Origin of the sequence: Streptomyces sp. YS415 (assembly GCF_023544665.1) — a bacterium.
Taxonomy (GTDB): domain Bacteria; phylum Actinomycetota; class Actinomycetes; order Streptomycetales; family Streptomycetaceae; genus Streptomyces.
The window spans coordinates 111,470-338,349 of sequence record NZ_JAMJFL010000002.1 but is presented as its reverse complement, the minus strand read 5'-3'; the positions used below and the strand labels follow the sequence as shown (position 1 = coordinate 338,349).

The following is a 226,880-nucleotide window of genomic DNA, read 5'->3' as shown; positions in this document are numbered from 1 at the left end:
CCCCCGACACCGCGACCTTCCTGCTCGCCGACTCCCCGCAGGACTACTTCGACCAGACCCAGCTGATGAGCCGGATGACCGGCCGGCAGAAGGAAGCGGTCGACGACTACATCACCGAGCAGTCGGCGACGATGAAGAAGCGTAAGGAGGCCACCGAGAGCCTCCAGACGCTGAACGAGTCGCAGACCGATCTGAGGACCGCCAAGTCCACGGTCCAGAAGAAGCTCGCCGACGCGCGGAACCTGCTGTCGCAGCTGACCGCGGAGGAGAAGGCGCGGCTCGCCGCGATCGAGCGCAAGCGCCAGGAGGAGGCCGCGCGCAAGGCCGCCGAGCTGGCCGAGCAGCAGGCCGCGGAGGAGCAGCGCCGCAAGGAGGCCGCGGAGGCGGCGGCCGAGCAGCAGGAGAGCGGCTCCTCCGGTTCGGCGGAGACCCCCACCGGCAGCACCGGGTCCGAGTCCACCGCGGACTCCTCCTACGCCGCCAAGGCCGAGAAGGCGATCGCCTTCGCCCGCGCGCAGATCGGCAAGCCGTACGTCTGGGGCGCCACGGGCCCCGACTCCTACGACTGCTCGGGCCTGACCCAGGCCGCCTGGAACGCGGCCGGCATCTCCCTGCCGCGCACCACGTACGACCAGGTCAACGCCGGCACGACGGTCTCCCTCGCCAACGCCCTCCCCGGTGACCTCGTCTTCTTCTACGACGACGTCACCCACGTGGGCATCTACATCGGCAACGGCATGATGATCCACGCCCCCAAGCCCGGCACGTACGTCCGCGAGGAGTCGGTCTACTACGACGGCGAGGGCTCGATCCACAGCGTGGTCCGGCCTGCCTGATCCGACGCGGCACGCGCGCGGGGCTGCGCCGGGCTCAGGTCCACAGCACGGCGATGAAGACGTTCGCCGTGGTGAGCAGCCCCACCAGGCCGAACAGGCCCTTGTCCACCTTCTCGTCGTCCCGCTTCACGTAGACGAGCCCGAGGATCACGATCAGCAGGGCCAGCTTCACGCCGATCTTGATGTTGTCGACGGGCTGGTCGTCCGCCTGGTTGAGCCCGACCAGGATCACCCCGGTGACCAGCATCGTCAGCGCGCCGTGCAGCATCGCCGGCACGAACCGGGCGGTGCCCCGGCCCATCGCCTTCAGCTGGGTGAGGAACCCGCCCAGCAGGGAGGCGATGCCGATGATGTGCAGGCCGACGAAGAGATGGATGAGTACGTCCATGGGGCCGGAGCCTAATCAGGGGCCTGTCCGGGCCCCGACACCGGCCCGCCTTCCACGCCCGGCGGACCGTGCATATATGCGCGCCATAGCACCCCGCCTCCCCCACGCGCCTCGGAAACCCCCACTTCGGTCATCGCGCAGCGTGAAGGCGACCGCCCCACCCGCGGATCACGGTCATATGCGGTCACCCCGTGATCCCTGCATGGCAGTTCCGCACAACGCGTTACCCACCCGACACACCCAGGTTTAGCGTCCTCCTCCAGGTGACCGGCTCCCCACCGCCGCCCGGGCCAGGGGCGGCAGCCGGACACCACCGCCGAGAAAGTCCGGCGGCGGGCTGCTCCCCCTGTGCGGCCGCCGCCGGACGCGTGAGTCCGTGCTCCGCTCCCCTGGCGGCGTACGGGCCGGCGGTCACAGGAGTCGTGCGAAAGGACGTGCAGTCCCCATGGCAGCGCACCGCAAGCCCCGACAGCGCTCGGCCGGCGGCACCACCGTCCGTACGGCCGCCACCGTCGCCCTCGCGGGCGTGGCGACCGCGACGGGCTTCGACGGGACCGGGCACGCCGAGCCCCAGCGGACACCGGCGCAGGTCAAGGCGGAGGTGGACCGGCTGTACCGGGAGGCGGAGGCCGCCACCGAGAAGTACAACGGCGCGAAGGAGAAGGCGGACGCGGCCGAGACCCGGCTGACATCACTGCGCGACGAGGCCGCCCGCAGGACGGAGAAGCTCAACTCGGCCCGGGATGCGCTGGGTTCGATGGCCGCGGCACAGTACCGCGACGGCGGTCTCGACCCCGCCGTGCAGCTCGCCCTCACCGACGACCCCGAGCGGTACCTGGAGGGCGCCGAGTTCGCCGAGCGCGTCGGCACCCGGCAGGCCGCCTCCGTCGCCGACGTCCGCAAACAGCTCCGCGCCATCGAGCAGTTGCGCGGAGCGGCGCGCGTCGAACTGGCCTCTCTCACCTCACGCCAGGCGGAGCTGAAGCGGCACAAGCGGACGATCACCGGAAAGCTGGACGCCGCCAACCGGCTGCTGTCCCGGCTGTCGGCCGAGGAGCGCGCGGAGACCGGCGAGGGCACGGGCGAGCGCGCCACCCGCTCCGCGTCGGACCAGCGGGCGCCCCTGGCGGCCCCCGCGGCGGCCACCGGCCAGGCGCCGGACTCCCGTGCGGCGGACGCCGTCGCCTACGCCTACCAGAAGCTCGGCAGCCCCTATGTGTGGGGCGCCACCGGCCCGAACGCCTTCGACTGCTCGGGACTGACCCAGGCCGCCTACCGCGCCGCGGGCGTCTCGCTGCCCCGCACCACCTACGCCCAGATCGACACCGGCCGCCGGGTCTCCCGCTCCGAACTCCTCCCGGGCGACCTGGTGTTCTTCTACTCCGGCATCACCCACGTCGGCCTCTACGTCGGCAACGGCCAGATGATCCACGCCCCCAACCCGTCCGCTCCGGTCCGGGTGGCACCGATCACCGAGATGCCGTTCGCCGGGGCGACCCGGGTCGTGTGAGGCGTGCCGCGCGCTCAGACCAGCCGTCGGGCCGTCGCCCACCGGGTCAGCTCGTGCCGGTTGGAGAGCTGGAGCTTGCGCAGCACCGCCGAGACATGCGACTCGACCGTCTTCACCGAGATGAACAGCTGCTTGGCGATCTCCTTGTAGGCGTACCCCCGGGCGATGAGCCGCAGCACCTCGCGCTCGCGCTGGGTGAGCCGGTCCAGGTCCTCGTCGACCGGAGGGGCGTCGGTGGAGGCGAACGCGTCGAGGACGAATCCCGCCAGCCGCGGCGAGAAGACCGCGTCCCCCTCCTGCACCCGGAAGATGGAGTCGACCAGGTCGGTGCCGGTGATCGTCTTGGTCACATAGCCCCGCGCACCGCCCCGGATCACCCCGATCACATCCTCCGCGGCGTCCGAGACGGACAGCGCCAGGAAGCGGACGGGCTCCGTCGCGTCCGCCATCAACGGGGCGCAGCGGCGCAGCACTTCGACGCCGCCGCCGCCCGGCAGGTGCACATCGAGGAGGACGACCTCGGGACGGGTCGCGGTGATGACCGTGACCGCCTGGTCGACGTCCGCGGCCTCGCCGACGACCTCGACGCCGGTCTGCTCGGTCTGCCCGATCTCGGCCTGGACCCCCGTACGGAACATCCGGTGGTCGTCGACGAGGACCACACGCACCCGGCGCTCACTCGCGCTGCCGGTGGCCTCCGCCGTACCGCTTGCCTCGTCACTCATGACGTCTTCTCCGCCCTCTCCATCTCCAGTTCGACCTCCGTGCCGCCGTCGGGCACCGCGCGCAACCGCGCCGTACCGCCGTAGCGCTCCATGCGGCCGATGATCGATTCTCTGACGCCCATGCGGTCGGCGGGTATCGAATCGAGATCGAAGCCGGGACCGCGGTCCCGGACGGACACGAAGACCGTCTTCCCCTCGACCTCTGCGTAGACCTGCACGGCGCCGCCCTCGCCACCGTACTTGGCGGCGTTCACCATCGCTTCGCGCGCCGCCTGCATCTGTGCGCCGATCCTCTCGTCGAGCGGGCAGTCGCCGACCACGACGACCTCTATCGGGACGCCGTGCTTGTCCTCCACCTCAGCGGCGTTGCGCCGGACCGCGTCGGCGAGGGTGTCGGGCTCCTCGGCCTCGTCCTTGCCGGTGCCCTCCGGCTTGTAGAGCCAGGTGCGCAGATCGCGCTCCTGGGCGCGGGCGAGGCGGCGGACCTCGCCGGCGTTCTCCGCGTTGCGCTGGATCAGGGTCAGGGTGTGCAGCACCGAGTCGTGGACATGGGCGGCCACTTCGGCGCGCTCCTGGGCGCGGATGCGCATCAGCCGCTCCTCGGAGAGGTCCTGGGTCATGCGGACGAGATAGGGGCCCGCGAGGAGCGTTATGCCGACGAGCACCGCGAGGGCCGCCTGGAGCACGGAGCCGAGGTGGGCGGCGGAGCCCTGCAGCACGAAGATGCCGGACACACCGGCGGTGACCAGCAGCACTCCGCCTGCCGCGCGCAGCAGGGTCAGGGTGCGCCGGCGGCGGCCGACCTCCATCCAGCGGGCCCTGCGGGCGTTGTCCGCCTGCCGCCAGACCAGGGCGACGCCCGCGCTGACCAGCACGGCGGGCCACAGATAGGCCTGCGCGCCGGTGCCGACGTCGACGCTGCCCACGAAGACCATGGCGACCACGACCATGAGGAGCAGCGCGACGATCTGGCCCTTGTCCGGCTTGCGGGCGACCAGTCTGCGGCGGCCGTCCGCCGAGGTCTCGGTGCCGACGAGGGAGGGCGGGCGCTGTCCCGCGACGCCGCCGACGCCGAGCGGCACGAAGAACCAGAACGCGGCGTACAGCAGAGCGCCGAGGCCGTCGGCCATGAAGAGGCCGACGAAGACGAGCCGCACCCAGATCACCGGCAGCCCGAGGTGCCCGGCGAGCCCCCGCGCCACGCCTCCGAGCCAGCGTCCGTCGCTGCTGCGGTAGAGCTTGCGCGGCGGCCGCGGTTCGGCGAGGGGCGCTGCTGCGGCTTCCGACATGCCACCGATGGTCACACGAGCGGCGGAGCGGAGCATCAGGGTTGACCCCCGAGACTCCCCCGATCTCCGGGCGCCCCTCGGCTCGAACGCGTCCCGGGCCCCGGCTCAGGGGCGATATCAGGGTCCGGCCAGGGTCGTTCCCACTGCCGCCGGGGCGCCGCGCCCGTCACCATGGACCCATGACCGATCACGAGCACGCCGCGACGGGTCCGGGACCCGGCTCCGGCCCGGGCCCCGCCGCGGGCACCGGACCGCGGGGTGCCGCGCCCGCCGCGGACTCCGTTCCCGGCGCGGGCTCACGCGCACACGGGCGGGCGAGCGCGCGGGAAGAGGGGCCGGGTGCCGGGCCGCCCGACCGGTTCCGGCGGGACCGGCGGCACAAGCTGCTCGCCGGGGTGTGCGCGGGCCTCGGCCGGCAGTGCGACATGGACCCGGTGATCTTCCGGATCACCCTGACCGTGCTCTCCGCGACCGGCGGCCTCGGCCTGATCTTCTACGGCTTCGCCTGGCTCTTCGTCCCCTACGACGACGAGGACGAGAACGAGGTGCGCAAGCTGCTCACCGGCCGGGTCGACGGCCAGGCGCTGGCGGCGGTGCTGTTCGCGCTGGTCGGCTGCGGAGTGTTCCTGACCATGCTGCGGAACGGCGGGGTGCTGACCTTCGCCGTCATACTCTCCCTGCTCCTCGCGGGCGCCGGGTACTGGTCGCGGCAGCGCGGCGGCGCCGACCCCGACCCGCTCGCCGCGCAGGCCGTCGCCGACGCCCCGCCGGAGGCCCAGGCGCCCCCGGTGCCCTCCGCCTACCCCTCCTGGTGGCGCGACCCCATCGTCAAGGACGGCACCCATGACGGCGGCACCGGCTATCTGTGGGGCCCCCGCGACTCCCGCGACCGGGACATCGCGGCGGCGGTGAACATCAGCCTCGGCACCTACCCCCACGGCAGCGAGGAGCTGCTCGCCCGCCGCCCGGAGCCGCCGAAGCCGCGCGGCCCCCGCTGGATCGGCGGCTGGGTGCTGCTGCTCGCCCTGGTCGCCGGCGGCCTGGGCACCGGCCTGACCTGGCACGAGCATCCGCTCGGCACCAGCCTCCAGACCGGTCTGGCCTGCGCGCTGATCGTGTTCGGCGCGGGCATCGCGGTCAGCGCGTTCCTCGGACGCACCGGAGCCGGGTCCGTCTTCATGGCGGTCCTCACCGCGGGACTGCTGGCCGCCTCGGCCGCCCTGCCCAAGGACATCGGCACCGAGTGGATACGCACGACCTGGAAACCGGCCACCGTGGCGGCCGTAGGCGCCCGGTACGACCTGGGCACCGGTGCCGGCACCCTCGACCTGAGCCGGCTGGAGATCGCCGCCGGAAAGACGGTGACCACCGGCGCGGAGGTCGGGGTCGGGCAGCTGAAGGTGATCGTGCCTCCGGAGGTGACCGTGAAGGTGAGGATCTCCGTGGGCGTGGGAGACATCCAACTCCCCGGCGACGACAAGCAGGACGTGGACGTGGCACCGGACAAGCACAAGGACGTCACGCTCAAGCCGGCCAAGGGCTCCGAGGCCGCGGGCACGATCGAGCTCGATCTGAACGTGGGCGTGGGACAGGCGGAGGTGCGGCGTGCTGCGTCATGAGTTCCAGCCCGGGCGGCTGGTCGCGGGCGCCTTCCTCACCCTCGCGGGCGTCATCTATGCCGGGGACGCGGGCGGGGCGTGGGAGACGCCGTGGTTCGTGGTGATCCCGGTGGTGCTGGCCGGGCTGTTTCTGGCGGGTGCGGTGGCGATCGTGGCCCGCGCCATCCGCAGGCGTCGCCGGACGGGACGGGCGGGACGGGCGGGCGACGGCTCAGGGGCGACGCCGACGCGGGCCGAGCGGGAGACCGCACGGTGACCCGGGAAGCCGTGCAGGTCACCGCCCAGGGGTGGCTGGTGCCGGTGGCCGCCTGCCGGTAACCGGCAGTGGTCGGCGCCTGCCGGCAGCCGTGGCCGGTCGGCGGCTAGTGGTACCCGCTGCCGGACGGCGCCTGCCAGTACGGGGGCTCCGCGCCGCCTGCCGACAGCCGGTGCCGACCGCCGCCTGCCGACAGCCGGTGCCGGTGGCCGCCTGCCGGTAACCGGCAGTGGTCGGCGCCTGCCGGTAGCCGTGGCCCGTCGGCGGCTAGTGGTAGCCCGTGCCGGTCGGCGTCTGCTGGTAGCCGGCTCGCCGGCGTCTGCGGGCGTGGAGCAGGGCGTCCAGCGAGAGGTAGGGGGCGCCGGCGAGGACCAGGGGCAGCCAGGCCATCAGGTAGGCGAGGTCGTTGCCGTAGTAGTAGGGGTCCGCGGCCCAGCTCACCGTCAGCCACAGGCTGAGCGAGATCAGGGCGCCGCCGAGGGCCGCGAGGCGGGCGAAGAGGCCGAGGAGGGTGCCGATGCCGACGGCCAGTTCGCCGAAGGCGATGGTGTAGCCGAAGGCGACGGGGTTCTCCAGGGCGGTGTCGACCAAGGAGGGGACGGCGGAGGAGTCGCGGACGGCGCGCATCATGTCGCCGATGGAGCCCGACCCGGAGTCCTGCAGGAAGGAGCTGTCGGTGAGCTTGTCGAGGGAGGCGTAGATGAAGGTGACGCCCAGGAAGAGGCGGAGCGGGAGGAGTGCGTAGCGGGTTGCCAGGTCCCGCCAGTCGTGGCCGCCGTCCAGATAGGGGTCATGTGTGTCGGTACGGAAGCCGTGAGTCATCGGTGCCGCCTCTCGCCCGTCGGGACGTGCCCCTCAAGGGACGATACGTTCACCGAGTGGGGCCCGCTCAATCCTGACCAGACCATTTTCTCCGGGTTGACGGTTTTTCGCCCCCACCCCGGAGCACCCCTGCCGTGAACCTCCCCCGCCGGTCACTCCGTCACATCGATCGCGTACCGCCCGGTCTCCACCCCCGCGGCCGTCACGACCTGTACCTCCACCCTGCCCGGCTCCACATCCGCGGGAACCGGGACCGTGAGGACCGTGTCCGTGGGGTTGCTGAAGCCTCCGGCCACCGGGACCAGGGGGACGTGGACGTTGACCGGGCCGATGCGGACGACCATGCGGGAGAGCCGGTCGGCCGTGCCCGCGCCGGGCGGGACGAAGCCGGCGCCCCGGATCTCGATGTCGTCGCCGGTCCGGATGGGGCCGTCCAGAGCGCCGGCCTCGCGGCTGCGGACCACGGAGAGGATCACCGGTCGGCCGCCCTCGGCGTACTTGCCGGCCAGATAGGTCGCCGCGGAGATCAGGACGATCACCGCCAGAGCCCAGGGCAGGTCCGGGAGTTGGTCGGGGCGGCGGGCCAGGCGTACCGCGGCGAACAGCAGGGCCACCGCGCTGACGACGACGTACTGGATGTCGGCGAAGGTCCCCCGGCCCGCGTCGTCGGTCAGGAGGTCGGCGGCGCGTGGGCGGTCCGCGGGCACCTTCTGCAGGCGCTGGCCCAGCACCCGCAGGCCCACCACGCGGCGTACCAGGACGGCGAGGACACAGACCACGGCGAGGACGGTCACCGCACCGGCTCCACGGGCGAGTTCGAGGCCGGAGACCAGGGCGTCGCGTTCGGCGGGGTCGGAGGCGGCGGCGAGGCGGCCCACGAGGACCAGCACCGCGTACGCCACGAAGAGCACCCACGCCGCGGCCACCGCGCGGGAGGTGGAGAGCCGGTTGTCCTCGCCGATGACGGGGGCCAGCGCGCCGCCCCGGGCGCGGTGCAGCCAGGACGCGGCGGTCAGCGCGCCCGCCGTCACCACCGCCGCCAGCAGTCCGGCCGTACGGGCGCTGCTCCAGCCGGCGCCGATCGCGGTGAGGGACTGGACCAGGAGCAGCGCGACGACCAGGGCCCACAGGGTGTACGCGGTGCGGCGCCACAGGCGGGCCAGCCGGGCGTCGCCCTCGGCACGGCCGCGTTCGGCGACCAGGTCGGCGGACTGGGTGAGTTCCTCGGAGACCCACTGCCGGGACGCCGAGGCCGAGTGGGCGACCGCCGCGGGCAGCCCCTGCCCGGCCGCGAACTCGTCCCGTTTCGACAGGAATTCGGCCACCGCCCGCCGGTGTCCCGCACGCGCCCCGTGCGGACAGTCCCCGCAGGTGCAGCCCCCCGCGTGGGCACCCCCGTCCGAGCCCTGTCTCGCCTCCTGCACCGCCACGTCCGACGCCGCCTTCCCTACGCTCGGTACCGATACAACTCCAGTGCGATGACAGCGAATTGTGCCCTACGCCACCCCGGCCGCGCCCCGCAGGTCCGGTCCGTGGATGGCCGGTGGGGAGTGATGCCAGGTCCGCCGTGTTGACCCGGCTGGGAGAATTTCTGCATGGCCGAGATCATCCAGCGCGACGGAACCTGGGCCTTCGACGGCACCACGGTCAGGATCACGCCGGGTCTGCACCGCTCGGTGGCGCTGTTCCGGCAGACGTACGGGGAGATCTCCGTACCGCTGGAGGCCGTCGCCGGTGTCGTCTTCGAACCCGAACGCAAGCGGGGCCGGCTGCGGATGCGGCTGCGGGAGGGCGCCGACCCGCTGCTGCACGCGACCGGCGGACGGCTGCCCGATCCGGCGGACCCGTACCGGCTGACGGTGGACGTCGACCGGGGAGGGGTCGCCGAGTACGTGGCCGAGGAGATCCGCCGCTCGCTGCTGCTGGACCAGATCCCGAACGAGCCCACCAAGGCCTATCTGCTGCCCGGTCCCCCGGTGCCGGTCTCGGTCCGTTCCTCGGACGGCACCGTCTCCTTCGACGGTGTCCGGGTGCGGATCGACTGGGCCGACACCTCCGACCGGGTCAAGCGGGCCACCGGGCCCCGCATCATCGACCTCGCCGATGTCGCCGGGGTGGAGTGGCTGCCCAACTCCGGTTACGAGGACGGCTTCCTGCGGTTCGTGACCCGTGAGACGTCGTTCTCGAAGCTGCCGCCGGAGAAGGACCCGTACGCCCTGGATCTGTGGGGCAGCGCGCGCCGCGATCTGCTCACCGCGCTGGTCGCCACCGCGGTGACCGCCCGGCTGCCGCACCCCTCCACCCGCACCGGCGTGGAGTTCGCGCGGCGCCCGCTCGCGGCGGCCGTACCACCCCCGGCCGACCATCACGACGTACTCCTGCGCAGGCTGCGGGAGCTGGGCGAGCTGCACCGGGACGGCGTCCTGACGGACGAGGAGTTCGCGATGACGAAGGCCGCCGTGCTGCGCGGGTTCTAGAACGCGTACCCGACGAAGCACCGGATCGCGGACCCGTCGACGCACCGCTAGCCCAGCAGATCCGGCTCGCTGCGGCTGATGTCCTGCCACATCGGCTGGTAGTTGATCCACGCGACCAGGTCCCCGCCGAGCTGTTCCCGGGTCGCGACGGCCGCCTTGTGGTCGATCAGGACCGGCCGGCCCGCCGCCTTCGCGGTCAGCTGCACCTGGCAGGAGCGCTCCAGCGACAGGAACCACCAGGCCGCCGCGTCCACCGAGTCCCCCACGGTCAGCAGCCCGTGGTTGCGCAGGACGAGCGCCTTGTTCGAGCCGAGCGCGGCGGCGATCCGGCGGCCCTCCCGGGCGTCGACGGCGACGCCGCTGTAGGCGTCGTACAGGGCGATGTCCTCGTAGAAGGCGCAGCTCTCCTGGGTGATGGGGTCGAGGAGATCGCCGAGGGCGGCGAGCGCGCGGCCGTGCACGGAGTGGCAGTGGGCGACGGCGACGACGTCGGGGCGGGCGGCGTGGACCTGGGCGTGGACGGTGAAGGCGGCCTGGTTGACGTGGTAGCGGCCGTCGACGACCTGTCCGTCGGAGTTGGCCAGCACCAGATCGCTGACGGTGACGTGCCGGAAGGGCATCCCGAAGGGGTTGACCCAGAAGCAGTCGCTGAACTCGGGGTCGCGCGCGGTGATGTGCCCCGAGACGCCGTCCTCGAAGCCGAGGCGCCCGAAGATGCGCAGGGCGCCCGCGAGCCGTTCCTTGCGGTGCCGGCGTTCGTCCTCGACCGACTCGTGCATCGGCGGCATGGCGAAGCGCAGCCGCTCGGTGGGCAGCGGAGACGGCGGCGTGGGCCCGGACATGTGGCAGCCTCCTGCGCTGGTTCCTCTACGGCCCGGAAGTTACCGTCGGTCAGGGCAAAAGGGCAGGGCCGAGTGGTGAAGGTGACGCACAACCCTTTCAGGGACTCATGGGTCTGTGATGCGGAACAAGAGATTCAGCATCACTTTTCAGCCAGGAGCCCCAGTGAGTATTGCCGACCGCCACGTCACCGCCCTCATGCGGCAGCTCGCGTCCCAGGACGTGGTCGAGCTCGTGCATCCCCTCGCCGAGTGGGAGACCCTCGGCGCGCTGGCGTACATCGCCGAGTGCTACGGCTTCCGGTACGCGGACGTCCGTCACGTCGGCAAGCAGAAGACCCTGTACGTCCGCATGGTCCGCGACGCCGATCCCCGGGCCCGGCAGCGCGCGGCGGCCAACGCGGCCGCGTTCCCGCAGGCGGGCGCGGGCGGCCCGGTGCCCGGCATGTACCAGGGCACGCTGACGCCGGTCCCCGAGGCGCAGCCGGACGTCGACCTGATCGCGACGCTCATCCGGTACGACGCCCTGGGCGCCGCCGCCAACCGCAAGCAGCTGATCACCATGTCCTGGGCGTTCCCGCTGCTGTTCGTGCTGCTGGCCGCGGTGACCGGAAAGTTCGCGGTCCTGCTCACGCTCGCCGCCCTGACCCCGGCGTTCCTGCTGATCACCCTGCGGGTCAACGAGGCCCGGCGCGCCAAGCTGGCCGAGCGCCTGACGGCGGCGGGCTGCACGCCGGCGCGCGACGAGCAGGGCCGGGAGACCTTCGTACGCCCGCTCCCGCACACCACCTGATACCGGACAGCGGATGTCCGGTTTCGGCGCCAGACTCGTCGTATGACGAACAGCTGGGCCGCCTTCGCCGCCGCCGAACCCGATCTCGCGAAGCTCGTCGAGGAGCGCTTCGGCGCCTACACCCACCATGTCCTCGCCACCCTGCGCAGGGACGGCTCCCCGCGAACGACCGGCCTGGAGACACGGTTCCTGCACGGGGAGCTGTGGCTCGGCATGATGCCGGGCTCGCTCAAGGCGCTCGACCTGCGCCGCGATCCGCGCTTCGCGCTCCAGGCCAACCCGGGGGACGGCACCGGCATGGGCGGCGGCGACGTGCGGATCAGCGGGCGGGCGGTCGAGGTCCACGACCCCGCGGAGAAGGCCCGGTACGGCGAAGAGGTGGAACCGCCGGAGCCGTTCCACCTCTTCCGTGCCGAGCTGACGGAGGTCGTGCGGACCTGCGTCGAGGACGACAAGTACCTCGTCCTCCAGGTCTGGAAACCCGGCGAGCCCCTGCGCCTGATCAAGCGGACCTAATACAACTGGGAGCTGGGGTCTACTCCCACTCGATCGTGCCCGGCGGCTTCGACGTCACGTCGAGGACGACCCGGTTGACGTCCCGCACCTCGTTGGTGATGCGGGTGGAGATCTTCGCCAGGACGTCGTAGGGCAGGCGCGACCAGTCTGCGGTCATGGCGTCCTCGGAGGAGACCGGGCGCAGCACGATCGGGTGGCCGTAGGTGCGGCCGTCGCCCTGGACGCCGACCGAGCGGACGTCCGCGAGCAGGACCACCGGGCACTGCCAGATGTCGCGGTCCAGGCCGGCCGCGGTGAGCTCCTCGCGGGCGATGGCGTCGGCCTCGCGCAGCAGGTCGAGCCGCTCCTTGGTCACCTCGCCGACGATCCGGATGCCGAGGCCCGGGCCGGGGAAGGGCTGGCGCTGGACGATCTCCTCCGGCAGGCCCAGTTCCTGGCCGACCATCCGGACCTCGTCCTTGAACAGCTTGCGCAGCGGCTCGATGAGCTGGAACTCCAGGTCCTCGGGGAGGCCGCCGACGTTGTGGTGCGACTTGATGTTGGCCGTGCCGGTGCCGCCGCCGGACTCGACCACGTCCGGGTAGAGCGTGCCCTGGACCAGGAACTCCACCGCCGGGCCCGAGTCCGCGATGATCTCGGCCTGCGCCTGCTCGAAGACCCGGATGAACTCGCGGCCGATGATCTTCCGCTTCTCCTCGGGGTCGGAGACCCCGGCCAGCGCCTTGAGGAACCGCTCCTCCGCGTCGACGACCTTCAGCTGGACGCCGGTCGCGGCCACGAAGTCCTTCTCGACCTGCTCGGTCTCGCCCTTGCGCATCAGGCCGTGGTCGACGTAGACGCAGGTCAGCTGGGAGCCGATGGCCTTCTGGACCAGCGCGGCCGCCACCGCGGAGTCGACGCCGCCGGACAGCCCGCAGATGGCGCGCTTGTCGCCGACCTGCTCACGGATGGCCGCGACCTGCTCCTCGATGACATTGCCCGTGGTCCAGTCCGGCTTCAGCCCCGCGCCGCGGTACAGGAAGTGCTCCAGCACCTGCTGGCCGTGCGTGGAGTGCATGACCTCGGGGTGGTACTGCACGCCGTAGAGCTTCTGCTCGTCGTTCTCGAAGGCGGCGACCGGGACGACGTCCGTGGAGGCCGTGACGGTGAAGCCCTCGGGGGCGGCGGAGCACGCGTCGCCGTGCGACATCCAGACGTGCTGCTCGGCCGGGGTGCCCTCGAAGAGGGTGGAGGACGCCCGGGAGACGTGCAGGTCGGTGCGGCCGTACTCGCGGGCGCCGGTGTTGTCGACGGTGCCGCCGAGGCTCTGCGCCATCAGCTGGAAGCCGTAGCACATGCCGAAGACGGGGACGCCGGCCTCGAAGAGCGCGCGGTCGAGACGGGGGGCGCCCTCCTCGTAGACGGACGAGGGGCCGCCGGAGAGGATGATCGCCGCCGGGTTCTTGGCGAGCATCTCCGCCACCGGCGTGGTGCTCGGCACGATCTCGCTGTAGACCCGGGCCTCGCGGACGCGGCGGGCGATGAGCTGGGCGTACTGCGCGCCGAAGTCGACGACCAGGACGGTGTCGGGGGCGGCGGGGGTCGCTGGTGACACGGGTTGCCTTCCGGCGGCTTGAAAGGGGCTGTGTCCTCGATTCTACCGGGGTGGCCGACGGCGGATGGCGTCTCAGGATGCGAACCGGGTTGGCGGTCACCGAGGGGAGCGGCATACTGACCGCATGCTCACGCACACGACCTTCCTCTTTACCTATGGCACCCGGCCCGCCGGCTGCCATGGTCGTGCTGCTTGAGCAACTGACAAGCGACTTCCCAGGCGCCCCGGGCCGACAAGGCCCGGGGCGCCTGTCGTTTCCGGACCGTGTCGCCCCGGGGCACCCATCCCGGACAGGAGACCCCCGACATGACCGTGACCGCAGCGGAGAAGACCGGCGCCCGTACCGACGAGGCCGCCGGAGTGATCACCGGCGCCCGGGAGCGCATCGACTCGCTCGACGACCGGATCATCGGCCTGATCCAGGAACGGATGGCCGTCTCGGCGGTCGTCCAGGAGGCCCGGATCTCCTCGGGCGGGCGCCGGGTGAACCTCTCGCGCGAGATGGAGATCCTCGACCACTACCGGCAGGCGCTCGGCAAGCCGGGCACCGCCCTCGCGATGACGCTTCTCGAACTGTGCCGGGGTCGCATCTGAGTTCGAGCCCGCCCTCACCCGTACGGCGCGTGACTGGGCGCGAGGCGCTTCGTTGGTGGTGGTGTCCGTGCCAGCCAGGGGCGGGCCCGAGAGAACCACGCGTGGCTCGCTGGAGCGATGAGACGTACGGATCGTGCCGTGCGTCGTGGGACCTCGCTCCAGTCAAGTGACCGGACGGCAGGGGACAGCAGCCCGGTCACCCAAGAGAACGGCCGGCTCCGGGGACGCCCGGGGCCGGCCGCCGGGAACGGACACCACCGCATTGCACTGTGCTGTCGCACCGCAGTGCCGGAGGCCGAGGCCTCACCACAACACACCGGACCAGCGGCGCAACCCCCCGGCGCCGCTCCCGGCACCGGCGCTGCCCTGACGTCGGTGCTGACGAGAGAAGGGCCCCGCGGCGCCGTCCCGCGGGGCCCTTCGCCGTGTCCGCTCCCCACCGCCGGAGCGTGACCCAGGTCACATAAGAACGGTGTGAGTGCGGGGACAACCATTCGCAGGGTTCGCGGATCAAACCATGCGAACCAAGGGCCGCACCCGCACCCCCGAGCGGAGGCCTCCAGCATCGACTTCCCGAGGTCTTCATGAAGCTTCGCCGTGCCCTGGCCGCCGCGGCCGCGACCGCCGCGATAGCGCCGATCGCACTGATGTCCGCCCCGGCCGCGTTCGCGACGGACGAGACGTCGCCGGCGCCGTCGACGTCGGAGAGCACGCCCGCCGCCGGCGAGTCCACCCCGGCAGGCGACCAGACCACCACCCCGGCGGCCGAGGACTCCACCCCCGCCGGCGACGACAGCACCAGCCCGGCGCCGTCGGCCTCGACCCCGGCCGGTGACGACAGCACCAGCCCGGCACCGTCGGGCAGCACCCCGCCGGCGGACCAGAGCACGTCCCCCTCCCCCAGCCAGAGCACCCCCTCCGACGAGGAGTCCGAGGACGACGACGAGGTCGTCGAGGAGTGCCCGGTCGACGAGAACGGCGACCCGGTCTGGGACATCAGCGAGGCGCTGCACAGCTCGCTGACCGGCCTGCCGGAGACCGTCGTGGCGGGCAGCGGCTGGACCGACTTCACGTTCAACGTCAGCAACTCCAGCGACGAGACGATCGAGGACATCATGCCCGTCGTCGGCGTCGCCGCGATGGACTGGGAGCTGGAGGACGACTACACCGACCTGGTCACCGTGCAGGTCAGGAGCGGCGGCGGCTGGGTCGACATCGCCACCCAGTTCGGTGAGGGCGGCGCGCTCAACACCTTCACGCTGCAGGGCGGCCAGTCGATCAGCTACGACCTGCGGGTGAGCGTCGCCCGCGAGGTCCCGAGCGCGGTCGGCATCGCCATCGGTCTGGCCGAGTACTCGACCGAGGACGGCTGCTGGACCTCCGAGGACGAGAACTACGGCATCTACTTCTTCGAGGTGCTGCCGGCCGGCTCCGAGCCGGGCAAGCCGGACGACTCCAAGCCGCAGACCGGTGGCAAGGACGAGATCACCGACGTCGACGAGGTCGACGTCGACGGTGAGCTCGCCGAGACCGGTTCGGACTCCAGCCTGCCGGCCCTCGCCACCATCGGCGGGATCGCGATCGTCGCCGGTACGGGCGTCATGTTCGCGATGAAGCGCCGCAAGGCGGGTGCCGAGGCGTAAGCCTCACCACGGGCTCACGCGCGAGAAGAGCCCGACGCAAGAAACGAGAAGGACCTGCGCTCGGAGGGGGGTGCAGGTCCTTCTCGTGTTCCGTCACTTCTTCGGCGGCACCGCCGGTATCCCCAGGAACGGCAGCCGCAGCGCGCCGAACGCCTCCACCGGGACCGCCGGAGCCTTCGGCTCGACCGGCTGGAGCCGCTCGTACGGCCGGCCCTGCGCCGGACGCGGGTCCTCCTCGCCCTTGTTGGGCCAGAACGACATCGCCCGCTCGGCCTGCGCCGTGATGGTCAGCGAAGGGTTCACTCCCAGGTTCGCCGAGATCGCGGCGCCGTCGACCACCGAGATGCCCGGGTGGCCGTAGAGCCGGTGGTACGGGTCGATGACGCCGGTCTCGGGCGAGTCGCCGATCGCGCAGCCGCCGAGGAAGTGGGCGGTGAGCGGGGTGCCCATCAGCTCGCCGATGTTGGAGCCCGCGAAGCCGTTGATCTCGGCCGCGATCGCCGAGGCGCCCTCGGTGGCCGCCTTGATCTGCATGGGGTTCGGGGAGCCGTGGCCCTGGCGGGCGGTCAGCATGCCCTTGCCGACGCCGTCCGGTTTCAGGTACGTCGTCAGGGAGTTGTCCAGGGACTGCATCACCAGTCCGATGATGGTCCGCTCCGACCAGCGCCGGTTGGACAGGGAGCGCAGGACCTGCAGCGGGTGCCGGGCGGCGTGCCCCAGCCAGGCCGCGACGCGGGAGGAGCCCTCGGTGTAGGGGACCTGGAGGATCGTCAGGCTGCCCATGGAGTTGGAGCCCTTGCCGTAACGGACTGGCTCGATATGGGTGTTGGCGTCGGGGTGGATCGAGGACGTGATGGCGACCCCGCGGGTGAAGTCGACCTTCTTCCCGCCGCCGACCTTGCGGTAGCGCCGGTCGGTGGTCTGCGCGCCCACCAGCGCCTCGGAGTTGGTCCGGGTCAGCTCGCCAAGCCGCGGCGAGAGATGCGGCAGGTGCCTGCTCGCCTTCATCCGGTGCAGCAGGGTCTGGGTGCCGTAGGTGCCGGCGGCCAGGACCACCCGGCGGGCCTTGAAGGTGCGGCCCCCGCCCTTCCTGCGGTCCGTCGGCAGGGTCGCGACCGCGTACCCGCCCTGCGAGTCGTCGGTGACCGACACCACCGTCGTCATGGGGTGCACCACCGCGCCGGCCTTCTCGGCGAGGTAGAGGTAGTTCTCGTTCAGGGTGTTCTTCGCGCCCTGGCGGCAGCCCGTCATGCAGCCGCCGCACTCGGTGCAGGCCTGGCGGGCCGGGCCCACGCCGCCGAAGTAGGGGTCGTCCACCATCTCGCCGGGTTTGGCCTCGACCGTGCCGTCCGCGTCCTTGCCGTCCCCGAAGAAGACGCCGACCGGGGCCATGTGGAAGGTGTCCCCCACGCCCATCCGCTGGGCCGCGGCCTTCAGATGGACGTCGGAGGGGGTCATGGTCGGGTTGAGCCGGACCCCGAGCATGCGCTGGGCCTGGTCGTAGTACGGCTTCAGCTCCTCCTGCCAGTCCGTGATGTCCCGCCACTGCGGGTCCTCGAAGAACGGCGCGGGCGGTACGTAGAGGGTGTTGGCGTAGTTCAGCGAGCCGCCGCCGACGCCCGCGCCGGCCAGCACCATGACGTTGCCGAGCAGATGGATGCGCTGGAGGCCGAACATCTTGAGCTTCGGCGCCCAGAGGTAGTTCTTCAGGTCCCAGGAGTTCTTGGGGAGGGTGTCCTGGGTGAAGCGGCGGCCCGCCTCCAGGACCCCTACCGTGTAGCCCTTCTCCGTCAGGCGCAGGGCGGTCACCGAACCGCCGAAGCCGGATCCGACGACGATGACGTCGTAGTCGTAAGCGTCATTGCTCACGCGTTCTCCCCTTTACCGGAACCGGAAGGCCTTCATCAGGCGCAGGCTCCTGCTCATGAACCGGGCGTACTTCTCGTCGTCCATGCCCAGCGACGGCGCCATCGGCAGCAGTCGCTGGTGGGCCACCGTCTGGGCCTCGGTGTACTTGAGGATGCCCTCGGAGCCGTGGCGGCGGCCGAGGCCCGAGTCCTTCATGCCGCCCATCGGGGACTGGACGCTGCCGTAGGCGGGGGCGTAGCCCTCGTTGACGTTGACCGTGCCGGTGCGCAGCCGGGCGGCGACCGCGCGGCCACGGCGGCCGTCCTTCGTCCAGACCGAGGAATTGAGGCCGTACGGTGTGGCGTTGGCGTCCGCGATCGCCTCGTCCTCGCTGGTGAAGCGGTAGATGGCGACGACCGGGCCGAAGGTCTCCTCCGTGCAGACCGCCATGGGCGCCTCGACGCCGTCGAGGATGGTCGGCTCGAAGAAGTACGGGCCGATGTCCGGGCGGGCCACACCGCCGGCGACCAGGGTGGCGCCCTTGGCGACGGCCTCCTCCACGTGCCGCTTGACGGTCTCCAGCTGGCGCTCGCCGACCAGGGAGCCCATGTCGGCGCCGTAGGCGAGGGAGCGGCCGAGGCGCATGGCCTTCGTGCGGGCGGCGAAGCGCTCGAGGAAGGCGTCGGCGATCGACTCGTGGACGTACAACCGCTCGATCGAGATGCACAGTTGACCGGCGGAGGAGAAGCAGGCGCGGACGGCGCCGGCGGCCGCCTTCTCGATGTCGGCGTCCTCCAGGACGAGCATCGCGTTCTTGCCGCCGAGTTCGAGGGAGACGCCGACCAGCCGGGCGGCGGCGCCCTGGGCGACCTCGCGGCCGGTGCGGGTGGAGCCGGTGAAGGAGACGTAGTCGGCGTGCTTGACGACCTCGGGTCCGACGACCGGTCCGTCGCCGAGCACCACCTGGAACACCTCGGCGGGCAGACCGGCCTCGATCAGCAGGTCACGGGCCCACAGGGCGGTCAGGCAGGTCTCCGTGTCCGGCTTCATGACGACGGCGTTGCCCGCCACGAAGGCCGGCAGGGCGTCGCCGACGGACAGCTCCAGCGGGTAGTTCCAGGGCGCGATCTGGCCCACGACTCCGCGCGGGTGGCGCAGCTCGGTCACCTTGGTGAGCGTCGGGATGGCGCCGGTGTGCCGTTTGGGCCGCAGGTAGGCGGCGGCCCTGCGGCCGTAGTGGCGGGCCGCGACGGCGACCGCCTGCACCTCCTCGTGGGCGTGCAGCCGGGCCTTACCGGTCTCCAGCTGGATCAGGTCGAGGACCTCCGCCTGGCGGGCCAGCACCAGGTCGTGGAAGCGCAGCAGGACCGCGGCGCGCTCCCGTACCGGGGTCTGCTCCCAGATCGCCTGGGCGGCGCGGGCCGCGGCGAACGCCTTCTCCACGTCCCCGGGCGTGGACTCCGGCAGGTCCGCCAGCTTCTCGCCGGTGAACGGCGTGTGGTTGGCGGTGCGGCCCGAACCGACCACGCCCTTGGTCAGCTGGGCGACCAGCTCGGGGGTCACCACGTCGGCCGCGGTGCGGACGCCCTCCGGGGCGGGGGCGAGGGGATTCGTGTCGGTCTGTGCCGGGGCCTGCGAGTCCGTCATGACGCGCAGGGTATGCCGCGGCGGAGCCTTTGTGTACCCGTCGGTAACGGTGATTCACCGAGTGCACACATCCCGCCAGCGTCCACTGGCAACAAACACGCTGATCAGGGCGTTGGGGAAATCTTGAGCCGGTCGCGGGCGTGCTTGAAAACCGCCATGCCCTCTTTCTCCTCGGCCGTGCCCTTGGGCATCTCCACCCGCAGCTCGTACAGCCGGCCGTCGTCGGTGCGGACGAAGATCTCCATGACGCGGCTGCGGGTGTCCTCGTCGCCGAAGGTGCTGTCCGACTGCAGGGCCTCCCAGCCCTTGAGGCTGGTGGGGGTGTATTGCGTGCTCGCCCCGCCGTAGTACTCGAAGGTCTCCGCGTGTGCCTCGGCCTGGCTCCGAAGGGACCCGGGGGCCTTGTCCCAGAGGGTGAGGCGGACCTGTACGGCGCCGTCCGGGTCCGCGTACTCGACCACGCGGGGCTGGACGGCGTCGGTGCCCTGGCGGGCGAACTCCTCGTACCCGGCGGGGAGGTCGATGGTGGCGTGCATGGCCTGCTCGGTGTGCGCGGCCCAGGTGGCGGCGGCACTGGGCGTCGGCTTGCGGGCGGCGGCACTGGGCGTCGGCTTGCGGGCGGCGGTGTTCCTGAGGGCCGCGCCGCTGTCGGGGCCGGCGAGCAGGTCGACGCCCAGCCAGCAGGCGCCGGCCAGCAGGACGCCCAGGACGGCCAGCGGGAGGGGGCGGCGCAGGAGCGGGCGGGGCCGGAGCGGGCGGGGTCGGGTCGGCGGGGGCGGGGGCGCCGTCGTGGGCGCGGGTGATCCTACGGGTATCCGCTCGGCGGTCGTGTCGTCGTCCGCCGCGAGCCGCATGGTCCTGATGTCGTCACCGAACTCCGCCAGCCCCGAGGCGTCCTGGGGTGCGGGCTCCCGTCCCCGCTCGGGGACCGCCGCCTCCAGCGCGTCCGCGGTCTCCGCCGCGTCCGGGCGCTCGGCCGGATCCTTGGCCAGCAGCCGGACGAGGAGCGGCCCGAGGGCGCCGGCCCGTTGCGGCTCGGGCGGATCGACGGCGAGGATCGCGGCGAGCGTGGACTCCATCGTCGTACGGCGGAAGGGGGACCAGCCTTCCACGGCGGCGTAGAGGAGGACGCCGAGGGACCACAGGTCGGAGGCGGGACCCGCGGTGCGGCCGGACATCCGCTCCGGGGCGATGAACTCCAGGGAGCCCACGAACTCGCCGGTGGCGGTGAGGGGTTCCTCGCCCTGGATGTGGGCGATGCCGAAGTCGGTGAGGACGACCCGGTCGTGGGGGCCGAGCAGGACGTTGGCCGGTTTGACGTCCCGGTGCACGATGCCGACGGTGTGCGCGGCACGCAGGGCGCCGAGGACGGCGAGGCCGGTCCGGGCGGCCTCGGCGGGTTCGAGCGGGCCGCCCCTGAGCCGCTCGTGCAGGGACTCGCCGCGCACCAGCTCCATGACGATCCAGGGGAGTCCGTCCTCCTCCACGACCACGTCGTGAATGGCGACGGCGGACGGATGGTCGACGCGGGCGGCGGCCCGGGCCTCGCGGTAGAGGCGGTGGGCGGCTCGCTGGTACGCCTCGTCCTCGGGTTCGCCGGGCAACCGCGGCTGCTTCACCGCCACTTCGCGGTCGACGAGTTCGTCGTGCGCGCGCCACACCGTGCCCATGCCGCCGGAACCGATGCGCTCGATCAGCCGGTACCGTCCGCCCACCAGCCGCGTCACAGCGGATTGATCTCCAGGTTCTCGAGCACGGTCCTCGCCACCTCGCGTCCCCGCTCGGTGAAGTCGCCCTTGCCCGGATAGCTGATCGTGACCTTGTACATGTCGTCCTTGGACGTCTTGTAGTAGAAGATCCGCAGCTCGCGCGGGCGTGGGTTCTGGGTGTCGGTCGTGATGTACCGGACCGTGTTCTCGGCCGCCTTCTCGCCCTTGTACCGGGTCTCCGCGGGATCGGTCCCGGGGTCCTCGGGCATGCCGAGGTTGTAGTCGCCGGTGGTCTTGAACTTCTCGTTGTCGTCGTACATCTGGGCGGCGGCGTCGTTCTTGATGGTCCCCGAGGTGTCCTCGGACTTCCTGGTCACGTTCACGCCGACCGAGATGGCGCCGCTCCAGTCGGTGTACGTCACCCAGTTCTTGTCGGTGTCGTCGGCGTCCGGCTTGCCCACCTGGTACGCCTCGGGCACGCTCAGCGTCACACCCAGGTTGGCGTGCGCCCTGTCCACCCAGGGGTCCGGCGGCTGCTCGTCCGCGAACGGGTCGGCGATCACCACGAACGCCGCCGCCACCGCCAACGCGAGGACCGCCGCGCCGGCCCCGATCAGCGTCTTGCGGCCGACGCGCACCCCGCCCCCGTCCGCCCCGCTGCCGCCCGCCCCGCCCCCGGCCGCCCCGAACGGGACGACCTGCGTCGGCGCCGGCGCCTGCACCGGCGGGTTGGCGGCCCTCTCCAGCAGCGCCCGGGTCTGCGCGGCGTCGGGGCGACGGGCCGGGTCCTTCTGGAGGAGCCCGGTGATGACCTCGGCGAGCGGGCCCTGCGCGGAGGCGGGCGCGGCCGGGGTGGCGTTGAGGACGGACTGGAGCGTGGCCGGGGTGTTGCTGCGGCGGAACGGCGAGACGCCCTCCGTCGCCGCGTACAGCACCACACCGAGGGACCACAGGTCGCTGGCGGGGCCCGGACGCTGGCCCAGCACCCGCTCGGGGGCGATGTACTCGGGCGAGCCGACGAAGCCGCCGGTGTCGGTCAGATTGGTCTCGCCCTCGATCTGGGCGATGCCGAAGTCGGTGAGCACGACGCGCTCGTGCCGCCCGAGCAGCACGTTGTCCGGCTTCACGTCCCGGTGCAGGACGCCCGCCGCGTGCGCGGCCTCCAGCGCGCCGAGCACTTCGAGGCCGACGCGGGCCGCCTCCCGGGCGCCCAGGGTGCCCTCCTGGAGGACGTCGCCCAGTGAACGGCCCCGCACCAGCTCCATGACGATCCAGGGCCGGCCGTCCACCACCGCGACGTCGTACACATTGACGACGGCCGGGTGGTCGAGCCCGGCGGCGGCGCGGGCCTCGCGGCGCATCCGTTCGAAGGCGTTGGCGCGTTCGCGTTCGGGAAGGTGGTCCGGGATGCGGGGCTCCTTGACGGCCACCTCGCGGTCCACGGTCTCGTCCTTGGCCCGCCACACGGTGCCCATGCCCCCGTGCCCGAGCTTGCTCAGCAGCCGGTAACGGCCGCCGATGAGCCGTCCGGTGCCGGGTTCCTCAGCGGGCCGGTGCTGCTCCGGGACGACCTGGGTGGGCGTCGCGTACGGGTTGCCGGGATGCGGCACATGGTCCGGTTGCGGACTCTGGCCCGGGTGCGGCACGGCCGAGGCTGGTCTCGGCGGTTGCAGACCAAAACTCGTTGGCTCGTCGGCCCCGTAAGGAACTCCCCCGTTACTGCTCATGCGTCCATCTCTATCGCGCCGGGGGCCCCGCGTTCCACCTCGAACACTGTCCGGTAGCAGACCCGTGACCCGGGGCGGGGCTTATCTCCCATTTATGTACGAGCGGGGGGACAGCGTCGGGGACGGCGTGGCCGACGGCGAGACGGACGTGCTCACGGAGGTCCGCGGGCTGGTGCTCGACGGGGGTGGCACGTTGCCGTTCCCCTCCCCCTGCATCAGCAGCGCCACCGCCGACACCCCCGCCACCGCGACCGCGGCCACCAGCAGCACGCTCGCCAGCACGCCCCGACGGGACCGCCAGACCGACGGGGCCGGCGCCGGTCCCGGTGGGCGGCCGGTGGCCAGGAAGTCCCGCAGCATCCACTCGGCCCGCGCCGCGTCCAGGCGCCGCAGCGGATCGCGCTCCAGCAGGCCCCGGACGACGGGCAGCAGCGGCGCGGCCTGCGGCGGCGGCCGTATCTCGTCGAAGACGACCGCGTGCAGGATGCCGCCCAACGAGTCGCGCCGGAACGGCGATTCACCGCTGACCGCCGTGCACAGCAGTGCGCCCACCGACCACAGGTCGGAGGCGGGACCGGTCCTGGCGCCGGACATCCGCTCAGGTGCGGTGTACTCGGGCGAGCCCACGAAGGTGCCGGTCTCGGTGAGGGTGCTGGCCCCCGCGATCCGGGCGATGCCGAAGTCGGTGAGCACGACCCGGCCGGTACCGGCGTCGATGAGGACGTTCGCGGGCTTGATGTCGCGGTGCAGCACCCCGGCCTCATGCGCGGTGCGCAGCGCGCTCAGCAGATCGGCGCCGATCCGCGCGGCCTCCACGGCGTCGACGGGCCCGTGCCCGGCGATCCTGTCGTCGAGGGAGCCCCCGTCGATCAACTCCATGACGATGTACGGCCGTTCGGCGTGCTCGATGACGTCGTGCACGACGATGATGTGCGGATGCCGCAGCCGCGCGACCGTCCGTGCCTCGCGGAGCGTGCGCTCACGGCGCCGCCGCAGGGCCCCCGCGGTGAGCGATCCGAAGTCGCTCTCGTCGAAGGGGAACTCCTTGACCGCCACGCGCCGTTTGAGCAGTTGGTCGGTGGCCCGCCAGACCACCCCCATCCCGCCGCGCCCGATCCGCTCCTCCAGGCGGTAACGGCCCGCGATGACCCGGAAGTCGCTCTCCCCCTGATCCCCGTGGGTCGCCATACGTCCCATCATGCCGCGCCGGACGCCCGCCCTCCGCGGCACTGACCGGCCAACTGTGCAGGTGAAACCAGCCGGTTGAGGACGGGGTGGGGAACCAGCCAGTGACCTGGGTGGGGAATCAGCCCTCGCGCCAGCTCTGCAGGATCGTCTCGAACCGCTCCTCCGCCGTGGCCCACTCACCGACAGGCGCGGCCGCGTAGATCGCGTACTCGACGCCGCTGCGGGCGAGATACATCCGGTCGGCGGCGCGGAACGGCCCCGGAAAGGCGGAGTCCTTCGCCAGCTGGGTCCAGGTGTACTCCAGCCGCGCGCCGGGGCGGTCGCGGTAGGCACTGCGCTCCAGGCCGACCTGCGTGTAGTCCACCAGCCGCTCGTCCAGCAGCTGGTTCAGGTCGGCGAGGTGGGCATACGGGTCGTTGAAGTCGGGGGAGCTGTCCATGGTGATCCGCAGCAGGTTCTTGCCCCCGTCGGGCGAGTAGTCGACCCGCTGGAAGTCGCCCGACTTCTCGTAGTTGCTCCGTGACCAGCCCTCGGGCAGAGAGAGGCCGAAACCGAGCGGGTCTTTGACGGGCACCCAGCCGGCCGGGACAGTGCTGTCGGGATCGCCGCTCGGGCTGTTCCCGGTCGTGGGCGTCGGACTCGGCGTCGGCGTCGGGTCCGGCGACGGGGACGTCCGGTTCGTCTGCCGTCCCTCGTCCCACTTCTGCAGGGCCACGACGGTGCCTCCGCCGACCAGCGCCGCCAGCACGACGACCAGCACGAGGGTGCGCAGCCGGCGGCGCCGGGAAGGGGCGGCGGGAGCGTGGGCCGCGGGCGAGTGGGCCATGGGAGCCATGGCAGGCCGGTACGGCGGCCCGCTCGGCGGCGGATACGGCGTGGCCGCGCCCGCCTCCGGGGTCGTGGGCGTCTCGGGCCCGGACCCGGGGTGGGCGTGCTGCGTCGGCACGTACAGCTGCGCCGCGTTCGGCCGCCGGCCCTCCGCCGCCTCGGCGAGCATCAGCTCGGCCGCGGCCAGGCCGGGGCGCACCGCGGGGTCCTTGTGCAGCAGCGCGGCGATGACCGGGCCGAGCGGACCGGCGTACGCGGGCCGCGCGGCCTCCTCCTCGACGACCGCCTGCATGGTGGAGAGCGGGGAGGTGCGGCGGAACGGCGAGCGGCCCTCCACCGCCGTGTACAGGGTGGCGCCGAGGGCCCACAGGTCGGACGCGGGGCCCGGGTCGTGGCCGCGGATGCGCTCCGGGGCGAGGTAGTCGACGGAGCCGACGACCTCTCCGGTGCGTGTGATGGTGGTGTCGCCCTCGATCTGGGCGATGCCGAAGTCGGTGAGCAGGACGCGGCCGTCGTCGGCGAGCAGGACGTTGCCGGGCTTGACGTCGCGGTGCAGGACACCGGCGGCGTGCGCGGCGCGCAGGGCGCGCAGCACCCACAGGCCGATCCGGGCGGCCTCGCGCGGCTCGATCCGGCCGCGCTCCTTGACCGCGTCGGCCAGCGAGGCGCCCTCGACCAGCTCCATCACGATCCACGGGCGGGCGTCGTGGTCCAGCACGTCGTGCACGGTGACGACCGCGGAGTGGTTGATCCGCGCGGCGGCCCGTGCCTCCGCCCGGGTGCGGGCGAGGAGCCGCTCCTGGTCGCTGTCGGAGACGAAGTGCGCGGCGGTCAATTCCTTGATGGCGACCGCCCGGTGCAGCACCTCGTCGTGCGCACGCCACACCCGGCCCATACCGCCGCTGCCGATGGTCTCGGCCAGTCGGTAGCGCCCCGCCAGGAGCCGGCCCTGCATCTGATTCACGTCGCCCCGCAATGTTCTTGACGGCTTCAGATTAGGGACCGGGCCACGCCCGGGGAACCGGCAGGGTGACACGGAGACAGCACTGTGACGGTTGCCGTCACCCAGCGTCGGCCAGGGAGATCAGCCGGTGACCTGATACGTCCCCGACGCCTGCTCGAACAGCCGGGTCACCTCGTCCCGCTCCGCCTCCGGACCGCGTACCTGCACCACGTGGTACCGGTCGTCGATCAGGATCGCGAGATTGCGCACGAACCGCTCGCGGCCCTCGTCGTCGGTCCAGGTGAACTGGCCCTCGGCCATGCTCCGTCCGCCCACCTCGATGGTCTTCAGACCGGTGGAGGTGGCCCAGCTGGAGTCCCGGTACGGCTGCAGCTCGGGCTCGTCCTCCCGCTGGTAGGCCATCGGGTCGCCGCCGAACTCGTCCGCGGTGTCCCGGCCCGGTACGACGATGAGCTCGAAGTCGCCGTGTGCGTAGACCACTTGCCCGCGGCCGTTCTTCGCCGTCCGGTCCCAGCCGTTGGCGACGGCGACCCGGAAGCCCTCGTCGTCCGCGCGCAGGGTGAAGCCGTCGGCGACATCGGGCCCGGTGGTCTGCGAGCCGGTCGAACCCCCCGACTCCGAGGGGCTGTTCTTGGGCTTGTCGGGCTCCTCGCCGGGTGAGGTCTGGTCGGGCCGCGGCTCGCTGCTGGCCTCCGGTGCCTGGCCGACCTCGCCCGTGGCGCCGGTCCGGCCGGTGTCCTCGGTGCCGCCGCTCTCGGCCTTGGGCATGAAGAGCACCGCGTACGCGACGGCTCCCGCCATCAGCAGCAGGATCAGCACGAGCAGCGTACGGCCGAGGCTGCGCGGCGAACCCACGTCCTTCCGGGCCCGCTTGTGCCGTCCCTGGTGCGCGGGCAGCCCGGCACGCCGCCTGCGCACCAGCTCGCCCCTGCGGCGCACCACCGGCAGCCGGCTGGCGTCGACGGGCGGCACGGCGACGACATGCGCCCCCGCCTCCGGCTCGGGCGCGGACCGCACGAGGGAACGCAGCCAGCCGCGCAGCTCCTCGAAGTCGATCCGCTCGGTGGGGTCCTGGCGCAGCAGCGACTCCACGACCGGCCTGAGCGGACCGCACTCCTCCGCGAAGGCGGGCGGCTCGGCGCACACCATCTGCACCAGCTCGGCGGTCGACTCCTCGGGATACGGCGCGTGCCCCTGCACGGCCCGGAACAGCAGCGCGCCGAGCGCCCACAGGTCCGTCGCCGGGCCGATGGGCGCCGCCAGCTGCCAGTTCTCGTGCACGGGACCGGCCTGCTCGGGCGCCCACCGCTCGGTCACGGGACCGACGACGGCCATCCGGGCCTGGCGGGCCCGCTCGGCGGCGAGCGCGGTGGCGGGACCGCGGCGCACGGGTGCGGTGGCGGCCAGGTCGTCCCAACGGCTGGGCGGCGGGGCGGCGGGGGCGACCCCGGTGGGGCCGGTGGCGGGCGGGGATCCGGCGGAGCCGGGCGCACCGGCGGGCGGGAGTCCGGCGGGACCCGGGCGGCGGGCACCCGTGCCCCGGATTCCGGCGGGAGGGGCGAGCGGGCCGTTCCCGGCCGGGGGCAGGGCGGTGCGGCCGGGGCCTGCCTCGACCCCTGGCCGGCCGCCCGACTCCGGGGCCGCGCCGGGGGCGCCCGGACGGGGGGCGGCACCATGCCAGGAACCGGCACGGACACCGTAGGGATCAGCGATCTGACCGGGCGGCTGCTGGCCACCGCCGGCGGAGGAGTACGGCGTCTGCTGGGCACCGTTAGCGGAGGGATACGGCGGCTGCTGCGCACCGTTCCCCGAGGAGTACGGCGCCTGCTGCCCCCCACCGGCCGAGGAGTACGGCGCCTGCGACGCCCCGTTCCCCGAGGGATACGGCGGCTGCTGTGCCCCCGTCCCAGGGGCCGAAGAATACGGCGCCTGCCCCGCCCCGTCGGCCTCGGGCGCCGAGCGGGCGCCCGGCAACGCGGCTCGGCCGTTCTGCGCTTCCTGCACCCGGGCCGCGGCCCGCGCCCCCGCCCGGTACGCGGCGATCGCCCCGGCCCGCGCCGCCCGGATGTCCCCGCCGGCCTCCACGGCCCGGGGCGCCGGCGCTCCGGCTCCCGCGCCGATCGGGTCGGCGGTGCCGCCCGGTCCGGCGACCGGGGGCAGCCCACCGGCCTCCCGGGCCTCGATCGCGGCCCGCCGAGCGGCCTCGGGGTCCATCTCCACGGAAACCTGACCGCCAGGGGGTCCGCCGACCGCCGCGCCGCCCTCGTCCTCATCCAGCGGCACCGGGTCGTACCCGCACAACGCCTCTTCCGCGGCCCCGACCGCGAGCCCGGTCAGCATCACGCGTCCGTCGTCGCAGACGAGCACGGTCCGTGCGGTGATGTTCCGGTGCACCCAGCCGTGCGCGTGCAGCACCCGCAGCGCCATCAGCACGTCGGAGGCGACCTCGGCCGCCCGGTACGGCGTCAGCGGCTTCTCCGCGAGCAGCGCGGCCAGCGGCCGGGCCGGTACCGACTCGCTGACGATCCAGAGCGAACCGCCCTCGGCGAACACGTCGAAGACCTGGTCCAGCCGGGGATGGTCCGGTATCCGGGCCGCGGCCTGCGCGGCCTCCACCGCCCGCCGCACGGCCGGATCGCTGGGCCGCCGGGCACTGCCGCCCCCCACGGGCCGCCGCGCGGCACCCCGCTCACGGGCGGTGAACCCGTCGGGCAGCCCTTCCGCGTCGAGCACCTCGGCCTCGACGACCTCCGGCAACGGCACCTGCCTGACCAGGACTTCCTGCCCGCTGTAGGTGTCGAAGGCGCGCGTCTCGGTGAGTTCGTACTCGTCGGACGGCGGCAGCGGCAGGCGGTAGCGGTCGGCGAGTACCCGACCCGCATAGTCGTCCACGACGCCTCCCCCGGCCGCCCGGTTGGTCAATTCCGTTCGCCTTGCGTCCCGTTGTGGCCGCATACCTGGATGCGTACGGTCCGCAAGCACTCACGATACGTGCCGTAGGCAACCCGCAAAGAGGGGATGCCAGATCTCACGCACCAAACCGTGACCACCTACCGCCGCGGTGGATCACGACTCCGGTTCGAAGGACTCCGTCAGCGTCCGCCATGTGTCCTTACGCAGCTCAGTACCCCAATTGGCGGCTTTCGCCGTGTACATCAGCCCATACCCGAGATCGTCGTCCACCACGAACCCACGGTCGATGCTCCGGTACTTGGTACCCCCGTCGACGTAGGTGAACTCCCAATCGGCCGTGTTCCAGCCGCGGTAGTCCACCGCCTCTATGCGGATCCGCTGGTACTGGGCGCGCTGCATGGCGCCTTCCTGGCTCTTCCAGTCGGCGACGGGGTCGTCCTTGGGCGTGGTCGTCCAGCCGATGAGCAGCTTCTGTCCGTCGGGTCCGGTGAACCGGTCACCCGCGGCGCTCGTGGACTGGTACTTCCACCCCTTGGGCAGTCCGATGGAGTACCCCTGGCTGCCCTGATGGGTGGCCGCCGCGCCGCCGTCGCCGCCGGACGAACCGTCCGAGCCCGCCCCGCTCCCGGCGGAACCGCTCGCACTGGCACTCGGCGTCGACGCGGACGGACTCGCCTTCCCGTCCGGAGTCGCCCCGCCGCTCTCGTCGTCCCTGGTGTCGCCACTCGCGCTCGCCTCGGCCGAGGTCTTGGCGCCCCCGCCGGCCGCGGTGCCCTTGGGATCGTCGTCCCCGCTGAACGCGATCGCCAGCACCACACCGATGACGACCAGCAGCACCACGGCGATGATCAGCAGCGTCCGCCGCGACACCACATCGGTGAGCGGCGCCCTGGGCGCCGGCCGAGCCGGCAGATCCGGCGGCGTCATCACGGGCCACCCCGAACTGCGCCCGCCGCCCTGCCCGTTGCCCTCGGAGACACCGCGCTGCTCACCGGCGTCCGGGCCCGAACCGGCCGTCCCGTCGGCCGAGTCGGCACGAGCGGCGTTGGCGGCCCCCGCCGAGACGGCGGCCTTCCGCACGGAACGCAGCGCCCCCCGCAACCGCTCCCCGGCGTCCGCGGGCGCGTCCGGCTGGGCCGGCAGCGGCACGACCTTCGTCGCGTCCGGCGCCTCCGCCTCCGCCGCCTTGGGCTCGGGCGCGTGGATGACGGCGTTCAGCATGGACCGCGCACCGGCGTCGTCGAGCCGCGTCGCCGGGTCCTTGGTGAGCAGCCCGTAGATGACGTCCCGCAGCGGCCCGGCGTTCTTCGGCTCCTCCAGCGGCTCGGTCATCACCGCGGTGAGCGTGGCGATGGCGGAGCCCTTGTCGTACGGCGGCACCCCCTCGACCGCCGCGTACAGCAGACCGCCGAGCGACCACAGGTCGGCCGCCGGTCCCGGCTTGTGCCCGCGCGCCCGCTCCGGGGAGATGTAGGAGGGCGCGCCGACGAGCATGCCGGTGGAGGTGATGGACGGGTCGCCCTCGACCTGGGCGATGCCGAAGTCGGTGAGCACGACCCGGCCGTCCTCGGCGATCAGCACGTTGGACGGCTTCACGTCCCGGTGCAGGATGCCCTGACGGTGGGCCGAGCGCAGCACGTCGAGCACCGCGAGCCCGACCTCCGCCGCCCGTCTCGGCTTCAGCAGGCCGTCCTCCCGGATGACCTCGGCGAGCGACTTCCCCTCGACGAGCTCCATCACGATCCAGGGCCGGTCGTCCTCGTCGACCACGTCGAAGACCGTCACCGCGCTGTTGTTGCGGATCCGCGCGATGGCCTTGGCCTCCCGCAGCGTCCGCGTGATCAGCCGGCGCTTCTCCTCCTCGTCGATGCTCGAGGGGAACCGCAGTTCCTTCACGGCGACGGTCCGGCCCAGCGTCTCGTCCTCCGCACGCCAGACCGTGCCCATGCCGCCGCGGCCCAGCACATCTCCCAGCCGGTACCGCCCGGCGAGGAGACGACCGCTGTTGTCCTGACGGGATGCTCCCGCCCGCTCCGCCTCCGACATGCGTCCCCTCATGCAACCCGCCCTGACAGAGCCTCCATTGTCCCTCACCCGACAAGTGCCCGACGCCCCGGGTGCCGCTGGTGCGCAAGAGGTCCCTGAACCGGGGGCACCCTCGTCGGAACCAGTCATTCCGCGCCCTGCATCATGGGCTCCGACAAGGAGGTCCCCGCCATGCCACCCCTACGGACCCTACTGGCCGTTCCTGTGGCCCTGGCTCTCCTCGCCCTCACCCCGGCGGCCCCCTCGGCGCCCACCGCACCGACCGCGGACACCGTGCTCGCGCTGCTGGTCACCCGGGGCGGCGCCCCGTCCGCGGCGCTGCTCTCCGGCGGGAGGAGCGGCACCCGTTATGCCGAGGCCGGCCCCGGCATCTCCGCCGCCGACCACTTCCGGGCGGGCAGCATCACCAAGACCTTCCTCGCCACGGTCGTCCTGCAACTGGCCGCCGAACAGCGGCTGTCCCTGTCCGACCCGGTGGAGAAGCACCTGCCGGGCCTGGTGCGCGGAGCGGGCAACGACGGTCGCGCGCTGACCCTGCGTGCCCTGCTCACCCAGACCAGCGGTCTGTACGACTTCACCGCCGACACCGGGGGCCTCGTCCCCCTCACCCCTCGTCAGGCCGTCCGCCTCGCACTCACCCACCCCCCGGCCGACCGCGGCCGCTTCGCCTACTCCAACACCAACTACGTCCTGCTCGGCCTGGTCGTCCAGCAGGTCACCGGCCGCTCCTTCGCGGCCGAGGCCGAGCGCCGGCTGATCGCTCCCCTGGGGCTGACCGGCACCTCCTTTCCCGGATCACGCACCTCGCTGCCCTCCCCGCACGGCCGCGCCTACACCGCCGGCGGACGCGACGTCACCGAGCTCGACCCGCGGGTGGCCGGAGCCGCGGGTGAGCTGGTGACCACGCTCGCCGATCTGAACCGCTTCCAGACGGCGCTGCTCGGCGGCGAACTGCTGCCCCCGCGCCGGCTGCGCGAGATGCTCGACACCCGTGCCGCACACGGCCTGTACGGCATGGGCCTGTTCCCCGTGAAGCTGCCCTGCGGCACCACGGTGTGGGGCCACAACGGGAGCATCCCCGGCAGCTTCGTGCGCACCGCGGCCACCGTCGACGGGCGCCGTGTCCTGACCTACCGGGTGAACACGACGGCGGTGACGGACCCCGGTCTGGAACCCCGGCTGCTCACCGCCGAGTTCTGCCCCCGCACCCGGTAGAACGGCCGGGTTCCGGGCGAAGATCCCCATTCCCGCCACTCGTTCGAGTGAACAAAAGAGGTGAGCGAGAGGCCGACCCGCAGGGCGAGCGAGAGGGTGCACCAAAGGGCGAGCGAGAGGGTGACCCAAGGGGCGAGCGAAAGAGCTACAGCGGCACGATGTCCGGCGCCCCCAGCCGCGCCGCGTCCGCGGTCAGATCGTCCGGCTGCCGCTGGGACTCCCGCTCCGCCTCCACCCGCTTCTGGTAGTGCTGGATCTCCCGCTCGATGTGGTCCTTGTCCCAGCCGAGGACCGGCGCCATCAGCTCGGCCGCCTCGCGGGCGCTGAGGGTGCCCCGGTCGAAGGTCTCGATGGAGATGCGGGTGCGCCGGGTCAGCACGTCGTCCAGGTGCCGTGCGCCCTCGTGCGAGGCGGCGTACACCACCTCGGCGCGCAGGTAGTCCTCGGCCGCCCGCAGCGGCTCGCCCAGCGAGGGGTCCGCGGCGATGAGGTCGAGCAGCTCCTCCGCCAGCGCGCCGTACCGGTTCAACAGGTGCTCCACGCGCACCACATGAAGCCCCGTGCGGGCGGCGATGCGCGCCCGCGCGTTCCACAGCGCCCGGTAGCCCTCGGCGCCCAGCAGCGGGACGTCCTCGGTGACGCACTCGGCGACCCTCAGGTCCAGCCCGTGCACCGCCTCGTCCACGGCGTCCTTGGCCATCACCCGGTACGTCGTGTACTTCCCGCCCGCCACGACGACGAGCCCCGGCACCGGATGGACCACGGTGTGCTCGCGCGACAGCTTGCTGGTGGCGTCCGACTCGCCGGCCAGCAGCGGCCGCAGGCCCGCGTACACGCCCTGCACGTCGTCGCGGGTGAGCGGCACCGCGAGCACGGAGTTCACGTGCTCCAGCAGGTAGTCGATGTCGGCGCTGGACGCGGCGGGGTGTGCCTTGTCGAGGTCCCAGTCGGTGTCCGTGGTGCCGATGATCCAGTGCCGCCCCCAGGGGATGACGAACAGCACGGACTTCTCGGTACGCAGGATGAGACCGGTGGCGGAGTGGATGCGGTCCTTGGGCACGACCAGGTGGATGCCCTTGGAGGCGCGCACGTGGAACTGCCCCCGCTCCCCGACCATGGCCTGGGTGTCGTCGGTCCACACGCCGGTGGCGTTGACGATCTGCTTGGCGCGGATCTCGTACTCCCCGCCGGCCTCGACGTCCTGCACCCGGGCGCCGACCACCCGCTCGCCCTCGCGCAGGAATCCGGTCACCCGCGCGCGGTTGGCGACCTGGGCGCCGTACGCGGCGGCGGTGCGCACGAGGGTGGCGACGAAGCGGGCGTCGTCCATCTGGGCGTCGTAGTACTGCAGGGCGCCGACCAGCGCGTCCTTCTTCAGGGCGGGCGCCACCCGCAGGGCGTGACGACGGCTCAGGTGACGGTGCGCGGGCAGGCCCCGGCCGTGGCCGCGCGCCATCGACATGGCGTCGTAGAGGGCGACGCCGGAACCGGCGTACAGCCGCTCCCAGCCCTGGTGCTGAAGGGGGCACAGGAACGGCACCGGTTTCACCAGGTGCGGGGCGAGCCGCTCCAGCAGCAGGCCGCGCTCCTTGAGCGCCTCGCGCACGAGCGCGAAGTCGAGCATCTCCAGATAGCGCAGGCCGCCGTGGATGAGCTTGCTGGACCTGCTCGACGTGCCCGACGCCCAGTCACGCGCCTCGACCAGGCCGGTGGACAGGCCCCGGGTCGCCGCGTCGAGCGCGGTGCCCGCGCCGACCACTCCGGCGCCCACGACCAGCAGATCCAGTTCGCGCTCGGCCATGGCCGCGAGTGACTCGGCGCGTTGCGCCGGCCCCAGTGTCGCTGTCCTCACCGCTGCCTCCCGCTGTAGGTCGTCCCGGCCGCACCGGTGGGCGAAGCCCGGTCCTGTCCCCCATGCCCAAAGTCTGACCGGCTTGCCCGACTTCAGCCACCAGTCGCCCCCAGCCTGTGGACAACCTTCACGGATCTGTCCGACGGGTGTTGCCCGCCCGCCGGAAAGACACACAGGATCAATCCCGTATTTCGGTCATATTTACTCCTAGTCTGACATTGCGCTCGCCCGTCCTGTCCACAGGGCTTGCGCACCTGTCCCGCTTCGGTTACTGGGAAGGACGGCCCACGCCATGCCCGCAGATCTCGCCGTCATCGGACTCGGCCCGTACGGCCTGCCCCTGGCCCAGGCCGCCGTGGCCGCCGGCATCCCCACGCTCGGTTACCGCACCGGGCCCGAACCCGGCTCGCTCAGCCCCGCGGAGGTGCGCCGCATGGTCGCGGCGGGCTTCCGGTACGCCACCAGCCCGGCCGAACTCGGCCGGGTGCGCACCGCCGTCCTGTGCGCGTCCACCCCGCGCGGGGCGGACGGCGGCCTGGACCTCACCCAGGTCGAGACGGCCGCCCGCACCCTGGCCGGGCGCATGCGCCCGCACACCACGGTGATCCTGGAGTCACCGGTGCCCCCGGGCACCACCGAGGACGTCCTGCGACCGCTCCTCGAAGAGGGCTCCGGCCTGCGCGCGGGCCGCGACTTCCACCTCGCCTACTCCCCCAGCCGGGTGGATCCCGGCAACCGCGACTTCACGCCCGCCAACACACCGAAGGTGATCGGCGGCCTGACTCCCGCATGCACCGAGTCGGCGGCGGCCTTCTACGCACGCCTCACCGACAAGGTGGTACGCGCGCGTGGCCCGCGGGAAGCGGAGACGGTACAGCTCCTGGAGACCAATTTCCGCCACGTCAACATCGCCCTCGTCAACGAGATGGCCGTCCTCTGCCACGACATGGGCGTCGACCTGTGGGACGTCATCCGCTGCGCGGAGACCAAGCCCTTCGGCTACCAGGCCTTCCGCCCCGGCCCCGGCGTCGGCGGCCACGCCGTCCCCCAGGACCTGACCGGCCACACCGGCCGCACCCTGCGCATGGTCGAGCTGGCCCAGCAGGTCAACAGCCAGATGCCGCGCTACGTCATCCAGCGCGCGGCCACGCTCCTCAACGAGCACGGCAAGTCGGCGCGCGGGGCCCGCGTACTGCTGCTCGGCGTCACCTACAAGGCGGACCTCGCCGACCAGCAGTCCACCCCCGCCGAGGAGATCGCCGTCCGCCTGATGAGCCTCGGCGCCTCCGTCAGCTACCACGACCCGCACATCCCGTCCTGGAACGTCCTGGACCGCCCGGTCCCCCGCGCGGACTCCCTGTACGAGGCGGCGGCCGACGCGGACCTGACGATCCTGCTCCAGCAGCACCGGACGTACGACCTGCAAGGCCTGTCGGTGAAGGCGCAGCTCCTGCTCGACACCCGCGGTGCCACGCCCACGGGGGCGGCGCACCGGCTGTGAAGGGCGGGCCCGGGGCCCGGTGACGCAAAGGGCCGGTCGTCCCGCTCGGGACGACCGGCCCTTCAGATGCCGTACGGGCTACCGCTTGTGCTGCGAGTCGGCCACCGTGACCTCGACCCGCTGGAACTCCTTCAGCTCGCTGTACCCGGTCGTGGCCATGGCCCGGCGCAGCGCGCCGAAGAGGTTCATCGAGCCGTCGGGGGTGTGCGACGGGCCCGTCAGGACCTCCTCGATCGTGCCGACCGTGCCGAGGTCGACCTTCTTGCCGCGCGGCAGCTCCTCGTTCACGGCCTCCATGCCCCAGTGGTGGCCGCGGCCCGGCGCATCGGTCGCCCGGGCCAGCGGGGAGCCCATCATCACCGCGTCCGCGCCGCAGGCGATCGCCTTCGGGATGTCGCCGGACCAGCCCACGCCGCCGTCCGCGATGACGTGGACGTACCGGCCGCCGGACTCGTCCATGTAGTCGCGGCGGGCCGCGGCCACGTCGGCGACCGCGGTCGCCATCGGGACCTGGATGCCGAGGACGTTGCGCGTGGTGTGCGCCGCGCCGCCGCCGAAGCCGACCAGGACGCCCGCCGCGCCGGTGCGCATCAGGTGCAGGGCCGCGGTGTAGGTGGCGCAGCCGCCGACGATCACCGGGACGTCGAGCTCGTAGATGAACTGCTTCAGGTTCAGCGGCTCGTGCGAGCCGGAGACGTGCTCCGCGGAGACCGTCGTGCCGCGGATGACGAAGATGTCCACACCCGCGTCCACCACGGCCTTGGAGAACTGCGCCGTGCGCTGCGGGGAGAGCGCCGCCGCGGTGACCACGCCCGAGTCGCGCACCTCCTTGATGCGCGCGCCGATCAGCTCCTCCTTGACGGGAGCCGCGTAGATCTCCTGGAGGCGGCGGGTCGCGGCCTCGTCCGGCAGCCCGGTGATCTCGTCGAGCAGCGCCTGCGGGTCCTCGTGGCGCGTCCACAGGCCCTCGAGGTTCAGCACGCCGAGGCCGCCGAGCTCGCCGATGCGGATCGCGGTGGCCGGGGAGACGACCGAGTCCATGGGGGCGGCCAGGAACGGCAGCTCGAAGCGGTAGGCGTCGATCTGCCAGGCGATCGAGACCTCCTTCGGGTCCCGCGTACGACGGCTCGGGACGACGGCGATGTCGTCGAAGGCGTACGCCCTGCGGCCGCGCTTGCCGCGCCCGATCTCGATCTCAGTCACGTCTGTGGCCTTTCCCTGATGCGTTGCAGCGTCTTCCAGTATCGCCGACGGGCACGGCGAGGGCGGCCCCGGATGCCCCGGGGCCGCCCTGTCGGAAGCTTGCGACTACTTGTTGCGGCTGTAGTTCGGCGCCTCGACCGTCATCTGGATGTCGTGCGGGTGGCTCTCCTTGAGCCCCGCCGACGTGATCCGGACGAAGCGGCCCTTGGACTCCATCTCCTCGATGGTGGCCGCGCCCACGTAGCCCATGGTCTGGCGCAGACCGCCGACGAGCTGGTGCAGCACGTTGCCCAGCGGGCCGCGGTAGGGCACCTGGCCCTCGATGCCCTCGGGCACGAGCTTGTCGTCGGAGGCGACCTCGGCCTGGAAGTAGCGGTCCTTCGAGTACGACCGGCCCTGGCCGCGGGACTGCATCGCGCCGAGCGAACCCATGCCGCGGTACGACTTGAACTGCTTGCCGTTGATGAACTGCAACTCGCCCGGAGACTCCTCGCAGCCCGCGAGGAGGCTGCCCAGCATCACGGTGTCGGCACCGGCGGCCAGCGCCTTGCCGATGTCGCCGGAGTACTGCAGACCGCCGTCGCCGATCAGCGGGATGCCGGCCGGGCGGGCCGCCAGGGACGCCTCGTAGATGGCGGTGACCTGCGGGACGCCGATGCCGGCGACCACGCGGGTGGTGCAGATGGAGCCGGGGCCGACACCGACCTTGATGCCGTCGACACCGGCGTCGATCAGCGCCTGGGCGCCGTCACGGGTGGCGACGTTGCCGCCGATCACGTCGACGTTCACGCTCGACTTGATCTTCGCCATCCAGCTGAGGGCGTTGCTGTTGTGGCCGTGCGAGGTGTCGACGACCAGGAAGTCCACACCGGCCGCGGCGAGCGCCTGGGCGCGCTCCAGGGCCTCGGGGCTGGCGCCCACGGCGGCGCCGACGATCAGCCGGCCCTCCGCGTCCTTGGCCGCGTGGGGGTACTGCTCGGCCTTGACGAAGTCCTTGACCGTGATCAGGCCCTTGAGGACGCCCGCGTCGTCGACCAGCGGCAGCTTCTCGATCTTGTGGCGGCGCAGCAGCTCCATGGCGTCGGGGCCGGAGATGCCGACCTTGCCGGTCACCAGGGGCATGGGCGTCATGACCTCGCGCACCTGACGGGTGCGGTCGCTCTCGAAGGCCATGTCGCGGTTGGTGACGATGCCGAGCAGCTTGCCGTTGCCGTCGGTGACGGGCACGCCGCTGATGCGGAACTTGGCGCACAGCGCGTCGGCCTCGCCGAGCGTGGCGTCCGGGTGCACCGTGATCGGGTCGGTGACCATGCCCGACTCGGACCGCTTCACCAGGTCGACCTGGTTGACCTGGTCCTCGATGGACAGGTTGCGGTGCAGGACGCCGACGCCGCCCTGGCGGGCCATCGCGATCGCCATGCGCGACTCGGTGACCTTGTCCATGGCGGCGGACAGCAGCGGGATGTTGACCCGGACGTTGCGGGAGATGCGGGACGAGGTGTCGACCGCGTTGGGGAGCACTTCCGATGCACCCGGCAGCAGCAGCACGTCGTCGTAGGTCAGCCCGAGTGTCGCGAATTTACCGGGCACTCCGTCGACGTTGGCAGTCATGACACCTTCCCCAAATGGCCTTGATCGGTGCGGATGTCCATGCTAACGGGAAGGAGGGCCGTCTCATTCCACGGTTCCGGACCGCACCGGGCTTCGTATGTTCGTACGGAAACGGCGCACCGCCTGTTCAACGAAGGGCCGCCGAAGGCCTACTGCTCGGCCAGCGCCCGCAGCCGGCTCAGCGCCCTGTGCTGCGCCACCCGGACGGCGCCGGGTGACATTCCCAACATCTGACCGGTCTCCTCGGCCGTGAGCCCCACCGCGATCCGCAGCAGCAACAGCTCCCGCTGGTTCTCGGGCAGGTTGGCCAGGAGTTTCTTGGCCCATTCGGCGTCACTGCTGAGCAGGGCGCGCTCCTCGGGGCCGAGCGAGTCGTCGGGGCGTTCCGGCATCTCGTCGGAGGGGACGGCCGTCGAACCGGGGTGGCGCATGGCCGCCCGCTGCAGGTCGGCAACCTTGTGCGCGGCGATGGCGAAGACGAACGCCTCGAAGGGGCGGCCGGTGTCCCGGTAGCGCGGCAGGGCGAGCAGGACGGCCACGCAGACCTCCTGCGCGAGGTCCTCCACGAAGTGCCGGGCGTCGCCGGGCAGCCGGGACAGCCGGGTGCGGCAGTAGCGCAGGGCGAGGGGGTGGACATGGGCGAGCAGGTCATGCGTGGCCTGCTCGTCCCCGTCGACGGCGCGATGGACGAGTGCACCGATCGCCCCTGCGGCAGTGGCCGCCTCGTCGTCGCGCATCGGTCCATGGTGCCCTGCGGTGCCACGGTCCGTGGCACCGCGTCCCATGTTGTGCACCGAAGCGTTATGAGCAGGTGCGCCGGAACTCATCTCCTGCGCCCTCCCCTTCCGCTCGACCGACTTGTCCCCGAGAGACTCCACAACTCAAGGATGCGGCATCCGCGACGAAACGAGCACCCGCGCCCCAAAAGGGCGCGGGGAACCGCGCGACCAGCCGCGGCCGACCTGCACGAAGGCGGCGGTGGTGCGACCGAGCTCTCAGCGAACCAGGCCCCACCGGAACCCGAGCGCCACCGCATGCGCCCGGTCCGAGGCACCGAGCTTCTTGAACAGTCGCCGGGCGTGCGTCTTGACGGTGTCCTCGGAGAGGAAGAGCTCACGACCGATCTCCGCGTTGGACCGACCGTGGCTCATGCCCTCCAGCACCTGGATCTCACGCGCAGTGAGCGTGGGAGCCGCCCCCATCTCGGCGGACCGCAGCCGCCGCGGGGCCAGCCGCCAGGTCGGGTCGGCGAGGGCCTGCGTGACCGTCGCCCGCAGTTCGGCGCGCGAGGCGTCCTTGTGCAGGTAACCGCGGGCACCGGCGGCGACCGCGAGGGCCACGCCGTCCAGGTCCTCCGCGACGGTGAGCATGATGATGCGCGCGCCGGGGTCGGCGGACAGCAGCCGCCGCACGGTCTCGACGCCGCCCAGACCGGGCATGCGCACGTCCATCAGAATCAGGTCCGAGCGGTCGGCGCCCCAGCGGCGGAGGACTTCCTCGCCGTTGGCCGCCGTCGTCACACGCTCCACACCGGGCACGGTCGCGACCGCGCGGCGGAGCGCCTCTCGGGCAAGCGGGGAGTCGTCGCAGACGAGGACGGATGTCATGGCCGCCCTCCGCAGCTGATGCACGTCACCTTGAGCCTCCAGGCTGGTACGAAATCGTCACCTGTGCGGTCGACCGTCTCGGACGCCTGCCCGAGCGCTTGTTGTTTCAACCGCCTCCGCACTCTCAACGACGGTCACTCGAAAGAGTTACGGGGCCGTGCGCCGTCTTCGGCACTCTACGTGAGGGCCCGGACACGGTGCAGACATGCACGGCAGACCCTCAAGCTTTCATCACAAGCCGTGCCCCATTCAGCCCTTTTTCTTCCCATTTACTGGTGTCTGAGGCTAGATTCGCAATGAGTCATATTTTCATCTCCTTAGATAGTAGATGTACGGTCGTAGACACCGTATCCGCCCGAAACGGCTACAAGGGGTCACGCAATGGCAGATTTCTCCCGCCTTCCCGGACCGAACGCGGACCTGTGGGACTGGCAACTCCTGGCTGCCTGCCGCGGGGTCGACAGTTCGCTCTTTTTTCATCCGGAGGGCGAACGCGGCGCGGCCCGGAGTGCTCGTGAGAACTCGGCCAAAGAGGTCTGCATGAGATGCCCCGTCCGCGCCCAGTGCGCGGCGCACGCGCTGGCGGTGCGCGAACCGTACGGCGTCTGGGGCGGCCTGACCGAGGACGAGCGCGAGGAACTCATGGGGCGGGCGCGCCACCGGCTGGTGTCGGCGTCGGCCGGCGGCGGCCACACCGCCTCGAACAATTGAAGTAACGTTTCTTCACAGCTGGGGCACGCGCAGGCGTGCCCTTACTTCGTGCGCCCCGACTCGCTGTGCGCGTCCCGCACTTGACCGCTCGCCGCCCGTGCCAGCTGCTCCAGCGTCGCCGTCACCGCCGGCACCTGGGCGAGGTCGGGCAGGGTGAGGGCGACGATCTCCCGTCGTACCGCCGGTTCCAGCGTCACCGTGCGGGCCCCGCGCGGGCGTACCGACTCCACGGCGAGCTGGGGCAGGACCGCCACGCCCAGGCCCGCGCCGACCAGGCCGACCACCGCCGGATAGTCGTCGGTGGCGAAGTCGATGCGCGGGGTGAACCCGGCGCCCTCGCACACCTCGACCAACTGGCCGCGGCAGCGCGGGCATCCGGCGATCCACGGCTCGGCGGCGAGGTCGCCGATCGCCACCGACTCCGCGCGCGCGAGCCGGTGCCGCTCCGGGACCAGGGCGACCAGGCGGTCGGTCAGCAGGGGCCGGACGACGAGGTCGTCCCATTCGCCTTCCTGGGCCGCGCCCTCGTAACGGAAGGCGAGCGCCAGGTCGCAGTCGCCCTCGCGGAGCAGTTCCACGGACCGCGGCGGCTCGGCCTCCTCCAGGGAGACCCGGGTGCCGGGGTGGGCGGCGCGCAGGGCGGCGAGGGCGGTGGGGACGAGGGTGGAGCTGCCGCTGGGGAAGGAGACCAGCCGCACCCGCCCGGCGCGCAGGCCCGCGATGGCGGCGACCTCCTCCTCGGCGGCGGTGAGCCCGGCGAGGATGCCGGCCGCGTGCCTGACCAGGGCTTCGCCCGCCTGGGTCAGCCGCATCTCGCGGCCGCTGCGGATCAGCAGGGGGGTGCCGACGGACGCCTCCAGCGCCTTCATCTGCTGGCTGACGGCGGGCTGGGTGCAGCCCAGTTCGCGCCCCGCCGCGGAGAAGGAGCCGGTGGTGGCGACGGCGCGCAGCACGCGCAGATGTCGGGCCTCGATCACCCCACAAGGATAAGGGAGGCTTTGATGGGGTGCTCTTTAATGCGGTGAAGCTTTGACCCCCTCTCGCCTACCGTGCTGCCATGAAGCTTCTCTCTGTGAATCTGGGCCGCCGGACGGCCGTGCCCTACACGGACCACCCCGAGGGCGTGACCGCGATCGACAAGCGTCCGACCGACGCGCCGGTGCGGGTGGCCGCGCCGGGGGCGAAGGGGACCGGCGGCAGCGGGCTGGCCGGGGACGACATATGCGACACCCGGCATCACGGCGGGGACGACCAGGCCGTGTACGCGGTGGCGCGGGAGGACCTGGACGACTGGGAGCGCGAACTGGGGCGCACGCTGGCGAGCGGCGCCTTCGGCGAGAACTTCACGACGAGCGGCGTGGACGTGTCCGGCGCCCTGATCGGCGAGCGCTGGCGCGTCGGACCGGAGCTGGTGCTCGAGGTGACCTGCGGGCGGATTCCGTGCCGTACCTTCCAGGGCCACCTGGGTGAGCAGCGGTGGGTGAAGCGGTTCACGGCGAAGGGGGCGCCGGGGGCGTATCTGCGGGTGATCGAGCCGGGTGAGGTGCGGGCGGGCGACGCGATCGAGATTCTGCACCGGCCGGACCACGAGGTGACGGTGGCGCTGCAGTTCCGGGCGGTCACCACGCAGCGGGAGCTGCTGCCGCGGCTGCTGCCGGCGGGCGAGGCGCTGCACCCGGAGTCGCTGGCCGCGGCACGCAAGTACGTGTCGCAGTACGGACTCTGACGGACCGTCCGGCGGCGAGGTGAGAAGGTCCTGGGAAGGTGCCGGGCGCAGAGCGGATCCGTTCGGTCCGGGTCACTAATCTTGCGTCATGACAACGGCTCTCATCACGGGATCGACCGCGGGCATCGGCGCCGCCTTCGCACGGCGGCTGGCCGCCGACGGACACAACCTCGTCCTCGTCGCACGGGACACCAAGCGGCTGCGCGAGCAGGCGACCGAGCTGCACGACCGACACGGCATCGAGGCGGAGGTCCTGACCGCGGACCTGGCGGCGGACGAGGGCATCGAGGCGGTGGCCGCCCGGCTCGCCGACCGCAGGAACCCCGTCGACCTGCTGATCAACAACGCCGGTTTCGGCAACAAGGGCCGCTATCTCGACGTCTCCATGGCCGACGAGCTGAGGATGCTCAAGGTGCACTGCGAGGCGGTGCTGCGGCTGACGTCCGCGGCGGCCGAGGCGATGCGCGAGCGGGGCCGGGGCGGGGTCGTCAACGTCGCCTCGGTCGCCGCCTTCGTGCCGCGCGGGACCTACGGCGCCTCCAAGGCGTGGGTCGTGCAGTTCACCCAGGGCGCGGCCCGCGACCTGGCGGGCAGCGGCGTGCGGCTGATGGCGCTGTGCCCCGGCTTCGTGCGCACCGAGTTCCATGAGCGGGCCGGGATGGGCACGGACAACATCCCCGGCTGGATGTGGCTGGACGCCGACAAGCTGGTCGCCTCCGCCCTGGACGATCTGGCCCGGGGCAAGACGGTGTCGATCCCGGACCCCCGGTACAAGGTGCTGATGGGCGTCACCAAGGTGGTGCCGCGCGGGATGCTCGGCGGGCTCAGCTCCAGGACGGGGCGCAAGTACGGGCCGCAGTAGGGCGCGCGTCCGGCCGGGCGGAGACAATGGAGCTGTTCGACCGGACCTTCGGGGGACGGAGGCGACGCCATGACGTTCGTACAGCTCATCGACTGCAGGACGAGCCGGTTCGACGAGATGAACCGGCTGATGGACACGTGGGTCGAGCAGACCAAGGGGAAGCGGACCGCGACGCACAACGTGATCGGCAAGGACCGGTCCGACGCGTCGCACTTCATCGAGATCGTGGAGTTCCCGTCGTACGAGGAGGCCATGCGGAACTCGAATCTCCCCGAGACCGACCGGATCTTCCGGGACATGGTCGCCCTCTGCGACGAGACGCCGACCTTCACCGATCTGGACGTCGTGCGCGACGATCAGCCGGCCGAGGCGACCGTGCGGCGGTTCTTCGAGGAGATAGCCGCGAAGGACGAGGCTCCCACCCTCAACGACGTGCTCATCGAGGACTATCACGACCACGATCCCGCCAATCCGCAGGACAACATCGGCATCGATGCCATGCGGCGCGAGGTGCGGATGTGGCGCGACGGCTTCGACATCACGTTCACGATCGAGGACCAGCTGGCCCAGGGCGACCTGGTGTGCACCCGCTGGAGGTTCGACGGCCGGCACAAGGGCGAGTTCATGGGCATCGAGGCGACCGGCAGGCAGGTGTCCATGACCGGGTGCACCATTCACCGGTGCACCCCGGACGGGAAGATCGCCGAGGGCTGGTGGCAGTACGACCGGCTGGGCCTGATGGAGCAGCTTGGCGCGCTGGACGAGCTGGAGCAGTAGACAACGCGAAGGCCCGGCACCCCCGCGGAAGCGGGGGTGCCGGGCCTCAGTGCTGACGTGCGTCAGTGGGAGTGGCCGTGGCTGTGGCCGTGACCGGCGGCCGGCTCCTCCTCTTCCTTCTTCTCGACGACCAGGGTCTCGGTCGTGAGGAGGAGGGAGGCGATGGAGGCGGCGTTCTCCAGGGCGGAGCGGGTGACCTTGACCGGGTCGATGACGCCGGCCTTGACCAGGTCGCCGTACTCGCCGGTGGCGGCGTTGAAGCCCTGGCCCTTGTCGAGCTCGGCGACCTTGGAGGTGATGACGTAACCCTCCAGGCCGGCGTTCTCGGCGATCCAGCGCAGCGGCTCGACGACCGCGCGGCGGACCACGGCGACACCGGTGGCCTCGTCGCCGGTCTTGCCCAGGCCGCCCTCGAGCACCTTGGCGGCGTGCACCAGAGCGGAGCCACCACCGGAGACGATGCCCTCCTCGACCGCGGCGCGGGTCGCGGAGATGGCGTCCTCCAGACGGTGCTTCTTCTCCTTCAGCTCCACCTCGGTGGCGGCGCCGACCTTGATCACGCACACGCCGCCGGCCAGCTTCGCGAGGCGCTCCTGGAGCTTCTCGCGGTCCCAGTCGGAGTCCGTGTTCTCGATCTCGGCCTTGATCTGGTTGACGCGGCCCGCGACGTCCTCGGTGTTGCCGGCACCGTCGACGACCGTCGTGTCGTCCTTGGTGACGGTCACGCGGCGGGCGGAGCCCAGCACGTCCAGGTCGGCCTGGTCGAGCTTGAGGCCGACCTCCTCGGAGATGACCGTGGCGCCGGTGAGCACCGCGAGGTCCTGCAGCATCGCCTTGCGGCGGTCACCGAAGCCGGGGGCCTTGACCGCGACCGCGTTGAAGGTGCCGCGGATCTTGTTCACGACCAGGGTCGACAGGGCCTCGCCCTCGACGTCCTCGGCGATGATCAGCAGCGGCTTGGAGGCACCCGACTGGATGACCTTCTCCAGCAGCGGCAGCAGGTCCTGGATGGAGGAGATCTTGCCCTGGTTGATGAGGATGTAGGGGTCCTCGAGGACGGCCTCCATGCGCTCCTGGTCCGTCACGAAGTACGGCGACAGGTAGCCCTTGTCGAAGGCCATGCCCTCGGTGAAGTCCAGCTCCAGACCGAAGGTGTTGGACTCCTCGACGGTGATGACACCGTCCTTGCCGACCTTGTCCATCGCCTCGGCGATGAGCTCGCCGACCTGGCTGTCCTGGGCGGACAGACCGGCGACGGCCGCGATGTCGGACTTCTCGTCGATCGGGCGCGCGGTGGCGAGGAGCTCCTCGGACACGGCGGCGACGGCCGCGTCGATGCCCTTCTTCAGCAGCGCCGGGGAGGCACCCGCGGCGACGTTCTTCAGGCCCTCGCGGACGAGCGCCTGGGCCAGCACGGTGGCGGTGGTCGTACCGTCACCCGCGATGTCGTTGGTCTTGGTCGCCACCTCCTTCACCAGCTGGGCGCCGAGGTTCTCGTACGGGTCGTCGAGCTCGACCTCGCGGGCGATGGTGACGCCGTCGTTGGTGATGGTGGGGGCGCCGAACTTCTTGTCGATGACGACGTTGCGGCCCTTGGGGCCGATCGTCACCTTGACCGTGTCGGCAAGCTTGTTGACGCCGCGCTCGAGGGCGCGACGGGCGTCCTCGTCGAACTTCAGGATCTTCGCCATGACAGCGTGAGCCCTCTCGGATCGGTGGGTTCTCAAAAAGAAACTGCGCCCCGGGCGCCCGGCTTCTTATGTGGTCGCGGGGGCCAGGGGCGCAGCTCGAAAAACTTTGAGGTTGTGGTTACTTCTCGATGATCGCGAGCACGTCGCGAGCCGAGAGGACGAGGTACTCCTCGCCGTTGTACTTCACCTCGGTGCCGCCGTACTTGCTGTACAGCACGATGTCGCCGGTCTGGACGTCGAGCGGCAGGCGCTCGCCGTTCTCGAAGCGGCCCGGACCCACGGCCAGGACGACGCCCTCCTGGGGCTTCTCCTTGGCGGTGTCCGGGATGACCAGGCCAGAGGCGGTGGTCTGCTCGGCGTCGAGCGGCTGGACCACAATGCGGTCCTCGAGCGGCTTGATGGCAACCTTGGAGCTGGTGGTCGTCACGATCCGACCTCCCCCTTCGGAGATCACGGGGTTGACTGTCTGAGGTGGCGACCAGGTGGATCCGTCGTCGCGGGTGCCGGACCTGCCCGTCGCGTAGTTGGCACTCTCCAGTGGGGAGTGCCAGAGCCGAGACTATGACCGCGGTTAGCACTCGGTCAAGCGGACTGCTAATGCCGACGGCTCGGCGCGGCGCGTCAGAGGTAGTCCTCGAGCCTGCCGACCCGCAGTCCCCGCTCCCGGATCTCCCCGAGCAGCCGCCGGGTCCGCTCCACCAGCGGCACGCCCGTCGGGTCGTCCGAGGGCAGCGAGACGATGTCGCCGGGGCGCAGGTGGTGCGGGCCCCCGGTGTAGGCCAGCCGGCCGTCGCCGCCCATCGCCGCCCGCCACAGCACCATCGCCGAGATCCCGCAGTCGGCCGCCGCGCGGAGCGTGGTCGCGTCGTACGTGCCGTGCGGGGGCCGGAACAGGCGGGGGCGGATGCCGAAGCGGGCGCGGAGCTTGTCCTGCTGGCCGCAGATCTCGGCGCGCTGGCCGGCGTACGGCAGGCCGCGCAGGGCCCGGTGGTCGAGGGTGTGGTTCTGGATCGACGCGCCCACCGACTGCAGCCGCGCGAAGTGGCCGTAGCCCGGGCCGACCACGCTGTCCGTGAGGAACATGGCGACGGGGAGCCGCCGCTCGCGGACCAGGCCGACGAAGCGGGGGTCCTGTTCGGCGCCGTCGTCGTAGGTGAGGAAGACGACCCTGTCGTCGGTGGCGACGTGCTGCACGACCGGCGGGCGGGCGGCTCCGGGCGCCCCCGGGAGCGGCCGGTCCGAGGGGCCCGCGGCCTGGGCGCAGCCCGTCAGGAGGACGGCCGCCACCGCCCCGGCGAGCGGGCCCCGGGGCCTCACAGGTAGTCCTCGAGACGGGCCACCGCGTACCCCTCGGCGGTGATCCTGTCGAGGAACCGGCGGATCATGTCGGGCATGGTGCCCTTCCAGTGCTCCCGGCCCCGGAAGTGGCTGAGCACGATGTCGCCGGGGTGGATGTCCCGGTCCCACTCGCGGTACTCCCAGCGGTCGACGAACACCTCCTCGTTCCACAGGGGCGCGTGCGTGATGCCGCAGGCCTTGGCGGCGCGCAGGGTGTCGGCGTTGTAGCTGCCGAAGGGCGGCCGGAAGAGGACGGGCCGGGTGCCGTACCGCTTCTCGATCACGTCCTGCATGCCGCAGATCTCGCGCTTCTGGCGGGCGTAGGACAGGCCGGGCATGAAGGGGTGGTTCAGGGTGTGGTTGTGCAGCCCGGTCCCTTGGTCGCCCATCCGCTTGAAGTAGGCGTAGTCCTCCTTGACCAGGTAGTCGCTGAGGAAGGCGGTGTACGGGATCCTCAGCTCGGTCATCATCCGCAGGAACGCCGGGTCCTTCTCGGCGCCGTCGTCGATGGTGAGGAAGACGACCTTCTGCTCGGTGGGGACCGTGGTGAAGACCGGCGGGAGGTTGCGTTCGGTGTGCCCGTCGACCTCGAAGCCCTTGCGGGTGGTGATCCGGGGCTTCTTCGCGGGCGGGGCTGGGGGTGTCAGCGGGACCTTGGCCAGGCCCCAGCGCTTCGTGGCGGCGGCCCGGGCGGCGGCGGTGGCGCGCAGCTTGGTGGCGTAGGAGTCCAGGGCCCGGGCGGGCGGCGCCAGGAGGGGCTGCTGGCCGGGGGCGGGGCTGGTCGTCGCCTCGGTGCCCTGGGCGCAGCCGGAGGCGATGGCGGCGACGGCGAGCACGGCGATTGCGCCGCGGAGCCGGGCCCTTCGAGCGGACCGTTTTTTATCATTTTGTCCTACTACTCGCATGGAGCCGGATCCTCCCAGGCACCCCCCGCGACGACCGGCCGACACCGCCGCCGCGGGCGCACCGTCCACCGACTGGCCCACAATGACCCGGTGAACGACCTCGCTCCCCTCCTCACCCCCGAGGGCCGCGCCCTCCTCGACGCGGTGCGCGGCACCGCCCCCGCCGACGAACTCGCGGTCGCCACCCGGCTGCGCCGGGACCACCCCGCCGACCTGGTGTCGGCGGCGCTCGGCCAGGCGCGGCTGCGGCAGCGGGCGGAGGCCAAGTTCGGCGCCGAGGACGCGGGGCGGATGTTCTTCACGCCGAACGGGGTCGAGCAGTCGACACGGGCGAGTGTGGCGGCGTACCGGGCCGGGCGCCTGAGGGACCTGGGCGTCGCCTCCGTCGCGGACCTGTGCTGCGGGATCGGCGGGGACGCGATCGCGCTGGCCCGGGCCGGGATCCGGGTGCTGGCGGTGGACCGGGACCCCCTGACGGCCGCCGTCGCCCGCGCCAACGCCGAGGCGCTCGGGCTCGCCGACCTGATCGAGGTGCGCGAGGCGGACGTCACGGAGGTCGGCACGGCCGGGTACGACGCCGTGTTCGTCGATCCGGCGCGGCGCGGCGGCCGGGGCCGCATCTTCGATCCCGAGGCCTACTCGCCTCCCCTGTCCTGGGCCGTCCGGGCGGCCGGCACGGCCCCGCACGCCGCCCTGAAGGTCGCGCCCGGCATCCCGCACGAGGCCGTCCCGGACGGCGCCGAGGCCGAGTGGATCTCGGACGGCGGGGACGTGAAGGAGGCGGTGCTGTGGTTCGGCACCGCGCCGGGCGCCGTGCGCGCGACCCTGCTCCCCGGTCCGCGCACCCTCCTCGGCCGGGGCCTGCCCGACCCCGCCGTCCGGCCCGTCGGGCGGTATCTGTACGAGCCCGACGGCGCCGTCATCCGGTCCCATCTGGTCGCCGAGGCCGCCGCGGCGGTGGGCGGCGGGCTCATCGACGCGACCATCGCGTACATCACCGCCGACGAGCTGCACCCGACGCCCTTCGCGACGCCCTACGAGATCACCGACCGGCTCCCCTTCAACGTCAAGAAGCTGAAGGCCCTGCTACGGCAGCGCGAGGTCGGCGTCCTCACCGTCAAGAAGCGGGGGTCCGCCGTCGAGCCGGAGGAGCTGCGCAGGAAGGTCAAGCCGCAGGGGCCGAACGCGGCGACGGTGTTCCTCACCCGGGTGCAGGGCGCGCCCACCATGCTGATCGGTCACCCGCTCTGAGCCGCCCGGCGCAGCAGCAGCTCCCGTTCCCGCTCGTTGCGGGTCAGGGCGGCCGCCCGGGCGAACTCCGCGCCCGCCTCCGCCGTACGGCCGAGGCGGTGCAGCAGGTCGCCGCGGACGCTCGGCAGCAAGTGGTAGTCGCGCAGGGCCGGTTCGGCGGCGAGGGCGTCGACGATCTCCAGGGCCCGGGCCGGGCCCTCGGCCATCGACACCGCCACGGCCCGGTTCAGTTCGACGACCGGGGAGGGGGCTCGGGCGGCGAGCAGGGCGTAGAGGGTGGCGATGCTCCTCCAGTCGGTCTCCTCGTAGCTGTACGCGTGGGCGTGGCAGGCGGCGATGGCGGCCTGGAGGGTGTAGGGGCCGGGGCTGCCGGCGGCGTCCGCGCGGGCCAGGGCCCGGATGCCGCGGGCGATCAGCATGCGGTTCCAGCGGCGGCGGTTCTGGTCCTTGAGAAGGACCGGCGTGCCGTCCGGTCCGGTGCGGGCGGCGGTGCGGGACGCCTGGAACTCCAGCAGGGCGGTGAGGCCGTGGACTTCGGGCTCCTTCGGCATCAGCGCGGAGAGCACGCGGGCCAGACGCAGGGCGTCCTCGCACAGCGACGGGCGCAGCAGGTCGGCGCCCTCGGTGGCGGCGTACCCCTCGTTGAAGATCAGGTAGATGACCTCCAGTACGGAGCCGAGACGGGCCTCGCGGTCGGCGCCGTAGGGGACTTCGAAGGCGACGTTCCTCGTGGCGAGGGTGCGCTTGGCGCGGACGATGCGCTGGGCGACCGTCGGTTCGGGGACCAGGAAGGCGCGGGCGATCTCGGCGGTGGTCAGACCGCCGAGCAGCCGCAGCGTGAGGGCGATGCGGGCCTCGGTCGACAGCACCGGATGGCAGGTGGTGAACACCAGCCGGAGCAGGTCGTCGTCGATGTCGTCCGGCCCCGAGGGCTCCTCGGGCGGGACCGTGCCGTCCAGCGTGCGACCGATCTCGGCGAGCTTGCCGGCGTAGTTCTCGCGGCGCCGGACCAGGTCGACCGCGCGGCGGCGGGCGGCGGTCATGAGCCAGGCGCCCGGGTTGTGGGGCACCCCGTCCCGCGGCCACTGCTCCAGCGCGGCGACCAGGGCGTCCTGCGCGAGCTCCTCGGCGAGTCCGACGTCCCGGACGACACGGGCGACGGCGGCGACGATCCTCGGGGACTCGATCCGGAAGACGGTCTCGACGGCACCGCGGGGGTCCACGGCGGGCTGTGAAGTCACAGCCCACCATGCAACACCTCCCGCGGGGCGCGCACCAAACAGCTCTAGCCCTCGGCGATCTCGCGGACCTCGCAGGTGACCGTCCAGTGGGACTCGTGGACCTTCAGGAAGCGGGTCGCCCACTCGATCGCCTCGGCCCGGTCCTTGCACTGCATCAGGGCGTACCCGCCGACGACCTCCTTGGCCTCGGTGAAGGGCCCGTCCGTGACGGACGTCCGGCCGCCCTCGTAGTGCACCCGCACGCCCTGGGCGGTCGGCGTCAGACCGGCCGTGTCGAGCAGCACGCCGGCCTTCGTCATCTCCTCGATCAGCTCCCCCATGCGCTGCATCAGCTCGGCGCTGGGGCCCTCGGCGGGGGCTCTCTTCTCGTCGATCTGCACGAGCGACAGGTAGCGGGGCATGGTGGCTCCTCGTGGCGGACGGCCGGGTCCTTCCCGGCCTCTCACCCCTGCGTCGAGCGACGACCGCCCGGATCGACACCCGCCCCGAAAAAACTTTTCAGCGCAGCGATTCCCACAGCTCGCCCGCCTCCGGCTCCCGCGCCACCACCCGGTTGGAGTCCTGGGGTGCCGGTACGACGGGCAGGGTCACCGTCCGCACCGCGTCCGCCGAGAGCGCCTCCAGGCTCCGGCCGAGGCGGGTCAGCTCGGTCAGCGAGTCCAGTCCGGTGTCGGTGGTGAGGCTGCCGGTGACCGCGTCGGCGACCCGGTAGAGCTTCGCGGGGTCGGTGAGCAGCTCGGTCGCGGAGATCTGCCCCAGCAGCGCCTTCACCAGCTGCTGCTGCAGGACGATCCGCCCCAGGTCGCTGCCGTCGCCGATGCCGTGCCGGGTGCGGGCCAGGGCCAGGGCCTGCTCGCCGTCGAGATGGTGGGTGCCCGCCTCCAGGGTGAGGTGGCTGTCCTCGTCGTCGATGTCCTCCTCGGTGGTGACCGTGACCCCGCCGAGCGCGTCCACCAGCTGCGCGAACCCCGCGAAGTCGATCTCGAGGTAGTGGTCCATGCGGACGTCCGTCATCGACTCGACCGTCTTGACCGCGCACACCGGCCCGCCCACCGCGTAGGCGTTGTTGAACATCGTGCCGGTGGCGACCGCGGTGGATCCGCCGTCCTCCAGCGGGCAGGCGGGCCGGGTGACGAGGGTGTCCCGGGGGATGCTCACCACGGTCGCCGCGGAGCGTCCCGCGTCGAGGTGGACCACCATCGCGGTGTCGGAGCGGGCGCCGGTGCTGTCGCCGCCGCCGAGCGCCTGGTTCCGCGCGCCGCTGCGCGAGTCGGAGCCGAGCACCAGGATGTTCAGCGCCCCGGTCGGCAGCTCCTCCGCGGCCGTGGCCGAGGGGGTCGCCTTCGCCGGCCGGCCGTCGCCGAGCGCGCTGTTGATGTCGACGCTGTGGATGTTGTCGTTGAGCTGCCAGTACGCCCACCCCGCAGCGGCGGCGGCCAGCACCGCGACGCCCGCGAGGGCGAGGCCGGCGGCCTTGAGCACGTTCGACCGCCGGCCCGCTCTTCGGCCCTCGTCCCCGTTCGCCTCGTCTCCCGTCACGGACAGGAACGTAAGTCCGAATTATTACAACGAGCGCCCCGGGGACCATTTTCTTGGGAAATTCTCAGACTTCTCAGCCCAGGGTCACCACCGGCACCGGATTGCTCCCGCTCCAGGTCGCGTTGAACCCGAAGGTCACCGAACCCCCGTCCGGCACGGTCCCGTTGTAGGGGGCGTTGGAGCAGCTGACCGCGGAGCCCGACTGGGTGCAGGTCGCGTTCCAGGCCTGCCCGATCCGCTGCCCGGCGCCGTAGGCCCAGGTCGCCTTCCAGGACGACAGGGAGGCCCCGTCGCAGGCGATCCGCACCTGCCCGGTGAACCCGGAGTTCCACTGGTGGACGACGCTGTACGTGGCCGTACAGGCGTCCGTCGGCGGTGTCGTCGTACCGCCGAGGGCCTCCGCGATGGCGTGGTACGCCGGTTTCGGCGCGAAGTTCTCGTCGTACGGGGTCGCGGCGCCCTGCCCGGGGAAGGTGTCCGGGATCCAGGAGTCGGAGTCGGTGAAGCCCCAGACGGTGACGCCGACGCAGCGGGCCACGGCCACACAGGCGCTGACCACCTGCTTGTACTCGGCGGCCTGCTGGGCGAGCTCGGCGCTGTCCGCGGGCAGGTTGATCCGGATGTCCAGCTCGGTGATGGCCACGTCGACGCCGAGGTCGGCGAAGCGCTGGATGTTCTGCTGGAGCGTGGACGGCACCTGGCCGAGGATGAGGTGGGCCTGGAGTCCGACGCCGTCGATCGGTACGCCGCGCTCCTTCAGCGACTTGACCAGGTTGTACAGGGCGGTGGACTTCGCGTTGACGCCCTCGACGTTGTAGTCGTTGATGTACAGCTTGGCGCCCGGGTCGGCCGCGCGGGCCGCGGTCAGCGCCTCGGCGATGTAGTCGGCGCCGAGGCCGTTGTACCAGAGCGTCTGCCGGTAGGTGCCGTCCTCGTTGAACGGCTCGTTGACCACGTCCCAGGTGGCGAGCCGCCCCTTGTAGCGGCCCACCTCGGTGGCGATGTGGTCGGTCATGAGCTGCCGCAACTGGGCGGCCGTCCAGGTGCCGTTGGTCAGCCAGCCCGGGTTCTGGCTGTGCCAGACCAGGGTGTGGCCGCGCACCTCCTGGCCGCCTGCCTCGGCGAACTCGACGATCCGGTCGGCCTCGGCCCAGTTGAAGCTGCCGCGCGCGGGCTCGACCGACTCCCACTTCATGGCGTTGCCGGGGGTGAGCGCGTTGAACTCGCGGGCCGCGATCTCGCCGTAGGTGCCGGTGAGTTTGGAGCCGGTGACCGCGGTGCCGATGACCTTGCCCTTGGCGGCGGCGAGGTCGCGCAGCGGCTCGTCGGCGGCGTGCGCGGGGGGTGCCGCGAGCAGCAGGCCGCCGAGCATCGCGACGCCCGTGAGGAGTGAAGCCAGGGTGGAGCCCGTTCTCAGAGATCTCATTGCGGGTGCCTCCGAAAGTTTCGGTCGTACAACCGACTGGCTTCGGGCAGTGTGGAGGCGGACGGCACACCCGTCAATACGTCCCCGCTAAACGGCGGGCGGCGCTCCCGTACTGCTGCGCACCACCAGGCTCGTGGCCAGCTCCACCCGGGTCGCCGCCGGATCGCCGTCCTCCTTGGCCAGGTCCAGCACCAGCCGGGCCGCCGCCTCGGCCATCTCGGTCAGCGGCTGCCGTACGGTCGTCAGCGGCGGCCCGACCCAGCGCGCGATGGGCAGATCGTCGAAGCCCACCACACTCAGGTCCTCCGGGATGCGCAGCCCCAGTTCGCGCGCGGCCTCGTACAGGCCGAGCGCCTGGAGGTCGTTGCCGGCGAAGACCGCGGTCGGCCGGTCCGGGTCGCGCAGCAGCTTCAGGCCCTCGCGGTAGCCGGTCTCGTGGTGGAAGTCGCCGGGCCGGATCAGCGCCGGGTCGACCGGCAGCCCGGCCGTCTCCAGGGCGGCCCGGTAGCCGTCGATCCGGGCGCGGCTGCACATCATCCGCGAGGGGCCGGTGATGGCGCCGATCCGGGTGTGCCCGAGCTCGACCAGATGCCGGGTGGCGGCGAGGCCGCCCTGCCAGTTGGTGGCGCCGATGGACGGCACGTCGGCGCCCGGGTCGCCGGCCGGGTCCATCACCACGAACGGGATGGAGCGGCTCATGAGCAGCGCGCGCTGGGACTCGTCGAGGCCGGACAGCACCAGGATCACCCCGTGCGGACGCCGGGCGGCGACCTGGTCGGCCCAGGTCCGCCCGGGCGTGAGCCGTCCCGCGCTCTCGCTGAGCACCACGCTCAGCCCGGCGTCCCGGGCGACGTTCTCCACTCCCCGGATGACCTCCATCGCCCACGCGCTCTCCAGCTCGTGGAAGACCAGGTCGATCAGGGGCGAGCGGCTGGCCTCGGCGCGCCGGCGCCGGTAGCCGTGGGCGCGCAGCAGTTCCTCGACCCGGCTGCGGGTGGCGGGGGCGACATCGGCTCTGCCGTTGAGGACCTTCGAAACAGTCGGCGCCGAGACGCCGGCCTCCCGGGCGATCTCGGCGAGCGTCGCGGTCTGCGCGGGGCGACCTGACGCGCGGGTTGTCGTCCGGGTTTCAGCGGGCTCGGAGGGTGTCATGGCGGCGATCGTATCCCTGCGCCCCCTCTTGACGAACCCTTCCCACCGCCCCTAGGTTCCCGGAACATTCGAGGTGAACAACGAAACATTCGTGAGAGGCATCCGCCCGACAGGAGTTCCATGACGACCGCCCCCTGGCGCGACCCCGCCCTGCCCGCCTCCGCCCGCGTCGACGACCTGCTCTCCCGGATGACTCTGCAGGAGAAGACCGCCCAGCTCTACGGCGTGTGGGTGGGCGCCGCCACGGACGGCGACGGAGTCGCCCCGCTGCAACGCGAGATGACGGCCGAGTACGACTGGGACGAGCTGATCACCCACGGCCTCGGCCAGCTCACCCGCTCCTTCGGCACCGCCCCCGTGGACCCGGTGCTCGGCGCACAGGCGCTGGCCCGCGCCCAGCGCCGGATCGCGGACGCCGGACGCTTCGGCATCCCCGCCGTCGCCCACGAGGAGTGCCTGGCCGGGTTCACCACCTGGCGGGCCACCGCCTATCCGGTGCCGCTGGCCTGGGGGGCGAGCTTCGACGCCCCGCTGGTCGAGGAAATGGCCCGCCGGATCGGCGAGGACCTGCGCTCGGTCGGCGTCCACCAGGGCCTGGCGCCCGTCCTGGACGTCGTCCGCGACCCGCGCTGGGGACGGGTCGAGGAGACGATCGGCGAGGACCCGTATCTGACCGGCACCATCGGCGCCGCCTATGTGCGGGGCCTGGAGTCCGCCGGGGTGATCGCCACGCTCAAGCACTTCGCCGGGTACGCCTCCTCGGTGGGCGCCCGCAATCTCGCGCCCGTGCGGGCGGGGGTGCGCGAGTTCGCCGACGTGACGCTGCCGCCGTTCGAGATGGCGCTGCGCGAGGGCGGGGCGCGCAGTGTGATGGCCGCGTACACCGAGACCGACGGCGTCCCCGCCTCGGCGGACCCCGGTCTGCTCACCGAACTGCTCCGCGATCAGTGGGGGTTCACCGGGACGGTCGTCGCCGACTACTTCGGCATCGGCTTCCTGCAGTCCCTGCACCGCGTGGCGGGCACCGACGCCGAGGCGGCGCACGCGGCCCTGCGCGCCGGGATCGACGTGGAGCTGCCGAGCCTGAAGTGCTACGGCACACCGCTCCTGGACGCCGTCCGCGCGGGCGAGATCCCCGAGGAGCTGGTGGACCTGGCGGCCCGCCGCGTCCTGCTCCAGAAGTGCGAACTGGGCCTGCTGGACGAGGGCTGGGACCCCGAACCGGCCGAGCGCATCGACCTCGACTCCACCGCCAACCGCGCCCTGGCCCGGCGGCTGGCCGAGGAGTCGGTGGTGCTGCTGGACAACCCGGACGGGCTGCTGCCGCTGGCCCCGGACACCCGGATCGCGGTCGTGGGGCCCCGCGCCGCGGACGCCCTGGCGATGCTGGGCTGCTACTCCTTCCCGTCCCACGTCCTCACCCACCACCCGGACGTCCCGATGGGCATCGACATCCCGTCCGTCCTGGAGGCGCTGCGCACCGAACTCCCGGACGCGAAGGTGACGTTCGCCGAGGGCTGCGGGGTCTCCGACCCGGACCCCGCGGGCTTCGAGGAGGCGGTCGCGCGGGCGTCCGAGGCGGATGTGTGCCTCGCCGTGCTGGGCGACCGGGCGGGCCTGTTCGGCCGCGGTACCTCCGGCGAGGGCTGCGACGTGAGCGACCTGCGGCTGCCGGGGGTGCAGGGCGGGTTGCTGGACGCGCTGGTGGCGACGGGCGTCCCGGTGGTGCTCGTCCTGCTCACCGGCCGCCCCTACGCGCTCGGCCGCTGGCACGGCCGCCTGGGCGCGGTCGTCCAGGCCTTCTTCCCCGGCGAGGAGGGCGGCCCGGCGGTCGCCGGAGTGCTCTCGGGCCGGGTGAACCCCTCCGGACGCCTCCCGGTGAGCGTCCCCCGGGCGCCGGGCGGACAGCCGTGGACGTATCTCCAGCCGCCGCTGGGCCTCGCGGGCGAGGTAAGCAACCTGGACCCGACCCCGCTGTACGCCTTCGGCCACGGACGCTCGTACACCCGCTTCGCCTGGGAGTCCGACGCGGCGGACACGGAGATCGGCACGGACGGCTCGTACGAGATGAGCGTGACCGTCCGCAACACCGGTGACCGGGCGGGCGCGGAGGTCGTGCAGCTGTACCTGCACGACCCGGTGGCCTCGGTGACCCGTCCGGACGTCCGGCTGATCGGCTACCAGCGGCTGGAGCTGGACCCCGGCGAGGCCCGGCAGGTGACCTTCCGCTTCCACGCGGACCTGTCGGCCTTCACGGACCGCTCGCACGAGAGGGTGGTCGAACCCGGGCTGCTGGAACTGCGGCTGGGCACGTCCAGCGCGGAGATCCGGCACACCGCCCGCCTGACCCTCACCGGCCCGCCGCGGACGCTCGGCCCGGACCGGCGGCTGGTGTGCGAGACGGTGGTGTCCTGAGCCTGATCGCAGCCGGCAGGCCCCGGCGCCTGCCGGTCAGCCCTGGTCCACCGACTCGAACCGCCACCGGTGCACTGCCCGGGTGACCAGCTCGCCGTCCGGCTCGGGCAGTTCCGGCACGACGGCGTCGTAGTCGCCGTCCCACCAGGTGATGACGAGCACCCGGTCCGCCGGGGCCCGGAAGGTCTCCCGGCGCAGGGGCGGCTCGGCGAGCCGCTGCCGGGCGACCCAGGCCAGCAGCTCCTCGCCCCGGCCCTCGGCCGCCCGCGCCTCCCACATCAGCGCGACCGTCACGAGTAGAGGTTCTCCTTGGCGACCTCGTGCACATGGTCGTGTGCCGGTACGTGCGGGTCGGTCACCGGCAGCGAGGAGTCGGCGGACAGGTCCCAGCCGGAGGCCGGCCGGTTCCGCGCGACCATCTCCGCGCCGAGCGCGGCGACCATGGCGCCGTTGTCCGTGCACAGCTTCGGGCGCGGCACCCGCAGCCGGATCCCGGCCGCCTCGCAGCGCTCCTGGGCCAGTGCCCGCAGCCGGGAGTTGGCGGCGACGCCGCCGCCGATCATCAGGTGGTCGACGCCCTGGTCCTTGCAGGCCCGCACGGCCTTGCGGGTCAGCACGTCCACGACCGCCTCCTGGAAGGAGGCCGCCACGTCCCGTACCGGCACCTCCTCCCCCGCGGCCCGCTTGGCCTCGATCCAGCGGGCCACGGCCGTCTTCAGCCCGGAGAAGGAGAAGTCGTACGCCGGATCGCGGGGTCCGGTCAGCCCGCGCGGGAAGGCGATGGAGTTCGGGTCGCCCTCGCGCGCGTACCGGTCGATGACGGGGCCGCCGGGGAAGCCCAGGTTGAGCACCCGGGCGATCTTGTCGAAGGCCTCGCCGGCCGCGTCGTCGATGGTGGCGCCCATCGGCCGGACGTCGGAGGTGATGTCACCGGACAGCAGCAGGGAGGAGTGCCCGCCGGACACCAGCAACGCCATCGTCGGCTCGGGCAGCGGGCCGTGCTCCAGCTGGTCCACGCAGATGTGCGAGGCGAGGTGGTTCACGCCGTAGAGCGGCTTGCCGAGGGCGTAGGCGTACGCCTTCGCCGCCGAGACGCCGACGAGCAGGGCACCGGCGAGACCCGGACCGGCGGTCACGGCGATCCCGTCCAGGTCGCGGGCGGTGATCCCCGCCTCCTTCAGCGCCCGGTCGATGGTCGGCACCATCGCCTCCAGATGCGCCCTGGAGGCGACCTCCGGGACCACTCCGCCGAAGCGGGCGTGCTCGTCGACGCTGGACGCGATGGCGTCGGCCAGCAGGGTCGTCCCGCGCACGATGCCGACGCCGGTCTCGTCGCAGGAGGTCTCGATGCCCAGGACCAGGGGTTCGTCAGCCATGGATCTCTGTTCCTTGTTCTGAGGCGGGGCCCGCGGCGGAGCCGCCGGTCGAGTCGGTGTTCAGGCGCATCACGAGGGCGTCCACATTGCCCGGCTGGTAGTAGCCGCGCCGGAACCCGATGGCCTCGAAGCCGTAGCGCTCGTAGAGCTTCTGGGCGCGGACGTTGTCGATCCGGCACTCCAGCATCACTTCGGCGCAGTCGAAGGCGGTGGCCGCCCGCAGCAGCTCGGTCAGCAGCCGCCCGCCGAGGCCGGTGCCCCAGTGGTCGCGGGCGACGGCGATGGTCTGGATGTCGGCGAGGTCGCCGGAGGCGGAGAGGCCGGCATAGCCGACGATCCGCTCGCCCGCGACGGCCACGAGATACCGCCGGGTCGCCCCGGCACCGCGTGCGTGGGCCAGCTCGGACCAGAACATCCCGCGGGACCAGGCGTCCTCGGGGAAGAGGTCCTTCTCCAGCTGCAGCACCGGATCGATGTCCCACCAGCGCATCTCGCGCAGCACCGCTGTCACTTGGGGGTGACCACCTTGTAGTTCTTGGGGACCTGGGCGTCGGGCCTGCGCAGGTAGAGCGGTCTGGGCGCGGGGAGTTCCTCGCCCGCCGCCAGCCGCTCGGCGGCCAGCGCGGCGAGGGCCGCCGCCGACACGTGCTCGGGCTCGTGGGCGCGGGGGAAGGTCTCGGGGTACAGCAGCGCGCCGGCGCCGACCGCGGGCAGGCCCGCGACCCGCTCGGCGATCTCGGCGGGCCGGTCGACCGCCGGGTCGGTCAGGCGGGTGCGGGAGTCGGCGTACATGGCCCAGTAGACCTCCTTGCGCCGGGCGTCGGTGGCCACCACGAAGGGGCCCTCGGCGATGTCGGCGGCGTGGGCGAGGCCGTCGAGGGTGCACACGCCGTGCACGGGGACGCCGAGCGCGAGCCCGAAGGTGTCGGCGGTCATCAGACCGACCCGCAGCCCGGTGTACGGGCCGGGCCCGGTCCCTACGACGACGCCGGTGACGGCGTCGAGCTTCAGCCCCGCCTCGGCGAGCACGCGGTCGACGGCCGGCAGCAGCAGCTCGCCGTGCCGGCGGGCGTCCACCTGGCTCGACGAGGCGATGACGTCCGTACCGTCGTGCAGCGCGACGGTGACGGCGGGGGTGGCGGTATCCAGAGCGAGCAAGAGCACGCAAACAGCCTACGGCTCCCCGCGCCGCCGCACGGCCGCCCGGGAGGAGCGGTCACCGACTGCTACGGTCGCCGGGAGGCACGACGTACGACGAAGAGGTGGGCGACGGTGGCAAGCAGCAGCTCCGGATTCGTGGCCGGGCTCACCACGGCGGCCCTGGTCACCGTCGGCTACCTCGCCTACCAGGCCTCGGCGAACGTCCCGGCCGACCTGGGCCGCCCCGGCGGCGGCAGCACCCCCGCGGCGGCGGCGTCCAAGGCTCCCCGCGACCAGCAGAACCCGGCCGCGCTGCCCGCCGGGTCCGGCAAGGGTGAACGGGTGGTGTACTCGGTGGACGACGACCGGGTGTGGCTGGTCGGCGCGGACGACGAGGTCAGGCGCACCTTCGTGGTGGACCCCGGCACGGTGGATCCGGCGCCGGGCGTCTACCGGGTCACCTCCCGCTCGAACGCGATCACCGGAACGGACGGCGTCCCGGTCGAGCACGTGGTCCGCTTCACCAGCGTGAACGGGGTGGCGATCGGCTTCAGCGCGGCGGTGGACGAGGCGGCCGAGGCGGCCACGGCGGCGCGCACGGGCGGCATCCGCGAGACCCGGCCGGACGGCGACGCGATGTGGGACTTCGCGACGATCGGGCAGAAGGTCGTCGTGATCCGCTGACGTGAGCCGCCGCCCCTCAGGCCGCCTTGCGCTCCCGCTGTTGCGGAGCCTTCGGTTCCGGGGCGCGGGGCGGGGTGGACACGGCGGTTGCCGCGGCGCATGCCGCCAGCAGGTCGCGCATGGACACTCCGGGCAGCGGACGCGGCTGCGTCGCGTCCCGTTCCGTGACCGACATGGACGCCTCCTGGGAGCCGCGGGCAGACGTAGTTAGGCACACCTAACTACGGGCTGGGTACCATGTGACCACGCCCGGGACGGCGAACGCAATATCTTGCCGACGTCTTGTCGGAATGTTCATGGAGACCTCGTTCGCGGAGGCCCCGGCGGGGCTCAGGCGGACAGCGCCGGCAGACCCGCCTCGGCCCAGCGCTCCCCGAGCCCGGTCACCGTCACCTGCCGCACCTCGTCGGTCGTGTCGCCGACGGCCCGGTGGATGACGATCTGGAGCCGGTCGTCGGTCAGCTCCTCGACCTTGCCCTCGCCCCACTCCACGACGATCACGGAGTCCGGCAGCGAGACGTCGAGGTCGAGGTCCTCCATCTCGTCGAGCCCGCCGCCGAGGCGGTAGGCGTCGACGTGGACGAGCGGCGGACCGGCACCGAGCGACGGATGGACGCGCGCGATCACGAACGTCGGCGAGGTGACGGCGCCCCGGACCCCGAGCCCTTCCCCGAGCCCCCGGGTGAGGGTCGTCTTGCCCGCGCCGAGCTCCCCGCTGAGCATCACGAGGTCCCCGGCGCGCAGCAGCTTGGCGAGACGGCGGCCGAGCTCCCGCATCTGCTCGGGAGAGGTGACCGTCAGCTCGGTCTCAGCCTGGTTGTGCGGTACTGCTTCCATAGCCACCCACGGTAGCGCCCGCGGGCACCGCCCCCGCGCGGGTGAGCAGGTCGGCGAGGCGGTCGGTGACCACTTCCGGGTGTTCCAGCATCACCAGGTGCCCGGCGTCCGGCACGAGCACCAGTTCGGCGTCGGGGAGCAGATCGGCGATGGCCTCGCTGTGCTCGCTCGGCGTGACCAGGTCCTTGACCCCGGCCAGCACCAGCACCGGCAGGTCCGCGAAGTGGACGAGCGCCGCGGTCTTGTCGTGGTCGGCGAAGGCCGGGTAGTACTCGGCGACCACGTCGATCGGCGTGCCCTCGATCATCCGCTCGGCGAACCGCGCCACCGCCGGGTCGACGTCCCGGGAGGCGAACGAGTACCGCTTGATGATCCCGGCGAACAGATCGGCGGTGGCCCTGCGCCCCTTCTCCACCAGCTCCGCCCGCTGCCCCAGCGCCTTCAGCACACCGGGGAGCACGCGCCGCACCGCGTTGACGCCCGCGACGGGCAGCCCGAAGTTGACCTCGCCGAGCCGCCCCGACGACGTACCGACCAGGGCGACGGCGACCACCCGCTCCCGGATCAGCTCGGGGAACTGGTCGGCCAGCGCCATGACGGTCATCCCGCCCATGGAATGCCCGACGAGCACCATCGGCCCCTCCGGCACGGCCGCGTCGATGACGGCCTTCAGGTCCCGGCCGAGCTGCTCGATGTCGACGGGCACCCCGTCCCGCACCTGCGCGGCGCCCCGCGCGGAGCGGCCGTGGCTGCGCTGGTCCCAGTGCACGGTCCGCACGACGCCGCGCAGCGCCGCCCGCTGGAAGTGCCAGGAGTCCTGGCTGAGGCAGTAGCCGTGGCTGAAGACGACCGTGACGGGAGCCGGGGCCTTGCGTCCGAAGAGGCGGCGCCGGCGAGGGGCGGAGCCGCCCTCCGGCTCGACGTCGTCGACCTCGTAGTACAACTCGGTGCCGTCATCGGAGACGGCCTTGCCGGGCATGCCGCGCAGCGCACCGTAAGGGCCCGCGGAGTCGAGCGCGAGACGGGCCTTCTGCCGCATCCCCCGGCCGACGGTGAGCCGCTCTATGGCGACCCCGGCGGCGGCGCCCGCGGCGACCACGCCTATCGCGGCGCCCGCGAGTCCCGTCGCGCGGCGCCAGGCGCCGGCGGAGGCGACGGCCACGACGGCCTCCGCACTGCTCTCGCTCACGTACCGCTCCTCTTCGCCGGACTACTGCTGGCCGTCAGTCTGGCTCTCGTTCACATAGACCCGGGGAACACGGGTGCCGATCCGGGTGACGATCTCGTACGCGATGGTGCCGGCGGCCTGCGCCCAGTCCTCGGCGGTGGGTTCACCGCCGTCACCGGGCCCGAAGAGCACCGCGCGCGCACCCGGCTCGGGTTCGTCGCCCCCCAGGTCCACGACGAACTGGTCCATCGCGACGCGCCCCGCGATCGTCCGCCACTTGCCGCCGACCAGCACGGGGCCGGCGGAGGAGGCGTGCCGCGGGACACCGTCCGCATACCCGACGGGGATCAGCCCAAGGGTGGTCTCACCGGCGGTGGTGTAGGTGTGCCCGTAACTGACGCCGTGCCCGCCGGGCACGTGCTTGACGAGCGCCACGGACGCGGACAGCGTCATCACGGGCCGCAGCCCGAAGTCGGCGGGGCTGCCCAGCTCGGGGCCGGGCGAGACGCCGTAGACCGCGATGCCCGGCCGCACCAGGTCGAAGTGGCTGTCGGGGCGGGTGAGCGTGGCCGGTGAGTTGGCGATGTGCCGCACCTCGGGGCGCACGCCCCGCTCCTCGGCGTACCCGGTCATCTCGCGGAAGAGGGCGAGCTGCGCGTCGATGGAGGGGTGGCCGGGTTCGTCGGCGCAGGCAAGGTGGGACCACAGGCCGGTCACCTTCAGCAGTCCGTCCGCTTCGGCGGCGAGCGCCTGCCCGACCAGCTCGGCCCAGTCGCCGCCGGGCTGGCAGCCGCCGCGCCCGAGGCCGGTGTCGGCCTTGAGCTGCACGCGGCCCGGCCGGCCGGCCGCCCGGGCCGCCGCGGTGACCTCGCGCAGCGCCCACGGGTCGCTCACCGAGACGTCGAGGCGGGCCTCGATGGCCTCCCGCCAGGGCCCGCCCGGGGTCCACAGCCAGCACATGATCCGGACGTCGTCCGGCAGCCGCCCGTCCGCCCGCAGCGCGAGCGCCTCCTCGGGCGTGGCGGTGCCGAGCCAGGTCGCTCCCGCCTCGACGGCCGCGCGGGCGCACGGCAGCGCGCCGTGGCCGTACGCGTCGGACTTCACGACGGCCATCAGGGCCGCGTCCGGCGCGAGGGCGCGCAGGGCCCGCACATTGGCCCGCACGGCGGCCAGATCGATCTCGGCGCGGGCCCGCAGGGGCGCGGTCCGCAGGGCAGCAGTTTCAGTCATGGCGCCCCCAGTCTCTCAGAGGGGTCCGGCAGGCCGGTCGAGCCCCGGTGGCGGGCCGGGTCCTAGGTGCCGGGGCGGCGGCCCCAGGCGTATACCCGGTCTCCCGTCTTCAGCACCTTCCACAGCTTGCGGGCGTCGCCGAGGCGCAGGTTGACGCATCCCATGGAGCCGACGGTGGTGAAGATCGACCCGTAGACGGCGTGGAAGGCCTGGCCGCCGCTGAAGAACTGCGCGTAGGGCATGGGCTGGTGGTACAGCGTGGACACGTGGTTCTTGTGCTTCCAGTAGACCTTGTGCCATCCGGTGCGGGTCCGGTACCCGGCCCGGCCGCTGCGCATGGGGACCGGCCCGTACACGACCTTCTTCCCCTTCTGTACCCAGGTCAGCTGGCGGCCGAGATCGACGCAGGCGACGCGGTACGACCGCACCGGGCACTTCCCGGCGGCGTTGGGGTTCTGGCGCGCGCCGAGGAGCTGCATGGTGGCCCAGGTGACGGGCCCGGCGAAGCCGATGGCGGGCTTGATCCGGTGCTTGACCTGGAAGGCCCGGATGGCCCGGCAGTCGGCGGCGGACTGCTTGCCGTCCACCTTGAGCTTCAGCCACCGTTCGACCTGCCGCTGATAGGGCCCGGTCCGCTTGCTGCACGAGACCCGTGCGACGGCGTCCCCGAGGGGCACGTACTCGACCGGGTCGTAGGCCCCCTCGGCGGCCTCCGGCGGCTCCACGGCGTCCTCCTGGGCGCTGGGCGTGTACACGACCGGCGGCAGGACCTGGTCGGGCGTGTCCGTCACCCACGTCCTGGGCGCCACCCCGGGCACCAACTCCCCCTCCGGGCCCGGCGCCCCGGCCGCGCTCCCCGCCGGCAGCACACACACCGCGGCCATCACCACCGCCACACCCCGCCATGCCATACGCGAGCTGATCATGCGATCAGCGAACCGCGCACCCGGACCGCCCGGAGCGTGCCGCGCGGCGGGGTCACCCGGACGTACGCACCACGGTCCCGGTCGTAGGGTGCTCGGCATGAGCATCATCGGGGTCGGTATCGACGTGGCGGAGATCGACCGTTTCGCGGCTTCCCTGGAGCGCACGCCCGGCATGGCCCGACGGCTGTTCCTGGACAGCGAGTTGCTGCTGCCGAGCGGGGAGCGGCGGGGGGTCGCCTCGCTCGCGGCGCGGTTCGCGGCGAAGGAGGCGCTCGCCAAGGCGCTGGGCGCCCCGGCGGGCCTGCTCTGGACGGACGCGGAGGTCTTCGTCGAGGACAGCGGCCGGCCGCGGCTGCGGGTGACGGGGACGGTGGCGGCCCGGGCGGCGGAACTCGGCGTGCGGTCCTGGCATGTGTCGCTCAGTCACGACGCGGGGGTGGCCTCCGCGGTGGTGGTCGCGGAAGGCTGAGGGCCGCGAGAGACTCGACCGTATGCGTACTGCGTACAGGGTGGAGACGGTCAGGGCGGCGGAACGGGACCTCATGGCGCGGCTGCCGGAGGGGGCGCTGATGCAGCGGGCGGCGGCGGGCCTCGCCGCGGCCTGCGCGGACCTCCTCGGCCGGGTCTACGGCAGCCGCGTCGTGCTGCTGGTCGGCAGCGGCGACAACGGCGGCGACGCGCTCTTGGCCGGCGCCCGCCTGGCCCGGCGCGGAGCCGGGGTGACGGCGGTCCTGCTGGCGCCGGAGCGGGCCCACGCGGGCGGGCTCGCGGCCCTGCGCAGGGCGGGCGGCGGCGTGACCGGGACCGCCGGTGCGGCGGCGCTGATCGACCGGGCGGACCTGGTGCTGGACGGCATCGTCGGGATCGGCGGCAAGGGCGGGCTGCGCCCGGACGCGGCACCGCTGGCCGAGGCCGCCGCGCGGTCCCGGGCCGCCGTGGTCGCCGTGGACCTGCCGAGCGGGGTCGACGCGGACACCGGCCAGGTGCGGGGCCCGGCGGTCCGCGCCGACCTCACCGTCACCTTCGGCACCCACAAGCCGGGCCTGCTGATCGATCCGGCGCGGGAGTACGCCGGTGCGGTCCGGCTGGTCGGCCTCGGCCTGGAGTTGCCGGAGGAGGCCGAACTGGAGGCGTTGCAGCACGCGGACGTGGCGCGGCTGCTGCCGGTGCCGGGGGCGGAGAGCGACAAGTACCGGCGCGGTGTGGTCGGCATCGCGGCCGGGTCCGCGCGGTACCCGGGGGCGGCGGTGCTGGCGGTGGCGGGCGCGCTGCGCGGCGGTGCGGGAGCCGTGCGGTACGTCGGCCCGGCCGGGGACGCGGTGCTCGCCCGCTTCCCGGAGACCCTCGTCTCGGACACGGGGCCGCGGAAGGCCGGCCGGGTCCAGGCCTGGGTGGTGGGCCCGGGCGCCGGGGACGACGCGGCGACGGTGGCGGAGGTGCTGGAGGCGGACGTACCGCTCCTGATCGACGCCGACGGGCTGCGCCTGGCGGACCGTCAGGCGGTACGGGAGCGCACGGCACCGACCCTGATGACCCCGCACGCCGGGGAGGCGGCGGCACTCCTGGGCGTCTCGCGGGAGGAGGTCGAGGAGTCCCGGCTGTCGGCGGTACGGGAGTTGGCGGCCCGGTACCGGGCGACGGTGCTGCTGAAGGGGTCGACGACGCTGGTGGCGGACCCGGAGCCGGGGACGCCGGTCCGGGTGAACGCGACCGGCACGTCCTGGCTGGCCACGGCGGGCAGCGGTGACGTGCTGTCGGGGCTGTCCGGATCCCTGCTGGCCGCGGGGCTCTCGGCGCGGGACGCGGGGAGCGTGGCCGCGTACCTGCACGGCCTGGCGGGACGGTACGCGGCGGACGGGGCGCCGGTCGGCGCGCAGGACGTGGCGGAGGGGATCGCCCGGGCGTGGCGGGACGTGCGGGGGTGACATCCGCGTCGGGCGACCCCGGCCCTCCGGCGGGGAGCTACTCGACCGTCACCGACTTGGCCAGGTTCCGGGGCTGGTCCACCTCGTTGCCCCGGGCCGTCGCCAGCTCGCACGCGAACACCTGCAACGGCACCGTCGCCACCAGCGGCTGCAGCAGCGTCGGCGTCACCGGGATCCGGATCAGATGGTCGGCGTACGGGACCACCGCCTCGTCGCCCTCCTCCGCGATCACGATCGTCCGCGCACCCCGGGCCCTGATCTCCTGGATGTTGGAGACGATCTTGTCGTGCAGGACCGACCGCCCCCGCGGTGACGGGACGACCACCACGACCGGCAGGTCCTCCTCGATCAGCGCGATCGGCCCGTGCTTGAGCTCCCCCGCCGCGAAGCCCTCCGCGTGCATGTAGGCGAGCTCTTTCAGCTTCAGGGCGCCCTCCAGCGCCACCGGGTAGCCCACGTGCCGGCCCAGGAACAGGACCGTGTCCTTGGCGGCCAGCGAGCGGGCCAGCGCGCGCACCGGTTCCATCGTCTCCAGGACGCGTTCCACCGCGCCGGAGATCTCCGCCAGGTCCCGCACCACCGCCCGGATCTCGTCGCCCCACTTGGTGCCGCGCACCTGGCCCAGGTAGAGGGCCACCAGATAGCAGGCGACCAGCTGGGTCAGGAAGGCCTTCGTCGAGGCGACCGCCACCTCCGGCCCCGCGTGCGTGTACAGCACCGCGTCCGACTCGCGCGAGATCGTCGAGCCGTTGGTGTTGCAGATCGCCAGCACCCGGGAGCCCTGCTCACGGGCGTGCCGCAGCGCCATCAGCGTGTCCATGGTCTCGCCTGACTGGGAGATCGCGATGACCAGGGACCGCGCGTCCAGGATCGGGTCCCGGTAGCGGAACTCGCTGGCCAGCTCCACCTCGCAGGGGATCCGCGTCCAGTGCTCGATGGCGTACTTGGCGATCAGCCCCGCGTGGAAGGCCGTACCGCAGGCCACGACGACGACCTTGTCGATCTCCCGCAGTTCGCCCGCCGGGATCCGCAGCTCGTCCAGCGTCAGCGAGCCGGAGCCGTCGATGCGGCCGAGCAGGGTGTCGGCGACGGCCTTGGGCTGCTCGGCGATCTCCTTGAGCATGAAGTAGTCGTAGCCGCCCTTCTCGGCGGCCGAGGCGTCCCAGTCGACGTGGTAGGAGCGGACCTCGGCCGGGCTGCCGTCGAAGCCGGTCACCGTGACGCCGTCCCGGCGCAGCTCCACGACCTGGTCCTGGCCCAGTTCGATCGCGGAGCGGGTGTGGGCGATGAAGGCGGCCACGTCGGAGGCGAGGAACGCCTCGCCCTCCCCCACGCCCACCACCAGCGGCGAGTTCCGGCGGGCACCGATGACCACGTCCGGCTCGTCCGCGTGCACCGCGACCAGCGTGAACGCCCCCTCCAGCCGCCGGCACACCAGCCGCATCGCCTCCGCGAGGTCGGCGCAGGAGGAGAACTCCTCCGCGAGCAGATGCGCCACCACCTCGGTGTCCGTCTCGGAGGCCAGATCGTGGCCCCGCTCTCCCAGTTCGGCGCGCAGCGCGGCGAAGTTCTCGATGATGCCGTTGTGGACGACGGCGACGCGGCCGGCGTTGTCCAGGTGCGGATGCGCGTTCGCGTCCGTGGGTCCGCCGTGGGTCGCCCAGCGGGTGTGCCCGATGCCGGTGGAACCGCTCGGCAGCGGGCGGTCGACCAGCTCCTTCTCCAGGTTGACGAGCTTGCCGGCCCGCTTCGCGGCGGCCAGGCCGCCGTCCGCGAGCACGGCCACGCCCGCCGAGTCGTAGCCCCGGTACTCCAGTCGCTTCAGCCCGGCCATCACGACATCGAGCGCCGACTGCGACCCCACGTATCCCACGATTCCGCACATGAACGGCAGCCTACGATCGAAACGATCGCCGAAGCGGTCACTACGTGCCCGATTTCGGAAATTTTCGCGCCCTGTCCCCTCAGGCCTTCGCCCGGTACGCCCTCATCGCCAGCGGATAGAACACGAGCGCTATCCCGGCCGCCCACAGCAGCGACCACAGCACCGGCTCCGCCACCGGCCCGCCGAGCAGCAACCCCCGGAAGGCGTCGGAGAGATGGGTCACCGGGTTCACGTCGCTCCACGCCTGGAGCCAGCCCGGCATCGTGTCCACCTGGACGAACGCACTGCTGGTGAAGGTGATGGGAAAGATGAGCGTGAACGCGAACGCCTGCACCTTCTCCGCGTCCCCCGCCAGCATCCCGATCAGCACCGCGCACCACGACACCGCCGCCGCGAACACGATCACCAGCAGGGTGCCGAGCAGGAATCCGTCGAACCCGCCCGTCACCCGGAAGCCGAGCAGCAGCCCGAGCCCGATCATCAGCAGCAGCGCCCACAGGTGCTTGGCGAGGTCGGCGGTGATCCGCCCGATCAGCGGCGCCGAGCGGGCTATCGGCAGGCTGCGCAGCCGGTCGAAGACGCCCTTGGTGAGGTCGGTGTTGAGCGCCATCGCCGTGTACATCGTCATGAACAGGGTGTTCTGCACGATGATCCCGGGCAGCGCGTACTTCAGATACGCCTCGGGCGACCCGGCCATCTGTCCGCCCAGGACGTAGGTGAACAGGAACACGAACATGATCGGCGTGATGCTGTAGTCGACCAGTTCGAGCGGGTTGTGCTTGACCGCGACCAGGCTCCGCCAGGCCATGGTGAAGGTCTGCCGCAGACCGGCGAGCGGCCGCACCCGGCCCGAGGCGGTGAGGGGCGCGGTGACGGTGGTGGCGGCCATGATCAGTTCACCGCCTTCTCCAGCTCGGCGCCTTCGCGGACGGACGCGCCGCCGTCCTCCTCCGGTGCGCCCTCCGGCTCGGCGCGGTGGCCGGTCAGCGCCAGGAACACCTCGTCCAGCGAGGAGCGGCGCAGCGCCAGCTCGCCCACCGCTATGCCCTCCCGGTCGAGCGTGCGGACCACGGCCGGCATCAGCTCGGGGTCCTTCACCGGGGCCGTGACCGTCCCGCCCTCGATCTGGGCCCGGGCGCCGGCCGCCTGCGCCACCAGCGCGTGCACCCGCCCCAGCTCCCGCGCGACCAGGGGCCGCACCTGCAGCACCTGGCCGCCGACCTGGGACTTCAGCTGGTCCGGGGTGCCCTCGGCGATCACCCGGCCCTTGTCGATCACCACGATGTCGTCGGCGAGCACATCGGCCTCGTTCAGATACTGCGTGGTCAGCAGGGCCGTCGCGCCGTCCGCGACCAGGCCCCGCAGCAGGTCCCACAGCTCGCCCCGGCTGTGCGGGTCGAGACCGGTGGTGGGCTCGTCGAGGAAGAGGATGCTGGGCCGGCCCACCAGGCTCGCGGCGAGGTCGAGACGCCGTCGCATGCCTCCGGAGTACGTCTTCACCGCCCGCCCGGCCGCGTCCGTCAGCTGGAAGCGGTCCAGCAGTTCCCGCGCCCGCGCCTTCGCCTCGCGCCGCGGCAGGCCCAGCAGACGGCCGATGAGCAGCAGGTTCTCCGTGCCGGTCAGGTTCTCGTCCACGGCCGCGTACTGCCCGGTCAGGCCGACCAGCGCGCGTACGGCCCCCGCTTCCCGCACCACGTCGTGCCCGGCCACCCGGGCCCGGCCGCCGTCCGGCCGGAGCAGCGTCGCGAAGATCCGCACGGCCGTCGTCTTCCCCGCGCCGTTGGGCCCCAGCAGCCCGAGCACCGAGCCCTGCCGGGCCGCCAGATCGACCCCGGCCAGCGCCTCGGTCTCCCTGAACCGCTTGACCAGCCCTTCCGCCTCAATCGCATACGTCATGGGTCACCCCTCGGGGATCGGTGGACCCCGGCCCGGGTCCACCTCTTCCACAACTGTGACGCACGCCACTGACATTCCCCGTTCTGTCCGATTCGCCCGGAAATCCCCGGCGCGTGACGGATCCCACCCCGCCGTCCGTTCGTACGCCCGTAACAATGGACTGTGATCTCTCCGGTCTCCCCGATGCCCCGGAGCGCCCACCGGCCCAGGCCGGAGGCGTCTCCCTACGTCGACCTCACCCGAGCCGAGTGGAGCGCGCTGCGCGACAAGACGCCGCTGCCGCTCAGCGCCGAGGAGGTCGAGAAGCTGCGCGGTCTCGGCGACGTCATCGACCTCGACGAGGTGCGGGACATCTACCTCCCGCTCTCCCGTCTGCTCAATCTCTACGTCGGCGCCACGGACGGCCTCAGAAGCGCGCTCAACACCTTCCTCGGCGAACAGGGCTCCCAGTCCGGCACGCCCTTCGTCATAGGGGTCGCCGGTTCGGTCGCGGTCGGGAAGTCCACGGTCGCCCGTCTGCTCCAGGCACTGCTCTCCCGCTGGCCCGAGCACCCGCGCGTGGAGCTGGTCACCACGGACGGCTTCCTGCTGCCGACGAAGGAACTGGAGGCCCGGGGCCTGATGTCGAGGAAGGGTTTCCCGGAGTCGTACGACCGCCGCGCCCTCACCCGCTTCGTCGCCGACATCAAGGCGGGCAAGGAGGAGGTCACCGCCCCCGTCTACTCCCACCTCATCTACGACATCGTCCCGGACCAGAGGCTCACCGTCCGCCGCCCGGACATCCTGATCGTCGAGGGCCTGAACGTCCTGCAGCCCGCCCTGCCCGGCAAGGACGGCCGCACCCGCGTCGGCCTCGCCGACTACTTCGACTTCAGCGTGTACGTCGACGCCCGCACCGAGGACATCGAGCGCTGGTACCTCAACCGCTTCAAGAAGCTGCGCGCCACCGCCTTCCAGAACCCGTCCTCGTACTTCCGCAGGTACACCCAGGTCTCCGAGGAGGAGGCACTGGACTACGCCCGGACGACCTGGCGGACCATCAACAAGCCCAACCTGGTGGAGAACGTGGCCCCCACCCGCGGCCGGGCCGCCCTCGTCGTGCGCAAGGGCCCCGACCACAAAGTGCAGCGGCTGAGCCTGCGGAAGTTGTGAGCTGATAGAAAGGCGCCCATGCTGCATCTGCGCCTGATCACACCACCCGACAAGACGGACGCGGTGGTCGGCCTGATCGAGTCGACCGTCGGCACCACCCATCTCGTGGTGCTGAAGGGCGCCGCCCGCACCCCCGCCGGCGATGTCGTCATGTGCGATGTGGCGCGCGAGGCGGGCGACGAACTCCTCAGCGGCCTCCAGCGGTTGGACATCGAGGACTGCGGCTCGATCGCCGTCGAGAACATCGACCTCTCGCTGTCCAAGCGCGCGGACAAGGCCGAGAAGGACGCCCCCGGCGAGGGCGCGGACGCGGTCCTGTGGGAGCACCTGACGGACGCGACCCACGAGGAGTCGACGCTCTCCGTCACCTACCTCGCGTTCCTCACGCTCGCCACCATGATCGCGGCCTGCGGTGTGGTGCTGGACAACGCCATCCTGATCGTGGGCGCGATGGCCGTCGGCCCGGAGTTCGGCCCGCTCGCGGGCATCAGCACCGCGCTGGTGCAGCGCGCCCCGCGGCTGGCCCTGCGGTCACTGACCGCGCTGGTCGTCGGCTTCGCCGTGGCCATGGCGGTGACGGTCGGCTTCAGCCACTTCATGGACGCGATCGACCTGTTCAGCAGGGAGCAACTGGACGCCGAGCGCCCCCAGACGGGCTTCGTCTACGCCCCCGACTGGTTCTCGTTCATCGTCGCGGTCCTGGCGGGCGTGGCCGGCACCCTCTCGCTGACCTCGTCCAAGTCGGGCGCCCTGGTGGGCGTCGCCATCTCGGTCACCACGGTCCCGGCGGCCGCCAACGCGGCGGTGGCCCTGAGCTTCGGCGACATGAAGCAGACCTGGGGCTCGACGGAACAGCTCCTGCTGAACCTCCTGGGCATCGTCCTGGCGGGCACGATGACATTGCTGGCCCAGAAATGGTTCTGGGCACACTCAAGGCGCCGGGCAGGCACACCCACCTAGGGGCGCGGGGAACTGCGCGACAAGCCACGACGGCGCCGCAGCCGGCCGACAACAGCCCCCCGCAGACGCTCAGCCCAGTGCCGACTTCACGACATCGGCCAGCCGCCCGGCCACAGCCCGCGCCTGATCGATGTCCGCCGCCTCCACCATCACCCGGACCAGCGGCTCGGTCCCGGAGGGCCGCAGCAGCACCCGCCCCGTGGACCCCAGCTCCGCCTCCGCGTCCGCGACAGCGGCCGCCAGCTCCCCGGACGTCGTCACCCGCGACCGATCGACGTCGGGCACGTTGATCAGCACCTGCGGCAGCCGCTCCATCACCGAGGCCAGCTCCCGCAGCGACCGCCCGGTCTCCGCGACCCGGGCCGCGAGCATCAGGCCGGTCAGCGTGCCGTCACCGGTGGTCGCGTGATCGAGGATGATCACGTGCCCGGACTGCTCGCCGCCCAGGGCGTACCCGTGCTCCTTCATCTCCTCCAGCACGTACCGGTCGCCGACCGCGGTCTGGACGATCTTCAGTCCCTCCCGCTCCAGCGCCAGCTTGAAGCCGAGGTTGGACATCACGGTCGCCACCACGGTCCCGGCGCGCAGCGCGGAGCGCTCCCGCATCGCCAGCGCGAGGACGGCCATGATCTGGTCGCCGTCCACTTCCTCGCCGGTGTGGTCCACGGCGAGGCAGCGGTCGGCGTCGCCGTCGTGGGCGATGCCGAAGTGCGCGCCGTGCTCGACCACGGCGGCCTTCAGCAGGTCGAGGTGGGTCGAGCCGCAGCCGTCGTTGATGTTGAGCCCGTCCGGCGAGGCCCCGATCGTGACGATCTCGGCGCCGGCCCGCGAGAACGCCTCCGGCGACACCCGGGACGCGGCACCGTGCGCCTCGTCGAGGACGATCTTCAGCCCGTCCAGCCGGTTGGGCAGGACGGCGACGAGGTGGGCGATGTACTTGTCGAAGCCCTCGTCGTACTCCCGGACCCGGCCGACGCCCCCGCCGGTGGGCCGCTCCCAGGGCTCACCGCGCCGGTGCTCCTCGTAGAGGGCCTCGATCCGCTGCTCCAGCTGGTCGTCGAGCTTGTGCCCGCCGCGCGCGAGGAACTTGATGCCGTTGTCCGGCATGGCGTTGTGGCTGGCGGAGAGCATGACGCCGAGGTCCGCGCCGAGCGCGCCGGTGAGATACGCCACGGCGGGCGTCGGCAGGACACCGACCCGCAGCACGTCGACGCCCGCGCTCGCCAGACCGGCGACCACGGCGGCTTCCAGGAACTCCCCGGACGCGCGTGGGTCCCGGCCGACCACCGCGGTGGGGCGGTGGCCCGCGAAGGAGCCCGCCTCGGCCAGCACGTGGGCCGCCGCGACCGACAGACCGAGCGCCATCTCGGCGGTCAGATCCGCGTTGGCGACACCGCGCACGCCGTCCGTGCCGAAGAGTCGTCCCACTTGTCCTCCTGATGAAGCGTCACTTCCGGGGATCGCCCACGATCATGCGATCACATCAGTCTTTGAACGTCTTGTGCCGTTATACGCCCAAGACCGTGATAAACGAACGCCCCGGCGGCACTGTGGCGTGCCGCCGGGGCGTTCGAACGTACTGCTGAAGTGCGAGTACGCGCTGCAGGCAGCGAAGCTTAACGCTTGCTGTACTGCGGAGCCTTGCGGGCCTTCTTCAGACCGGCCTTCTTGCGCTCGACCGCACGGTCGTCGCGCTTGAGGAAGCCGGCCTTCTTCAGGGCGCCGCGGTTGTTGTCGACGTCGGCCTCGTTCAGCGCACGGGCGACACCGAGACGGAGCGCACCGGCCTGACCGGAGACACCGCCACCCGCGATGCGGGCGATGACGTCGTAACGGCCTTCGAGCTCGAGCACCTTGAAGGGCTCGTTGACTTCCTGCTGGTGCACCTTGTTCGGGAAGTAGTCCTCGAGGGTGCGACCGTTGATCTTCCACTTGCCGGTGCCCGGGACGATCCGGACGCGGGCGATGGCGTTCTTGCGACGGCCCAGGCCGGCGGCCGGCTGGGGCTCGCCGAAGCGGGAGGCCATGGACTCCGAGGTGTACTCACCCTCGACGGGGACCTCGGACTCGGTGGTGTAGCTGTCGATGTCAAGCTCTTCGAGCGGCTGCTCGGCAGTGGTCTCGGCCACGATTCTCCTCAGATTCTGTTCGGTCTTAGGGGGTGGCCGGACTTACTGCGCGACCTGGGTGATCTCGAACGGCACCGGCTGCTGGGCAGCGTGCGGGTGCTGGTCACCCTTGTAGACCTTCAGCTTCGAGAGCATCTGACGGCCCAGAGTGTTCTTGGGGAGCATGCCCTTGACGGCCTTCTCGACGGCCTTCTCGGGGTTCTTGTCGAGCAGCTCGTCGTAACGGACCGAGCGCAGACCACCCGGGTAACCGGAGTGGCGGTACGCCATCTTCTGGGTCCGCTTGTTGCCGGACAGGTGCACCTTGTCGGCGTTGATGATGATGACGAAGTCACCGGTGTCGACGTGGGGGGCGTAGATCGGCTTGTGCTTGCCCCGGAGGAGGGTCGCTGCGGTGGTGGCGAGACGGCCGAGGACAACGTCCTGGGCGTCGATGACGTGCCACTGGCGCGTCACATCGCCGGGCTTGGGGCTGTACGTACGCACGGTTCGTAGCCTTCGCTTCGAGTGAATGGTCCTGAACAGGTCACCGAAACGATCACGACAGCCCTGACCACACTGCGGTTGACGCAAACCGCGTGCAGGTCGCTGGTCATCGGCCCGGTGGACCGGTGTAAGGGCCCGTCCCGTGAGAATGAGCAAGCCAATACACAACGAACAGGCAGAATACCTGTGCTGCCCCGGAAGGGTCAAAACGAGGTCGCTGCCTGAACCGGAGACGATTTTACCCCGGGTTCGCGCCGCCCCTCCCAGCCGTGCCCGGCGACCGTGCACGCCAGCACACACAGCGTGAGCGCGTCCTTGAAGGCCCGCCGCTGCACCGGTTCCAGATAGGGCCAGCTCAGCCCCGGCAGCTGGGGCACCAGAGCCAGCCAGAACCAGGGCGAGCGGGCCACCGACCCGGCCCAGGGAAGAGAAGCCAGCAGCAGCGGCACGACGATCACCAGGTAGTGGTCGTACGACGGCCTGGACACCAGGAACGCCGAGAGCATCAGGGCCGCCGCGGTCTCCGTGAACCTGAGCGGCCCGGCGTCGGCGCGCCGCCAGCGCCGGTACGCGCAGGCCACGCCGGCGGCCGCCGCGAGCAGGGCGAGCAGGGCGGCCGGCCCCTGCGGTACCCCGAGCCGGGGCAGCACGGCCGCCGGGGAGGCCTCGTAGAGCCGTACGAAGTCGTCGTCGCCCCGCAGCAGGAAGGGCAGGGTGCGGGTGAAGAAGCCCGTGGGGTCGGGCAGGAGCAGGGCCGCGACCGCGGACGCCGTGGCGGGCAGCGCGATCAGCAGGGCGAGGGCCCGCCACCGTCCGGCGAAGACGAACAGCAGCGCCGCCGGGACCAGGACCGGCTTCAGCGCGATGGCCGTGCCGAGCACCGCGGCGGCCGCCGCCCAGCGGCCCCGGCTCGCCAGGAGCAGTCCCAGCGGCAGGGCGAGCGCCGCCGTCGCCGTCCAGTTCGCCAGGAGGATCAGGTGCGCGAAGGGGGCGAAGCCTGCGGTGAGGCCGGCCAGGCCCAGGGCGGCCAGGCGGCTGCGGAGCGGGACCCGGTGCAGCAGCAGGGCGCAGGCCCAGCCCGCGGCGAGGCAGGCGGTGACCGCGAGCGGGACCAGGACGCGCAGCGCGGCCGGGGTGAGGAGGGCCTGGGGGGCGGCGGCCAGGACAGCGCCCGGGAGGTAGAGGAAGTGCGGATCGTCGTAGGGGGAGCCGCCCTCCAGCCAGGTGCGCGCGGCCCGCACCACGATGGCGTTGTCCATGCCGCCGTCCCTGGTCACGCGGGTGGTGCGGACCGTCGTGGCGCCGAGCACGGCCGCGAGGAGCGCCCACAGGTGCCAGGACGCGGGTCGTACCAACCACCCGGAGATGTCGCTTTTGCGCTCGCTCATCGGCGCAACGCTAGGCGCCCCGGGGCCTCTTGAGGCGGAACGGCACACCCCGGGCCCCGTCTAAGATGCGGCCCATGAGCTTCGGGCAGCAGGGGGGACCCCAGTCCCAGTGGGACCCCTGGAAACCGCATTCCCAGCAGCCGTGGAACAGCGGCGGCGACAGCCAGACCCCGGACTGGGCCGCGCTCGCCGAGGCGTCCGAGTCCCGTAACAAGCGGCGCAGGCTGCTGTTGATCGGCGGTGGCGCGCTGGCCACGGTCGGCGTGGCCGCGGCGGTCGCGGTGGCCGTGGTGTCGGCGAACGGCAGCGACGAGACCTCCGGCAAGCCGAGCGCGCAGCTTCCCGCGACCGCCGAGATACCGAGCGGGTCCACGGGCCCGGCGCCGTCCTTCGAGCCGACGAGCGCGCCGCCTCCGCTGGATCCGAACGACTTCATCGCCAGCGCGAAGAAGGACACCGCACCGCTCAGCCCCGAGACCCTCTTCCCGGGCACCCGGCTGACGGTGGGCGAGACCGTCTACAAGAAGGGTGCGACGGCCGACACCGAGGACTGCTCCTCGGCCGCCCTGAAGACCCTGCCGAAGATCCTCGACGCCAACGACTGCACCCGGCTGATGCGCGTCACCTACGTCCACGACGGTGTCGCGGTCACGGTCGGCGTGGCCGTGTTCGACACCGCGGCCCAGGCCGCCAAGGCCAAGAGTCAGACGGACGACAAGAGCATCGTGAAGGCGCTGGCCGGCAAGGGCGTGAAGCCCTTCTGCAGCGGCGCCGTCTGCCGCACCACGCGCAATGCCAACGGCCGTTACGCCTACTTCACGGTCACCGGATTCACCAGCGGCAAGGACGTCACGACCAAGGACACCGAGGTGTTCTCGGCCGACGACGACCTCCAGACGTTCACCTTCAACCAGATCCGCCGCCGGGGCGAGGCCCAGGCGTCGGCGGCGGCACAGGCGGGCTAGGCGGGCGGGCCCTCAGGAGGCCGGCAGGGTGTCGAACCAGCCGACGCCGTTGCCCTGGAACTCCTCGGCGGCCTGCTCGGCCTCCTCGGCGGTGAGCTTCTCGCCGGCCTGGTGGTAGACCCAGTCCACCTTCATGTCCCAGGCCCGGTCGCCGGCGAACGGCAGGTCCACGAACCAGGTGTTGAAGTTGATCGCCATGTCGGCGCGCGGGGCGTAGTCCGCGCCGCTGCGGTAGAGGGTCTTGCCGTCGATGCTGTAGGTGACGGACTTCTTGTCGACCGTGATCAGCATGGTGTGCCAGCCGGCGATGCTCTTCTCGGTCTTGTTGGTGACCCGGTCGCCCTCGTCGGCGTTGCGCCAGGTGGTGGTGTCCAGCTTCGGACCGGGCGCGCCCCAGCCGCCGTTCGGCATGTACTCGTTGTCGAGTTCGGCGTACTTGCTGCCCGAGCCGCCGATGGTGAAGAACGTCTGGTTGATGTGGTCGCCGTTCTCACCGGTCGTCGGCTCGTCGGTGAAGTGGATCCGGGCCGCGTAGGTGCCGGTGCGGAACTTGGCCTCCTTCGTGCCGAGGGCCGCCTGCTGGGTGCCGCCCTCCGTGCCGTCGGTGGCGGCGCGCAGGTTGAGGACCTGTCCGCCGAGCGCCTCGTCGTCGCCGGGGAACGTGACGCCCTTCGTGGACCAGGTGCCCTCGATGCCGGGGCCGCCCTCGCTGGTGCGCACCAGCCAGCCGTGCTTGAACAGCGCGGTGTCCTTCGGGCCCCGGTAGTTGAAGTCGTCGAAGAAGCCGCCCTCGGGCAGCTCCGGCACCGTCCGGGACACGGGCTTCGCGGAGGTCTTGCCGTCCTTGCCGCCGGGCTCCTCGCCCCACACCAGGGCGCCGCGCTTGTAGGCGGGGATCCGGTCGGACTCCTGGTACGTCTTCTTCGAGGCGTCGTAGGACCAGTCACCGTCCTGGTCGACCGGCTTGTGGTCGGTCCGGTAGAGCTGGATCTCCAGGCCCTTGCTGTTGGCGCCGGGCTTCAGCACGCCCGCCTTCTCGGTGAACCCCAGCTCCAGGTAGTGGTCGGCACCCTCGTGCGGCGCGTCCATGGCGACCACGGAACCGGTCAGGTTCGCGCAGCCGATGGCGGCGTCCACGCAGTTGAAGCCGTACGAGGCGTCGTCGTCGGCCGCGAAGTAGTACCGCAGGGCGACCTCGCTCAGCGGGACCGGCTGCTCGGAGGTGTTGAAGACCTCCAGCCACGGGCGGACCGCGTCGGACTCGGCGGAGGTCTCGGTCCGGTAGCGGACCGTGAGCTCGGGGTCCTCCGGGTTGAAGTGGTTCCACAGCGGCTTGGCGGCCAGCACACCGCCGGCGAGGAGAGCCACCACGAGCAGGACCTTGAAGGCGCGGGCTATGCCACTACGCCGACGGGGTTGACGACGGGACGCCACGTAGGTCTCCTTCAGGGGGCGCGGGGCGTGCGCCCGGCGGATGGAATCGGCAAGAGGGTACCCGTCGCCGGGTCCGGCACCAGGGGTCGGTATGAAGCGGAATCCGACGACAAACGAGCCGACTCATGACCATGCGTAAGGGTTGTACGCGGCTCAAGTGACAATAAAGACGGTGTGCGCGCTGTGAACACATGTGTGGTCGCTGTTAGCCTTCTCGCTCCTGTATTCGATGGATGACTGTGCGCCCGGGCCGGGGGGCCTGGGTGGCGCCGGGGTGGGAAGTATTGCCGTGAACCGAAACACCACTGTCGATCTCGTGATCATCGGGCTCGGCTATGTCGGGCTGCCCCTTGCCCGGGCAGCAAGCGCTTCCGGCCTCAAGGTCGTGGGCCTGGACCGCAGCCAGCCAGTGGTGCAGGGGCTGAACTCGGGGTCCTCGCACGTCGACGACATCAGCGACGCCGATGTCCGCGCCATGCTCGGCCAGGGTTTCCGCGCGGTCTCCTCGCCCGAGGTCATCGAGGACGCGGCCGCCGTCGTCATCTGCGTGCCGACCCCGCTGACCGAGCACGGCGCGCCCAACCTCGGCGCGGTGGACTCCGCCGTCGCGGACATCGCGGCCCACCTCAAGCCGGGCACCCTGGTCGTCCTGGAGTCCACGACGTACCCGGGCACCACCGACGAGGTCGTCCGCCCGCGCCTGGAGGCCGGCGGCCTGAAGGCGGGCGCCGACTTCTACCTCGCCTTCTCCCCCGAGCGCATCGACCCGGGGAACCCGGTCTACGGCCTGGAGAACACGCCCAAGGTCGTCGGCGGCACCACCCCGGACTGCACCAAGGCGGCCCGCGCGCTGTACGAGCGCTTCGTGGGCAGCGTGGTGGAGGCCAAGGGCACACGTGAAGCCGAGATGGCCAAGCTGCTGGAGAACACCTACCGGCACGTGAACATCGCGCTCGTCAACGAGATGGCGATGTTCTGCCGTGAGATCGGTGTCGATCTCTGGGACTCCATCCGCTGCGCCTCCAGCAAGCCCTTTGGCTTCGCGCCCTTCTACCCGGGCCCCGGCGTCGGCGGTCACTGCATCCCGATCGACCCGAACTACCTTTCTTACAAGGTGCGTTCGCTCGGTATACCGTTCCGGTTCGTGGAACTGGCCCAGGAGATCAACCAGCGGATGCCCGCCCATGTCGTCTCGCGCGCGGCCGACCTGCTCAACCAGCAGGGCAAGCCGATCCGCGGCTCGCGCGTCCTCCTGCTCGGCGTCACCTACAAGCCGGACATCTCCGACCAGCGGGAGAGCCCCGCGGTGGACGTGGCCGAGCTGCTGCTCGAGCGTGGCGCCGACCTCGCCTACTACGACCCCCGCGTCGAGGGCTGGACCGTCGAGGGCACTCCCGTGCCCCGGGTCGAGGACTACCTCGCCGGTGCGGCCGACGCCGACCTGACCATCCTTCTCCAGCAGCACAGCGAAATCGACCTGGACGCCCTGGCCGACCGGTGCCGCCTGCTCTTCGACACGCGCGGAAGGTCGGCCGACCATCCCCAGGTGGTCAAGCTGTGACCGACACCTACATACCGGGGGCCGTCGACACCGACGGCCGCCGCCGTCACAAGCGCCGACGGCATTTGAAGGTCTCGTACTTCTTCTTCCTCGCCATCGCCGCCGTCATCCTCACCAAGCTCGACCCGGACTCGCTCCACTACTACTCGTTCGGCGCGCTCGGGCTGCTCGCCCTCAAGATGTTCGGCGCACTCTTCTACCGGCCCGCCAAGGCGGACCGCGAGGAGCTGATGCTGCTGGACAACTCCTGGGTCACCGCGGTCATCCCGATCTACAACGAGGACCCGGTGATGTTCGAGCAGGGCATGCGCAGCCTTCTCGCGCAGAGCCGGCTCCCCAACGAGATCCACATCATCGACGACGCCAGCGCCGACAACTCCGGCATCAAGGCGGCGAAGAAGATGCGCCGCGAGTTCGAGGCGCAGGGCGTGAAGTACACGGTCAGCGTGCAGCCCGAGAACAAGGGCAAGCGCGAGGCCCTCGCCCTCGGCTTCGAGGCGGCGCCGTACACCGACCTGTTCCTGTGCGTGGACTCGGACACGATCCTGTCCCGGGACACCGTCCGTGAGCTGCTGCTGCCCATGGCCGACCCGAAGATCATGGCCTCCACGGGCATGGTCCTCGCGCTCAACCACGACAGCAACATCTTCACGCGCCTGCAGGACCTCCGGTACGGCAACTCGTTCCTGTTCGAGCGGGCCGCGTACTCCCGGCTGAAGTCGGTGCTCTGCTGCTGCGGCGCGCTCTCGGTGTACCGCGGCACGCTGGTGCGCAAGTACCTGCCGGACTTCCTCAACCAGCAGTTCCTCGGCAAGCCGGCCGTCTTCGGCGACGACCGGCGCATGACGAACTACTGCCTGATGGAGGGCCAGGTCGTCTTCCAGGAGACGGCCGTCGGCTACACCGCCGTCCCCGAGAAGCTGCCGCACTTCCTGCGCCAGCAGGTCCGCTGGAACAAGTCCTTCTTCCGCGAGTCCCTGTGGGCCTTCAAGAACCAGAAGAAGTTCCGGCCCGCATTCTGGCTGACCTGCATGGAACTGGCGCTGTGGCTGGTCTTCGGCTCGGCGATGTTCTACTCCATGGTGATCCTGCCGATCATGCAGCCGGAGCGGTTCGTCAACCACATCGGCGACTACCTGGTCTTCATGGTCCTCATGGGGTACCTGCGCAACGTCCGGTACCTGGACTTCCCCCGCCGCGGCATGGGCTTCATCAGACGCTTCGGCATGTTCCTGCTGGCCCCGCTGTACGGCGTCATCCAGCTGCTCCTGCTGACCCCGCTGCGCTTCTACGCGCTGGTCACCCTGCACAAGGGCAGCTGGGGCACCCGTCAGGGCGGCGTCGAGGTCTCCGTCGCCGGCGACCACGAGCAGGACGTCTCCGCGGTCTACGAGGAAGAGGACGAGTACTCGTCCCAGCAGGTCTCCTCCACGATCGAGATGATGCGCCTGGAGGGCATCGCCCTGGCCCGTACGGCCCCGCACGCCTCCCCGCGCAACCGCAATGGCATGGCCCAGGCCTACACCGGGCACACCCAGGGCGAGCTGCACGACATGGGCCGCAACGCGCCCCAGCAGCAGGTGGCGTGGAACGGCGTGACGCAGCCGCAACCGATCCCCCCGCAGGGCTACGTCACACCGCAGCACCAGCAGCCGCAGTACCACCAGCAGCAGCCGCAGCAAGGGCAGTACCAGCAGCAGCCCCAGCCGTACGGCGGCCAGCCGCAGGGTCCGTACCAGCAGCCGCAGCACCACCAGCAGCCGCAGCAGCAGGGGTACGACCAGTGGCAAGGCCACCAGGGACACCAGGGCCAGGGCCAGCAGCCGTACGTCCCGCACATCCCGCAGCAGCCGCAGGGTCCGTACCAGCAACAGCAGCAGCCGCCCCAGCAGCAACAGCAGTGGCCGCCGGAGAACCAGCCGTACGTCCCGCAGCAGCAGGACGACGACTGGTTCGGTGACCGCCGCTAGCCGTCAGCTGTAGTACGCCATGGCCTCCTGGACGGTGAGCACCTCGATCTCGCGCTTGTCGATCTCCGCCATCAGCGTGCGGAGGCCGGCCTGGCTGATCTCGGTGCTCGCCGCCGGTGTCCCGGCCACGATCTTGTGCAGGCACAGGATCAGCCAACTGCCGCTCCCCGCACAGCGGTCCAGCGCTCCGCCCGCACCGATCACCTTGCTCAGCGCGGTGCCGCCGATTCCCGTTCCGTCGGTGATTCCGGTCAGTGCTTTGAGCCGGTAGGGCATGGCCGGCGCAAAGCTCTCGATGGTCTCGGAAATGATCGAGCGCGCGGTGGTGAAGTGGCGGGCGGCGAGCAGATCGACGGGCACCCCGTCGGTGGTCTTCTGAAATGCGCCGTGCGGATAGGCGAAGTGCTCACTGGTGAATCCGTTGCCGACGAGCCATTCCCGCAGCTTCGCGAAATCCGCGTCGACCTGCTGGGCGGTGAGCTTGGGATAACTCGCCGTGTGCGTGGCGTTGGCATAGGAGTGCCCGGCCATCTCCCAGCCGGAGGAGTCCTGCAGCGAGCGCATCTGGCCGAGGGTCACGAAGGAGCCGGTGCCGATCACGTCGGCGATGTTGTAGAGCGTGCCCGGCATGCCGTACGGGTCCATGACCGGGCGGGCCAGGTCGTGCACCGACTTGTGCGAGTCGTCGAAGGTGATGGACACGACACCCTTGGGGAAGACGGACTCGGTGTCGGGCACCAGCTCGACCGCCTGCAGGTGGTACGTCACCGGGGCCGCCGCGTCGTCGTAGACCGCGAACGACATGTCGGTGAAGCCGTTCCGCACCGACGGCGCGCCCGTCGCGGAGAGCGTGTACGTGCCGGACGCGGCGGCCACGTCCGCCCACTGCAGGTGGACCGTCACCCACTCCCCGGACTGCACGTAGTTGGCACCGGTGCCGGAGTGGGTGTGCACCCGCCAGCTGAAGGCGTTCTTCAGCCCGGAGCTGCCGAGGTAGAAGACGATCCGGCTGAGGTGGGCGGCGTCGGAGACCCGGAAGATCAGCCGGATCATCTTGCCGCTGAGATCCATGGCGGTCATGCCGGTCTTGCGGACGTAGGACTGCACCCCGCTGCCCGCGGTGGTCACCCGGACCGAGGACGTCCCCCGGGTGAAGACATCGGTGTCGGCCGGGTTCGACGAGGCGGTCCCCGCGCCGCCCGCCGTCCAGCCGTGCCCCGACTGGAACTGCTGGCTCCAGGTGGCCCGGCGATAGCGCGGCCGCACTCCCGTCGGCGCGTACGGCGGCACCCCGAGGCCCTCGGCGGGTGCCGCGTCCGCGGTCGCCAGGGCGCCTATCCCGCCCACCGTGACCAGGCCCCCGAACCCCATGGCCCGCAGCGCGGAACGCCGCCCCATCGGAGCGGCGCCCCTTTTACCTCTTCTCAAAGTGCCCTCGTTCGTCAAAAGCGTTCACTTATTCATGTGTTCAATGAGACCAGTGTGACAGTAAACTCACAGTAGAACACGTGAGGTTGATGCTTTCGGTCCTACCTTCATTTTTCAAGGGCCTGGACGAGACAGGGGAATCTCGCCGCCTCACCACCACACTTCGCAGGCCCCTGGGGGGGCTGTGTACGTATGACACCGGAGGGTTCATGAACAGGGGTTCAGTCGGCCTGCGCTTCACCGCTGCGGCCGCACTGCTCGTGGCGGGGCTGGGAGTCGGGGGAGCCTTCCCGGCCGCCGCGGCCGGAACCGCACCGTGCAAGCCGACCGAGGGCTTCACCCACTGCAAGATCTTCGACCACTCGGGCGCCGCCGTGGACTTCCAGGTCCCGGCGGGGATCGAGGAGTTGGACTTCCGCGGCTGGGGCATGGGCGGCGACGGCAACCCGTTCGCCGGCGGGGGCAACGCCGCGTACGTGGGGGGCACGCTGGACGTCACCCCCGGTGAGCACCTGACCGTCAAGGTCGGTGGTCTGCGCGTCGGAGGCAAGCTCTACGGCGACGCGCTCGGCGGCAAGGCCGGCGAGGGCAATTTCAGCGGCAACGGCGGCGCGAGCACCGCGGTCCGCGCCGCGGATGGCACCGCTCTGTTCATCGCCGCCGGCGGTGGCGGCGGCGGGTACGGCACCCATGACCTGGGCAGCGGTGGAGACGGTGGCGCTCCCGACGGCGGCGACGCCGGCGGCGGCGACTTCGGCGGCAAGGGCGCGAAGGGCGGCCAGGGCGGCGCAGCCGGCACCGAGGGCGGCAAGCCAGGCGCCGATCACGCGCAGGGCGGTGCCGGTGGTGACGGCGGCGCCAAGGCGGGCGGTGGCGGCGCGGGGTACGCGGGCGGCGGTGGCGGCGGCGCCCGGGAGGCGAAGGGTGACGCCGGCAGCGGCGGTGGCGGCTCCAGTTACGTCGACGCCGAGCGCACCTCCGACGTACGCCTGGTGAGCAGCAACACGTCCTACCCGCCGGCGAAGGACGACCCGTTCTGGGTGCACGATCCGCTCGACGACAACACGCCCGACCTCTCCGGCGTCGGCCAGGGTGGCTCCAACTCCCGCGGCGGCGACGGCCGCGTGGTCTTCCAGTGGAAGGACCCCAAGGGCATCCCCGTGGTGTCCGAGCTGACCCGCGAGTCCGGTGACGGCCAGACCATCGATCCGTCCGACATCTCCGACCCGATGGTCGTCGTGGCCCACGACAAGGACGGCGAGCCGCTGCCCGACCAGAAGGTGACCTACACCCTGGAGGATCCGAACGGCCTCGGTGTGCGGTGGGACGACTCCACCCCGGCCGAGGTGTACACGGACGCCCAGGGACGCGCCCAGTCCCCCCACATCATCACCGAGGAGAAGGAGGGCGCCTTCACGGTCCGCGCGACCTCCGGTGACGCCTCCACGACGTTCACCGCCCATGTCGGGGAACTGAGCCACGCCGTCGAGATCACGGGCGGCGACGACCAGCAGGCGGGCCCCGGTGAGGCCTTCGCCGAGCCGCTGGCCGTCAAGGTGACCAAGGACGGCGCCCCCGCGGCCGACACCGAGGTGAAGTTCAGCGTCGAGAGCAACACCGACGAGGCCCCGACGTTCGACGGCGAGCAGTCCGTGAGCGTCACCACCGACGCCGACGGCGAGGCCACGGCCACCGAACTGGTCGCCGGCCAGGAGCCGGGCACCTACAACGTCCTCGCGAAGGCCGGCGACGCCGGGATCCGCTTCACCGTCGAGGTGACCGAGGAGAGCGCGACCGCGTCCCCGTCCCCGAGCCCGTCCGGCACGTCCGACGCCACGACCGGCGGCTCCGGCAGCACCGGCGGCTCCGGCGGCACCGACACCCAGGGCGACTCGGGCAGCCTCGCCCTGACCGGCGCCGCGGGCATCGGCACCCTGGCCGGGTCGGCCGCGGCCCTGGTCGGTCTCGGCTGGGCCGCGATGCGCCTGCGCAAGCGCACCCGCGCACAGGACTGACGCCCGCAGGACCGACGCCCGCTGAAAGGGGGCCCCGCCAGGTGCGGGGCCCCTTTTCAGTGCACCTGCCCGCGCACCCGCCGGGCCTGCCGCTGCCGCTCGGCGAGCTGATCGGCGGCCGGGTAGGCGACCTCTTCCAGGGTCAGCCCGTGCGGCCGTACGACATGTACGGCACTGTCCCGCAGCCGGGCGTCAAGCACCTTCCGCGGCCACTCCACCCCGCGGTGCCCGTCGCCGACGAACAGCAACGCGCCCACCATGGACCGCACTTGGTTGTGGCAGAAGGCGTCGGCCCGGACCTCGATCTCGACGACCCCGTCGGCGGTCCGCCGCACCTCGAAGTCGAAGATTTCCCGGACCGTCGAGGCGCCCTCGCGCTTCTTCGCGTAGGCGGCGAAGTCGTGCTCGCCGACGAGGGACTTGGCGGCGGCGTCCATCACGGCCACGTCCAAGTCCCAGTCGTGCCAGAGCACATGACTGCGCAGCAGCGGATCCACCCCGCCCGGCCGGTCGGCGACCCGGTAGATGTACCGCCGCCACAGCGCGGCGAACCGCGCGTTGAACCCCCCCGGAGCCTCGGTCAGTGCCCACACCCGCACATCCTTGGGCAGCCGCCCCGCGAGCCGCTTGACCAGCTTCTCCCGGTGCTCCTCCCACAGCTCGGCGGGCAGATCCACATGCGCCACCTGTCCCCGCGCATGCACCCCGGCGTCCGTCCGCCCGGCCACGGTCAGGTCGTACGTCTCCCGGGACCGCGTCACGGTCCGCAGCGCGGCTTCGACCTCCCCCTGCACGGTCCGCCGCCCCCCGGCCTGCTTGGCCCAACCGGAGAATTCGGTCCCGTCGTAGGACAGGTCAAGCCGCACCCGCACGAACCCGGGCTGTACGTCGTCACTCACACAGAGATCCTCTCAGCAACACAAAAGCGGGCCCGCCCCTCGAAAGGAACGGACCCGCAACGCCCTCAGGGGCGCGGGGAACTGCGCGACGAGCCACGACGAAGCCGCACCCGCCGACGAACAGTCCCCGGCAGACGCTTACGCGTCCTTGGACTCCTCGGCGGGCGTCTCCTCGGCCTCATCGGCCTTGGTCACGTCAGCCTTGGTCGGCTCAGCAGCCGGCGTCTCCGCGTCCTTGGCGGCACGCTTCGTCGCGGCCTCGGCCTCGCCGGTCGCCTCCTGCGCCACGGTCAGCGCCTCGACCAGCTCGATGACAGCCATGGGCGCGTTGTCGCCACGGCGGTTACCGATCTTGGTGATACGGGTGTAGCCACCCGGGCGGTTCTCGTAGCGCGGGCCGATCTCGGTGAAGAGCGTGTGCACGATGCTCTTGTCCGTGATCACCTGGAGCACCTGACGGCGGTTGTGAAGGTCACCCTTCTTCGCCTTGGTGACCAGACGCTCGGCGTACGGGCGCAGGCGACGGGCCTTCGCCTCGGTGGTGGTGATGCGGCCGTGCTCGAAGAGGCTCTTCGCCAGGTTCGCGAGGAGCAGCTTCTCGTGCGCGGCGCTGCCGCCCAGACGGGCACCCTTGGTGGGCTTCGGCATTTCTTTCTCCTGTGTGTCTGCCCCGGCCGTATCAGGTACCGGGGTCAGGAACCCGGTGAGCGGGTGCTCACCGGCAACGACCGATCAGTACTGCTCGGTCTCCACGAAACCCGCGTCCGCGTCGTCGTCGGCGCCGAAGGCGTCGGCAGCGGCCGTGGGGTCGAATCCGGGCGGGCTGTCCTTCAGGGCCAGGCCCATGCCGGCCAGCTTCGCCTTGACCTCGTCGATGGACTTCGCACCGAAGTTGCGGATGTCCAGCAGGTCGGCCTCGGAGCGCGCCACGAGCTCACCCACGGAGTGGATGCCCTCGCGCTTCAGGCAGTTGTAGGAGCGGACCGTGAGCTCCAGCTCCTCGATCGGCAGCGCCAGATCAGCGGCAAGGGCGGCGTCCGTGGGGGACGGGCCCATGTCGATGCCCTCGGCGTCGATGTTCAGCTCGCGGGCGAGACCGAACAGCTCGACCAGGGTCTTACCGGCGGAGGCCATGGCGTCACGCGGACGCATCGCCTGCTTGGTCTCGACGTCGACGATCAGCTTGTCGAAGTCGGTGCGCTGCTCGACACGGGTCGCCTCGACCTTGTACGTGACCTTGAGCACCGGCGAGTAGATGGAGTCGACCGGGATACGGCCGATCTCCTGGCCCACCTGCTTGTTCTGCACGGCGGAGACGTAACCGCGGCCGCGCTCGACCGTCAGCTCCATCTCCAGCTTGCCCTTGCCGTTGAGCGTGGCGAGGACGAGGTCGGGGTTGTGCACCTCGACACCGGCCGGGGGCGCGATGTCGGCGGCGGTGACCAGACCCGGGCCCTGCTTGCGCAGGTACATCACGACCGGCTCGTCGTGCTCCGAGGAGACGACCAGCTGCTTGATGTTGAGGATCAGGTCGGTGACGTCCTCCTTGACGCCCGGCACGGTGGTGAACTCGTGCAGCACGCCGTCGATGCGGATGCTGGTGACAGCCGCGCCGGGGATGGAGGACAGGAGGGTCCGGCGGAGGGAGTTGCCGAGGGTGTAACCGAAGCCCGGCTCCAGCGGCTCGATCACGAACCGGGAGCGGAATTCGTCGACGACCTCTTCGGTCAACGAGGGACGCTGAGCGATCAGCATGTGTGGATCAGATCCTTCTGTCAGGGGCGCCCGCTATTTGACGCCCTGATATGTGACAAGGGTACGGGCGATACGACTCGAAGGAGCCGTACCGCCCGGAAACCCAGCCCGCGAAGGGCGCGACGCGTCAGACGCGGCGGCGCTTCGGCGGACGGCAGCCGTTGTGCGGGGTCGGGGTGACGTCCTGAATGGAGCCGACCTCGAGACCGGTCGCCTGGAGCGAACGGATGGCGGTCTCACGACCGGAACCCGGGCCCTTGACGAACACGTCGACCTTGCGCATGCCGTGCTCCTGGGCGCGACGGGCAGCCGACTCGGCGGCCATCTGCGCGGCGAACGGCGTGGACTTCCGGGAGCCCTTGAAGCCGACGTGGCCGGCGGAGGCCCAGGAGATCACGTTGCCCGAGGGGTCCGTGATCGAGACGATCGTGTTGTTGAACGTGCTCTTGATGTGCGCGTGGCCGTGAGCGACGTTCTTCTTTTCCTTGCGGCGCACCTTCTTGGCAGCGCCCTGACGACCCTTGGGGGGCATCTGTACTCCTACGGGAGGTGGTCGGTCCTACAGCGAAGACCGCTGGACTGCGAAGTCCGCTGAGGACTACTTCTTGCCCGGCTTCTTCTTGCCGGCGATGGCGCGACGCGGGCCCTTGCGGGTGCGGGCGTTGGTGCTGGTGCGCTGACCGCGGACGGGCAGGCCACGGCGGTGGCGCAGACCCTGGTAGCAGCCGATCTCGACCTTGCGGCGGATGTCGGCCTGGACCTCGCGGCGGAGGTCACCCTCGGTCTTGATGTTGTTGTCGACGTACTCACGAATCGCGACGAGCTGCTCCTCGGAGAGGTCGCGAACGCGGGTGTTCGGGTCGACGCCGGTCGCAGCCAGCGTCGCCTGGGAGAGGGTCCGACCGATGCCGAACACGTAGGTGAGGGCAACCTCCACGCGCTTGTCGCGCGGGATGTCAACACCGGAAACGCGTGCCATTCAATGGCTCCTGGTGATCTTCGGAGGTCTTCCGCAGAACCGATTCCCAGCCGCCGTACCAGGTACGAACTGGGTCCCCGGCCTCCGAACCGGGGGTGTCAGACGATCGCTCGCCTGGGTTCTGCGTATGAACAAATTCAGCTTGCGTCGCGCGAAGTCTCTGCGAAAGAAGTGCAGAGGGAAAGGTCGTGCGTCAGCCCTGGCGCTGCTTGTGGCGCGGGTTGTCGCAGATGACCATGACCCGACCGTGACGGCGGATCACCCTGCACTTGTCGCAGATCTTCTTGACGCTCGGCTTGACCTTCATGGGATTGAGGTTCTCCGGGTCAGTGCCATCACCCCGCCGAAACGGAGCGCGGGCAAGATCTACTTGTAGCGGTAGACGATCCGGCCACGCGTCAGGTCGTACGGAGAGAGCTCCACCACGACCCGGTCGTCAGGGAGGATGCGGATGTAGTGCATACGCATCTTGCCGCTGATGTGTGCCAGGACCTGGTGGCCGTTCTGGAGCTCGACCTTGAACATGGCGTTCGGAAGAGACTCGACGACAGTGCCCTCGATCTCGATGGCACCTTGCTTCTTGGCCACGCTTCGCCCTTCGAATCGACTACCTTGATCGACTCAGTGCGAGCGCATGCAGACATGCGGGTACACAAGAGCCGACGAGTCAGTCTACGACAGCGCACCCGGAAACACGAATCGGGAAAGTCTGCCCCACGGGCCAGATCATTAAGCACCGACGAACCAGGACGCGGCCCGGATGCGCGCCGCGCCCCCGCCGAGGCACTCAGGCCGGCGGATCCGGCGCGGCCGTGATGCCGTACTCCGCCGGCTTCGCCTTGCCCCCGTCCGGGGCCGTCAGAACCAGCGGCCCCTCCTCCGTCAGCGCGACGGAGTGCTCCCAGTGCGAGGACCAGGTGCCGACCGTGGTGATGACCGTCCAGTCGACCGATCCCCGACGCCACTCTCGCGGGCTCGGCGCCCGGGGCGCCTCACAAGCTTCGAGCGGCTGCGCCGGCCTCCGACCGGCGGGCACCGGCTCGGCCCGTCCTCAGGCCAGCGGATCCGGCGCGGCCGTGATGCCGTACTCCGCCAGCTTCGCCTTGCCGCCGTCCGGAGCCGTCAGAACCAGCGGCCCCTCCTCCGTCAGCGCGACGGAGTGCTCCCAGTGCGAGGACCAGGTGCCGTCCGTGGTGATGACCGTCCAGTCGTCCTCGAGGACCTCGGTCTTCGGGGTGCCGAGGGACACCATCGGCTCGATGGCCAGGCAGAAGCCCGGTACCAGCTTCGGGCCCTTGCCGCGCCGGCGCTCGACGTAGTTCAGCAGGTGCGGGTCCATGTGCATCTCGGTGCCGATGCCGTGGCCGCCGTAGTCCTCGATGATCCCGTAGCGGCCGCCGCCGACCTTGGGCTGGCGGCGGATGTAGGTCTCGATGGCCTTGGAGATGTCGACGAGCCGGTTGCCCGGCTTCATCGCCGCGATCCCGGCCCACATCGACTCCTCGGTCACCCGGGAGAGCTCGATCAGCTCCGGAGCGTGGCCGGACCCCACGAAGGCCGTGTACGCGGCGTCCCCGTGCCAGCCGTCCACGATCGCGCCGCAGTCGATGGAGATGACGTCTCCGTCCTTGAGGACGACCTCGTCGGACGGGATGCCGTGGACGACGACCTCGTTCACGGAGGTGCAGATGGTCGCCGGGAAGCCGCCGTAGCCGAGGAAGTTCGACTTGGCCCCGTGCTCGGCCAGCACCTTGCGCGCGACCTCGTCCAGATCCTTGGTACTGGCCCCGGGCACCGCGGCCTCCCGGGTCGCCGCATGAATGGCCGCGACGACCAGTCCCGCCTCACGCATCTTGGCGATCTGCTCGGGGGTCTTGATCTGCACCATGGCGGCGGGGGCCTTTCTGGGACCGGCGAAGGGGACTACCTCAACCATACGGGCGGCCGCGGGCACTCGTGCCGCCGGAGCGGGCCCGCCCACGCAGCAGCCGCGGCCCCCCGACAAGGGAACCGCGGCTGCCGCACGTACAAGGACCTACTGCGAGGCACCCTCGCGCTTCAGCGCGGCCAGCGCCCGGCCCGTGACCTCGTCCACCTGACCCATGGCCTCGATCGTCACGACCAGGCCCTGCGCCTTGTAGTAGTCGATGATCGGCTCGGTCTGCGTGTGGTAGACCTCCAGCCGCGTCCGGACGGTCGCCTCGGAGTCGTCGTCCCGCTGGTACAGCTCGCCGCCGCAGACGTCGCAGACGCCTTCCTTGGCCGACTTCTTGTACGAGACGTGGAAGACGTGCGCGGAGTCGTTGCGGCAGATGCGCCGGCCGGCGATCCGCTTGACGACCTCCTCCTCCGGGGCCTCCAGGTCCAGCACCGCGTCCAGCGTGATGCCCTCGGTCGTCAGCAGCTCGTCCAGCGCCTCGGCCTGGGACACATTGCGCGGGAAGCCGTCCAGCAGGAACCCACCCTCGGCGTCCGGCTGCTCCATGCGGTCCTTGGCCATCGCGATCGTGACCTCGTCCGGCACGAGATTGCCCGCGTCCATGTAGGACTTCGCAAGCTTCCCGAGCTCCGTCTGCCGGCTGATGTTGGCGCGGAACAGGTCGCCCGTGGAGATGTGCGGGATGTTCAGCTTCTCGGCAAGGCGCGTGGCTTGCGTTCCCTTACCGGCGCCCGGCGGCCCGACGAGGACGATTCGCATCAGCGGAGGAACCCTTCGTAATTGCGCTGCTGGAGCTGGCTCTCGATCTGCTTCACGGTCTCGAGACCGACACCCACGATGATCAGGATGCTGGTGCCACCGAACGGGAAGTTCTGGTTGGCGCCGAAACCGGCCAACGCAATCGTCGGGACGAGAGCGATCAGACCCAGATACAGCGAACCCGGCCAAGTGATCCGGTTGAGCACGTAGCTCAGGTACTCAGCGGTCGGTCGGCCAGCCCGGATGCCCGGGATGAAGCCACCATACTTCTTCATGTTGTCGGCGACTTCCTCGGGGTTGAAGGAGATCGCCACATAGAAGAACGCAAAGAAAACGATGAGCAAGAAGTACACAGTGATGTAAATCGGATGGTCGCCTGTGACGAGATTCGCTTCGATCCAGGATTTCCAGCCCGAAGTACCGCTCGAGAACTGCGCGATCAGTGCCGGGATGTAGAGCAGCGACGAGGCGAAGATGACGGGAATCACACCCGCCTGGTTCACCTTCAGCGGGATGTACGTGGACGTACCACCGTAGGAACGGCGCCCGATCATGCGCTTCGCGTACTGCACCGGGACCCGCCGCTGGGCCTGCTCGACGAAGACGACGAGGCCGACCATGACGAACCCGACGAGCATGACGGTGCCGAACTCGATCCAGCCGTCGGCCAGGCTGCCCTGGGTCTTGATGGCCCACAGCGCGGACGGGAAGGTGGCGGCGATCGAGATGAACATCAGGATCGACATGCCGTTGCCGATGCCGCGGTCGGTGATCAGCTCACCGAGCCACATGACCATGGCCGTACCGGCGGTCATCGTGATGACCATGGTGACGGTCACGAAGATCGAGCGGTCCGGGACGATCTGGCCGGCGACCGTGCAGCCGGAGAAGAGGGCGCCGCTGCGGGCGGTGGCGACGAGGCCGGTGCCCTGGAGGATGGCGAGCGCCACCGTCAGATAACGGGTGTACTGCGTGATCTTCGCCGTACCGGCCTGGCCCTCCTTCTTCAGGGCCTCCAGTCGCGGGATCACCACGGTCAGCAGCTGCAGAATGATGCTCGCCGTGATGTACGGCATGATGCCCAGCGCGAAGACCGTGATCTGCAGCAGCGCGCCGCCACTGAACATGTTGACCAGGCCGAACAGGCCCTGGTTGCCGGACGCCTCGTCCACGCATTGCTGGACGGACGTGTAATCGACGCCGGGGATCGGGACATGCGTACCGATCCGGTAGATCACGATGATGCCGAGCGTGAAGAGCAGCTTCTTGCGCAGGTCGGGCGTCTTGAACGCCCGGGCGAACGCGGTGAGCACGGTGCCTCCTGCGACCCCCGCGCTACTGCGTCAAGGGTGACGGTCTTGAGGTTCGACGATTAGGTAACGGTCAACTGCCGCTCAGAGTGCCGCATGTGAGCACGCGGTAAAAGATGGCAGTGCAGGCCACCTTACCCGCGAGACTGCCACCCTAGGAACGACCAACCGGGGATACCCCATTTGTGGGGTATCCCCGGTCGGGATCGCTCAAGTCATCGAGACGCCTGTTGCGTTCAGACGAGCTCGGTGACGGTACCGCCGGCGGCGGTGATCTTCTCCTTGGCGGAGCCGGAGACGGCGTCGACCGTCACCTGCAGCGCCACGGAGATCTCGCCCTGGCCGAGGACCTTGACGAGGCTGTTCTTGCGAACGGCACCCTTGGCCACCAGACCCTCGACGGTGACCTCGCCACCCTCGGGGTAGAGCGAGGCCAGCTTGTCGAGGTTCACGACCTGGTACTCGGTCTTGAACGGGTTCTTGAAGCCCTTGAGCTTCGGGAGGCGCATGTGGAGGGGCATCTGCCCACCCTCGAAGCGCTCCGGAACCTGGTAACGGGCCTTGGTGCCCTTGGTACCACGACCGGCCGTCTTACCCTTCGACGCCTCACCACGACCCACACGGGTCTTGGCGGTCTTGGCGCCGGGAGCCGGACGGAGGTTGTGGATCTTCAGCGGGTTGTTTTCCGCCATGATCAGTCGACCTCCTCGACCGTCACGAGGTGGCGGACGGTGTGCACCATGCCGCGGAACTCGGGGCGGTCCTCCTTGACGACCTGCGTGTTGATCCCCTTGAGACCAAGGGAGCGCAGGGTGTCACGGTGGTTCTGCTTGCTGCCGATGTACGACTTCGTCTGCGTGATCCTGAGCTGAGCCATTACGCAGCACCAGCCCCGGCACGCGCACGCAGCAGAGCCGCGGGAGCGACGTCCTCGAGGGGCAGACCACGGCGGGCCGCGATCTCCTCGGGACGCTGCAGGCCCTTCAGGGCCGCCACGGTGGCGTGCACGATGTTGATCGCGTTCGACGAGCCGAGCGACTTCGACAGGATGTCGTGCACGCCGGCGCACTCGAGCACGGCACGCACCGGACCACCGGCGATAACGCCGGTACCGGGGGAAGCCGGCTTGAGCAGGACGACGCCCGCAGCCTTCTCACCCGTGATCGGGTGCGGGATGGTGCCCTGGATACGGGGGACCTTGAAGAAGTGCTTCTTGGCCTCCTCCACACCCTTGGCGATGGCGGCCGGCACCTCCTTGGCCTTGCCGTAACCGACACCCACGGTGCCGTCACCGTCGCCCACTACGACGAGCGCAGTGAAGCTGAAGCGACGACCACCCTTCACAACCTTGGCGACGCGGTTGATCGCGACAACGCGCTCAACGTACGCGGTCTTCTCGGCGGCAGCTGCGCCGCCGTCACGGCCCTTCCGGTCCCGCCGCTCGCCGCCACCGGCACCGCCACCGCGGCGCTGGGGTCCAGCCATTGGATTTACCTCTCTCTTTTCCGCTAGCTACGAACGGCTCAGAACTTCAAGCCGGCTTCGCGGGCGGCGTCCGCCAGGGCGGCAATGCGCCCGGCGTACTGATTGCCACCACGGTCGAATACGACAGCCTCGACGCCGGCGGCCTTGGCACGCTCGGCGACCAGGGCGCCGACCTGCTTGGCCTGGGCCGACTTGTCGCCCTCGCCACCGCGGACCGAGGTGTCCAGAGTGGACGCCGACGCCAGGGTGTGACCCTTGATGTCGTCGATCACCTGGGCCACGATGTGGCGGTTCGAGCGGGTAACGACCAGACGGGGACGCTCCGCCGTACCGGCGATCCGCTTGCGGATCCGGATGTGACGGCGCTTGATCGCGGCGCGCTTGTAGGCGTCGCCCTTCAGGATCTTCTGTCCGTATGCCATGGCTTACTTACCCGCCTTTCCGACCTTGCGGCGGATGACTTCGCCCTCGTACTTGACACCCTTGGCCTTGTACGGGTCGGGCTTGCGCAGCTTGCGGATGTTGGCCGCAACCTCGCCGACCTTCTGCTTGTCGATGCCCTCGACCTGGAAGCGGGTCGGGGTCTCCACCTTGAAGGTGATTCCCTCGGGCGCCTCGACGGTGATCGGGTGGCTGTAGCCGAGCGCGAACTCGAGGTTCGAGCCCTTGGCGGTCACGCGGTAACCGACACCGCTGATCTCGAGCTTCTTCACGTAACCCTGGGTCACGCCGGTGATCATGTTCGCCACCAGCGTGCGGGACAGGCCGTGCAGGGCCTTGCTCTGACGCTCGTCGTTGGGGCGGGTGACGTTCAGAACGCCGTCCTCACCCTTGGCGATCTCGATCGGCGCCACGACGGTGTGGGTCAGCGAGCCCTTGGGGCCCTTGACCGAAACCGTCTGGCCGTCGATGGTGACGTCCACGCCGGCGGGAACCGTGATGGGGAGCTTGCCAATGCGCGACATAGCTGTTTCCTCCGTTCCCTTCCGCTACCAGACGTAGGCGAGGACTTCTCCGCCTACGCCCTTCTTGCCGGCCTGCTTGTCGGTGAGGAGCCCGTGGGACGTGGAGATGATCGCCACGCCGAGGCCACCCAGCACCTTGGGCAGGTTGGTGGACTTCGCGTACACCCGGAGACCGGGCTTGGAGATCCGCTTGATGCCCGCGATGGAGCGCTCACGGTTCGGGCCGAACTTCAGCTCGAGAACGAGGTTCTTGCCGACCTCGGCGTCCTCGACCTTCCAGCCCGTGATGAAGCCCTCCTGCTGGAGGATCTCCGCGATGTGCGACTTGATCTTCGAGTGCGGCATCGCCACGGTGTCGTGGTACGCCGAGTTCGCGTTCCGCAGACGCGTAAGCATGTCTGCGATCGGATCAGTCATGGTCATGAATTGGCCTTCGGCCTCTCTCGCCGGGGTTTCCAGTTGCCCATCCCTCTCCTCGATCCGAGACGAGGCGGGTGCGGTGCGGTGGACCTACGGCGTAGTAAGTCGTACGGGCGACCATCAGGCGCCCAACCCTCCAAGCCTAAGCCATGAAGGGGAGGGCGCCTGACACGCCCAGTGCTTACCGAGAGACTCCGGAATCCCTAAAAGCAGGGACTACCAGGAGCTCTTGGTCACGCCCGGCAGCTCGCCACGGTGAGCCATCTCACGAAGGCACACGCGGCACAGGCCGAACTTGCGGTACACGGAGTGGGGACGGCCGCAGCGCTGGCAGCGCGTGTAGCCACGCACGCCGAACTTGGGCTTGCGAGCAGCCTTTGCGATCAGAGCCTTCTTCGCCATCTCGCTCACGCCTCCTTGAAGGGGAAGCCGAGGTGACGAAGGAGCGCGCGGCCCTCAGCGTCGTTGGTCGCCGTGGTGACCACGGTGATGTCCATACCCCGGACGCGGTCGATCTTGTCCTGGTCGATCTCGTGGAACATGACCTGCTCCGTGAGACCGAAGGTGTAGTTGCCACGACCGTCGAACTGCTTGGGGGACAGACCACGGAAGTCGCGGATGCGCGGCAGCGCGAGCGACAGGGTGCGGTCCAAGAACTCCCACATGCGGTCGCCACGGAGCGTGACGTGGGCACCGATCGGCTGACCCTCGCGCAGCTTGAACTGCGCGATGGACTTGCGGGCCTTGGTGACGGCCGGCTTCTGACCGGTGATCGTGGTGAGGTCGCGGATGGCGCCCTCGATCAGCTTGGAGTCGCGGGCGGCGTCGCCCACACCCATGTTGACCACGATCTTGACGAGGCCGGGAATCTGCATGACGTTCTCGTACTTGAACTCTTCACGCAGCTTGCCCGCGATCTCCTCGCGGTACTTCGTCTTCAGACGCGGAGTGGTGGTGGTAGCCATCAGATGTCCTCACCCGTCCGCTTGGCAACGCGGATCTTGTTGCCCTCATCGTCGAAGCGGTAACCGACACGCGTGACAACCTTGTTGCCGTCCTTCTCAACGACCAGCTGGACGTTGGAGACGTGGATCGGCGCCTCGGTCGTGACGATGCCGCCGGCCTGCGAACCGCGAGCGGTCGGACCGGCCTTGGTGTGCTTCTTGACCCGGTTGACACCCTCGACCAGGACGCGCTCGTCGCGCGGGTAAGCGGCAATGACCTTGCCCTGCTTGCCCTTGTCCTTGCCGGTGATGACCTGGACCAGGTCGCCCTTCTTGATCTTCATGCTTACAGCACCTCCGGCGCGAGCGAGATGATCTTCATGAACTTCTTCTCGCGCAGCTCACGGCCGACCGGGCCGAAGATACGGGTGCCGCGAGGGTCGCCGTCGTTCTTCAGAATGACGGCGGCGTTCTCGTCGAAGCGGATGTACGAGCCGTCCGGACGGCGGCGCTCCTTGACGGTGCGAACGATGACCGCCTTGACGACGTCACCCTTCTTCACGTTGCCACCGGGGATCGCGTCCTTGACGGTGGCGACAATGACGTCACCGATGCCCGCGTAGCGGCGACCGGAGCCACCGAGCACACGGATGCAAAGGATTTCCTTCGCACCAGTGTTGTCGGCGACGCGCAGTCGCGACTCCTGCTGGATCACGTCTATCTCCTGTTTGTCTGCCGGTTCCCGGCAGGGGCTTCAGTTACGAAAGCCCCTGCCGAGCCTGGCGGAACTGTCCTGCGGGTCTGCCCGCAGGAATTACTTGGCCTTCTCGAGGATCTCGACGACGCGCCAGCGCTTCGTCGCGGACAGCGGACGCGTCTCCATGAGGAGGACGCGGTCGCCGACGCCCGCGGCGTTCTGCTCGTCGTGGGCCTTGAGCTTGTTCGTACGGCGGATGACCTTGCCGTACAGCGCGTGCTTCACACGGTCCTCGACGGCGACGACGACGGTCTTGTCCATCTTGTCGCTGACGACGAGACCCTCACGGGTCTTGCGGAAGCCACGGGCCTCGGTGTTCTGCTCAGTCACGTTGTTCTCGCTCATGCGTTCTCCACCGTTTCGATGCCCAGCTCACGCTCGCGCATCAGGGTGTAGATCCGCGCGATGTCCTTACGGACGGCCTTGAGCCGACCGTGGTTCTCGAGCTGACCCGTCGCCGCCTGGAAGCGGAGGTTGAACAGCTCTTCCTTGGCTTCGCGGAGCTTCCCCAGAAGCTCCTCGTCACCCAGTTCGCGCAGCTCGGACGCCTTGGTACCGGCCGACATCACGCTTCACCTGCCTCGCGCTTGACGATCCGGCACTTCATCGGCAGCTTGTGGGCTGCGCGAGTCAGGGCCTCACGGGCGATCTTCTCGTTGGGGTAGGACAGCTCGAACATGACCCGTCCCGGGTGCACGTTCGCGATCCACCACTCGGGAGAACCCTTACCGGAACCCATGCGGGTCTCGGCAGGCTTCTTCGTGAGCGGGCGGTCCGGGTAGATGTTGATCCAGACCTTGCCGCCACGCTTGATGTGGCGGGTCATCGCGATACGGGCCGCCTCGATCTGGCGGTTGGTCACGTACGCCGGCGTGAGGGCCTGGATGCCGTACTCGCCGAACGCGACCGTCGTACCGCCCTTGGCCTGACCACGGCGCTTCGGGTGGTGCTGCTTGCGGTGCTTGACCCTACGGGGGATCAGCATGACGGTCAGGCCTCCGTTCCGGTGCTCTCAGCCGGAGCGGCGGCGGGAGCCTCGGCCTTGGGGGCCTCGGCACCGGCAGCCTGCTGCGGCTTGCGACCGCGCCGCTCGCCACCACGGCCACCACGGGCCGGGCGGTCGGAGCCGCCGCCACCGCGAGCCGGGCGGTTACCCGCACGGGCGGCAGCGTTCTCGGCGCGGACCTCGGCGATGTTCTTGACATCGCCCTTGTAGATCCAGACCTTCACACCGATGCGGCCGAAGGTCGTCTTGGCCTCGAAGAAGCCGTAGTCCACGTTCGCGCGGAGCGTGTGCAGGGGCACGCGGCCCTCGCGGTAGAACTCCGAGCGGGACATCTCGGCGCCACCGAGGCGGCCACCGCACTGGATCTTGATGCCCTTGGCGCCGGCCTTCATCGCCGACTGCATGCTCTTACGCATGGCGCGGCGGAAGGAGACGCGGGAGGAGAGCTGCTCGGCGACGGCCTGAGCAACCAGCTGAGCGTCCGTCTCGGGGTTCTTGACCTCGAGGATGTTCAGCTGGACCTGCTTGCCCGTGAGCTTCTCGAGGTCACCGCGGATGCGGTCGGCCTCGGCGCCACGGCGGCCGATGACGATGCCCGGACGCGCGGTGTGGATGTCGACGCGGACGCGGTCACGGGTGCGCTCGATCTCCACCTTGGAGATGCCGGCGCGCTCCATGCCGGACGTCATCATCCGACGGATGGCGACGTCTTCCTTGACGTAGTCCTTGTACAGCTTGTCGGCGTACCAGCGGGACTTGAAGTCCGTGGTGATGCCGAGCCGGAACCCATGCGGGTTTACCTTCTGGCCCATTACCGGGTTCCTTCCTTGCTGCTGACGACCACGGTGATGTGGCTGGTCCGCTTGCGGATCCGGTAGGCACGGCCCTGGGCGCGCGGCCGGAACCGCTTCAGGGTCGGACCCTCGTCGACGTACGCCTCGGAGATGAAGAGGCTGTCGGCGTCGGTGTGGTCGTAGTTGTGCGCGGCGTTGGCGATGGCGCTGTCCAGCACCTTGCCGACGGGCACTGAGGCTGCCTGCGGAGCGAATCGCAGAACAGCCTGAGCCTCCGTGGCGTCCATGCCACGGATCAGGTCCACCACTCGGCGGGCCTTCATGGGCGTGACGCGGATGTACCGCGCCTGGGCCCTGGCTTCCATGGTTGTCCCTCTCAGTTACTTACGTGTCTGAATGCGATCCGCTGCTAGCGGCGCTTCGACTTCCGGTCGTCCTTGACGTGACCCCGGAAGGTGCGCGTCGGCGAGAACTCGCCGAGCTTGTGGCCGACCATCGACTCGGTGACGAACACCGGGATGTGGGTCTTGCCGTTGTGCACCGCGAGCGTGTGGCCGAGCATGGCCGGCACGATCATGGAGCGACGGGACCAGGTCTTGATGACGTTCTTGGTGCCGGCTTCGTTCTGGGCGTCCACCTTCTTGATCAGGTGGTCGTCGACGAAGGGCCCCTTCTTGAGACTACGCGGCATCTAAACCCGCTCCTAGCGCTTCTTGTTCGTCTTGCGGCGGCGGACGATGTACTTGTTCGAAGCCTTCTTCGGCGAACGAGTACGACCCTCCTTCTGACCCCAGGGGCTGACCGGGTGGCGACCACCGGAGGTCTTGCCCTCACCACCACCGTGGGGGTGGTCAACCGGGTTCATCGCCACACCGCGAACGGTCGGGCGGACGCCCAGCCAGCGCTTGCGGCCGGCCTTACCCCAGTTGATGTTGCTCTGCTCGGCGTTGCCGACCTCACCGACGGTGGCGCGGCAGCGCACGTCGACCAGGCGGATCTCACCGGAGGGCATGCGCAGGTGGGCCATCTGGCCCTCCTTCGCGAGCAGCTGCACGGAGGTACCGGCGGAGCGGGCGAACTTGGCGCCGCCACCCGGACGGAGCTCGATCGCGTGGATCGTGGTACCGACCGGGATGTTGCGGAGCGCCAGGTTGTTGCCCGGCTTGATGTCGGCCCCGGGACCGTTCTCGACGCGGTCACCCTGCTGCAGGTTGCGCGGGGCGAGGATGTAGCGCTTCTCGCCGTCCGCGTAGTGCAGCAGCGCGATGCGCGCGGTGCGGTTGGGGTCGTACTCGATGTGCGCGACCTTCGCCGGCACGCCGTCCTTGTCGTGACGACGGAAGTCGATCACGCGGTAGGCGCGCTTGTGTCCGCCACCCTGGTGGCGAACGGTCACACGACCGGCGTTGTTACGGCCGCCCTTGCTGTGCAGCGGGCGGACCAGCGACTTCTCCGGCGTGGACCGCGTGACCTCGACGAAGTCGGCGACGCTGGAGCCACGACGGCCCGGCGTAGTCGGCTTGTACTTGCGGATTCCCATTTCTCAGTCCTCGTCCGATATCGGACGATCCGACCCGCTTACGCGGTCGGACCGCCGAAGATGTCGATACGGTCGCCCTCGGCGAGGGTCACGATCGCGCGCTTGGTCGCGGAGCGCTGACCGAAACCGGTCTTGGTGCGCTTGCGCTTGCCCTGGCGGTTGATCGTGTTGACCCCGGTGACCTTGACCGAGAAGACCGCCTGGACGGCTTCCTTGATCTGGGTCTTGTTCGCACGCGGGTCGACGATGAACGTGTACTTGCCCTCGTCGAGGAGCGCGTAGCTCTTCTCGGAGACGACCGGCTTGAGCAGCACGTCACGGGGGTCCGTGTACGACTTGCTCAGCGGGGTCTCGACGGTGTTCTTGCCCTCCGCGGCGTGGCGACGCGCCTTGGCGACGCGCGCGGCCTTGGCGGCCTTGGCCGCCTTGGAGGCAATGGCGGGGTGACGGATAGCCATCAGGCCTCGCTCCCTTCGGTGTCATTGGCCTTCGGGCCGGACACGAAGGACTCGAAGGCGGCCTGGGTGAAGACCACGTCGTCCGAGACGAGAACGTCGTACGTGTTCAGCTGGCCCGGCTCCAGGATGTGGACCTGGGGCAGGTTGCGGGCGGACAGCCACGCGGCCTCGTCGGCACGCTCGACGACCAGGAGCAGGTTCTTGCGCTCCGAGATCTTGCCGAACAGCGACTTCGCGGCCTTCGTCGAAGGGGTCTCACCCTCGATGACGCCGGAGACGACGTGGATGCGGTTGTTGCGGGCCCGGTCGGTGAGGGCGTGGCGCAGGGCCGCGGCCTTCATCTTCTTCGGGGTCCGCTGCGAGTAGTCACGCGGCACGGGACCGTGCACGACGCCACCACCGGCGAACTGCGGCGCGCGGGTCGAGCCCTGACGGGCGCGACCGGTGCCCTTCTGGCGGTAAGGCTTCTTGCCACCACCACGGACTTCACCGCGGGTCTTGGTCTTGTGCGTGCCCTGACGGGCAGCGGCCAGCTGTGCGACGACGACCTGGTGAAGCAGCGGGACGCTGATCTTCTCTACGTCGAAGATCTCCGCAGGGAGCTCGACGGTACCGGCCTTGTCGCCCGCCGGCGAAAGGATGTCAACAGTGCTCATCGGTTACCTCAGGCCCCCTTGGCCGCGGTGCGGACCAGGACGAGGCCGCCGTTCGGACCGGGAACCGCGCCCTTGATGAGCAGCAGACCCTTCTCCGCGTCAACGGCGTGGACGGTCAGGTTCTGGGTGGTGACCCGCTCGTTGCCCATGCGACCCGCCATGCGGAGGCCCTTGAACACACGGCCCGGGGTGGCGCAGCCACCGATGGAACCGGGAGAGCGGTGCTTGCGCTGGGTGCCGTGTCCGGCGCCGAGGCCCTTGAAGTTGTGACGCTTCATGACACCGGCGAAGCCCTTGCCCTTGCTCTTGCCGGTGACGTCGACCTTCACGCCGGCCTCGAAGACCTCGGCCGTGACTTCCTGGCCGAGCGTGTACTCGGAGGCGTCAGCGGTGCGGATCTCGACGAGGTGACGACGGGGGGTGACGTCGGCCTTGGCGAAGTGACCCTTGAGGGGCTTGTTCACCTTGCGCGGGTCGATCTCGCCGAAGGCGATCTGGACCGACTCGTAGCCGTCGACGTCGTTCGTACGCACCTGGGTCACGACGTTGGGGCCGGCCTTGACGACGGTGACGGGAACAACACGGTTGTTCTCGTCCCACACCTGCGTCATGCCGAGCTTCTCGCCCAGGATGCCCTTGATCTGCTTAGCCATTCTCAGATCACCGACCCTCAGAGCTTGATCTCGATGTCGACACCGGCCGGGAGGTCGAGTCGCATCAGAGAGTCAACGGTCTTGGGAGTCGGGTCGAGGATGTCGATCAGGCGCTTGTGCGTACGCATCTCGAAGTGCTCGCGCGAGTCCTTGTACTTGTGCGGCGACTTGATGACGCAGTACACGTTCTTCTCAGTGGGCAGCGGCACCGGGCCTGCGACCGACGCACCAGTGCGCGTCACCGTCTCGACGATCTTCTTCGCCGAAGAGTCGATGACCTCGTGGTCGTAGGCCTTGAGCCGGATGCGGATCTTCTGTCCCGCCATGGCTACTCAGTAGTCCTTTGTCTAGTCAACGCTCTGGAACCCGGTGTTCCTGTTTCCCGCTCTCCGACCCACGCGGTCGGGCGTGTCGCGCTCCCGCTGACACAGATGTCCCTTGTTCGAACATCCCTGCTGGGATTGCACACGGCCCTTCCGGAACCGCAGGCCGAGGGCGAGAGGCCCACCGGGCGCCTGGTCGGTGCCGCACCACACTTCCCGGAAGATTCCCGTACGTCCGCCCCAGCGCTGCCATGCGGCAGTTAGGGCGACGAGTACCGTGGGACTTGCTTCCAGTCCTCCCGGCGGGAGGCGCGCAGCATCAACACTCGACCGAGCAACTCCGACAGTCTGCCATATGGGGCAGCCGCCTGGCCAATCGAGCCGGAGACAATACCCCGGGAGTGACGCAGGTCAAACACCGGCGGCCGGGAGCTGCCGCGGCGGGGCCGTCAGAGCCACTCCCCCTCGCCGTCCGCCGCGCCCTCGCCGCGTTCGCGCACCAGCACGACCAGCTGGACCGGCGCTTCGGTGTCGTCGTGCTTGACGCCGGCCAGCAGGACCTTGTCCGAGAGCAGCCAGGCGGTGTGGTCGATGTAGTCCGCGCCGTCGGTCAGATCCTCGTCGGAGGACTCGAGCCGGGCGCCGAGAGCGCCGGATTCCAGCTGGGCGGCGATGCGCGGGAGCTCGGCCGAGGCGGCGTCGTACAGGTCGTCGAGGTAGGTGTCCGGGTCCGGCCACTCCTCCTCGGCCTCGCGGTACCAGAGCGTGAACTCGACCTGCACCAACGGTCCGTCGCCCTGGATCCACGCGTGCGCATCCCCGCGCCGCCAGGTCGTCGCCCACTCCTTGGCCGGATTCCTGCGCTCGCCCGTCCAGCCCGCCGCGTCGAGGACCGCGGCCGCCGCCGGCCCGGTGAGTTCGTCGAGTTCGGACAGCCGACCCACTTCCGCGCTTACGTCAACCATTTACTCATTCCGCTCATACCATTGCCGGGCACGTGAAAGACCGCCAGGGTACCATTTGCCATTGCCTCCGGGAAATGCGTACCGAGCACTTCCCGGAAATGCGCCGCACCCGCCTCGTTGGAAATGGCATAGCGCACGCCTTTCCCGCCCATTTCCTCATTCAGCTTCAGCAGCTTGGCGGCCTGGTCGGTAATCTTCTGCTCCTTGTAGAAGGAGCTTTCGGGATTGTAGGCGGACTTGGCCCACTCGCTCTCCCGCCCGCCGGTGAACTTCGCCTCCATGATCCAGCCGTTCGTGGGACCGCCGTCCACATGGACTTCCCGGCCGTTGGAGAGCTTCCAGATCTGCTCGTAGTCGACGCCGGACACGACCCGCTGGTACCGGAACGAGGGGCGCTTCAGCATCTTGTCGGTCAGCCAGGCGAGCCCCTTGAAGGTGGGGCAGGTCTGCAGCCCCAGCGGGTCGGACCAGACCAGCGGGTTGACCACGTACGCGTAGTGGTCGGGACCCGCGGCGAGCCCGAGGGGGTCGGGCGAGAGATACCGGGAGGTGTGCGGGTCGTAGTAGCGGAAGTAGTTGTAGTGGAGTTCGCTCTCGGCATCGACATACTGGCCGGGGAACCGGAGCCGACAGGATTCCCCCGTGTCGGAGAATTCCGTCGGCTCACCCCAAAGGCTCGACCTGTTCTTCCAGACCGCCGCACCCTCGGGGGAAATCAATTCACGGGGGCTGCCCGCGAGATCGCTGACGATGAGCCGGAATCTGCGGTCCACCTCGTCCTGCGGAACATCACGGAGCCATTCCCGGGTGCTCTGCGCCACCGGACGGTGGCTGTCGGGGGCGTACTCCCAGGTGACGCTGGTACGGTCACCGGCTCCGCGGTCGTGTATCTCCTCGGCCAGCCGGCTGCCGTCCCAGACGAAGAAGACGGCCTCGGCGACGTCCCCGGCGGAGTCCAGGCGCTCCTTCGATATCCGGCGCCCGAGGGGGTCGTAGGTGTAGCGCCAGGCCGTCCCGTCCGGCGTGACCAGACCCGTCAGGCGGTCGTCGGCGTTCCAGCTGTACGTCCAGGTCTTCCGCCGGCCGGACAGCGTTCTCCGCGTACGGCGGACCACCCGGCCCTGGGCGTCGTACGCGTAGCTGGTCCGTCCGGCCCTCTGCAGCCGGTTGCCGGAGTACTCGAACCGCTGCTCGGGTTCCTCTCGGGCCCCGTCCGGCCGCTCCCGGCCGGAGGCGACCGGCCGGCCGCCGGGGTCGTACGCGTAGTGCTCGGTTCCCGACCGGGCCCCGACCGTGACGGGCCGGCCCACCGCGTCCAGGGCGTAGCGCGTCCTGCCGTCCAGGGCGTCGATCTCCTCGACGGGACCGGCCGGACTGTGCAGGTATCGGCGGTCGACGGCGGTGGCCGCCGTGCCCGTCTCCCCCGCCCCGAGGACCGTCTGCCGGCGCATGCGGTGCAGCCCGTCCCAGGTCTGCCGCAGCACCGGCCGGTCGTCCAGCCCGATCTCCGTCTCCCGGCCCGCGGCGTCGTGGGCGAAGCGCAGGGCGTGGTCGAAGGCCGCGAGCTCCCGGGGCTGCCCGTCGAGGGTGTACGACCAGCTGCTCAGCGCTCCGGAGGGGGTGACGCGCGCCGTGCGACGGCCCGCCAGGTCGTAACGGAAGCTGCTGGTCCGGCCGTTGACGGTCTCCTCGGTGACCCTGCCGTACGCGTCGTGCGCGAAGGTGAGCCGGACGCCGGGCGACCGGGCTTCCGCCAGCCGCCCGGCCTCGTCGTACCGGAACACCGTGGTGGCGTCCCCGGCTCGCTTCTCGACGACGTTGCCGACCACGTCACGCAGGTACTCGACCGTCTCGCCGGCGCCGTTGATCTGCCGGATCAGCCGGCCCACCTCGTCGCGTGCATAGCCGATCCGGCGCCCGTCGAAGTCCCGCTCCGCGACCAGATGGCCCGCCGCGTCGTAGGTGTAGCTCCAGGTGAGCCCGTGCGCGTCGGTGACGCCGGTGAGCCGCAGCTCGGTGTCGTGCTCGAAGCGCAGGGTGGCGCCCGCGGGATCGGTCCTGCTCACCAGCAGGTCGAAGTGGGAGTACGTCGACACGGTCGTCGCCCCGGCCGCGTCCGTGTACGCGAGGAGGTTGCCCTCCGCGTCCCAGGCCCAGGACTCCCTGCTGCCGTCGGCCGCGATCCGCTCCCTCCTCCTGCCCTCCGGCGTCCAGGAGATCCGGGTGATGCCGCCCAGCGGATCCGTCACCGCCTCGACCCGGCCGAACGCGTCCCGGGTGTACTCGACAGCCGCACCGGTGGCATTCGTGACCCGCACCGGCAGCCCAGCGGCGTCCGGCACCAGGGACACCGTCGCCCCCAGGGGATCGGTGATGGCGACGAGGGCGCCCCCGGGGCCGTACCGGAAGACGGTCTCGGCGCCTCCCGGCTCCACCACGGACGTACGGTTGCCGCGCTCGTCGTAGGAGTAGGTGCGCACGGCCCCGTCGCCGCCGACGGTGCGGACCGGCAGGTGCCACTGGTTGTACTCAGCGAGGGCCCGGCGGCCGTCGGGACCGGTGATCGACGTGACGTTGCCGGCCTCGTCGTAGGTGTACGCCGTCTCCCGTCCCACCGGGTCGGTCTGCTTGAGGAGCCGGCCGTGCCGGTCCCACTCGAGCGATTCCTGGCGGCCCAGCGGGTCGGTCACCCGGACGAGTTGCAGCAGCTCGTTGTGCTCGTACCGGAGGGAGTGCCCGAGCGAGTCCGTGTACGTCGTGCGGCGCCGGGCGGTGTCGTAGCCGATGACGCAGTTCAGGTAGCCGTCGGCGCCCTGCCCCGCCACGCAGCGGTCGGCGCCGTCGTAGGTGAACCGGTACCAGCTGCCGTTGCGGTCGGTCCAGGAGACGACGCGTGCCCGGTCGTCGTAGGTGAGCCGGAGCGGCAGTCCGGAGGAGTTGTGGATCTCGGTGAGGTTCCGGTCCGCCGAGTACGCGTACCGGCGCACGGTCGTCGTGCCGCCGACCGCGGCGCCGTCCCGCAGCCGCAGCGCGGTCACCAGGCCGTCCGCCGTGTCGACCTCGACGTGGTAGCCGCCGGAATGCCGCACCGCGACCGGGGTGCCGTCGGCGCGCCGGTCGACGTCGACGCGGTTGTCGTTGCGGTCGGTGATCGCGGACAGGGCCAGGGTGTACGGCATGTCCGGCAGCGGCTCGGTGATGACCGCGAAGTGACGGGTGACGCCGAGGGCCGGGTCGTGGATGCGCAGGGTTCCGTGGTGCGGTCCGTCCCACTCCAGCGGCCAGCGGGGGCCTTCCAGCGGCATGGTGGGTTCGCCGGGGGCGGGCACGGGATAGGCGAGGATCATGCCGTCCTCGGCGGCGAACAGCACGCCCTGGTCGTCGAGTTCGACCCGTTCGTCGAGCGTGGACGCCCATGACCTGCCGAACCAGCGGCCTTCCCGGTACGTGGAGATGTGGGTGCGCTTCAGGGCCAGCGCCAGGACACCGGGCAGTTCGAGGTCGGTGTCGTACATCAGCATTTCGCCGGTGACCATGTCGATGGGGTCACCGCCCGGGCAGCGGCCCGCGAGCGCCTTGGCCCGCTTCACCAGGCTGCCCGCACCGCCTCTGAGCGACCTGCCGAGCCCCTTGACGCCAGCGGCCATGCCCTTGAGCCCGGTCTTTCCCGCGGCTTTCAGACCCTTGGCGAGGCCACCGAGGGTGGTCAGCCCCTTCATGCCGGGTATGCAGTCCAGCGCGGCCAGCCCCACATCCCATAGGGACGCCCGGCCCTGGGAATACTTGTAGAGCGTGTCCGCCAGCACCACCAGCGCCGCCACCAGCACGATCGCGGCGAGGATCGGCCCACCGATGATCATCGCGATCACACCCACCACCGCGACGACGACCTTGCACACCGCGACGATCGTGTCCCAGTTGTCGACGAACCAGTCCCCGATGTCCTCCCACCACGACCGGTTCTGAATACCCGCGTCCGACGCCTCGTCGATCTTCGTCTTCGCCGTCCGCGCAGCCTCCTCACGCATTGTGCGCGCGTCCTCGGCCATCTTCTTCGCCGCATCCAACGCACCCTGCGCATCCGCGACATCCCCACGCGCACTCGCCTGCGCGCTCTCCGCCTGCTGCACATCCCGCGCCGCAGCACGGACCTTCGCCTCATCCGGCTTCTCAGCCGCCTTGCTGCCGGTCGGGTCGTCCTTGTACTTGTCGGCTTCCTTCCCCGCCCGCGTCACCCACGAATCAGCCGTGGACAGACGGGACTTCGCCGACGCGAGATCCGAGCGCGCCTCGCGCCCCCTGGCCAGCGCCCGGTCCGCCAACGCCTGCGCCCGCTCCAGCTTCGGCCAGTAATCCGCCAGCGCATCACCGCACAACTCGTACGACGACTTCAGCTTCTTCAGATTCTTCGGCACATCGGCGAAGTCCTCCTTGAAGACATCCGCCGACTTCCCCGCCCACTCGGCGAGAGTGCCCTCCCCGGCCATCCCCTTCACCAGACGCAACGCATCCGAGACATCGTCCGCGAAGTCATGCAGCTTCTTCGCCAGCTGCCGCACCTGCTGCGGATCCCCCGGCACCGGATCACCGTCCAGATCCAGGACATGCCAATCCGTGGGCCGATGCCCCGCCATACCGCAACCCCCGTCACGTACGCATCACCAACAACCGTATGCACACGTGAACATACAAGGATCAGACGTTCGACGACCAGGAGCCATCTCCCGACGCCGGGGCACGGCAAAGGGGCCCGTACGACCGAAGTCGTACGGGCCCCTTCAAGGAGCTCAGCTATACGGCTGGAGCTACCAGGTCAATCAACAGACTTACTTGTTGATCTTGGTGACCTGGCCGGCGCCCACGGTCCGGCCACCCTCACGGATGGCGAACTTCAGGCCCTCCTCCATGGCGACGGGCTGGATGAGCTCAACCTTCATCTCAGTGTTGTCGCCCGGCATGACCATCTCCGTGCCCTCGGGGAGGGTCACAACGCCCGTCACGTCCGTCGTACGGAAGTAGAACTGCGGACGGTAGTTGTTGAAGAACGGCGTGTGGCGGCCACCCTCGTCCTTGGACAGGATGTAGGCCTGCGCCTCGAACTCGGTGTGCGGGGTGACCGAGCCCGGCTTGATGATGACCTGGCCGCGCTCGACGTCCTCGCGCTTGATGCCACGGAGGAGCAGACCGACGTTCTCACCGGCCTGGCCCTCGTCGAGCAGCTTGCGGAACATCTCGATGCCGGTGACCGTGGTGGTGGTCTTGTCCTGCTTGATGCCGATGATGTCAACGGTCTCGTTGACCTTCAGGACACCACGCTCGATACGGCCGGTGACGACCGTACCGCGACCGGTGATCGTGAAGACGTCCTCGACGGGCATGAGGAACGGCTTGTCGACGTCACGCTCGGGGGTCGGGATCGCCTCGTCGACGGCGGCCATCAGGTCCAGGACCGACTGGCCCCACTCCTTGTCGCCCTCGAGCGCCTTGAGCGCCGAGACCTTGACGACCGGCAGGTCGTCGCCCGGGAACTCGTACTCGGAGAGGAGCTCACGGACCTCGAGCTCGACGAGCTCCAGGATCTCCTCGTCGTCCACCATGTCGGCCTTGTTCAGGGCGACGACGATGTACGGAACGCCGACCTGGCGGGCCAGGAGCACGTGCTCCTTGGTCTGCGGCATCGGGCCGTCGGTGGCGGCGACCACGAGGATGGCGCCGTCCATCTGCGCCGCACCCGTGATCATGTTCTTGATGTAGTCCGCGTGACCGGGGCAGTCGACGTGGGCGTAGTGACGCGTCTCCGTCTGGTACTCGACGTGCGCGATCGAGATCGTGATACCGCGCTGGCGCTCCTCAGGAGCCTTGTCGATCTGGTCGAAGGCCGAGGCCTCGTTCAGGTCCGGGTACGCGTCGTGCAGCACCTTGGTAATGGCGGCCGTGAGGGTCGTCTTACCGTGGTCGATGTGACCGATGGTGCCGATGTTGACGTGCGGCTTAGTCCGCTCGAACTTCGCCTTCGCCACTGGGTCCTCCTGTGGAGTGGTTCTGGTACGCCTTGCTCATCGGCGCCAGGGTGATCTTTGCTGGGATGCCGCCCGCCGGGGTTTTCCCTTGCCGGGTGAGCCCCGGCGGTCGGTGTCAAGCCTAAAGCGTGGGAACGGGGTGTGTTACTCGCCCTTGGCCTTCGCGATGATCTCCTCGGCGACGTTCCGCGGAACCTCGGCGTAGGAGTCGAACTGCATCGAGTAGCTTGCGCGACCCGAGGTCTTGCTGCGGAGGTCTCCGACGTAGCCGAACATCTCCGAAAGAGGCACGAGGCCCTTGACGACGCGGGCACCGGCCCGCTCCTCCATGGCCTGGATCTGGCCACGGCGGGAGTTGATGTCGCCGATGACCTCACCCATGTAGTCCTCGGGCGTGGTGACCTCGACGGCCATCATCGGCTCGAGCAGCACGGGGCTGGCCTTGCGCGCGGCCTCCTTGAACGCCTGCGAACCGGCGATCTTGAAGGCGAGCTCGGAGGAGTCGACCTCGTGGTAGGCACCGTCGAGAAGCGTGACGCGGACGCCCGTCATCTCGTACCCGGCGAGGATGCCGAACTGCATGGCCTCCTGCGCACCGGCGTCGACCGAAGGGATGTACTCCTTCGGGATACGACCACCGGTCACCTTGTTCACGAACTCGTACGAGGCGTCGCCGCCCTCGATCGGCTCGATCGCGATCTGCACCTTCGCGAACTGACCGGTACCACCGGTCTGCTTCTTGTGGGTGTAGTCCACGCGCTCGACGGCCTTGCGGATCGTCTCACGGTAGGCGACCTGCGGCTTACCGACGTTGGCCTCGACCTTGAACTCACGGCGCATACGGTCGACCAGCACCTCGAGGTGCAGCTCGCCCATACCACCGATGATGGTCTGGCCGGTCTCCTCGTCCGAGTGAACCTGGAAGGAGGGGTCCTCCTCCGCGAGACGCTGGATGGCGACACCCAGCTTCTCCTGGTCACCCTTGGACTTCGGCTCGATGGCGACCTGGATGACCGGTGCCGGGAAGTCCATGGACTCCAGGATCACCGGGGCCTTGTCGTCGCACAGCGTCTCACCGGTCGTGGTCTGCTTCAGACCCATCACGGCGATGATGTCGCCGGCGCCCACCGCGTCGATCTCCTCACGCTTGTTCGCGTGCATGCGGTAGATCTTGCCGATGCGCTCCTTCTTGCCCTTGACGGAGTTCAGCACCGAGGTGCCGGACTCCAGGCGGCCCGAGTAGACCCGGACGAAGGTGAGCTTGCCGAGGTGCGGGTCGCTCATGATCTTGAACGCGAGGGCGGACAGCGGCTCGTCCTCGGACGGCTTGCGCTTGACGACCAGCTCGGGGTCCTTCACGTCGTGGCCCTCGATGGCCTCGACGTCGAGCGGGGTCGGCAGGTAGCGCACGACCGCGTCGAGCAGGGGCTGGACGCCCTTGTTCTTGAACGCGGTGCCACAGAACACCGGGGTGACCGTGGTGTCGCTGGACTTGCCGGACGCGATGGTGATGCGACGGATCGCGGCGTACAGCTGCTCCTCGGTGGGCTCCTGGCCCTCCAGGTACAGCTCCATGATCTCTTCGTCGTTCTCGGCGACGCCCTCGATCAGCTTGCCGCGGTACTCCTCGGCAGCCTCGGTGTGCGTGGCCGGGATGTCGACGACGTCGTACATCTCGCCCTTGGCGGCCTCGGCGGACCACACGAGCGCCTTCATGCGGACCAGGTCCACGACGCCCTTGAAGTCGGCCTCGGCACCGATCGGAAGCTGCATGACCAGCGGCTGCGCACCAAGGCGGTCCGAGATCATGTCGACGCAGCGGTGGAACTCCGCGCCGGTCCGGTCGAGCTTGTTGACGAAGCAGATACGCGGCACGCCGTAGCGGTCGGCCTGACGCCACACCGTCTCGGACTGCGGCTCGACACCGGCGACACCGTCGAACACCGTCACGGCACCATCGAGCACACGCAGGGAGCGCTCCACCTCAACGGTGAAGTCGACGTGCCCGGGGGTGTCGATGATGTTGATGGTGTAGTCGTTGTCCTCGAGCGGCCAGTGACAGGTGGTCGCAGCAGACGTGATCGTGATGCCACGCTCCTGCTCCTGCTCCATCCAGTCCATGGTGGCAGCGCCGTCGTGGACCTCACCGATCTTGTAAGACACACCGGTGTAGAACAGGATCCGCTCGGTGGTGGTCGTCTTGCCCGCGTCGATGTGGGCCATGATCCCGATGTTGCGGACCTTGGCCAGGTCAAGTGAAGTGGTAGCCATAAGGCTTTCGTCTTCTCTCGGTCTCGATGTGGGTAGCGACTACCAGCGGTAGTGCGCGAAGGCCTTGTTGGACTCGGCCATCTTGTGGGTGTCCTCGCGCTTCTTCACAGCGGCACCGAGGCCGTTGGACGCGTCGAGAAGCTCGTTGAGCAGACGCTCGGTCATGGTCTTCTCGCGACGGGCGCGGGAGTAACCGACCAGCCAGCGCAGCGCGAGCGTGTTGGCGCGACCGGGCTTGACCTCGATCGGAACCTGGTACGTCGCACCACCGACACGGCGGGACTTGACCTCGAGGGTCGGCTTGATGTTCTCCAGCGCGCGCTTCAGCGTGATGATCGGGTCGTTGCCCGTCTTCTCACGCAGACCCTCCATGGCACCGTAGACGATGCGCTCGGCGGTGGAGCGCTTGCCGTTCAGCAGCACCTTGTTGATGAGCGACGTGACAAGAGGAGAACCGTAGACCGGGTCGATGATGACCGGGCGCTTCGGGGCGGGGCCCTTACGAGGCATTCTTACTTCTCCTTCTTGGCGCCGTAGCGGCTGCGGGCCTGCTTGCGGTTCTTCACACCCTGGGTGTCAAGGGAACCGCGGATGATCTTGTAGCGAACACCCGGCAGGTCCTTCACACGGCCACCACGCACGAGCACGATGGAGTGCTCCTGCAGGTTGTGTCCCTCACCCGGAATGTAAGCAGTGACCTCGATCCCGCTGGTCAGACGCACACGCGCGACCTTACGCAGGGCCGAGTTCGGCTTCTTCGGGGTGGTCGTGAACACACGCGTGCAGACGCCGCGACGCTGAGGGGAACCCTCGAGTGCGGGCGTCTTGTTCTTCTCGACCTTGTCCTGCCGGCCCTTCCGGACCAGCTGCTGGATCGTAGGCACTACTTCTCCGGTTTCTGTGTGCCGAATGGTGAAGCTAACCTGGAACGTCGCCGACCCACGCGGTCGGGTGTGTCGAATCCGGCGGACTCCCGCCGCAAGGCGAAAAGAGCACAGATTACGGTGGCCACTCACAGCTCGCTATGCGGTTTGAAGGCACGCACGAGAGCCAGGGCACACCCCAGGCACAAGGTCTGAGCGTACCTACCTCATTCGCTGCGGTCAAAACAAATGAGGCCCGCTCACATCTCGGCACGTGCCATGTCAAGCCCGCCCACCGCGGATGATCTTCGAATCCACGACACCGGCCGTCGCGGTCTAGGCTCCGGACACGGCCGCGGCGACCATCAGCAGCGACAGTACGAGCGCCCAGCCGGCCGTGGACATCCAGCCGAGGACCAGCCCGGTCAGCGCCAGGGCGTCCCCGGCCTCCCCGGTCCGCCGGATCTCCGCGCGGGCCGAGTGCCCCAGGACGACCGCCGGTATGCCGGTGAACCCGAGACTGACCAGACACAGCAGCCCGCACACACCCGCCCCGACCGCCTTCCCGTTCATCCGCGGCCGCGGGACGGCGTAATGGGGCGCCGCATGCGGTACGGCACAGTAGGGCGCCGTGTGCGGTACGGCCAGGAAGGCCGCAGGCTGGGGCAGGGGCCCGTTGGGCAGGTCGGCGACCAGCAGACCCAGCTCGCCCACCGTACGGGCGGCATACGCCCGCGCAACGCGCTTCTCGAACTCGGGCTGCTCCATCCGCCCCTCGCCGTATCCCGCCTTCAGCACGTCCACGGCACGCTCACGGTCGGCGTGCGAGGCGAGCATCGCAGAACCGCCGCCCTGCCAGGACGGCCACACCGGTTGCGTCATGGAGCACCTCCCGTACCGGCCGGAGTCCCTCCATCATGCGCCGAAGCGGCATTCCCGGCACAGAGCCCGGACCCGGAGAAAACCCGGAACCACCCCCGAGAGCACGTCTCCGGGTGCGGGCGTGATGCACGCCACGGGAGACTGAGGCTCATGTCCGCCCCGCCCCCGGCCGAACCCCCGCGCACACCCACCTCGACGTTCGCGCAGAAGGCGGCTTTCATCGCGGCGCCGGGCACGATCGCCTTCGCCCTGCTCTACTACTTCGGCAGCGTCTACACCAAGGCGTACTACACCACCCTCAGCGTCCTCCCGGAGGACCTCGGGTTCTCCGTCCAGGGCGTGGTGGCCAACAGCAGCAGCGCGGTCTTCGTTCCCGTGTGCCTGCTTCTGGGCGGCGGGCTGATCGCGTTCCTGGCGCTCGGCCGGCTCGGGCTCGCGCTGGCGGGTCCGGGGCGGGCGGTGCTGCGCCAGAGGGCGATCCGCTGGCTGCTCGCCGCCGGGGTGGCCATGGTGGTCGTCGGCTTCCCGGCCCTCTTCACGAACGCGGTGGCCCTCTTCCCACCGGGTTGGCCCCGCCGCTTCCTGCCCGCCCTGATGGTGATCCTGGGGGCCACGCTGGCCGTCTTCGCCGTCCATCTGCGGCTGACCGAGGTTCCGGGCGCCCGGGTCCGGCAGGCCCGCGACGCCGACCGGATGTGGCTGGCGGGCGGCACCCTGGCCATCGGGCTGCTGACGCTGAGCCTCTTCTTCGGGATGGCGCTCTACGTGGCGGACATGGGGCGCGGCGACGCCATGCTGCACGCGGACGAGGGCTATGAGGGCATCCCGATCGTGGTGGTCCATTCCCGGGTGCCCCTGACCCACCATGCGAGGGGCATCAAGCGCACGGACCACGGGCCGCAGGGCGCGCCGTACCGCTACGAGTACGTCGGCTTCCGGGTGCTCGCGAAGGCGCCGAGCCGGTTCTACCTCATCTCCCACGAGGCGCGGAGCTACCGGGACCGCCACGTGCTGATGCTGCCGGACGACGGCACTGTCTGGATGGAGATCTACGCCGACTCGTGACCGGCGCTCAGGGCAGCTCGTACGTGCCCTCGGGCTAGGGGAGGTCCGACGGCACACCGTCCGTCTCGGGCACCACGTCGGACGGCGTGGCCGGTGTCGGTGCGGTGGTGCTCGGGCCGACGGGGGGCTCGGAGGTGGTGGTCCCGTCTCCCGTCGCCTCCCCGGAGACCGGGGCGGTGACGGTGGAGCCGTCCTCCATCGTGAAGGTGAGCTCCCCGCTGTACGGGCCCGGTTCCGTCGGAGTGACCTGGAAGATCACGTCGCAGCCCTGCGGCGGCACCTCGCCCAGGCACTTCTGGATGAATGCGAGTTCCGCGCCGTCGATGTCCCCCGTGACTCCCTGAAGCGGCTTGGGCTTCTCCCCACTCGTCCCCGTGACGTGCGCCTCCCCCTGGACGGGCTCCCCCACCTTGGTGCGCGGCAGCTTGACCGCCGACGCAGAACCGGGTCGCGTGTCACTGCCCGGGAAGATCGAGGCAAGCCGGTCCTCCTCCGAGTCCCCGGTCGCCGCCGTACCGCTCTGCTCGGCCCCCGTGGGCTGCGTCTGTTCCTGGGACGCGTCGGAGCCCCCGCCCCCGCAGGCCGCCAGCACCGCCGTCATCGCCGCTGCGGCGAACAGCCGGACCATCGCTGACGTCATGTCGCCTCCGCTTCCACCGGGCTGGGTCCGGCCCAACCTCGCACGGCGGCAGGCCGCCCGGCGCGGACCCGCCGGGCGGCACCGGACGATCACTCGAACGCCGGACTCGAACGCGCCGAAGGGCGGCCACCCGTGTGGGTGACCGCCCTTCGACTCAAGCGACTCGCTTACTGGTTGTACGGACCGTAGTCGTAGTCCTCCAGCGGAACGGCCTGGCCGGAGCCGGTGCCGAACGGCGAGTAGTCGATGTCGTCGTAGCCGACGGCCGAGTACATCGCGGCCTTGGCCTCCTCGGTCGGCTCGACCCGGATGTTGCGGTAGCGGGACAGACCCGTACCGGCCGGGATGAGCTTACCGATGATGACGTTCTCCTTGAGGCCGATGAGCGAGTCGGACTTGGCGTTGATCGCCGCATCCGTGAGGACTCGCGTCGTCTCCTGGAAGGACGCCGCCGACAGCCACGACTCCGTGGCCAGCGAGGCCTTGGTGATACCCATGAGCTGCGGACGACCGGAGGCCGGGTGACCGCCCTCCTGGACCACTCGACGGTTCTCGGTCTCGAACTTCGAGCGCTCGACCAGCTCGCCGGGCAGCAGCTCGGCGTCACCGGACTCGATGATCGTCACCCGGCGCAGCATCTGCCGGATGATGATCTCGATGTGCTTGTCGTGGATCGACACACCCTGCGAGTTGTAGACCTTCTGGACCTCGCCGACCAGGTGGACCTGAACGGCACGCTGACCCAGAATGCGCAGCACGTCGTGCGGGTTGGTGGCACCCACGGTGAGCTGCTGGCCCACCTCGACGTGGTCGCCCTCGCGGACCAGGACCTTGGCACGCTTGGAGATCGGGAACGCCGTCTCGTCGCTGCCGTCGTCCGGGGTGACGACGATCTTCTTGGTCTTCTCGGTCTCCTCGATCCGCACGCGGCCGGAGGCCTCGGAGATCGGGGCGACACCCTTCGGGGTACGGGCCTCGAAGAGCTCGACGACACGGGGCAGACCCTGGGTGATGTCGTCACCGGCCACACCACCGGTGTGGAAGGTACGCATCGTCAGCTGGGTACCGGGCTCACCGATGGACTGGGCGGCGATGATGCCGACCGCCTCACCGATGTCGACCAGCTTGCCGGTGGCCAGCGAGCGGCCGTAGCACATGGCGCAGGTGCCGACCTGGGACTCGCACGTGAGGATCGAGCGGGTCTTGACCTCCTCGACACCGTGGTGGACGAGCTGGTCGATGAGCACGTCGCCGAGGTCCACGTTGGCCGGCGCGATCACCTTGCCGTCGATGACGACGTCCTCGGCGAGCATGCGGGCGTAGACGCTGGTCTCGACGTCGTCCGTCTTGCGCAGGACGCCGTCGGCACCGCGGACCGCGATCTTCAGCTTCAGACCGCGCTCGGTGCCGCAGTCCTCCTCGCGGATGATCACGTCCTGCGAGACGTCCACCAGACGACGGGTCAGGTAACCCGAGTCGGCGGTACGCAGGGCGGTGTCCGCCAGACCCTTACGGGCACCGTGCGTGGAGATGAAGTACTCCAGCACGGACAGGCCCTCACGGAACGAGGCCTTGATCGGACGCGGGATCGTCTCGTTCTTGGCGTTCGACACCAGACCACGCATACCGGCGATCTGACGCATCTGCATCATGTTGCCTCGTGCACCCGAGTTCACCATCATGAAGATCGGGTTGGTCTTCGGGAAGTTCTCGTTCATGGCCTCGGCAACCTCGTTGGTCGCCTTGGTCCAGATCGCGATGAGTTCCTGGGTGCGCTCGTCCTTGGTGATCAGACCGCGCTCGTACTGCTTCTGGACCTTCTCGTCCTGCGCCTCGTACCCCTTGACGATCTCCTTCTTCGCCTCGGGAACGACGACGTCGGAGATGGCCACGGTGACGCCGGAGCGGGTCGCCCAGTAGAAGCCGGAAGCCTTCAGGTTGTCGAGCGTCGCCGCCACGATGACCTTGGGGTAGCGCTCGGCGAGGTCGTTGACGATCTCGGAGAGCTGCTTCTTGCCGACCTCGTAGTCGACGAACGGGTAGTCCTCGGGCAGCAGCTCGTTGAAGAGCGCGCGGCCCAGCGTGGTGCGCAGCCGGAAGCTGTCACCCTGCTGCCACTCCGGCTCGCCCTCCTCCTGCGCCGGCGGCATCCAGCCACGCGGCGGGATGGTGCCCACCGGGAAGCGGATGTCGATCGGCGACTGCAGCGAGAGCTCGCCCGCGTCGAACGCCATGATCGCCTCGGCGACGGACGCGAAGGAGCGGTCCTCACCCTTGACGTTGCGCATCTCGCCGTCGGTGGTGAGGAAGAACAGACCGAGGACCATGTCCTGGGTCGGCATCGTCACCGGACGGCCGTCGGCGGGCTTGAGGATGTTGTTCGAGGACAGCATCAGGATGCGGGCCTCGGCCTGCGCCTCCGCGGACAGCGGCAGGTGCACGGCCATCTGGTCACCGTCGAAGTCCGCGTTGAACGCGGTGCAGACGAGCGGGTGGATCTGGATGGCCTTGCCCTCGACCAGCTGCGGCTCGAAGGCCTGGATGCCGAGGCGGTGCAGGGTGGGAGCACGGTTCAGCAGCACCGGGTGCTCGGCGATGACCTCTTCGAGGACGTCGTACACGACCGTGCGGCCGCGCTCCACCATGCGCTTGGCGCTCTTGATGTTCTGCGCGTGGTTCAGGTCGACCAGGCGCTTCATCACGAACGGCTTGAAGAGCTCCAGCGCCATGGCCTTGGGCAGACCGCACTGGTGCAGCTTCAGCTGCGGGCCGACGACGATGACGGAACGCGCCGAGTAGTCGACTCGCTTGCCGAGCAGGTTCTGACGGAATCGACCCTGCTTGCCCTTCAGCATGTCGCTGAGGGACTTCAGCGGACGGTTGCCGGGGCCCGTGACCGGGCGACCGCGACGGCCGTTGTCGAAGAGGGCGTCGACCGCCTCCTGGAGCATCCGCTTCTCGTTGTTCACGATGATCTCGGGGGCACCGAGGTCGAGCAGACGCTTCAGACGGTTGTTGCGGTTGATCACACGGCGGTACAGGTCGTTCAGGTCGGAGGTCGCGAAGCGGCCACCGTCCAGCTGCACCATCGGGCGAAGGTCCGGCGGGATGACCGGGACGCAGTCGAGGACCATGCCCTTGGGGCTGTTGGAGGTCTGCAGGAAGGCAGACACGACCTTCAGCCGCTTCAGCGCACGGGTCTTCTTCTGGCCCTTGCCGGTACGGATGATCTCGCGGAGCTTCTCGGCCTCCTCCTCGAGGTCGAAGGACTCCAGGCGCTTCTGCAGCGCCGCGGCACCCATCGACCCGTCGAAGTACGTGCCGAAGCGGTCACGCAGCTCGCGGTAGAGCAGCTCGTCGCCCTCAAGGTCCTGGACCTTGAGGTTCTTGAACCGGGTCCACACCTCGTCGAGACGGTCGATCTCGCGCTGCGCACGGTCGCGCAGCTGCTTCATCTCACGCTCGGCACCTTCGCGCACCTTGCGGCGCACGTCGGCCTTGGCGCCCTCGGCCTCCAGCTCGGCCAGGTCCGACTCGAGCTTCTTGGCGCGGGCCTCGAGGTCGGCGTCGCGCCGGTTCTCGACCTGCTGCCGCTCGACGGAGACGTGCGCCTCCAGGGAGGGCAGGTCGCGGGTACGGCGCTCCTCGTCGACGTACGTGATCATGTACGCCGCGAAGTAGATGACCTTCTCGAGGTCCTTGGGCGCCAGGTCCAGCAGGTAGCCGAGGCGCGACGGGACACCCTTGAAGTACCAGATGTGCGTGACGGGAGCGGCCAGCTCGATGTGGCCCATCCGCTCACGACGCACCTTGGCGCGAGTGACCTCGACGCCGCAGCGCTCACAGATGATGCCCTTGAACCGGACACGCTTGTACTTGCCGCAGTAGCACTCCCAGTCCCGGGTCGGACCGAAGATCTTCTCGCAGAAGAGTCCGTCCTTCTCGGGCTTGAGGGTGCGGTAGTTGATGGTCTCGGGCTTCTTGACCTCGCCGTGGCTCCACTGACGGATGTCGTCAGCGGTGGCCAGACCGATCCGGAGCTCATCGAAGAAGTTGACGTCGAGCACTATGCGTCAATCCCTCTCAGGGTTGTAAGTCTTAGGGGTCTGATACGGGGGTCCTGGGGCCGGCGGCCTTCTCGCGAAGGCCGCCGGACTCCCGTCAGACCTCTTCGACGCTGCTCGGCTCGCGCCGGGACAGGTCGATGCCGAGCTCCTCCGCTGCGCGGAAGACGTCCTCGTCGGTGTCACGCATTTCGATGGACATACCGTCGCTGGACAGCACCTCCACGTTGAGGCAGAGAGACTGCATCTCCTTGATGAGCACCTTGAAGGACTCGGGGATGCCGGGCTCGGGGATGTTCTCGCCCTTGACGATGGCCTCGTAGACCTTCACGCGGCCGGTGACGTCGTCGGACTTGATGGTCAGCAGCTCCTGGAGGGCGTACGCGGCGCCGTAGGCCTCGAGGGCCCACACCTCCATCTCGCCGAACCGCTGGCCACCGAACTGAGCCTTACCGCCCAGCGGCTGCTGGGTGATCATCGAGTACGGGCCGGTCGACCGGGCGTGCAGCTTGTCGTCGACCAGGTGGTGCAGCTTCAGGATGTACATGTAGCCGACCGAGATCGGCTCCGGGAAGGGCTCACCCGAGCGGCCGTCGAACAGCGGGGCCTTACCGGTCGGGAGCACCATGCGCTCGCCGTCGCGGTTCGGGATCGTGTGCTCGAGCAGACCGGCGAGCTCGTCCTCACGGGCACCGTCGAAGACCGGGGTGGCGACGTTGGTGCCGGGGGCGACACTGTCGGCGCCGATGGCCTGCAGACGCTGGGCCCAGTCCTCGGCGAGGCCGGAGACGTCCCAGCCGCGGCTGGCGAGCCAGCCGAGGTGGATCTCCAGAACCTGTCCCGGGTTCATTCGGGACGGCACACCGAGCGGGTTGAGGATGATGTCGACCGGGGTCCCGTCCTCGAGGAACGGCATGTCCTCGATGGGCAGGATCTTGGAGATGACGCCCTTGTTGCCGTGGCGGCCGGCGAGCTTGTCACCGTCGGTGATCTTGCGCTTCTGCGCGACGTAGACGCGCACCAGCTGGTTCACACCGGGGGGAAGCTCGTCGCCCTCCTCGCGGTCGAAGACGCGGACGCCGATGACCTTGCCGATCTCGCCGTGCGGGACCTTCAGCGAGGTGTCACGGACCTCACGGGCCTTCTCACCGAAGATCGCGCGCAGCAGGCGCTCCTCGGGGGTCAGCTCGGTCTCGCCCTTGGGCGTGACCTTGCCGACGAGGATGTCGCCGGCGACGACCTCGGCACCGATCCGGATGATGCCGCGCTCGTCGAGGTCGGCGAGGACCTCCTCGGAGACGTTCGGGATGTCCCGGGTGATCTCCTCGGGGCCGAGCTTGGTGTCACGGGCGTCGACCTCGTGCTCCTCGATGTGGATCGAGGAGAGGACGTCGTCCTGCACGAGGCGCTGCGACAGGATGATCGCGTCCTCGTAGTTGTGACCCTCCCACGGCATGAACGCGACCAGCAGGTTCTTGCCGAGCGCCATCTCGCCGTTCTCGGTGGCCGGACCGTCGGCCAGGACCTGGCCCTCGATGATCCGGTCGCCCTCGTTGACGATGACCTTCTGGTTGACCGAGGTGCCCTGGTTGGAGCGGGCGAACTTGGCCAGGCGGTACGTGATGTACGTGCCGTCGTCGTTGGCGGTGGTGATGTAGTCCGCGGAGACCTCCTGGACCACACCGGCCTTCTCGGCCTTGACCACGTCGCCGGCGTCGACCGCGGAGCGGTACTCCATGCCGGTGCCGACGAGCGGGGACTCCGACTTAATCAGCGGAACGGCCTGACGCATCATGTTCGCGCCCATGAGGGCACGGTTGGCGTCGTCGTGCTCCAGGAAGGGGATCATGGCCGTCGCGACCGACACCATCTGGCGCGGCGAGACGTCCATGTAGTCCACGTCCTCGCCGCCGACGTAGTCGACCTCGCCGCCACGGCGGCGGACGAGCACGCGGGCCTCGGAGAAGCGCATGTCGTCACCGAGCGCGGCGTTGGCCTGCGCGATGACGAACCGGTCCTCCTCGTCGGCGGTCAGGTAGTCCACCTCGTCGGTGACCTGGCCGTCGACGACCTTGCGGTACGGGGTCTCGACGAAACCGAACGCGTTGACCCGGCCGTAGGAGGCCAGCGAACCGATCAGACCGATGTTCGGGCCTTCGGGCGTCTCGATCGGGCACATGCGGCCGTAGTGGGACGGGTGCACGTCACGGACCTCGAAGCCGGCCCGCTCACGGGAGAGACCACCCGGGCCGAGCGCCGACAGACGGCGCTTGTGGGTGAGACCCGACAGCGGGTTGTTCTGGTCCATGAACTGCGACAGCTGGCTGGTGCCGAAGAACTCCTTGATGGAGGCGACGACCGGCCGGATGTTGATCAGGGTCTGCGGCGTGATCGCCTCGACGTCCTGGGTCGTCATCCGCTCACGGACGACTCGCTCCATACGCGCCAGACCCGTACGGACCTGGTTCTGGATGAGCTCGCCGACGCTGCGCAGACGACGGTTGCCGAAGTGGTCGATGTCGTCGGTCTCGACGACGATCGTGCCGCCGCTGTCACCGGTGGTCTCGGTCTCGCCGGCGTGCAGCTTCACCAGGTACTTGATCGTCGAGATGATGTCCTCGACGGTCAGGATGCCCGCGTCCAGCGGAGCGTCCGCACCCAGCTTCTTGTTGACCTTGTACCGGCCGACCTTGGCGAGGTCGTAGCGCTTCGGGTTGAAGTAGAGGTTCTCCAGAAGCGTCTGCGCGGCCTCACGCGTGGGGGGCTCGCCCGGACGCAGCTTGCGGTAGATGTCGAGCAGCGCGTCGTCCTGGCCCTGGGTGTGGTCCTTCTCCAGGGTGGCGCGCATGGACTCGTACTCGCCGAACTCCTCCAGGATCTGCTCGGTGGTCCACCCGAGAGCCTTGAGCAGGACGGTGACGGACTGCTTGCGCTTGCGGTCGATGCGGACACCGACCATGTCGCGCTTGTCGATCTCCATCTCCAGCCAGGCACCCCGGGACGGGATGATCTTGGCCGAGAAGATGTCCTTGTCGGACGTCTTGTCGATGGAGGAGTCGAAGTAGACGCCGGGCGAGCGGACCAGCTGGGACACCACGACACGCTCGGTGCCGTTGATGACGAAGGTGCCCTTGTTGGTCATGAGCGGGAAGTCGCCCATGAAGACCGTCTGGGACTTGATCTCGCCGGTCTCGTTGTTGGTGAACTCGGCCGTCACGAAGAGCGGGGCGGCGTACGTGAAGTCGCGCTCCTTGCACTCGTCGATGCTGTTCTTCGGCGGCTCGAAGCGGTGGTCGCGGAAAGTCAGCGACATCGACCCGGAGAAGTCCTCGATCGGGGAGATCTCCTCGAAGATCTCCTCCAGACCGGACTTGGTGGGGACGTCCTGACCGGACTCCAGAGCCGCCTCGACCCGACTCTGCCAGGCGGTGTTCCCGAGCAGCCAGTCAAAGCTCTCGGTCTGCAGCGCGAGCAGGTTGGGAACCTCGAGGGGCTCCTTGATCTTTGCAAAGGAGATGCGCAGCGGGGCGGTGCTGGCGCCGTTGTTCGTATTCGCGGTCGAGGCAGTGCGCGAGGCGGCCAAGAGGGGGTCCTTCCGAGGGCTCGGACTCACTACGCGCGTACCGGCCCCTCACTCCGGGGCGCAGAGACAGATTCCCCAATTTGGCTGTTGGGCCAGGTCAGGGGTGGTCCGGTCGTCTGTGCTCGGGCGAGGGCATGCCCCTGGTGACGGGCAGGGGACAGCTAACAGGCAGCGCAAAGGGTCAGTGTAGCCAGTTGGCACACTGATGTCCAGTGCGGGTTTCTCGCGACCCTCGTTGTCCTCAACGCCCTCGTTCTCAACGCCCTCGGCATGCACGCCCTCGATGCACGTTCATACTGCCCTCTTCGCCGTCGATCCATGCCTCGGATTCGGATCGTTGTGACGACGCGTCCTGAGAATTGCGCGCTGCGTGCGGTTCGTCAAGGCCCCCCTTGGCAGAACCGGGGGCGGCCGGAGACACGACGAAGATCACCATACCCCTCGTGACCTGAGGCGCAAGGCAACCGCGGCCGCCCCTCCGGGAACGCAGAAGAGCGACCACCCGGATGGATGATCGCTCTTCGGTGCGCTCGCGTTACAGCCCTGCCGGACCGCAATCAGCTCGCTCGGATCCGTACCGGACCCGTGAGGTGTTACTTGACCTCGACGGAGGCGCCGGCGCCCTTGAGGGACTCGGCGGCCTTCTCGGCGGCGTCCTTGGCAACCTTCTCGAGGACGGGCTTCGGGGCGCCGTCCACGAGGTCCTTGGCCTCCTTCAGGCCGAGGGAGGTCAGCTCACGCACGACCTTGATGACCTGGATCTTCTTGTCGCCCGCACCGGTGAGGATGACGTCGAACTCGTCCTTCTCCTCCTCGGCGGCGGCGGCCGGGGCACCCGGGGCGCCGGCGGCGGCAACGGCGACCGGGGCCGCGGCGGTGACGTCGAACTTCTCCTCGAACGCCTTCACGAACTCGGAGAGCTGGATCAGGGTCATGCCCTCGAACTCGGCGAGCAGTTCTTCCTGGGTGAGAGCCATGATGGCTTTCCCTTCACTAAATCGGCAGGTGCCGTATGTACATGACTGGCGGGCGTACGTTCGGCCCGCTACGACCGTTGCCTGCGGCGGTGGGCCTCAGGCGGCGATCATGATGCGAGCCGAATTACTCGGCACCGCCCTGCTCGTCCTGCTTGGCGCGAAGCGCGTCCACGGTGCGGACGAGCTTCGACGGGAGCGCCTGGAAGAGCGCGGCAGTCTGGGACTGCTTGCCCTTCATGGCACCCGCCAGCTTGGAGAGCAGAACCTCGCGGGACTCGAGGTCCGCAAGCTTCTTGATCTCGTCGGCGGACAGCGCCTTGCCGTCAAGGACACCGCCCTTGATGACGAGATTCGGGTTGTCCTTGGCGAAGTCACGAAGACCCTTCGCCGACTCCACCGGGTCACCGGTGACGAAGGCGACGGCCGTCGGACCAGCGAAAAGCTGGTCGTCCAGCGTGATCCCGGCCTCGTTGGCCGCAATCTTGGTCAGCGTGTTCTTCACCACGGCGTACTGGGCGTTCTCACCGAGCGAACGACGCAGCGTCTTGAGCTGCGCCACGGTGAGACCGCGGTACTCGGTCAGCACGGCGGCGTTGGAGCTGCGGAACTTGTCCGTCAGCTCGGCAACCGCGGCAGCCTTGTCGGGCCTCGCCATAGAGCCTCGGCCTCCTTCCGGGTGATTCGGACCGCGCGGACCCGAAGGAGGACTGGGGAAAACGAAACGCCCCGGCGCAGGCGCTCGGGGCGTGGCTCGACCGACATGAAGATCCATGCGGGAGCAACTTCCACAATCACCTGCGCGGGTCGTCCGCAGTTCAGCGGATCCTTCGGCCACCGCACCCTCGAACGAGTGCACGGCAACGACCAGCGGTCTTTGGCTTCTGGAAGAGACTACGTGACCGGATCGCCGAGAAGCAAATCCGGTCATACGGCGCTCAGCTCCCGCCGAGCTCCTTCATCATCTCGGCCAGGTCGGCGGTGTCCTTCGCGGGCGGGGCCTGCACGCTCACCGGCTCGTTGTAGTCGAGGAAGGTGATGGTCAGGTCGAGCGGGCCCTTGTCGGCGGCGCCCTTCATCCGGAACTGCTTGGTGTGGTCCTCGCCGTCGATCCACATGTCCATGGTGAGCTTGTCGACACCCAGCTCCTCGTACTGCTCGATGCTCTTCTCGCGCTTCTCGCGGGTCGCCTTGTCCTCGTCCTTGAGCGAGTCCCGCAGCGTGTCCAGGGTGACGGTGCCCCGGTAGTGGGTCGTCTCGACGCCGTCGACCTTCTCGGTGCCGATCTCCCGCACGTCCTTGGCCCCGGTGAGGAGGGCGGAGTCGGCCGCGGGGTTCTGCTCGGCCCGGCCGGCGACGGGGTTCCCCGCCCCGCCGAACGCGTCCTCGCCGAGCGCGGACATGTCCAGCTTCATCCAGGACTTGCCGTCCATCTCCTTGGCCATCCCGGCGTTCCCGCCGATGTACATGACCTTGTCGACGAGCCGGATCTCGACGGAGCCGTCCGCCCCCTGGTCGAGGGCCGTCATCTTCATGCTCATGGCCACGGTGGGCTTCATGCGCATGGAGGCCTCGGCCTCGATCCGCCCCTCCTCCGGCACCTGGCCCGTCATGCGGTACCGCAGGGAGGTGATGTCGTCGGAGTTCTTCGCCGCCTCGGCCACGGCCGCAGCGGGCGACATCTTCGGCGACTCCTCGCCCTCCCCCGTGCCGCAGCTCACCGCGCCGGTGGCCAGGGCCACGGCGGCGAACCCGGCGCCGATCGTCCGAGTGCGCGCGGAACGTCGTACGGAAAGCTCCATCGTTTCCCCCCAAAGGAACACATGAGCGATGCACAGCGAAGCGGTGAGCCTAACCGATCGTGCAGCAAGCGGTCTCTGGAATTCCGTCGGAACGGGGAACGGGCCCCGCACCTGGGAAGGTGCGGGGCCCGTAGCCGACTTCAGCGAGCCTGGACGGCTCAGACCGCGGCCGGGTCCTCCTCGACGAGGAGGTTGCGGGTGCGGTTCGGGTCGACCGGAATGCCGGGGCCCATCGTGGTGGTGATGGCGGCCTTCTTGATGTAGCGACCCTTGGCGGCGGACGGCTTCAGACGGAGGATCTCCTCCAGGGCCGCGCCGTAGTTCTCCACCAGCTTGCTGTCGTCGAACGACGCCTTGCCGATGATGAAGTGCAGGTTCGAGTGCTTGTCGACGCGGAACTCGATCTTGCCGCCCTTGATGTCGTTGACAGCCTTGGTGACATCGGGGGTGACGGTGCCGGTCTTCGGGTTCGGCATCAGACCACGCGGACCGAGCACGCGGCCGAGGCGGCCGACCTTGCCCATGAGGTCCGGGGTGGCGACGACGGCGTCGAAGTCCAGACGGCCCTTCGACACCTCGTCGATGAGCTCGTCGGCGCCGACGATGTCGGCGCCCGCGGCACGAGCGGCCTCGGCACGGTCACCGGTCGCGAAGACCAGGACCCGGGCGGTCTTACCGGTGCCGTGCGGGAGGTTCACGGTGCCACGGACCATCTGGTCGGCCTTGCGCGGGTCGACACCCAGACGGAAGGCGACCTCGACGGTGCCGTCGAACTTGGTCGTGGAGGTCTCCTTGGCGAGACGGACGGCCTCGAGCGGGGCGTAGAGCTTCTCCCGGTCGATCTTGGCGTCCGCAGCGCGGAGAGACTTGCTGCGCTTGCTCACTACTGCTCCTGGGGTTTGCTTAGGAGTCGTGGTCCGGGCCGAGCAGGCCCTGCCACTACTGCTGGTCTACGAGGTTGGGGCTCAGCCCTCGACCGTGATGCCCATGGAACGGGCGGTGCCGGCGATGATCTTCGACGCGGCGTCCAGGTCGTTGGCGTTGAGGTCGGGCATCTTGGTCTCGGCGATCTCGCGGACCTGCGCCTGGGTGATCTTGGCGACCTTGGTCTTGTGCGGCTCGCCGGAGCCCTTCTCCACGCCCGCGGCCTTGAGGATCATCTTGGCGGCCGGCGGCGTCTTGGTCACGAAGGTGAAGGAGCGGTCCTCGTAGACCGTGATCTCCACCGGGATGACCCAGCCACGCTGCGACTCGGTCGCGGCGTTGTAGGCCTTGCAGAACTCCATGATGTTGACGCCGTGCTGACCCAGCGCGGGGCCGACCGGCGGAGCCGGGTTGGCGGCACCGGCCTGGATCTGGAGCTTGATGAGCCCCGTGACCTTCTTCTTCTTGGGAGGCATAGCTCTCCGGGTCCTTTCGAATCGGGTGTGCCGCCACCCGGGTCGCGTCCCGGATGAAGGCATACCGCACAACGATAACGGGTATAGATGCGCGGCCAAAAACCGAGCAGGTCAGGCGGCCGCTGGAGCGTTCGCCTGACCTGGTCGGAAGCAGTGAGATCTAGTTCTTCTGGATCTGGTCGAACGACAGCTCGACCGGGGTCTCACGACCGAAGATCTCCACCAGACCCTTGACCTTCTTGGAGTCGGGGTTGATCTCGTTGATCGTGGCCTGGAGGGTGGCGAAGGGGCCGTCCGTGACGGTGACCGAGTCGCCGACCTCGAAGTCCAGCACCTGGACCTCGACCTTGCGCTGCGGCGCCGGCTTGCCCTCGGCCTCGGCGGCCTCGCGGGCCGCCTTCTCCTCGGCCTCGGGAGCGAGCATCTTGACGATCTCGTCCAGGGTCAGCGGGTACGGGTCGTAGGCGTTGCCCACGAAGCCGGTGACGCCGGGCGTGTTGCGGACGACGCCCCAGGACTCGTTCGTCAGGTCCATGCGGACCAGGACGTAACCCGGGAGCTTGTTCTGCTTGATCGTCTTGCGGTCGCCGTTCTTGATCTGGACGACCTCTTCCTGCGGCACCTCGGCCTGGAAGATGTAGTCCTCGACGTTCAGCGAGACGGCGCGCTGCTCCAGGTTGGTCTTCACGCGGTTCTCGTAACCGGCGTAGGTGTGGATGACGTACCACTCGCCGGGCAGGGTCCGCAGCTCTTCGCGCAGGGCGGCGACGGGGTCGACCGGCTCGGCCGGCTCTTCCTCGGCCTCTTCGGTCTCGACTTCAGCCTCGGCCTCGGTCTCGTCCTCTTCGGTCTCGTCCTCGACGTGGACGGCCGCTTCCTCCGCGGGCTCGCCCGCCTCGGCGTCGGCAGCCTCGACCTCGTCCAGGTCCTCGTCCGCGCCCTCGACGATGTCGAGCTCGTCTTCGACAGTCTCGTCGGGCTCGATGGCGTCGTTCAGGTTCTGGTCAGACACGGTGGCTGCTTCTTCCTGGATACTAGGGGTGGTACATGCGAAAAGGGGCGCCGGTAACCGCGGCGCCCTTCGCTCTGTGCTCAGCCGAAGACGTACTTGGCGGCGTGGTCGAGCCCATAGTCAATCACGGTCACCAGGCCGATCATGATGACGACGAAGACAATCACCACGGTCGTGTAGGTCGTCAGCTGGCTGCGCGACGGCCAGACGACCTTGCGCAGCTCGGCGACGATCTGACGGTAGAAGAGGGCAAGACGCTTCAGCGGACCCTTCTTGGCGCGCTTTCCGCCCTTGCGGGTCTTCTTCCTGGAATCCGGCGCCTCGTCCTCGGCATCAGGCATGTCGATGGAGCCCACGGCGTCCGTCACTCGTCCTCACCTGATTCCGGGTCGTGGCCGTGCCGCGCCCGGTCTGAGCCGCACGGCGGTGCATTGCTGTACGTACCTGCGCACACATCCTGGCGAAGGTGTGTGTAGCAGGGCCGGAGGGACTTGAACCCCCAACCGCTGGTTTTGGAGACCAGTGCTCTACCAATTGAGCTACGACCCTTTGTGTGTTCCCCAACGTACCGCATCCACACGGGTGCACGGTGTGCACCGTAGGAGTGCGGGCTGCTGGAGGCCAACGAGGTGAGAGTGTACGTGTTCTCAAGCGCCTCGTCGAACAGAAAGTGGGCCGTGGGAGCCCGGGTGAGGGAAGATCGCCCAGCGTGAGGGGCGGATCCGGACGGTTGTTCAGCTGTTGTTCAGTCTGTGAAACCCGCGTGCCGGGGGAGTTTCCGGTCTGAAACGATGGGCTGCATGAGCGCTGCAACCCCTCCCACCGAGCGCCGGGTCTCCGCCCGAGTCGGCGCGATCTCCGAGTCCGCCACCCTCGCCGTGGACGCCAAGGCCAAGGCCCTCAAGGCCGCCGGGCGTCCGGTGATCGGCTTCGGCGCCGGTGAACCCGACTTCCCGACCCCGGACTACATCGTCGAAGCCGCCATCGAGGCGTGCAAGAACCCGAAGTACCACCGCTACACCCCGGCCGGCGGTCTGCCCGAGCTGAAGGCCGCGATCGCCGCGAAGACGCTGCGTGACTCCGGCTACGAGCCCGAGGCCTCGCAGATCCTCGTCACCAACGGCGGCAAGCAGGCCATCTACGAGGCCTTCGCCGCGATCCTGGACCCGGGCGACGAGGTCATCGTCCCGGCGCCGTACTGGACGACGTACCCGGAGTCGATCCGGCTGGCCGGCGGTGTCCCGGTGGAGGTCGTCGCGGACGAGACGACCGGCTACCGGGTCTCCGTCGAGCAGCTGGAGGCGGCCCGCACGGAGAAGACGAAGGTCGTCCTGTTCGTATCCCCCTCCAACCCGACCGGCGCGGTCTACAGCGCCGCGGACGCCGAGGCGATCGGCCGCTGGGCCGTGGAGCACGGCCTGTGGGTGATGACGGACGAGATCTACGAGCACCTGGTCTACGGCGACGCGACCTTCACCTCGCTGCCCGGGATCCTGCCGGAGCTGCGCGACAAGTGCGTCGTGGTCAACGGTGTCGCCAAGACGTACGCGATGACGGGCTGGCGGGTGGGCTGGATCATCGGCCCGAAGGACGTGGTGAAGGCGGCGACCAACCTCCAGTCGCACGCCACGTCGAACGTCTCCAACGTCGCCCAGGTCGCGGCGCTGGCCGCCGTCGCCGGTGACCTGGACGCCGTCGCCACGATGCGCGAGGCGTTCGACCGGCGCCGCAAGACGATCGTGCGGATGCTCAACGAGATCGACGGCGTGGTCTGCCCGGAGCCCGAGGGCGCCTTCTACGCGTACCCGTCGGTGAAGGGCCTGCTGGGCAAGGAGATCCGCGGCAAGCGTCCGCAGAGCAGTGTGGAGCTGGCCGAGCTGATCCTGGAGGAGGCCGAGGTCGCGGTCGTCCCGGGTGAGGCCTTCGGCACGCCGGGCTATCTGCGGCTGTCGTACGCGCTGGGTGACGAGGACCTCGTCGAGGGTGTCTCGCGGATCCAGAAGCTGCTGGCGGAGGCGAAGTAGCCGAGACCGCCGCGGGCAGGGCACCTGGGACTTCCCGGGTGCCCTGTTTTTTTGTGTTCCTTTGTGCGAGCAAGACCACGTACGGGGAAAGCGCTACCGGGAGGGGCCGGACGTGCGGCAGGATCCTGGGATGGAGCGTGTACGTGATCTCTCTGAGCTGCCGAAGGCCCATCTGCACCTGCACTTCACCGGTTCGATGCGCCCCGCCACCGTTCTGGAACTGGCCGACAAGCACGGTGTGCGGCTGCCCGACGCGCTGACGGAGGCCCTGACGAGCGGGGAGCCGCCGAGTCTGCGGGCGACGGACGAGCGGGGCTGGTTCCGTTTTCAGCGGCTGTACGACGCGGCGCGTTCGTGCCTGCGGGAGCCCGAGGACATCCAGCGGCTGGTGCGCGAGGCCGCGGAGGAGGATGTGCGGGACGGTTCGGGCTGGTTGGAGATCCAGGTGGACCCGACCTCGTACGCGCCTCGTCTGGGCGGTCTGATTCCCGCTCTGGAGGTCATCCTGGACGCGGTGGAGACGACGTCGCGGGAGACGGGCCTGGGGATGCGGGTCCTGGTGGCGGCGAACCGGATGAAGCATCCGCTGGACGCGCGGACGCTGGCGCGGCTCGCGGTGCGCTACGCGGACCGGGGTGTGGTCGGCTTCGGGCTGTCCAACGACGAGCGCCGGGGCATGGCGCGGGACTTCGACCGCGCGTTCGCCATCGCCCGGGAGGGCGGCCTGCTGTCCGCTCCCCATGGCGGTGAGCTGACGGGCCCGGCGTCGGTGCGTGACTGTCTGGACGACCTGGACGCGCACCGGATCGGCCACGGGGTGCGCGCGGCGGAGGATCCGCGGCTGCTGAAGCGCCTGGCCGACCGGGGCGTGACGTGCGAGGTGTGCCCGGCGTCGAACGTGGCCCTGGGCGTCTACGAGAAGGCGGCGGACGTACCGCTGCGCACGCTGTTCGAGGCCGGGGTGCCGATGGCGCTGGGGGCGGACGACCCGCTGCTGTTCGGCTCGCGACTGGCGGCGCAGTACGAGATCGCCCGCCGGCACCACGCCTTCACGGACGCGGAGCTGGCGGAACTGGCCCGGCAGTCGGTGCGGGCCTCCGCGGCGCCGGAGGATGTCAGGGCGCGGCTGCTGGCCGGGGTGGACGAGTGGCTGACGCGCCCGGTCGTCTGAAGTGGGCGTAGGGCGGATAGGGCTTGAAGCTGACCAGGACCTCGTAGGGGTGCCCGCCGCCGGGCGGCTGGGTCAGCGCCAGTCCCGTCATCAGTGCCGAGTGCCCTTGGGCGACGCGCTTCTGGTGCGGTCCGAAGCCCGCGGCGTGGGCGAAGGCGGCGGCGGAGTCGGCGAACACGCCCCGGCTGCCGAAGAGGAAGAGCGTCCGGGCGTGGGTGGTGTGGCGCAGCTCGTCGCGGTCCCGCGCGGTCTGCCAGGTCCGCGCGTCCCGTGCGGTGCGCGCCTCGTCGGTGCGGGCGGTCAGCGGGGTGCCCCCGCGCAGGCGGCGGCGGAGTGCGGGCCACTGGCTGGGGCGCAGTGCGAGGGTGTGGTGGGCCAGGACGAGGTCGACGCGCTCGCCCCAGCCCTCGTCGGGCGGGACGCCGTCGCGCAGCGGGATGTGGACGATGGTGTGCCGTGAGCAGGCGGCGAAGGAGAACAGGCCCGCCAGCCGGTTCAGCCCGTCGTGGTCGCCGAGCAGCAGGCCGATGGGGTCGGGTGCCGTCAGTGAGGTGTGCCGCAGGGTGGTCCGGGGCTGGACCACGCGGTGTTCGTGGGGTCCGGTCCGGGGCCTGAACTCGGTCAGCCTCAGCCGCATGCGCGATGCCTCATGGCACGAGGGTCGCGGCTGCCCGCCCTTCCCCGCAACGGAGATTTTGCTGCGAGGAGAGGCGTCTAGAGGCTGACGCCGACCGTCACCGGCTCGTTGACCAGGGTGATCCCGAAGGCCTCGCGGACTCCGGCGACGACCTCCCGGGCGAGCGCGAGGAGGTCCTCGGTGGTCGCCGTGCCCCGGTTGGTGAGGGCGAGGGTGTGCTTGGTGGAGATGCGGGCCGGTCCGCTGCCGTAACCCTTGGTGAAGCCCGCCTTGTCGATCAGCCAGGCGGCGGAGGTCTTGGTGTGCCCCTCCCCCGCCGGGTAGGCCGGCGGCTCCACCGTGTCGCCGAGCCGCTCGTGCACGCGCGTGTGGAAGGCCGCGAACTGCTCGTCGGTGAGGATCGGGTTGGTGAAGAAGGATCCGGCGGACCAGGTGTCGTGGTCCTCGGGGTCGAGGACCATGCCCTTTCCGGCGCGCAGCTTCAGGACGGTCTCGCGGGCGTCGGCGAGCGGCACCCGGTCACCGGGCTCGACGCCGAGGGCGCGGGCGGTCTCGGCGTACTTGATCGGCGCGGACAGCCCGTCGGCGTCCTCCAGTGCGAAGCGGACGCGCAGGACGACGTACCGCTCGGGGTCGGCCTTGAAGCGGCTGTGGCGGTAGGAGAAGGCGCACTCCTCGTTGGCCAGCGTGACGGTCTCGCCGTGGTGGCGGTCGTAGGCGACGACCTCGGTGATCGTGGTGGCGACCTCCTGGCCGTACGCGCCGACGTTCTGGATCGGGGTCGCGCCCGCCGAGCCGGGGATGCCGGCGAGGCATTCGACGCCGGCGAGTCCGGCCTCGACGGTGCGGGCGACGGCGTCGGTCCACACCTCGCCGGCGGCCAGTTCCAGGCGGGTGCCGTCGAGTTCGACGCCCCGGGTGGCGATGACGAGGGCGGTGCCCGCGAAGCCCTTGTCGCCGATGACCAGGTTGGAGCCACCGCCGATGACGAGCAGGGGGGTGCCCGAGGCGTCGGCCTCGCGGACGGCGGCGATCACCTCGGCGTCGGTGGTGGCGGTGACCAGCCGGGTGGCCGGTCCGCCCAGGCGGAAGGTGGTCAGCGGGGCGAGCGGGGCGTCGTGGAGTTCCTGCACGGGCTCAAGGGTACGAGAACGGCCCCGCCGGTCCGGCCGGGGCCGCTCCAGTACGTCGTCCAGGGCTCAGGTCAGCCGGCGCATCGCGTCGGACCAGTCGAGCGGGAGTTCGTCGCCGCGCACCGTCCAGGTGACGAACTTCGCGTCCCGCATCAGGGGGGCCAGGCCCCGGGCGGTCGGGGCGTGGGGGCCGGAGCGGGCGAAGGTCTTGAGAGCCTCGGGCGACTCCCAGGCGGACAGGGTCCAGAAGGTCCGCCGCAGGGGCTGTGCCTTGAGGGTGGCCCCGTAGGCGCCGGGGGCGCGGCTGACCTGGCGCCACACGCCCGGGGTGCGCAGGAAGAACTTCAGTGCGCCCCCGAGGGTGCGGGTCTCGAAGCGGGAGGCGAAGACGTGCACCTCGACGCCGTGCTCAGGGGTGTGCGGAGCGGTCCAGGGAAGAGTGGGCATGACGTTCTCCTCAGCGTCCGGCGGTCTCGAGCACGGGGGCGGGGGTGTCCGGGGTGTCGGTGGGCGCGGTGTGCCTGCGGCCCGGTATGCAGAGGGCCGCGACACCGGCGAGGGCCACCAGCGCGGCGCCGCTCACCAGGGCGGGCTTCAGGCCGTCGACGAAGGTCTGGCCGGTCTGGTAACCGCCCTGGGCCGCGAAGATCGACGACATGATGGCGATGCCGAGGGCGCCGCCGACCTCGCGCAGGGCGTTGTTGGCACCGGAGGCGATGCCCTGCTCGGCGGGCCGGACGCTGGACATCACCAGGGCGGAGGCCGGTGCGAAGAACAGGGCCATGCCGATGCCGCTGATGATCAGACCCGGCAGCTGGATGCCGTAGGAGGCGTCCGCGGTGATGACCCAGGCCAGGTAGCCGAGGCCCGCGGCCTGGAGGAAGAGGCCGGTGGCGACGACGGGGCGGCCGCCTATGCGGTCGGAGAGGATGCCGGCGATCGGCGCGACCAGCATCGGCATTCCGGTCCAGGGCAGCATCCGCAGGCCGGCCTCGGTGGGCGAGTAGCCGAGCACGCCCTGCATGTACTGGCTGAGCAGGAAGATCGAGCCGAACATCCCGAGGAACATCAGCATGCTGACGGCGTTGATCCCGGAGAAGGCGCGGGAGCGGAACAGCCGCATCGGGAGCATGGGGTTCTTGGCGCGGGTGCTGTAGAGGACGAACCCGGTGAGCAGCGCGCCTCCGGCGCCCAGAGCGGTCAGGACCCAGGGCGCGGTCCAGCCGTCGGCGGGGCCGCGGACCAGGCCGTAGACGATGCCGAAGAGGCCGCCGCTGGCGAGGAGGGTGCCGGGGAGGTCGAGGGCGGCGCCGGTGCCGTGGGACTCGGCGAGGCGGAGGCGGGCCAGCGGGAGCAGGATCAGGCCCAGCGGAACGTTCAGCCAGAAGATCCACTGCCAGGAGATGTGTTCGGTCAGGGTGCCGCCGATGAGCGGGCCGGAGGCAACGGCGAGGCCGTTGACGGCCCCCCAGATCCCGAAGGCCATCCCGCGCTTGGCGGCGGGCACGGCGGCCGTCAGCAGGGTCAGCGTCAGCGGCATCATGATCGCCGCGCCGACGCCCTGCACCGCGCGGGCGGCGATCAGGGAGTCGATGCCGGGGGCCATGGCCGCAGCGGCGGAGGCGCCGGTGAAGATCGTGATCCCGACGAGGAAGAGCCGGCGGCGCCCGAACCGGTCGCCGAGCGCCGCGCCGAACATCAGCAGGACGGCGAAGGTGAGGGTGTACGCGCTCACCGTCCACTCCAGGTCGTGCAGCGCCCCGCCGAGGTCCTCGCGGATGGAGGGCAGGGCGGTGGTGACGACAAGGTTGTCGAGGGCCGCCATGAATCCGGCGACGCTGGTGATGACGAGAGCCCAGACGGGCCCTCCGCGAGGTGCGGTCTGCTGTGACATCTCTCCCCCAGAGGGTGATCACGAAGTTTGGTTAGTTATTGATGACTAACTTTTACGATCATGAAAAGGCGCCGGAAACGCCTCTTCCTCACGTCAGTGTTCGAGCCGCCCCTTGGTGCGGGCGGCCGGGTAGAGCCCTTCCCACACCCGGTGCTCGGGCGGGAATCCCATGGCGACCAGGCAGTTGACGAGCATCCCGTACGCCATGAAGGTCGTCGTCTCCTTGACGTCGGCGCCCAGCGGCAGATGAACGGTGTCCCACAGCCGCATCCACCCCTCGCGCACTGCGCCACCGAACTCCAGGTCACCCTCCTGCTCGGCGGCCGCCACGGCGACGTACATCTGCATCTGCATGAGCAGCTGCTCCGGATGCTCCGCGATGACCTTGGTGTACGCGTCCGCCATGGCGTGCAGGGCATCCTCGCCCTCCAGCCCTTCGGACGCCTCCGAGAAGGTGCGGATGGAGTCCTCCAGACACCGCTCCGCCGCCGCCAGGAAGATCGCCTTCTTGCCCGGGAAGAGCCGGAAGAGATACGGCTGCGAGACACCGACCCGCTTGGCGATCGTCTCGGTGGACGTCCCGTGATACCCGGTGCGGGCGAACTCGCCCATCGCGGCACGGATGACGCTCTCGCGCCTCTCCTCTGCGCTCATCCTGACCATGCGGCTAAGTTAGTACTCAATCACTAACTACGTCAAGGGGAGGAAACCGGGGAGGAGCCGGGAGGTGGGGAGGCACCCGGTGAGGAGCCGGGCAGGCACCCGGGAGGAGGCGCCCCGGGAAGGAACCCGGCCTCCCGCTCACCCGTTGGGGCCGGTAGGGGGCTTCAACACCGTAAGGGGCGCCCCACCATGGAGAACGCCCCTTACCTCACCCCCCGCGCGGGTGCCGTCAGGCCAGTCGTACGACCGCCCTGGACATGCCGAGCACCTTCTGGCCGGCGCTGGTCGCCGTCAGGTCCACGCGGACCGTGTTGTCGTCGAGCTTGGCCGCGACCTTGCCGCTGACCTCGATCGTGGCGCCCTGGTCGTCGTTGGGGACGACGACGGGCTTGGTGAAGCGGACGCCGTACTCGACGACCGCGCCCGGGTCACCGGTCCAGTCGGTCACCACGCGGATCGCCTCGGCCATGGTGAACATGCCGTGCGCGATGACGTCCGGCAGCCCGACCTCCTTGGCGAACTTCTCGTTCCAGTGGATCGGGTTGAAGTCGCCCGACGCGCCCGCGTACTGCACGAGCGTGGCACGGGTCACGGGGAACGTCTGCGCGGGCAGCTCGGTGCCGACCTCGATGTCGGCGTACTGGATCTTCACCGTCATGGGATTGCTCACGCCTCCTCGGCCGCGCGGGCGACCAGCTTCGTCCAGGCGGTCACGACGTGCTCCCCCGCCTCGTCGTGGACCTCACCGCGGATGTCCAGGATGTCGTTGCCCGCGAGCGACTTGATCGCCTCGATGGTCGAGGTGACCGTCAGCCGGTCGCCGGCCCGGACCGGGCGGGCGTACGCGAACCTCTGGTCGCCGTGCACCACCCGGCTGTAGTCGAGGCCGAGCTGGGGATCGGCGATGACCGCTCCGGCCGCCTTGAAGGTGATGGCGAACACAAAGGTGGGCGGGGCGATCACATCGGGGTGGCCGAGCGCCTTGGCGGCTTCCGGGTCGGTGTACGCCGGATTGGCGTCCCCCACCGCCTCCGCGAACTCACGGATCTTCTCGCGGCCGACCTCGTAGGGGTCGGTGGGCGGATAGGTCCGCCCGACGAAGGACTGGTCGAGCGCCATGGGCTCGGCACCTCCTGGAGTCAGCGTGTGGTTTCGCGGGAACTGCGAACCGGCCGGTAACCGGCCGACCGAAACGACACGAGGCCGCCCCCCGGACTGCGGGGGCGGCCTCGTGTACGAGCCTGTTTTATCGCGTTTCGCGGTGCGCGGTGTGCGCATTGCAACGCGGGCAGTGCTTCTTCATCTCAAGACGGTCCGGGTTGTTACGCCGGTTCTTCTTGGTGATGTAGTTCCGCTCCTTGCACTCCACGCAGGCCAGCGTGATCTTCGGGCGGACGTCGGTGGCAGCCACGTGAGTGCTCCTTGACGAACGGATAGGACTATTAACGCAAGCAAGAGTAGCCGATCGAAGGACCGACCCCGCAATCGGCTACTGTCAGTAGCGGTGACCGGACTTGAACCGGTGACACAGCGATTATGAGCCGCTTGCTCTACCGACTGAGCTACACCGCTGTGATGCGATCAGTTCCCGCCTCGCGGCGGGAACCTCTCACACCAGAGCCCCAATACGGAATCGAACCGTAGACCTTCTCCTTACCATGGAGACGCTCTACCGACTGAGCTATTGGGGCGAGCGATGAAGACATTACACGCTCGGCAGCCGTTCACCCAAATCCGTTTCGCGGCGCCCTCGGGACCCTGATCCGGCGGGCTTCCCAGGCGCCTCTGCCGCCCCCGCCGCAGGCCATCGACGCAGCTCCCGCACGGCGGACCACACCGGTACGACTATTGCGCTCCTCCCGGCCGCGAGCGGATCACCGCCCTAGGCTCGACTCACTCTGCGTGATCTTGCGTCCCCGCGCAGTCCCGCGCGCAGCCCCGAGCACCGAGCACCTGGAGCGCGATGCCCGACAGCCAGCCCCAGCCGCATCACTCGTCGTCCTCGTCGTCGTCCCCGGGGTCGTCCGGTGCGTCCGATCCGGCCGCGCTGCTGCTCTGCGGGGCACGGCTCACCGACGGCCGGAGCGTGGACGTCCGGCTGGGCGGCGGTCGCATCGAGGCGGTGGGCACGGCGGGGAGCCTGGCGACGAGCGGCACGCGCGCGTGCGGCGCGCGCGTGGACCTCACCGGCTACCTGCTGCTGCCGGCCCCCGCCGATCCGCACGCCCACGGCGACACCGCGCTCTCCGCCGACGCGGACGGCCCGGTCTCCTACGACCCCCAGGACGTCCAGCGCCGGGCCACGGAGGCGGCTCTGCTGCAGCTCGGCCACGGCGCGACCGCGGTGCGGGCCCACGTGCGGGTGGGCGACGTGCAGGGGCTCGGCGCCCTGTCCGCCGTCCTGCGCGCCCGGCGGTCCCTGCGCGGGCTCACCGAGCTGACCGCGGTGGCCATGCCGCGGCTGCTGACCGGCGTGGCCGGGGCGGACGGGCTCGCCATGCTGCGGGACGCGCTGAAGATGGGCGCGTCGGTGGTGGGCGGCTGTCCGGATCTGGACCCCGATCCGACGGGCTATGTGGAGGCGGTCCTGGATGTAGCCTCCGAGCACGGCTGCCCGGTCGACCTGCACACGGACGCCGACGACCCGGCGCGGCTGTCCCGGCTGGCGGCCATGGCGGGCGGTCTGCGCCCCGGTGTGACGCTCGGGCCATGCGGCGGCCTGGGGCGCCTGCCGGCCGATGCGGCGGCCCGCACGGCGGACCAACTCGCCGCGGCCGGTGTGACGGTGGTGTGCCTGCCGCAGGGCGGCTGCGGGGGCGTGGAGCAGCGCGGGACGGCGCCGGTACGGCTGCTGCGCGCGGCCGGGGTGCGGGTGGCCGCGGGGAGCGGGGCGCTGCGGGACGTGTCCAACCCGGTGGGCCGCGGTGACCCCTTGGAGGCGGCGTATCTGCTGGCCTCCCGTTACGGGCTGAGCCCCGAGGACGCCTACGACACGGTGAGTTCGGGGGCGCGGACGGTTCTGGGCCTGCCCGAGGTCCGGGTCGAAGCGGGCTTTCCGGCCGACCTGTTGGCGGTGCGGGGGGACCGGCTGGCGGGGGCGTTGTCGTTGGCGTACAGCCGGATCGTGATGCATCGGGGGCGTGTGGTGGCGCGGACGAGTGCGGTGCGGGAGTACTGCAACTCGGCGGCGGTGGAGTTGGGGCTGCCCCGGCAGGGGCGAGGGGACGTTTCCTGAAAGGGTGCGGGCCGGGTTTCGGGGGTGTGCGGGGGGTGTTGTGGGGGCGCGCGGGGCGCGTCGCGCTCGGTAAGTCGCTCTCAGCGGCCCCGGGGTGAGGCGCGGGGCCCGCGTCGAGACCGATGCGGTCCGGGGGCTCTCCCGGTCAGGTGGTGGGGCCCTGGGGGCTCATGCGGCGAATGCGGCCGTCCGGGCGTACGGTCGAAGGCATGCGCACAGTCATCGCTGGAGGTCATGGTCAGATCGCGCTGCGGCTGGAGCGGCTGCTCTCCGCGCGCGGGGACGAGGTCGCGGGCATCATCCGCCGCGCCGAACAGGGCGACGATCTGCGGGAGGCGGGCGCCGAACCGGTGGTGCTGGACCTGGAGTCGGCGACGGTGGGGGAGGTCGCGACGCATCTGCGGGGTGCGGACGCGGCGGTCTTCGCGGCGGGCGCCGGGCCGGGCAGCGGGTCGGCCCGCAAGGAGACGGTGGACAAGGACGCGGCGATCCTCTTCGCGGACGCGGCGGTGCGGGCGGGCGTACGCCGGTACGTGATCGTCTCGTCGATGGGCGCCGATCCCCGGCACGAGGGCGACGACATCTTCGACGTGTACCTGCGGGCCAAGGGCGAGGCCGACGAGTACGTGCGCGGCCTGTCCGCACTGGACTGGACGGTCCTGCGGCCCGGTGCGCTGACGGACGACGCCGGTACGGGCCTGGTCCGCCTGGAGGCCCACACGGGCCGCGGCCCGATCCCCCGCGACGACGTGGCCGCCGTACTGGCAGAGCTGATCGACACCCCGGCCACGGCCGGGCTGACCCTGGAGCTGGTCAGCGGCTCGGCGCCGGTGTCGGTGGCGGTGAAGTCGGTGGCGGGCAACTGAGGCCGCCGCGCCCTCAGAACAACGGCAGCTGACCGGGGAACTCGGGCACGACGTACCCGTCCAACGACGGCTGTGCGGCCCCGAGTTCCGCGGGGCGCCGAGAACCGGCGCACGAGACGAGTTCCCCGCTGCTCCGCGCACCGGGCGGATCGTGCCGCGCGAACCGCCCGGCCACCACGGCGATCTCCCGACGGCACTCGGGGCACCTTCTGCGACGAGTGGTCATGGACCCAGTCTGCCCGGCAACGGCCGCACACAAAGAGACCCCCTCAGCTCTGTGTTTCCACAGTGCTGAGGGAGTCTTCCCCGAAGTGGCGGCGCCAGGATTCGAACCTGGGAAGGCTGAGCCGGCAGATTTACAGCGGGCTGGCTCTAATGCTCCTGACCAGGTGATTCGAGTGTCAGAGGCCGTGGTGGGGGACGTCTGGGGGAACCTGTCAGTGCTGTGATCTACGGTGTCGCGCATGGCAGCTTCTGAGATCACTCGTGCAGGCATCTTGCAGGCGATTGAGGAGCACGACCGGATCGGCCCGGAGGCGTTCCGGGACTTCTACGGCTACCGAGCCGCGGCTACCTACCTGCTGGAACACGAGGGGAACCTGTACGACTCGAAGGCGATAGCTGGCGTTGCTCACCGGTACGACTTCGGGGAGGCCCTCAAGCCGTCCCAGTTCAGCGGGGGGCTGAAGCATGCAGTGGCATGGCTGACGAGGGAGGGCTTCAGCGTGGTGGAGCCCCCCAAGACCTTTCTACGGCGCGTGGGAGACGTCCGGCCGGCTCGACGTGCGACGGGACCCGCTCTGCACCGTCCCGTTCTGCTGCTCTGGGCAATCGGCCAGGCTCTGGCCGGAACACCCCGCATGCAGTCATGGTCGACCGTCCGTGATGCTGTCGCACCGCTGCTGGTGAAGCACGGTCAGGTAGAAGACGGTGTAGACGGGGTCCGTTACCCGTTCTGGGGACTCGTGCGCGATGGACTGTGGACCATCGCGCAGGGGCAGGAACTCACTCTGACCAGCCGCGGGCGGCGCCCGACACTGGAGTCGCTGAACGAGGTCAATCCCCTTGGCGGTCTGCGCGAGGACGACTACAACCTGCTCCGCTCGCACCCGGATGCTGCGGCATCCGCGGCTGCCGGACTGATCCTGCGCTACTTCCATCCCCTTCCAGCAGGCTTGCTCGAAGACTTCGGCCTCCACGAGTTGCTCGCCGGTAGGTGGCCGGATGCTCTGCGCCCGCTGCTTGGGGAAACATTCAAGGATCGGGACGCCATCTGGCGGACCTATGGCGGCCAAAAGATGGCAGGGATCGGCTGCCTCGCCGACGGCATCCTGAGCGCCTTCTCAGACGACAAGGGGCCTTACGCCGATGGGCGCATCCCAGACACTAACTGGATCGCCTACGTAGGCGACGGTCTGTCTGGCGACCAGAAGCTGACGGACGGCAACGAACTCATGGCCCAGCATCAGGCGGCTGGTCGCCCGCTGCGCTACTGGCACAAGCCGTTCCAGGGACAGTTCAGCTTCGAAACCTGGGCCGTGATCGTGCAACGCCGACTGCGGTGGGGCGTGGGAGAGGACAAGTTGCCCCGTCGTGAGTTCCTTTGGGTGCTGGCGCCTGTCCCCTCCCCGGAGCGGGAGACCTGGTCCGCCGACGTATTCGAAGCGCTGGATGCCGATACAGGGGAGCTCCACGACGACACCGGCGACTACCGTCCCAGCGACCTCGCCCTTGAAGCCCCGGCCGTCGAGGAGAGCGACGCGGATGCGTATCGGCGTCTGGCGCAGAAGGCCGAGGCGAACGCCGAGCGTCGCGGCCAAATGAAGAAGCCGACACTGGCCGACAAGTACGTACGCGACCCCAGCGCACGAGCTGCCGTCATCAAGCGCTGCCGCGGCAGGTGCGAAAACCCTCAATGCGCAGGCCACCCCACCGAGCTGACCACAGCCGGCCTGCCAATCTTGCAGGTCGACCACGTCGAAGACCTCGCCAAGGAGGGACCCGATGTGCCTTGGAACATGATCGCCTTGTGCCCCAACTGCCACGCCCTCAAGACCTACGGCAAGAACAAAGAGAAGCTCCGGCGCCAGCTCGCCGCTACAGCACGACGCCTCCATGAGGCGATGCTCGACTAACTGCGCCGACGTTGCCGTCAGGTACTGCCGTCAAGGGCGTCAGCGGGCCTCTGGTCGATGGTGCAACAGCTCACGTCGGCAGGCACCCTTGTGGTCTACTCAGTTCCCGTGATGAACGTCGGGGAACAGCAACTCTTCCACTTCACACATGTCCGGCACCTGCCCGACATCCTGACCGAGAAGCGCCTGCTCTCGGACAGTGCCATGCAAGGCAGGGGCGGCGTGCCAATGGAGTGTGGAGACAGGGATGTCAAGGCCGAACGGCGCACGCGACGGGTCACCGTCCCGCCTTGCGGATGCCCCGCTGACTACGTTCCGTTCTACTTTGCCCCGAGATCGCCAATGCTCTACGTGATCAGTCGAGGCGGCGTATCGACGTACCGGGAAGGGCAGCCCCCACTCGTCTATCTGGTCACGTCCGTGAATGCTGTCAGGGCATCCGGGAGGCCCTACGTGTTCAGCGACGGCAACTGCGCGAACGAGATCACCCGCCACTTCAACGACTTGAGCATGCTGCCGAGCGTCGTGGACTGGGAGATCATGGAAGCACGGTACTGGGCGAACACGGCTGACGATGGTGACCGCATGCGGCGGCGCATGGCGGAGCTCCTCGTGCATGAGCATCTTCCTGTGACTGCTCTCCAGGAGATCGCAACTTACGATCATGATCACGCACAGGAAGTACGGCACCTGCTTCGGGAGGCAGGAGCCGAGATTCCGGTCACTGTCAGACGTGAGTGGTACTACTGAGATGACGACAACGAACGACCTCTTCAGGGAAGGGCAACGATGATCACGCGTGGCACCGGCAACCTGCTTCTGGCAGATGTCGATGCCCTTGTTAACACGGTCAATACCGTGGGCGTCATGGGCAAGGGCATCGCCTTGCAGTTCAAGCGGGCTTATCCGGAGAACTTCAAGGACTACAAGGCGTCTTGCGATCGCGGCGACGTCATGGTCGGCCGAATGCACGTACATGAGGTCAAGCAGCTAGGCAGCCCGAGATTCATCGTCAACTTCCCAACAAAGCGTCACTGGCGTGCCCCATCTCGAATCGAAGACATCGCGTCGGGCCTTGTGGCGCTACGCGACGAAATCGTCGAGCGCGGAATAAAATCCATCGCAGTGCCGCCGCTCGGGTGCGGCAATGGCGGTCTCGATTGGCGCGATGTTGAACCAATGATCCGCCAAGCACTAGGCACTATTCCCGGAGTGGAAGTTCGAGTTTGGGAACCATCCGGAGCTCCAAGCGCAACGTCCATGCCAAACGCTACTGAGGCACCGAATATGACCAAGGAGCGCGCAGCATTTCTTGCCGCCCTTGACCGCTATATCCGAAGTGGAATTTCGCGGGGACTCGCCTTCGAACCTCGCGTGTCACTTCTAGAGGCACACAAGGTTGCATATTTCCTTCAAAAGTTGCACCTGCCGCTAGGACTCCACTTCGAAAAGGGAATCTACGGCCCCTACTCCCAACCCCTCGATAGAGCGGTCTCCAACATGGAAGGCCACTTTCTAACGGGGTTTGGCGATGGAACGAGCGGTGCTCAGGCGATCCTGGAGCTCAACAAGGACTCCGTAGTTGAGGCCGAGCAACTACTCAAGCAATACTTGAGCTTCGAAGAGGTTGCGGCGAAGCTCCAGACGCTAACGGCAGGCTTCGAAGACGCATTCGGCATGGAACTCTTGAGCACCGTCCTGTTTGCCGCCGAGGAACTCGTATCTCCCCCACCCACCCCTGAATCCGTTACAGCCTGCATCAGGGGATGGAACCATCGCAAGCAACGCCTCTTTACCGAGGATCACGTCCAGACGGCATGGCAGCGCCTAGCCCAAGTGGGCCTCCTGTAGCCTGATCCACCAACGCCATTCAGACTGGCATTTCAGAGATGACAGGGCAGCCTCCGCTACTGGCAGTGCCCACAGCAGCGCACTTTCACGTGCTACTGCAGTATGCCTCTTGAGGCACTCCACTCAGGCGGCGAGCGGAAGCCGTGCAGGAGGCGGCGTGCGGTCCATGAAGCCGTGATCCGCCAACTGCGCCTGGCGCTGAGCGAGCCAACCGGAGACCCGGGGACCACCGTTTACGGCCGCGCCTTCACGGACCGTGCGAATGTGCGTGAAGCCCTGCTCTAGGTAGTACCTCTGGAGTGCATCGTTTGTTGTCCATGCGTCCAAGCGAATCCACCGGGCTCCTGCACGACGGGCCCGGTCGCCTGCCCAGTCGAGCAATCGAGCGCCGAGGTTCTGCCCTGCGTATTCGCGGGCGACGGTGAGCTTGTTGATGAACATCGAAGGTTCGGTCAATTCGTCGTCAGTCCAGAGGCCCTGTTCGGCATCCGCGGTGAGAGTGATGGTGCCGGCGGTTGTATGCCCGTCGCGGAGCATGAACACGGCGCCTGCTTCGATCGTGGTGAGCAACTTGTCAGCCGGATACGGACGGCTCCACTGGTCGGACCCGAGACCGCGCAGCCAAGCTGCTGCCTCCTCACGGAAGGCCAGCAGCTTGGCAACGTCGTGCGGCTCTGCGGGGGTGATGATCACGTGTTCTCGCTCCGGGCGGCAAGGTCGCCGATCTCGTAGTTCATCCGGTTCAGGTCCCCCCGAAACGTTGTGATCGTGCAGCGGATAGGGCGATCTTTCGAGTAGCCGGTTCGCGTCCAGAGCATGACCGGCACCCCCGCTCCGATCTCCAAGAGGCGAGCCTCGTCCGGAGTGGGCATCCGGGCCGAGATCTCATCGAAGTACCCAACCTGCTCTATCCCCTGAGCGGCCAAGTACCGCGTTGTTCCCTCGTCGATGTCCCCAGGCTCAGCCAGTCGCGGCGACGCATCGATCAGCCACGAGGGATAGTAGGTCGCCTGAGTGGACCAGGGGACGTCGTCCACGTAGCGATGACAGAACCGCAATACCGTCTTCGCACTCGGTTCGATCTTGAGACGCTGAGCGATCTCCTGCGATGCCGGCAACATCTCGACGCGAAACGTCTGGTGCGGCCGTCGGCCCGCGTTCGTCACATCCGTGTTGTAGGCGTCGCCGTTCTGCGGAAACGTCAAGTTCTCGAAGCGAGAGGCGTTGAGTTCGAACACCTCGTGAGACTTGACTTCGTAGCCGAGACCCTGGCTGGACGAGACGAGCCCTTCGCTTACCAGCAGGCTCAGCCCGTTGCGGATGGTGTTCCGCGACGCGTCGAAGCGCTGCGACAGGTCGCTCTCTGAGGGCAGCCTCGACCCCGGCGCGTAGGTGCCGTTGTCGATCTCGCGACGCAGGACGTCGGCGACTTGCCGGTACTTCGGCTGCTTGTTCATGCCTTCATCATGACGCACTCGCGCAACTTGTTGGTACATGTAGGCCCCAATCCCTTGACGGCTCACGGTGCGTGGGTGCAGCATCACTGCATCAGCTTGTACCAACAAGCTGAGCAGGTGGTGCAACACCTTCAAGTGTGCTCCCTCCTGCCTACAACTCCACAGCGTGATCCACCGCAGCTAGGACGGCCGTGACGACTCCGGCCGAGGCGAGTGGAGATCAGTCGGTCACCTCCCGTCAGGGACACGCACCGACTCAAAAGAACGGATCTGCCCAAGGGCACCTACGCCACGCGAAGAGACCGAGATGCGATTACTCGGGTGAGCGGGACTGAGGCACAGATCCATATCGCGCAGTACGGGTCGTCACCTCCCGCAAAAGGTGTCCGGCGCGGCACAGGCCTGCGCATCTCTGACTTCCGCCGCATCAATGCGGCGGCCGGTTGCCTCCGCTGCTCGTCTCGTACGAGCAGCGCTGAGGGGAGCCGGATGCTCCGACTTCAACGGCGCGCGGCCCCGGTGTCCTACCACCGGGGCCGCTGTTCGGGCCGTTCCTGTGTGAGAGGAACCAGACCCAATGAGTCACATCGTCACTGTTCAAGACGCTGTTACCGCGTTCGCCGACTTCATGGAGCCGACGGACGCGGAGCTGGACGCGATCGAGCAGGAAATGCCCGTGATCCTCGCGGACGTCGACCTGCTGGACGCGCAGATCGCCACCCTCGACCGCACCCCGACCGAGCTGGACGTCCGCCGCATCCGGCGGGCCCGCCGCCGGGCGCTCGCCGCACGCGTCGCCCTGATCAACGCCGCGAACGAGACCCTGCCCGGGGGTGCGGCATGAGGCTTCACCGCAAGGGACGCGCCGCCCTGGTCCTGGCGCTGGTCGCCGTCGTCGGCATGGCGTTCCGGGTGTCGTGGAACGCGCTGCGGGACATCGCCGGCGCGGTCGGCGCGGACCAAACGGCCGCGATGCTGTATCCGTTCGTGGTCGACGGCTTGATGGCCCTGGCCCTGATCGCCACCCTCGTGCTCACCGACGACGCGCGGAAGTTCGCGCTGCGGGTGCTGGGCACCTACACCCTCGCTTCGCTGGTCCTCAACTACGTGCACGGTCTCGTGCCGGAGCTGCACAGCGATGGCGGCGCCCGGGTCGACTGGACTCGGCTGGCCGACTGGGACCCGGCGAACTGGGCTTTGGTTCTGCTCGCTACCTCGCTTCCGGTCGGGTCGATCTATTTCGGTTCCGATCTGGTCGCCAAGGTGTTGCACCACCGGCCCACCCCGACCACGGCCGCTAGCTCGAATGCGGAGGAATCGACCGAGACCATCGTGAAACGGTCTACGGCTGACCTCCCCGAATCGACCCCCGCGCCGATCACAGCGATGCTCGTGCGGGTGCCCGATCAGGGCCCGGTCGGGCACCTGAAGTCCTCCCCGATGCTCAAGCCGATCCCGCAGGGCGACACCCTCCCGCTCGCCCCGATCGAGCGGCGGGCGGTGCCTGCCGCGTCGACTCGATCCCGTCGGGCGACCGGCCGACTTCCCGAGGCGGTGAAGTCGCCCCGTTCCAAGCGCACCCCGGATCAGTTGCTCAGCGAGGCACGTATGGCGACGGCTGAGTGGCCGGATGCGAAGGTGACGGCCGAGGGCATTCGCCGGGCGGTGCGCACGTCGCCGACGAACGCGCGGATGCTGCGTGACACCCTGCTCGCCGAACGCGGCGCCGGGCCTGCTGAGGCGGTCGCCTGATGTCCGGTGTCTACGGCCGCTGCTTCGACCCGACCGGCGCCCGGCACGGCATACCCACCTACCCGTGGAAGCTCGCGCCGGACGGCCTGGCCACCCGCCGACAGTTACGCGCTCAAGGTCTGCGCCCCGGTGGTCAGCCGGTCGCGGCGCAGGCCATGCGCATCAACCGCCGCACCGGCACCCCCCGCGTGGCCTACCTCTACCGCGTCGACCTGGCGCTGCCCGTGCGGCCGATGACCTCGCGCAAGTGGGGCGCCCTCGCGCTCGCGATGCACGCCCGCTGCACCTGCCCGGTCTGCGGCATGACCTACAGCTACTGCCTGCCGACCTCTCTTGGCATGTGCGTGCTCTGCGCCTACCCCGACACCCCTGCCACCGCCGCGTGAGCTGCGGTAACTCATCCACGGAGACTGGTGTGAAGACCACTGTCCGCACGCACAAGATCCCCGGATACGGCCCCACTCTGCGCACCGCTACACGACTGACCGAGCAGGCCGTGCCGGTCGTGAACCGGGCGGTTGCCGGCACCATGCCGGACGTCGAGGTGATCCTGACCAACGAACGCGGCATGGCCGAACTGATGGCCGCCGCCGACGTCGCCCTCGCCGGCGCCCTGGACCGGCGCACCCTCGCCAACGCCGAACGCGCCGCCCGCAAAGTCGCCCGGGACATCCAGGCCAACGCCATCCCCCGCCTGGACGGAAGCGCGCTGCTGCTGATCGACGTGGACAAGCACCCCACCCCGGCCGAGTTCGCCCTGACGATCATTCACGAACTCGTCCACGCCATGCAGTTCAGCCGCAAGGGCGTGCTCGAACGGTGCGTCGCCAACGCCCGCGACCGGTTCCGCATCGAGCGCATGTCCCGCCGGCAGGCCCGCGAACACGACCGACTGCTCGACCAGGAAGAGGCCGAAGCCTACGGCCACGAGTACCTCGCCAACCGCATCGTCCCCGGCGCCCACCCCTGACAGGAGACGCACCCTCATGACCGAGAACAACGTCGTTCCCCTGCACAAGCCCACGGAAGACCAGTCTGCCGAGGACGCGACCGTCACCACCCTGACGGTCGTTTCGGAGGCCCAGGCCGCGCCGGTCGTGCCGTTGTGGGTGCGCTCCGGGCGGGCCGTGAAGCGGCTGGCCACCGACGACCGCACCACCACCACCGCCCGCGCGGTCGCCCGCCACACGCTGTACGTCGTCGGCGGCACCAGGATCGTCAGCCGCCGCGTGTGGGACTCCCGGACCTCCGCCCGCTACGAGCGCTACATGCGCGCCGCCGAAGCCGCGGGGAACATGGAGCTGGCGGCGGACTGGGAGGAGCGCGGGCAGCGCTTCCGCGACGCCCGCCACCGCCGCCGCATGGACCTGCTCACCTCGCCCATCGACGCGGCCAAGGGCGCCGCCGCCGGCGTCGGCATCGGCGTCGGCGGACTGATCGCCCTCGGCATAGCGCTCGCCGTGGCGACCGAGGACGCAAGCGACGTCCTCACCCCGCTCATGGCGGTCATCAAGCTGATCGCCCTGCTCATCACCATCGTGCAAGTCGTCTGGCCCTACGCCATCACCATCGGCCCGCTGCTGGCCCTTCTCGGGCTGTGGGCGGTGGGCAGCAAACAGCAGGCCGCACCCTCGTGGGCAATGCCCGCCACCGTCCGCAACAGCCAGGGCGAGCCGATCACCCCGTCCATCGTGGTCAAGGCCCTGCGCGACCTCGGTGTCGCGACCCTGCGCACCGCCATCAAGGACATGGGCGACGCCGGCGCTTCCATGCTCGGCCCAATCCGGATCGCCGGATGCGGCGTCGAGGTCGACGTCACCCTGCCCTCCGGGGTGGCGACGAACGAGGTGCAGACCCGTCGCCGCAAGCTCGCGGAAAACCTTTCTCGGCACGAGCACGAGGTGTTCATCACCATTCCCGAGGCGGCCCGCACGGTCCGGCTGTGGATCGCCGACTCGGGCGCGCTGGACGAGCCGATCGGCCCGTCCCCGCTGGTCACCGACGAAACCATGACCGCCAACTACAAGACCGGCCGCGCGCCATGGGGACAGGACCTGCGCGGGGACGCGGCGGAACTGAGCGTGTACCAGCGCCACCTCCTCATCACTGGCCGCTCGAACCAGGGCAAGACCGCCGCCCTGCGGGCGCTCGCGCTGTGGCTGTCGCTGGACCGGTCGGTGCAGTTCTGGCTTGCCGACCTCAAGGGCGTCGGCGACTGGTCCATGTTCGACGGCATCGCGGCCGTGCTGATCGAGGGACCCTCGGACGACCACTGCATTCAGGCGACCGAGATGGTCGAGAACGCGGTTGCCGAGATGAACCGCCGGATCGAGGAGCGCCGCACCGACCCGAGCGCCCTCTTCCCGCCCCTGATCGTGCTGGTGGACGAGGCGCAGAAAGCGTTCATGTGCCCGGCCAAGGACGAGGCCAAGCGCCCCTACGGCGGCTCCAAGGCCACATCCCGGTACTTCATGGCCGTGCGCGAGATTCACAACCAGGGCCGTGCCGTGGACGTGCTGATGTGGCAGGGCACCCAGGACCCCACCGACCAGAACCTTCCCAAGCTGGTCCGCGAGGGTGCCCACACCCGCGCCTCCCTCGTGCTGGGCACCGAGTCCCAGTCGAAGATGGCGCTGGGCGACAAGGCCGTTGAGGACGGGGCCGCCCCGCACATGCTGCGCCAGGGCATCGACAAGGGCACCCTCGTGGTGGCCACCGACGGCATCGACATGCCCAAGGGCCAGTCGTTCATCACGGTGCGCACCCACTTCATCGACGACGACCCCGCCGACCAGATCGCAGAGCGTGCCAAGGCCCTGCGCGACGGGGTGACGACCCTGCGCGTGATCGAGCGCGGCGAGGAGCGCGACGCGCTCGCCGACATCGCCGCTGCCATCGGCGATGCCTCACGGCTGCCCACGACGGACGTCCTCAAGCGGCTGGCGATGCTCGACACGGATGCCTACGGCAACTGGACCAACGGCGACCTCAAGCGGGTGCTGGAGGCCGAGGGCGAGGAGCCGAAGAAGTCCCACGGCCGCATGGTCGTCCACCGTGATCACGTCCTGCGCGCCCTCGCCAACCGCGACTCCGACGGTTCCGCTTCCGCCTCCCAGTAGCGGGGAGGCAGACCCGTCCGCGCTGGGGAGGCGGGGAGATCTCCCCAACCGCCTCCCCGCCCCGCTTCCCCCGCTGTGATCAGCGAGAACAGCGTTTCGGGGAGGCGGGGAGGCGCGCAGGTCAGCACCCCCGTAACCCCCTCCACAGCACCCCAGACAGGGGGTGCCTCTGTCTCCCCAAGCCAGCACCGGAAGGGATTCCGCATGCACGCCCACACGCCCGGCGGACCGCCGGGAATCCTCGCCCCGCACATCCCCGCCGACGCCTACCGCCGCGCCCAGAACACCGGCGCCCCGGTCGTGATCGTCGTCCACACCACCGACCCGAGCGGCATCCGGTGGCGCCGCGTGCTGATCGCGGTCGGTGTCGCCGGCGCCGCGGCCATCGGCTGTTGGGGTTTGGTCGTCGCGCTGTGCGCGCTGCTGGACGCCACCGCCCACGCCGTAGCCGTCATCGCCGCCGCGGCCGGACCCGTCGGCATCGGCGGGATCACGCTCAAGCGCGCCCGTGCCAAGTAGCCCCGCCCCTTTCTCCGAGCCGTCCGGCGGCTCGATGCGCGCGGCCCGCCGGCCGCCGCGCAACCGGCACACCGGCCGCCCCGCATCCCCGAGGCTGCCCCGCGCCCACGCCCACCGCCCTCACTCCCTCCACCACAGCGCAGGGCAAAGGGGCCGCAGAGGGGATGTCCGGCCCCCGACCACGCCATAACAGGCTCACTACCTGCGCAAACCCCGCTTGGCCGAATCGCGCCCGCAACACCTAGCGCAACACCTAGCGCAACTTCTTGGCGCAACACCTAGCGCAACCTCTAGCGCAACAGCTGGCCCTGCCCGAGCTCGCACGATGGCCGGCCACAGCAACGACAACACGGCCACTCGCACGCCAGGCTCCAACCACCGCCCCTACAGCCCCTGCTGACTCAGGAGAGGTCTGCCATGCCCGAGGAAGAGCTGTACTGCGACGACTGCGCCGACTACGGATGCCCCGGTCACCGCGACTGCGACCAGTGCTCCGACGACATCTGCAACGAATGCGGCGGCTGCGCCTGCCCCGAGACCTACTGCCCTGGCTACGTCGCCCACTACACCGGCACCGACTTCTAGCAACGCCAAGGGCGGCCCCCTCATCTCGCCAAAGATCCGGGGCCGCCCTTGCCAACCAGTCCACAACAGACCTGTTGGAGGTCTCCCAGCATGACGCAACCCACCGACATCCGGCGAGCCCTCGCCTTACTCGCTACCCTCGCTCCGGCCGTGGGGGTGACGGTATGAGCGCGCTTCCCGAGATCGTGCACATCGTCCTGGACCTCGCGGAAGCAGGCATCCCAACGCTGCCTCTGCGCCAGGGCAAGGTCCCGTTCGGCAACTGCCGCACCTGTGTGCAGAACGCGTGCGGCGGCCGGCCGAACATGAAGCAGGCTGGACCGTGCTATTGCCCTGCTCCCTGCCATGGATGGGCCGCCGCTACAACCGACCCGGACGTGCTCACCTCGCGCCCGTGGCTGCGCGCCTGGCGTCATGCCGTGGCCGTGGCCTACCACCCCGGAGGCGCCGGCCTGACCGTGGTCGACCTCGACGACGAGGCGGCCATGGAGTGGGCCCACCACGCGCTGCCCGGCACCCGCACCGTGACGACCACGCGAGGTCAGCACTGGATCTACCAGGGCACCATGCGGTCCGTGAACGCGGTCCGCCCTGGTGTGGACATCAAATCCACCATGGCCTACGTCCGCTGGCTCGGCACCGGAACCGGTGCCATCACGGCGCTCCCGGACATCGTGCGCGAGCTAGCCGCGGAGAAACCCTCGGTCGTCCGGCCGGTGGTGCAGGTACTCACCGCGTCCGCGCCAGCTGGCGGCGGGCAGTGCCCGCACCGCACGCCGACGTATCTGGACCGTGGCATTGCCATGGCCGAGCAGGCCATCACTGAGGCCCGCAGCGCGGTGCACGCCACCGTCTACCGCACCTTTCTCGCGGTGCTGTCGAAGCACGGCCGATGCGGCTGCCTCACCGATGCCCACATCGCGCGGCTGTTCAGCGCTGCGCAGGCCAAGGGCGAGTCCCCTCGACACTGCGCGGACGCGTGGACCAACGCCCTGACCACGTTGGGGCTGTGACCGTGTCCGACGACGAGAAGGACCCCGCACGCAAGGTCATCACTGACTACGCCCAGTCCCACTTCCGGTACTTCCGGACCGTGGACGGGACCGTGTACGCGCAGCGCACCGGCCACCCCGTGGCCCGCCCGATCCGCTCCCAGGGCACCAGCGGGAGCCACCGCCAGGAACTCATGGTCGGCCTCTTCCGCGACGGGGTCGGCATCTTCAACGGAACCGCCCTCAAGGAGGCGTTGGATTTGATCGAGGCACTCGCCCTGACCGAGCAGGTACAGCCCACCCATATCCGCGTCGCTCCCGGATTCGACGGCGCGACCTGGCTCGACCTCGGCCGCGATGACGGCCAGTCCGTCCGCATCCACCCCACCGGCTGGGACATCCGCGTCCCCGACCCCGAGGAGGTGTGCTGGCGGCGCACCCAGCTCACCGGGGAACTCCCCCTGCCCGCCAAGGACACCGACGGCAAGGGCATCGATCTGCTGATGCGGCTGTGCAACTTCGCCGACGCCAAAACCGAAGCCCTGGCCATCGCCTGGCTCATCGGCTGCCTGGAGCCGTCCGTACCCGTCCCCGCACCGTTCCTGACCGGCCCCCAAGGGGCGGGCAAGTCGACCGGCGGACGGATGCTGATCCGGATCATCGAGGGCATGACCGGGGACCTGCGGCGGGCGCCCAAGGATGAAGAGAACATGATCACGGCGGTGGCGGCCGGATGGGTCACCGCCCTGGACAACCTCTCCCACCTGCCCCCGGACCTGTCCGACCTGATGTGCTGCATCATCACCGGGGCCGAGAGCATCAAGCGCGCGCTGTTCACCGACGGCGACGTCGTCCGCTCCCGCTACCGCCGCCCGATGCTGCTGACCGGCATCGACGTCGGCGTCATCCGCCCCGACCTCGCCGAACGCCTCCTCACCCTGCGCCTGGAACGCCCCCGCGTCCGGCGCACCGAGGCCGAGCTGTGGGCGGAGTACGCCGAGATCCTGCCCCTCGTCCTCGGCTCCCTGCTCGACCTGACCGTCAAGGTGCGCGCGGTGCAGGCCGAGACCCCGACCGACCTGCGGATGGCCGACTTCGCCCACCTGTGCGCCCAACTCGACGCCGCCACCGGCTTCGGGACACTGGAGGCGTACCGGGCCAGCCTGGACGACCTCAACGACGACGTCATCGAAGGTGACCTGCTGGCCCAGACGGTCCTCAAGCACGCCGCCGGCCTCGCCCCGGGCGAGGAAGAACGGATGACGTCAGCGGAGTGGCTGCACGCCCTCACAGCCCTCTACAGCGGCGAGGAATGCCGCCCCCTGCCCAAAGGCTGGCCCACCACGGGCAAGGTGCTGTCCGACCGGCTGCGACGCATCCAGCCCACCCTCGCCGCGCGGGGCGTCCTGGTCGACTGGGGACGCACCAGCGCCGCCCGCTACATCGAACTCAGCAGGCAAGCCCCGCCCCCGCCGCCCGAGCAGCAGGCCGCGTTCTAGCCGCCCCCGGGACCAGGCGGACAAGCAAGAGGAGCACGCATCGCCCCGGACGGGTGCTCCTCTTGCTGGTCCGGCGGCGCAGCCGCCCTGCAAGGGTCGCGCCGCGCAGCGGCCCGTTCTTCAAGCCCTGAGTGGCACCAAAGAACACAGACCACCCCCCTTCTTTGTCCTAAGGAGGGAAGGTCTGCGTCACTGCGTCACCACAGCCCCGACAGACGGCCACTGACCTGCGGCTACAGGCGGTGACGCAGACGGCGAATCCTGCGTCATCCCGCGTCACCTGCGTCACCCCGTGACGAGAGCCCGTGTCATCGGTGACGCAGGGCCCATCTCGCTGCGTCACCGAAACCCGCAGGTCAGACGCCTGATTGACGCAGGTGACGCAATGACGCAGAAATCCCAGCTTCGGACAGCACACACCCCAAGCCAGCCCAAGCGAGGAGTAGCAACGATGGCCCGCCCCAAGATGCTTAAGCTCTCCGAAGTCCTCGAAGAGATCGAGATGAGCCGCGCCGCCTTCTACCGCATGCGCGCCCGGGGGCAGGCGCCGCGCCTACAGAAGCTCCCCAACGGCCATCTCCGCGTCAGCCGCGCCGACCTCGACGCCTGGTGGGCGTCGTGCGAGGAACGCGCCGCCTGACCACACCACTTCCCCCTCACGCCCGCCCCATCTGGGGCGGGCGTCTTACTGCTCGGAGAGCCATGCCCCTCACCTATGACGTCCGGATCTACAGCATCGAGACCCGCCGGGACCGCCCGAAGCCCTACCGCGTCCGATGGCTTGTGGGCCCCCAGAAGCACTCCAAGAGCTACACGCTCAAGGCCCAAGCGGACGGCCGTCGTTCGGAGCTGATGACCGCACTCCGCAAGGGCGACCAGTTCGACGTGGAGACGGGCCTCCCTGCCTCCGAACTGCGTGCGCTGAACGGCTCCGTGACCTGGTACGAGCACACCCGCGCCTACATCGACCGCAGGTGGGACAGACTCCCCGCCAAGTCACGCCGCAATGACGCCGACGCCCTGGCAACCATCACCCCCGTGCTCGTGAAGACCAACGTCGGGCAGCCGGCGCCCCGCGTACTCCGCACCGCTCTGTACGGGTGGGCGTACAACAAGAGCCGTTGGCCACAGGAGCACCCCAACGACGTTACGGACGCCCTGAGTTGGCTGGAGAAGAACTCACTGCCTGTCTCCGCGCTGGAAGACCCCGCCACGCTCCGTCGGGCCCTGGACGCCCTGTCGACGCTCCTGGACGGCTCCCCCGCGGCTGGCCGCACGGCGCGACGCAAGCGCGCGTGCCTCAGTGACGTCTTGGGGGTCGCGGTCGAACAGCGCTACTTCAGCGTTCCGGTCAACCCGCTGTCCACCATGAAGTGGTCGGCACCGAAGTCCACGGAAGAGGTGGACCCAGCGAGCGTCGCCAACCCTCGCCAGGTCCGGGCTCTACTTGAGGGCGTGCGAACCCAGGGCGAGCGTGGGGCGCACCTTGAGCCCTTCTTCGGGTGCCTGTACTACGCCGCCATGCGCCCCGCGGAAGCGGTCGGGCTGACCATGTCCCAGTGCCATTTGCCGGAAAGCGGGTGGGGCAAGCTCACCCTTCGCGGGGGGATCGTCCACGCCGGGCGCAACTGGACGGACGACGGGCGGGCCCATCAGGACCGGCATCTCAAGGCGCGAGCCGAGAGAGACTCGCGCGTGGTCCCCATCCCTCCGCACTTCGTAACGATGCTCCGTGGACACGTTCAGCGTCACGGCACGGCTCCCGACGGCCGCCTGTTCCGTACAAGCCGCGGCGGTGTGATCCAGGACACGGGATACGGCGAGGTGTGGGCGTCTGCCCGAGAGATGGCGCTGACGCCGGAGGAGGAGGCGTCGCCGCTCGCCCGGCGACCGTACGACCTCCGATGCGCCGGGGTCTCGTTCTGGCTCTACAGCGGGGTCGACCCGATGGAGGTTGCGCGTCGAGCCGGGCACTCAGTAGCCGTGCTACTGCGCGTCTACGCCAAGGTTCTGGCGCAGGCGCAGGAGCGGGCGAACCGTCAGATCGAGGCTGGCCTGCGGGAATGGGACGGATCCGGCACGTCCCCCGGGGGACGCCTGGGGGACACACGCTGATCAGTCTTGGGACTCACCCGAGACACGGCGAGACAAGCAGACCGTTTCGATTCAGGTTCGATTAATCGCGTTCGAATACGAAGAAACCCCCTCCGATCCGCGTTCCCGCAGTTCGGAGGGGGTTTACCTTCATGTGGCGGCGCCAGGATTCGAACCTGGGAAGGCTGAGCCGGCAGATTTACAGTCTGCTCCCTTTGGCCGCTCGGGCACACCGCCGGGGTTGTTGTCCTTCGAACGGCCTCTCGGCTGCGTTCCCCGGCAACGACGTAAACAATACCCGATGCCAGGGGATGCTTCGCCACCCGATTGATCTCCGCTCCGGTGACCGGGGATGGCTAGGCTTATCCGGATGCGGCCCGGGATGGACACCGGGCTCGGCGGTCGCCCCCACGTACGCCGATACGCACCAGATACGGACCCCGATACAAGGAGCCACAGCACATGGCCGACTCCAGTTTCGACATCGTCTCGAAGGTCGAGCGGCAGGAGGTCGACAACGCCCTCAACCAGGCCGCCAAGGAGATCTCGCAGCGCTACGACTTCAAGGGCGTGGGCGCCTCGATCTCGTGGTCCGGTGACAAGATCCTCATGGAGGCGAACTCCGAGGACCGGGTGAACGCTGTCCTCGACGTCTTCCAGTCCAAGCTGATCAAGCGCGGCATCTCCCTGAAGGCGCTGGACGCGGGCGAGCCGCAGCTCTCCGGCAAGGAGTACAAGATCTTCGCGTCGATCCAGGAGGGCATCTCCCAGGAGAACGCGAAGAAGGTCGCGAAGATCATCCGTGACGAGGGCCCGAAGGGTGTGAAGGCCCAGGTCCAGGGCGAGGAACTGCGCGTCAGCTCCAAGAGCCGCGACGACCTGCAGACCGTCATCTCCCTGCTCAAGGGCAAGGACTTCGACTTCGCGCTCCAGTTCGTGAACTACCGGTGACCTGCCGGTCCGCAGCGCTGCGGACCGGCTGAGCGTGTGGCGGGCGGGATCGACGGCTCGGTGCGTGACGGCGGTGAGCCTCCGCGACGAAGGGCGGGCACCTGGTGGGTGTCCGCCCTTCCCGCCTGCCGGCCGCGGTTGGGGAAGGTGCCCGGTCGGGCTCCGTGGACCTGCTGTGATCCTCGTCCCGGCGGAGTGCGCTCGTCGGTCGTGCGGGTGTTCGCCGCCTGTTGGTGGCGAGGTCGTCACCGCTGCACCGGGCGGTTGCGACGATCAGTAGGGTTCGGCCCATGACTCAGTCCGCTGCCGGGCTCCGGCGCACCCTGGGTGTGGGCGACGCCGTGGTCATCGGGCTCGGCTCGATGATCGGGGCCGGGATCTTCGCCGCCCTGGCACCCGCGGCCCACGCCGCCGGCACGGGGCTGCTGCTCGGCCTTGCCGTCGCCGCCATGGTCGCCTACTGCAACGCCACCTCCTCGGCGCGGCTGGCCGCGCTGTATCCGGCCTCCGGCGGCACCTATGTGTACGGCCGCGAGCGGCTCGGGGAGTTCTGGGGCTATCTCGCGGGCTGGGCGTTCGTGGTCGGGAAGACGGCCTCCTGTGCGGCGATGGCGCTCACGGTGGGCGCGTACGTCTGGCCGGACCAGGCGCACGCGGTGGCGGTCGCGGCCGTGGTGGCGCTGACCGCGGTGAACTACGGCGGACTGCAGAAGTCCGCCTGGCTGACGCGGGCGATCGTGGCGGTGGTGCTGGCGGTCCTCGCTTCCGTGGTGGTGGTGTGCCTGTCGTCCGGGGAGGCCGATGCCGGGCGGCTGGACGTCGGGACCTCCGGTGGCGTGGGCGGTGTGCTTCAGGCGGCCGGTCTGCTGTTCTTCGCGTTCGCCGGGTACGCGCGCATCGCGACGCTCGGCGAGGAGGTGCGGGATCCGGCGCGCACCATCCCCCGCGCGATCCCGATCGCCCTCGGGATCGCGCTCGCGGTGTACGCGTGCGTGGCGGTGGCCGTCCTGTCCGTGCTGGGCGCCGACGGTCTCGGCGCCGCGGAGGCGCCGCTGGCCGACGCGGTGCGGGCCGCCGGCGTGCCGGGTCTGGTGCCGGTCGTCCGGGTCGGCGCCGCCGTGGCCGCGCTGGGGTCGCTGCTCGCCCTGATCCTGGGGGTCTCCCGGACGACGCTGGCCATGGCGCGTGACCGGCATCTGCCCGGCGCTCTGGCGGCCGTGCATCCGCGGTTCCAGGTGCCGCACCGGGCGGAGCTCGCCGTGGGCGCGGTGGTCGCGGTGCTGGCCGCCACGGTGGATGTGCGCGGCGCCATCGGGTTCTCCTCCTTCGGCGTGCTGGCGTATTACGCGGTGGCCAACGCCTCGGCCTGGACGCTCGGGTCGGGTCCGTCGGCGCGGGTGGTACCGGCGGTGGGTCTGGTCGGCTGCGCGGTTCTGGCGTTCGCGCTGCCCTGGGTGTCGGTGGTCGTCGGTGCCGGGGTGCTGGCGGTGGGGGTCCTCGCGTACGGCGTACGGCGGTGGCGGGCGGCTCGGTAGGCCTGCGGGGCGCTGCTCTCCCCGGGGTCTACGAGGCTCGCGTCGTCCGTATGCGGAAGTCGGTCCACGGGGCCATGTCCATGTCGTCGTTCGTCTCCTCGTACCAGCCGGTGCCCTCGACCCAGCTGTGGAGCCACAGTTCGAGGCTGGGCGCGTCCACGTACCAGGCCTGGTCGCTGGTGTCGGCGTTCGGTTCGAAGAGCAGGACGGGGGCCTCGGGGGCGTGGCAGTCCACGCACGCGTACATCGCGCAGCCCCAGTGGGAGATCGGCAGGACGCCCTCGGGCCAGGGCCAGTCGGGGTCCTTGCGGCCGCTCTCGCGATTGGCGAGGTACTGCACGACGGCCGCGGGTTCGCCGGACGGGGGCCTTCGAGGAGGGGCAGCAGACCGTACTCCGGGCCGAAGCCGCCGTCTCCTATGCGCAGGTAGAGCTCGGCGAGCAGCGGTGGCAGGGAGAAGCCGAGGGCCGCCTCGGCGCGGGCGAGGGCGGCCGGATCCACGGGATCGGGGAGGGAAGTCCAGCCCCAGGGGCGGGTGTCGTGGGCCTTGGCCGCCACCCGTGCCAGCAACTGCTCGATCTCGGTCATGCGTTCATGATGCAATCCGGCACTGACAATCGAGCGGGGCCTGTGGACAACCTCCGGCTTGTGGACAATCGCCGGCCTGTGCACAGCAGCTCACGGCCTGGGGTCAACGTCCGAGTTGTGCACAGCCCACGGCCTGCGGACAGCCGGCCGGCTACCAGCTCGTCGACGCGAACGCCTGGTCGGTCCGGACGATTTCGCGCCCCATCGGCAGCAGGGAGACCGGGATCAGCTTGAAGTTGGCGATGCCCAGCGGGATGCCGATGATCGTGACGCACAGGACGATGCCGGTGGCGATGTGGCCGAGCGCCAGCCACCAGCCCGCCAGGACCAGCCACAGGACGTTGCCGACGCAGGACGGCGCGCCCGCGTCCCGGCGTTCGACCGCGGTGTACCCGAAGGGCCACAGGGCGTAGATGCCGATGCGGAAGGCGGCGATGCCGAACGGGATGCCGATGATGGTGATGCAGAGCAGCACGCCCGCGACCATGTAGGCGAGGAACAGCCAGAAGCCGCTGAGGACGAGCCAGATGACGTTCAGAACTGTCTTCACTGGTGGGTACCTGCCATCTTCTCGAGCCGCGCGATCCGCTCGGCCATCGGCGGGTGCGTGGTGAACATCTTGGACAGCCCCTGCCCCGGGCGGAAGGGGTTCGCGATCATCATGTGGCTCGCCGTCTCGATCCGGGGCTCCGGTGGAAGCGGAAGCTGCTTGGTGCCCGTTTCGAGTTTGCGCAGGGCGCTGGCGAGGGCGAGCGGGTCGCCGGTGAGCTGGGCTCCGGAGGCGTCCGCCTCGTACTCCCGGGAGCGGCTGATGGCGAGCTGGATGAGGCTGGCGGCGAGCGGCCCCAGAAGCATGATCAGCAGCATGCCGAACAGGCCGGGTCCGTCGTCGTCGTCCGAGCGGCCGATCGGGATCAGCCAGGCGAAGTTGACCAGGAACATGATCACGGAGGCGAGGGCGCCGGCGACCGACGAGATCAGTATGTCCCGGTTGTAGACATGGCTGAGCTCGTGGCCGATCACGCCGCGCAGTTCGCGCTCGTCGAGGAGGCGCAGGATGCCGTCGGTGCAGCACACGGCGGCGTTGCGCGGGTTGCGGCCGGTCGCGAAGGCGTTCGGTGCCTCCGTCGGGGAGATGTACAGGCGGGGCATGGGCTGCCGGGCCTCGGTGGAGAGCTCGCGGACCATGCGGTACAGCGCCGGGGCCTCGAACTCGCTCACCGGGCGGGCGCGCATCGCGCGGAGCGCGAGCTTGTCGCTGTTCCAGTACGCGTACGCGTTCGTGCCCAGGGCGATGACGACGGCGACGACGAGCCCCATGCGGCCGAAGAAGCTGCCGATGACGATGATGAGTGCGGACAGTCCCCCGAGGAGTACTGCGGTCCTGAGCCCGTTGTGCCGGCGGTGCACGGTACGCCCTCCAAGTGGTGCGGCAGGGGAACCCTTTGCTGATCGATCTCCGATGCCACTGGTGTCGTGGTGACACGTCCAGTGGACCCTCCCGTACTGGTCAACGCCAGGCGAGGGTCAGGGGTTCCCTTGTGCGCGCGGCCCCGCCGGTGGGCCGTACGGGTGACGCCGCCGCGGCCCTAGAAGAGGCCGGTGTCCGCGAAGCGCAGGACCAGCTGGGGCGCGCCGGACAGGGCGACGGCCAGGACCGCGGTGAGGGCAAGGGCGGCCGTGAGGGGGACGGGCACGGCGTGCCGGACGGGCTCGCCCTCGGGGGCGCGGAACAGCAGCGCCGTCCACTGGAGGTAGTAGAACAGCGCGATGACGACGTTGACGGCCATGACCACGGCGAGCCAGCCCAGGCCCGCGTCGACGGCCGCCGAGAACACGGTGACCTTGGCGAAGAGGCCGATGATGCCCGGCGGCAGGCCGGCGAGGCAGAGCAGGAAGAAGGCCAGGACCAGGGCGGCGATCGGGTTCCGCGCGTACAGCCCCCGGTAGTCGGAGAGGCGGTTCAGGGAGTGGGTGCGGCCCACCAGGGCGGCCACCGCGAAGGCGCCGAGGTTCACGGCGCCGTACATGAGGGCGTAGGCCACCGTGGAGCCGATGGAGCGCTCGGCGTCGTCGGAGTACGCGGCGGCGGCGATCGGTACGAGGAGGTAGCCGGCCTGGCCGACCGACGACCAGGCGAGCAGGCGTACCGCGCTGTACGCGCGCGTGGCGTGCTGGCGCAGGGCGCCCACGTTGCCGATGGTCATGGTGAGGGCGGCCAGGACGGCGAGCGCCGGGCCCCAGACGTCGTCGTACGAGGGCAGCGCGATGACCGTGACCAGGATCAGGCCGGAGAACCCGACCGCCTTGCCGACGACGGAGAGGTAGGCGGCGACGGGCAGGGGGGCGCCCACGTAGGTGTCCGGGACCCAGAAGTGGAAGGGGACGGCTGCGGTCTTGAAGGCGAAGCCGACCAGGGTGAGGACGACGCCGGTCTGGGCGAGGATGTGGAACTGACCGTCGACGTTCTGGATCCGGTCGGCGATCTGCGTGAGGTAGAGGGTGCCGGTGGTGGCGTACACGAAGCTGATGCCCATCAGGCTGACCGCGGTCGCGGTGACCGAGGACAGGAAGAACTTCAGGGCCGCCTCGGAGGACTTGCGGTCGCCGTGGCGGAGGCCGACGAGGGCGAACGCGGGCAGGGAGGCGACTTCCAGGGCGACGACGAGGGTGGCGAGGTCACGGGAGGCGGGCAGCAGGGCGGCGCCCGCCGCGGAGGAGAGCAGCAGGAACCAGAACTCCCCTTCGGGGACGTTCTTGGCGTCGTCCTTCAGCGCGGTGACCGACAGCAGCGCGGCCAGCAGGGCGCCGCCGAGGACCAGGAGTTGCAGGACGAGCGTGAAGCGGTCGGCGGTGTAGCTGCAGGTGTCCGGGGCGCCGGTCAGGCAGAAGGTGGAGCGGTCGCCGTCCACCAGGGGCAGCAGCATCAGCGTCGAGGCGGCGAGGCCCGCGACCGACACCCAGCCGAGCAGCGCCTTGCGGTCCTGCCCGACGAAGAGGTCGGCGACCAGGACGACGAGACCGACCACGGCCGCGAGGGTGGGCGGCGCGATGGCGAGCCAGTCGACGTCCTGGACGAGGGACGCGGCCAGCGGCTGGGCCGGGGAGCTCATCGGGTGCCTCCTGCGAGAAGCTGCTGGACGGCCGGGTCGGTCAGGCCGAGGAGCGTTTTCGGCCACAGGCCCGCGACGACGGTGAGGACGACGAGCGGGGTCCAGGCCACGAACTCGTACGCCTGTACGTCGGCAAGCTTCGGGGCCTGCTGCGGTACGGCGCCCATGCAGACCCGGCGGACCACGATCAGCAGGTAGGCGGCGGTGAGCAGGGTGCCGAACGCGCCGATGGTCATGAAGGTGAGGAAGGCCGGGCGGTTGAGCTGGTCGGCGGGTTCGAAGGCGCCGAACAGGGCGAGCATCTCGCCCCAGAAACCGGCGAGGCCGGGCAGACCCAGCGAGGCGACGGCGGCGAAGGCGACCAGGCCGCCGAGGCGCGGGGCCTTGCCGTACAGCGCCGCCCCGGTCGTCTCGGCGAGGGTGTCGAGGTCGGTGGTGCCGGTGCGGTCCTTCAGCGCGCCGACCAGGAAGAAGAGCAGGCCGGTGATGAGGCCGTGGGCGATGTTGGCGAACAGGGCGCCGTTCACGCCGGTCGGGGTCATCGTGGCGATGCCGAGCAGCACGAAGCCCATGTGGCCGACGGAGGAGTAGGCGATGAGGCGCTTGAGGTCGCCCTTCGCGCCCTGCTTGGCCAGGGCCAGGCAGGCGAGGGATCCGTAGATGATGCCGACGACGGCGAAGGCGGCGAGGTAGGGCGCGAAGTCGGCGAAGCCGTCGGGGGTGATCGGCAGCAGAATCCGGACGAACCCGTACGTACCCATCTTCAGCAGCACCCCGGCCAGCAGGACCGAGCCGACGGTCGGGGCGGCGGTGTGGGCGTCGGGCAACCAGCTGTGCAGCGGCCACATCGGCGTCTTGACCGCGAGCCCGACACCGATCGCCAAAACGGCGATGACCTGCACGGATGCGGTCAGTGACCGGCCGTTGTCAGTGGCGAGTGCCACCATGTCGAATGTGCCCGCCTCGAGCCCGACCAGGAGCAGGCCGAGCAGCATGACGACCGAACCGAGCAGTGTGTAGAGGATGAACTTCCAGGCGGCCTGGGTCCGCCCCGCACCGCCCCAGCGGGCGATGAGGAAGTACATCGGGATCAGGACCATCTCGAAGGCGAGGAAGAACAGCAGCAGGTCGAGGACGGCGAAGGTGGCGAGGGTGCCGCCCTCCAGGACGAGCAGCAGTGCGACGAACGCCTTCGGGGTCGGGCCCGCGGGCATCTTGAAGTACGAGTAGAGCGCGCACAGGAAGGTCAGCAGCGCGGTCAGGACCAGAAGGGGGAGGGAGATGCCGTCGATGCCGAGGTGGATGCGCACGTCGAGTGCGGGGATCCAGCTGATGTCGGTCGTGGCCTGCATCTTCGACGGCTGGTCGTGGTCGAAGCCGAGCGCGAGGACGATCGCGGCGATGAGGACCGTGCCGGTGACGGTCACTCCGTGCCGCAGCACGGCCTGCTCGGGCGACTTCCCCTTCAGCCCGGGCGGGGCCGGCAGCAGAGCGGCGGCGGCACCGAGGAGCGGGCCGACGACGATCAACGCCAGAAGAAACTGCATCACGGACTCGTTGATATCGATCACGCCTGCTCACGCTCCCGTGGCGACGAGGACGGCGGCGACCGCCAGGACGACGGTTCCGGCGAGCAGCGCGCTCACATAGGTCTGCACATTGCCGGTCTGGGCTCGCCGTACGGCGATGCCGAGCCAGCGGGGCAGAGCGCCCGCCCCGCGGACGTAGGTGTCGACGACCTCGCGGTCGAGGAAGCGGACGAGACTCGCGCCGGCCTGGACCGGGCGGACGAAGAGGGTCGTATACACGGCGTCCAGGTGGAAGCCGGTGGCCGCGTGGCGGTGCAGCGGGCCGAGCAGCAGGCGGCCCGGGTCCGCCGGGTCGGGCGCCGAGGCCACGTCTCCGTAGGCGGGCGCGTGGCTGGCGATGGCCTCGGCCTCGACCTGGGCGGCGTCGCCCTCGGGGTGGGCCGCGACCGCACCCAGCGGGACGCGGCCGGCGAAGGCGGTGGTGTGCCGCCAGGCCGCGTAGGTGACGATGCCGCCGACCAGGGCCACGCCGGTGCCGAGGACCGAGGTGGTCAGGGTGGGGGCGAGGTCGCGGCCGTCGAACCAGTCGGGGAGCGTTCCGTAGGCGAACGCGCCGAAGGCCAGCGACGGCACGGCCAGCACCCACAGCACCGAGGTCATGGTGAGCGGCTGCCGTCCGTGGTCCGGGGCCTCTGCTCCGTGGCCGCGGAAGGCCAGCAGCCACAGGCGCGTCGCGTACGCGGCGGTGAGCAGGGCCGTGAGCAGGGCGGCGATCAGGACGATCCAGCCCGCGGCGCCGGGGGCGTGCCCGGTGTGGCCGGTGGAGACGTGCTCGGCGGCGCCGAGGACGGACTCCTTGGAGAAGAAGCCGCTGAACGGCGGGATCGCGGCGAGCGCGAGGAGCGCCACGGTCATCGTCCAGTAGGCGTCCGGGACGCGGGCGCGCAGGTTCCGCATGCGGGACATGGCGGCCAGCGAGTTGGTGCCGGCGGCGTGGATGATCACGCCGGCCGCGAGGAACAGCAGCGCCTTGAAGGCGCCGTGCGACATGAGGTGGAAGACCGCGGCACCGCGGTCGGCGACGGCGAGGGCGCCGGTCATGTAGCCGAGCTGGCCGATCGTCGAGTAGGCGAGGACGCGCTTGATGTCGTCCTGGGCGAGCGCGCACAGCGCCGAGCCGGCCATCGTGACGGCGGCCATGACGGCCAGGAGGACCATCGCGGCCTGGGAGGCCTCGAAGACCGGGAGGAGACGGGCGACGAAGTAGACACCGGCGGCGACCATCGTCGCGGCGTGGATCAGCGCGGAGACGGGGGTCGGGCCCGCCATCGCGTCGGGGAGCCAGGTGTGCAGCGGGAACTGCGCCGACTTGCCGGCCACGCCCGCGAGGAGCAGTACGGCGATCAGCGTGGGGTGGTCGAGGCCGCCGCTCGCGACGGTGCCGAGGATCTCCGTGATGCGGAAGGACCCGGCGTCGGTGGCCAGGGCGAACAGCCCGATGAGGAAGGGGACGTCACCGAGCTTGGTCACCAGGAAGGCCTTGAGGGAGGCGGCGCGGGCCTCCGGGGTCTCCCAGTAGTGGCCGACCAGGAAGTACGAGCAGATGCCCATGACCTCCCAGCCGACCAGCAGCACCATCAGGTCGCCGGAGTAGACGACGAGCAGCATCGCGGAGGTGAACAGGGAGACGAGCGCGGCGTACGACGGATAGCGCGGGTCGTCGCGCAGGTAGCCGGTCGAGTAGATCTGCACGCAGGAGGCGACGAGCGCGACCAGGACGGCGACGAGGGCGGCGAAGCCGTCGATGTGCAGGGCCAGGTCGATCGGGACCGAGCCGGTGGGCGTGAGCTCGGTGGCGGCGTTCAGTGCCCGGCCGCCGCCCTGGTCGACGGCGACCCATACGGCGAGGACGAGGGAGGTGAGCGCCGGCAGGACCGCGAGCGGGCGGACGTAGCCGGGGGCCGTGCGGCCGAGGAGCAGGCCGGCGGCCGCGCCGAGGAACGGAAGGAGGGGGACGAGGACGGCGAGGGTGGTCGTGGTCACGCGGTGGCCTCAGCCTTCTCCTCGACGGGGGCCTTGACGTCCGGGGCTTCGCTCTCGTGGCCCTCGGCGGTGTCGCGGAGCTTGTCGATGTCCGCGGTGCCGCGGTTGCGGTGCACGGCGAGGACGATCGCCAGCCCGATGCCGATCTCGGCGGCGGCGATGGCGATGGTGAACAGGGTCAGCGCCTGGCCGGAGTGCAGGGTCTCCTCGGCGGCCCGGCTGAGCCAGACGTCGAAGGCGACCAGGTTGAGGTTGACGGCGTTGAGCATCAGCTCGACGGACATCAGGACCAGGATCGCGTTGCGGCGGGCCAGCACGCCGTACAAGCCGGTGCAGAACAGGAGGGCGGAGAGCACGGCGGGATAGGCGAGGTGCATCAGCGGGCGCCTTCCTGGTCGGCCTGGGCGGCTCCCCCACCGTCCGGTCCGGCGGCGCCGCCGTCGGCCGCGGGCGTGGCGTCGACCTTCGCCTTGCGGGACAGGACGATCGCGCCGACCAGGGCGGCGAGGAGGAGGACGGAGAGGGCCTCGAAGGGGAGGACCCAGTTCTGGAAGAGGGCCTTGCCGGTGACCTCGGTGGAGCCGGCGGGGGCGCCGTCGAGATCGATCCAGGTGGTGCGGAAGGCGTCGACGACCACCCAGATCAGGGCGACCGCGGCGGTGAGCGCCACGCCCAGGGCCACCCAGCGGTTGCCGGAGTCGGCGTCCGGGGAACGGCCGATGGGGGCGCGGGTGAGCATCAGACCGAACAGCAGGAGGACGACCACGGAACCGACGTAGATGAGGACCTGCACCCAGGCGATGAACTCGGCGGTGAGCAGGAGGTACTCGACGGCGAGGCCGCCGAGGGCGACCACGAGCCAGAGGGCGGCGTGCACCAGTTGCCGGGTGGTGACGGTGACCAGGGCCGCGCCGAAGGTGACCAGGCCGACGAGGAGGAAGGCGATCTCCACGCCGGTCGGGGAGAGGAAGCCGTGCGTGTCGGCGGCGAGCATCACGGCTGTCCCTCCTCGGGCTGGGTTTGGGCGGCGGCGAGCTTCTCCGCGGTCTTGCGGGCCGCGGCGATCTCCTTGGGCTCCTCCGCGCCGGGGTCGAGGGCGGGCGGGGCCGGCACGGTCCACATCCACTCGCGGAGCTTGTCGCGCTCGTGGGTGAGGTCGCGGATGTCGGTCTCGGCGTACTCGAACTCCGGGGACCAGAACAGGGCGTCGAAAGGACAGACCTCGATGCAGATACCGCAGTACATGCACAGGGAGAAGTCGATGGCGAAGCGGTCGAGGACGTTGCGGCTGCGTTCACGGCCGCCCGGGGCCGCCGCCGGGACCGTCTCCTTGTGGGAGTCGATGTAGATGCACCAGTCGGGGCACTCACGGGCGCAGAGCATGCAGACCGTGCAGTTCTCCTCGAACAGGCCGATCACGCCACGGGTGCGGGGCGGGAGGTGGGGCTGGTGGTCCGGGTACTGCGCGGTGACGGACTTCTTCGTCATCGTGCGGAGGGTGACGGCCAGGCCCTTGGCGAGGCCGGAGCCGGGGATGGGGGCCATTACTCGATCACCACCTTGACGACGCCGGTGAGGGCGATCTGGGCGAGGGCGAGGGGGACGAGGAGGGTCCAGGAGAGCTTCTGGAGCTGGTCCTCGCGCAGCCGCGGATAGGTGACGCGCAGCCAGATCACGACGAAGGCGAGGAGGGCGGTCTTCAGCAGGGTCCAGACCCAGCCGAGCCCGTCCGCGCCCCAGGGGCCGTGCCAGCCGCCCAGGAAGAGCACGGTGGTCAGGCCGCACAGGACGACGATTCCGGCGTACTCGGCGAGCAGGAACAGGGCGAAGCGCAGGCCCGTGTACTCGGTGTACGCGCCGAAGATGATCTCGGAGTCGGCGACGGGCATGTCGAAGGGCGGGCGCTGGAGTTCGGCGAGGCCCGCGACGAAGAAGACGATCGCGCCGACGATCTGCCAGGGCAGCCACCACCACTCGAAGGCGTCGAGGATGCCGGGCAGGGAGACCGTGCCGGCCGCCATCGCGACGGAGGCGGCGGCGAGGAGCATCGGCAGTTCGTAGGCGAGGAGCTGGGCGGCGGTGCGCAGGCCGCCTAGCAGGGAGAACTTGTTGGCGGAGGCCCAGCCGGCCATCAGCGCGCCGAGGACACCGACGCCCATCACGGCCAGGACGAAGAAGACGCCCGCGTCGATGACCTCACCGACGGCGCCTTCCCCGGGGCCGATCGGGATGGCGAGCAGGACGAGGAGGTACGGCAGAAGGGCTACGGCGGGGGCGAGCTGGAAGATGCGGCGGTCCGCGCCGGCCGGGACCACGTCCTCCTTCTGCGCGAACTTCACTCCGTCGGCGACGAGCTGGGCCCAGCCGTGGAAGCCGCCGGCGTACATGGGGCCGAGGCGGCCCTGCATGTGGGCCATCACCTTGTGCTCGGTCTGGCCGACGAGCAGGGGGAAGGTGAGGAAGACGACGAAGACGACGAGGAGTCGCAGGGTGACGTCGAGCGCGTCGTTCACTGCGGGCCTCCTGAGGGGTTCTTGGGGTCTTCGGCGGGGGCGGGAGCGGTGGCAGGGGTGTCGGGGTGATCGTCGGTGGGGTCAGGTGTGGAGTCGCCGGTGGGGGCGCCGGTGCCTTCCTCGGCCGTGTCCTTGGGTGCGGCTTCCGGGGCGGGTTCTCGGGGTGCGGGGGTGTCCTCGCGGGCGTCCTCGGGTGCCGCCGGGGTCGCCTCAGGGGCGGGGGCCGCCGGGGTCGCCTCGGGAGCGGGCGTCGGCTCGCTCTTCGGGGCTGAGGGCTCCTGGGGCGGTTCCTCGAAGGCCGGGCGGGCGTGGTGCCAGGGGGCGTCCGCGCTGCGGGGGGTCGTGGGCGGTGCGGTCGGCGTGCCCTCGGTCGCCGGGGGCTGGGGGCGCTGGGAGGCGGAGCCCTCGTTCACGCTGCGGGAGCGGCGGGGGGTGGGGGTCCCGGCGGCCGGGGTTGCCGCCTCCGTACCCGCCTGCTGGCTCGCGGAGCCCTCGCTCGCGCTGCGCGCCCGGCGCGGTGGGGTCGCCGCGGGGGCGTCCTCCGCCGGAGGCGCCGCCGCACCGGCCGCCGCGGCCTGGCTCGCCGAGCCTTCCGAGGCCGACCGGGCACGGCGTACGGGACGGTCTCCCGCGGCTGCAGCCGCACCCGCACCCGCCGCACCCGCACCCGCCGCTCGGGCCGGACGTTCGCCCGCCGCGCGGCCCGCACCCCGCGCGGGGCGGGCCGGGGCAGGCGGGAGCTGGCCCTTGAGCGGGCCCCACTCGTTCGGGTCGGGGACGCCGGGCGGAAGCATCTGGCGGCGCTTGGGGCCGCCGTGTTCGGACTCGCCGGGTTCCTTCGCCCCGGGCCAGGCCTTGGCGACGCGGGCGGCCAGGACGAAGTCCTTGCGCAGGGGGTGGCCCTCGAAGGTCTCCGGCAGGAGGAGGTGGTCCAGCGCGGGGTGGCCTTCGAAGGTGACGCCGAACATCTCGTGCGTCTCGCGTTCGTGCCAGGCCGCGCCCGCGTAGACCGTGATCGCGGACTCCAGTGCCGGAGCCTCGTGCGGCACCGTCGTGCGCACGAGCAACCGGCGTACCGGGGCCAGGGCGGCCACATGGGCGGCGACCCGGAATCCCGTGCCGGGTTCGTCGACCGCGCTCAGCCAGTCGAAGAAGGTGCAGCCCAACTCGTCACGTGCCGTACGAAGCGCGGAGGTCCAGGACGCCGACGGGACGTCGACGGTCAGGACCTCGTAGGACTCCTCGGCGGTGGCCTCCACGCCGAAGAGTTCCTCGACGGGGGCTGGCAGCCAGCCGACCGTGCTCATCTCTCCTCCCCCGCGTCCGAAGCCGAACCGGGCCCCGACCCCGGACCAGACCCCGGCGCCGGACGAGATTCAGACGCCGACCCCGACCCGGCGCCCCCCGACTCCGGCCCCTTCACCAGCCCGCTCTGCAAAGCCGCCGCCGAAGGACGTGCCACCCCGTACCGCTCCCCCAGCGACTCCCGGGCGATCTTCTCCTGGAGTTTCAGGATGCCCTGGAGCAGTGCCTCGGGGCGGGGCGGGCAGCCGGGTACGTAGACGTCCACCGGGATGATCTGGTCGACGCCCTTGGTCACCGCGTACGAGTCCCAGTACGGGCCGCCGCAGTTGCTGCACGCGCCGAAGGAGATGACGTACTTCGGCTCGGGCATCTGCTCGTACAGGCGCTTCACCGCGGGAGCCATCTTGTCGGTGACCGTGCCGGAGACGACCATCAGGTCGGCCTGGCGCGGGCCCGGGGCAAAGGGGATCACGCCGAGGCGGATGAAGTCGTGGCGGGCCATCGACGCCGCGATGAACTCGATCGCGCAGCAGGCGAGACCGAAGTTGAAGACCCAGAGCGAGTAGCGGCGGCCCCAGTTCAGGACCACCTTCATCGGCTCGGGCGCGAGCCGGGCGAGCGCGCCGAGCCGCTTGGGCTCCGGCAGCAGCACGGGCTCGGAAGAAGAAGAGGGAGTCACGTCCATGTCAGGACGCCCTTCTTGTATGCGTACAGCAGACCCACGGTCAGGAAGCCGAGGAAGATGAACATCTCGACCAAAGTGGTGGCGCCGTAGCCGGGGGCGGCGAAGACCGTCGCCCAGGGGAACAGGAAGATCGAGTCGACAGCGAAGATCACGTACAGGAAGGCATAGACGTAATAGCGGACCTGGGTGTGGGCCCAGCCCTCGCCGACGGGGTCGACGCCGCATTCGTACGTCAGCAGTTTCTCGGGCGTCGGCACCACGGGCCGCAGCAGGCGCCCGGCGCCGAAGGCGACCGCGACGAACAGCACGCCGACCAGGGCGAGCAGTCCGACGACCGAGTAGGACTGGAAGTACTCCGCCGAGACGACGACACCCTTGTCCGCCGCGACGACGACGGTCGATTCCGGCACGTCCGTCCCTCGCTCCCTGGCCTCAGTGAACACAGCCGTTCGACGATCTAGTTCGACGATCTTTACGCACGGGAGTCTAGGCCCTGCTAAAGCGAGCGTAAGCAGCCTGTCACGGCTTCGGGGGCGCAGGTGGGGTTTTCCCCCGGGGAGGGCGGCGGTCCGCCTCATGGCGCGAGTGCCGCTCGACCGGCACGCTAGCCCATATGACCGAACGCCACCCGTCCTCCGACCGCGCCCGCAGTGCCGAACCCGGCGACGGCGACCGGCTGCCGCCGGCCCGTTTCGCCTACGACCGGCACACCTGGAAAGAGATCGCGCATCTGCTGGCGAATCTCCCGATGTCGTTGTTCGGCTTCGTCTATGTCGTGACGATGCTGTTCACCGGGGCCGGGCTGACGGTCACCGTGGTGGGCTTCCCGCTGCTGGCGGCGGGGCTGATGGGTGCGCGGCAGCTGGGCAAGCTGGAGCGGGCGCGGGCCCGTGCGCTGCTCGGGGTGCGGGTGGACGAGCCGAGCCCGCTCAGGCTGCGCGGCAGCCGGAACGGCTTCTTCGCGCAGCTGTGGCTGATGCTGAAGGACCCGGTGGGCTGGCGGACGGTGCTGTACGACTTCATCCGGCTGCCCTGGGGTGTGCTCACCTTCACCATCACGCTGGCCTCGCTGTTCGTGCTGTGGCCTGTGCTGCCGTTCATCGCGCGGGGTCTGGCGAACGCGGACCGGGCGATGGTGCGGGGGCTGTTGTCGCCCTCGGACGAGCTGGAGCGCCGGATCGCCGAGCTGGAGTCCGACCGGGGGGTGGTGGTCGACACGGCCGCCGCCGATCTGCGGCGCATCGAGCGGGATCTGCACGACGGCGCGCAGGCCCGGCTGGTCAATCTGGCGATGGGGCTGGGTCTGGCCAAGGAGAAGCTGATGGAGGACCCGGACTACGCCGCCTCGATGATCACGGAGGCGCACGGCGAGGTGAAGCTGGCCCTTCAGGAGCTGCGGGACCTCGCGCGCGGGATCCATCCGGCGGTGCTGACCGACCGGGGCCTGGACGCGGCGCTGTCGTCGGTGGCCTCGCGGTGCACGGTGCCGGTGAAGGTGACGGTCGATCTGGACGGGCGTCCGGCCGCGGCCATCGAGGGCATCGCCTACTTCACCGTCTCGGAGCTGCTGCAGAACATCAGCAAGCACAGCGCGGCCCGGAGCGCCTCGGTGGAGGTGTGGCGGGCCAACGACCGGCTGCTGCTCCAGGTGTGGGACGACGGGCGCGGGGGTGCGCGGCTGGACGGCGGTACGGGGATGCGCGGGCTCGCCGACCGGCTGGGCGCCGTGGACGGGCTGTTCGTCATCGACTCCCCGCAGGGCGGGCCCACCACGGTTACCGCCGAGCTGCCGTGGCGCGACCGGGTGCCGGAGCAGGGGTAGGGAAAACCCCCCGCCCAAGACGCCGACGGACTCCATGGCCCGCCGACCTGCGCCCCAGGAGGGTGGAGGTATCGCGAAGACACAGCCGCACGAGCAGAAACGGACGACGCCGATGGCCACGGAGTACGGACAGGGTTACGGGCTCGGTTTCCCCGAGAGCGAGCGCGCGCACCGGCTGCCCGCCGGCCTGCGGGCACCGTTCGAGGCGCGGCACTGGCGCGAGCTCGGTTATGTCCTGCTGAGCCTGCCGATCAGCATCCTGCTCTTCACCTACGCGGTCACCATGGTGTCGCTCGGGGCGGGCCTGCTGGTGACGTTCCTGGGGATCCCGGTGCTGGCGGCGGGCCTGGCGGGCTGCCGGGGGTTCGGGGCGATGGAGCGAGCCCGCGCGCGTGGGCTGCTCGACCTGGAGGTCGCGGACCCGGAGCCGCTGCGGATGCGCAAGCAGGGCTTCCTGGCGTGGATGGGCGCCGTCCTGAAGAGCGGCGCCTCCTGGCGCTCGCTGCTGTACGCGGTGCTGCATCTGCCGTGGGCGGTCTTCTCCTTCGTCGTCGCGGTGAACTTCTGGGTCATCGGCTGGAGCCTGCTGACGTACCCCCTGTGGTTCTGGCTCTTCCCGCTGTACGGCGGCCAGGACGGCCTCCAGCTCTACGGCGACGAGACGCACCGCATCTACATCGACAACGCGTTCGAGATCACCGTCACGGCGCTGGTGGGGCTCCTCTTCACGCTGGCCACGCCCTGGATCGTGCGGGCGCTGACGATGGTGGACCGGCTGATGGTGCACGGGCTGCTCGGGCCGACGCGGCTGGCCACGCGCGTGGTGGAGCTGGAGTCGGACCGCGGGGTGGTGGTCGACACGGCCGCCGCGGACCTGCGGCGCATCGAGCGCGATCTGCACGACGGCGCGCAGGCCCGGCTGGTGGCGCTGGCCATGGACCTGGGCCTGGCGAAGGAGAAGCTGGCGGAGGACCCGCAGGCCGCGGCCCGCATGGTGGACGAGGCCCACGGCGAGGTGAAGACGGCGCTCCAGGAACTGCGCGACCTGGCCCGCGGCATCCATCCGGCCGTCCTGACCGACCGGGGTCTGGACGCCGCGCTCTCCTCGGTCGCCTCCCGCTGCACCGTCCCGGTCGAGGTCCAGGTCGATCTGCCCGCGCGGCCGGTGCCGGCGATCGAGGGCATCGCCTACTTCACCGTCTCGGAGCTGCTGCAGAACATCAGCAAGCACGCGCGGGCCACCTGGGCGGGGGTGGACGTCTGGCGGGTGGAGAACCGGCTGATGCTCCAGGTCGTCGACAACGGCGTGGGCGGCGCGGACACCTCCGCCGGGTCGGGTCTCGCCGGACTCGCGGAACGTCTGGACGCCGTGGACGGGATCCTGGTCGTGGACTCGCCGGCGGGCGGGCCCACCCGGATCACGGCGGAGCTGCCCTGGCGGGCTGTGTAGCACCGCACAGGCTCGGTACGTCCGTCTCCGGTCCCCGGGGACGGACGCCTCTGTGTGTGGCCCGCGGCCGGAACTCACCCCCACCGGCCGCCGGATCGGCCGTCGGATCGCCGCGGATCGCCGCGGATCGCCGTCGAATCGCCGTCGAATCGGAAAACGGCAGGCCGGGTTATCCACAGGCCCGGTGAGGACCGGCCGATCGCGCGATACTGAGGACCGCGTGACCGGGCCGGAGACAGCCGGCCGGGCGCGCAACAGGCTCGGGGGGCCGGACGTCGTGGAGGACAGGGTGCGGGTGGTCATCGCAGAGGATTCAGTGCTGCTCAGAGAGGGCCTGACCCGGTTGCTGACCGACCGCGGGCACGAGGTCGTCGCCGGTGTCGGTGACGGGGAAGCACTGATCAAGACCATCACGGAGCTCGACGCCCAGGGCACGCTTCCGGACGTCGTGGTCGCGGACGTACGGATGCCGCCGACCCACACCGACGAGGGTGTGCGGGCCGCCGTGCAGCTGCGCAAGGCGCATCCGGGACTCGGTGTGCTCGTGCTGTCACAGTATGTGGAGGAGCGCTACGCCACCGAACTGCTGGCCGGTTCCAGCCGGGGGGTCGGATACCTGCTCAAGGACCGGGTCGCCGACGTGCGGGAGTTCGTGGACGCGGTGGTGCGCGTGGCCGAGGGGGGCACGGCGCTCGACCCTGAGGTGGTGGCTCAGTTGCTCGGACGCAGCCGGAAACAGGACGTCCTCGCGGGGCTCACCCCGCGGGAGCGGGAGGTCCTGGGGCTGATGGCCGAGGGGCGGACCAACTCCGCCATCGCCCGGCAGCTGGTGGTGAGCGACGGGGCCGTGGAGAAGCACGTCAGCAACATCTTCCTGAAGCTGGGGCTGTCCCCGAGTGACGGGGATCACCGTCGCGTTCTCGCGGTACTCACCTATCTGAACTCTTAACGACCTGACACCGTGTCAGCCACAACCCGGCGACCGTCGGGCGGGAGAACCACACAGGGAGCGGGGAGCGTCTTCGAGAAAGCGCCGGGGGGCGTGTAAACCATGACAAGTCAGGGTGGCGAACCGTCTCAAAACCGTGTCCATCATGCGAATGGCCCGGGGAAGGCGACCTTTACGGACGTAGGGTTGATCCTGTGGGAGGGCCCGCGGGAAGGCCTGTCCCCGACAGCCGCCTCGAGGGAGGTCCAGTTCAGTGACCAGCCAGGTCAGTAGCCCAGCGGAGCAGGCCGACGAAGCAGTTCTGGGAGAGCAGCGCAAACCGGCGACGGCGAAGGACGTCCGCCGCCTGGATCGAGTGATCATTCGGTTCGCGGGGGACTCGGGTGACGGTATGCAGCTCACCGGTGACCGTTTCACCTCCGAGACAGCGTCCTTCGGCAACGACCTGTCGACGCTGCCGAACTTCCCTGCCGAGATCCGCGCCCCCGCCGGCACCCTCCCCGGTGTCTCCTCCTTCCAGCTGCACTTCGCCGACCACGACATCCTCACGCCGGGCGACGCGCCGAACGTGCTGGTCGCGATGAACCCGGCGGCGCTGGCGGCGAACGTGCAGGACCTGCCGCGCGGCGCGGAGATCATCGTGAACACGGACGAGTTCACGAAGCGGGCCATGCAGAAGGTGGGCTACGTCAGCTCTCCGCTGGAGGACGGGTCGCTGGACGGCTACCACCTGCATCCGGTGCCGCTGACCACGCTGACGGTGGAAGCCCTCAAGGATTTCGACCTGAGCCGCAAGGAGGCCGAGCGCAGCAAGAACATGTTCGCGCTCGGCCTCTTGTCATGGATGTACCACCGGCCCACCGAGGGCACGGAGAAGTTCCTGAAGTCGAAGTTCGCCAAGAAGCCGGACATCGCGGCGGCGAACATCGCGGCGTTCAGAGCGGGGTGGAACTTCGGCGAGACGACCGAGGACTTCGCGGTCTCCTACGAGGTCGCCCCGGCCGCCACGGCCTTCCCCGTCGGCACCTACCGGAACATCTCCGGGAACCTGGCCCTGTCGTACGGCCTGGTGGCGGCCTCCCGGCAGGCGGATCTACCGCTGTTCCTGGGCTCGTACCCGATCACCCCGGCCTCCGACATCCTGCACGAGCTCAGCAAGCACAAGAACTTCGGTGTGCGGACCTTCCAGGCCGAGGACGAGATCGCCGGGATCGGGGCGGCGCTCGGCGCGGCCTTCGGCGGCTCGCTCGCGGTGACGACGACCTCCGGGCCCGGGGTGGCGCTCAAGAGCGAGACCATCGGGCTGGCCGTCTCGCTGGAGTTGCCGCTGCTGGTGGTGGACATCCAGCGCGGCGGGCCCTCGACCGGTCTGCCGACCAAGACCGAGCAGGCCGACCTGCTGCAGGCCATGTTCGGGCGCAACGGCGAGGCGCCGGTGCCGGTCGTCGCGCCGTGCACGCCCGCCGACTGCTTCGACGCGGCGCTGGAGGCGGCGCGGATCGCGCTGACGTACCGGACGCCGGTCTTCCTGCTCTCCGACGGTTATCTGGCCAACGGCAGCGAGCCCTGGCGGATCCCCGAGCTGGACGAACTCCCCGATCTGCGGGTGCAGTTCGCGCAGGGCCCGAACCACACCCTGGAGGACGGCTCGGAAGCCTTCTGGCCGTACAAGAGGGATCCCGAGACGCTCGCCCGGCCCTGGGCCGTCCCCGGCACCCCGGGGCTCGAGCACCGCATCGGCGGCATCGAGAAGGAGGACGGCACGGGCAACATCTCCTACGCCCCCGCCAACCACGACTTCATGGTGCGCATCCGGCAGGCGAAGATCGACGGCATCGACGTGCCGGACCTCGAGGTCGACGATCCGCACGACGCCAGGACCCTGGTGCTGGGCTGGGGTTCGACCTACGGCCCGATCACCGCGGCCGTCCGCCGACTGCGCACCGCCGGACACGGGATCGCGCAGGCCCACCTGCGGCATCTCAACCCGTTCCCGAAGAATCTCGGTGACGTGCTCAAGCGGTACGACCGCGTCGTCGTCCCCGAGATGAACCTCGGTCAGCTCGCCACGCTGATCCGGGCGAAGTACCTGGTGGACGCCCAGTCGTACAACCAGGTCAACGGCATGCCCTTCAAGGCCGAGCAGCTCGCAACGGCTCTCAAGGAGGCCATCGATGGCTGAGACGTCCAGGGAAGGCACGGGCACGATCGAGGCACTCTCGCTCGTTCCCAAGGCCGAGGCCAGGCAGTCCCTGAAGGACTTCAAGTCCGATCAGGAAGTGCGCTGGTGCCCCGGGTGCGGTGACTACGCGATCCTGGCCGCGGTGCAGGGCTTCATGCCCGAGCTGGGCCTGGCGCGGGAGAACATCGTGTTCGTCTCGGGGATCGGCTGCTCCTCGCGCTTCCCGTACTACATGAACACGTACGGCATGCACTCCATCCACGGCCGCGCGCCCGCGATCGCGACGGGCCTCGCGGCCAGTCGGCGGGACCTGAGCGTGTGGGTGGTGACCGGGGACGGCGACGCGCTGTCCATCGGCGGCAACCACCTGATCCACGCCCTGCGCCGCAATGTAAACCTCAAGATCCTGCTGTTCAACAACCGGATCTACGGTCTGACCAAGGGCCAGTACAGCCCGACCAGCGAGGTCGGGAAGATCACCAAGTCGACGCCGATGGGTTCGCTCGACGCGCCCTTCAACCCGGTGTCGCTGGCGATCGGCGCGGAGGCGTCGTTCGTGGCCCGGACCGTCGACTCCGACCGCAAGCACCTCACCGAGGTGCTGCGCCAGGCGGCCGCCCACCCCGGCACCGCACTGGTGGAGATCTACCAGAACTGCAACATCTTCAACGACGGCGCCTTCGACGTCCTGAAGGACAAGCAGCAGGCCCAGGAGGCGGTCATCCGCCTGGAACACGGCGAGCCGATCCGTTTCGGCACCGACGGTGTGCGGGGCGTGGTCCGGGACCGGGCGACGGGTGATCTGAAGGTGGTGACGGTGACGCCGGAGAACGAAGCGGAGATCCTGGTCCACGACGCCCACAGCGCCTCGCCGACCACGGCCTTCGCCCTTTCCCGGCTCGCCGACCCCGACACCCTCCACCACACCCCGATCGGCGTGCTCCGCAGCGTGGAACGTCCCGTCTACGACACGCAGATGGCCGACCAGCTGGACGCGGCCATCGAGCAGAACGGCAAGGGCGACCTGGCCGCGCTGCTGGCGGGCGGCGACACCTGGACGGTCGTCGGCTGACCGACCCGGCCGAACCGCCGCCGGACAGCAGGGCCCGGGTACCGCAGGGTGCCCGGGCCTTTTCCGGCTCAGCCCCGCACCTTCAGCCCCGCAACTTCAGTCCCGCCCCTTCAGCCCCGCCCCTTCAGGCCCGCACCTTCAGGCCCGCCCCTTCTCCGCGTCGTACCGCTCGCGGGCCTCGCTGACCTCCCCCATCCGCCGCACCGTCCACTCGGCGAGTCCCCGCACCTGTTCCGCCGCCTCGCGGCCGACGTCGGTCAGGGAGTAGTCGACGCGCGGGGGGATCACCGGCTTGGCATCGCGGTGGATCATGCCGTCGCGTTCCAGAGTCTGGAGGGTCTGGGTCAGCATCTTCTCGCTGACCGGCCGGACCTCACCGATCGCCCGGCGCAGTTCGCTGAAGCGGTGGGGCCGCTCCAGCAGGTGGATCAGGACCAGGACGCCCCAGCGGCTCGTCACATGCTCGAGCACCAGGCGATACGGGCACATGGCCTCAGTACTTACTGTCACGCCAGTACCTTACTTCAAAGTGTGTACTTTCAAATAGTTAGCGCTCCTTCTAGGGTCGATCGCACATCACCCCACAAGGAGTCCCGAATCATGAGCATCGTCGTCACCGGAGCCACCGGACACCTCGGCCGCCACGTCGTGGAGCAGCTGCTGGACAAGGTTCCCGCCGACCGGATCACCGCCGTCGTCCGCACCCCGGAGAAGGCGGCGGACCTCGCCGCGAAGGGCGTCCGGATCGCCGTGGCCGACTACAACGCGCCCGAGACCTTCGACGGCCTGTTCGCCGCGGGCGACAAGGTGCTGCTGGTCTCCGGCAACGAGTTCGACAAGGGCCGGGTCGCCCAGCACCGGGTCGTCATCGAGGCCGCGAAGGCCGCCGATGTCGCCCTGCTCGCCTACACCAGCGCCCCGGGCGGCCTGACGGCCGCGCTCGCCGACGACCACCGCGGCACCGAGGAGGCCCTCACCGATTCCGGCGTGCCCTACGTCCTGCTGCGCAACGGCTGGTACCACGAGAACTACACCGAGAACCTCGCCCCCGTGCTGGAGCACGGCGCCGTCGTGGCCGCCGCCGGCGAGGGCCGGGTCTCCTCCGCCGCGCGCGCCGACTACGCCGCTGCCGCCGTCGCCGTACTGACCGGCCAGGGGCACGAGAACACGACGTACGAGCTGGGCGGCGACGAGGCGTGGAGCTTCGCCGAGTACGCGGCCGAGCTCAGCCGGCAGACCGGCCGGGAGATCGCCTACAACGCCGTCTCCGGTGAGGTCATGAAGGGCATCCTCGGCGGCACCGGGATGCCGGCGCCGTTCGCCGACATCCTCGTCGGGGTGGACGCCGCGATAGCGGAGGGCCAGCTGGTCGTCTCCTCCGGCGACCTGTCCCGGCTCACCGGCCGTCCGACCACGCCGTTCGCCGAGGCCATCACCGCCGGGCTCAAGAGCTGACACCCCCGGGCAGGAGGGCTGACACGCCCGCATGGAAAAGCTGAGGCCCCCAGTGCCCCGGCGGCCGTCGCCTGTCATGACCGTATGGCGATACGGGCATGACAGGCGAGGGTGATCGGCGCTACCGTCGTCGGGGCGAGGACGACCAGAAGGAGGGCCCGTGAGCAGGAAGCCGAAGGGCGAGCGGCACATAGGTCTGCTGAACGGCTTCGCCGCTTACGGGATGTGGGGGCTGTTCCCCCTGTTCTTCCCGCTGCTCAAGCCCGCCGAGCCGGTCGAGGTGCTGGCCCACCGGATGGTGTGGTCCCTCGTCGCGGTCGCGCTGGCCCTGCTGGTGCTGCGGCGCTGGAGGTGGGCCGGTGAGCTGCTGCGCCAGCCGCGCAGGCTCGCGCTCATCGCCGTCGCCTCGGCCGTCATCGCGGTCAACTGGGGCGTCTACATCTGGGCCGTGAACAACGACCGGGTCGTCGAGGCCTCGCTCGGCTACTTCATCAACCCGTTGGTCACCATCGCGATGGGCGTGCTGCTGCTGAAGGAGCGGCTGCGTCCCGTGCAGTGGGCGGCGGTCGGGATCGGCTTCGCCGCGGTTCTGGTGCTCACCATCGGCTACGGCCGGCCGCCGTGGATCTCGCTCGTCCTCGCCTTCTCCTTCGCCACCTACGGCCTGGTGAAGAAGAAGGTCAATCTCAGCGGCCTGGAGTCGCTGGCCGCCGAGACCGCCATCCAGTTCCTGCCGGCGCTGGCCTTCCTGGTGTGGCTGTCGGCCGACGGCGGCTCCACGTTCACCAGCGAGGGTCCGGGGCACGCGGCGCTCCTCGCGACCACCGGCCTGGTCACCGCGCTGCCGTTGGTCTGCTTCGGGGCGGCGGCCATCCGCGTGCCGCTGTCCACCCTGGGGCTGCTGCAGTACCTGGCGCCCGTCTTCCAGTTCCTGCTCGGCATCCTCTACTTCCGCGAGGCCATGCCCGCCGAGCGCTGGGCCGGGTTCGCACTCGTGTGGCTGGCGCTGACGCTGCTGACCGCCGACGCCTGGCGCTCCGCGCGCCGGTCCGCCCGGGCGCCGAAGGCCGATATCAGCAACCCCAGCGCCACCATCGCGACCGGCACCACCAGTGCCGTGCGGAACGCGGACAGCGTCTCCCCGGGTCCCGATCCGGTGGACGCCAGGCCGTAGACGGCCGTCACCGCGGAGATGCCGATCGCCGAGCCGAACTGGGTGGCGGTGGTCAGCAGCCCGCTCGCCAGGCCCTGCTCCCGTTCGGCGACCCCGTCCGTCGCCGCGATCGTCAGCGGGCCGTAGGCCAGCGCGAACGCCAGGCCCGCGACGAACAGCGTGGGCAGCATGGCGGCGTACGGCCAGTCCGGGCCCACCGGCAGGAACAGCGCGTAGGCGACGACGGCCAGCGCGAAGCCGCCGACGATCACGCGGGTGTTGCCGTACCGGGCGACCAGCCGGGGCGTCAGGGTGGGCGCCAGGATCATGTCGCAGCCCATGATCACGAGGGCGAGCGCGGTCTGCAGCGAGGACCAGCCGCGCAGTTCCTGGAGGTAGAGCGTCACCACGAACTGGAAGCCGAAGAAGGCGCCGACGAAGAGCAGCGCCCCGAGGTCGGCGCGGACGACGGATCCCACCCGCAGGATGCCCAGCCGGACCAGCGGGTCGGCGGTGCGGCGCTCCACGGCCACGAAGGCGGCGGCCAGCAGCACCGCCGCGAGGGCCGCGGCCGAGGTCAGCGGCAGGTCCTTGAGACCGTGTTCCAGGCGTACGACGGTGTAGGCGGCCAGCAGCATGGCGCCGGCGGCGAGGATCGCGCCGGGCAGGTCGAAGCTCCGTCCGCGGGTGCGCGGACCGTCCTGCCGGGGCACCAGACGCACCGCCGCGAGCAGCAGGGCGGCGGTCAGCAGCACCGGCGCGAAGAAGACCCACCGCCAGCCGAGCTCGGTGAGCAGCCCGCCGGCCACCAGGCCGAAGGAAAAGCCTCCGGCGGCGGTACCGGCGAAGATCAGCAGGGCCTTGTTGCGCCGGGGGCCCTCCTCGTACGACGTGGTGATCAGCGAGAGCGCGGCCGGGGTCATGAAGGCGGCGGCGACGCCGGTGACGAAGCGGGCAAGGATCAGCATCCAGCCCTCGGTGGCGAACCCGCCGAGGCCGGAGAAGCAGAGGAAGACGGTGAGCCACAGCAGGAACATCCGGCGCCGGCCCAGCAGGTCGGCGGCCCGGCCGCCGAGCAGGGTGAAACCGGCGTAGCCGAGGACGTAGGCACTCATGACCCAGGCCGCGGTGCCGGTCGTGAGCCCCAGATCGGCTCTGATCGTCGGGATCGCGACGGCCATCATGGCGACGTCGATGCCCTCCAGGAAGATCGTTCCGCAGAGGACGAACAGCAGCGCCCAGGCGCGGGTGCCCATAGGAACACTCCATGAATAGGGGGGAGTTGCGCGAACGAGGGTCGGTTCCCTCTTGTAACCAACCCCACCCTGCGGCACCATCGGCAGACATGGAAGAAGGCACTTCGAAGTCACCGAGTAACTGCGCGAGCACCGTGGACTACGGCGACGCGGACCCCTTCCAGTGGGACACCCGCGAGGACTGCCAGGTGCGGCAGATCCTGGACCGGGTCGCCGACAAGTGGTCGCTGCTCGTCATCGCCCTGCTGGAGAACCGGCGGCTGCGCTTCACCGAGCTGCGGCGCGAGATCGACGGGGTCAGCCAGCGGATGCTGACCGTCACCCTGCGGCATCTCGAACGGGACGGGCTGGTGAAGCGGACCGTGCATCCGGTGGTGCCGCCTCGGGTGGAGTACGAACTGACGCCGCTGGGCGGGACCTTGCACGCGACGATCCAGTCGCTGGTGAACTGGACGGAGCAGCATCAGCGGGAGATCGCGGAGGCGCGGGAGGCGTACGACAAGAAGGAAGCCGCGGCCATCTAGGACAGTTCCGGACCTGATGGGCGGCTATAAGTGACCCATGACACAGATTCCTGATTCCGCGTCAGCACCCGCGCCCCTGCACTGGAAGCTCGTCGTCGACTGCGCGAGCCCGCAGGCACAGGCCGACTTCTGGGCCGCCGCGCTGCACTACGAGGTCGAGGACAACAACGCGCTCATCGAACGGCTGCTAGAACTCGGCGCGCTGCCCCGCGAGGCCACTGTCGAGTTCCATGCCCGTCTCACCTTCCGGGACCTGGTCGCCGTACGGCATCCCGAGGACCCCTTCAGCCCGGACACCGGGACCGGGCTCGGGCGGCGGCTGCTGTTCCAGCGGGTGCCGGAGGAGAAGACCGTCAAGAACCGGCTCCACCTCGACCTGCACGCGCCCGAGGGGCAGCGGGAGGCGGAGGTCGAGCGGCTGAAGACGCTGGGCGCGAGTGTGCTGCGGGAGGTGAAGGAGCCCTCCGGTCAGTGGGTCGTGATGGCGGATCCGGAGGGGAACGAGTTCTGCGTGCAGTGAGCCGCCGGGGGTGACCGTTCGGCCGGGTCCCCCTACTGGTTGCGGGCTCGCTGCGTGAGGCGGCCCATGCGGGTGCGGGCCGCGTCCAGCTTCTCGGGTTCGTCGGCGGCCGGGCCGGGTGCCGCCGCGAGAGCGGCCCAGAGGCTGATCAGGTCGTGGCCGAGGCGCAGGCCCTGCTCGGGGTCGCGTACGGCTCGCCAGGCGGTCGCCGCGCTCAGGACGTTGCCGTAGGCGGCCTCGGCGTCCTGGGTACGGTGGTGTATCCGGGCGAGTTCCAGGGAGAGGGCGAAGGCCTGCGCCGGTTCGCCCGCCAAGTAGGCGATGTACGCGGTCAGTTCGCGCAGCTGGAGCACCTCGGGGTGCTCGGCACCCAGGGACTGCGCGGCCTGCGCCACGGTCCGCTGCGCGAGCTCCGCCGCCTCCTGGGTGCGCCCGGCCCGGACGGCCTCGTTGATCCTGGTCACCGGTTCCGCGAGGAGGGTGGCGGTGGGGGGCTCGTCCCCGAGGACGGCTTCGGCGACGGCGTCGAAGCCGCGGGGCGGGGCCGGGGGTTTGGGACCCGGATCCACTCCGGGGTCGAAGGCCGGGTCCGGGGCCGCCTTGCGGGAGGGGTGCGGCGCCGGTGCGGCGGAGACCGGGGGCGGGGTGTTGCGCACCGGCGCGTCGGTCACTGGCGCGTTCCTCGTCGGCGCGTCCCTGCGAGGCTCACCCGTCACCGGCACGTTGCTGACCGGCGCGTCCATCACCGGCGGTGGGCCGAACTCGCCCGTCGGCGGGGCGACCGTGCCGGGCCTGGCGTCCTGTGCCGCCCGCAGCGGGAACGTCGGAGCAGGCTCCCGGGCAGCCCGCGGCGGCGCAGGCGGACGCGGTACGGCGGACTCCGCTCCCGGTGCCGTGTCCACCGGCTCCCCCGTCAGCGCGCTCGACCCGTCCAGGTTCACCTGGAGCGGCACCGCGTACCCGATCCGGTCGTCCCGGATCGTCGCCCGCACCGGGTTCCCCGTGGCGAGGGCGATCCGGTGCAGGCGGGTCAGGACGGTCTGCTGGATCTCCTCGCCCGGAACCGCCGCGACCGGCACACCGCCGACCGACGCGCCCGACCCGCCGTCCCCCGGCACACGGACCTCGATGGGGGCCGCCGTAGCACCCCCGGAAGCCCCAGGCGTGCCGGACGCCGCGGAATCCCCCGCATCCACCGCCCGCTCCTCCCCCTGTTCCCGCTTCTTCGCGCGGCTGAGTCGAGACATCGGTTCCTCACTCCCTGGCAGCACCTACCGTCGAGTCTCTCCGCAGGTCCCCGCCGCACACGTCACCGGGTCGTCACAGCCTCGTTCCAGGACTCGCCCGGCCATCGCCGGCGTGACGAGGGGCGCGCGCGGGCAGGCGCACCGACGTGCGACAGGGACCGGAAATCTGGATCCGCGGGCCGGTGGCCGTACCTCAAGCACCACCGCCGCCCGCCCCGCCCGCCGGGGTCACCCCCCGGCGCTACTCCTGGGTCGGCACCCACGGCGGCGCCGGCGTCACCACCCTGGCGTCCGTCTACGGCGGCCACGACTGCGGGCGCGACTGGCCCGGGCCCGGCGCTCCCCCCTCCGTCCTGCTGGTGGGCCGTACGCATGCCGCCGGTCTCGACGCCGTACTGCGCGCGCTGGACGCCTTCCGGTCCGGATCGGCGCCACCCGGGCTCGACCTGGACGCGGTCGTGCTCGTCGCCGACGCGCCTGGCCGGCTGCCGCGTCCGCTCGCCCAGCGGGTGAAGGCGATCGAGGAGGTCATCGACGTGTACCGGGTGCCCTGGGTGCCGGACTGGCGGCTCGGCGAGACCGCCGGGAGGCCGCCCCGGGAGACCGAGGCGCTGGGCCATCTGACCGGCATCGGGCGACGGTAGCGGGCGGAGTCCGGATAATCCCCCTCGACAACTTCTTGCGTACGCATATAATGCAGATGCAGTTTGTTCGCGCACGCCGACCATTCGCCTCCTGGGGGACCCATGACCCGCCGTTTTCTGTTCGTCCTGGGCAGCAGCCGCGACGACGGCAACACCGAGACGCTCGCCCGCCGCGCCGCCGAACAGTTGCCCGAGGACGTCGAGCAGCAGTGGATCGATCTCGCCGCGCACCCGCTGCCGGACTTCGTGGACCTGCGCCACGACAGCGACCGCGTCCGCCCCACCGAGGGCCCCGAGGCACTGCTGCTCGACGCCACGCTCGCGGCGACGGACATCGTGATCGTCTCCCCGCTGTACTGGTACTCCGTGTCCGCCCACACCAAGCGCTACCTCGACTACTGGGCCGGCTGGCTGCGCACTCCCGGCCTGGACTTCAAGCCGACGCTGGCCGGGCGCACCCTCTGGGGCGTCACCGTGCTCGCCGAGCAGGAGCAGGTGGTCGCCGACCCGCTGATCGGCACGCTCAACAACTCGGCCGCGTACATGGGCATGCGCTTCGGCGGAGTGCTGCTCGGCAACGGCAGCAAGCCCGGTGACGTACTCCATGACGCCGACGCGCTGACCCGAGCCAAGACCTTCTTCCAGGGGGAGACCCCGCTCGCGCGGTTCCCCCACGAGAGCTGAGCCCGGCCCGCTCCCGGCACGCTCAGGCGGTGATGTCCTTCGTCGTGAACCGCGCCCAGGCCGCCGAGCCGAACACCGCCGCGTACAGGGCCTGGAGGCCGAGGTTCTTGACCAGGTCGTCCCAGTAGACCGGCTCGCGCATCAGGTCGGCGAAGGACAGCCAGTAGTGGGAGAAGAAGTACGGCTGGAGCGCGTCCAGCTGGGGGATCTGGTCGAGGATCTGGACCGTGATCAGCAGGCCCACGATCGTGGCCATCGCCGCGATGCCGCTGTTGGTCAGGGTGGAGAGGAACAGGCCGAGCGCCGCGAGCCCGGTCAGGGACGCGGCGACGACCAGCGCGATCAGCAGCGCGCGGCCGAGTCCCTCGCCGAACCCGATCCGGGTGCCGGAGATGGTGGTCAGGTCCCCCAGCGGGAAGAGCAGCGCGCCCACCGCCAGCGCCGAGACCGCGACCACGAGCGTGGCCAGCAGACAGAAGGCCATCGTGGTCGCGAACTTGGTGAGCAGCAGCCGGGTGCGGCCCGCGGGGGCGACCAGCAGATAGCGCAGGGTGCCCGCGTTCGCCTCGCCGGCGATGGCGTCGCCCGCGACCACACCGACGGCCATCGGCAGGAAGAACGGCAGCGTCGCGGCGAGCGCGGTGAACACCAGGAACAGACCGTTGTTGGTGATCTGCGCGATGAACGCGGGGCCTTCGCCACCGCCGCCGGCCGAACCGCCGTCACCGGTCTCGATCTTCACGGCGATTCCGACCAGGACCGGCACGGCCGCGAGGACACCCAGCAGGGCGAGGGTGCGCCAGCGGCGCAGGGTCGTGCGCACCTCGTTGCGCAGCAGCCCGAGCGTCCACACCGCACGGGCCGGGCCGGTGGGTTCAGCCTGCGACATCGAAGCCCTCTCCCGTCAGTGCCACGAACGCGTCCTCCAGGGAGGCCCGTTCGACCCCGAAGCCGCGGACGCGGACGCCCGCGGTCACCAGAGCGGCGTTGAGCTCCGCCGGGTCACGGTCGGGCGGCTCGGCCGTCACCCGGTCCCCGGCGACCACGACATCGCTCGCGCCCTGTTCCTTCAGCACCCGGGCGGCGTCCGCGGTGTCGGGGGTGGTGACCAGGAGCCTGCCGCGCACTCCGGCCGCGAGGTCGCCGACCGCGCCCTGGGTGATGAGCCGGCCCCGGGCCATCACGGCCGCGTGCGTGCACACCTGCTCGATCTCGTCGAGGAGGTGGGAGGAGAGGAAGACGGTGGTGCCGTCGGAGGCCAACTCCCGTATCAGCGAGCGGATCTCGCGCATGCCCTGCGGGTCGAGGCCGTTGGTCGGCTCGTCCAGCACCAGCAGGCGGCGCGGCTGGAGCAGCGCGGCGGCCAGGCCGAGCCGCTGCTTCATGCCGAGCGAGTACGCCCTGGCCTTCTTGGCCGCGGCGGCCGTCAGGCCCACCCGGTCCAGTGCCGCCGCGACGCGCTCGCGCCGGGTGCGCGGATCGGCGGCCGGGTCGGCGGCGTCGTAGCGCAGGAGGTTGTCGCGGCCGGAGAGGAAGCCGTAGAGGGCGGGGCCCTCGATCAGGGCGCCCACGTGCGGCAGGACGGAGCGGGTGGCGCGGGGCATGGGGCGGCCGAGGACCCGGGCCGTGCCGGAGGTGGGTTCGATGAGGCCCATCAGCATCCGGATGGTGGTGGTCTTGCCGGAGCCGTTGGGGCCGAGGAAGCCGAAGACGCTGCCCGCCGGGACGGTCAGGTCGAGACCGTCCACGGCGAGCTGTCCGCCGCGGTAGCGCTTGGTGAGCCCGCGGGTGACGATCACGCCGTCACCCTGCTCCGGTGCCGGCTCCGCGGCGGACGTGTCGGTCATGGGCGCCTTACTGCCCGGCGTTCGCGGCCTTCACCAGCGCGTCCTTGGTGACCGCGCCGACGTAGACCGTGCCGTCGTCGGTGATCAGGGCGTTGATCAGGCGGGTCTTGAAGACCGTGCCCTCGCCGAACTCGCCCTTGACCTTGTCGCCGAGGGAGTCCATGAAGCCGCCGAGGTCACCGCCGACCTCGGAGCCGGAGGGGATGCCCTCGCCGCCGGTGTCGAGGACCGCGATGGAGTTCCAGCCCTCGCCGATGACCTCCGGCTCGCCCTCCGGCTCCAGCCCGGGCGCCTCGGAGTGCTTCTCCCGCTCCTCCGCGGGCGCCTCCAGCGCGCCCTCCTCGGTGACCTTCGCGCCCTTGGGCGGGGTGAAGTCGAAGGTGGAGGCGGCCGGCTTGGCGAAGCTGACGTCGGTGAAGCCCGCGTCCAGCACGGCGGCGCCGCCGCTCGACGGGGTGAGCGTGAACTTCAGCGGCATACCGGTCTTCGCGTCGACGGCCACGGTGATGGCGCCGACCGTGGTGCCGGACTGCTTGGGCTTGATGAGCAGCCGGTAGGCGTCCCGGCCCGCGACCTGCGCGGTGCCGTCGACGGTGACGGAGGTGGTGTCGTCGACCGACTTCAGGGCCTCCTCGGTGAGGCCCTTGGGCGTGGCCGGGACCTCCTTGTCCGGCTCGGCGCCGGCGGGGGCGGTGCTGTGGAAGACCTCGTTGGAGGAGCTGTCGTAGCCCCAGACGTCCTTGCCGTTGTGGATGAGGCTGTACTCCGAGGCGTTCTCCAGCAGCGACAGCTTCTGCCGGTCCGGGCCGTCGGCGGCGACCCGCAGGGTGTGCGTGCCGGACACCAGCTGGGTGAGCTTGGCCGACGGGTCGGCGGACGAACCGTCCCCGGACTCCATCGCCCCGGACGCCAGCGAGCTCTCCAGGCCGCCGAGGTCGGGCAGCCCCAGATCGGTGCTGACCCGCACGGTCCCGGACAGCTGCTGTACGTCGGACTCGGCGATCTTCTCGATGAGTTGCTGTGCGCTGATCTCCGGCAGGTCGGGGTCGCCGGAGTCGGCGAGGGCGGGGACGAGACCGATGGTCGCCGCCGCCACGCCCACCACCGCGACCGGAACGACGTAGCGCGCCGCCTTGCGCCGTCCCGAGCGCAGGTCGTCGGCCTCGTTCGCGGTCGTGCTGTCGTCGGATTCGTACGGTGCCATGTCTGACTTACCTCCGTCGTCGGCGGCGGCCTGCCAACTCCCGTGCGTCCAGCCCGTAGCCGCCATTCTCACCCGAATCGGTGAGGAGTGGTGTTTTCCGTTGTCACCATCTGACCAAATCGGCCGCCGCGAAGCGTCAGACCCCGGGATCAACTCCGTGTACACCTGCGGTATGACACAGGAGGGCGGCGCCTCCCCCGACCCGTAGGGGTCGGACGGGAAGACGCCGCCGGTTCGCTCGTGCCCGGGAGGGGGCGGGGCCGCTAACCCGCGCGGTGCACCACCGCGTCGCACAGCTCCATCAGCGCGGCCTTGGCGTCGCACTCGGGCAGCGGCGCCAGCGAGGCCCGCGCGTCCTGCGCGTACCGCACGGTGTCCCGGCGGGCCTGCTCCAGGGCCGGGTGCGCCCGCAGCGCGGCCAGCGCCTCGGCATGGCGCACGTCGTCGGTCAGGTCGGAGTCCAGCAGCTCGCACAGCGCGATGTCCTCCGCGAGGCCCAGCCGCTCCGCCCGCTCCCGCAGCCGCAGCACGGGCAGCGTCGCGATCCCCTCCCGGAGGTCCGTCCCCGGCGTCTTGCCGGACTCGCGGGAGTCGGAGGCGATGTCCAGGACGTCGTCGGCCAGCTGGAACGCGACCCCCAGCCGCTCGCCGTACTGGGTGAGCACGTCCACCACCGTCTCGTCGGCGCCGGACATCATCGCGCCGAAGCGGCACGACACCGCGACCAGCGAGCCGGTCTTCCCGGCCAGCACGTCGAGGTAGTGCTCGACCGGGTCGCGCCCGTCCTGCGGTCCCGCCGTCTCCAGGATCTGACCGGTGACCAGCCGCTCGAACGCCTCGGCCTGCACCCGGACGGCCTCCGGGCCGAGGTCGGCGAGGATGTGGGAGGCGCGGGCGAAGAGGAAGTCGCCGGTGAGGACCGCGACCGAGTTCCCCCAGCGGGCGTTGGCGCTGGGCACCCCGCGCCTGACCTCGGCCTCGTCCATCACGTCGTCGTGGTACAGCGTCGCCAGGTGGGTCAGCTCCACCACCACGGCCGACGGCACGATCCCCGGCGCGTAGGGGTCCCCGAACTGTGCGCTGAGCATCACGAGCAAGGGCCTGAACCGCTTGCCGCCCGCGCGCACCAGATGCTGGGCCGCCCCCGTGATCAGGGGGACCTCGCTCTTGGTGGCCTCGAGCAGTCCCTCCTCGACAGCCGTCAATCCGGCCTGGACATCGGCTTCCAGAGCCTGGTCCCGCACGCTCAGCCCGAACGGCCCGACGACGGTCACGAGGGGTCTCCTGTCTGCTGGTGTCTACTGGCGATTACACGGTTTGTCGATAGGTCGCTGCCTTCACTCAAGTCAGCGTATCCGGTCACGTTTCGATCACCGCTGCCGCCCACCCGTCCACGACGGGCGGTATCGGATCACGACGGCTATGTTTTTGATCACCTGATAAGAACGGATATCGACCGACTTACGTGGAAGCGGTGGAGCGTGTCTCGAACCGCGGTGGACGGCCGCCCGCCCCTGGAGCCCGCGCGATGAGCCCGCACATCCGTATGCCCTCCCCCTACGAGACGACGCACGAGGATCTCCGTATCCCTGTCGCGGACGGAACCATGCTGTACGCCCGGGTGTGGCGCCCGCTGACCGACGAGCCCGTGCCGGCGCTCCTGGAGTACCTGCCGCACCGGCTGACCGACGGGACGGCCCCGCGCGACTTCCAGCGCCACCCCTGGTACGCCGGTCACGGCTACGCCTCCGTGCGGGTGGACGTCCGCGGGCACGGCAACAGCGAGGGGCTGCCGGCGGACGCGTACGCGGCGACGGAGCTGGCCGACGGGGTCGAGGTGGTGCACTGGCTGGCGGCCCAGTCCTGGTGCGACGGCAAGGTCGGCATGTTCGGCCTCTCCTGGGGCGGCTGCAACTCCCTCCGGATCGCGGCCCTCGCACCCGAGCCGCTCAAGGCGATCGTGACGGTCTGCGCCACCGACGACCGCTATGACAACGACGCGCACTACACGGGAGGTTCCGTCCTCGCGGCCGGGATGCACGCCCGGGCCGCCACCCTGCTCGCCCACGCCGCCCGGCCACCCGACCCGCGGTACGCCGGGGACGCCTGGCAGGACATGTGGCTGAGGCGCCTGGAGGCCCTGGAACCGTTCCTGCATACCTGGCTGGCCCACCAGACCCGGGACGACTTCTGGCGCCAGGGCGGCATCCGGGAGGACTACGGCACCATCGGCGCCGCCGTCCTGGCGGTGGGCGGCTGGCACGACCCGCACCGCGACACCGTGCTGCGCCTCGTCGAACGCCTGCCCGCCGACCGTGTCCGCGGCCTGATCGGCCCCTGGTCCGCCCAGTACCCCGACCGCGGCCTCCCGGGACCGGCGATCGGCTTCCTCCGGGAGACCCTGCGCTGGTGGGACCACTGGCTGAAGGACGCCCCCACGGGCGCGCTGGAGGAGCCCCTCCTGCGGGCCTACGTCACCGACTCGCACCCGCCCGCCACGGCCCACGGCACCCTGCCGGGCCGCTGGGTCGGCGAGCCCGCCTGGCCCTCTCCGAACATCACCGATGTGACGTACGCCCTCCAGGGCGCCCCCGTCGTCGTACGGTCGCCGATGCACACCGGCGTGGACGCCGGCCGTTTCTTCCCGGTCGGGAACGAGGCCGACCTGCCGCCGGACCAGCGGGAGGAGGACGCCCGCTCGGCCTGCTTCGAGTTCGCGGTGGGCGAGGAGACCTGGGTGCTGGGGCGGCCGAGGGTGCGGCTGCGGCTGACCTCGGAGGTGTCGCGCGGGCAGGTCGTCGCCCGGCTGTGCGACGTCGCCCCCGACGGCTCCTCCACCCTCGTCACCCGGGGCGTGCTGAACCTCTCCGCGCGCCTCGGCCGGGACCGGGCGGTGCCGTGGGAGCCGGGTGCCACGCGCGACGTGGCGCTCCCGCTGAACGGCATCGGGTACGCCTTCCCGGCCGGGCACCGCATCCGGCTCGCGGTGTCGTCGGCGTACTGGCCGTGGGTGTGGCCGCAGGCGGAGTCGGGGGCGGGATTCACGCTGGATCCGGCGGGGAGCTTCCTGGAGGTGCCGGTACGCGCGCGGGGTGACTCCGCCGGGGCCGGCGGCGGTCTCGGGGAGCCCGAGCCGGCCGAGCCGCTGGGGGCGAACCAGCCGGTCACGCTGGACGAGCCGCGCCCGGAGCGGCTGGTCGTCCGGGACGTGGCCAAGGGGGAGTGGCGCCTGGAGGTCGATCCCCGGTACGGCGGCACGCGCGTGTACCCCGACGGCCTGGAGTGCACCGAGGACGCGCTGGAGACGTACACGATCCGGGAGGCGGACCCGCTGTCCGCCCGCACCCGCTCGGACTGGTCGATCCGGCTGCACCGGCCGGACCTGGCGTGGGACACGACGGTGCGGACCCGCTCGGAGCTCACCTGTGACGCGGAGGACTTCGTCGCCGCGAACGAGGTGATGTGCACGGCCGGCGGCGAGGTGGTCTTCCACCGGACGTGGGAGAAACGGATTCCGCGAACGGCTGGCTGATAAAGCCCTCTTGGGGCGATTGCCCGATTTGATGCGTCTTGCGATCACGCGTGATGTGACTCACCCCCGCCGGGTCACAGGCATCTCACAGACTCACCCGACACCCTTTGCCCGCGGGTCAGTTGAGCCTTGGCACCCGCAAAGGTGCACCCGCCACGCACCCTTCGAGTGAAGATCAAAACCCTGGATATGTGAATCCGCTACTTGTTTCGGACATGTGCTCTCGCATACGTTCCCGGCCTGTCGGGCGGACGCCGAATCCTGCCGCCGTCCGGCTCCACCGAGATTCTTCGTACGGCAGGAGCGGGGGACCCAGGTAAGTCGCCGGGTCGGCATGTCTTCGGACGCGCCGGTACGGCTCGGGGTGAAGTCGCGTGCCCTTCACGGTGCGCGGCCGGGCAGCTCCCGCCCGAACCCGACAGCTCACCTCGCAGGCGCCGGAGAGGAACTTCGTCATGCCTGCTGCCGCTCAGCACCGCACCGCCCGTACCGCCGGTACCACCCGCACCGGCCGCGTCGCCCGCAAGCTCGCCGTCCTCGGCACCGGAGCCGCCGTACTGGCGCTCCCGCTCATCGGCGCGACCACCGCCTCCGCGGCCACCCCGACCGTCACCACCGCCGCCTCCCTGGGCTACGCCAACAACCTGGACGGCTGGATCCGCGCGTCCCTCCAGGTCATGGCCCAGCACGGGATCCCCGGCAGCTACGACGGCATCTACCGCAACATCATCCGGGAGTCCTCGGGCAACCAGTACGCGATCAACAACTGGGACTCCAACGCCGCCGCCGGCACCCCCTCCAAGGGCCTGCTCCAGGTGATCGACCCGACCTTCCAGGCGTACCACGTGGCCGGCACCTCCTTCGACCCCTACGACCCGGTCGCGAACATCACCGCCGCCTGCAACTACGCGGCCCAGCGCTACGGCTCGATCGACAACGTCTTCGGCGCGTACTGACCGGGCCGACTGACCGGGCCGCTACCGGAAGAGTCCTTCGAGGACGACGGCGATGCCGTCGTCCTCGTTCGACAGCGTGATCTCGTCGGCAACCGCCTTGAGTTCGGGGTGGGCGTTGGCCATCGCCACACCGCGGGCCGCCCAGTCGAACATCGGGATGTCGTTGGGCATGTCACCGAAGGCGATCGTCCGCTCCGGGCCGAGACCCAGGTGGTCCGCGGCCAGGGCGAGGCCGGTCGCCTTGGTGATGCCGCATGGCTGAAGTTCGACGGTCCCGGGCCCCGACATGGTGACCGTCGCCAGCGAACCCACCACCGAACGCGCCGTCGCCGCCAACTGGTCGTCGGACAGCTCGGGATGGCGCAGCAGCACCTTGCTGATCGGCTCGCACCACAGGTCCTCGCGTCGGCCGACGCGCACCGCGGGCAGGGTGGGGTGCGGCATCAGGTACCCGGGCTCGATCAGCGTGAGCCCGTCGACGCCGTCCTGGTCGACCGCCGCGTACACCTGCCCCACCTCGGCCTCGATCTTGCCGAGCGCGGTCTCGGCCAGCTCCTGGTCCAGGGTGACGGACCAGAGCAGACGGTCCGCGCCGGCGTCGTACACCTGCGCGCCCTGCCCGCACACCGCGAGCCCCTCGCTGCCCAGGTCGTCCAGGAGCGGCCGCACCCTGGGCGCCGGCCGGCCGGTCACCACCAGGTGCCGGGCCCCCGCCGCCGCCACCCGCGCGAGTACGGCGAGCGACCGGTCGGAGAGCGTGTCGTCGCCTCGCAGGAGGGTCCCGTCCAGGTCGGTGGCGATGAGCGAATATGCGATGGGTGCGGCCATGATCAGAGAATACGGACAGGACGCCCCCACGACTCAGCGCGAACCGGACGACCCCGGCGTCCTCCCGCGCCCCACGCGCCCCCTCCAACTCCCTTGTTCTCCGCCGCTTCTGGTGCATTGAGGGCACTGCCGTGACACAGGGGGGCGAAGGGCAGCACGAGCCGGAGCGCGGACGTCGCGAGGGCGCCGGCGGCGGGCCGAGGGCGCGCCGGGAAATGATCGTCCCGCTCCTTGTGCACTGCCCAAGACGGCTGCCCCACCCGTAACGTGTGCGGCGACGACACGGACCCGTGGCACGCACGAGAGTGAGGCAGCACCCATGCCCCCCTTTGATGTCCCCGAGGGCGACCCCTTCGGCCCGCACAACCTTCCGTACGGTGTCTTCTCCCTCCCGGGCGAGGACAGCGCGCGCCGGGTCGGTGTACGGCTCGGCGATCACGTCCTCGACGCGGGCGCCGCGGCCCTGGCCCTGGGTTCCCCCTACGCCTCCCTGCTCGCCCGGCCCACGCTGAATCCGCTGCTGGCGGCGGGCCGCACCGCCTGGTCGGACGTGCGCCGCGCGCTGACCGCCTGGGTCACGGTGCCGTCCCACCGGGAGACCATCGAGCCGCTGTTCCACCCGCTCTCCTCGGTGACCCTGCACCTGCCCTTCGAGGTCGCGGACTACGTGGACTTCTACGCCTCCGAGAACCACGCCCGCAACGTCGGCCGGATGTTCCGCCCGGACGCCCCGGACTCCCTCACCCCGAACTGGAAGCACCTGCCGATCGGCTACCACGGCCGCTCGGGCACGGTCGTGGTCTCGGGCACGGACGTCCAGCGGCCGTCGGGCCAGCGCAAGGCACCGGCCGACGCGGCGCCCGTCTTCGGCCCGTCCGTCCGCCTGGACATCGAGGCCGAGGTGGGCTTCGTGGTCGGCGTGCCGTCGGCGATGGGCAGCCCGGTCGCCCTCGGTGACTTCCGGGAGCACGTCTTCGGACTGTGCCTGCTCAACGACTGGTCCGCGCGCGACATCCAGGCCTGGGAGTACGTCCCGCTCGGCCCCTTCCTCGGCAAGTCCTTCGCGACGTCGGTGTCGGCCTGGATCACCCCGCTGGACGCGCTGGACGAGGCCCGGGTGGCCCCTCCGGAGCGCACCCACGACCTGCTTCCCTACCTGGACGACGCGGCCGAGGAACCCGGCGGCTACGACCTGCGCATCTCGGTCTCCCTCAACGGTCAGGTCATCTCCGAACCCCCCTTCTCGACGATGTACTGGACGGCCGCCCAGCAGCTGGCCCACATGACGGTCAACGGCGCCTCCCTGCGCACCGGCGACCTCTACGGTTCCGGCACGGTCAGCGGACCGGCGGAACGCGAACGCGGCTCCCTGCTGGAGCTCACCTGGAACGGCCGGGACGTCCTGGAGCTCCCCGACGGCAAGCGGACCTTCCTGGAGGACGGCGACGTGGTGACGCTGTCGGCGTGGGCGCCGGGGGCGGACGGGGCGCGGGTGGGGCTCGGCGAGGTCACCGGGCGCGTGGTGGCCGGCGGCGGGGCCTGATCCCACCGGCTGCCGAACGGCCCGCACCCTTGCGGGGGTTGACGCTCGTGGCCGGCTCCCCTCGGGTCGCACGGTTCGCCGGCCGCCGATGTCTGCCGCGTGCCGCCCGTCGCCGTCATACTGGGCGGCGGACGGTGCGCGCGGGACACGCTCTCGCACCGCCCGCGCACCGCCCGCCCCGCAGCCGCCCCAGTCCCGACCAGGATCCGGAGCCCGTGGCATGACCGTCTGCCTGCTCCTGCTGAGCGCCGTCGCTCTGACTGCCGCCGTGCCGGTACCGCGTTCCCTGACCCGGGCCATGTGGCCGGAGCGGGAGCCGGTGGTCGCGCTGTGGGTGTGGCAGTGCCTGGTCGCGACCGTGCTGCTGTGCTGTCTGACGGCCCTCGTCCTGGGCGCCGCCGCCGTCTTCCACACGGTCCGCGACCATGTCTTCGCGCCCGCGCCGCCCGCGGTGACCGCGGCGTACGACCTCTCCACGGCGCCGGTCTGGGCGACGGCCTTCACGCTGCTGCTGGCCTGCGGCGCCGCCTGGACGGCGGCGATGCTGACCCGTGAGCTGGTCGAGGCCCGGCGCAGCCGCGGCCAGGCCAGGGCCCACCTGCGCGAACGCGCCCCGGACCTGCCCGCCGGTCTCCCCGCCGCGCGCGGCCCCCTGCTGGTGCTGGAGGAGGAGTATCCGGACGCCTGGTGGATGCCCGGCCATCCGCCCCAGCTGATCGTCACCACCGGCGCCCTGCGCCGCCTCACCGACCACCAGCTGGACGCCGTTCTCACCCATGAACGCGGCCACGCCCGGGCCCGCCACGACTGGCTGCTGCACCTCTCCACCGCACTGGCCACCGGCTTCCCCCGCATCCCCCTGTTCGCCCACTTCTGCGACCAGACCCACCGTCTGGTCGAGCTGGCCGCCGACGACACCGCGTCCCGGCGCTGCGGCCACCTGACCACGGCGCTGGCCCTGATCGAGCTCAACCAGCACCGAGGCGTCCTGTCCTGCGCCTCCAGCCACCGCCTGCTGGGCGAGCGCGTGGACCGGCTGCTGGAACCCCAGCCGCGCCTGGACCGCCGCCACCGGGTCCTGACGACCACCGCGGCGGCGCTGGTGCCCCTGCTCCCGCTGCTGATCGTCTTCGGCCCGGGGCTGACGGCGCTGGCATAGCCCGCACAGGCGGGCCCGCTCCCGGCCGGTCCCTGACTCCCGGTCGTCCGGCTTTGGACCGGCCCCTCACTCCCAGTCTTCGGCCTCCGGGCCGCCCTTCACTCCAGTCGTCCGGCTTTGGGCCGGCCCCTGACTCCCGGTCATCCGGCTCCTCGCCGACCCCTCACCTCCAGCCATCCGGCTCCGGACCGGCCCCTCACCCCCAGCCATCCAGCTCCGGACCGGCCCCTCACTCCCAGTCGTCCGGCTCCGGCTCGGCGTCCATCTCGGGCCAGTGATCCTCCTCGGACCGGGAAACGGACCCGGACGTGGCGCCGGACGCCGACAGGGACTTGGCGCCGGACGCCGACTCGGACTCGGCCGCATCGCCGCCCGGCCCGCCCAGCCCGGCCAGCACCCCGATCACGCCCTCCCCGTAGGTCGCCAGCTTCTTCTCCCCCACTCCGCCGATGCCGCCCAGCTCCCGCACCGACGAGGGCCAGACCGTGACGATCTCCCGGAGCGTCGCATCGTGGAAGATCACGTACGCCGGAACTCCCTGCTCCCGGGCCTGCTCGGCCCGCCAGGCCCGCAGCGCCTCGAAGGCGGGCACCAGCCGCTCCGGCAACTCCACCACGGCGGCCTTGGCCTTCCGCTCCCCCTTGCCGGCCGACGCCGACCGCGCGGTCACCGGCTTCTTCGGCTCCTTGCGCAGCGGCACCTCCCGCTCCCGCCGCAGCACCGCCCCGCTGTCCTCGGTGAGCACGAGCGTGCCGTACTCCCCTTCGACGGCCAGCAGGCCCTGGGCCAGCAACTGCCGGATGACGCCCCGCCATTCGCCCTCGCTCAGCTCTGCCCCGATCCCGAAGACGGAGAGCTGGTCGTGGTCGAACTGGATCACCTTGGCCGTGCGCTTGCCCAGCAGGATGTCGACGATCTGCACCGCCCCGAACTTCTGCCCCCGCTCCCGCTGCAGCCGCACCACGGTCGACAGCACCTTCTGCGCCGCGACGGTCCCGTCCCAGGTCTCGGGCGGCGTCAGGCAGGTGTCGCAGTTGCCGCAGCCGGAGGAATCCGGGTCCTGGCCGAAGTAGGCGAGCAGTTGACCCCGCCGGCACTGGACCGTCTCGCACAGGGCGAGCATCGCCTCCAGGTGCGCCTCCGCCCGCCTGCGGAACGCCTCGTCGCCCTCCCCCGACTGGATCATCTTCCGCTGCTGGATGACGTCATTGAGTCCGTACGCCATCCACGCCGTGGACGGCAGCCGGTCCCGGCCCGCGCGGCCCGTCTCCTGGTAGTAGCCCTCGACCGACTTCGGCAGGTCCAGGTGCGCGACGAACCGGACGTCCGGCTTGTCGATGCCCATGCCGAACGCGATCGTCGCCACCACGACGAGCCCGTCCTCCCGCAGGAACCGGGACTGGTGCGCCGCGCGAGTCCCCGCGTCGAGTCCCGCGTGGTAGGGCACCGCCTCGACGCCGTTGCGGCTGAGGAACTCGGCGGTCTTCTCGACGGAGTTGCGCGAGAGGCAGTACACGATGCCCGCGTCCCCGGCGTGCTCCTCGCGCAGGAAGGTCAGCAGCTGCTTCTTGGGGTCGGCCTTCGGCACGATCCGGTACTGGATGTTGGGCCGGTCGAAGCTCGCCACGAAGTGGCGGGCCGTCGGCATGTTCAGCCGCTCGGTGATCTCCTGGTGCGTCGCGTGGGTGGCGGTCGCCGTGAGCGCGATCCGCGGGACGTCCGGCCAGCGCTCGCCGAGCAGGGACAGCGACAGATAGTCGGGCCGGAAGTCATGGCCCCACTGGGACACGCAGTGCGCCTCGTCGATCGCGAACACCGCGATCTTGCCGCGGGAGAGCAGATCCAGCGTGGAGTCGAGCCGCAGCCGCTCCGGGGCGAGGTACAGCAGGTCCAGCTCCCCGGCGAGGAACTCGGCCTCCATCACCCGGCGCTCGTCGAAGTCCTGCGTGGAGTTGATGAACCCGGCCCGCACGCCGAGCGCCCGCAACGCGTCCACCTGGTCCTGCATCAGGGCGATCAGCGGCGAGACCACGATGCCCGTACCGGGTCTGACCAGGGACGGGATCTGGTAGCACAGCGACTTGCCGCCACCGGTCGGCATGAGGACGACGGCATCACCGCCGGCCACCACATGCTCGATGACCGCTCCCTGTTCGCCCCGGAAGGCCTCGTACCCGAAGACCCTATGGAGCGTGGCCAGCGCCTCGCTCTCGGCTACCGCTGTCATGACACCGATCCCGCCCGTCCCGCCCATCGCCGTGCCCCCGTACGTCGCTTCTCGACCACTGCGTCCACGATAGGCGTCCGCACCGACAGCGCCGGAGTTATCCACAGGCTGCCCAGGACCGGAGCATGACGAAGGCCCCGGCTCCCGCCTCGGGAACCGGGGCCCTGCGCCGCAGGGGTGCGGGTCAGCGCACGAACACCCCGGCCGTGCTCGCCAGGTCCAGGAAGTACTGCGGCGCCACACCGAGCACCAGCGTGACCGCCACGCCGACCCCGATCGCGGTCATCGTCAGCGGTGACGGCACCGCGACCGTGGGGCCCTCGGCCCGCGGCTCGCTGAAGAACATCAGCACGATGACCCGGATGTAGAAGAACGCCGCGATCGCCGAGGAGATCACACCGACCACGACCAGCGGGGCCGCCCCGCCCTCCGCCGCCGCCTTGAACACGGCGAACTTCCCGGCGAACCCGGAGGTCAGCGGAATGCCCGCGAAGGCCAGCAGGAACACCGCGAACACGGCCGCCACCAGCGGCGAACGCCGTCCGAGACCGGCCCACTTGGACAGGTGCGTGGCCTCGCCGCCCGCGTCGCGCACCAGCGTGACGACCGCGAAGGCGCCGATCGTCACGAAGGAGTAGGCGCCCAGGTAGAAGAGGACCGAGGAGACACCGTCCGGTGTGGTCGCGATGACACCGGCGAGGATGAAGCCCGCGTGCGCGATCGACGAGTACGCCAGCAGCCGCTTGATGTCGGTCTGCGTGATCGCGACGATGGCGCCGCCCAGCATGGTGATGATCGCGACGGCCCACATGACCGGCCGCCAGTCCCAGCGCAGGCCTGGCAGCACCACGTACAGGACCCGCAGCAGGGCGCCGAACGCCGCCACCTTGGTCGCCGCCGCCATGAAGCCGGTCACCGGGGTCGGCGCGCCCTGGTAGACGTCCGGCGTCCACATGTGGAAGGGCACCGCGCCGACCTTGAACAGCAGGCCCATGATGAGCATCGCCATGCCGATCAGCAGCAGCGCGTCGTTGCCCATGGTCTGCGCGAGGGCCGGGTCGACGGTGGTGAGGGTGCCGTCGACGACCTGCGCGATCGTCGCGTACGACAGCGAGCCCGCGTAGCCGTACAGCAGCGCGATGCCGAACAGCGTGAACGCGGAGGCGAACGCGCCCAGCAGGAAGTACTTCACCGCCGCTTCCTGCGACAGCAGCCGCTTGCGGCGGGCGAGGGCGCACATCAGGTACAGCGGCAGGGAGAAGACCTCCAGCGCGATGAACAGCGTCAGCAGGTCGTTGGCGGCCGGGAAGACCAGCATGCCCGCGACCGCGAAGAGCAGCAGCGGGAACACCTCGGTGGTGGCGAAACCGGCCCTCACCGCGGCCTTCTCGCTGTCGCTGCCCGGCACGGACGCCGCCTGCGCGGCGAAGGAGTCCACCCGGTTGCCGTGCGCGGCCGGGTCGAGCCGCCGTTCGGCGAAGGTGAACAGGCCGACCAGGCCGGCCAGCAGGATCGTGCCCTGGAGGAAGAGCGCCGGGCCGTCGACGGCGATGGCGCCCATCGCCACGATGCCCGCCTTGGTGGTGCCGTACCCGTCGGCCGCGAGCGCGACCACCGCGGCGAAGGCAGCCGTCAGCGCGATGGCGGAGACGATCACCTGGGCGTAGTAGCGGGACTTGCGCGGGACGGCCGCCTCGATCAGCACCCCCACGATCGCCGCGCCGACGACAATCAGCGTGGGCGACAACTGTCCGTATTCGATCTTCGGCGCGTCGATCTTCGAGATCGGGTCGGCCGCGGTTGTCCACAGGCTGTGGACGGCTGATGCGCTCACTTGGCGGCCTCCACCTCGGGCTGGGGGTCCTTCTTCTGTACGTCGGACATGGTCTGCTCGACCGCCGGATTGACGATGTCCGTGACGGGCTTCGGGTAGACGCCCAGGAAGATCAGCAGTACGACCAGCGGGGCGACGACCGCGAGCTCCCGCACCCTGAGGTCCGGCATCGCGGCGACCTCGGGCTTCACCGGGCCCGTCATCGTCCGCTGGTACAGGACGAGGGTGTAGAGCGCGGCGAGCACGATGCCGAAGGTGGCGATGATGCCGACCACCGGATAGCGGGCGTAGGTGCCGACCAGGACCAGGAACTCACTGACGAACGGCGCCAGTCCGGGCAGCGACAGCGTCGCCAGACCGCCGATCAGGAAGGTGCCGGCGAGCACCGGGGCGACCTTCTGCACTCCTCCGTAGTCGGCGATGAGCCGCGAGCCGCGCCGCGAGATCAGGAACCCGGCCACCAGCATCAGCGCGGCCGTGGAGAGGCCGTGGTTGACCATGTAGAGCGTCGCGCCCGACTGGCCCTGGCTGGTCATCGCGAAGATGCCCATGATGATGAAGCCGAAGTGCGAGATCGACGCGTAGGCCACCAGACGCTTGATGTCCCGCTGGCCGACGGCGAGCAGCGCGCCGTAGATGATGCTGATCAGCGCCAGGACCAGGACGGCGGGCGTCGCCCACTTCGAGGCCTCCGGGAACAGCCCGAGGCAGAAGCGGAGCATCGCGAACGTGCCGACCTTGTCGACGACCGCAGTGATCAGCACGGCGACCGGGGCGGTGGCCTCACCCATGGCATTGGGCAGCCAGGTGTGCAGCGGCCACAGGGGCGCCTTCACCGCGAAGGCGAGGAAGAAGCCCAGGAACAGCCAGCGTTCAGTGCTGGTCGCCATCTCCAGCGAGCCGTTGGCCCGGGCCTCGGCGATCTCGGGCAGCGAGAAGTTCCCGGCGACCACGTACAGGCCGATCACCGCGGCCAGCATGATCAGACCGCCGGCCAGGTTGTAGAGGAGGAACTTCACCGCGGCGTACGAGCGCTGGGTGGACGCCACCTCCTCGCCGTGCTGGTGGGCACGGTCCCCGAAGCCTCCGATGAGGAAGTACATCGGGATGAGCATGGCCTCGAAGAAGATGTAGAAGAGGAAGACGTCGGTGGCCTCGAAGGAGATGATCACCATCGCCTCGACGGCCAGGATCAGGGCGAAGAAGCCCTGGGTCGGCCGCCACCGCTTGTTGCCGGTCTCCAGCGGGTCGGCGTCGTGCCAGCCCGCCAGGATGATGAACGGGATCAGCAGGGCGGTCAGCGCGATCAGGGCCACCGCGATGCCGTCCACGCCCAGCTCGTAGCGGACCCCGAACTCGGCGATCCACGAGTGGGATTCGGTGAGCTGGTAGCGGTCACCGTCCGGGTCGAAGCGGACCAGGATCGCGACGGCGAGCGCGAGCGTGGCGAGCGAGACGAGCAGCGCCAGCCACTTCGCCGCGGTGCGCCGCGCGGCCGGTACGGCGGCCGTGACGATGGCCCCGATCGCGGGGAGCGCCGCCGTCGCTGTCAGCAGGGGAAAGGACATCGGTATCAGACCGCCCTCATCAGCAGGGTCGCGGCGACGAGGAGTGCCGCACCGCCGAACATCGAGACCGCGTACGATCGCGCGAAGCCGTTCTGGAGTTTGCGCAGCCGTCCGGAGAGGCCGCCGACCGAGGCCGCCGTGCCGTTGACGACGCCGTCGACCAGGGTGTGGTCGACGTACACCAGGGAGCGCGTGAGGTGTTCGCCGCCGCGGACGAGGACGACATGGTTGAAGTCGTCCTGGAGCAGATCGCGCCGGGCGGCCCGGGTGAGCAGCGACCCGCGCGGGGCGACGACCGGGACCGGGCGGCGGCCGTACTGCAGGTACGCGGCGGTGACACCGATGACCATCACGACCACCGTGGACGTCGTGACCGTGGCCGCGCTGAGGGGCGAGTCGCCGTGGCTGTGGCCGGTGATCGGCTCCAGCCAGTGCACGAAGCGGTCGCCGACGCTGAACAGGCCGCCCGCGAAGACGGACCCGAACGCCAGCACGATCATCGGGATCGTCATGGAGCTGGGCGACTCGTGCGGATGCGGCTCGGCGTGGTCGCCGTGGTGCTCGGCGGCCGGTTCCGCGCCGGGAGCGGCCGGGGAGGCGGTGGGCCGGTTCCGCCAGCGCTCCTCGCCGAAGAACGTCATCAGCATCACGCGCGTCATGTAGTACGCCGTGATCGCCGCACCGAGCAGGGCACAGGCGCCGAGGATCCAGCCCTCGGTGCCGCCCTTGGCGAACGCCGACTCGATGATCTTGTCCTTGGAGAAGAAGCCGGACAGGCCCGGGAAGCCGATGATCGCGAGGTAGCCGAGGCCGAAGGTGATGAAGGTGATCGGCATGTACTTCCTGAGGCCGCCGTACTTCCTCATGTCGACCTCGTCGTTCATGCCGTGCATGACCGAACCGGCGCCGAGGAAGAGCCCGGCCTTGAAGAAGCCGTGGGTCACCAGGTGCATGATCGCGAAGACGTAGCCGATCGGGCCGAGGCCCGCGGCGAGGACCATGTAGCCGATCTGCGACATGGTCGAGCCGGCCAGCGCCTTCTTGATGTCGTCCTTCGCGCAACCGACGATCGCACCGAACAGGAGCGTGACGGCACCGACGATGGTGACGACCAGCTGCGCGTCGGGGGCGGCGTTGAAGATCGCGCCGGAGCGGACGATCAGGTAGACGCCCGCGGTCACCATCGTCGCCGCGTGGATCAGGGCCGAGACCGGGGTCGGGCCCTCCATCGCGTCCCCGAGCCAGGACTGCAGCGGCACCTGGGCGGACTTGCCGCAGGCCGCGAGCAGCAGCATCAGGGCGATGGCGGTGAGCGTGCCCTCGGAGGTCTCGCCGACCAGCCCGGGCTCCTCGTGGGTGCCGAGGAGCGGGCCGAAGGCGAAGGTCCCGAAGGTGGTGAACATGATCATGATCGCGATCGACAGACCCATGTCGCCGACGCGGTTGACCAGGAACGCCTTCTTCGCGGCCGTGGCGGCACTGGGCTTGTGCTGCCAGAAGCCGATCAGCAGGAACGAGGCGAGGCCCACGCCCTCCCAGCCGACGTACAGCAGCAGGTAGTTGTCGGCGAGGACGAGCAGCAGCATCGCCGCGAGGAACAGGTTCAGGTAGCCGAAGAAGCGGCGGCGCCGCTCGTCGTGCTCCATGTACCCGATCGAGTACAGGTGGATCAGCGAGCCGACACCGGTGATCAGCAGCACGAACGTCATCGACAGCTGGTCGAGGCGGAAGGCGACGTCCGCCTGGAAGCCCTCCACCGGGATCCAGCTGAACAGGTGCTGGGTCATCGTCCGGTGGTCGGCGTCCTTGCCGAGCAGGTCGACGAAGAGGATCGCGCCGAACACGAAGGACACGGCCGCGAGGAGCGTGCCGATCCAGTGCCCGACGGCGTCCAGGCGCCGGCCGCCGCACAGCAGGACCGCCGCTCCGAGCAGGGGCGCCGCGATGAGCAGCGCAATCAGGTTCTCCACGATTCAGCGACCCCTTACAGCTTCATCAGGCTGGCGTCGTCGACCGAGGCCGAGTGGCGGGAACGGAACAGCGACACGATGATCGCGAGCCCGACCACGACCTCCGCGGCGGCGACGACCATCGTGAAGAAGGCGAGGATCTGGCCGTCGAGGTTGCCGTGCATCCGGGAGAAGGCGACGAGCGAGAGGTTGCAGGCGTTGAGCATCAGCTCGACGCACATGAACACCACGATCGCGTTGCGCCGGATCAGTACGCCGGTGGCGCCGATCGTGAACAACAGGGCCGCGAGGTAGATGTAGTTGACCGGGTTCACTTCAACGCCTCCCCGCTGTTCGTGCGCTCCAGGCGCTCCTCGGCCCGCTGTTCCAGGGCCTTGAGGTCGTTGAGCGCCTCGGTGGACACATCGCGGATCTGGCCGCGCTCGCGCAGCGTCTTGCTGACGGTGAGCTCCGAGGGGGTGCCGTCGGGCAGCAGACCGGCGATGTCCACGGCGTTGTGCCGGGCGTACACACCGGGCGCCGGCAGCGGCGGCACGTGCTTGTTCTCGCGCACCCGCTGCTCGGCCATTTCGCGCTGCGTTTTGGCCCGCTCGGTGCGCTCGCGGTGGGTGAGCACCATGGCGCCGACGGCGGCCGTGATGAGCAGGGCGCCGGTGATCTCGAAGGCGAAGACGTACTTGGTGAACAGCAGGGCGGCGAGGCCCTCCACATTGCCGCCCGCGTTCGCCTGGGCGAGGCCGTTGAACTCCGTCAGGGAGGCGTTGCCGATCCCGGCGAACAGCAGGATTCCGAAGCCGAGGCCGCACAGAAGGGCCAGCCAGCGCTGGCCCTTGATGGTCTCCTGCAGGGAGTCCGCGGCGGTCACGCCGACCAGCATCACCACGAACAGGAACAGCATCATGATCGCGCCGGTGTAGACGACGATCTGCACGACGCCCAGGAAGTAGGCGCCGTTGGCGAGGTAGAACACCGCCAGGACGATCATGGTGCCGGCCAGGCAGAGCGCGCTGTGCACGGCCTTCTTCATGAAGACGGTGCACAGGGCGCCGATCACCGCGACCGTGCCGAGGATCCAGAACTGGAAGGCCTCGCCGGTGGAGGTGGAGTAGGCGGCGAGCTGCGCGGTCATCGGCCGACCACCTTCCCTGACGCCGGTTCGTCCTCACCGAACGTCGAGGCGGACTCCTGCGGGACCTCGCCCTTGGAGAGCGCGACCTGCTGGGTGGTGCCCGGCGCGGCCTCCGTCACCAGGCCCCGGTAGTAGTCCTGCTCGTCCGTGCCGGGGTAGATGGCGTGCGGCGAGTCGACCATGCCGTCCTCGAGGCCGGCGAGCAGCTGCTCCTTGGTGTAGATGAGGTTGGCGCGGCTGGAGTCGGCCAGCTCGAACTCGTTCGTCATCGTGAGCGCGCGCGTGGGGCACGCCTCGATGCACAGGCCGCACAGGATGCAGCGGGCGTAGTTGATCTGGTAGACGCGGCCGTACCGCTCGCCCGGCGAGTAGCGCTCCTCGTCGGTGTTGTCCGCGCCCTCGACGTAGATCGCGTCGGCGGGGCAGGCCCAGGCGCACAGTTCGCAGCCGACGCACTTCTCCAGGCCGTCCGGATGGCGGTTGAGCTGGTGCCGTCCGTGGAACCGCGGAGCGGTGGTCTTCTGCTGTTCCGGGTACTGCTCGGTCAGCCGCTTCTTGAACATGGCCTTGAAGGTCACACCGAAGCCGGCCACGGGGTTCTGGAAACCGGGCTTGGTCTCCTTGGGCTCCTCAGCCATCGGACGCCTCCTTTCCATCCAGAGATCCGTCACTCTGAGTATCGGGCCCACCACTGACAATCAGCTCCCGCTCCCGGCGCGAACGGCGTCGCGGAACCGGTGGCAGGTCCTGTCCGGGCAGCGGTGGCACGGGGAATCCGCCCGCCATCGCGTCGAATCCGGCGGCCGGGGCGGCCGGCTCCTCCTCCTTGGGCTTGCCGCGGAACATGTCCGCGACGAAGGAGAGCAGCAGGAGCACCAGGACGCCGCCGCCGACGTAGAGGGCGATGTCGGCGAAGTCGTAGTTCTCATTGCGCAGGGTCCGTACCGTCGCGACGAGCATCAGCCAGACCACGGAGACCGGGATCAGGACCTTCCAGCCGAGCTTCATCAGCTGGTCGTAGCGGACGCGGGGCAGGGTGCCGCGCAGCCAGATGAAGAAGAAGAGCAGCAACTGCACCTTGATCACGAACCAGAGCAGCGGCCACCAGCCGTGGTTGGCCCCCTCCCAGAAGGTGGAGACCGGCCAGGGGGCCCGCCACCCGCCGAGGAAGAGCGTCACCGACACCGCCGAGACCGTCACCATGTTCACGTACTCGGCGAGCATGAACATCGCGAACTTGATCGAGGAGTACTCGGTGTTGAAGCCGCCGACCAGGTCGCCCTCGGACTCCGGCATGTCGAAGGGGGCGCGGTTGGTCTCGCCGACCATCGTGACGATGTAGATCAGGAAGGAGACCGGCAGCAGGACGATGTACCAGCGGTCCTGCTGCGCCTCGACGATCGTGGACGTCGACATCGACCCCGAGTAGAGGAACACCGAGGCGAAGGCGGCGCCCATGGCGATCTCGTAGGAGATCATCTGCGCGCAGGAGCGCAGGCCGCCGAGGAGCGGATAGGTGGATCCGGAGCTCCAGCCCGCCAGCACGATGCCGTAGATGCCGACCGAGGCGACCGCGAGGATGTAGAGCATCGCGATCGGCAGGTCGGTGAGCTGCATTGTGGTGCGCTCGCCGAAGATCGAGATCTCGTTCCCGGCCGGGCCGAAGGGGATCACCGCGATCGCCATGAAGGCCGGGATGGCCGCGACGATCGGCGCGAGGACGTAGACCACCTTGTCCGCGCGTTTGACGATGACGTCTTCCTTCAGCATCAGCTTGATGCCGTCGGCGAGCGACTGGAGCATGCCCCAGGGGCCGTGCCGGTTGGGTCCGATGCGCAGCTGCATCCAGGCGACGACCTTGCGCTCCCACACGATGGAGAACAGCACCGTCACCATCAGGAAGGCGAAGCAGAACACCGCCTTGACGACGACCAGCCACCACGGGTCGCGGCCGAACATCGAGAGGTCTTCAGCGGCGAGGTACAAGCTCATGCCTCCACCTCCTTGGGGGCCCCGGTGGCGAGGGTCGCCGGGCCGATGCGGACGAGGGAGCCGGGCCGCGCCCCGGTGTCGGAGGCGACGCCGCCCCCGGTGGAGTTCAGCGGCAGCCAGACCACCCGGTCGGGCATCGCGGTGATCCTCAGCGGGAGCCGGACCGTCCCGGCGGTGCCGGTCACCGCGAGGAGGTCGCCCTCCTTCACGCCCGCTTCGGCGGCCGTGGCGGCCGACACGCGCGCGTGGGCGGCGTGCCGGGTCCCGGCGAGCGCCTCGTCACCGTCCTGGAGGCGTCCCTGGTCGAGCAGCAGCCGGTGTCCGGCCAGCACCGCTTCCCCGGCGGCCGGCCGCGGCAACGTGGCCGCGATCTCCCGGGGCTGGGTGGCGCGGGGCCCGTCCCAGGCGCCCAGCCGGTCCAGTTCCGCGCGTGCGGTGCGCAGGTCCGGCAGGCCCAGGTGGACGTCCATGGCGTCGGCCAGCATCTGCAGGACGCGGGCGTCGGTCGGGGGCAGGCGGCGGATCATCTGGTCGGGCTTGAGCGCGGCCTCGAAGAAGCGCACCCTGCCTTCCCAGTTGAGGAAGGTGCCCGCCTTCTCGGGGACGGCGGCGACCGGCAGGACCACGTCGGCGAGTTCGGTGACCTCGCTCGGCCGCAGCTCCAGCGAGACCAGGAACCCGGCCTCGGCGAGCGCCACGCGTGCGCGTGCCGGGTCGGGCAGGTCGGCGATCTCGACTCCGGCGACCACCAGGGCCTGGAGTTCGCCGGTGGCGGCGGCCTCCACGATCTGGCTGGTGTCGCGCCCGTAGCGGTGCGGGAGTTCGGCCACGCCCCAGGCCGCGGCGACCTCCTCACGCGCGCGGGGGTCGGTGGCCGGACGGCCGCCCGGCAGCAGCGACGGCAGCGCGCCGGCCTCGACGGCGCCGCGCTCACCGGCCCGGCGCGGGATCCACACCAGCTGCGCGCCGGTCGCGGACGCGGCACGCACGGCGGCGGTGAGCCCGCCCTCCACACCGGCCAGCCGCTCCCCTACGACGATCACGGCGCCCTCGGTGCGCAGCGCCTCGGAGGCGGCGGCGCCGTCGCCCTCCAGCCCGGCCCCGCTCGCGAGGGCGTCCAGCCACTCGGTCTCGGTGCCGGGAGCGGCGGGCAGCAGGACGCCGCCGGCCTTCTCCAGGCCGCGGGTGCCGTGTGTGGCGAGCGAGAACACCTTCTGGCCGTGCTTGCGCCAGGCCTTGCGCAGCCGCAGGAAGATCCCGGGCGCCTCCTCCTCCGCCTCGAACCCGGCGAGCAGGACCGCGGGCGCCTTCTCCAGGAGGGTGTAGGTGACGCCCGTCCCGTCGAGGTCACGGCCGCGTCCGGCGACCTGGGCAGCCAGGAAGTCGGCCTCCTCGCCGCTGTGCACCCGCGCCCGGAAGTCGATGTCGTTGGAATCGAGCGCCACGCGCGTGAACTTGCTGTACGCGTAGGCGTCCTCGATGGTGAGGCGGCCGCCGGTCAGGACACCGGCCCGCCCGCGCGAGGCGAGCAGCCCCTGGGCCGCGATCTGGAGGGCCTCCGGCCAGGACGCCGGCACCAGTTCGCCCTCGGGATTGCGCACCAGCGGCGTCTCGAGACGGTCCCGCTGCTGCGCGTACCGGAAGGCGAACCGCCCCTTGTCGCAGATCCACTCCTCGTTGACCTCGGGGTCGTCGGCCGCGAGCTTGCGCATGACCTTGCCGCGCCGGTGGTCCGTGCGCGTGGCACAGCCGCCCGAGCAGTGCTCGCAGACGCTCGGCGAGGACACCAGGTCGAAGGGGCGGGAGCGGAAGCGGTACGCGGCCGAGGTGAGCGCTCCGACCGGGCAGATCTGGATCGTGTTGCCGGAGAAGTACGACTCGAAGGGGTCGCCCTCGCCGGTGCCGACCTGCTGGAGGGCGCCCCGCTCGACCAGCTCGATCATCGGGTCGCCCGCGATCTGGTTGGAGAAGCGGGTGCAGCGGGCGCACAGCACGCACCGCTCGCGGTCGAGCAGCACCTGTGTGGAGATCGGCACGGGCTTCTCGTAGGTCCGCTTGCGTCCCTCGAAGCGGGACTCGGACTGGCCGTGCGACATGGCCTGGTTCTGCAGCGGGCACTCGCCGCCCTTGTCGCAGACCGGGCAGTCCAGCGGGTGGTTGATGAGGAGCAGCTCCATCACACCGTGCTGGGCCTTCTCGGCGACCGGCGAGGTCAGATGCGTCTTCACCACCATGCCGTCGGTGCAGGTGATGGTGCAGGACGCCATCGGCTTGCGCTGGCCCTCGACCTCGACGATGCACTGGCGGCAGGCGCCGGCCGGGTCGAGGAGCGGGTGGTCGCAGAAGCGGGGGATCTCGATGCCGAGCTGTTCGGCGGCCCGGATGACCAGGGTGCCCTTGGGCACGCTGATCTCCACGCCGTCGATGGTCAGCGAGACGAGGTCTTCCGGCGGCACCGCCGCCTCTCCCCCTCCGGAGGGAGCGCTCGTGGTCACAGTCATGCGTTCACCTCCGTACGGTGGTCGGCCCAGACCGTCGACTTGGCCGGGTCGAAGGGGCAGCCGCGGCCCGTGATGTGCTGCTCGTACTCCTCGCGGAAGTACTTGAGCGAAGAGAAGATCGGCGAGGCGGCACCGTCGCCGAGGGCGCAGAAGGACTTGCCGTTGATGTTGTCGGCGATGTCGTTCAGCTTGTCGAGGTCGCTCATCACGCCCTTGCCGGCCTCGATGTCGCGCAGCAGCTGCACGAGCCAGTAGGTGCCCTCGCGGCAGGGCGTGCACTTGCCGCAGGACTCGTGGGCGTAGAACTCGGTCCAGCGGGTGACGGCCCGTACGACGCAGGTCGTCTCGTCGAAGCATTGGAGCGCCTTGGTGCCGAGCATCGACCCGGCGGCGCCCACTCCCTCGTAGTCGAGCGGGACGTCGAGGTGCTCGTCGGTGAACATGGGCGTGGAGGAGCCGCCCGGCGTCCAGAACTTCAGCCGGTGGCCGGGCCGCATGCCGCCGCTCATGTCCAGCAGCTGGCGCAGGGTGATGCCGAGCGGGGCCTCGTACTGGCCGGGGCTCGCGACATGGCCGCTGAGCGAGTACAGCGTGAAGCCCGGGGACTTCTCGCTGCCCATCGACCTGAACCAGTCCTTGCCCTTGTGCAGGATCGCGGGAACCGAGGCGATCGACTCGACGTTGTTCACGACAGTGGGGCAGGCATAGAGGCCCGCCACCGCAGGGAAGGGGGGACGGAGCCGCGGTTGTCCACGGCGGCCTTCGAGCGAGTCGAGCAGTGCGGTCTCCTCACCGCAGATGTACGCCCCGGCGCCGGCGTGCACGGTGAGTTCGAGATCGAGGCCGCTGCCGAGGATGTTCTTGCCGAGGTAGCCGGCCGCATAGGCCTCGCTCACGGCCGAGTGCAACCGCCGCAGCACGGGGACGACTTCACCCCGCAGGTAGATGAAGGCGTGGGACGACCTGATGGCATAACAGGCGATGACGATGCCCTCGATGAGGCTGTGCGGGTTCGCGAAGAGGAGCGGGATGTCCTTGCAGGTCCCGGGCTCCGACTCGTCGGCGTTGACAACAAGATAGTGCGGCTTTCCGTCTCCCTGGGGAATGAACTGCCACTTCATTCCGGTGGGGAAGCCCGCGCCGCCGCGTCCGCGCAGGCCGGAGTCCTTCACATAGGCGATGAGGTCGTCCGGCGACATGGCGAGCGCCTTGCGGAGCCCCTCGTATCCGTCGTGCCGTCGGTAGACGTCCAGCGTCCAGGACCCGTCCTCGTCCCAGAAGGCCGACAGCACGGGTGCGAGCAGCTTCTCGGGGCCGGTGTCTTTCAGCTCGGGTGCCAAGGTCATCACTCCCCCTCCTCGGCGGCAGGCCCGGCCGGGTGGGCCGGGTCGGAGGCCGATGTGTCCTGCGGCGCGTCGTGTGAGCTCAAGTGCTGTGTCGGGGAGGGCTCGTGCACGGCCCTGTCCTGCGGCTCCTGGTGAGGTCCGCCGTCGCGCGGGTGGACCACGCGCGCGGGGGCGGTCTCTCCCTTGGCCAGCTTGAGACCGATCAGTGAAGCGGGTCCCGCGCTTCCGCCGGCCTCGACCGCCCCTTCCCGCTCGTCGGGGAAGCCCGCCAGGATCCGGGCCGTCTCCTTGAAGGTGCACAGCGGCGCCCCGCGGGTGGGGGAAACCGGTGCTCCGGCGCGCAGGTCGTCCACCATGCGCTTGGCGCTCTGCACGGTCTGGTTGTCGAAGAACTCCCAGTTGACCATCACGACCGGGGCGTAGTCGCAGGCCGCGTTGCACTCGATGTGCTCCAGGGTGACCTTGCCGTCGTCGGTGGTCTCGCCGTTGCCGACGCCGAGGTGCTCCTGGAGCGCCTCGAAGATCGCGTCACCGCCCATCACCGCGCACAGCGTGTTGGTGCACACCCCGACCTGGTAGTCACCGCTCGGGCGGCGCCGGTACATGGTGTAGAAGGTGGCCACCGCGGTGACCTCGGCCGTGGTCAGCTGCAGCATGTCCGCGCAGAACCGCATCCCGGTCCGCGTGACATGGCCTTCCTCCGACTGCACCAGGTGCAGCAGCGGAAGGAGCGCGGACCGGGAGTCGGGGTAGCGCGCGATGATCTCGCGCGCGTCCCGCTCCAGCCGGGCTCGAACGTCGTCCGGGTAGCCGGGCGCGGGCAGTTCGGGCATGCCCAGGCTGACGCCCTGCTCCGAAGAACTGGTGGTCACCGGTCGACGCCTCCCATCACGGGGTCGATGGACGCGACGGCGACGATGACGTCGGCGACCTGGCCGCCCTCGCACATCGCTGCCATGGCCTGAAGGTTGGTGAAGGACGGGTCACGGAAGTGGACCCGGTAGGGGCGGGTGCCGCCGTCGGATACGGCATGCACCCCGAGCTCGCCCTTGGGCGACTCGACGGCCGCGTACGCCTGTCCCGGCGGCACGCGGAAGCCCTCGGTGACCAGCTTGAAGTGGTGGATCAGGGCCTCCATGGAGGTGCCCATGATTTTCTTGATGTGGTCGAGGGAGTTGCCGAGGCCGTCCGGCCCGAGGGCGAGCTGGGCGGGCCAGGCGATCTTCTTGTCGGCGACCATGACCGGCCCGGGCTGCAGCCGGTCCAGGCACTGCTCGACGATCCTGAGCGACTGGCGCATCTCCTCCAGGCGGATCAGGAAGCGGCCGTAGGAGTCGCAGGTGTCGGCGGTCGGGACGTCGAAGTCGAAGGTCTCGTAGCCGCAGTAGGGCTGGGCCTTGCGCAGGTCGTGCGGCAGGCCGGTGGAGCGCAGGATGGGGCCGGTGGCGCCGAGGGCCATGCAGCCGGCCAGGTCGAGATAGCCGACGTCCTGCATACGGGCCTTGAAGATGGGGTTCCCGGTGGCGAGCTTGTCGTACTCCGGGAGGTTCTTCTTCATCTTCTTCACGAACTCGCGGATCTGGTCCACCGCGCCGGGCGGCAGGTCCTGGGCGAGTCCGCCGGGGCGGATGTACGCGTGGTTCATCCGCAGGCCCGTGATGAGCTCGTAGATGTCGAGAATCATTTCACGATCACGGAATCCGTAGATCATGATCGTGGTGGCGCCGAGTTCCATGCCGCCGGTGGCGATGCACACCAGATGCGAGGAGAGCCGGTTGAGCTCCATCAGGAGCACCCGGATCAGGGTGGCCCGGTCGGGGATCTGGTCCTCGATGCCGAGGAGCTTCTCGACGGCGAGGCAGTAGCCGGTCTCGTTGAAGAAGGACGTCAGGTAGTCCATGCGCGTCACGAACGTGGTGCCCTGCGTCCACGTGCGGAACTCGAGGTTCTTCTCGATGCCGGTGTGCAGGTAGCCGATGCCGCAGCGGGCCTCGGTGACCGTCTCGCCCTCGATCTCCAGGATCAGCCGGAGCACGCCGTGGGTGGAGGGGTGCTGGGGGCCCATGTTGACGACGATGCGCTCGTCGTCGGCGCGGGCCGCGGACTGCACGACCTCGTCCCAGTCGCCACCGGTGACCGTGTAGACGGTGCCCTCGGTGGTCTCGCGGGGGGAAGCGTGGGAAGTGCTCACGAGTACGACCTCCGCTGGTCCGGAGCCGGGATCTGGGCGCCCTTGTACTCGACGGGGATGCCGCCGAGGGGGTAGTCCTTGCGCTGCGGGTGGCCCTGCCAGTCGTCCGGCATCATGATCCGCGTCAGGGCCGGGTGGCCTTCGAAGACGAGACCGAAGAAGTCGTAGGTCTCGCGCTCGTGCCAGTCGTTGGTCGGGTAGACGGAGACCAGCGAGGGGACGCGGCGGTCGCTGTCGGGGGCGCTGACCTCGAGGCGGATCAGCCGGTTGTGGGTGATCGAGCGCAGGTGGTAGACGGCGTGCAGCTCGCGGCCCTTGTCGTGCGGGTAGTGGACGCCGCTCACGCCGGTGCACAGCTCGAAGCGCAGGGCCGGGTCGTCGCGCAGGGTGCGGGCGACGCGGAGCAGATGCTCGCGCTCGATGTGGAAGGTGAGCTCGTCGCGGTCGACGACCGTCTTCTCGATGGCGTTCTCGGGCAGCAGGCCCTGCTCCTCCAGCGCGCCCTCGAGTTCGTCGGCGACCTCGTCGAACCAGCCCCCGTAGGGGCGGCCCGCCGGTCCCGGGAGCCGGACCGAGCGGACCAGGCCGCCGTAACCGGAGGTGTCGCCGCCGTTGTTGGCGCCGAACATGCCGCGCTGGACGCGGATCTCCTCGCCGCCCTCGCCCCGCTGGCCGGGGAGGTTCTCGGCGCCGAGGTCCTTCTCGGGGTTGACGCCGTTGTTCGTGTCGCTCATCGCAGCAGCCCCTTCATCTCGATGGTGGGGAGCGCCTTGAGCGCGGCTTCCTCGGCCTCGCGGGCCGCTTCCTCGGCGTTCACGCCGAGCTTGGAGGTCTGGATCTTCTGGTGGAGCTTGAGGATCGCGTCCATCAGCATCTCGGGCCGGGGCGGGCAGCCGGGCAGATAGATGTCGACCGGGACGATGTGGTCGACGCCCTGGACGATGGCGTAGTTGTTGAACATGCCGCCCGAGGAGGCGCAGACCCCCATGGAGATCACCCACTTGGGGTTCGGCATCTGGTCGTAGACCTGCCTGAGCACCGGCGCCATCTTCTGGCTGACCCGGCCGGCGACGATCATGAGGTCGGCCTGCCGCGGTGAGCCGCGGAAGACCTCCATGCCGAAGCGCGCCAGGTCGTAGCGGCCGGCGCCGGTGGTCATCATCTCGATGGCACAGCAGGCGAGGCCGAAGGTGGCCGGGAAGACGGACGCCTTGCGCACCCAGCCCGCGGCCTGCTCGACGGTGGTCAGCAGAAAGCCGCTCGGCAGTTTTTCTTCGAGTCCCATGAGTTAAAGGCCCCTCAGTCCCATTCCAGGCCGCCGCGCCGCCATACGTACGCGTACGCGACGAAGACGGTGAGCACGAAGAGCAGCATCTCCACGAGCCCGAAAATCCCCAGGGCGTCGAAGGTGACGGCCCAGGGGTAGAGGAAGACGATCTCGATATCGAAGATGATGAAGAGCATCGCCGTCAGGTAGTACTTGATCGGGAAACGCCCGCCGCCGGCCGGCGTGGGGGTCGGCTCGATTCCGCACTCGTACGCCTCGAGCTTGGCCCGGTTGTACCGCTTCGGACCGATCAGCGTGGCCATGACCACGGAGAAGATCGCAAAGCCTGCCCCGAGGGCTCCCAGTACGAGGATGGGCGCATACGCGTTCACCGCTCCTCGCTCCTCTCAGTCGGCACTGACTGCTGGCGGTTGCGTCGGACTCGCCACTGGTGTCCCACCGGTCCCTCGAACCACGCTCGTCCCGGCGAAGATCGAGAACATGTGAAGCAGGTCACAAGCCCAACTGCCTCGCATCTTATGCCTGCCGCTCTGTGATCTGCGACACGGGGTATTGCAGAAGCTTTGTGATCTCCACCACCTGACGAAGGATCATGAAGTCGGATGAGTGGTGATCTTCGTACGCGAGGCATGCAAGTGATCACCTGAGGTGACATTTCCGCTCGTCGGCGCAGCTCGGAGGGGTCGTCTCAATATCAAGAGACTTCCCTTGCATGCAAATTGGAGATGGACCCGGGGTCCTGGTAGAGGACCGCGTTCACACATCAGGGGGAGGTGCGGGGCGAGGTGTGGACGCGTGCACGCGTTCACGAGCGTCGAGACCCGGTCCGGTGCGCGCGGGACGCCCCCGTCGCTGTAACCGTTGCGTGACCTCCGCCACATCCATGAGAGGCGGATGAGAAGCGGGGTTGGCCACCTGTCCCAACCAGTGGTAGGCGCGGGGCAATTCGGGCGAACCGATGAAAGGCCGTGATCACGGGCGGGTTGGCTCGCGCCCGCAATGTCCGTTACGGCGTCAATAAAGGGCGTCAGGAGAGGTTTTCGGGGGGTCGATTGAACAACTGTGGCGCAGCCCACGTTTCTTGAAGGTATGGAGGAGCCCCTGATACCGGTTGTTCTCATGTCCCACACCGCTCACATACGCAGCCACCGGAAACCCCGCCGCTCCGGGTCGACGACCCTCGCGATGCGCGCCGGAGTTGCCGGTGGCGTCCTCAGCATGGCAGCGGCGGGTGCGTCGGCCTCGGCGAGCGCCGCCGAGCCGGTCACGCAGACCATCGAACTGCCCACCCTGACGGCCGACCTGGCCGCTCAGGTCGCCGAGTCCGCGGACGTCACGCAGCAGGCCGCAGCCGGTTACGAGCTGCAGGCCGAGCGCGACGCGGCCGCCGCGGCGGCCGCGAAGGAGGCCAAGGCCGACCTCGCGGAGGCCAAGAAGAAGGCGGAGGCCAAGAAGAAGGCCGCCGAGGCGGCCCGTGAGGCCGCCGCGGAGCGTGCCGCACGCAGCGCCGAGCGGACCACGCTCGCCGCCACCAGCACCACCGCCACGGCCACCGCCACCGCCTCGGTCCCCGCGAGCGGCAGCGTCGGCACGGTCATCGCCTTCCTCAAGGCGCAGCTCGGCGACGCCTACGTCATGGGCGCCACCGGCCCGAACGCGTGGGACTGCTCCTCCCTGGTGCAGGCCGCCTTCAAGCAGGTCGGCGTGGACCTCCCCCGCGTCTCCCAGGACCAGTCGATGGTCGGCACGGACGTCTCCCTGTCCAGCCTCCAGGTCGGGGACATCCTCTACTGGGGCGGCAAGGGCTCGGCGTACCACGTGGGTGTGTACATCGGCGACGGCCAGTACCTGGACGCGGCCAACCCGTCCAAGGGCGTGGTCATTCAGGACCTTTCCGGCTATCCCGCCTCGGGTGCGGTGCGCGTACTCTGACGCACAGTCCGAAAAGGGGCACAACAGTACGGACGGGGCCGCAGCCGCTCGGGGGCAGCGGCCCCGTCCGGCATTCCTGGCGGGCCAGGGCGACGGTGTGGGACGGCCGGGGCGGAGGATGGACTCCTCCGCCCCGGCCGCGGCGTTCGGGCGTTGTACGGCCGGTCAGGCCTTCGGGGCCACCTTGCTCAGGCCGTTGATGATGCGGTCCATCGCGTCGCCGCCCGTCGGGTCGGTGAGGTTGGCGAGCATCTTGAGGGTGAACTTCATCAGCAGCGGGTGCGTCAGACCGCGCTGGGCGGCGATCTTCATGACCTTCGGGTTGCCGATGAGCTTCACGAAGGCGCGGCCCAGCGTGTAGTAGCCGCCGTAGGTGTCCTTGAGCACCCGCGGGTAGCGCTGGAGGGCCATCTCGCGGCCCGCGGGGGTCTGGCGCGCGTGGGCCTGCACGATGACGTCGGCGGCGATCTGGCCGGACTCCATGGCGTAGGCGATGCCTTCGCCGTTGAAGGGGTTCACCAGGCCGCCGGCGTCGCCGACCAGCAGCAGGCCCTTGGTGTAGTGGGGCTGGCGGTTGAAGGCCATCGGGAGCGCGGCGCCGCGGATCGGGCCGGTCATGTGCTCCGGGGTGTAACCCCACTCCTCCGGCATCGACGCGCACCACGCCTTCAGCACCTCGCGCCAGTCCAGCTCCTTGAAGGAGTCGGAGGTGTTGAGCACGCCCAGGCCGACGTTGGAGGTGCCGTCGCCCATGCCGAAGATCCAGCCGTAGCCGGGCAGCAGCCGGTCCTCGCCCGGGCCGCGCCGGTCCCACAGTTCGAGCCAGGACTCCAGGTAGTCGTCGTCGTGGCGCGGGGACTCGAAGTACGTCCGGACCGCGACGCCCATCGGGCGGTCCTCGCGGCGGTGCAGGCCCATCGCCAGGGACAGGCGCGTGGAGTTGCCGTCGGCGGCGACCACGAGCGGCGCATGGAAGGCGACCTCGCGCTTCTCCTCGCCGAGCTTGGCGTGCACGCCGGTGATCCGGCCGGTGCGGTCGTCGACGATCGGAGCGCCGACGTTGCAGCGCTCGTACAGCCGGGCACCGGCCTTCTGGGCCTGGCGGGCGAGCTGCTCGTCGAAGTCGTCGCGCTTGCGGACCAGGCCGTAGTCGGGGAAGGAGGCGAGTTCGGGCCAGTCGAGCTGGAGCCGGACCCCGCCGCCGATGATCCTCAGGCCCTGGTTGCGCAGCCAGCCGGCCTCCTCGGAGATGTCGATGCCCATCGCCACGAGTTGCTTGACCGCGCGCGGGGTCAGGCCGTCACCGCAGACCTTCTCCCGCGGGAACTCGGTCTTCTCCAGCAGGAGCACGTCGAGTCCGGCCTTGGCCAGGTGGTACGCGGTCGTGGAGCCGGCTGGCCCCGCGCCCACGACGATCACATCAGCGGTGTTGTCGGAGAGGAGGGGCTCGGTCACGGCGGGATCTCCCCAAGTTCGAAATCTGCGTGCCGACCGGCACAGGACATGGGCAGTCTATTCAGCAGCAGCGATCACCCGGCCGAAGGGTTGCCCCCGTGAACCGAGCTCTCCCCGCAGTACGACTGCGCGTCCCCACCGACGAGGACGCGGTCGCCTGGCACCGGCTCTTCGACGACCCGGACGTCATGGAGTTCCACGGCGGCAGGTCCGCCGGTCTGTCGGTCTACGAGGAGCTCACCGCCCGCCAGCGCCGGCACGACGCCGAGCGCGGGTTCTGCCTGTGGTCGGTGCTGGACGACTCCGACCGGGTCATCGGCTTCACCGGCGCCCAGCCCTGGGAGCGGGAGTGGGGGCCCACCGGCGAGATCGAGATCGGCTGGCGGCTGGCGCGGGCGCACTGGGGCAGGGGGTACGTCACCGCGGCGGCGCGGCTGACGCTGGAACGGGTGCGGACGGCGGGTGTGCCGGGCGTGGTGGCGATGGTCGACGCCCGCAACGAGCGCTCGATCGCGGTGACCCGGCGGCTCGGGATGCGGCTGGCGGAGGTGTTCCGTACGCCGACGAGCGATCGACAGGGGCACTGCTACCGCTTGGACCTGACAAGCGGAGCAGCATGACGCAGTTTTGTTACCCACGGTAACTGACTGTCACAGAAAGACACTTAATGCTTCCGGGCGGCACCCGGCGGGGGTTACTCTGCCGGTACCGCTGGGGGTGACGTCTGTGTACATACCGCCCAAGACAACCGAAGTGCGCGTACCGCGCCTCGTCGGTCTGATGGCCGTGGACGCGCGCAGGTCGGCCGAGGCACGCGGCGTGCTGATCGCCTCCCCCGACCGCCCCGACCTCCGACTCGCCGTCGTGGACTACGTCGTACGGCAGTACCCGGCGCCCGGCGTCGAGGTGCCGCGCGGGGCCGTGGTCACCGTCTGGTTCGAGTTCGGGGAGGGCGAGGGCGGCGGAGGTTCCGGGGTGCGCGAGCCGAGAGCGCCGCGTCCGCCGGGCGGGGGGACACAGCGGGAGCTGGACGAGCCGACCGGGCATTCCTACGCCCCGGCACCCGGGTTCGCCTGAGCCGCGGCGGGCCTCGACTCCCTCTCCGCCCCCGCGGCGGGGCTCAGCTCTCCTTGAAGCCCCGGCGGTCCGTCAGCTCTCCTTGAAGCCCCGGTGCAGGGCGACCACCCCGCCGGTCAGGTTCCGCCAGGCCACCTTCGACCAGCCGGCCTTCCGCAGCCGCTCGGCGAGGGCGGGCTGGTCGGGCCAGGCGCGGATGGACTCCGCGAGGTAGACGTACGCGTCGGGGTTGGAGGAGACCGCGCGGGCGACCGGCGGCAGGGCCCGCATCAGGTACTCGGTGTAGACGGTCCGGAAGGGCGCCCAGGTCGGGTGCGAGAACTCGCAGATGACGACCCGGCCGCCGGGCCTGGTCACCCGGTACATCTCGCGCAGGGCGGCGTCGAAGTCCTGGACGTTGCGCAGACCGAAGGAGATCGTGACGGCGTCGAAGGTGTCGTCCTTGAAGGGCAGCCGTGTCGCGTCGCCCGCCGTCAGCGGCAGCCACGGGTGCTTCCTCTTGCCGACCTCGAGCATGCCGAGCGAGAAGTCGCAGGGGACGACATAGGCGCCGGTGCGGGCGAAGGGCAGGGAGGAGGTCGCCGTACCGGCGGCCAGGTCCAGGACCTTCTGCGCGGGACGGGCGTCGACCGCTCTGGCGACCTCCTTGCGCCACACCCGGTCCTGGCCGAGCGAGAGCACGTCGTTCGTCAGGTCGTACCGTTCCGCGACGTCGTCGAACATCGAGGCGACTTCGTGCGGCTGCTTGTTCAGGGAAGCGCGGGTCACGCGCCCATTCTTGCAGCACCCCGTCCCGGCGGAAGCCGCGGCCACCCGTGCCAGGGGGCCGACGCGGGGCGCCGGTCAGCGCCGCCGGTGCACCAGCCGGCCGCCGAGCACCGTGGCCACGCAGGTTCCCGCTCCCTCGGCGAGGAGCGCGGCCTCGTCGGCCACGTCGAAGACGGCGAGGTCGGCCCGGCCGCCGACGGTGAGCGGACCGTGGGCGGTGCCGGGCAGGTCGTACCCCTCGACGAAGGGGTCCAGGTCCGGTCCGTCCCAGGCCGGCGGCGCCGAGCGCCACGGCTCGGGCACCTCGCGCAGGCCCGCCCGCACCACGGACTGCCGTACGGCGTCCGGGAAGGGCCCGCCCACATGGGTGGTCCCGTGGGCCAGCATCCGTTGCAGCCCGCGGCGGACGCTGCCCGCCATCCGGGCGGCGTCCGGGGCGAGTTCACCGAGGGCGACGCCCGTGATCGGCGCGGTGCCGAGCTCGTCGGCCTCCCGGGGGTCGGGGTGGTAGCAGCGGGTCAGCAGCCACCGCCCGTGCCACTGCCGCAGCCCCGGCGTCAGCACTCCCGGCCAGCGGCGGGTGCGCGCGCCGTCGAAGGACGCGGCCAGCTCGGCGTAGGGCCCGATGGCCGCGACGCGTTCGCCGTCGACCGCGACCGCCCCGTCGGGCACCGGTTCGGCGCCGAGCGGCACCACCAGCGGCGCCGCGTGGATCGTGAGCATCTAGTTGGAGGCGAGCAGCTTCAGTTCGGGATGCGCGGTGCCGCCCTCGATCGCCGTCGACGAGATGTGCGACATGACCCGCTCGTCGACGGGGTCGTTCGCCGGATCGTCGTGCACGACGATGTGCTCGTACGTCGTCGTCCGCTGGGCGGGAACACGCCCCGCCTTGCGGATCAGGTCGATGATCTCCAGCCGGTTGGAGCGGTGCTTGGCACCCGCGCTGGAGACGACGTTCTCCTCCAGCATGATCGAGCCGAGGTCGTCCGCGCCGTAGTGCAGGGAGAGTTGGCCGACCTCCTTGCCGGTGGTGAGCCAGGAGCCCTGGATGTGGGCGATGTTGTCCATGAAGAGCCGGGCGACGGCGATCATCCGCAGGTACTCGAAGAGCGTGGCCTGCGTACGGCCCTTCAGGTGGTTGTTCTCGGGCTGGTAGGTGTACGGGATGAACGCGCGGAAGCCGCCCGTGCGGTCCTGTACGTCGCGGATCATCCGCAGGTGCTCGATGCGCTCGGCGTTGGTCTCGCCGGTGCCCATCAGCATGGTGGAGGTGGACTCCACGCCCAGCCCGTGGGCGATCTCCATGATCTCCAGCCAGCGCTCGCCGGACTCCTTCAGCGGCGCGATGGCCTTGCGGGGGCGGGCGGGCAGCAGCTCGGCACCGGCACCGGCGAAGGAGTCGAGGCCGGCGGCGTGGATGCGCCGGATCGCCTCCTCCACGGACACCTGGGAGATGCGGGCCATGTGCTCGACCTCGGAGGCGCCCAGCGAGTGGATGACCAGCTGGGGGAATTCCTTCTTGATGGCGGCGAAGTGGTGCTCGTAGTACTCGACGCCGTAGTCCGGGTGGTGGCCGCCCTGGAACATGATCTGGGTGCCGCCGAGTTCGACGGTCTCCGCGCACCGGCGCAGGATGTCGTCGAGGTCGCGGGTCCAGCCCTTGGCCGTGTCCTTGGGGGCGGCGTAGAAGGCGCAGAACTTGCACGCCGTCACGCAGACGTTCGTGTAGTTGATGTTGCGCTCGATGATGTACGTCGCGATGTGCTCGGTGCCCGCGTACCGGCGGCGGCGCACGGCGTCGGCGGCGGCGCCGAGCGCGTGCAGCGGGGCGTCGCGGTAGAGGTCGAGCGCCTCCTCGGGCGTGATCCGCCCGCCCGCGGCGGCACGGTCGAGGACGGACTGAAGGTCGGCCTTCTCGGTCACCGGCGGCGTCCCTTTCGTCAAGGGTTGTGGACGGACTGATCCAGCGTACGCCAGCCGCATTCGGCGCCGGACGTCAGGCCGCGTAGGCCCCCATGAGCAATCCCAGGAAGGCACCCGCGATCAGGAACGGGCCGAACGGGATCGCCGTCTTGCGCCCCGCCCGCCGGACGACGACGAGGGCGCCCCCGTACAGCGCCCCGAGCAGGAAGCCGGCGAAGGTGCCGAGCATGAGCGTGGACCAGCCGTACCAGCCGAGGACCGCGCCCATGCCGAGGGCGAGCTTGACGTCACCGAAGCCCATGCCGGAGGGGTTGATGAGGAAGAGGACGAGATAGCCGCCGCCGAGGGCGAGGGCGCCGTAGAGGCTGGTGAGCCACTCCCCCGTGTGCTCGGGTACGAAGGCGACCACGCCGAGCAGGGCGAGGGCGGCCGCCGCGAACGGCAGGGTCAGCGGGTCCGGCAGCCGCTGCACCCGGAAGTCGACGACCGCGAGCAGCACGCCGAGGGGGGCGAGCAGCAGCCATGCGCCCAGTTCGGGCCGGGTGCCGGTGGCGGCGGCGAGGGCCGCGCAGACCAGCGCGGCGGCCAGGGAGAGCGGGGCGGCGCCGGGGCCGTAGGACCGTGCGCAGGTCGGGCAGTGCGCGCGCCCGAGCCAGCCGCGTACCGGATGCCCGTCCGGGCAGCCGTCCCGCCAGGGCTCGCCGGCGGGGGCCGAGAAGCGGTACACGGCCCGTGGCAGGAACGCGCCCGCCGCCGCACCCCACAGTGCGGCGGCGATCACCGGGACGAGGTCGGTCATCCGGCCGCTACGGCGCCGGAGCGCCAGGCCGGCAGCAGCTCGTCGAGCAGCGCCTCCGTGCGCGGCGGCAGCCCGCGCGCCCCGCTGCGGGTGATGAGGTCGGCGGCCAGGGCCCGGAGGCGGGCGGTGTCGCCGGTGGCGTGGGTGGCGCGCAGCAGCTCGTGCCACAGGCGCTCGTCGGCGGGCGCGGAGTTCAGGGCCGCGGTGAGCGCCTCGATGGCCTTCTCCGCGCGGTCCTTCTCCAGGTGGAACGCCGACAGCGCGAGCCCGATGTCCGCCACCAGCAGCGGGAGCTGGGCGTCGATGATCTCGTGGGTGAGCCAGCGGTAGCGGCCCTCGGGCCGGTCGGCAAGCAGCGGCCCGCGCACCAGCACGAGCGCGTCGGTGAGCAGCCGCCCCCGGACCTGCCGGCTGTTGACGCCCCGGCCCTGGGTGGCCTCGTGGTAGAGCGAGCGCAGCACATCGAGGTCGGACACGACGGACTTGGCGAGCGTGAGCCGCCCGGTGGCGTCGGTGCGCAGCCGGGGGCTGCCGTCGGGGTCGGTGCCGAGCCAGGCGTTCAGCCGGTCCAGCAGCGCGTCGCGCACGTCCTCGGTGACCCCGCGCGGCCACAGCGCGGAGGACAGCACGCGCGGGTGCACGCCCTCGCGGTGCAGCAGCAGCAGCGCGAGCGCCTCGTGCAGCAGCGCGCTGCGCTCGCCGTCCGGGGTGTCGAGGCCGATGATCTCGTACGGGCCGACGAGCCGGGCGTAGACCGCGGGCCGCCCCTGCTCGCTGATGTCGACGAGGAACGGCGGGGTGTTGGCGGGGCCGCCCTCGGGGCCGTGGTCGGGGTCGGCCTGGACGAACAGCTCGACGACGGCCTGCTGCTGGGCGGTCGGCAGGAGCTGCGCCTCCAGTTCCAGGCCGAGCAGCGGGGCGAGCAGCTTGCCCTCGCCGGTGATCTCCATCTCCCAGGCGGCGCCCGGCAGATCGCCGGTCTCGGTGCCGACGAGGTAGCCGATGCCGAGCCGGCCGGCGTCGGAGGCGAGTTCGGCGAGCTTGACGGCGTCCTCGGCGGAGGGCTGCGCGGCGAGCAGGACGAGGTGCGGGGCCCAACGGGTGTGCTGGGCGGGCCCGGTACGGCCGGTGAGCACGGAGTCGTGTCCGGTGGCCCCGAGCGCGCCGCGCCGCTGGCGGGTCTCGGCCTCCATGGTCTCGATGAGGTCGTCGATGCCGTCGAGGTGGCGCAGGCGGTTGGGGGCGAGCGGGGTGAGGTCCTGCCCGAACCCGACGAGGGTGATGGTCATGCGGTCGGACCAGCCGTTGGTGGCGAGTTCGGCGGCGACGGAGGCGAACACGGCGGCCCGGTCGGCCTCCCGTCCGCTCAGCGACACGATCCCGGGCACGGACTCCAGGTTCAGCAGCAGCCGGGAGTCGTCCATGGTGCCGAGGCTGACGAGGCCGGGGTAGGGCGCGGCGGTGTCCGCGTCCTCGTACCGTTCGGCGTCGCTGCGGGCCAGCAGCCAGAAGGTCTGGTCCTGGCCGAGCTGCCAGGGCGCGGGCGGCTTTCCGGCGGGCTGGGCGAGCTGGAGGTGCAGATCGCCGTTGCTGAGCCAGGCCGCGTAGACGGTGGGCAGGGCGCGGGACTCCGCCGCGAGGGACGCGGCGAGTCCTCGCAGGGAGCGGTCCAGCAGGCGTACGCCTTCGGGGTCGGCGCCGACCAGGAGGGCGTCCTGGGCGTCGGCGGCGGCGCCGGTGGGCGTGGGCGGCTCCATGCCGCGCCGCCCGCCGACGGAACCGAGCGCCGACTGCCACATGGCCTGGCGGCGCCGCCGGCCGAGCGCGCCGAGCAGGCCGGCGGCGAGGAGGGGGGCGGCGAGGAGGGCTTCGGGGAGGCCGAAGGACGAGTCGGACTCCTGGGCCGGGGTGGCCTGGGACGGGGTTGCCTGGGGGGCCGGCTGCTGGTGCCCGGCGTTCCGGTCGGGGGCGGGGCGCTGCTCCGGGAGGGAGACCTGAGCGGCCCCTCCGCCGCTTCCCTGTGCCTGGTCGCCGCCGGTCCTGGCGTAGTCGCGGATCTGCTGCTCGACCTCCGGGGAGACGTCGGGGGCCTCGTCGGGCATCTCCACGAGTTCGCCGCCGCGGGCGTCGCCCGGCATCTCCATGATCCAGCCGGGCCGGATGAGGCTGGCCTCGGACAGCTTGCTGCCGTCGGGCTGCACCCGGTCCTTGTTGAGCTGGTAGATCTCCTTGTACCGGCGGCCGTCGCCGAGGTGCCGTTCGGCGATCTCCCACAGGGAGTCGTGGTGGCGGCCCTCGGGCGGCTGGATCCGGTAGTACTTGGTGTCGCCGTCCTTGGCGGTACCGGGCGCTGCCGCCTCGGCGTGGGACGCCTGCTCGGCGAGGGCGGCGGCGGAGGCCGCGGCCTGCTCCTGCTGCTGGGCGAAGAGGCCGCCGCCGGGCGTCTGCTGGGCGGCGGCGACGGTACCGCGCTGGTTGGCGTCCAGGCTCTGGCCGAGCTGGGAGAGCCCCGGCGTGAGGCTGGCGGCGGTGGCGCCGACGAGGAGGAGCGCGGCGACTAGCTGCCGGGCGAGCAACTGGCTCGGCCCGGCGCCGGGTACGCGTCCGGGGACCCCGACGCCCGACAGCGCGGCCTTCATCTCGACGATCACACAGGCGGTGAACTGGGCCCAGGCGACCCAGACGAAGAAGGTGAGGATGCCGAGGAAGGTGCCGACACTGAGCTCTTGGGTCAGCCACTCCTGCGGGTCCCAGGATTCGGGCACCGGCCACCCCAACTGCGTCGCCAGCGCGCCCGGAACTCCGACGACCAGCACGAGCAGCGCGACGAACGCGAGGAACGCCTTGACGAAGTCCCCGACCGAACGCCGGTGCACCCGCACGGGCTGCGGGGTCCGGTTCCGCGGGGTGGCGGGGCTTCCCGTGGGGCTTCCCGTCGAGCTTGAGCGTCGCGGCATGGGGGGTGTCCTGGGGTGTGTGGTCGTATGCGGCGGGGTGAGGTGTGATGGGTGTGCTGAGCCTACAGAGATCTTATGGACTCGCCCCGGGGTCGTCGAAGGCCAGGTGGTCACGGGCGGGCGGGAGGGGGCGACTCCTCACATTCCCCACACAATCCCCGCTGCGGGTGGGGGCTTTGCGCTCTGGTGCCACACCTCGGGGTTCAGAGCGGCTGCGACGTATCCAGATCCACCGCCGAGTTGGCGCGGTCAGCTCCCTGGCACAGGACGGATACGAATCGCCTTCGGCGAACGTGTCGTAGATCCCCTGCTCGGTCATCAGGTCGCCCACCCATTGGCCTCGTACATGAGCGACCGCACAATCCGGAACGGCACAAGCGTCGAGACCCGCGCCGCCGCCAGTCCCTCTATCGGATGCCCTCGACAAGCTTCTCCAGGGCCTCGTCCGCCGTCTCCGCGAGGAGCGTGACGCTGTCCATGCCGACGTAGACCGCGCCGTTCGAAGCGACCCCCAAATAGTTGTTGCGGCGCACCCGCCCCGATCGGGTAGAGGTCGACCCCGGCCTCCTCGCTGAGTACGTCGAAGATCTCGTCGTCCCATGCGGCCACGGTCGGGTCGAGAGCGAACCCCATACGGGCCATCGTCTTCCCAGGGCCTCGTTCGCCGCTCTCCAGCCCGCCGAACTCGGCGAGAAAGCGCCGGGCCGCCTCGTGCATCTCGAAGCCGCCGTGCTCGCGGAGAGTGCTCTCCCACTCAACCGTGCACACCGAACGGCCCGGGTACCAGTCGGCTCTGCGGAGCACTCGGTCGGTCTCCGCGGACCATCGCCGCCCGTGCCCTTCGCTCATATCAGGTGCTCGCTCGCGGCATTCCTCGAGGGCGCCCCCCATGATGATCCCTGCACTTTCACGAGCGACGCCGCCGTAGGGTCTTCCCGGCATCCTGGGCCGCATACATAACGTTCAACCGCCAGGTCGCCAGCTTGTCCTCCACCTTTGATGCGGCCTTTCGCCACTTGAACCATGGGGGCAACTGCCGGAACGGCACGAACGTCAACGTGTCATCGATGGCATTCTCGGCCAGGCCGCGATGCCCCTCTGCACGCAGAGCGGCATACAACTCCGGCGTCAACTCGCCGTTGAGCCGAGCCGCGGTTCCCGCCGCCGTGAACGCGTATCCCCGTTGAGCACGGTCCGGCAACCGCATCGCCTTGAGGATGCGGGGCGATGCCTCGGTGAGGGGGCAGTTGAAGGCTAGCCCGATGGCCGCCGTACCGAGATTTCCTTCGCCGCGCTCGAACGCGCCGTCCCACTCGGCGGCGTCATCGATACCCAGCAGACCCTTGCCGCTCTTCCAGTCCCATCCGCGCATCACGGTGGCCCCCTTTGTCGTACTGGTCAGGCTGCCGCGAGCAGTTCCTCCAGCAGCTGGTCGTAAGCCCGGAAGGCGACCTTTCCGCTCTCCGGTGCGTCCGA

214 protein-coding genes, 4 tRNA genes, 4 pseudogenes and 1 riboswitch (2 of these 223 running past the window's edge) are annotated in these 226,880 nt (G+C 70.4%); of the genes and pseudogenes, 65 read left to right on the top strand and 157 right to left on the bottom strand.

From position 1 onward, the window contains the following. A protein-coding gene (locus M8H82_RS04580; RefSeq protein WP_250071087.1) for a C40 family peptidase crosses the window boundary here: on the top strand, nt 1–836 show its 3' portion. It extends 355 nt beyond the left edge of the window; 836 of the gene's 1,191 nt are visible here — the last part of the coding sequence; its start codon lies beyond the left edge, outside the window; its stop codon occupies nt 834–836. Nucleotides 837–870: 34 nt separating this feature from the next. On the opposite strand, the gene M8H82_RS04575 is transcribed toward M8H82_RS04580, so the two are convergent. After that, the gene (locus M8H82_RS04575) at nt 871–1,224 is read right to left on the bottom strand and encodes a hypothetical protein (RefSeq protein ID WP_250071086.1); all 354 of its coding nucleotides are present in this window, start codon (nt 1,222–1,224) and stop codon (nt 871–873) included. 445 nt (nt 1,225–1,669) lie between these two features. On the opposite strand from M8H82_RS04575, the gene M8H82_RS04570 reads away from it, so the two are divergent. Continuing rightward, nucleotides 1,670–2,734, top strand: a complete 1,065-nt coding sequence (locus M8H82_RS04570) for a C40 family peptidase (protein WP_250071085.1) — start codon at nt 1,670–1,672, stop codon at nt 2,732–2,734. 14 nt (nt 2,735–2,748) lie between these two features. On the opposite strand, the gene M8H82_RS04565 is transcribed toward M8H82_RS04570, so the two are convergent. Together M8H82_RS04565 and M8H82_RS04560 are read right to left on the bottom strand one after the other, a co-directional pair. Then, complete coding sequence (locus M8H82_RS04565; protein WP_250071084.1) at nt 2,749–3,459, bottom strand: response regulator transcription factor; 711 nt, start codon at nt 3,457–3,459, stop codon at nt 2,749–2,751. Further along, nucleotides 3,456–4,748 carry an ATP-binding protein gene (locus tag M8H82_RS04560; protein ID WP_250071083.1) on the bottom strand — a complete coding sequence of 431 codons (1,293 nt, stop codon included), beginning with the start codon at nt 4,746–4,748 and terminating at the stop codon, nt 3,456–3,458. Before M8H82_RS04560 ends, M8H82_RS04565 begins: the two co-directional genes overlap by 4 nt. A gap of 179 nt (nt 4,749–4,927) precedes the next feature. Here M8H82_RS04560 and M8H82_RS04555 point away from each other — a divergent pair, with 179 nt between their 5' ends. Together M8H82_RS04555 and M8H82_RS04550 are read left to right on the top strand one after the other, a co-directional pair. After that, nucleotides 4,928–6,367 (top strand): PspC domain-containing protein, encoded by a 1,440-nt coding sequence (locus tag M8H82_RS04555; RefSeq protein WP_250071082.1) that lies wholly within the window; start codon nt 4,928–4,930, stop codon nt 6,365–6,367. Next, nucleotides 6,354–6,623, top strand: a complete 270-nt coding sequence (locus M8H82_RS04550) for a hypothetical protein (protein ID WP_250071081.1) — start codon at nt 6,354–6,356, stop codon at nt 6,621–6,623. The genes M8H82_RS04555 and M8H82_RS04550 overlap by 14 nt, the downstream gene beginning before the upstream one ends. 267 nt (nt 6,624–6,890) lie before the next feature. On the opposite strand, the gene M8H82_RS04545 is transcribed toward M8H82_RS04550, so the two are convergent. Both M8H82_RS04545 and M8H82_RS04540 read right to left on the bottom strand, forming a co-directional pair. Next, complete coding sequence (locus M8H82_RS04545) at nt 6,891–7,445, bottom strand: DoxX family protein (RefSeq protein ID WP_250071080.1); 555 nt, start codon at nt 7,443–7,445, stop codon at nt 6,891–6,893. Between the two features lie 152 nt (nt 7,446–7,597). Continuing rightward, nucleotides 7,598–8,875: a hypothetical protein gene (locus tag M8H82_RS04540; RefSeq protein WP_250071079.1), complete on the bottom strand. Its 1,278-nt coding sequence runs from the start codon at nt 8,873–8,875 to the stop codon at nt 7,598–7,600. A 165-nt stretch (nt 8,876–9,040) separates the two neighbouring features. Between M8H82_RS04540 and M8H82_RS04535 the strand changes: the two genes are divergently transcribed. Next, nucleotides 9,041–9,922, top strand: a complete 882-nt coding sequence (locus tag M8H82_RS04535; RefSeq protein ID WP_250071078.1) for a DUF4429 domain-containing protein — start codon at nt 9,041–9,043, stop codon at nt 9,920–9,922. A gap of 47 nt (nt 9,923–9,969) precedes the next feature. Here M8H82_RS04535 and M8H82_RS04530 read toward each other — a convergent pair whose 3' ends face one another. Then, nucleotides 9,970–10,764 carry a class II aldolase/adducin family protein gene (locus M8H82_RS04530; protein WP_250071077.1) on the bottom strand — a complete coding sequence of 265 codons (795 nt, stop codon included), beginning with the start codon at nt 10,762–10,764 and terminating at the stop codon, nt 9,970–9,972. A 163-nt stretch (nt 10,765–10,927) separates the two neighbouring features. On the opposite strand from M8H82_RS04530, the gene M8H82_RS04525 reads away from it, so the two are divergent. Together M8H82_RS04525 and M8H82_RS04520 are read left to right on the top strand one after the other, a co-directional pair. Beyond that, nucleotides 10,928–11,554, top strand: coding sequence for a hypothetical protein (locus tag M8H82_RS04525; protein WP_250071076.1), 627 nt, complete (start codon nt 10,928–10,930; stop codon nt 11,552–11,554). A 42-nt stretch (nt 11,555–11,596) separates the two neighbouring features. Next, a complete protein-coding gene (locus M8H82_RS04520) occupies nt 11,597–12,070 on the top strand; it encodes a pyridoxamine 5'-phosphate oxidase family protein (protein ID WP_250071075.1) in 474 nt (157 codons plus the stop codon). 19 nt (nt 12,071–12,089) lie between these two features. Here the strand turns inward: M8H82_RS04520 and guaA are convergent, their stop codons facing one another. Then, a complete protein-coding gene (gene guaA / locus M8H82_RS04515; RefSeq protein WP_250071074.1) occupies nt 12,090–13,664 on the bottom strand; it encodes a glutamine-hydrolyzing GMP synthase in 1,575 nt (524 codons plus the stop codon). 306 nt (nt 13,665–13,970) lie between these two features. Between guaA and M8H82_RS04510 the strand changes: the two genes are divergently transcribed. After that, nucleotides 13,971–14,258 carry a chorismate mutase gene (locus M8H82_RS04510; RefSeq protein ID WP_250071073.1) on the top strand — a complete coding sequence of 96 codons (288 nt, stop codon included), beginning with the start codon at nt 13,971–13,973 and terminating at the stop codon, nt 14,256–14,258. Between the two features lie 584 nt (nt 14,259–14,842). Next, nucleotides 14,843–15,901, top strand: coding sequence for an LPXTG cell wall anchor domain-containing protein (locus M8H82_RS04505; RefSeq protein WP_250071072.1), 1,059 nt, complete (start codon nt 14,843–14,845; stop codon nt 15,899–15,901). A gap of 93 nt (nt 15,902–15,994) precedes the next feature. Here M8H82_RS04505 and M8H82_RS04500 read toward each other — a convergent pair whose 3' ends face one another. The 8 genes from M8H82_RS04500 to M8H82_RS04465 all read right to left on the bottom strand — a co-directional run bounded on the left by M8H82_RS04500 (nt 15,995) and on the right by M8H82_RS04465 (nt 30,771). Continuing rightward, on the bottom strand, nt 15,995–17,770 hold the full coding sequence (locus M8H82_RS04500) for a GMC family oxidoreductase (RefSeq protein WP_250071071.1): 1,776 nt from the start codon (nt 17,768–17,770) through the stop codon (nt 15,995–15,997). Nucleotides 17,771–17,782: 12 nt separating this feature from the next. Then, nucleotides 17,783–19,396, bottom strand: coding sequence for a succinic semialdehyde dehydrogenase (locus M8H82_RS04495; protein ID WP_250071070.1), 1,614 nt, complete (start codon nt 19,394–19,396; stop codon nt 17,783–17,785). Between the two features lie 104 nt (nt 19,397–19,500). Beyond that, nucleotides 19,501–21,123 (bottom strand): serine/threonine-protein kinase, encoded by a 1,623-nt coding sequence (locus M8H82_RS04490; RefSeq protein WP_308293232.1) that lies wholly within the window; start codon nt 21,121–21,123, stop codon nt 19,501–19,503. After that, on the bottom strand, nt 21,120–22,832 hold the full coding sequence (locus M8H82_RS04485) for a serine/threonine-protein kinase (RefSeq protein ID WP_250071069.1): 1,713 nt from the start codon (nt 22,830–22,832) through the stop codon (nt 21,120–21,122). Before M8H82_RS04485 ends, M8H82_RS04490 begins: the two co-directional genes overlap by 4 nt. Nucleotides 22,833–22,913: 81 nt before the next feature. Further along, on the bottom strand, nt 22,914–24,020 hold the full coding sequence (locus M8H82_RS04480; protein ID WP_250071068.1) for a serine/threonine-protein kinase: 1,107 nt from the start codon (nt 24,018–24,020) through the stop codon (nt 22,914–22,916). Between the two features lie 118 nt (nt 24,021–24,138). After that, nucleotides 24,139–25,803, bottom strand: coding sequence for a serine/threonine-protein kinase (locus tag M8H82_RS04475; RefSeq protein WP_250071142.1), 1,665 nt, complete (start codon nt 25,801–25,803; stop codon nt 24,139–24,141). Nucleotides 25,804–25,932: 129 nt separating this feature from the next. Next, nucleotides 25,933–28,704, bottom strand: coding sequence for a protein kinase (locus tag M8H82_RS04470; RefSeq protein ID WP_250071067.1), 2,772 nt, complete (start codon nt 28,702–28,704; stop codon nt 25,933–25,935). Nucleotides 28,705–28,878: 174 nt separating this feature from the next. Continuing rightward, entirely contained in the window at nt 28,879–30,771 is a 1,893-nt protein-coding gene (locus M8H82_RS04465) for a serine/threonine-protein kinase (protein WP_250071066.1), read from the bottom strand. Nucleotides 30,772–30,942: 171 nt separating this feature from the next. Between M8H82_RS04465 and M8H82_RS04460 the strand changes: the two genes are divergently transcribed. Continuing rightward, complete coding sequence (locus M8H82_RS04460; RefSeq protein WP_250071065.1) at nt 30,943–31,986, top strand: serine hydrolase; 1,044 nt, start codon at nt 30,943–30,945, stop codon at nt 31,984–31,986. 145 nt (nt 31,987–32,131) lie between these two features. Here the strand turns inward: M8H82_RS04460 and M8H82_RS04455 are convergent, their stop codons facing one another. After that, a complete protein-coding gene (locus tag M8H82_RS04455; protein WP_250071064.1) occupies nt 32,132–33,838 on the bottom strand; it encodes a glycerol-3-phosphate dehydrogenase/oxidase in 1,707 nt (568 codons plus the stop codon). Nucleotides 33,839–34,130: 292 nt separating this feature from the next. On the opposite strand from M8H82_RS04455, the gene M8H82_RS04450 reads away from it, so the two are divergent. Beyond that, nucleotides 34,131–35,339: a nucleotide sugar dehydrogenase gene (locus tag M8H82_RS04450; RefSeq protein WP_250071063.1), complete on the top strand. Its 1,209-nt coding sequence runs from the start codon at nt 34,131–34,133 to the stop codon at nt 35,337–35,339. A gap of 78 nt (nt 35,340–35,417) precedes the next feature. Here the strand turns inward: M8H82_RS04450 and M8H82_RS04445 are convergent, their stop codons facing one another. From M8H82_RS04445 to M8H82_RS04430, 4 genes are all read right to left on the bottom strand, one after another. Further along, nucleotides 35,418–36,542, bottom strand: a complete 1,125-nt coding sequence (locus tag M8H82_RS04445; protein WP_250071062.1) for a GuaB3 family IMP dehydrogenase-related protein — start codon at nt 36,540–36,542, stop codon at nt 35,418–35,420. Nucleotides 36,543–36,647: 105 nt separating this feature from the next. Then, a complete protein-coding gene (guaB, locus tag M8H82_RS04440; RefSeq protein WP_250071061.1) occupies nt 36,648–38,153 on the bottom strand; it encodes an IMP dehydrogenase in 1,506 nt (501 codons plus the stop codon). Between the two features lie 149 nt (nt 38,154–38,302). Continuing rightward, nucleotides 38,303–38,890 (bottom strand): sigma-70 family RNA polymerase sigma factor, encoded by a 588-nt coding sequence (locus M8H82_RS04435; protein ID WP_015658406.1) that lies wholly within the window; start codon nt 38,888–38,890, stop codon nt 38,303–38,305. Between the two features lie 258 nt (nt 38,891–39,148). Beyond that, nucleotides 39,149–39,760: a response regulator transcription factor gene (locus M8H82_RS04430; RefSeq protein WP_003948568.1), complete on the bottom strand. Its 612-nt coding sequence runs from the start codon at nt 39,758–39,760 to the stop codon at nt 39,149–39,151. Between the two features lie 381 nt (nt 39,761–40,141). On the opposite strand from M8H82_RS04430, the gene M8H82_RS04425 reads away from it, so the two are divergent. Next, complete coding sequence (locus M8H82_RS04425) at nt 40,142–40,471, top strand: WhiB family transcriptional regulator (RefSeq protein WP_250071060.1); 330 nt, start codon at nt 40,142–40,144, stop codon at nt 40,469–40,471. Nucleotides 40,472–40,512: 41 nt separating this feature from the next. Here the strand turns inward: M8H82_RS04425 and M8H82_RS04420 are convergent, their stop codons facing one another. Continuing rightward, nucleotides 40,513–41,448 (bottom strand): LysR family transcriptional regulator, encoded by a 936-nt coding sequence (locus M8H82_RS04420; RefSeq protein WP_250071059.1) that lies wholly within the window; start codon nt 41,446–41,448, stop codon nt 40,513–40,515. An 80-nt stretch (nt 41,449–41,528) separates the two neighbouring features. Here M8H82_RS04420 and M8H82_RS04415 point away from each other — a divergent pair, with 80 nt between their 5' ends. The 3 genes from M8H82_RS04415 (at nt 41,529) to M8H82_RS04405 (ending at nt 43,836) form a co-directional block, all read left to right on the top strand. Continuing rightward, complete coding sequence (locus tag M8H82_RS04415) at nt 41,529–42,197, top strand: MOSC domain-containing protein (protein ID WP_250071058.1); 669 nt, start codon at nt 41,529–41,531, stop codon at nt 42,195–42,197. Between the two features lie 88 nt (nt 42,198–42,285). Then, complete coding sequence (locus M8H82_RS04410) at nt 42,286–43,059, top strand: SDR family oxidoreductase (protein ID WP_250071057.1); 774 nt, start codon at nt 42,286–42,288, stop codon at nt 43,057–43,059. A 69-nt stretch (nt 43,060–43,128) separates the two neighbouring features. Beyond that, nucleotides 43,129–43,836, top strand: a complete 708-nt coding sequence (locus M8H82_RS04405; protein ID WP_250071055.1) for an ester cyclase — start codon at nt 43,129–43,131, stop codon at nt 43,834–43,836. A gap of 62 nt (nt 43,837–43,898) precedes the next feature. On the opposite strand, the gene groL is transcribed toward M8H82_RS04405, so the two are convergent. The 4 genes from groL to M8H82_RS04385 form a co-directional block, all read right to left on the bottom strand. After that, a complete protein-coding gene (gene groL / locus M8H82_RS04400; protein ID WP_250071053.1) occupies nt 43,899–45,527 on the bottom strand; it encodes a chaperonin GroEL in 1,629 nt (542 codons plus the stop codon). 118 nt (nt 45,528–45,645) lie between these two features. After that, entirely contained in the window at nt 45,646–45,954 is a 309-nt protein-coding gene (gene groES, locus M8H82_RS04395; protein ID WP_028807844.1) for a co-chaperone GroES, read from the bottom strand. 194 nt (nt 45,955–46,148) lie between these two features. After that, nucleotides 46,149–46,844 (bottom strand): polysaccharide deacetylase family protein, encoded by a 696-nt coding sequence (locus M8H82_RS04390; RefSeq protein ID WP_250071051.1) that lies wholly within the window; start codon nt 46,842–46,844, stop codon nt 46,149–46,151. Continuing rightward, nucleotides 46,841–47,770, bottom strand: a complete 930-nt coding sequence (locus tag M8H82_RS04385) for a polysaccharide deacetylase family protein (RefSeq protein ID WP_250071049.1) — start codon at nt 47,768–47,770, stop codon at nt 46,841–46,843. The genes M8H82_RS04390 and M8H82_RS04385 overlap by 4 nt, the downstream gene beginning before the upstream one ends. Nucleotides 47,771–47,860: 90 nt before the next feature. Here M8H82_RS04385 and M8H82_RS04380 point away from each other — a divergent pair, with 90 nt between their 5' ends. Continuing rightward, nucleotides 47,861–49,021, top strand: coding sequence for a methyltransferase domain-containing protein (locus M8H82_RS04380; RefSeq protein WP_250071047.1), 1,161 nt, complete (start codon nt 47,861–47,863; stop codon nt 49,019–49,021). Here the strand turns inward: M8H82_RS04380 and M8H82_RS04375 are convergent. From M8H82_RS04375 to M8H82_RS04355, 5 genes are all read right to left on the bottom strand, one after another. Next, nucleotides 49,009–50,262, bottom strand: coding sequence for an RNA polymerase sigma factor (locus M8H82_RS04375; RefSeq protein WP_250071045.1), 1,254 nt, complete (start codon nt 50,260–50,262; stop codon nt 49,009–49,011). The two genes, M8H82_RS04380 and M8H82_RS04375, sit on opposite strands and share 13 nt — an antisense overlap. 44 nt (nt 50,263–50,306) lie before the next feature. Further along, nucleotides 50,307–50,663 carry a YciI family protein gene (locus tag M8H82_RS04370; RefSeq protein ID WP_250071043.1) on the bottom strand — a complete coding sequence of 119 codons (357 nt, stop codon included), beginning with the start codon at nt 50,661–50,663 and terminating at the stop codon, nt 50,307–50,309. A 97-nt stretch (nt 50,664–50,760) separates the two neighbouring features. Continuing rightward, entirely contained in the window at nt 50,761–51,801 is a 1,041-nt protein-coding gene (locus tag M8H82_RS04365; protein ID WP_250071042.1) for an LCP family protein, read from the bottom strand. Nucleotides 51,802–51,874: 73 nt separating this feature from the next. Then, nucleotides 51,875–53,227, bottom strand: coding sequence for an endo-1,4-beta-xylanase (locus tag M8H82_RS04360; RefSeq protein WP_250071040.1), 1,353 nt, complete (start codon nt 53,225–53,227; stop codon nt 51,875–51,877). An 87-nt stretch (nt 53,228–53,314) separates the two neighbouring features. Beyond that, nucleotides 53,315–54,379, bottom strand: a complete 1,065-nt coding sequence (locus M8H82_RS04355; RefSeq protein ID WP_250071039.1) for a LacI family DNA-binding transcriptional regulator — start codon at nt 54,377–54,379, stop codon at nt 53,315–53,317. 120 nt (nt 54,380–54,499) lie between these two features. Here M8H82_RS04355 and M8H82_RS04350 point away from each other — a divergent pair, with 120 nt between their 5' ends. Continuing rightward, on the top strand, nt 54,500–56,794 hold the full coding sequence (locus M8H82_RS04350) for a glycoside hydrolase family 3 N-terminal domain-containing protein (RefSeq protein WP_250071037.1): 2,295 nt from the start codon (nt 54,500–54,502) through the stop codon (nt 56,792–56,794). Between the two features lie 36 nt (nt 56,795–56,830). On the opposite strand, the gene M8H82_RS04345 is transcribed toward M8H82_RS04350, so the two are convergent. Genes M8H82_RS04345 through tsaB form a run of 4 tightly spaced genes read right to left on the bottom strand, consistent with a single transcriptional unit; the run spans nt 56,831 to nt 59,334 of the window. After that, nucleotides 56,831–57,088, bottom strand: coding sequence for a hypothetical protein (locus M8H82_RS04345; protein ID WP_250071035.1), 258 nt, complete (start codon nt 57,086–57,088; stop codon nt 56,831–56,833). Then, the gene (tsaD, locus tag M8H82_RS04340; protein WP_250071033.1) at nt 57,085–58,170 is read right to left on the bottom strand and encodes a tRNA (adenosine(37)-N6)-threonylcarbamoyltransferase complex transferase subunit TsaD; all 1,086 of its coding nucleotides are present in this window, start codon (nt 58,168–58,170) and stop codon (nt 57,085–57,087) included. Before tsaD ends, M8H82_RS04345 begins: the two co-directional genes overlap by 4 nt. Beyond that, nucleotides 58,163–58,660, bottom strand: coding sequence for a ribosomal protein S18-alanine N-acetyltransferase (gene rimI, locus M8H82_RS04335; RefSeq protein ID WP_250071141.1), 498 nt, complete (start codon nt 58,658–58,660; stop codon nt 58,163–58,165). Before rimI ends, tsaD begins: the two co-directional genes overlap by 8 nt. A gap of 17 nt (nt 58,661–58,677) precedes the next feature. Next, entirely contained in the window at nt 58,678–59,334 is a 657-nt protein-coding gene (gene tsaB, locus M8H82_RS04330; RefSeq protein WP_250071032.1) for a tRNA (adenosine(37)-N6)-threonylcarbamoyltransferase complex dimerization subunit type 1 TsaB, read from the bottom strand. A gap of 108 nt (nt 59,335–59,442) precedes the next feature. On the opposite strand from tsaB, the gene M8H82_RS04325 reads away from it, so the two are divergent. Further along, on the top strand, nt 59,443–59,994 hold the full coding sequence (locus M8H82_RS04325) for a hypothetical protein (RefSeq protein WP_250071030.1): 552 nt from the start codon (nt 59,443–59,445) through the stop codon (nt 59,992–59,994). Nucleotides 59,995–60,010: 16 nt separating this feature from the next. Here M8H82_RS04325 and M8H82_RS04320 read toward each other — a convergent pair whose 3' ends face one another. The 5 genes from M8H82_RS04320 to M8H82_RS04300 all read right to left on the bottom strand — a co-directional run bounded on the left by M8H82_RS04320 (nt 60,011) and on the right by M8H82_RS04300 (nt 64,155). After that, nucleotides 60,011–60,169, bottom strand: coding sequence for a hypothetical protein (locus M8H82_RS04320; protein WP_250071028.1), 159 nt, complete (start codon nt 60,167–60,169; stop codon nt 60,011–60,013). Nucleotides 60,170–60,324: 155 nt separating this feature from the next. Next, the gene (gene tsaE / locus M8H82_RS04315) at nt 60,325–60,831 is read right to left on the bottom strand and encodes a tRNA (adenosine(37)-N6)-threonylcarbamoyltransferase complex ATPase subunit type 1 TsaE (protein WP_250071027.1); all 507 of its coding nucleotides are present in this window, start codon (nt 60,829–60,831) and stop codon (nt 60,325–60,327) included. Beyond that, entirely contained in the window at nt 60,803–62,020 is a 1,218-nt protein-coding gene (locus tag M8H82_RS04310) for an alpha/beta fold hydrolase (protein WP_250071018.1), read from the bottom strand. Before M8H82_RS04310 ends, tsaE begins: the two co-directional genes overlap by 29 nt. A 21-nt stretch (nt 62,021–62,041) precedes the next feature. Continuing rightward, nucleotides 62,042–63,229, bottom strand: coding sequence for an alanine racemase (gene alr, locus M8H82_RS04305; protein ID WP_250071016.1), 1,188 nt, complete (start codon nt 63,227–63,229; stop codon nt 62,042–62,044). A 62-nt stretch (nt 63,230–63,291) separates the two neighbouring features. Beyond that, nucleotides 63,292–64,155: a L,D-transpeptidase family protein gene (locus M8H82_RS04300; protein ID WP_250071015.1), complete on the bottom strand. Its 864-nt coding sequence runs from the start codon at nt 64,153–64,155 to the stop codon at nt 63,292–63,294. A gap of 97 nt (nt 64,156–64,252) precedes the next feature. Here M8H82_RS04300 and M8H82_RS04295 point away from each other — a divergent pair, with 97 nt between their 5' ends. Together M8H82_RS04295 and M8H82_RS04290 are read left to right on the top strand one after the other, a co-directional pair. Then, nucleotides 64,253–64,624: a holo-ACP synthase gene (locus tag M8H82_RS04295; RefSeq protein ID WP_250071011.1), complete on the top strand. Its 372-nt coding sequence runs from the start codon at nt 64,253–64,255 to the stop codon at nt 64,622–64,624. A 22-nt stretch (nt 64,625–64,646) separates the two neighbouring features. Further along, the gene (locus tag M8H82_RS04290; protein WP_250071010.1) at nt 64,647–66,080 is read left to right on the top strand and encodes an NAD(P)H-hydrate dehydratase; all 1,434 of its coding nucleotides are present in this window, start codon (nt 64,647–64,649) and stop codon (nt 66,078–66,080) included. A gap of 37 nt (nt 66,081–66,117) precedes the next feature. On the opposite strand, the gene glmS is transcribed toward M8H82_RS04290, so the two are convergent. From glmS to M8H82_RS04275, 3 genes are all read right to left on the bottom strand, one after another. Next, the gene (gene glmS, locus M8H82_RS04285) at nt 66,118–67,965 is read right to left on the bottom strand and encodes a glutamine--fructose-6-phosphate transaminase (isomerizing) (RefSeq protein ID WP_250071009.1); all 1,848 of its coding nucleotides are present in this window, start codon (nt 67,963–67,965) and stop codon (nt 66,118–66,120) included. 79 nt (nt 67,966–68,044) lie between these two features. Next, entirely contained in the window at nt 68,045–68,854 is an 810-nt protein-coding gene (locus M8H82_RS04280; RefSeq protein ID WP_250071008.1) for an ABC transporter permease, read from the bottom strand. Between the two features lie 2 nt (nt 68,855–68,856). Next, complete coding sequence (locus tag M8H82_RS04275) at nt 68,857–69,861, bottom strand: ATP-binding cassette domain-containing protein (RefSeq protein WP_250071007.1); 1,005 nt, start codon at nt 69,859–69,861, stop codon at nt 68,857–68,859. 183 nt (nt 69,862–70,044) lie between these two features. On the opposite strand from M8H82_RS04275, the gene coaA reads away from it, so the two are divergent. Both coaA and M8H82_RS04265 read left to right on the top strand, forming a co-directional pair. Then, complete coding sequence (gene coaA, locus M8H82_RS04270; protein ID WP_250071003.1) at nt 70,045–71,013, top strand: type I pantothenate kinase; 969 nt, start codon at nt 70,045–70,047, stop codon at nt 71,011–71,013. 18 nt (nt 71,014–71,031) lie between these two features. Beyond that, complete coding sequence (locus M8H82_RS04265; RefSeq protein ID WP_250071002.1) at nt 71,032–71,973, top strand: DUF389 domain-containing protein; 942 nt, start codon at nt 71,032–71,034, stop codon at nt 71,971–71,973. Between the two features lie 69 nt (nt 71,974–72,042). Here the strand turns inward: M8H82_RS04265 and glmM are convergent, their stop codons facing one another. The 4 genes from glmM to M8H82_RS04245 form a co-directional block, all read right to left on the bottom strand. Then, a complete protein-coding gene (gene glmM / locus M8H82_RS04260; protein WP_250071001.1) occupies nt 72,043–73,401 on the bottom strand; it encodes a phosphoglucosamine mutase in 1,359 nt (452 codons plus the stop codon). A 188-nt stretch (nt 73,402–73,589) separates the two neighbouring features. Further along, nucleotides 73,590–74,102 (bottom strand): 30S ribosomal protein S9, encoded by a 513-nt coding sequence (gene rpsI / locus M8H82_RS04255; RefSeq protein ID WP_250071000.1) that lies wholly within the window; start codon nt 74,100–74,102, stop codon nt 73,590–73,592. A 42-nt stretch (nt 74,103–74,144) separates the two neighbouring features. After that, a complete protein-coding gene (gene rplM, locus M8H82_RS04250; protein ID WP_250070999.1) occupies nt 74,145–74,588 on the bottom strand; it encodes a 50S ribosomal protein L13 in 444 nt (147 codons plus the stop codon). Nucleotides 74,589–74,791: 203 nt separating this feature from the next. After that, nucleotides 74,792–75,976 (bottom strand): glycosyltransferase family 87 protein, encoded by a 1,185-nt coding sequence (locus tag M8H82_RS04245; RefSeq protein ID WP_250070997.1) that lies wholly within the window; start codon nt 75,974–75,976, stop codon nt 74,792–74,794. 74 nt (nt 75,977–76,050) lie between these two features. On the opposite strand from M8H82_RS04245, the gene M8H82_RS04240 reads away from it, so the two are divergent. Next, nucleotides 76,051–76,941: a hypothetical protein gene (locus M8H82_RS04240; RefSeq protein WP_250070996.1), complete on the top strand. Its 891-nt coding sequence runs from the start codon at nt 76,051–76,053 to the stop codon at nt 76,939–76,941. A gap of 12 nt (nt 76,942–76,953) precedes the next feature. Here M8H82_RS04240 and M8H82_RS04235 read toward each other — a convergent pair whose 3' ends face one another. Then, complete coding sequence (locus M8H82_RS04235; protein WP_250070994.1) at nt 76,954–78,375, bottom strand: cellulose binding domain-containing protein; 1,422 nt, start codon at nt 78,373–78,375, stop codon at nt 76,954–76,956. A gap of 289 nt (nt 78,376–78,664) precedes the next feature. Between M8H82_RS04235 and M8H82_RS04230 the strand changes: the two genes are divergently transcribed. After that, nucleotides 78,665–79,936 carry a nucleotide sugar dehydrogenase gene (locus M8H82_RS04230; RefSeq protein WP_250070993.1) on the top strand — a complete coding sequence of 424 codons (1,272 nt, stop codon included), beginning with the start codon at nt 78,665–78,667 and terminating at the stop codon, nt 79,934–79,936. Beyond that, nucleotides 79,933–81,906, top strand: coding sequence for a glycosyltransferase (locus M8H82_RS04225; RefSeq protein WP_250070991.1), 1,974 nt, complete (start codon nt 79,933–79,935; stop codon nt 81,904–81,906). Before M8H82_RS04230 ends, M8H82_RS04225 begins: the two co-directional genes overlap by 4 nt. A gap of 3 nt (nt 81,907–81,909) precedes the next feature. Here the strand turns inward: M8H82_RS04225 and M8H82_RS04220 are convergent, their stop codons facing one another. Next, nucleotides 81,910–83,304, bottom strand: a complete 1,395-nt coding sequence (locus M8H82_RS04220) for a polysaccharide deacetylase family protein (protein ID WP_250070989.1) — start codon at nt 83,302–83,304, stop codon at nt 81,910–81,912. Nucleotides 83,305–83,543: 239 nt separating this feature from the next. On the opposite strand from M8H82_RS04220, the gene M8H82_RS04215 reads away from it, so the two are divergent. Continuing rightward, nucleotides 83,544–85,349 carry a hypothetical protein gene (locus M8H82_RS04215; RefSeq protein WP_250070988.1) on the top strand — a complete coding sequence of 602 codons (1,806 nt, stop codon included), beginning with the start codon at nt 83,544–83,546 and terminating at the stop codon, nt 85,347–85,349. Between the two features lie 56 nt (nt 85,350–85,405). Here M8H82_RS04215 and truA read toward each other — a convergent pair whose 3' ends face one another. The 39 genes and pseudogenes from truA to M8H82_RS04020 form a co-directional block, all read right to left on the bottom strand. Beyond that, nucleotides 85,406–86,248, bottom strand: coding sequence for a tRNA pseudouridine(38-40) synthase TruA (truA, locus tag M8H82_RS04210; RefSeq protein WP_250070986.1), 843 nt, complete (start codon nt 86,246–86,248; stop codon nt 85,406–85,408). Between the two features lie 138 nt (nt 86,249–86,386). After that, nucleotides 86,387–86,896 carry a 50S ribosomal protein L17 gene (gene rplQ / locus M8H82_RS04205; protein ID WP_250070985.1) on the bottom strand — a complete coding sequence of 170 codons (510 nt, stop codon included), beginning with the start codon at nt 86,894–86,896 and terminating at the stop codon, nt 86,387–86,389. A gap of 84 nt (nt 86,897–86,980) precedes the next feature. Continuing rightward, nucleotides 86,981–88,003 carry a DNA-directed RNA polymerase subunit alpha gene (locus M8H82_RS04200; protein ID WP_003966937.1) on the bottom strand — a complete coding sequence of 341 codons (1,023 nt, stop codon included), beginning with the start codon at nt 88,001–88,003 and terminating at the stop codon, nt 86,981–86,983. 127 nt (nt 88,004–88,130) lie between these two features. After that, nucleotides 88,131–88,535, bottom strand: coding sequence for a 30S ribosomal protein S11 (rpsK, locus tag M8H82_RS04195; RefSeq protein ID WP_003956432.1), 405 nt, complete (start codon nt 88,533–88,535; stop codon nt 88,131–88,133). 66 nt (nt 88,536–88,601) lie between these two features. Continuing rightward, nucleotides 88,602–88,982 carry a 30S ribosomal protein S13 gene (gene rpsM, locus M8H82_RS04190; protein WP_250070983.1) on the bottom strand — a complete coding sequence of 127 codons (381 nt, stop codon included), beginning with the start codon at nt 88,980–88,982 and terminating at the stop codon, nt 88,602–88,604. A 193-nt stretch (nt 88,983–89,175) separates the two neighbouring features. Beyond that, on the bottom strand, nt 89,176–89,289 hold the full coding sequence (gene rpmJ / locus M8H82_RS04185) for a 50S ribosomal protein L36 (protein ID WP_003974245.1): 114 nt from the start codon (nt 89,287–89,289) through the stop codon (nt 89,176–89,178). Between the two features lie 59 nt (nt 89,290–89,348). Continuing rightward, complete coding sequence (gene infA, locus M8H82_RS04180; protein ID WP_003948620.1) at nt 89,349–89,570, bottom strand: translation initiation factor IF-1; 222 nt, start codon at nt 89,568–89,570, stop codon at nt 89,349–89,351. Nucleotides 89,571–89,769: 199 nt separating this feature from the next. Next, nucleotides 89,770–89,928 (bottom strand): annotated as a pseudogene (locus M8H82_RS04175) (type I methionyl aminopeptidase); the annotation flags it as partial. Nucleotides 89,929–90,033: 105 nt separating this feature from the next. Further along, nucleotides 90,034–90,870 (bottom strand): type I methionyl aminopeptidase, encoded by an 837-nt coding sequence (map, locus tag M8H82_RS04170; protein ID WP_250070981.1) that lies wholly within the window; start codon nt 90,868–90,870, stop codon nt 90,034–90,036. Nucleotides 90,871–91,017: 147 nt separating this feature from the next. Then, on the bottom strand, nt 91,018–91,680 hold the full coding sequence (locus M8H82_RS04165; protein ID WP_250070979.1) for an adenylate kinase: 663 nt from the start codon (nt 91,678–91,680) through the stop codon (nt 91,018–91,020). Continuing rightward, the gene (secY, locus tag M8H82_RS04160; protein ID WP_250070977.1) at nt 91,680–92,993 is read right to left on the bottom strand and encodes a preprotein translocase subunit SecY; all 1,314 of its coding nucleotides are present in this window, start codon (nt 92,991–92,993) and stop codon (nt 91,680–91,682) included. Before secY ends, M8H82_RS04165 begins: the two co-directional genes overlap by 1 nt. 233 nt (nt 92,994–93,226) lie before the next feature. Beyond that, a complete protein-coding gene (gene rplO, locus M8H82_RS04155) occupies nt 93,227–93,682 on the bottom strand; it encodes a 50S ribosomal protein L15 (protein ID WP_053846784.1) in 456 nt (151 codons plus the stop codon). A 2-nt stretch (nt 93,683–93,684) separates the two neighbouring features. Next, the gene (gene rpmD, locus M8H82_RS04150) at nt 93,685–93,867 is read right to left on the bottom strand and encodes a 50S ribosomal protein L30 (protein WP_053846785.1); all 183 of its coding nucleotides are present in this window, start codon (nt 93,865–93,867) and stop codon (nt 93,685–93,687) included. Then, a complete protein-coding gene (gene rpsE, locus M8H82_RS04145) occupies nt 93,867–94,475 on the bottom strand; it encodes a 30S ribosomal protein S5 (protein ID WP_007384078.1) in 609 nt (202 codons plus the stop codon). Before rpsE ends, rpmD begins: the two co-directional genes overlap by 1 nt. A 38-nt stretch (nt 94,476–94,513) precedes the next feature. Next, nucleotides 94,514–94,897: a 50S ribosomal protein L18 gene (gene rplR, locus M8H82_RS04140; RefSeq protein WP_067018998.1), complete on the bottom strand. Its 384-nt coding sequence runs from the start codon at nt 94,895–94,897 to the stop codon at nt 94,514–94,516. 3 nt (nt 94,898–94,900) lie between these two features. Continuing rightward, entirely contained in the window at nt 94,901–95,440 is a 540-nt protein-coding gene (gene rplF, locus M8H82_RS04135; RefSeq protein WP_099969705.1) for a 50S ribosomal protein L6, read from the bottom strand. A gap of 24 nt (nt 95,441–95,464) precedes the next feature. Then, nucleotides 95,465–95,863, bottom strand: coding sequence for a 30S ribosomal protein S8 (rpsH, locus tag M8H82_RS04130; protein ID WP_015658459.1), 399 nt, complete (start codon nt 95,861–95,863; stop codon nt 95,465–95,467). Between the two features lie 213 nt (nt 95,864–96,076). Continuing rightward, a complete protein-coding gene (locus M8H82_RS04125; RefSeq protein WP_003948630.1) occupies nt 96,077–96,262 on the bottom strand; it encodes a type Z 30S ribosomal protein S14 in 186 nt (61 codons plus the stop codon). Nucleotides 96,263–96,267: 5 nt separating this feature from the next. Further along, nucleotides 96,268–96,825 carry a 50S ribosomal protein L5 gene (rplE, locus tag M8H82_RS04120; RefSeq protein ID WP_250070976.1) on the bottom strand — a complete coding sequence of 186 codons (558 nt, stop codon included), beginning with the start codon at nt 96,823–96,825 and terminating at the stop codon, nt 96,268–96,270. Continuing rightward, nucleotides 96,825–97,148, bottom strand: coding sequence for a 50S ribosomal protein L24 (gene rplX, locus M8H82_RS04115; RefSeq protein ID WP_053674523.1), 324 nt, complete (start codon nt 97,146–97,148; stop codon nt 96,825–96,827). Before rplX ends, rplE begins: the two co-directional genes overlap by 1 nt. A 2-nt stretch (nt 97,149–97,150) precedes the next feature. Continuing rightward, nucleotides 97,151–97,519 carry a 50S ribosomal protein L14 gene (rplN, locus tag M8H82_RS04110; protein ID WP_003998823.1) on the bottom strand — a complete coding sequence of 123 codons (369 nt, stop codon included), beginning with the start codon at nt 97,517–97,519 and terminating at the stop codon, nt 97,151–97,153. A gap of 99 nt (nt 97,520–97,618) precedes the next feature. Then, entirely contained in the window at nt 97,619–97,906 is a 288-nt protein-coding gene (gene rpsQ, locus M8H82_RS04105; RefSeq protein ID WP_020941675.1) for a 30S ribosomal protein S17, read from the bottom strand. Beyond that, nucleotides 97,903–98,127 carry a 50S ribosomal protein L29 gene (gene rpmC / locus M8H82_RS04100; protein WP_030221001.1) on the bottom strand — a complete coding sequence of 75 codons (225 nt, stop codon included), beginning with the start codon at nt 98,125–98,127 and terminating at the stop codon, nt 97,903–97,905. The genes rpsQ and rpmC overlap by 4 nt, the downstream gene beginning before the upstream one ends. Continuing rightward, the gene (gene rplP, locus M8H82_RS04095) at nt 98,127–98,546 is read right to left on the bottom strand and encodes a 50S ribosomal protein L16 (protein ID WP_004927269.1); all 420 of its coding nucleotides are present in this window, start codon (nt 98,544–98,546) and stop codon (nt 98,127–98,129) included. Before rplP ends, rpmC begins: the two co-directional genes overlap by 1 nt. A gap of 5 nt (nt 98,547–98,551) precedes the next feature. After that, on the bottom strand, nt 98,552–99,379 hold the full coding sequence (rpsC, locus tag M8H82_RS04090) for a 30S ribosomal protein S3 (protein ID WP_250070974.1): 828 nt from the start codon (nt 99,377–99,379) through the stop codon (nt 98,552–98,554). After that, nucleotides 99,379–99,726, bottom strand: a complete 348-nt coding sequence (gene rplV, locus M8H82_RS04085; RefSeq protein WP_003974262.1) for a 50S ribosomal protein L22 — start codon at nt 99,724–99,726, stop codon at nt 99,379–99,381. Before rplV ends, rpsC begins: the two co-directional genes overlap by 1 nt. Before the next feature lie 44 nt (nt 99,727–99,770). After that, nucleotides 99,771–100,052, bottom strand: a complete 282-nt coding sequence (rpsS, locus tag M8H82_RS04080; protein WP_003992359.1) for a 30S ribosomal protein S19 — start codon at nt 100,050–100,052, stop codon at nt 99,771–99,773. Between the two features lie 12 nt (nt 100,053–100,064). Beyond that, nucleotides 100,065–100,901: a 50S ribosomal protein L2 gene (gene rplB, locus M8H82_RS04075; protein WP_250070973.1), complete on the bottom strand. Its 837-nt coding sequence runs from the start codon at nt 100,899–100,901 to the stop codon at nt 100,065–100,067. A 38-nt stretch (nt 100,902–100,939) separates the two neighbouring features. Next, on the bottom strand, nt 100,940–101,359 hold the full coding sequence (rplW, locus tag M8H82_RS04070; protein WP_250070972.1) for a 50S ribosomal protein L23: 420 nt from the start codon (nt 101,357–101,359) through the stop codon (nt 100,940–100,942). Further along, entirely contained in the window at nt 101,359–102,015 is a 657-nt protein-coding gene (gene rplD / locus M8H82_RS04065; protein ID WP_062706770.1) for a 50S ribosomal protein L4, read from the bottom strand. Before rplD ends, rplW begins: the two co-directional genes overlap by 1 nt. Nucleotides 102,016–102,023: 8 nt before the next feature. Beyond that, the gene (gene rplC, locus M8H82_RS04060; protein ID WP_062706771.1) at nt 102,024–102,668 is read right to left on the bottom strand and encodes a 50S ribosomal protein L3; all 645 of its coding nucleotides are present in this window, start codon (nt 102,666–102,668) and stop codon (nt 102,024–102,026) included. Between the two features lie 17 nt (nt 102,669–102,685). Beyond that, nucleotides 102,686–102,994, bottom strand: coding sequence for a 30S ribosomal protein S10 (gene rpsJ / locus M8H82_RS04055; protein ID WP_003948644.1), 309 nt, complete (start codon nt 102,992–102,994; stop codon nt 102,686–102,688). 446 nt (nt 102,995–103,440) lie between these two features. Next, nucleotides 103,441–103,956: a hypothetical protein gene (locus M8H82_RS04050; RefSeq protein WP_250070970.1), complete on the bottom strand. Its 516-nt coding sequence runs from the start codon at nt 103,954–103,956 to the stop codon at nt 103,441–103,443. After that, nucleotides 103,944–108,536 (bottom strand): DUF6531 domain-containing protein, encoded by a 4,593-nt coding sequence (locus M8H82_RS04045; RefSeq protein ID WP_250070967.1) that lies wholly within the window; start codon nt 108,534–108,536, stop codon nt 103,944–103,946. The genes M8H82_RS04050 and M8H82_RS04045 overlap by 13 nt, the downstream gene beginning before the upstream one ends. 246 nt (nt 108,537–108,782) lie before the next feature. Beyond that, nucleotides 108,783–109,976: an elongation factor Tu gene (tuf, locus tag M8H82_RS04040; RefSeq protein ID WP_217237702.1), complete on the bottom strand. Its 1,194-nt coding sequence runs from the start codon at nt 109,974–109,976 to the stop codon at nt 108,783–108,785. 144 nt (nt 109,977–110,120) lie between these two features. Beyond that, nucleotides 110,121–112,247, bottom strand: a complete 2,127-nt coding sequence (gene fusA, locus M8H82_RS04035) for an elongation factor G (RefSeq protein ID WP_250070966.1) — start codon at nt 112,245–112,247, stop codon at nt 110,121–110,123. Between the two features lie 39 nt (nt 112,248–112,286). Further along, nucleotides 112,287–112,757 carry a 30S ribosomal protein S7 gene (gene rpsG / locus M8H82_RS04030; RefSeq protein WP_003992340.1) on the bottom strand — a complete coding sequence of 157 codons (471 nt, stop codon included), beginning with the start codon at nt 112,755–112,757 and terminating at the stop codon, nt 112,287–112,289. 2 nt (nt 112,758–112,759) lie between these two features. Continuing rightward, nucleotides 112,760–113,131: a 30S ribosomal protein S12 gene (rpsL, locus tag M8H82_RS04025; protein WP_003948652.1), complete on the bottom strand. Its 372-nt coding sequence runs from the start codon at nt 113,129–113,131 to the stop codon at nt 112,760–112,762. Nucleotides 113,132–113,446: 315 nt separating this feature from the next. Beyond that, on the bottom strand, nt 113,447–113,992 hold the full coding sequence (locus M8H82_RS04020; RefSeq protein ID WP_250070964.1) for a DUF1707 and DUF4190 domain-containing protein: 546 nt from the start codon (nt 113,990–113,992) through the stop codon (nt 113,447–113,449). A 150-nt stretch (nt 113,993–114,142) separates the two neighbouring features. Between M8H82_RS04020 and M8H82_RS04015 the strand changes: the two genes are divergently transcribed. Beyond that, nucleotides 114,143–115,057 (top strand): hypothetical protein, encoded by a 915-nt coding sequence (locus M8H82_RS04015; protein WP_250070962.1) that lies wholly within the window; start codon nt 114,143–114,145, stop codon nt 115,055–115,057. Nucleotides 115,058–115,091: 34 nt separating this feature from the next. Here the strand turns inward: M8H82_RS04015 and M8H82_RS04010 are convergent, their stop codons facing one another. The 11 genes from M8H82_RS04010 to M8H82_RS03960 all read right to left on the bottom strand — a co-directional run bounded on the left by M8H82_RS04010 (nt 115,092) and on the right by M8H82_RS03960 (nt 129,081). After that, nucleotides 115,092–115,697, bottom strand: a complete 606-nt coding sequence (locus M8H82_RS04010; protein ID WP_250070960.1) for a hypothetical protein — start codon at nt 115,695–115,697, stop codon at nt 115,092–115,094. A gap of 167 nt (nt 115,698–115,864) precedes the next feature. Further along, a complete protein-coding gene (locus M8H82_RS04005; RefSeq protein ID WP_250070958.1) occupies nt 115,865–119,764 on the bottom strand; it encodes a DNA-directed RNA polymerase subunit beta' in 3,900 nt (1,299 codons plus the stop codon). 94 nt (nt 119,765–119,858) lie between these two features. Then, nucleotides 119,859–123,344, bottom strand: a complete 3,486-nt coding sequence (rpoB, locus tag M8H82_RS04000) for a DNA-directed RNA polymerase subunit beta (protein WP_250070956.1) — start codon at nt 123,342–123,344, stop codon at nt 119,859–119,861. Nucleotides 123,345–123,937: 593 nt separating this feature from the next. After that, on the bottom strand, nt 123,938–124,324 hold the full coding sequence (gene rplL / locus M8H82_RS03995) for a 50S ribosomal protein L7/L12 (protein WP_250071140.1): 387 nt from the start codon (nt 124,322–124,324) through the stop codon (nt 123,938–123,940). A 121-nt stretch (nt 124,325–124,445) separates the two neighbouring features. Further along, complete coding sequence (gene rplJ, locus M8H82_RS03990; protein ID WP_250070951.1) at nt 124,446–124,976, bottom strand: 50S ribosomal protein L10; 531 nt, start codon at nt 124,974–124,976, stop codon at nt 124,446–124,448. 280 nt (nt 124,977–125,256) lie between these two features. Further along, nucleotides 125,257–126,120 carry a DUF1396 domain-containing protein gene (locus M8H82_RS03985; protein ID WP_250070950.1) on the bottom strand — a complete coding sequence of 288 codons (864 nt, stop codon included), beginning with the start codon at nt 126,118–126,120 and terminating at the stop codon, nt 125,257–125,259. Between the two features lie 158 nt (nt 126,121–126,278). Next, nucleotides 126,279–127,004: a 50S ribosomal protein L1 gene (rplA, locus tag M8H82_RS03980; protein WP_250070949.1), complete on the bottom strand. Its 726-nt coding sequence runs from the start codon at nt 127,002–127,004 to the stop codon at nt 126,279–126,281. 81 nt (nt 127,005–127,085) lie between these two features. Further along, on the bottom strand, nt 127,086–127,520 hold the full coding sequence (rplK, locus tag M8H82_RS03975) for a 50S ribosomal protein L11 (RefSeq protein WP_250070948.1): 435 nt from the start codon (nt 127,518–127,520) through the stop codon (nt 127,086–127,088). Between the two features lie 160 nt (nt 127,521–127,680). Further along, nucleotides 127,681–128,532: a transcription termination/antitermination protein NusG gene (gene nusG, locus M8H82_RS03970; protein WP_250070947.1), complete on the bottom strand. Its 852-nt coding sequence runs from the start codon at nt 128,530–128,532 to the stop codon at nt 127,681–127,683. 80 nt (nt 128,533–128,612) lie between these two features. Continuing rightward, complete coding sequence (secE, locus tag M8H82_RS03965) at nt 128,613–128,900, bottom strand: preprotein translocase subunit SecE (RefSeq protein WP_250070946.1); 288 nt, start codon at nt 128,898–128,900, stop codon at nt 128,613–128,615. Between the two features lie 108 nt (nt 128,901–129,008). After that, nucleotides 129,009–129,081, bottom strand: a tRNA-Trp gene (locus M8H82_RS03960). 251 nt (nt 129,082–129,332) lie between these two features. Here M8H82_RS03960 and M8H82_RS03955 point away from each other — a divergent pair. Further along, nucleotides 129,333–130,556, top strand: coding sequence for a pyridoxal phosphate-dependent aminotransferase (locus tag M8H82_RS03955; RefSeq protein WP_250070945.1), 1,224 nt, complete (start codon nt 129,333–129,335; stop codon nt 130,554–130,556). Between the two features lie 130 nt (nt 130,557–130,686). Continuing rightward, nucleotides 130,687–131,727 carry an adenosine deaminase gene (locus M8H82_RS03950; RefSeq protein WP_250070944.1) on the top strand — a complete coding sequence of 347 codons (1,041 nt, stop codon included), beginning with the start codon at nt 130,687–130,689 and terminating at the stop codon, nt 131,725–131,727. On the opposite strand, the gene M8H82_RS03945 is transcribed toward M8H82_RS03950, so the two are convergent. The 10 genes from M8H82_RS03945 to M8H82_RS03900 form a co-directional block, all read right to left on the bottom strand. After that, complete coding sequence (locus M8H82_RS03945; RefSeq protein ID WP_250070943.1) at nt 131,672–132,364, bottom strand: hypothetical protein; 693 nt, start codon at nt 132,362–132,364, stop codon at nt 131,672–131,674. The two genes, M8H82_RS03950 and M8H82_RS03945, sit on opposite strands and share 56 nt — an antisense overlap. A 77-nt stretch (nt 132,365–132,441) precedes the next feature. Then, on the bottom strand, nt 132,442–133,497 hold the full coding sequence (locus tag M8H82_RS03940; RefSeq protein WP_250070942.1) for a UDP-N-acetylmuramate dehydrogenase: 1,056 nt from the start codon (nt 133,495–133,497) through the stop codon (nt 132,442–132,444). A 66-nt stretch (nt 133,498–133,563) separates the two neighbouring features. Beyond that, complete coding sequence (locus tag M8H82_RS03935; protein WP_250070941.1) at nt 133,564–133,944, bottom strand: DUF3291 domain-containing protein; 381 nt, start codon at nt 133,942–133,944, stop codon at nt 133,564–133,566. A 10-nt stretch (nt 133,945–133,954) separates the two neighbouring features. Beyond that, nucleotides 133,955–135,391 carry an MFS transporter gene (locus tag M8H82_RS03930; RefSeq protein ID WP_250070940.1) on the bottom strand — a complete coding sequence of 479 codons (1,437 nt, stop codon included), beginning with the start codon at nt 135,389–135,391 and terminating at the stop codon, nt 133,955–133,957. A 93-nt stretch (nt 135,392–135,484) separates the two neighbouring features. Then, the gene (locus M8H82_RS03925; protein WP_250070939.1) at nt 135,485–136,054 is read right to left on the bottom strand and encodes a TetR/AcrR family transcriptional regulator; all 570 of its coding nucleotides are present in this window, start codon (nt 136,052–136,054) and stop codon (nt 135,485–135,487) included. Nucleotides 136,055–136,283: 229 nt separating this feature from the next. Beyond that, entirely contained in the window at nt 136,284–136,712 is a 429-nt protein-coding gene (locus tag M8H82_RS03920) for a MaoC family dehydratase (protein WP_250071139.1), read from the bottom strand. 8 nt (nt 136,713–136,720) lie between these two features. Continuing rightward, nucleotides 136,721–137,173: a MaoC family dehydratase N-terminal domain-containing protein gene (locus M8H82_RS03915; RefSeq protein ID WP_250070938.1), complete on the bottom strand. Its 453-nt coding sequence runs from the start codon at nt 137,171–137,173 to the stop codon at nt 136,721–136,723. Nucleotides 137,174–137,300: 127 nt separating this feature from the next. After that, nucleotides 137,301–137,465, bottom strand: a complete 165-nt coding sequence (gene rpmG, locus M8H82_RS03910; protein ID WP_003948671.1) for a 50S ribosomal protein L33 — start codon at nt 137,463–137,465, stop codon at nt 137,301–137,303. An 88-nt stretch (nt 137,466–137,553) separates the two neighbouring features. Then, a tRNA-Met gene (locus tag M8H82_RS03905) sits at nt 137,554–137,626 on the bottom strand. Nucleotides 137,627–137,672: 46 nt separating this feature from the next. Next, nucleotides 137,673–137,745 (bottom strand) — tRNA-Thr (locus M8H82_RS03900). A 272-nt stretch (nt 137,746–138,017) separates the two neighbouring features. Here M8H82_RS03900 and M8H82_RS03895 point away from each other — a divergent pair. Next, on the top strand, nt 138,018–139,289 hold the full coding sequence (locus M8H82_RS03895) for an amidohydrolase family protein (protein ID WP_250070937.1): 1,272 nt from the start codon (nt 138,018–138,020) through the stop codon (nt 139,287–139,289). Between the two features lie 209 nt (nt 139,290–139,498). Next, a complete protein-coding gene (locus M8H82_RS03890) occupies nt 139,499–140,155 on the top strand; it encodes an SDR family oxidoreductase (protein ID WP_250070936.1) in 657 nt (218 codons plus the stop codon). A gap of 13 nt (nt 140,156–140,168) precedes the next feature. Here M8H82_RS03890 and M8H82_RS03885 read toward each other — a convergent pair whose 3' ends face one another. Further along, the gene (locus tag M8H82_RS03885) at nt 140,169–140,381 is read right to left on the bottom strand and encodes a hypothetical protein (protein WP_250070935.1); all 213 of its coding nucleotides are present in this window, start codon (nt 140,379–140,381) and stop codon (nt 140,169–140,171) included. 238 nt (nt 140,382–140,619) lie between these two features. Here M8H82_RS03885 and M8H82_RS03880 point away from each other — a divergent pair, with 238 nt between their 5' ends. The 3 genes from M8H82_RS03880 to M8H82_RS03870 are packed head-to-tail and all read left to right on the top strand — an operon-like array spanning nt 140,620 to nt 144,141. Beyond that, nucleotides 140,620–142,290: an HNH endonuclease signature motif containing protein gene (locus M8H82_RS03880; RefSeq protein ID WP_250070934.1), complete on the top strand. Its 1,671-nt coding sequence runs from the start codon at nt 140,620–140,622 to the stop codon at nt 142,288–142,290. 57 nt (nt 142,291–142,347) lie between these two features. Continuing rightward, complete coding sequence (locus M8H82_RS03875) at nt 142,348–143,040, top strand: DUF4433 domain-containing protein (RefSeq protein WP_250070933.1); 693 nt, start codon at nt 142,348–142,350, stop codon at nt 143,038–143,040. A 39-nt stretch (nt 143,041–143,079) separates the two neighbouring features. Then, nucleotides 143,080–144,141 carry a macro domain-containing protein gene (locus M8H82_RS03870; protein WP_250070932.1) on the top strand — a complete coding sequence of 354 codons (1,062 nt, stop codon included), beginning with the start codon at nt 143,080–143,082 and terminating at the stop codon, nt 144,139–144,141. 123 nt (nt 144,142–144,264) lie between these two features. Here M8H82_RS03870 and M8H82_RS03865 read toward each other — a convergent pair whose 3' ends face one another. Both M8H82_RS03865 and M8H82_RS03860 read right to left on the bottom strand, forming a co-directional pair. Further along, a complete protein-coding gene (locus M8H82_RS03865; RefSeq protein WP_250070931.1) occupies nt 144,265–144,834 on the bottom strand; it encodes a GNAT family N-acetyltransferase in 570 nt (189 codons plus the stop codon). Next, complete coding sequence (locus tag M8H82_RS03860; protein WP_250071138.1) at nt 144,831–145,598, bottom strand: GntR family transcriptional regulator; 768 nt, start codon at nt 145,596–145,598, stop codon at nt 144,831–144,833. Before M8H82_RS03860 ends, M8H82_RS03865 begins: the two co-directional genes overlap by 4 nt. 577 nt (nt 145,599–146,175) lie before the next feature. On the opposite strand from M8H82_RS03860, the gene M8H82_RS03855 reads away from it, so the two are divergent. From M8H82_RS03855 to M8H82_RS03805, 11 genes are all read left to right on the top strand, one after another. Beyond that, nucleotides 146,176–146,442: a DUF6284 family protein gene (locus tag M8H82_RS03855; protein WP_250070930.1), complete on the top strand. Its 267-nt coding sequence runs from the start codon at nt 146,176–146,178 to the stop codon at nt 146,440–146,442. Further along, nucleotides 146,439–147,350, top strand: coding sequence for a DUF2637 domain-containing protein (locus tag M8H82_RS03850; RefSeq protein ID WP_250070929.1), 912 nt, complete (start codon nt 146,439–146,441; stop codon nt 147,348–147,350). The genes M8H82_RS03855 and M8H82_RS03850 overlap by 4 nt, the downstream gene beginning before the upstream one ends. Beyond that, complete coding sequence (locus tag M8H82_RS03845) at nt 147,350–147,736, top strand: RRQRL motif-containing zinc-binding protein (protein ID WP_250070928.1); 387 nt, start codon at nt 147,350–147,352, stop codon at nt 147,734–147,736. Before M8H82_RS03850 ends, M8H82_RS03845 begins: the two co-directional genes overlap by 1 nt. Nucleotides 147,737–147,765: 29 nt before the next feature. Further along, complete coding sequence (locus tag M8H82_RS03840) at nt 147,766–148,320, top strand: hypothetical protein (RefSeq protein WP_250070927.1); 555 nt, start codon at nt 147,766–147,768, stop codon at nt 148,318–148,320. 16 nt (nt 148,321–148,336) lie between these two features. Next, on the top strand, nt 148,337–150,469 hold the full coding sequence (locus tag M8H82_RS03835) for an FtsK/SpoIIIE domain-containing protein (RefSeq protein WP_250070926.1): 2,133 nt from the start codon (nt 148,337–148,339) through the stop codon (nt 150,467–150,469). Nucleotides 150,470–150,673: 204 nt separating this feature from the next. Further along, nucleotides 150,674–150,988 carry a hypothetical protein gene (locus M8H82_RS03830; protein WP_250070925.1) on the top strand — a complete coding sequence of 105 codons (315 nt, stop codon included), beginning with the start codon at nt 150,674–150,676 and terminating at the stop codon, nt 150,986–150,988. A 417-nt stretch (nt 150,989–151,405) separates the two neighbouring features. Beyond that, complete coding sequence (locus M8H82_RS03825) at nt 151,406–151,573, top strand: hypothetical protein (RefSeq protein ID WP_250070924.1); 168 nt, start codon at nt 151,406–151,408, stop codon at nt 151,571–151,573. Between the two features lie 164 nt (nt 151,574–151,737). After that, nucleotides 151,738–152,586: a bifunctional DNA primase/polymerase gene (locus M8H82_RS03820; protein ID WP_250070923.1), complete on the top strand. Its 849-nt coding sequence runs from the start codon at nt 151,738–151,740 to the stop codon at nt 152,584–152,586. A 2-nt stretch (nt 152,587–152,588) separates the two neighbouring features. Then, complete coding sequence (locus M8H82_RS03815) at nt 152,589–154,064, top strand: ATP-binding protein (protein WP_250071137.1); 1,476 nt, start codon at nt 152,589–152,591, stop codon at nt 154,062–154,064. A gap of 451 nt (nt 154,065–154,515) precedes the next feature. Beyond that, nucleotides 154,516–154,704, top strand: a complete 189-nt coding sequence (locus tag M8H82_RS03810) for an AlpA family transcriptional regulator (protein ID WP_250070922.1) — start codon at nt 154,516–154,518, stop codon at nt 154,702–154,704. Nucleotides 154,705–154,766: 62 nt separating this feature from the next. Continuing rightward, nucleotides 154,767–156,179, top strand: coding sequence for a site-specific integrase (locus M8H82_RS03805; protein WP_250070921.1), 1,413 nt, complete (start codon nt 154,767–154,769; stop codon nt 156,177–156,179). A gap of 134 nt (nt 156,180–156,313) precedes the next feature. On the opposite strand, the gene M8H82_RS03800 is transcribed toward M8H82_RS03805, so the two are convergent. Further along, nucleotides 156,314–156,395, bottom strand: a tRNA-Tyr gene (locus tag M8H82_RS03800). A gap of 225 nt (nt 156,396–156,620) precedes the next feature. On the opposite strand from M8H82_RS03800, the gene M8H82_RS03795 reads away from it, so the two are divergent. Beyond that, nucleotides 156,621–157,109 (top strand): YajQ family cyclic di-GMP-binding protein, encoded by a 489-nt coding sequence (locus tag M8H82_RS03795; RefSeq protein WP_250070920.1) that lies wholly within the window; start codon nt 156,621–156,623, stop codon nt 157,107–157,109. Nucleotides 157,110–157,399: 290 nt separating this feature from the next. Next, nucleotides 157,400–158,644: an APC family permease gene (locus M8H82_RS03790; RefSeq protein WP_250070919.1), complete on the top strand. Its 1,245-nt coding sequence runs from the start codon at nt 157,400–157,402 to the stop codon at nt 158,642–158,644. 28 nt (nt 158,645–158,672) lie between these two features. Here M8H82_RS03790 and M8H82_RS03785 read toward each other — a convergent pair. The 13 genes and pseudogenes from M8H82_RS03785 to M8H82_RS03725 all read right to left on the bottom strand — a co-directional run bounded on the left by M8H82_RS03785 (nt 158,673) and on the right by M8H82_RS03725 (nt 170,830). Further along, nucleotides 158,673–159,232, bottom strand: a pseudogene (locus tag M8H82_RS03785) (SMI1/KNR4 family protein). Between the two features lie 151 nt (nt 159,233–159,383). Further along, on the bottom strand, nt 159,384–159,782 hold the full coding sequence (locus M8H82_RS03780) for a YccF domain-containing protein (RefSeq protein ID WP_250070918.1): 399 nt from the start codon (nt 159,780–159,782) through the stop codon (nt 159,384–159,386). Further along, nucleotides 159,779–160,642: a zinc metalloprotease HtpX gene (gene htpX, locus M8H82_RS03775; protein WP_250070917.1), complete on the bottom strand. Its 864-nt coding sequence runs from the start codon at nt 160,640–160,642 to the stop codon at nt 159,779–159,781. Before htpX ends, M8H82_RS03780 begins: the two co-directional genes overlap by 4 nt. Nucleotides 160,643–160,821: 179 nt before the next feature. Next, on the bottom strand, nt 160,822–162,345 hold the full coding sequence (locus M8H82_RS03770) for an NADH-quinone oxidoreductase subunit N (protein ID WP_250070916.1): 1,524 nt from the start codon (nt 162,343–162,345) through the stop codon (nt 160,822–160,824). Beyond that, nucleotides 162,342–163,916, bottom strand: coding sequence for an NADH-quinone oxidoreductase subunit M (locus tag M8H82_RS03765; RefSeq protein ID WP_250070915.1), 1,575 nt, complete (start codon nt 163,914–163,916; stop codon nt 162,342–162,344). The genes M8H82_RS03770 and M8H82_RS03765 overlap by 4 nt, the downstream gene beginning before the upstream one ends. Before the next feature lie 6 nt (nt 163,917–163,922). Continuing rightward, on the bottom strand, nt 163,923–165,917 hold the full coding sequence (locus M8H82_RS03760; RefSeq protein ID WP_250070914.1) for an NADH-quinone oxidoreductase subunit L: 1,995 nt from the start codon (nt 165,915–165,917) through the stop codon (nt 163,923–163,925). Further along, the gene (nuoK, locus tag M8H82_RS03755; protein WP_250070913.1) at nt 165,914–166,294 is read right to left on the bottom strand and encodes an NADH-quinone oxidoreductase subunit NuoK; all 381 of its coding nucleotides are present in this window, start codon (nt 166,292–166,294) and stop codon (nt 165,914–165,916) included. Before nuoK (M8H82_RS03755) ends, M8H82_RS03760 begins: the two co-directional genes overlap by 4 nt. Then, nucleotides 166,294–166,911, bottom strand: a complete 618-nt coding sequence (locus M8H82_RS03750) for an NADH-quinone oxidoreductase subunit J (RefSeq protein WP_250070912.1) — start codon at nt 166,909–166,911, stop codon at nt 166,294–166,296. Before M8H82_RS03750 ends, nuoK (M8H82_RS03755) begins: the two co-directional genes overlap by 1 nt. Further along, the gene (locus M8H82_RS03745; protein WP_250070911.1) at nt 166,911–167,462 is read right to left on the bottom strand and encodes an NADH-quinone oxidoreductase subunit I; all 552 of its coding nucleotides are present in this window, start codon (nt 167,460–167,462) and stop codon (nt 166,911–166,913) included. Before M8H82_RS03745 ends, M8H82_RS03750 begins: the two co-directional genes overlap by 1 nt. Then, on the bottom strand, nt 167,462–168,430 hold the full coding sequence (locus M8H82_RS03740) for a complex I subunit 1 family protein (protein ID WP_250070910.1): 969 nt from the start codon (nt 168,428–168,430) through the stop codon (nt 167,462–167,464). The genes M8H82_RS03745 and M8H82_RS03740 overlap by 1 nt, the downstream gene beginning before the upstream one ends. Next, nucleotides 168,427–169,737, bottom strand: a complete 1,311-nt coding sequence (locus M8H82_RS03735; protein ID WP_250070909.1) for an NADH-quinone oxidoreductase subunit C — start codon at nt 169,735–169,737, stop codon at nt 168,427–168,429. The genes M8H82_RS03740 and M8H82_RS03735 overlap by 4 nt, the downstream gene beginning before the upstream one ends. Beyond that, the gene (locus M8H82_RS03730) at nt 169,734–170,420 is read right to left on the bottom strand and encodes an NADH-quinone oxidoreductase subunit B (RefSeq protein WP_250070908.1); all 687 of its coding nucleotides are present in this window, start codon (nt 170,418–170,420) and stop codon (nt 169,734–169,736) included. Before M8H82_RS03730 ends, M8H82_RS03735 begins: the two co-directional genes overlap by 4 nt. After that, nucleotides 170,411–170,830, bottom strand: a complete 420-nt coding sequence (locus tag M8H82_RS03725) for an NADH-quinone oxidoreductase subunit A (RefSeq protein ID WP_250070907.1) — start codon at nt 170,828–170,830, stop codon at nt 170,411–170,413. The genes M8H82_RS03730 and M8H82_RS03725 overlap by 10 nt, the downstream gene beginning before the upstream one ends. 203 nt (nt 170,831–171,033) lie before the next feature. On the opposite strand from M8H82_RS03725, the gene M8H82_RS03720 reads away from it, so the two are divergent. The 5 genes from M8H82_RS03720 to M8H82_RS03700 all read left to right on the top strand — a co-directional run bounded on the left by M8H82_RS03720 (nt 171,034) and on the right by M8H82_RS03700 (nt 177,895). Continuing rightward, entirely contained in the window at nt 171,034–172,242 is a 1,209-nt protein-coding gene (locus tag M8H82_RS03720) for a sensor domain-containing protein (protein WP_250070906.1), read from the top strand. A gap of 112 nt (nt 172,243–172,354) precedes the next feature. Next, nucleotides 172,355–173,692, top strand: coding sequence for a sensor histidine kinase (locus M8H82_RS03715; protein WP_250070905.1), 1,338 nt, complete (start codon nt 172,355–172,357; stop codon nt 173,690–173,692). A gap of 277 nt (nt 173,693–173,969) precedes the next feature. Continuing rightward, on the top strand, nt 173,970–174,641 hold the full coding sequence (locus tag M8H82_RS03710; RefSeq protein ID WP_250071136.1) for a response regulator transcription factor: 672 nt from the start codon (nt 173,970–173,972) through the stop codon (nt 174,639–174,641). Nucleotides 174,642–174,894: 253 nt separating this feature from the next. Further along, entirely contained in the window at nt 174,895–176,823 is a 1,929-nt protein-coding gene (locus M8H82_RS03705; RefSeq protein WP_250070904.1) for a 2-oxoacid:acceptor oxidoreductase subunit alpha, read from the top strand. Further along, on the top strand, nt 176,816–177,895 hold the full coding sequence (locus M8H82_RS03700; RefSeq protein ID WP_250070903.1) for a 2-oxoacid:ferredoxin oxidoreductase subunit beta: 1,080 nt from the start codon (nt 176,816–176,818) through the stop codon (nt 177,893–177,895). The genes M8H82_RS03705 and M8H82_RS03700 overlap by 8 nt, the downstream gene beginning before the upstream one ends. Nucleotides 177,896–178,033: 138 nt before the next feature. Here the strand turns inward: M8H82_RS03700 and M8H82_RS03695 are convergent, their stop codons facing one another. After that, a complete protein-coding gene (locus tag M8H82_RS03695; protein WP_250071135.1) occupies nt 178,034–178,384 on the bottom strand; it encodes a helix-turn-helix domain-containing protein in 351 nt (116 codons plus the stop codon). Between the two features lie 111 nt (nt 178,385–178,495). Here M8H82_RS03695 and M8H82_RS03690 point away from each other — a divergent pair, with 111 nt between their 5' ends. Together M8H82_RS03690 and rarD are read left to right on the top strand one after the other, a co-directional pair. Next, nucleotides 178,496–179,350 (top strand): SDR family oxidoreductase, encoded by an 855-nt coding sequence (locus tag M8H82_RS03690; protein WP_250070902.1) that lies wholly within the window; start codon nt 178,496–178,498, stop codon nt 179,348–179,350. A gap of 223 nt (nt 179,351–179,573) precedes the next feature. After that, nucleotides 179,574–180,524, top strand: coding sequence for an EamA family transporter RarD (gene rarD, locus M8H82_RS03685; RefSeq protein ID WP_374211623.1), 951 nt, complete (start codon nt 179,574–179,576; stop codon nt 180,522–180,524). A gap of 32 nt (nt 180,525–180,556) precedes the next feature. On the opposite strand, the pseudogene M8H82_RS03680 reads toward rarD, so the two are convergent. Next, nucleotides 180,557–181,759: pseudogene (locus M8H82_RS03680) on the bottom strand (MFS transporter); the annotation flags it as partial. Nucleotides 181,760–181,848: 89 nt separating this feature from the next. Between M8H82_RS03680 and M8H82_RS03675 the strand changes: the two are divergent. Both M8H82_RS03675 and M8H82_RS03670 read left to right on the top strand, forming a co-directional pair. Continuing rightward, nucleotides 181,849–182,283, top strand: coding sequence for a helix-turn-helix domain-containing protein (locus M8H82_RS03675; protein WP_250070900.1), 435 nt, complete (start codon nt 181,849–181,851; stop codon nt 182,281–182,283). Between the two features lie 37 nt (nt 182,284–182,320). Further along, complete coding sequence (locus tag M8H82_RS03670) at nt 182,321–182,803, top strand: VOC family protein (protein WP_250070899.1); 483 nt, start codon at nt 182,321–182,323, stop codon at nt 182,801–182,803. Nucleotides 182,804–182,835: 32 nt separating this feature from the next. Here M8H82_RS03670 and M8H82_RS03665 read toward each other — a convergent pair whose 3' ends face one another. After that, nucleotides 182,836–184,050 carry a tetratricopeptide repeat protein gene (locus tag M8H82_RS03665; protein ID WP_250070898.1) on the bottom strand — a complete coding sequence of 405 codons (1,215 nt, stop codon included), beginning with the start codon at nt 184,048–184,050 and terminating at the stop codon, nt 182,836–182,838. 146 nt (nt 184,051–184,196) lie between these two features. Between M8H82_RS03665 and M8H82_RS03660 the strand changes: the two genes are divergently transcribed. Both M8H82_RS03660 and M8H82_RS03655 read left to right on the top strand, forming a co-directional pair. Next, nucleotides 184,197–184,694 (top strand): DUF6668 family protein, encoded by a 498-nt coding sequence (locus M8H82_RS03660; protein ID WP_250070897.1) that lies wholly within the window; start codon nt 184,197–184,199, stop codon nt 184,692–184,694. 102 nt (nt 184,695–184,796) lie between these two features. Continuing rightward, nucleotides 184,797–185,378 (top strand): flavodoxin family protein, encoded by a 582-nt coding sequence (locus M8H82_RS03655; RefSeq protein ID WP_250070896.1) that lies wholly within the window; start codon nt 184,797–184,799, stop codon nt 185,376–185,378. 22 nt (nt 185,379–185,400) lie between these two features. On the opposite strand, the gene M8H82_RS03650 is transcribed toward M8H82_RS03655, so the two are convergent. From M8H82_RS03650 to M8H82_RS03635, 4 genes are all read right to left on the bottom strand, one after another. Then, nucleotides 185,401–186,267, bottom strand: a complete 867-nt coding sequence (locus M8H82_RS03650) for an ABC transporter permease (protein ID WP_250070895.1) — start codon at nt 186,265–186,267, stop codon at nt 185,401–185,403. Next, nucleotides 186,254–187,225 (bottom strand): ABC transporter ATP-binding protein, encoded by a 972-nt coding sequence (locus M8H82_RS03645; RefSeq protein WP_250070894.1) that lies wholly within the window; start codon nt 187,223–187,225, stop codon nt 186,254–186,256. The genes M8H82_RS03650 and M8H82_RS03645 overlap by 14 nt, the downstream gene beginning before the upstream one ends. 7 nt (nt 187,226–187,232) lie before the next feature. Further along, complete coding sequence (locus M8H82_RS03640) at nt 187,233–188,429, bottom strand: DUF2092 domain-containing protein (protein ID WP_250070893.1); 1,197 nt, start codon at nt 188,427–188,429, stop codon at nt 187,233–187,235. Between the two features lie 263 nt (nt 188,430–188,692). Continuing rightward, the gene (locus M8H82_RS03635; protein WP_250070892.1) at nt 188,693–189,703 is read right to left on the bottom strand and encodes a polyprenyl synthetase family protein; all 1,011 of its coding nucleotides are present in this window, start codon (nt 189,701–189,703) and stop codon (nt 188,693–188,695) included. 254 nt (nt 189,704–189,957) lie between these two features. Here M8H82_RS03635 and M8H82_RS03630 point away from each other — a divergent pair, with 254 nt between their 5' ends. Together M8H82_RS03630 and M8H82_RS03625 are read left to right on the top strand one after the other, a co-directional pair. After that, complete coding sequence (locus tag M8H82_RS03630) at nt 189,958–191,961, top strand: CocE/NonD family hydrolase (protein ID WP_250070891.1); 2,004 nt, start codon at nt 189,958–189,960, stop codon at nt 191,959–191,961. A gap of 242 nt (nt 191,962–192,203) precedes the next feature. Beyond that, nucleotides 192,204–192,411, top strand: a riboswitch (cyclic di-AMP (ydaO/yuaA leader). 5 nt (nt 192,412–192,416) lie between these two features. Further along, nucleotides 192,417–192,917, top strand: coding sequence for a transglycosylase SLT domain-containing protein (locus M8H82_RS03625; protein ID WP_250070890.1), 501 nt, complete (start codon nt 192,417–192,419; stop codon nt 192,915–192,917). 21 nt (nt 192,918–192,938) lie between these two features. Here M8H82_RS03625 and M8H82_RS03620 read toward each other — a convergent pair whose 3' ends face one another. Next, nucleotides 192,939–193,745 (bottom strand): HAD family hydrolase, encoded by an 807-nt coding sequence (locus M8H82_RS03620; protein WP_250070889.1) that lies wholly within the window; start codon nt 193,743–193,745, stop codon nt 192,939–192,941. 319 nt (nt 193,746–194,064) lie between these two features. Here M8H82_RS03620 and fahA point away from each other — a divergent pair, with 319 nt between their 5' ends. Beyond that, nucleotides 194,065–195,288: a fumarylacetoacetase gene (gene fahA, locus M8H82_RS03615; RefSeq protein WP_250070888.1), complete on the top strand. Its 1,224-nt coding sequence runs from the start codon at nt 194,065–194,067 to the stop codon at nt 195,286–195,288. Between the two features lie 220 nt (nt 195,289–195,508). Next, the gene (locus tag M8H82_RS03610) at nt 195,509–196,447 is read left to right on the top strand and encodes a M56 family metallopeptidase (protein WP_250070887.1); all 939 of its coding nucleotides are present in this window, start codon (nt 195,509–195,511) and stop codon (nt 196,445–196,447) included. A 229-nt stretch (nt 196,448–196,676) separates the two neighbouring features. On the opposite strand, the gene recQ is transcribed toward M8H82_RS03610, so the two are convergent. The 15 genes from recQ to M8H82_RS03535 form a co-directional block, all read right to left on the bottom strand. Further along, entirely contained in the window at nt 196,677–198,701 is a 2,025-nt protein-coding gene (recQ, locus tag M8H82_RS03605) for a DNA helicase RecQ (protein WP_250070886.1), read from the bottom strand. Between the two features lie 157 nt (nt 198,702–198,858). Continuing rightward, nucleotides 198,859–200,508 carry an NADH-quinone oxidoreductase subunit NuoN gene (nuoN, locus tag M8H82_RS03600; protein WP_250070885.1) on the bottom strand — a complete coding sequence of 550 codons (1,650 nt, stop codon included), beginning with the start codon at nt 200,506–200,508 and terminating at the stop codon, nt 198,859–198,861. Next, nucleotides 200,505–202,076 carry an NADH-quinone oxidoreductase subunit M gene (locus tag M8H82_RS03595; protein ID WP_250070884.1) on the bottom strand — a complete coding sequence of 524 codons (1,572 nt, stop codon included), beginning with the start codon at nt 202,074–202,076 and terminating at the stop codon, nt 200,505–200,507. The genes nuoN and M8H82_RS03595 overlap by 4 nt, the downstream gene beginning before the upstream one ends. A 5-nt stretch (nt 202,077–202,081) precedes the next feature. Continuing rightward, on the bottom strand, nt 202,082–204,046 hold the full coding sequence (nuoL, locus tag M8H82_RS03590; RefSeq protein ID WP_250070883.1) for an NADH-quinone oxidoreductase subunit L: 1,965 nt from the start codon (nt 204,044–204,046) through the stop codon (nt 202,082–202,084). A gap of 14 nt (nt 204,047–204,060) precedes the next feature. After that, nucleotides 204,061–204,360: an NADH-quinone oxidoreductase subunit NuoK gene (gene nuoK / locus M8H82_RS03585; RefSeq protein ID WP_250070882.1), complete on the bottom strand. Its 300-nt coding sequence runs from the start codon at nt 204,358–204,360 to the stop codon at nt 204,061–204,063. Continuing rightward, complete coding sequence (locus M8H82_RS03580) at nt 204,357–205,175, bottom strand: NADH-quinone oxidoreductase subunit J (RefSeq protein ID WP_250070881.1); 819 nt, start codon at nt 205,173–205,175, stop codon at nt 204,357–204,359. Before M8H82_RS03580 ends, nuoK (M8H82_RS03585) begins: the two co-directional genes overlap by 4 nt. Beyond that, nucleotides 205,172–205,813, bottom strand: coding sequence for an NADH-quinone oxidoreductase subunit NuoI (gene nuoI, locus M8H82_RS03575; protein WP_250070880.1), 642 nt, complete (start codon nt 205,811–205,813; stop codon nt 205,172–205,174). The genes M8H82_RS03580 and nuoI overlap by 4 nt, the downstream gene beginning before the upstream one ends. Next, entirely contained in the window at nt 205,806–207,167 is a 1,362-nt protein-coding gene (gene nuoH, locus M8H82_RS03570) for an NADH-quinone oxidoreductase subunit NuoH (protein WP_250070879.1), read from the bottom strand. The genes nuoI and nuoH overlap by 8 nt, the downstream gene beginning before the upstream one ends. Then, nucleotides 207,164–209,668 carry an NADH-quinone oxidoreductase subunit G gene (locus tag M8H82_RS03565; protein ID WP_250070878.1) on the bottom strand — a complete coding sequence of 835 codons (2,505 nt, stop codon included), beginning with the start codon at nt 209,666–209,668 and terminating at the stop codon, nt 207,164–207,166. The genes nuoH and M8H82_RS03565 overlap by 4 nt, the downstream gene beginning before the upstream one ends. Then, nucleotides 209,665–211,014 (bottom strand): NADH-quinone oxidoreductase subunit NuoF, encoded by a 1,350-nt coding sequence (gene nuoF / locus M8H82_RS03560; protein WP_284048460.1) that lies wholly within the window; start codon nt 211,012–211,014, stop codon nt 209,665–209,667. The genes M8H82_RS03565 and nuoF overlap by 4 nt, the downstream gene beginning before the upstream one ends. Beyond that, nucleotides 211,014–211,886, bottom strand: coding sequence for an NADH-quinone oxidoreductase subunit NuoE (gene nuoE / locus M8H82_RS03555; protein WP_250070876.1), 873 nt, complete (start codon nt 211,884–211,886; stop codon nt 211,014–211,016). Before nuoE ends, nuoF begins: the two co-directional genes overlap by 1 nt. Next, nucleotides 211,883–213,205: an NADH-quinone oxidoreductase subunit D gene (locus tag M8H82_RS03550; RefSeq protein WP_250070875.1), complete on the bottom strand. Its 1,323-nt coding sequence runs from the start codon at nt 213,203–213,205 to the stop codon at nt 211,883–211,885. Before M8H82_RS03550 ends, nuoE begins: the two co-directional genes overlap by 4 nt. Next, nucleotides 213,202–213,939, bottom strand: coding sequence for an NADH-quinone oxidoreductase subunit C (locus M8H82_RS03545; protein ID WP_250070874.1), 738 nt, complete (start codon nt 213,937–213,939; stop codon nt 213,202–213,204). The genes M8H82_RS03550 and M8H82_RS03545 overlap by 4 nt, the downstream gene beginning before the upstream one ends. Next, the gene (locus tag M8H82_RS03540) at nt 213,936–214,490 is read right to left on the bottom strand and encodes an NADH-quinone oxidoreductase subunit B family protein (protein WP_003998928.1); all 555 of its coding nucleotides are present in this window, start codon (nt 214,488–214,490) and stop codon (nt 213,936–213,938) included. The genes M8H82_RS03545 and M8H82_RS03540 overlap by 4 nt, the downstream gene beginning before the upstream one ends. Before the next feature lie 14 nt (nt 214,491–214,504). Further along, a complete protein-coding gene (locus M8H82_RS03535; RefSeq protein ID WP_003974383.1) occupies nt 214,505–214,864 on the bottom strand; it encodes an NADH-quinone oxidoreductase subunit A in 360 nt (119 codons plus the stop codon). A 718-nt stretch (nt 214,865–215,582) separates the two neighbouring features. Here M8H82_RS03535 and M8H82_RS03530 point away from each other — a divergent pair. Next, nucleotides 215,583–216,425: a C40 family peptidase gene (locus tag M8H82_RS03530; RefSeq protein WP_250070873.1), complete on the top strand. Its 843-nt coding sequence runs from the start codon at nt 215,583–215,585 to the stop codon at nt 216,423–216,425. Between the two features lie 165 nt (nt 216,426–216,590). Here M8H82_RS03530 and M8H82_RS03525 read toward each other — a convergent pair whose 3' ends face one another. Continuing rightward, on the bottom strand, nt 216,591–217,880 hold the full coding sequence (locus tag M8H82_RS03525) for a geranylgeranyl reductase family protein (RefSeq protein WP_250070872.1): 1,290 nt from the start codon (nt 217,878–217,880) through the stop codon (nt 216,591–216,593). A gap of 98 nt (nt 217,881–217,978) precedes the next feature. Between M8H82_RS03525 and M8H82_RS03520 the strand changes: the two genes are divergently transcribed. Beyond that, nucleotides 217,979–218,500 (top strand): GNAT family N-acetyltransferase, encoded by a 522-nt coding sequence (locus M8H82_RS03520; RefSeq protein WP_250070871.1) that lies wholly within the window; start codon nt 217,979–217,981, stop codon nt 218,498–218,500. A gap of 133 nt (nt 218,501–218,633) precedes the next feature. After that, a complete protein-coding gene (locus M8H82_RS03515) occupies nt 218,634–218,957 on the top strand; it encodes a PASTA domain-containing protein (RefSeq protein ID WP_250070870.1) in 324 nt (107 codons plus the stop codon). Between the two features lie 72 nt (nt 218,958–219,029). Here the strand turns inward: M8H82_RS03515 and M8H82_RS03510 are convergent, their stop codons facing one another. The 8 genes and pseudogenes from M8H82_RS03510 to M8H82_RS03480 form a co-directional block, all read right to left on the bottom strand. Then, nucleotides 219,030–219,725 (bottom strand): demethylmenaquinone methyltransferase, encoded by a 696-nt coding sequence (locus tag M8H82_RS03510; protein ID WP_250070869.1) that lies wholly within the window; start codon nt 219,723–219,725, stop codon nt 219,030–219,032. 75 nt (nt 219,726–219,800) lie between these two features. After that, on the bottom strand, nt 219,801–220,448 hold the full coding sequence (locus tag M8H82_RS03505) for a hypothetical protein (protein WP_250070868.1): 648 nt from the start codon (nt 220,446–220,448) through the stop codon (nt 219,801–219,803). After that, nucleotides 220,449–221,648, bottom strand: coding sequence for a cyclic dehypoxanthinyl futalosine synthase (gene mqnC / locus M8H82_RS03500; protein ID WP_250070867.1), 1,200 nt, complete (start codon nt 221,646–221,648; stop codon nt 220,449–220,451). It lies immediately after the preceding gene. 73 nt (nt 221,649–221,721) lie between these two features. Next, complete coding sequence (locus M8H82_RS03495; RefSeq protein ID WP_250070866.1) at nt 221,722–222,447, bottom strand: A24 family peptidase; 726 nt, start codon at nt 222,445–222,447, stop codon at nt 221,722–221,724. Then, nucleotides 222,444–225,404, bottom strand: coding sequence for a BTAD domain-containing putative transcriptional regulator (locus tag M8H82_RS03490; RefSeq protein ID WP_250070865.1), 2,961 nt, complete (start codon nt 225,402–225,404; stop codon nt 222,444–222,446). Before M8H82_RS03490 ends, M8H82_RS03495 begins: the two co-directional genes overlap by 4 nt. A gap of 588 nt (nt 225,405–225,992) precedes the next feature. Then, nucleotides 225,993–226,253, bottom strand: a pseudogene (locus M8H82_RS36725) (SUKH-3 domain-containing protein); the annotation flags it as partial. A gap of 58 nt (nt 226,254–226,311) precedes the next feature. Continuing rightward, entirely contained in the window at nt 226,312–226,776 is a 465-nt protein-coding gene (locus M8H82_RS03485) for a hypothetical protein (RefSeq protein ID WP_250070864.1), read from the bottom strand. Between the two features lie 26 nt (nt 226,777–226,802). After that, nucleotides 226,803–226,880, bottom strand: the 3' end of a protein-coding gene (locus M8H82_RS03480; RefSeq protein ID WP_250070863.1) for a hypothetical protein. The gene runs 567 nt beyond the window's last position; the window shows 78 of its 645 coding nt (coding positions 568–645); its start codon lies off the right edge, out of view; its stop codon occupies nt 226,803–226,805.

Bases quoted from the DNA above. Each gene is read 5' to 3' on its own strand.
- M8H82_RS04480 (WP_250071068.1), bottom strand. From the start codon at position 24,020: ATGGCGACCCACGGGGATCAGGGGGAGAGCGACTTCCGGGTCATCGCG.
- rplC (WP_062706771.1), bottom strand. From the start codon at position 102,668: ATGGCTAAGCAGATCAAGGGCATCCTGGGCGAGAAGCTCGGCATGACG.
- M8H82_RS04475 (WP_250071142.1), bottom strand. From the start codon at position 25,803: ATGCAGGGCCGGCTCCTGGCGGGGCGCTACCGACTGGCCGAGACCATC.
- M8H82_RS03650 (WP_250070895.1), bottom strand. From the start codon at position 186,267: ATGTCGCAGGCTGAACCCACCGGCCCGGCCCGTGCGGTGTGGACGCTC.
- M8H82_RS04485 (WP_250071069.1), bottom strand. From the start codon at position 22,832: ATGAGCAGTAACGGGGGAGTTCCTTACGGGGCCGACGAGCCAACGAGT.
- M8H82_RS03745 (WP_250070911.1), bottom strand. From the start codon at position 167,462: ATGGCCCCCATCCCCGGCTCCGGCCTCGCCAAGGGCCTGGCCGTCACC.
- M8H82_RS03565 (WP_250070878.1), bottom strand. From the start codon at position 209,668: ATGACTGTGACCACGAGCGCTCCCTCCGGAGGGGGAGAGGCGGCGGTG.
- rplJ (WP_250070951.1), bottom strand. From the start codon at position 124,976: ATGGCGAGGCCCGACAAGGCTGCCGCGGTTGCCGAGCTGACGGACAAG.
- M8H82_RS03530 (WP_250070873.1), top strand. From the start codon at position 215,583: ATGGAGGAGCCCCTGATACCGGTTGTTCTCATGTCCCACACCGCTCAC.
- M8H82_RS03920 (WP_250071139.1), bottom strand. From the start codon at position 136,712: ATGACGGTGAAGATCCAGTACGCCGACATCGAGGTCGGCACCGAGCTG.
- M8H82_RS03885 (WP_250070935.1), bottom strand. From the start codon at position 140,381: ATGACCACTCGTCGCAGAAGGTGCCCCGAGTGCCGTCGGGAGATCGCC.
- M8H82_RS04575 (WP_250071086.1), bottom strand. From the start codon at position 1,224: ATGGACGTACTCATCCATCTCTTCGTCGGCCTGCACATCATCGGCATC.
- M8H82_RS04020 (WP_250070964.1), bottom strand. From the start codon at position 113,992: ATGACGCAACCGGTGTGGCCGTCCTGGCAGGGCGGCGGTTCTGCGATG.
- M8H82_RS04245 (WP_250070997.1), bottom strand. From the start codon at position 75,976: ATGAGCGAGCGCAAAAGCGACATCTCCGGGTGGTTGGTACGACCCGCG.
- M8H82_RS03890 (WP_250070936.1), top strand. From the start codon at position 139,499: ATGCGCACAGTCATCGCTGGAGGTCATGGTCAGATCGCGCTGCGGCTG.
- M8H82_RS03930 (WP_250070940.1), bottom strand. From the start codon at position 135,391: ATGTCACAGCAGACCGCACCTCGCGGAGGGCCCGTCTGGGCTCTCGTC.
- M8H82_RS03595 (WP_250070884.1), bottom strand. From the start codon at position 202,076: ATGTCCTTTCCCCTGCTGACAGCGACGGCGGCGCTCCCCGCGATCGGG.
- M8H82_RS04415 (WP_250071058.1), top strand. From the start codon at position 41,529: ATGAAGCTTCTCTCTGTGAATCTGGGCCGCCGGACGGCCGTGCCCTAC.
- rpmC (WP_030221001.1), bottom strand. From the start codon at position 98,127: ATGTCGGCCGGTACCAAGGCGTCCGAGCTGCGCGAACTGGGTGACGAG.
- M8H82_RS04425 (WP_250071060.1), top strand. From the start codon at position 40,142: ATGGCAGATTTCTCCCGCCTTCCCGGACCGAACGCGGACCTGTGGGAC.
- rpmD (WP_053846785.1), bottom strand. From the start codon at position 93,867: ATGGCTCAGCTCAGGATCACGCAGACGAAGTCGTACATCGGCAGCAAG.
- rpsM (WP_250070983.1), bottom strand. From the start codon at position 88,982: ATGGCACGCGTTTCCGGTGTTGACATCCCGCGCGACAAGCGCGTGGAG.
- M8H82_RS04405 (WP_250071055.1), top strand. From the start codon at position 43,129: ATGACGTTCGTACAGCTCATCGACTGCAGGACGAGCCGGTTCGACGAG.
- M8H82_RS04265 (WP_250071002.1), top strand. From the start codon at position 71,032: ATGCTGCATCTGCGCCTGATCACACCACCCGACAAGACGGACGCGGTG.
- rpsG (WP_003992340.1), bottom strand. From the start codon at position 112,757: ATGCCTCGTAAGGGCCCCGCCCCGAAGCGCCCGGTCATCATCGACCCG.
- rplB (WP_250070973.1), bottom strand. From the start codon at position 100,901: ATGGGAATCCGCAAGTACAAGCCGACTACGCCGGGCCGTCGTGGCTCC.
- M8H82_RS04410 (WP_250071057.1), top strand. From the start codon at position 42,286: ATGACAACGGCTCTCATCACGGGATCGACCGCGGGCATCGGCGCCGCC.
- M8H82_RS04565 (WP_250071084.1), bottom strand. From the start codon at position 3,459: ATGAGTGACGAGGCAAGCGGTACGGCGGAGGCCACCGGCAGCGCGAGT.
- M8H82_RS04125 (WP_003948630.1), bottom strand. From the start codon at position 96,262: ATGGCGAAGAAGGCTCTGATCGCAAAGGCTGCTCGCAAGCCCAAGTTC.
- M8H82_RS03820 (WP_250070923.1), top strand. From the start codon at position 151,738: ATGAGCGCGCTTCCCGAGATCGTGCACATCGTCCTGGACCTCGCGGAA.
- M8H82_RS03935 (WP_250070941.1), bottom strand. From the start codon at position 133,944: ATGCCCACTCTTCCCTGGACCGCTCCGCACACCCCTGAGCACGGCGTC.
- M8H82_RS04435 (WP_015658406.1), bottom strand. From the start codon at position 38,890: ATGCGCGACGACGAGGCGGCCACTGCCGCAGGGGCGATCGGTGCACTC.
- alr (WP_250071016.1), bottom strand. From the start codon at position 63,229: ATGACTGAAACTGCTGCCCTGCGGACCGCGCCCCTGCGGGCCCGCGCC.
- M8H82_RS03655 (WP_250070896.1), top strand. From the start codon at position 184,797: ATGACCCGCCGTTTTCTGTTCGTCCTGGGCAGCAGCCGCGACGACGGC.
- M8H82_RS04495 (WP_250071070.1), bottom strand. From the start codon at position 19,396: ATGACGGACTCGCAGGCCCCGGCACAGACCGACACGAATCCCCTCGCC.
- M8H82_RS03860 (WP_250071138.1), bottom strand. From the start codon at position 145,598: ATGAACAAGCAGCCGAAGTACCGGCAAGTCGCCGACGTCCTGCGTCGC.
- map (WP_250070981.1), bottom strand. From the start codon at position 90,870: ATGGTGCAGATCAAGACCCCCGAGCAGATCGCCAAGATGCGTGAGGCG.
- M8H82_RS03985 (WP_250070950.1), bottom strand. From the start codon at position 126,120: ATGGAGCTTTCCGTACGACGTTCCGCGCGCACTCGGACGATCGGCGCC.
- rplO (WP_053846784.1), bottom strand. From the start codon at position 93,682: ATGGCGGAAAACAACCCGCTGAAGATCCACAACCTCCGTCCGGCTCCC.
- M8H82_RS04350 (WP_250071037.1), top strand. From the start codon at position 54,500: ATGACGACCGCCCCCTGGCGCGACCCCGCCCTGCCCGCCTCCGCCCGC.
- M8H82_RS04520 (WP_250071075.1), top strand. From the start codon at position 11,597: ATGACGAACAGCTGGGCCGCCTTCGCCGCCGCCGAACCCGATCTCGCG.
- M8H82_RS03805 (WP_250070921.1), top strand. From the start codon at position 154,767: ATGCCCCTCACCTATGACGTCCGGATCTACAGCATCGAGACCCGCCGG.
- tsaD (WP_250071033.1), bottom strand. From the start codon at position 58,170: ATGGCTGACGAACCCCTGGTCCTGGGCATCGAGACCTCCTGCGACGAG.
- M8H82_RS03610 (WP_250070887.1), top strand. From the start codon at position 195,509: ATGACCGTCTGCCTGCTCCTGCTGAGCGCCGTCGCTCTGACTGCCGCC.
- rplW (WP_250070972.1), bottom strand. From the start codon at position 101,359: ATGGCTATCCGTCACCCCGCCATTGCCTCCAAGGCGGCCAAGGCCGCC.
- guaB (WP_250071061.1), bottom strand. From the start codon at position 38,153: ATGACTGCCAACGTCGACGGAGTGCCCGGTAAATTCGCGACACTCGGG.
- nuoH (WP_250070879.1), bottom strand. From the start codon at position 207,167: ATGAGCTTGTACCTCGCCGCTGAAGACCTCTCGATGTTCGGCCGCGAC.
- M8H82_RS03730 (WP_250070908.1), bottom strand. From the start codon at position 170,420: ATGGACGTGACTCCCTCTTCTTCTTCCGAGCCCGTGCTGCTGCCGGAG.
- M8H82_RS04535 (WP_250071078.1), top strand. From the start codon at position 9,041: ATGGCCGAGATCATCCAGCGCGACGGAACCTGGGCCTTCGACGGCACC.
- M8H82_RS03880 (WP_250070934.1), top strand. From the start codon at position 140,620: ATGGCAGCTTCTGAGATCACTCGTGCAGGCATCTTGCAGGCGATTGAG.
- M8H82_RS03665 (WP_250070898.1), bottom strand. From the start codon at position 184,050: ATGTCTCGACTCAGCCGCGCGAAGAAGCGGGAACAGGGGGAGGAGCGG.
- rpsS (WP_003992359.1), bottom strand. From the start codon at position 100,052: ATGCCGCGTAGTCTCAAGAAGGGGCCCTTCGTCGACGACCACCTGATC.
- M8H82_RS03690 (WP_250070902.1), top strand. From the start codon at position 178,496: ATGAGCATCGTCGTCACCGGAGCCACCGGACACCTCGGCCGCCACGTC.
- M8H82_RS03835 (WP_250070926.1), top strand. From the start codon at position 148,337: ATGACCGAGAACAACGTCGTTCCCCTGCACAAGCCCACGGAAGACCAG.
- M8H82_RS03870 (WP_250070932.1), top strand. From the start codon at position 143,080: ATGATCACGCGTGGCACCGGCAACCTGCTTCTGGCAGATGTCGATGCC.
- M8H82_RS03645 (WP_250070894.1), bottom strand. From the start codon at position 187,225: ATGACCGACACGTCCGCCGCGGAGCCGGCACCGGAGCAGGGTGACGGC.
- nuoF (WP_284048460.1), bottom strand. From the start codon at position 211,014: ATGACCTTGGCACCCGAGCTGAAAGACACCGGCCCCGAGAAGCTGCTC.
- rplD (WP_062706770.1), bottom strand. From the start codon at position 102,015: ATGAGCACTGTTGACATCCTTTCGCCGGCGGGCGACAAGGCCGGTACC.
- M8H82_RS04275 (WP_250071007.1), bottom strand. From the start codon at position 69,861: ATGACGTATGCGATTGAGGCGGAAGGGCTGGTCAAGCGGTTCAGGGAG.
- M8H82_RS04240 (WP_250070996.1), top strand. From the start codon at position 76,051: ATGAGCTTCGGGCAGCAGGGGGGACCCCAGTCCCAGTGGGACCCCTGG.
- M8H82_RS03630 (WP_250070891.1), top strand. From the start codon at position 189,958: ATGAGCCCGCACATCCGTATGCCCTCCCCCTACGAGACGACGCACGAG.
- rpsQ (WP_020941675.1), bottom strand. From the start codon at position 97,906: ATGAGCGAGAACAACGTGACTGAGCAGAACACCGAGGCCCGTGGCTTC.
- M8H82_RS03810 (WP_250070922.1), top strand. From the start codon at position 154,516: ATGGCCCGCCCCAAGATGCTTAAGCTCTCCGAAGTCCTCGAAGAGATC.
- M8H82_RS04360 (WP_250071040.1), bottom strand. From the start codon at position 53,227: ATGAGATCTCTGAGAACGGGCTCCACCCTGGCTTCACTCCTCACGGGC.
- M8H82_RS03495 (WP_250070866.1), bottom strand. From the start codon at position 222,447: ATGACCGACCTCGTCCCGGTGATCGCCGCCGCACTGTGGGGTGCGGCG.
- fahA (WP_250070888.1), top strand. From the start codon at position 194,065: ATGCCCCCCTTTGATGTCCCCGAGGGCGACCCCTTCGGCCCGCACAAC.
- M8H82_RS03825 (WP_250070924.1), top strand. From the start codon at position 151,406: ATGCCCGAGGAAGAGCTGTACTGCGACGACTGCGCCGACTACGGATGC.
- M8H82_RS04280 (WP_250071008.1), bottom strand. From the start codon at position 68,854: ATGGCCGCCACCACCGTCACCGCGCCCCTCACCGCCTCGGGCCGGGTG.
- M8H82_RS03620 (WP_250070889.1), bottom strand. From the start codon at position 193,745: ATGGCCGCACCCATCGCATATTCGCTCATCGCCACCGACCTGGACGGG.
- M8H82_RS04545 (WP_250071080.1), bottom strand. From the start codon at position 7,445: ATGACTCACGGCTTCCGTACCGACACACATGACCCCTATCTGGACGGC.
- rplK (WP_250070948.1), bottom strand. From the start codon at position 127,520: ATGCCTCCCAAGAAGAAGAAGGTCACGGGGCTCATCAAGCTCCAGATC.
- M8H82_RS03715 (WP_250070905.1), top strand. From the start codon at position 172,355: ATGGCCACGGAGTACGGACAGGGTTACGGGCTCGGTTTCCCCGAGAGC.
- M8H82_RS03640 (WP_250070893.1), bottom strand. From the start codon at position 188,429: ATGGCACCGTACGAATCCGACGACAGCACGACCGCGAACGAGGCCGAC.
- rpsK (WP_003956432.1), bottom strand. From the start codon at position 88,535: ATGCCCCCCAAGGGTCGTCAGGGCGCTGCCAAGAAGGTGCGCCGCAAG.
- M8H82_RS03945 (WP_250070943.1), bottom strand. From the start codon at position 132,364: ATGCGGCTGAGGCTGACCGAGTTCAGGCCCCGGACCGGACCCCACGAA.
- M8H82_RS03845 (WP_250070928.1), top strand. From the start codon at position 147,350: ATGTCCGGTGTCTACGGCCGCTGCTTCGACCCGACCGGCGCCCGGCAC.
- tsaE (WP_250071027.1), bottom strand. From the start codon at position 60,831: ATGGAAGCAGTACCGCACAACCAGGCTGAGACCGAGCTGACGGTCACC.
- rpsC (WP_250070974.1), bottom strand. From the start codon at position 99,379: ATGGGCCAGAAGGTAAACCCGCATGGGTTCCGGCTCGGCATCACCACG.
- M8H82_RS03505 (WP_250070868.1), bottom strand. From the start codon at position 220,448: ATGCTCACGATCCACGCGGCGCCGCTGGTGGTGCCGCTCGGCGCCGAA.
- M8H82_RS04300 (WP_250071015.1), bottom strand. From the start codon at position 64,155: ATGATCAGCTCGCGTATGGCATGGCGGGGTGTGGCGGTGGTGATGGCC.
- M8H82_RS04510 (WP_250071073.1), top strand. From the start codon at position 13,971: ATGACCGTGACCGCAGCGGAGAAGACCGGCGCCCGTACCGACGAGGCC.
- coaA (WP_250071003.1), top strand. From the start codon at position 70,045: ATGCCCCGGAGCGCCCACCGGCCCAGGCCGGAGGCGTCTCCCTACGTC.
- M8H82_RS03770 (WP_250070916.1), bottom strand. From the start codon at position 162,345: ATGAGCTCCCCGGCCCAGCCGCTGGCCGCGTCCCTCGTCCAGGACGTC.
- M8H82_RS03675 (WP_250070900.1), top strand. From the start codon at position 181,849: ATGGAAGAAGGCACTTCGAAGTCACCGAGTAACTGCGCGAGCACCGTG.
- M8H82_RS03540 (WP_003998928.1), bottom strand. From the start codon at position 214,490: ATGGGACTCGAAGAAAAACTGCCGAGCGGCTTTCTGCTGACCACCGTC.
- rplV (WP_003974262.1), bottom strand. From the start codon at position 99,726: ATGGAAGCCAGGGCCCAGGCGCGGTACATCCGCGTCACGCCCATGAAG.
- M8H82_RS04220 (WP_250070989.1), bottom strand. From the start codon at position 83,304: ATGGGGCGGCGTTCCGCGCTGCGGGCCATGGGGTTCGGGGGCCTGGTC.
- M8H82_RS04505 (WP_250071072.1), top strand. From the start codon at position 14,843: ATGAAGCTTCGCCGTGCCCTGGCCGCCGCGGCCGCGACCGCCGCGATA.
- M8H82_RS04200 (WP_003966937.1), bottom strand. From the start codon at position 88,003: ATGCTGATCGCTCAGCGTCCCTCGTTGACCGAAGAGGTCGTCGACGAA.
- rpsH (WP_015658459.1), bottom strand. From the start codon at position 95,863: ATGACCATGACTGATCCGATCGCAGACATGCTTACGCGTCTGCGGAAC.
- rpsJ (WP_003948644.1), bottom strand. From the start codon at position 102,994: ATGGCGGGACAGAAGATCCGCATCCGGCTCAAGGCCTACGACCACGAG.
- rplF (WP_099969705.1), bottom strand. From the start codon at position 95,440: ATGTCGCGCATTGGCAAGCTCCCCATCACGGTTCCCGCCGGCGTGGAC.
- M8H82_RS04355 (WP_250071039.1), bottom strand. From the start codon at position 54,379: ATGACACCCTCCGAGCCCGCTGAAACCCGGACGACAACCCGCGCGTCA.
- M8H82_RS03830 (WP_250070925.1), top strand. From the start codon at position 150,674: ATGCACGCCCACACGCCCGGCGGACCGCCGGGAATCCTCGCCCCGCAC.
- M8H82_RS04530 (WP_250071077.1), bottom strand. From the start codon at position 10,764: ATGTCCGGGCCCACGCCGCCGTCTCCGCTGCCCACCGAGCGGCTGCGC.
- M8H82_RS04215 (WP_250070988.1), top strand. From the start codon at position 83,544: ATGAACAGGGGTTCAGTCGGCCTGCGCTTCACCGCTGCGGCCGCACTG.
- fusA (WP_250070966.1), bottom strand. From the start codon at position 112,247: ATGGCTACCACTTCACTTGACCTGGCCAAGGTCCGCAACATCGGGATC.
- rplQ (WP_250070985.1), bottom strand. From the start codon at position 86,896: ATGCCGAAGCCCACCAAGGGTGCCCGTCTGGGCGGCAGCGCCGCGCAC.
- M8H82_RS04295 (WP_250071011.1), top strand. From the start codon at position 64,253: ATGAGCATCATCGGGGTCGGTATCGACGTGGCGGAGATCGACCGTTTC.
- rarD (WP_374211623.1), top strand. From the start codon at position 179,574: ATGTGGGGGCTGTTCCCCCTGTTCTTCCCGCTGCTCAAGCCCGCCGAG.
- M8H82_RS03955 (WP_250070945.1), top strand. From the start codon at position 129,333: ATGAGCGCTGCAACCCCTCCCACCGAGCGCCGGGTCTCCGCCCGAGTC.
- M8H82_RS03695 (WP_250071135.1), bottom strand. From the start codon at position 178,384: ATGTGCCCGTATCGCCTGGTGCTCGAGCATGTGACGAGCCGCTGGGGC.
- rplR (WP_067018998.1), bottom strand. From the start codon at position 94,897: ATGGCATACGGACAGAAGATCCTGAAGGGCGACGCCTACAAGCGCGCC.
- M8H82_RS03950 (WP_250070944.1), top strand. From the start codon at position 130,687: ATGGAGCGTGTACGTGATCTCTCTGAGCTGCCGAAGGCCCATCTGCAC.
- M8H82_RS04555 (WP_250071082.1), top strand. From the start codon at position 4,928: ATGACCGATCACGAGCACGCCGCGACGGGTCCGGGACCCGGCTCCGGC.
- M8H82_RS04320 (WP_250071028.1), bottom strand. From the start codon at position 60,169: ATGTCGGTCACGGAACGGGACGCGACGCAGCCGCGTCCGCTGCCCGGA.
- M8H82_RS03625 (WP_250070890.1), top strand. From the start codon at position 192,417: ATGCCTGCTGCCGCTCAGCACCGCACCGCCCGTACCGCCGGTACCACC.
- M8H82_RS03545 (WP_250070874.1), bottom strand. From the start codon at position 213,939: ATGAGCGACACGAACAACGGCGTCAACCCCGAGAAGGACCTCGGCGCC.
- M8H82_RS04165 (WP_250070979.1), bottom strand. From the start codon at position 91,680: ATGCGAATCGTCCTCGTCGGGCCGCCGGGCGCCGGTAAGGGAACGCAA.
- M8H82_RS04010 (WP_250070960.1), bottom strand. From the start codon at position 115,697: ATGACGTCAGCGATGGTCCGGCTGTTCGCCGCAGCGGCGATGACGGCG.
- nuoK (WP_250070913.1), bottom strand. From the start codon at position 166,294: ATGCACCTCGCCTATCCCGCCGTGCTCTCCGCCCTCCTGTTCTGCACC.
- M8H82_RS04385 (WP_250071049.1), bottom strand. From the start codon at position 47,770: ATGCGAGTAGTAGGACAAAATGATAAAAAACGGTCCGCTCGAAGGGCC.
- rpsE (WP_007384078.1), bottom strand. From the start codon at position 94,475: ATGGCTGGACCCCAGCGCCGCGGTGGCGGTGCCGGTGGCGGCGAGCGG.
- M8H82_RS03580 (WP_250070881.1), bottom strand. From the start codon at position 205,175: ATGACCGCGCAGCTCGCCGCCTACTCCACCTCCACCGGCGAGGCCTTC.
- M8H82_RS04460 (WP_250071065.1), top strand. From the start codon at position 30,943: ATGCCACCCCTACGGACCCTACTGGCCGTTCCTGTGGCCCTGGCTCTC.
- M8H82_RS04290 (WP_250071010.1), top strand. From the start codon at position 64,647: ATGCGTACTGCGTACAGGGTGGAGACGGTCAGGGCGGCGGAACGGGAC.
- groL (WP_250071053.1), bottom strand. From the start codon at position 45,527: ATGGCGAAGATCCTGAAGTTCGACGAGGACGCCCGTCGCGCCCTCGAG.
- rplE (WP_250070976.1), bottom strand. From the start codon at position 96,825: ATGGCTACCACCACCACTCCGCGTCTGAAGACGAAGTACCGCGAGGAG.
- M8H82_RS03670 (WP_250070899.1), top strand. From the start codon at position 182,321: ATGACACAGATTCCTGATTCCGCGTCAGCACCCGCGCCCCTGCACTGG.
- M8H82_RS04370 (WP_250071043.1), bottom strand. From the start codon at position 50,663: ATGCCCCGCTACCTGTCGCTCGTGCAGATCGACGAGAAGAGAGCCCCC.
- M8H82_RS03850 (WP_250070929.1), top strand. From the start codon at position 146,439: ATGAGGCTTCACCGCAAGGGACGCGCCGCCCTGGTCCTGGCGCTGGTC.
- rplX (WP_053674523.1), bottom strand. From the start codon at position 97,148: ATGAAGATCAAGAAGGGCGACCTGGTCCAGGTCATCACCGGCAAGGAC.
- M8H82_RS04015 (WP_250070962.1), top strand. From the start codon at position 114,143: ATGTCCGCCCCGCCCCCGGCCGAACCCCCGCGCACACCCACCTCGACG.
- recQ (WP_250070886.1), bottom strand. From the start codon at position 198,701: ATGGGCGGGACGGGCGGGATCGGTGTCATGACAGCGGTAGCCGAGAGC.
- M8H82_RS03485 (WP_250070864.1), bottom strand. From the start codon at position 226,776: ATGCGCGGATGGGACTGGAAGAGCGGCAAGGGTCTGCTGGGTATCGAT.
- M8H82_RS03790 (WP_250070919.1), top strand. From the start codon at position 157,400: ATGACTCAGTCCGCTGCCGGGCTCCGGCGCACCCTGGGTGTGGGCGAC.
- M8H82_RS03720 (WP_250070906.1), top strand. From the start codon at position 171,034: ATGACCGAACGCCACCCGTCCTCCGACCGCGCCCGCAGTGCCGAACCC.
- M8H82_RS04560 (WP_250071083.1), bottom strand. From the start codon at position 4,748: ATGTCGGAAGCCGCAGCAGCGCCCCTCGCCGAACCGCGGCCGCCGCGC.
- M8H82_RS04430 (WP_003948568.1), bottom strand. From the start codon at position 39,760: ATGACATCCGTCCTCGTCTGCGACGACTCCCCGCTTGCCCGAGAGGCG.
- M8H82_RS03875 (WP_250070933.1), top strand. From the start codon at position 142,348: ATGGTGCAACAGCTCACGTCGGCAGGCACCCTTGTGGTCTACTCAGTT.
- rimI (WP_250071141.1), bottom strand. From the start codon at position 58,660: ATGCGCTGGTGGGACATCGATCCGGTGCTGCAGCTGGAGAAGGACCTC.
- nuoI (WP_250070880.1), bottom strand. From the start codon at position 205,813: ATGGCTGAGGAGCCCAAGGAGACCAAGCCCGGTTTCCAGAACCCCGTG.
- M8H82_RS03735 (WP_250070909.1), bottom strand. From the start codon at position 169,737: ATGAGCACGGTCGGCTGGCTGCCAGCCCCCGTCGAGGAACTCTTCGGC.
- M8H82_RS04050 (WP_250070970.1), bottom strand. From the start codon at position 103,956: ATGGTTGACGTAAGCGCGGAAGTGGGTCGGCTGTCCGAACTCGACGAA.
- M8H82_RS03855 (WP_250070930.1), top strand. From the start codon at position 146,176: ATGAGTCACATCGTCACTGTTCAAGACGCTGTTACCGCGTTCGCCGAC.
- rplP (WP_004927269.1), bottom strand. From the start codon at position 98,546: ATGCTGATCCCCCGTAGGGTCAAGCACCGCAAGCAGCACCACCCGAAG.
- rpmJ (WP_003974245.1), bottom strand. From the start codon at position 89,289: ATGAAGGTCAAGCCGAGCGTCAAGAAGATCTGCGACAAGTGCAGGGTG.
- M8H82_RS03895 (WP_250070937.1), top strand. From the start codon at position 138,018: ATGCCCGACAGCCAGCCCCAGCCGCATCACTCGTCGTCCTCGTCGTCG.
- M8H82_RS04465 (WP_250071066.1), bottom strand. From the start codon at position 30,771: ATGTCGGAGGCGGAGCGGGCGGGAGCATCCCGTCAGGACAACAGCGGT.
- M8H82_RS03700 (WP_250070903.1), top strand. From the start codon at position 176,816: ATGGCTGAGACGTCCAGGGAAGGCACGGGCACGATCGAGGCACTCTCG.
- M8H82_RS03925 (WP_250070939.1), bottom strand. From the start codon at position 136,054: ATGGTCAGGATGAGCGCAGAGGAGAGGCGCGAGAGCGTCATCCGTGCC.
- M8H82_RS03750 (WP_250070912.1), bottom strand. From the start codon at position 166,911: ATGCTCGCCGCCGACACGCACGGCTTCCTCTCCCCGACCGGCGTGGAG.
- M8H82_RS04450 (WP_250071063.1), top strand. From the start codon at position 34,131: ATGCCCGCAGATCTCGCCGTCATCGGACTCGGCCCGTACGGCCTGCCC.
- M8H82_RS04570 (WP_250071085.1), top strand. From the start codon at position 1,670: ATGGCAGCGCACCGCAAGCCCCGACAGCGCTCGGCCGGCGGCACCACC.
- M8H82_RS03915 (WP_250070938.1), bottom strand. From the start codon at position 137,173: ATGGCGCTCGACCAGTCCTTCGTCGGGCGGACCTATCCGCCCACCGAC.
- M8H82_RS03795 (WP_250070920.1), top strand. From the start codon at position 156,621: ATGGCCGACTCCAGTTTCGACATCGTCTCGAAGGTCGAGCGGCAGGAG.
- glmS (WP_250071009.1), bottom strand. From the start codon at position 67,965: ATGTGCGGAATCGTGGGATACGTGGGGTCGCAGTCGGCGCTCGATGTC.
- M8H82_RS03490 (WP_250070865.1), bottom strand. From the start codon at position 225,404: ATGCCGCGACGCTCAAGCTCGACGGGAAGCCCCACGGGAAGCCCCGCC.